Origin of the sequence: Microlunatus panaciterrae (assembly GCF_016907535.1) — a bacterium.
GTDB classification, from domain to species: domain Bacteria; phylum Actinomycetota; class Actinomycetes; order Propionibacteriales; family Propionibacteriaceae; genus Microlunatus; species Microlunatus panaciterrae.
This window is the reverse complement of record NZ_JAFBCF010000001.1, coordinates 1,320,201-1,546,502: the sequence shown is the minus strand read 5'-3', so window position 1 is coordinate 1,546,502 and position 226,302 is coordinate 1,320,201. Positions and strand designations below refer to the sequence as shown.

Sequence of the window (226,302 nt, the reverse complement as noted above, 5' to 3'; positions counted from 1 at the left end):
TATGTCAACGGTACGGCATCGGACCTGACCACAAGGTTCCTTCCGCCGAACGACTATCTGTAGAAGTAATGCACTATTCTGGCAGTTGTCAGTTCGTACTTGGATCAACTCTGGGGGAAGTCCGATATGACAAGGTGCCTGTGTCGGTCAACGACCGGAGCCGAGCGATGACCAGCATCGTCATCGCCGCCCATAACGAAGAGTCGGTGATCGGATCCTGCTTGGATGCGCTCCTCGCTGACCCGAAGGTCGATCAGTCGGAGATCATCGTCGCTGCCAATGGCTGTACGGACAACACTGCCGCCCTGGCCAGGGCGCGGGGAGTGCGAGTGATCGAGGTCCGGCAGGCCAGCAAGCCCGCAGCGTTGAACGCTGGAGATGGGGCGACTGATGAGTTCCCAAGAATCTATCTCGACGCAGACATCGTCGTGCCCTCCGGCGGGATCTCAGCGATCAACGAGGCTCTGCAGGCCAGCTCCGACGCGGATGGATCTGTGCCCCTTGCCGCGGTTCCCGGACGTCGGCTGATCACGAGGGGTCGGCCGTGGACGGTACGTGCCTATTTCGCTATCAATGAGCGACTCCCGGTGTTCCGCGCCGGTCTTTTCGGCAGAGGAATGATCGGCCTGTCTGCAGAGGGACGTGCCCGGTTTGATCAATTCCCCGAGATGGTCGCCGACGACCTGTTTCTGGACTCGCTGTTTGCGCCAGGCGAGAGAGTTCTGGTGGCGGGCGTTGAGACCGTGGTCGAGACTCCGCTCACGACGGGTGCCCTGTTGAACAGGCTGGTCCGGGTGCGCCGCGGCAACGCCGCCATGCGTGCGGCCGGTGCGGCGGGCCGGATCCCCCCCAGCGTACGGTCCGCAGATCGCTGGTCCTGGCTGACCGATGTGGTGGTGCCTCACCCGTGGCTGGCGCCCGCCGCTGTCGTCTACGTCGTTCTGACGACTGTGGCGGCCACGTGGGCCCAACTGGGCAGCCGCGATGACCTAACCTGGCGGCGGGACAACTCAACGCGCGACTCGAGCCGGGTCTCTGGCGGAGCCTCATGATCTTCCGGGAGTGCAAAGTCATCAACATCTGTTTCCATGGCATCGGCAAGCCCGAACGCGAACTGCAGCAGGATGAGGCTGGCTACTGGATCGAGCCAGAGCTTTATGAGGAGACCCTGGATGAGGTCGCGCATCGAACGGATGTGCGGATCAGCTTCGACGACGGAAATCGGTCGGACATCGAAATCGGCCTCCCCGGGCTGCTGCGGCGGGGGCTGACCGCGACTTTCTTCGCCCTGGCCGGGCGACTCGGGCAGCGGGGGAGCCTTTCCGCAACGGATCTGCGTGAGCTGAGGCGGCACGGGATGACGATCGGCACACACGGAATGGATCACCTGCCGTGGCGAGGGCTTGATGATCAACAGACCAATCGTGAGCTTGTGGAGGCACGGCTCAGGCTCGCGGAGGCCGCGGGTACATCCATCACGGAGGCGGCGCTACCTCTCGGCCGCTACGATCGCCGCGTACTCGGCAAACTGTGGGCGCTCGGATACGCCAGGGTCTACAGCAGCGACCGCATCTGGACGAGGGCCGACGCCTGGCTGCAGCCTCGTTACAGCATCCACAACTCTGACTCGATCGGAACAGTCCGCTCGCGGTGTCTAGCGACGCCATCGGCCCTTCGATCAGCCAAAGTTGCTGCTGTGGGGCTCTATAAGCGCACTCGATAGCTGCGGCGCAAGGAGTGTATGGGCGGGAGCCAGAAATCTGGTGCCAGGCGCGTCGCCTTGGGTCGCTTGCCGCCCGCAGTTACGTTCCGTACCTGCGATCGCGGCGCCAGAGCAGGTGGTGCCTGGCCTGCGCGGCGAGTCGTCTGGCGGATGCCGCTGGAAGTCGTCGATCGGCCAACGGGCCGATCTCGCACCACTGGAAGAGCAAGGTGGACTCGACCGAAGGATCTGTCTCGAGGGCGAAGTCGATGTGTCCGAGGACGAGGTCTCGGGGCTCTTGCTCTCGGTGGGCATTGAGCGCGTGTCGCAACGACTCACGGGCAAGTGCCCGCCTTGCTGGCGTCCGCAAACGGCCAATCTCGAGGCGGTCGGGTTCGTGTTCGGTGAACAGCAGTTCGAACGCCCTGCGACGCTCAGCAAGATCGGCCAGCATGCCCGCGCGAGCCGTCAAGTGCCTGTCGACTTCCTGAACTCTACGGAGAGCCTGGACCGGCCCGTTGACTCGCCCGACGTCCCACCGTGCGGCCGTCCGCAACCACATATCGAAGTCGCCTGAGTGGGGGAGCCGAGGATCGTAGAGACCTACGTCATGCAGTGCGTCGGCGCGCATCACAACTTCGGGGCTGGAGATAAGGCACCGACCCTGCCGGGCGGAGGCCCGCAGCCACTGAAGACCTGGCCAGACGGTCCAGTTCCTGACTCGCGCCTCGACCTCAGGCGGCTCGCCGGAGAAGGAGCGGGCATACCCGTAGACGAATCCGACTGAGTGGTGCCGTTCCATCAGAGCGACTGCCCTCGCCAGGGCGCCCCGCGGTAGCAGGTCGTCCGCTGACAACAGCACGATGTAGTCACCCGTGACCCGGGACAACCCATCGTTGTAGGTCTGAATGTGTCCCTGGTTTACCGCGTGCTTGAGCACCGAGATGCGGCTGTCTCCCGCTGCGAGTCGAGTTGCCACGTCAGCGCTGCCATCGGGCGAAGCGTCATCGACGATGAGGATGTCGACGTCGACACCTGGTTGGTCGAGCAGGTACTGGGTCAGCTGCGGCAGGTAGTGCCCGTAGTTGTAACAGGGCACCACGACGCTGACACGCGAACGAGTGGCCAGTGCCACGGGTCTCTTGAAGCTCACCATGCGGGGTTCGCCCTCAAGAGTCGGGTCGCGGAAACTGCGCTAGGGGAGGTGGCGACATGGGGCGCTGCCGGGACGCCGACCCACGTCTCGCCGGCCGGAAGGTCGCTGAGCAGCGCAGCCCCCATGCCGAGGACGGACTCCGGGCCGACCGTCAGGTTCTGGCGGACCGAGGCGTTCATCCCCAGGTAGGCCGCAGAACCGATGGAGACCGCACCACCGAGGCTGACGCCCGCGCACAGGGTGGCGTAGTCGTCGATCGCGTCGTCATGGGTGATGGTCGAGTTCGGCATCACGACGACATGGCGGCCGACGGTGACGTCGGCCGTGACTGCTGTGTGTGCCAGCAGAATGGAGCCGGCGCCGACGATGCAGGTGGCAGCCAGGTGCACCGTCGGGTCGAGGATGGTGGCGTACCGGTCCTCGGTCACGCCGAGTTCCTCGAGCCGCTCGACGATCGCGCGTCTGGACTGCCCGCGTCCCACGCACACCAGCAGCTGGGCCTCAAGCTCAGCCGCCGATGCGACCGGTCCGAGCACCGGGACGCCCTCGATCGAGACACCGGCCAGAGTGGCATCGTCGAGGATCCCCAGCAGGTGGTATCTCCCTGCCGCCCGCACCACAGACATCACCTCTCGGGCGAGCCCACTGGCAGCGATCAGCACGAGATCCCTCTTCATGATCAGCCCCTCGGTCTCGGCTCGGCCAGGGCGTCCACGACCCGCGTCTGTTCCGGCTCACTGAGCTGGTGGAAAAGCGGCAAGATCAGTGTGTTGTCGGTCAGGTGCTCAGTCACCGGCAGCGGGATCCTCGGCTGGTCGAGGTAGGGCGGCTGGCGATGTGCCGCCATGATGCCGCGACGCCCGGAGATCTCCTGCGACGCCAGATGTGCCAGCAGCTCATCTCGGGTCAGGGGATAGTCGGGGCCGACCTCGACCCAGAAGGACTGGAAGTTGCAGGTGCCCCACTCGGGATCGGCGACCGGCCGGAGCCCGTCGATCTCACCCAGGTACTTGGCGTACGTGTCGGCGAGCTCACGCCGCCGGTGGACGACCTCTTCCAGCCGCCCGAGCTGGACCAGCCCGACCGCGGCCTGCAGGTCGGTCATCCGGAAGTTGTAGCCAACCTCCAGATAGGACTCCGCAGGGGCCAGCACGTTGCCGTGCCGGTCCGCTGCAGAGACATTCATCGCATGCTCGCGTAAACGACGAGCCCGGTCGGCCCAGCTATGCCGGGAGGTGGTGAGCATCCCGCCCTCACCGGTGGTAATGATCTTTCGGGGGTGGAAAGACCATGCCGAGATTTCGGCCCCTGAGCCGACCGGACGATTGTGGTAGGTCGAACCTGCACCGCAGGCGGCATCTTCAACGACCGTGATGCCTCGTGGGTCGCACAGCGTGCGGATCGGATCGAGGTCGACTGGGACTCCACCCTGGTCGACGACGATCACCGCGCGGGTGCGCTCGGTCAGAACCTCTTCTATGGTTGCCGCCGTGACGTTGCCAGTGGTGATGTCGACATCGGCGAAGACCGGACGAGCCCCGACATAGACGACCGCGTTCGCGGTGGCGATGAAGGAGAAGGAGGGCACCACCACCTCGTCACCCGGCCCTACGCCGGAGACGATCATGGCGAGGTGCAGGGCCGTCGTGCAGGACGACGTGGCCACGGCACAGCTGGCCTGCTGGGCGGCGGCGAATGCCTCCTCGAAGGCGGCCACCTTCGGACCCTGCGCAACCCAGCCGGAGTTGATCACCTCAGCTACGGCCGCGATCTCCTCCATCCCGAGATAGGGCTGCATGACGTTGATGCGGCTCATGAGCTCGCCCCCCTGTGCAGACTGACGCGGGGTCGCGCGATGTCGGCCAGCTGCGGCCGTGGAGCTTCGGTGGTCTGTGGCGCAGTGCCGGCGGCTTTCTCGGCCCGCCACCAGTCGACCAGCCTGCGCAGCCCCTCCGAGAGGCCGACCTCGGCAGTGAAGCCGAGGTCGCGATGAGCGGCCGCGGTGCTGGCCAGCCGACGGGTCACCCCGTTGACCGGCCGCGGAGGACCGTACTCGATGCCGACCTCCGACCCCATCACCTCAAGCAACGCCTCGGCCAGGCCCTTGAGCGAGGTCTCGACGCCGCACGCCACGTTGTAGACGCCTTCGGTCACGTCACTGGTCGCAGCCAGCAGGTTGGCTCGGGCGATGTCGGTGGTGAACACGAAGTCCATCGTCTGCAGCCCGTCGCCGAAGATGAGCGGTCGCTGACCGGCATCGATCCGCTCCATCCATCGGATCAATACCTCGGTGTAGAGACCGTGGATGTCCATCCTCGGCCCGTAGACGTTGAAGTACCGCAGCGCCACATAGTCCAACCCGTGCATGGCGCGAAAGCTGCGCAGCATGCCCTCGTTGAACGTCTTGGCCGCACCATAGAAGGTGTCGTTGTCGTACGGATGCTGCCGTTCGGTGGTGGGGAACTCCTCGGCCAGACCGTAGACCGAGGCCGAGGACGCGGCGATGATCTTGGCGACGCTGTGCTGCGCGGCCGCCTCGATGACGTTGAAGGTCCCGTCCACCAGCACCTCAAGCGCCAACCGAGGTTCCTCGGCGCATTGGGTGATCCTGATCGCCGCCTCGTGGAAGACGAGATCGGCACCGGTCGTCAGATCGTGCACCAGGTCGACATCACGGATGTCGCCGACCACCAGCCTCAGCCGTGGGTCCGCTTCTGATGCGGCGAGGTTGGCCCGGCGGCCGCGCACCAGGTTGTCCAGCACCCGCACCTCGGACACGCCGGCCCCCAGCAGCTGGTCGACGATCGTGGACCCGATCGTGCCAGCGCCACCGGTGACCAGAACGGTCGCTCCGTCGAGCTCGCTCATTGAAGACTGCTCCTCGAGATGCGGTTGGATGGGGTTTGTCAGTTGCACGGTTCAGGCGCCGACCAGCTGGGCGGACGGAACCCGCGGGGCGACCGGAGCCCCATGCGCGACCAGGCTGGTGGTGCATGCCTCCAGCACCGAGAGCACTCTCAGGCCGGCGTCACCGTCGGTTCGCGGTGCGCGATCCTCGTTGATCGCGGCGGCGAACTCGGCGGCCATGGACGACAGTGCCTCCTTCTCGGTGAGTGCGGGCGCGATCATGTCGCCCATCCGATAGGAGACCGTCGCGACCTCACGCTGCCGGGCGTCGGCCGCCTGGCTCGCGAGGTTGACGCCACGGTCATAGAGGGAGATCCGCTGCTGCGGGTTGAGATCGTCCCAGACGAGGGTCCGGCGGCTACCGCCGACGACCATCTGGCGGATCTTGGTCGGCGACAACCAGTTGACGCTGACGTGGGCCATACCGCCCGACTGGAGCGGCATGGTGAGATACCCGACGCATGCCTTGCCGGCCCCGAGTGGGTCGGCACCGCTGGCCGACACCGTGGCCGGCTGCAGCCCACCGGGCAGAACGAAGTCGAGGATCGACAGGTCGTGAGGCGCCAGGTCCCAGAAGACGTCGACGTCGGGCTGGATCAACCCGAGGTTGATCCGGCTGGAGTCGATGTAGAGCACGTCGCCGAGCTCGCCGCTGGCGATGGCTTCGCGGATATAGCTCACGGCCGGCGTGTAGCAGTAGGTGTGGTCAATCATCAGCACCCGGCCAGCAGCGCGGGCTGCGGCCACCATGGCGGCGGCATTCTCGGCCGTCTCTGCCAACGGCTTCTCGACCAGCACGTGCTTGCCGGCCTCGAACGCCTTCAGTGCCAGCGGTGCGTGTGTCCGCGCCGGAGTGGCGATCGCGACCGCGTCGACATCGGACCGAGCCAGCAGTCGCTCGACGGAGGTCTCGACCTCAACGGTGGACCGTGCCCCGACCACCTTGCGGGCCCGCGCCTCGTCCAGGTCGCAGACGGCGACCAGGTCCCAGTCCGCGCTGCCGCGGAAGTTGCGGACCAGGTTGGGCCCCCAATAGCCGGCGCCGATGACGGCGATCCTTCTCTGGTTGGTCATCTCAGTACGCTCCCTGGGCTCGGACCACCGCGAAAGCGGTCTTCCACAAGATCAACAGGTCGAACGTCAGCGACCAGTTCTCCACATAGCGGAGGTCGAGGCGGACCGACTCCTCCCAGCTGAGCTCGGAGCGACCACTGACCTGCCACAGCCCGGTCACTCCGGGAGTCACCAACAGCCGGCGCTTGGCGTCGTTGGCATAGCCGGCCACCTCGGACTGCAGCGGTGGCCTGGGGCCGACCAGGGACATCGAGCCGGACAGCACATTGAAGAGCTGTGGCAGCTCGTCCAGGGAGTACCGGCGGAGCAGGCGCCCGACCCGGGTGATCCGCGGGTCGTTCTTCATCTTGAACAGCGGGCCGGCGCCCTCGTTCTGCGCCAACAGATCGGCCAGCCGCTGCTCGGCGTCGACAGCCATCGAGCGGAACTTGAGCATGCTGAACTCCTCGCCGCCGAGGCCGACCCGGGTCTGCCGGAAGAACACCGGACCTCCGTCGTTCAGCTTGATCGCCAGCGCGATGGCGCCGAGGACTGGGCCGATCAGGAGCAACCCGAACCCGGTCAGGACCAGGTCGGCGGCGCGCTTGATGATGCGCCGCCAGCCGGTGAAGTGCGGTTGCTCGATGTGCAGCAGCGGCAGACCGACGTACGGGCGAATGTGCATCCGCGGGCCGGCCACCTCGACCAGGCCGGGGCTGACCAGCAGCTCGACGCCGGCCCCCTCCAGCGACCAGGCCAGCTGACGCAGGTAGTTGTGCCTGGTCGCGTCACCGCTGGTGACCGCGACGGCATCGCAGTTGAATTCGCGCACCACCGCGGCCACGTGGTCCAGGTCGCCGATGACGTTGAGACCGAGTTCGCGGGCCCGGGCCAGCTCCGCGGCCGGGGCGCAGACCCCGATGACGCGCATCCCGCTGGTGGACTCCAAAGCCAGGCTCTCGCACAGGTTGGCGGCGGCGAACGGGCTGCCGACGACAACCACACTGCGGACATCACGCCCGTCGCGTTGCCGGCGGTGCAGCCTACGGCGGGAGACGTAACGCACGCCGATGCTGGCAACGGTGGCGATGGGCACGGCCGTCACGACCAGGGTGAGAAGTCCGGTCCGCTCCAGGATGCCGGCCGGGAAGGCGCCGAGCACGACCACGCTGACCGCGGCCCGGAGGACCGCCCGCATCTCGTCGCCACCGATCCCGACACGACGGCGTTCATAACCTCGGGCGGAGGCGACCACCAGCGGCCAGACGAGGGTGCCGGCGAGGATGAGCACCAGCACCGCCACAGCATTGGCCTGCACCGAGTGGTCGGGGAGCCGGGCCGCAGCCAGAGCCACTGCCACCATCCCGACGAGGGCATCCATCGCGGCCACCGCCATCACGTAGCGTCGGCTCCAAGCGGGAAAGCGTCGTTGCAGCGGCTGTGGCGTCCGATCGGTCTCGTGCCTGCGAGCTGCCGGGCCGCCGGTACGGGCACGGGTCGCGAATCCTGGCGGGGCGCTCTGACCCGGCGAAGCCGGCGCGCTCGTGCGGTTCGCTGATGGCGCGAACGAGGGCGGAGCTGTCACGCTCCGCTGGACGTGCTGAATGCCGGCACCAGAAATGCCGCCCAAAGGACGAGCCATGTGCGATTTCCCCCGAAATCCCCCGATTTCCCGCCAGAGGCGGGTACTGCTTTCCCCCGTCGATGAGTCCAGGCCTCAGCCGCGGCCCTCACCAAGCACCAGCAGCGTAGCGCGTCTGGCCGTTCCGCGCCGAGTTGCGAGACCGAATCGTGATCTTCCGGTGGCGCCCCTGTTCGGAGCGCGGGCGCTCGCCAGGGAGATGCGCAACTGTGACCCGCGAAAGACCGGGCCGCGCCTAGGATGCGGAGCAGTGGCCTGGAATCCGTCAGGGGGGCGGAGCTGCCGCGCTCTTCGGAGCGTGCAGGCGGCTGGCCGCGAAGGAGTCAGGTGCCATGCGAGCGAGGGTGCGATACGTCTGCGCTGGGGCGCTGGCCGGGGCCCTGCTGCTGGCCGGCTGCTCCTCGACGGCCAACGAGCCGCCTGCCACGAGCGTCTCGTCGCCGGGGACGCCGACCGTGTCCAGTGAGGCTCCGCAACGCGAGAGCTCGGCCAAGCCGAAGCCTCGACGCAACGATCTCGCCGCAGGTGAAGTGAGTCGGACTATCCGTGCCGGGAATATCGAGGTCAGTGTCAGATACTCCACCAAGCTGCCGAGTTCTCAGTGGACGGCGGCCGGGAGCAAGCCGTTGAACGTCTCGGCTTCGGCGCGGATGGTCAACGGCAGCACCCAGAGGATCTATCTATCCCGATTCACCGCATATATCGACGTGCGCGACAATCTGGGCTACCTGGATGGGCCCGAACCTCTGCAGGACACCGCGGACGTGACTCCCGGTTTTCTGTTCAGGGCGCCGGCGACCTACCTGCAGGAGTTCTACGTGCCACCGCTGACCGAGGGCGCCGTGTGGGTCACGCTGCGGATGCGGTACGAGATGCTGCTTGAGACCACGACGACGGTCAAGGGCAAGGACGTCCGCGACTACGCCCGGCAGACGGCCACTGACACCCTGGTGATCGCCCTCGACCAGCGTTAGCTGTCGAAGTCGACGACGACGCGGCGGCTGACCGGGATGGACTGGCACGCAAGCCGGAACCCCGCCTCAAGGTCCTGCGGGTCTAAGGCGAAGTTGCGTGCCATCTCCACCTCTCCCTCGACCAGCCTGACTCGGCAGGTGCCGCAGACACCGCCCTTGCAGGCGAAGGGTGCGTCCGGTCGGTGTGCCAGCACGGCGTCCAGCAGGGACCCGCTGGCTGGCATCGCAAACGTCGTGGTCCGGCCATCGAGTCGGGCGCTGACCTCGCTGGTCAGCGATGCCGACTCCGGGTTCCGCTGCATCGGCGGCGCGTTGCCGGTGTGAAACAGCTCTCTGTGGATCTGCCGCTTGCTCACGCCGTTGTCTGCCAGGGTCGTGCGGACCTGTTCGACCAGACCTGACGGGCCGCACAGGAACCAGTCGTCGACCAGTTCGGGCGGGTTGAGCTCCAGCAGGATCTTGAGCTTGACCTCGTCAATCCGACCGGAGAGCAGCGGTGACTCATGCTCCTCCTGAGACAGGACGTGGAACACCTGGAATCGGTTGGCGTAGCGGTCCTTGAGGTCGGCGATCTCCTCGGTGAACATCACCGAGCTCGTGGTCCTGTTGCCGTAGACCAGGCAGAACTGGCTGTGCGGCTCGGCGGCCAAGGTGGCTGGCATAATCGACATCAGTGGGGTGATGCCACTGCCGGCGACCACGGCGACGTACCAGCCGCCATCGGTGCCGGTCTTGCGCTGGCCGAACCTGCCTGCCGGGGTCATGGTGGACAACAGGTCACCCGGCCGGAGCCGATCATGGACGAATGAGGAGAACGCACCGCCGGGCAGCAGCTTGACCCCGACCCTGAGGACGCCGCTGTCGGGAGTCGTGCAGATCGAGTAGGACCTGCGCTCCTCGACGCCGCCGAAGAAGGTGCGGAAGGTCAGATGCTGGCCGGGCTTGAAGGCGTACTCGTCGGCGAGCTCATCGGGCACCTGCAGGGTGATCGTCATGGCATCCGCAGTGATCTGGGTGAGCTCGGCCACCGTGAGGTCGTGGAATGTCGGCATTCAGAGAGCCTTGAAATAGTCGAAGGGCTCATGGCAGTCACGACAACGCCACAAGGCCTTGCAGGAGGTGGATCCGAAGTGCGAGGTCTCTTCGGTGTTCAGCGAGCCGCACTGCGGACAGTGGACGCTGAGCTGCACGGTCACTGGACCGGAACGCGTGGTCGCGGACGGCGTCGCAACCGCTGGTGGAGCGATGCCGAACGTTTCCAGCGCCTCCCTACCGGCAGCGGTGATCCAGTCTGTGGTCCAGGCCGGCGAGAGGGCCGTCTTGATCACGACCTCGGTAAAGCCGGCTGCCCGGAGAGCCTGATCAAGATCAGCTCGGATCGCATCCAGGGCTGGGCAGCCGGAGTACGTCGGCGTGATCGTCGCGGTCACTCGCTCGCCGTCAACCTGGACGTCGCGCAGGATGCCCAGGTCCGCGATGCTGATCACCGGGATCTCGGGGTCGACCAGTTGAGCCGCAACGTGCCAGGCGCGTCGGGTCGCTGTCTGTTGATGATCATGGGCCATGGTCGTCACCAGGTGGCTCCGGGATGGGATCGAGCGAGGTGCTGCATCTCAGCCAGCAGGAAGCCCATCGCCTCGGTGTGGATGCCTCGTCGTCCGCCGGTGGGTATCGAGGGGACCTCCGGAGACGTCAGCGTGGCCTGCCGGATCACCGTGGTCACATACTGTGTGAAGGCAGGACGGAGTTCGGATACGGGCACCGCCACTCCCGACTCGAGCAGGGTCGCCGGGATCCAGGAGTCGTCGAACATCTCTTCCAGATAAGGCCAGACGCGTTCCAACGCGGTCTGCATCTGTTGGTGCGAAAACTCGGTGCCATCACCCAGCCGAAGAGTCCATTGGGTGGCGTGGTCGCGATGGTAGGCCACCTCCTTGGTCGCCTTGGCCGCGATCGCCGACAGCATCTCGTCCGTGCTCGAGGAGAGCCGGCGGTAGAGCTCGAGCTGGTAGCTGCTGACCAGCAGCAGCTTGGCAATCGTCACGGCGAAGTCCCCGTTTGTCAGCTCCACTAGCTGCAGATTGAGGAACTTCCGCTCGTCCCGGAAGAAGGCAAGATCATCTTCATTGCGCCCGGCGCCCTCGACATCGCCGGCGTAGGACAGCAGGAGACGGGCCTGGCCCAGTTGATCCAGGGCGATGTTGCCCAGCGCGACATCCTCTTCGAGTTCCGGCGCCGAGGCGATCCACTCAGCCAGCCGCTGGGCATGGATCAGCGCGTCGTCGCCGAGCGACGTGACATAGCGCGCCAGGTCGGCTCTGGTCGTGGCTCCCACCGCGTGCGGAGAAGGGGCGTCGCCGCTGGTCACAGGTGCCGCACCTCCTCCGGCAGGTGATAGAAGGTCGGGTGCCGATAGACCTTGTCTGCGGCCGGGTCGAAGTAGGAGTCCTTCTCGTCCGGGCTGGACGCGGTGATCTGGCTCGCTGGAACCACCCAGATGCTGACGCCCTCGCCGCGCCGGGTGAAGAGGTCGCGGGCACTCCGCAGCGCCATTGCTGCGTCGGCGGCGTGCAGCGAACCGGCATGCGTGTGTGACAGCCCCCGCCGGGGCCGGATGAACACCTCCCACAGCGGCCAGCCGCGACGCCCTTCGACAGGCTCAGGGCGCGGAAGGGAGGGCTCAGGGGGTGTGCCGGTGTTCGTGCTCTGAGCTTGTCGAAGAGCGTGGGGGTGCCCTTCGACAGGCTCAGGGCGCGGAGGGGAGGGCTCCGGGCGCGGAGGGTAGGGCTCTGGGGGCGGAGGGGGAGTGGGGTGGTTCACGCTGCGCCCCGCTGGCTTCGGGCGGTCTGCTTGTCGGCGTAGGCGGTGGCCGCTTCACGGACCCAGGCGCCGTCCTCGTGGGCCTTGCGGCGATGCTCGATCCGCTGCCGGTTGCAGGGGCCACGACCCTTGAGCACGGCAGCGAACTCGGCCCAGTCGATCGGGCCGTACCGCCAGTGGCCGTCGTCATATTTCAGTTCCGGGTCGGGCAGCGTGACGCCGAGCACCTCCGCCTGCGGCACCGTCATGTCCACGAACCGCTGCCGCAGGTCGTCATTGCTGTGCCGCTTGATCCCCCAGGCCATCGACTGGGCGGAGTTGGGCGACTCATCGTCTGGCGGACCGAACATCATCAGGCTCGGCCACCACCACCGGTTGACCGCGTCCTGCAGCATCTCCCCTTGTGCCTCGGTGCCTCGGGACAGCGTGTAGAGGATCTCGAAGCCCTGCCGCTGGTGGAACGACTCCTCCTTGCAGATCCGGACCATCGCCCGGGCGTACGGACCGTACGAGCAGCGGCAGAGGGGGACCTGGTTGACGATCGCGGCCCCGTCGACCAGCCAGCCGATGGCGCCCATGTCTGCCCAGGTCAGTGTCGGGTAGTTGAAGATCGACGAGTACTTCTGTCGTCCCGTGTGCAGTAGGTCCATCAGCTCGGCGCGCTCAACCCCCAACGTCTCCGCTGCTCCGTAGAGGTAGAGCCCGTGACCGGCCTCGTCCTGGACCTTGGCCAGCAGGATCGCCTTGCGCTTCAGGCTGGGTGCCCGGGTGATCCAGTTCGCTTCCGGCTGCATGCCGATGATCTCCGAGTGCGCATGCTGCGCGATCTGACGGATCAACGTCTTCCGGTAGCCGGCCGGCATCCAGTCCCTGGGTTCGATCCGCTCGTCTGCGGCGATCAGCTCATCGAAGCGCCGTTGCTGCTCGGCGTCGCTCAGCTGCGAGACGTCGTCGACCGGTTCACCGAAGTCGTTGCCGTACATACCAGCCAGCCTACTGGCCTGATCTGCTCAGGAGGGCTGCAGCCGAGCCTGCTCGAGCCGGGCCACCCGCAGTTCGGCCCAGTCCCCGTGAAAGGCCATCATTACCAGTGTCGCGGTCGGGAATCGGTGCTCGATGGCGGCGAACGCCTCGGCGTCGGAGTCGAACGGGTCGGCCAACTGATGGGCCAGGGCGGGGACCCCCGGAGCGTGCCCGACCACCAGTGCAGTCCGCACCTCACTCGGCACCTCCTGCAGAACGGCGAGGATGGTGTCCGACCCAGCGTTGTAGAGCCGGGGGTCGTAGTCGACCTCGGCTGCGAGACCCAGACCTTCCCACGTCTGCCGGGCTCGAGTTGCGGGGGAGCACAGCGCCTGGTCGACGCTGATCTCCTGCTGACGCAGATACGCGCCCACGGCGGACGCCTGCCGCTGCCCGAGGACGGTCAGTGGTCGCTCCTGGTCGCGCCGACCCACGTTCGTGTCCTCGGCCTCGGCATGCCTGAGCAGCAACAGCGTCCTGGCGTGGCTCATAGCACTGAGGTTAGCCCCTGGATTGCTTGCATAGACGGGCTTTCGGCTGTCAGTCTGAGTGTGCCGACGGTCGCTGATCCCCCGAACAGCGGCCGCCGGTCCCTGCTCTGGCCGGGGGCTGCCTGGGTCGGGTCGGGCCAGGTGGAGCTGCTGTCGTGCGATGGATAGCCTGGTGAACTGTGCATCACAGCCGCTATCCGCTGAACATCTTCTTCTTCCTCGCCGGTTTCGCCTCCGCCAACTGGACCGTACGCGTACCCGCGGTGAAGGAGCACGTGGGCGCCAGCGCGACCGAGTTGGGGCTGGTGCTGCTGTGCATGTCCCTGGGCGGGCTCGTGGCCATGTCGCAGGGCGGTCGGCTCTGCGTCCGCTACGGCACCCGGCCGATCGTCGTGGTCGCCGGCCTCGGCACCTTCCTGGCGTTGCCGCTGCCGACGCTGGCCCCGAGTGTGCCGGTGCTGGGGCTGTTCCTCGCGGTGTACGGCCTGATGTACGGGTTCTTCAACATCGCCCTGAACAGTGCCGCGGTCGAGGTTGAGAAGGCCGCCGGGCGGCCAGTGATGTCGGGGCTGCATGGGCTCTACTCGACAGGTGCTCTCGGCGGCGCCCTGGTCGGCGGTCTTGCGGCCGCGCGACTGACAGCACTCAGCCATCTCGCCGTCATCGCCGCTCTCGGCGTGGTCGTCGCCCTCGCCTTCGCTCGACTGCTGCTGGCCCGAGCCGAACCGCCCGCCGTCCGGACGGTGGCCCAGCCGAAGCGTTCCGGGCTGGCGTCGATGGGTCCTGTCGTCAGATTGCTCGCCGTCGTTGCCTTCTGCACGGCGTTCGCGGAGTACTCCAACAACGACTGGGCGGTGCTGCATCTCGGTGACGATCTCGGCGCATCGCCGACGCTGGCCGCCTATGGCTACGCCGCCTACGAATGCGCCATCGCAGTCACCCGGCTGACCGGCGGGAAGCTGATCAAGATTGTCGGCGAGGCCGGCGTACTCGTCGGAGGATCGCTGCTGGCCACCGCCGGGATCCTGGTCTCTGCCTGGGCGGCCGCCCTGCCCGGTGGCCTGCTGCTGGCGTTCGTCGCCTACGTCGCCGTCGGTCTCGGTGTCGCCAACCTCTACCCGATCGCCATCGCCCGTGCAGGCGCACTGGGAGGCCCTCGAGCGGTCAGTGTCGTCGCGCCGATGGCCACCATCGGCATCCTGATCGAGCGGCCGCTGGTCGGTCTGCTGGCCGACCACCTGTCGCTGCCGACGGCACTGTCGATGGTGGCGCTGCTCACCGTCCTGGCAGCGGTGGTCGGAGTCTGGACCCGGCGGGAGCTCCGGCCTCGCCAGCGGGCTGTGGAGGCCGTCTCCGTCTGCTGACGGCCGGTAGACCCGAGCCCGGGCTACCCGTCGACCAGGCCGTCGAACCGTTGGCCCCGGTGCCGGGCGAGCAGCTCAGCCTGACCCTCCAGTGCGGCCAGCACCTCCCTGGTGGGTCTGGTCCAGTGGGTGACGCGCAGGGTGAACCTGCTGCCGGACGCCTTGGGCCGCCAACTTCCGATCACCTCGGCCCCGAGCAGCATTACCCCTGGGCGGCCCAGCACCGGCCACAGCTCCTTGTGCCGAGCCGGGTCCGGGACCAGCAGCTCGCGGTCCCGGCACTGCATGAACAGGTCATAGCCGTTGAGCAGCCGAACCTGCCCCTGGTCGTCGCCTGGCGGCGCGGTCAGCAGAGGGAGTGACTCGACCAGTGCGGAGCTTGTCGAAGAGCGGGTGTCGAGCAGGATGTCGACGGTGTCGGCGGGCCAGTGTCGCCTGATGTCCGCGACCGGGGCGTCCAGGAAGGCGGCCACCTGCTGGGGGGTCGCTGGACCGAACAGGCGCAGGTAGGCCCGGATCGGCTGGATGTGGGTGGCTGCGACCAGCGGGTCGGTGGCCGGGCCGACTTGCCGCTTGGGCCAGCCTGGGATCCGGCGCAGGACGGGTGGCGAGGTGCCGGGCTCGAGCTCGAGACCGGCATGCAGGGCAGCCAGCCGGAACGGCATCTCATATAGGTGGGTGGCGTTGCAGGGTCGACAGAACCGGAGGTACTCGGCCGGCATGATCTCGGCCAACCGACTGGAGAGTTCGCCCTTCCCCATCGGCTGCCGGACCAGCGCGCGCATCTCGGCCGCCACAGCAGTCAACGCCGCCAGCGCCGGGATCCCGGCGGCCTTCAGCGGTCGGTTGGCGTCATAGATCCGCTTGCCGGCGTCGGCTTCGGAGAACGGCGAAGTGGCCACCTGCACGTCGGCAAGGTCGGCCCGGCGGTAGAAGTGCGGTGCCCCGCGGAGCGTCCAGGCCAGGGCTACGCCGGGTGCGGAGTTCAGGGCTGCGGGGGTGGGGACCGAGACGCCCCGGCTGACCAGCGACCAGCTGGCCGACTCGTTCCCGCTGAACTGCACCCCCAGGTCGAGCACCGATGCATCGGTGATCTCGCGCACCGGGTCGAGCGCGCGGTCCAGCTGCTGGGCATGGAGCCGATAGCGGAGCAGCGCCGCCCGGCTGACCTTGAGTACGGCCATGCGATCAGCCTACGAGGCCGGACTGTCTTAAAGATCACCCTTGTTGGATCAACAAAGGGACGAGCCAACGGGGAGACCGCGCACAGGACCAGTCGAGAGTGACATTGACGACAGGACCACAGGGTGATCATCTGACGGCACTCGTCGAGTGATCTTGCCGCCGATTCCGAGTGATACGGTCACCTACCATGAAGGCCTCCCCCGCCTCACTCGTACAGCCGAACGCACGCTTCCTCCGGCTCTGCCTCGTGACTGCCCTGATCGTCTGCCTTTTCGGGGCCCTCCTGCTGAGCCACCTGGATGCGATACCCAAGCTGCTGATCAGTGACGTGGGCCTCATCGGGGGTGGTGTCGCCTCCGCGCTCAGCTGTGGTGATCGGGCGTTGCGCTCGATCGGGCGCCGCCGACGGGCCTGGTTGTTCCTGGCCATAGCCGGTGCACTGGCCGCAGCCGGCAACCTGTGGATCCTGATCGTGACCGTTGCCGGGTTGTCGCCCTCGCTCGCGATCGCCGGTGACGTGGCCTTCTTCATCGGTCTTCCGCTCAGCATGGCCGGTTTGATCACGTTCCCCTCTGTGCGACGCCGAGGGACGGAGCTGGCCAGACTGGTGTTGGACGGCATTGTCATCGGCGGATCGGTGCTGAGGATCGTGAGCGGCACCGTCTTCCCGCAGTTGGTTCCGCCGGGTTCGGAGATGTCGCTCAGCCGCTTCTTCGTCCTGCTGCTGCCGCTGTTCGATGTCGCAGTGGCGACCCTGGCGGGTTTGCTGATCGTCCGCAGCAGCCGCAACGACCGACCCGCCCTGGTGCTGGTAAGTGCGGGCTTCGCCTTCTACGCCGTCACCGACCTGACGTTCGCCGTGCTGAGCGCCACCCACAAGGGGTTCGGTGTCGGCACGATCCTCGACCTGGGCTGGATCGCCGGCTACGCCTTGATCGCGTTGGCGGCTCGGCACCCGGCAGCACTCGCCGTGCAGCAGGACGTGGAGGAGCCGACCGAGGCGTCTCCCGTGATGGGCACGGTGGTCACCTTCACGCTCTTCGTGACGGCTTCGATCACGGGACTGATCCAGGCACGCTCCGGTGGGCTGACGATCGGTCTGATCGGACTGTGGCTGGTCGTGGTGCTCGCCGTCGCGGCACGCCAGATCCTGCTGATCATCGACAACGACACCCTGCGCAAGGGCCTGGAAGGCATGGTGAGCGAGCGGACCAGCGCCCTGCGCGACATGACCAGGCGAGCCGAGCTGTTGCTGGCCTCGGTTGGGGACGGCATCTACGGCGTCGACACCCAGGGGGTCATCACGTTCGTCAACCCCGCCGCTGCGCGGGCGCTGGGCTACAGCCAGACGGAGCTGATCGGGCAGGACGCGCATGCGGCCTTCCACGCCGACCAGGAGGACGGTCAGCCCTACCCCTGGGAGAACTGCTACATCTCCGAAGCCATCCGGGAGGGCATCAGCACAGCATCCGAGGAGGACCTCTACCTGCGCAAGACCGGTCAGCAGGTCCCCGTCGAGGTGACGGCGAGCCCGCTGACCAACGACGGACAGGTCCAGGGTGCGGTGGTGGTCTTCCGCGACGTCACCCAGCGTCGTGAGGTCGACAAGCTGAAGAACGAGTTTGTCTCCGTGGTCAGCCACGAGCTCCGCACGCCGTTGACCTCCATCCGCGGCTCGCTCGGCCTGCTGGCGGGAGGTGCCGTGGGCGAGCTGCCTGCCTCGGCACAGCGGATGCTGGGCATCGCCCTGGACAGCAGTGAGCGCCTGACCCGGCTGATCAACGACATTCTGGACATCGAGCGGATCGAGTCCGGCACTATGCCGATGGAGGTGGCTACCTACACTGCCGCCGATCTCATCGACGCTGCAGTCGAGCAGGTGCAGGGGATCGCCGCCCAGGCCAAGGTGAAGATCAAGGTGCTGGACTCCAACGGGCGGGTGCGCGCGGACGCGGACCGCGTCGTCCAGACGTTGATCAACCTGCTCGGGAACGCGATCAAGTTCTCACCCGAAGACTCATCGGTGGAGGTGCATGCGGTTCCCAAGGACACCATGGTCGAGTTCAGGGTCATGGACAACGGTCGGGGCATCCCTCAGGACAAGCTCGACCAGATCTTCGGGCGGTTCGAGCAGGTGGACTCCTCCGATGCCCGGGACAAGGGCGGCACCGGTCTTGGACTGGCGATCAGCCGCAGCATCGTGGAACGCCTCGGTGGCCGGATCTGGGCCGAGGCTCGCGCAGATGGCGGGGCGGTCTTCATCTTCACCATGCCCAGGATCGTGGAGGACCCTCCGGTCGAGCCGTCCGGTGAAGGCCCGAGACTGGTGGTCTGCGACGACGATCCGGACGTGGTCCGGGTGCTCTGCGAGCTGCTCACCGAACGCGGCTACCGAACGGTGGGAGTCACCGACGGAGAACAGGCTGTTGCCCTAGTCTCGGCCGAGCTGCCGGCTGCGCTGCTCCTCGACCTGGCCATGCCCGGCACCACTGGAGCGGATGTCGTAAGCGCGCTCAAACGTGGCCGCGAGACGCAGGACGTCCCGATCGTCGTCATCTCCGGCCTGACCCCGGCGTTGGATCCGGACACCGCGGCGCAGACGGACGGCTGGCTGGTCAAGCCGATCGATGAGGAGCGGCTGGCCAGGACCGTCGCTGCGGCCATCTCGGGGCATCACACCCGCGGCACGGTGCTGATGGTGGAGGACGACGATGATCTCGCCAGTGTCATCTCCACCCTGCTGCAGCGTCGCGGGCTGACCGTGTTCCATGCCCGCACCCGCCAAGCTGCCCTGGACTACTGCGCGCAGAACCAGCCGCAGGTGCTGATCCTGGACCTGCGGCTGCCGGACGGTTCAGGAACCGAGGTGGTGGAGATCCTGCGCCGCAACGGTCAGCTGGTGGATGTCCCGCTGATCGTCTACAGCGCTGCGGACGTGGATGACCGCGACCGAGACGGGCTCCGATTGGGTCGCACGATCTTCCTCACCAAGGGTCGGGTGACCCCGCAGGAACTGGAGGACAGGGTGGTGGACCTGCTGGATCTGGCCACCGGCCGCCTGCAGCCCAGCATCGCCGAGCGGAGATCCTGAGTGGGGTTCGCTAGTATCCTCTCAGCGGTTGGGGGAACGGCTCCGGCAGGAAGGACCTTATGAACCTCGCGCTGACAACGAGCGAGCATGCGCAACACTCGGGCAAAGTGCAGCAACAGGGGTTGACCATCAGGGTCAGCAGTGGAACCGGTATCGGCCGCACCCGTCTTTCGGCGTTCGACGCCGCGCTGCGCGATGCCGGTGTCGCCAACTTCAACCTGATCAGGCTCAGCTCGGTGATTCCCCCCGGTAGTGACGTTCTCGAGGTCGACGGGTCCGAGCAGCTGGCCGGTGGCTACGGTGACATGCTGTACTGCGTCTACGCCGACGCCTATGCCTCCACTCCGAACGAGCAGGCCTGGGCCGGTGTGGCCTGGTCCAGCCGGGACGACCAGTCCGGTGCCGGGCTCTTTGTCGAGCACCACGCCTCCTCTCGAAAGTCGCTGGAGCATGATCTGCGGGCGAGCCTTGATGATCTCTCCGTCGGCCGCGGCGGTGGCTACCATCACGGCGGATCGGTGATCGCCTCTGTGGAATGCCATGACCATCCCGTCTGTGCAGTGGTGGTGGCGACCTACAAGAGGAGCGGATGGATCACCCATGAGCAGCGTTAGTCCGCAGCCGGAGCCCGCGCCGCGCCGCAAGTTCGGCGAGCTGACCAAGATCACCGTCGAGAGCGAGGTGTCGGTCGAGCACGCCGAGATGTTCTACCAGCTCTATCTGGTCGCCTTCGAGCCACTGCGGCACCGGGCGGTGGCTCGGCAGGTGCTGCACCGCGACGAGTTCTTCGAGGAGATGCATGACCCGCGGGTCTGGAAGTACGTCGCCTGGGACGACGCGGGCCAGCCGATCGGCCTGACCACCTTGACGAAGGACCTGTCCACCGTGCCGTGGATCAGCCCGGAGTACTTCACCAGCCGGTATCCCGAGCACGCCGCCCGGGACGCCATCTACTACCTCGGGTTCACCCTCGCCGACCCGAGGCAGCGGCTGAGCCGGCTGTTCTTCCAGATGCTCGACGCGGTCGTCGGGCGACTGGTGGATGACCGGGCCGTGTGTGCCTACGACGTCTGTGCCTACAACAACGAGTCGATGCGGTTCGGTCGCAACATCGAGCTGGCTCTGCACCGGCTGGCGGACGTCGACGTCGAGACGATCGACGCTCAGACGTACTACCGCGCAGAGTTCCGTTGACCCTGCGGAAGGTGCTCAACGGGCCCCGATGCGGTACGGTCAAGCATCTTGGGGGATGACCAGCTAGAGGCTGGTGAAGAGCTTTTAGGCGTTGTTGGAGGCCGATCGTGAATCCCATTCCCCACCGAACCTGCCCGGCGTGGTCGCTGGCCGCGCGCTGGTCTTCCGCTTCGACCCCGCTCGCCATGATCGGTTCCCCTGTGATCACCCATGGCGGCCGATCATGACCAGCCGACGGGTCCTGGTCGTCGATGACGACGACTCGATCCGTGAGGTCGCGCAGATGGCGCTGGAGCTGGTGGGCGGATGGCAGGTCACTACTGCGGCCTGTGGGGCCGAGGGATGGGCCAAGGCCCGCGAGCACCAGCCGGACGCGATCTTGATGGACGTGATGATGCCGGGAATGGACGGCCCCACCACCTTCAGCCATATGCAGGACGATCCCGAGACTCGTGAGATCCCGGTGATCTTGCTCACAGCGAAGGTGCAGGCGGGGGATCGGCGTGAGTTCGCCGACCTCGAGCTGGCAGGAGTGATCGCCAAACCGTTCGACCCGATGACGCTCTCGAACGAGGTGGCCGAGCTGCTCGGCTGGCAGGGATGACGCAGGAGGCGGCAGACCGGGCGCAGAACGCACTGGAGGCCATTGCCGAACGTGCGCTGCAGACCAACCTGGCGAGAGTGACCGAGCTGGAGGACGCCGTCATGGCGACGCTCGAGGGGCGGCTCGATGCCGAGCAGCGGCAGTCCGCGAAGAGGGCGGCGCACCAGTTGGCCGGTTCCGCGGGCACGTTCGGCTATCCCCGGTCCTCGGAGCTGTCGGAGCGGCTGGAACGATTCTTCGAGCGTGGTGCGCTGGTGGACCCCGCCGAGCTGCTGGCCGCGACGAGCTGGCTGGAGGCCCTGCAGGTCGACCTGTCCAGACCGCTGGCGTCGCGTGAAGCATCGGATGACCCGACCGGCCGCTCGGCGAACGACTCGACCGCCGAGAACCAGCAAGTGGCGGGTCATCTGCTGCTGGCACATCCCGACCGTCAACTGGCTCCGAAGCTGATCCACGCTGCCCGGGCACGCGGTCTGGTCGGCCACTGGGCACCCGACCTTGAACGGGCCATCACCCTCCAGCAGCGTCACCGGCCGAACATCGTGCTGCTCGATCCCGAGCTGCCCCCCGGGGAGGGACTGGAGTTGCTCACCGGTTTGACCGGTGAGGGGGAGCGTCCCGACACCTTCATCCTCACCACCGACGAGGACGTCGACCGGGTCGCAGCTATCCGGGCCGGAGTCACCGGCTTTCTGTCCGCCACGCTGCCGCCCGATCGGCTGCTGACAGCGGCATTGGACACCGTGGCGCGGCGGCAGCCGCAGCCCGCCCGGGTGCTCGCCGTGGATGACGACCCGCTCCTGCTTGAGGCGATCCAGGAGCTGTTCGCCGGGACGTTGACCGAGATCACGGCTGTCACCGACCCCCTCCAGGTGTGGGAGGCCCTCAGGCAGACGGACCCGGACCTGCTGCTGCTGGATGTGGACATGCCCGGTGCCACCGGCCTGGAGCTCTGTCGGATGGTGCGGGCAGACCCCACCTGGGCTGCACTGCCGGTGCTCATTCTCACCGGCAGCATCGGGCCTACCCAGGTGCGATCGGTCTTCGAGGCGGGTGCGGACGACTACGTGGCCAAGCCCTTCGTCGGCCCCGAGCTCGTCAGCCGGGTGAACAACAGGCTCGAACGGGTGCGGCTGCTGCGTGGGCTGGCCGAGAACGACCAACTGACCGGCCTGGTGAACCGGCACCGGTTGGAGGTGCAGTTCGCCCGGCTGCAGGCGCTCGCGGCCGGCGAGCAGCAGCCCTTGTCGATCGGGTTGCTGGATGTCGACGGCCTGAAACGGCTGAACCGCGAGCATGGGCACACCTTCGGCGACTCGGTGCTGCAGAGCCTGTCCGACGTGCTGGCGAACGCCTTCAGCGGTGACGACGTAGTCGGTCGCTGGGCCGGCCAGGAGCTCGTCGTCGCGATGTACGGCATGCACCGCGATGACGGAGTCGCCAGGGTTGCGGCTCTCCGAAACGAGTTTCAGCGACGGCGGTTCGAGCTCAACGGCCAGCAGGTCTCCGTCACCTTCAGCGCAGCTGTCGCCGAGCTCGGGCCTGACGGCAAGGACCTCCACCAGCTGTTCCGGGCCGCGACCGGGACTGTCGCAGTGGCCAAGCGGGCCGGTGGCGACCGTGTGGTGGCCACCGGATGGCGGCCAAGCGGTGACGAGACGGTCACGGATGTGCTGGTCATCGAGGACGACGACGCGCTGGCGGGGCTGCTGCAGCACGCGCTCGAGAGCCGCGGACTCAGCAGCCGGCAGCTGCGCGACGGCGCGGAGGCACTGCGCCGACTGACCGGGCCCGACCGCCTGTCAGCCCGGGTGATCGTGCTGGACGTCGACCTGCCCGGCATCAACGGGCTCGACCTGCTCAGTCTGCTGTCCCAGAAGGCCGTGTTGGCTCACACCAGGGTGATCATGCTGACAGCACGGGCCGGTGAGGCGGAGGTGCTCTCCGCCCTCCAGTCGGGTGCCTTCGACCATGTCGCCAAACCGTTCAGCGTCCCGGTACTGATGCAACGGATCCGTCGAGCCCTGGACGGTTGATCATGGAACCCACGACCGACCTGCTGAACGGTGCTCTTGTCGTTGCCGCGATCGCTGCGGTGTTGCTGCTCGTCGTCCTGTTCACGGTGACGCTCGTACGGGCGGGACGACGCCGACGGTGGGGGGACAACAGGGAGGCGTGGCTCGCCACCCTGGGCGAGCTGATGACCGCGGAGGGGGCTGAAATCGGCCCAGAGACCGCTGCCGGTGAGTCCAAGGTCGCCAGTCTGTCTCGGCGAGACCAGGTCAGCACGGTGTCGGATCTCACCGGCCAGCTGACCGACGGCACCGCGCGGCGCGTCCTGGAGTCGGGCGGGTCCGCCCAGCTGGCGGCCACTGCGGCCCGTTGGACCAGCAGCAGCCGATGGTGGCGGCGGCTGCACGGAGTCCGAACCCTCAACCTGATGGGGGCCGATGAGCCCGACCTGCTGCGGCTGGTTGACGACCGCCACCCGCAGGTGCGGGCGGAGGCGGCGGCCTGGGTGGCCAGGCATCCGACCGACGCCGGACTGGACCGCCTGTTCGCCCTGCTCGACGATCAGGTGGCCCTGTGCAGATTCGCTGCCGAGGACGCGTTGCTGGTGGCCGGCCGGGCGGCACTTCCGGCGTTGCTGCGCTATCTGCAGTCCGATCAGTCGGCGCGGAGAGAGACGGCCTTCCGGTTGGCCTCCCACCACGGCGGGATCGAGCTCGGAGCCGTCGCCGTGCACGGCTGCGCCGACCGCCGACCGACGGTGCGAGCGGCGGCAGCGCAGCTGTTGACCGCGACGGCGGACCCCAGGGCGGCTGAGGTGCTGATCAGCCTGCTGGACGATGCCGACCCGCGCGTCCGTTCCGCCGCGGCGCACGGCCTCGGTGCGCTCGAGCACTGGCAGGCCGCGGGTCTGCTCCGGGCTCGGCTGAGCGACCCGGTGTGGGAGGTCAGCCGCGCTGCCGCGGGTGGGTTGCGTGCCCTGGGGCCGGCCGGCCGGCTCTATCTGCGCCGGGCGACGACCGACGTCGACGAGGCGGTGGCCGGGATGGCGAGCCATGTCCTCGAGCTGCCGGCGTTCGCTGTCGAAGCCCGGGAGAGCTGATCATGGTCCAGGTCCTGCTGGCGTGGTTGTTCGTGGCCTACTTCGTCTTCGCCAACGGGTTCCAGACCTTGCTGCTGAGCTGCGCCTGGGTCGAGATGGTGCGCCATCGTCGAGCGATCTGGGCGGCTCGCGGGCAACGGCTGCTGACCTCGTCGGCGACCCCCCGGGTCAGTGTGCTGGCACCGGCCTACAACGAGGCCGCCACCGTCGCCGCCAGCGTACGGTCGCTGCTCACGTTGAGCTACCCCAACCTCGAGGTGGTGGTGATCAACGACGGCAGCAGCGACGCGACGCTTGCGCTGCTGCAGGAGGAGTTCGACCTGCAGGCGGTGCATCCTGCGTTCGGTGGCAAGATCTCGACCCAGCCCGTGCTGGGCCTGTACCGGTCCCGACGGCACCGCAGCCTGGTGGTCGTCGACAAGGTGAACGGAGGCAAGGCCGACTCGCTCAACGCCGGTCTGAACGTGGCCAGCGGCAGTCTGATCTGTGCCATTGACGCCGACACCCTGATCGAGCCCGATGCGTTCCTGCGGCTCGTCCGACCGTTCATCGCCGACGAGGACACGGTCGCAGCCGGCGCCACCATCCATGTCGTCAACGGCTCGGTGGTCAGCAACGGCCGGGTGGTGCAGCATCGTGCCGCCAGGAAGATCCTGCCCGGCATCCAGACCATGGAGTACCTGCGCTCGTTCTTGTTCGGCCGGCTCGGGTGGAACCGGTTGGGCGGCAACCTGATCATCTCGGGCGCCTTCGGGATGTTCCGCCGCGACGCCGTGCTGGGGACGGGGGGCTACCGGCACGACACGGTCGGTGAGGACATGGAGCTGGTGGTACGGCTGCGTCGTCGCGGGCTGGAGACGTCCGGTCCTGCCAAGGTCGTCTTCGTGCCGGACCCGATCGCCTGGACGGAGGTGCCGGAGTCGGCGCGAACTCTCGGCCGGCAACGGGACCGCTGGCAGCGCGGACTTGCCGACGTCATGTGGCGCCACCGGGGGATGATCGGCAACCCACGCTATGGCCGGCTCGGGCTGGTGGCCGCGCCCTACTTCCTCGTTGTCGAGCTGTTCGGACCGGTGCTGCAGGTCGTCGGGGTGGCCGGGCTGGTGCTGTCGATGTTCCTGGGTGCCCTGAACTGGCAGTTCGCGGCGCTCTTCCTGCTGCTCTCGTACGGTTGGGGGGTAGTGCTCACCGGGTCGGCGCTGGTGATGCACCAGTGGTCTTCCGAGGAGCCCTTCGAGACCCGCGACCTGCCCAGGCTGCTGGCCTTCTGTCTGGCCGAGAACCTCGGCTACCGACAGCTGAACGTGCTGTGGCAAATCAAGGGCATGTGGCGCTACCTGCGCGGGCGCAAGGACTGGGGCACCATGGTCAGAGTCGGGTTCGAGGCCGGCAAGCCGTCCGGATAGGAGCATCGAGGTGACCGCCACCCTGTTCAGCATCGGAGGGCTGCCGGCGACCGGCAAGACCACTGTCGCCCGCGCGCTGGCGCGCCGGCTCCGCGCCGCGTACCTCCGGGTGGATACCATCGAGGCCGCCATCGTCGAGCACTCCGAGTTGGCACACCCGGTCGGGGTGGTGGGCTACGCGGTCGGCTACCGGTTGGCGGCCGACCAGTTGCAGCTCGGACTGGATGTGGTGGCCGAGTCGGTCAACCCTCTCGGCATCACCCGCGACGCCTGGCTCGCCGTCGCGACCGAGGCCGGAGCCGGCGCGATGGAGATCGAGATCATCTGCTCCGACCGGGCGGAGCACCGTCGGCGGGTCGAGCACCGCACGTTGGACATCGACGGTCTCGTCCCACCGACCTGGGAAGAGATCGAGAACCGGGACTACCGACCATGGGACCGGGACCCCTTGGTCCTCGACACGGCGGTGCTGACGCCGACAGCAGCTGTGCAGCGGGTGCTGCAGACCCTCAGCCGGCGCCGGGCAGGTTGATCTCGACCAGCCCGTCGCGCACCCTCGTCTCGAAGCTGGGCTGAGGTGCGGTGGCGGGGCCGTGGACAACGTCACCCGAACGGAGCGAGAAGACGCTGCCGTGCCAGGGACAGACCACGCAAGGGTCGCCCTGCTCGGTGATCTCGCCCTCGTGCAGCGGTCCGGAGAGATGGCTGCACACATCGGACAGCACGCTGACCTCGTCCCCGCGACGGAACACCAGCAACGGGATCTCGCCCAGCATCCGCTGATCGAGCCGGCCCTCGGAGAGGTTCTCCAGCCGGTCGAGGGGCTGCCAGCCAGGCTGGACACGGTGCGGGATGTCCTCTGCATGGTTGGCCCCGGATGCCTGCCGATAGCTCAGGTGACCGCCCAGGTATCCGGCCACGCCGGCCACGGCCAGCCCCGCGAACCCCAACGCCTTGCCACTGCCCTGCCGGCCGCGACCGCGCTGGATGAAGGACGCCACGAAGAGGCTGGTGGCCACGAGGTTGCCGCTGGAATGGACGATGCCCACCCGCTGCTGCTGCTCGTGCAGCTCAGCCCAGTCGGTGTAGCCGGCCGCGGCAGCCGGCAGGGCGCCGGCGATGCCGAGACCGACGAGGATCCGCGCCGCCCGCTCGGTGCCAGGGATGGTGTCGAGTACGCCGGCGGAGATCCATGCACCCAACGGCAGTTGGACTGCGAGTGGATGCACCGGGTGACCGAGCGGGACGCCGTGCAGCACGTCGCGCAGCGATCGCGACCGGACAACCGCGTTGACGATCTTGCGCAGCTCGTCGACAGCGGGGTCGAGCCAGGCCGCGTTCTCGAGCCGGTCGAGGGTGGTCAGCAAGGGCAGGCGTCTCATTTGGTGCCTCTCTGGGGTGATCTTCTCGGAGCATAGCCACCGGCCCGGAGCCTGACCAGGCATGATTGGAAGTCCTGCGAGTGGGTACGAGCCACCTGATGATCATGCCTCGTTGCCGGTCGCGCCGAGTCCAGGACCTGAGTCGAGGAAGAGAACTGTGAGCCTTGCAGCCGTAGTGCGGTCGAGACCAGACTGGTGGCACTTGATGCGTCCACATCACCCGGACTTGCCGCTTCACCCGGCGATTCACCTGGAGTCGGGGCAATGGTGACCCCGCTGGACCTGGAGTTCTCCGCCGAGGAGATCCGATCCTCCGGTGCGGCCATGCGGCGCTGCCTGCAGCAGAGCGCCGAACGCGGCGCCTCGATCTGGAGCGGCCCGGTCAGCGATCTTGCCCAGACCTTGATCGAGTTCGGTCGGGCCGACCTCTGCCTGGCTCGACTGGTGGAGGGCCACGCCGACGGCATCCGGATCCTGCAGCAGGCTGATCATCCCGCCCAGCGCGGCATCTACGGTGTCTGGGCCTCGAAGTCGGCGGGCACCGGGACGCAGGGGACCAAGATCAACGAGGGGTGGCGGGTGAAGGGCGAGCTCCGGTTTGCCTCCGGGGTGGATCTGATCGATCGGGCCCTGGTACCGATGCTCGTGCGGTCGGACCCGGACCGCGACAGCCAACTGCTGGTGGACATCCCCGCCGATGCGGTGAGCGCCGACCGTACGTCCTGGCGCACGCCGGCGATGGACGCGTCGCGGTCCTTCACCGTGCAGGTCGACCTGCAGGTCGCCGATCGGGACACGGTCGGGACGGCAGGCTTCTATCTCGACCGGCCCGGGTTCGCGGTCGGTGGGTTGTGCGTCGCGGCTGTCTGGGCCGGCGGCGCCCGACAGCTGGTGGACGTGGTGACCACCGGCCTTCGTGCGTTCAGTCCGACCTCACACCAGCTGCGGCGGATCGGGCTGATGGAGCAGGCGGCCTGGCAGGCACGGACCGCGGTCGAGTCGGCGTTGGGGCGCCTTCCGGCCCTCGACACCGCCGCCGCTGGACGGGTGATAGCGATGGCCCGTACGGCCGTGGTCTCGGCCTGCGAGACCGTGCTGGACGAGGCCCCCCGCGTGGTGGGGCCGGGCGGGCTCAGCAGCAGTCCCCGACTCTCCCGGACGTTGTCCGACCTGGCCATCTACATCCGCCAGCAGCACGTCGACGCCGAGCTCGTCCGGCTGGGCGGCTACGCCCTCGAGGCCGGCGAGATCCTGGCCCCCTGAGGTGCCTGGAGGATCAGAGCAGGACCCGTTCGTCCGGGCGAGGGACGACCGCGGTCCAGTCCAGGTCGCGGTTGACCCGTCGACAGAGCTCAGCCGCCGCCTCCGGCTCGCCGTGCACGATGTAGCAGGTGTGCGGTGGCCGGGTGGCTGTCCGCAGCCAGACCAGCAGGTCCTCCCGGTCGGCGTGGACCGACAGCCACGGGACCTCGGCGATCTGGGCCCGGACCGGGACGTACTCGCCGAAGCACTTGACTGCGGTGGCGCCGTGCAGAAGGTCGCGCCCGCGGGTGCCCTCCGCCTGGAAGCCGACGATCAGCACGAGGTTGCGTCGGTTGGGCAACAGCCGGGCCAGGTGATGCACGACCCGGCCACCGCTCGCCATCCCTGACGCCGAGACGATGATGCTCGGTGTCGACGGCTGGTTGATGGCACGTGACTGCTCAGGGGTGGACAGCTCGCGCAGCCCTCGTGGGTCCAGGGGCCCGAGCGGCGGTGACTGGCCCGGTCGCAGGTCCTCGGCCTCGCGGCTGACGGCCTCGCGGTAGACCTTGAGCGCACGCAGCGCCATCGGGCTGTCGACGTAGATCGGCACTGCCGGGATCAGACCCTCCGACAGCAGCCGGGTCAGCTCGGCCAGCAGCACCTCGGTCCGGTCGATCGCGAAGGCCGGGATGAGGACAGTTCCGCCGCGGCCCAGCGCCTCGCTGATCAACCGGCCCATCCGGGCCCGATCCGGCTTTGGATGGCTGCGGTCGCCGTAGGTCGACTCCACGACGACGGTGTCCACGTCGCCGACGGGCGCAGGTGGGACGAGCAGGGGATGACTGGGCCGGCCGAGGTCACCGCTGAAGAGCACCGACCGGCCGTCGGTCTCCACTCGGATGGTCGACGAGCCGAGGATGTGCCCGGCCGGCCGGAACACCGCCGTAGTCCCCGTCGCGACCGAGAGCGACTCGTCGAACGGGACCGAGCGGAACGAGGGCAGCAGCCGTTCGACGTCGGCGCTGTCATAGAGCGCCCGCGGGGAAGCGTGCCGCGAGCTGCCCCGCTCTCGGGCCGTTCGGGCATCCTCCTCCTGCAGATGTGCGCTGTCGCGCAGCACGATCTCGGCCAGGGCCAGAGTGCCGGTGGTGCACCAGACCGGACCGCGGAAGCCCTGCCGGTAGAGCGCCGGCAGATAGCCGCAATGGTCGAGGTGGGCATGAGTCAGCAGCACCGCGTCGATGCTCTCTGCCGGGATGGGCAGCCGCTCCCAGTTCCGGCGCCGCAGCGGCCGGAGGCCCTGGAAGAGGCCGCAGTCCACCAGCAGCCTCGACTGACCGCTCTGGATCAGGTACTTGCTCCCGGTCACCGTTCCGGCACCACCGAGGAAGGTCAGCGACGGTTGTGGACGGCGTTGCGACTCTGCACGCACCCGTTCGTCCATCGCGGTCCCCCCAGCGGTCTCGTGGTTCGAGCGTACGGATCCGTCGGGCAGGCGGCCAGGGCCCAAGGTCCCCAGCGCCGTACCTGCGGTGCCGAGCGGCATCCTGCTCCGGGTCGGTTTCGGCTACCCGATCGAGGACGAGGAGCAGACCCGGGGTGACCGCCAGGTTGGCCAGTCGCACCCTGTTCGAGGGCCAGCGCACCGATCCGGGACCGTCTGCTGATCGAGGACCCGCGGACGGCCCCGAAACGGGAGGAAAATAGACTTCCCGCATGGCCTTGATCGACTTTGAGCTGGACAAGCTCCGCAGCTATGCTCCTGAGCTGCCCGAGGAGAGCGACTTCGACTCCTTCTGGACCGACACCCTGACCGACGCGCGGACGTTCGACCTTGCCGCCGAGTTCACCAAGATCGACAACAAGCTGAAGGTGATCGACACCTACGACGTCACCTTCAACGGCTTCGGCGGGACCCCGGTCAAGGCGTGGCTGCACGTGCCCGCCGGTACGGCTGGTCCGCTGCCCACGGTGGTGCAGTATCACGGCTACTCCGGAGGCCGCGGCTTCCCCCATGCCACCACGCTGTTCGCCCAGGCCGGTTACGCCCACGTGGTGATGGACACCCGTGGGCAGGGCTGGAGCGCGGGCGGGCACAGCTCCACCGTCGACGCCTCCGCCGATGCGGGAATCAACCACATCCCGGGCTTCATGACCTCCGGCCTGCAGGACCCGAAGGCGTACTACTACCGGCGGGTCTACGTCGACGCCGTACGACTGTTGGACGCCGTGGTCGACCACCCGCTGGTCGACCGCACCAAGATCATCGTCACTGGCGGCAGCCAGGGTGGAGGGATCACGCTGGCTGTCGCCGGGCTGGCGCCGTCGGCCGGCCTCGACCTGGTCGGCGCCGCCCCGGATGTGCCGTTCCTGTGCAACTTCCCGCGGGCGCTGGAGATCAGCGACCGGAACCCGTACGCGGAGATCACCGCCTATCTGGCGTCGTGGCGCGACCAGGTCGACGTCGCCTATCGGACCCTGAGCTACTTCGACGGGGTCAACCTGGGCAAGCGGGCGCAGGCGCCGGCGCTGTTCTCGGTCGCTCTAATGGACCCGATCTGCCCACCGTCGACCGTGTTCTCCGCCTACAACCACTACGCCGGCAGCGAGAAGTCGATCAACGTCTATTCGCACAACGAGCATGAGGGCGGCGGTCCCTACCAGCTGGATGCTCAGCTCGACTGGTTCGCCGAACGCTTCGCCGGCTGAGCCGGGCGCCGCTCGCAGCGTGCGGTCAGACCTTGACGGCGACGAACAGGTCCCGATAGATCGACGAGTCGACGCGGTGGCCGAACCTCAGGTAGGGCCCGTCAGCGCAGGCCTGCAGGCCCGCCTTCTCGGCGATCGCGGTCAGGTCCTCGCGGCTGAGGCCATAGGTGTTCCAGGACAGTCCCAGCGCGCCGCCCTTCTTCAGCTGCTGGGCCCAGACACCGACGGCGTCGCGCAGCAGTCCAGCCGGGGACCGGTCGCGCTTGCCGCTGACCCCTCGGACATCGGTGTGGCTGCCGTGCACGACGCCGTACGGCGCGTCGGTGACCACCGCGTCAAAGCGGCGCTTGCCATACAGCGCGAGGGATTGTCGGGTGTCCCCGGAGAACACGGTGAGGCTGAGCGGGCGGCCGGGGCCGCTGGCCGATGGGCTCGTCCGAGGCGGCGTGACCTCGACGTCGAGCCGGCGGCCGAGGCTCTTGCCGTCGCGTCGGACCGGGCTCATCTCGGCCGAGTGCTTCAGCCGCTTGCGGCGCAGATAGGTGCGCAGGAACGCCGCGTACGCCTCGACTGCCTTCAGGTCCCCCTCGACCCCGGCCACGTCATGGCCGAAGATCAGCCCGGTGCTGAGAGTGGTGCCTCGACCGCACAGGGGGTCCAGGATGCTCAGGGGTGCTTCCTGAGGTCGCTGCAGCGAGGCCAGGGTGACGTTCAGCAGGAGCCGGGTGAACTGCTCGTTCGTCTTGCCCTGGTATTTGGGGATCGACACCAGATCGTCGTCGAACAGGTCGGGCTTCGAGACCTCGATCGGGCGCAACTGGTCACCCACCCGTTCGAAGACGGCGAAGAGGGCCGACAGCCGAGACAGGGCAGCCGTCGTCTCCGCTCCGAGCTCAGGCAGTGACAGCTGCAGATAGCCGACGCCGGCCACGGTCACGGGTTCGATCGTCGGCGGCTCCCCGGGCAGGCCGCCGCACATCACTTCCAGCTCGGCCGCCACCAGAGTGTCGGCGCTGCCGGAGTAGACCCGGTTGCTGGAGGGGGCGAGCAGAATCAGATAGTCAGTCATGTCAGCGAGCACTCTACGGGCTGGCCGGCGACACCCTCACCGAGCAGCGAGCCGCAGCACGTCGTCGACCTGGGTCCGCGCGGTTGCGACATCGGCGGCGGGATAGAAACCGACGCTGTGCACGCCGGCGGCCTCGAGCGCATCGAGGTGCCGGGCGGCGTCGTCCAGCGTGCCGATCGGGCCGATCTCGGTCCACCAGTCGACCGGCATCGAGGCCAGGCCATCGACGCCGTCGCGGGCATGACGGGCGACCAGGTCGTCGAAGAACGGCAGCGCACGCAGCGCGGCATTGGGGAGCTGCAGCTGGCTCGCCAGCCAGGGCGCGATGCTGCGGTAGGCGTCCCGCCGGTCCTCCATGATGCGGATCATGCCGAAGGCGGCGACGTGGAAGGGTTCCGGGTTGCCCGCCTGCGCCAGCGCCGATCGGACGTAGGACGGGCTGCACGGCTCGATCAGCACCACGCCGTCGGCACAGCGTCCGGCCAACGCCAGCGACCGGGGGCTCTGCACCCCGGCCAGCAGCGGGGGCCGCTGAGTCGGCGGCGTGTGCAGAGCGACGTTGTCCAGCTGCACGTAGTCGCCGTCAACGGTGACCGTCTCGCCGTCCAGGAGGCGGCCCACCGCCGTCATCACCTCGTCGAGGGCGGTCAACGGGGAGGACGGGCGGACACCCATCTGGGCCATCCACGCCTGCACCCCGTGGCCGATGCCCGGCAGCACCCGGCCGGGCGCGAGCTGGCACAGGGTGGCGATCTCCATCGCTGTAACGGCGGCCGTCCGCGATACGGCCGGCAGGATGCCGATGCCCACCGTCAGCCGTCGGGTGGCGGTCAGCGCCGCGGCGGCGAGACTGATGCCAGCGGTGAAGAAGCAGTCCTCGATGACCCAGAGCTGGTCTGCGCCGCCCTCCTCCAGCCGGACCGCGAACTCGGTGACGAGCGGGGCCGGGAACGTACGGTCGAAACACATGCCGACCTGGATGCCTGTGGGTGCCATGACCGCAACCTATCGGCGACCCTGACGGTCGGCCACCGCGGTGGCCCCGTGTATCGTTTCGCTCGGTGATGGAACCCGCCGAAGCCCCTGAGGGCTTGAACCGCGACCTGCTGATGGTGCCTGTCCTGGACGAGGAGAGGGCGGCCTCAGCGTGCACAACTTCGACCTGACCGGGCCCCGCCCGCAGCAGCAGCGTGACTCCCACCAGGAGCTGCCGCTGGACAGCGACATCGAGGTCGATGAGGTCAGGGCAGCACCGCTCATCACCGCCCATCGACTCCGTACGCTCGGCGCGGTCGCCGTCGGCGGGGCGCTCGGCACCGCCACCCGCTATCTGGCCACCGGGGCCCTCGCGACTGGGCCCCTCGGCGACGTGCCGCAGCTGTGGGCGACCCTGCCGATCAACGTGCTCGGTGCGCTGCTGCTCGGGGTGCTGCTGGAGGAACTGGCCGGTCGGGGTCCCGACCACGGTCGCCGGCGGGCGCTCCGGTTGCTGCTCGGGACAGGTTTCCTGGGCGGCTTCACCACCTACAGCACGCTGGCGGTGGACACCGATCAGCTGTTGCACCGGGGCCTGGCCGGTGCTGCCGTCGGCTACGGGCTCGGCACCCTGCTGCTGGGCGCGGTCGCGTCGATGGCCGGGATCGCCCTGGCCACCCGGGTACGCCGCTCCAGGAACACCCGACGGCTGACAGCGGAGCGCCGGTAATGCTGCTCGTCCTGCTGGTGTCGATCGCCGGCGGCCTGGGTGCCGTCTGCCGGTTCGTGCTTGACACCCTCGTCCGCCGCCGCACCTCGGGATCGTTCCCGGTCGGGACCGTGATCATCAACCTGTCCGGCTCGTTCCTGCTCGGCCTGGTGACCGGGCTGGCCACGGGCCAGCTGCTGCCAGAGTCCTGGCGGGCGGTCGTCGGCACCGGGTTTCTCGGCGGCTACACCACCTTCAGCACGGCCAGCTTCGAGACCGTACGACTGCTGGAACGGGGCCGCTACCGGGCAGCCCTGTTCAACGGGATCGGCGTACTGGCGCTGGCGTTGCTGGCCGCCGGCGCAGGGCTCTTCGTCGGCCTGGCACTCTGAGCGCTGCCCGCAGCCGAAGGTGAGAGGAGGTTGTTATCGAAACCCGTTCCTTTTGCCCCATCGACCAACTAGGGTCCACCTAGACGAGCTCCTCGGGGGAAGGGCTCGACCGGGAAGGCGCTTGTGATGACAAGGCTTGGGGGAGCCATCCGTTGGTGCACGGCCATGATCGTTGTTTTGGCCGTCACCTGCATTGCCTTGCCCGCGCAGGCGGCGCCACCGGAGATCCCGACCGAGAACGACGTCCAGGCCGCCCAGCAGCAGGCCGCCGCCACCCGGAAGGCCGTCGAGGCCATCCAGAACAAGCTCGCCCTGGCCAGGACGGAGCTCGATCGGCTCCAGGTCGAGTCGGCCCTGGCCGGAGAGCAGTACCTCGGTGCGCAGGAGCGGCTGACGGCCGCCCGCGCCGAGGCGCGCAGGCGCCAGCAGGTCTCGAGCAGGGCCACCACGGAGCAGGAGTCGGCACGCCAGGCCGTCGTCGAGCTGGCCCGGTCGTCGATGCAGGCCAATGCGCCGATGATCGAGATCGGTTCGATCCTCGGCAGTGGACCGGAGAACATCCTCGACCGGGCGGCGCTGCTGTCGAAGTTGTCGGCCAGCATGCAGGGCAAGCTGGACCGGCTCGAGAAGGCGCAGCAACAGGCGGTACTTGCCAAGCGGTCCGCCGACCGGGCGCTGGCCAAGGTGCAGGTGGCCACCGAGACGGCGACCGAGGCGAAGCGGGTCGCCGAGGAGGCGACGGCGACGCAGGCCGCGGCGGTGGCCTCGTACGCGGAGCGGCGCAGTGAGCTGATGATCGAGCTGGCCCAGGCCCAGCAGATCTCCGTCGACCTGGCACGCAGGAGGCAGCAGGGCCTGGAGGCGCAGCAGCGGGCCGCGGCCCAGGCGTCCGCCGAGCAGCAGCAGCAGGCGCAGGTACGCCGGGAGGGGATGCAGCGGGCTAGCGACGCCGCCTCCGCCGGGGCTGATCCACAGCAGGCGCCGCCGCCGGGTTACAGCAGCAGGGGCGCGCAGGCGGCGGTCGACTTCGCCTGGCAGCAGGTCGGCGAGCCGTACGTCTTCGGAGCCACCGGGCCGAACACCTGGGACTGCTCGGGGCTGACCATGAAGGCGTGGGCTGCCGGCGGCAAGAACATCGGGCACTACACCGGCATCCAGTGGTCCCGCATCAGCCACATCTCCGAGAGCCAGCTGAGGCCCGGAGACCTGATCTTCTGGGCCACGAACGCGAATGATCCCAATACGATCTTCCACGTCGCGCTCTACATCGGCGGCGGCCGGATGATCCACGCGCCGCGTCCTGGCAAGACGGTCGAGGTGCAGAACGTCTACTACTGGATCCCACCGACCTTCTTCGGCCGACCCTGAAAACGTGGATCCCGTGAGGTTCGCGGCTCAGCCGTCAGGCGTGCACGCGCCGGGCCGGCCTCAACGAGCACCAGGTTTTCAGGGCTTCGCCTCGTAGGACGTCTCCTTGGCCCGCTCGAAGCTGGCCCTGACCTCGATCTCGGCCTCCTCGACCCCCGTCCAGGTGGCCCCCTCGACCGACTTGCCCGGTTCCAGGTCCTTGTAGACGGTGAAGAAGTGCTCGATCTCGAGCAGCAGATAGTCGTGGATGTCGTCGATGTCGTGCAGGTAGTCGCGCCGCGGGTCATCGGACGGGACGCAGACGACCTTGTCGTCGCCACCGGCCTCGTCCTTCATCCGGAACATGGCCACCGCGCGGCAGCGGATCAGGCAGCCGGGGAAGGTCGGCTCGGCCACCAGCACCAACGCATCCAGCGGGTCACCGTCCTGGCCGAGGGTGCCCTCGATGAAGCCGTAGTCGGCCGGGTACTGGGTGGAGGTGAAGAGGGTCCGGTCAAGCCGGATCCGCCCGGTCTCGTGGTCGACCTCATACTTGTTCTTCTGACCTTTGGGGATCTCCACGGTCACATCGAAGGTCAGATCGCTGAACGTGTTCTTCTGCCGTCCAGCATCCCGGTCTCTCATGCGAGCCTCCTTATGATGGTCCCGGCGAGCCGCCACAACACATAGTGGAGCCTAGCGGTCCAGAGAGGGAGGGCGTCAGGTGCAACCCCGAAGAGTGATCGCCGCCCTGGTGGCGATGCTGCTCCTCGTGGGCCTGTCCCTCGGCCTGGTCACCGGCGCCCTCGGCAGCGTCGCCCGAGACGGTCTCTACGCAACCGGGCTGTGGCGAGACGGCGGGCGCCGGACCATCGCTCCGGGCACCTTCGACACTCCCGCTGCGGTCTCGCCGAGCCCGGAACCTGTCGGCCAGCCGTCACCCGTGCTGCCCGCGGCCAGCCCGACCGAACGACCCCTGCCGAAGAAGATCGTCGCCAAGGTCGACAGCGTGGACCGGTCGGCGATGAAGGGGCGGTTCAGCGGTGCTGTGGTCGACGTCGGCAACGGCAGGGTGCTGTACGCGCACAACTCCAGGTCGGCCTACACCCCCGCCTCGACCCTGAAGCTGCTGACGTCGACGGCGGCGCTGACCAGCCTGGGTCCCGACCACCGGTTCCGGACCCGGGTGGTGGCCGGCAAGAGCGGCCAGATCGTGCTCGTCGGCGGCGGCGATCCCTACCTGGCGGAGAAGACCGACCCGAACGCCTACCCGGCACGAGCCTCGCTGCAGCAGCTGGCCGCGGCGACGGCCAAGGCGTTGCGGACCCAGCACCGGACCTCGGTCAGGCTCGGCTACGACGCCTCCCTGTTCAAGGGACCGTCCTGGAACGCCCACTGGCCCGAGATGTACCGCGACCAGGTCACCCGGGTCTCGGCGCTGTGGGTCGACGAGGGTCGTCAGCTCGGCTACTCACCCGGGCCGCGGGAGCCGGACCCGGCGCGTGACGCCGCCGACGCCTTCGCCAAGGCGCTGCGCGCCAACAAGATCAAGGTCACCGGGGTCGCCAAGGCCAAGGCGCACGCCGGAGCCGCCAGCCTGGCCTCGGTCCAGTCCATGCCGCTCGGCCGGATCGTCGAACAGGTGCTGCTGCACTCCGACAACGACGGCGCAGAGGTGCTGCTGCGGCAGGCGGCGATCGGCGCCGGCAGGCCAGGCTCGTTCACCGAGGGTCGCAGAACGGTCCAGCGGGAGCTGACCAGGCTGGGGGTCTGGGACAAGGGGATCGTCGGCTATGACGGGTCCGGGCTGAGCCGGGAGGACAAGGTGCCGGCCGACACGATGGTCAAGATCCTGCGGCTGGCCAGCGAGGACGCCCATCCGGAGCTCCGCTCGCTGCTGACCGGTCTGCCGGTGGCCGGGGTGGACGGCAGCCTGCGGCTGCGGTTCACCGACAGCCGGTCGGTCGATGGTCGCGGCCTGGTACGCGGGAAGACCGGGACCCTGCGCAAGGTGCACTCGATGGCCGGCTACGTCCGCACCCAGGACGGGGCCGTGCTGGCCTTCGCCTTCCTGGTGAACGATCCCGCGAACGACTACGCGGCCCGGGTCTGGCTGGACCGGGTGTCCGCCGCGCTGGCGACCTGCGGCTGCGGCTGACCACGTCCGAGTCCTGAGCGGCCGGCCGGCCAGGGACGGTTCCGGGTCGCAGGATGGTCCAGGGGTTCTCCCAGGCGCATAGAGTCGATGCATGAACACACCAGGAATGGTCGACTGGACGGTGGCGCTGGGCACCGCGAAGAAGCTGGTCAAGGCCGGTCCCGAGATCTCCCGGGAGGGTGCGGCCGAGGCTGTCGCCGCGCTGCGCCGAGCCGCCGTCGAGGCCGAGGACTATGTCCAGCAGGTCACCGGGTTGCGTACGCCGAGCGCGACCGCACCCGTTCTGGTGGTCGACCGGCCGGGATGGATCCAGGCCAACGTCGACGCCTTCCGCGACATCTTGTCGCCGCTGCAGGCCAAGCACACGCAGGCGCTCGGCGACTCGAGCATGGCAGGGTTCGGCGCGACCGTCACCGGAATGGAGCTCGGTGCGCTGTTGAGCTATCTGGCCCCGAAGATCCTCGGCCAGTTCGACCCGTTCTACCCCGGAGCTCCGGACGGGCCGGGTGGCCGGCTGCTGCTGATCGCCCCCAACGTCGTCGCCATCGAGCGCGAGCTGCACCTGGATCCGGCCGACTTCCGGCTCTGGGTCTGCCTGCACGAGGAGACCCACCGGGTCCAGTTCACCGCCGTACCGTGGCTGCGTGGCTACATGAAGCAGCAGATCTCCGAGGTGGTCGCCGAGACGGAGCTGGACGGCGCTGCGCTGCTGTCGATGCTGCGGGAGGGCGCCCGGAAGCTGGCCCACTCGTTCCGCGGCGACCAGGAGCTCTCGATCATCGACCTGGTGCAGACACCGAGCCAGCGGGAGACCGTCGACCGGATCACCGCCGTCATGTCGCTGCTGGAGGGCCATGCCGATGTGGTGATGGACAGCGTCGGCCCCGACGTGATCGGCACCATCGCCACCATCCGGAACAAGTTCGACATCCGCCGCCAGGGCCAGGGCTTCGACAAGATCATCCGCCGGCTGCTGGGCCTCGACGCCAAGATGCGGCAGTACCGCGACGGCGCCGAGTTCTGCCGCCAGGTGATCGCCAAGGTGGGTATGCACGGGCTGAACCACGTCTGGATCTCGCCGGAGACGCTGCCCAGCAGGGCCGAGATCAAGGACCCGTCGGCCTGGGTCCAGCGCGTTCACGGCACCACCGCAGCCGTCCCGGCCGGTCCCGAGGACACCAACGAGTGGCGCGCCGAGAACTAGGCCCGGCCACGCTGCAGGTCGTCCAGGCCGTCGCCGGGGCGATCGAGGCCGAAGGCGTCGCCGGCCCGCTGCTGGTGGCCTGCTCCGGCGGCGCCGACTCGCTCGCGCTGGCCGCCGGTGCCCGCCGGGTGGCGGACCGGACCGGGCTCGGCTGCGCCGCAGTGGTGGTGGACCACGACCTGCAGCCTGGCTCCGCCGCTGTCGCCGGCAGCGCCGCCCAGGCGCTGGCCGAGCTGGGCTACACCGACGTCGAGGTGGTCCGGGTCAGCGTGGCCGACTCGGCGGTCGGCCCGGAGGCCGCCGCCCGGCAGGCCCGCTACCAGGCGCTGGACCGGCTCGCCGGCTGCCGGGACGCACACATCCTGCTCGGTCACACCCTGGACGACCAGGCTGAGACCGTGCTGCTCGGCCTGGTGCGCGGTTCCGGCACCCGGTCCTTGGCCGGGATGGCGGCGGTCAGCGGTCGCTACCTGCGCCCGCTGCTGCAGCTGCGGCGAGCCGACACCGTACGCGCCTGCGCTGAGCTGGGGCTGCACCCCTGGCAGGACCCGCACAACAGAGACACCGCCTTCACCCGGTCCCGGCTGCGGACCCGGGTGCTGCCGGTGCTGGAGCGCGAGCTCGGCCCGGGCATCGCCGAGGCACTGGCCCGGACCGCGCAGCTCGCCCGAGACGACGCCGACCTGCTCGACAGCCTGGCGGCCGTCGCCCATCCGGCAGCGGACACCCTGGACTGCGCGGTGCTGGGCGGGCAGCCGCCGTCGTTGCGCCGCCGCGCCATCCGTTCCTGGTTGTCCGACCGGGGCGCCCCGGAGGTCGGGTTCGTGCATGTGGTGGCGGTCGAGGCGCTGGTGGTGGACTGGCACGGGCAACGCGGCGTCGATGTGCCGGGAGCCCGGGTGGTCCGTGATGCGGGTCGACTGCGGTGTGTGGCAGGCTGACCCCGTGGATGACGCACACATCGAAGGCGACCTGACCCGGGTCCTGTACTCGGCCGAGGATGTCGCTCGGCGGGTGACCGAGATCGCTGCCGAGATCGACGAGGCCTACCGGGGCAAGGACCTGCTGCTGATCGGTGTCCTCAACGGCGCCGTGATGGTGATGGCCGACCTGTCGCGTGCCATGAAGATCCACTGCGAGATGGACTGGATGGCGATCTCCTCCTACGGCTCGGGCACCCAGTCGTCCGGTGTGGTCCGGATCCTGAAGGACCTCAACACCGACATCAGCGGCCGGCATGTGCTGGTCGTGGAGGACATCATCGACACCGGCCTGACGCTGTCCTACCTGATCAGCAACCTGCGCTCGCGTGAGCCCGCCAGTCTCGAGATCATGACCATGTTCCGCAAACCCGAGGCACAGAAGAACATGGTCAAGGTGAAGTATGTCGGCTTCGACATTCCCAACGAGTTCGTCGTCGGCTACGGGCTGGACTACGCCGGCCACTACCGCAACCTGACGTCGGTGGGCACCCTGTCGCCGCACGTCTACAGCTGATCCCCGCTCGGGTGACCGCTGCATCCATCGGGACCCATCGGCCGGAAGCAACTAGGGGAGTCTTGGACTCGGACGCTAGCCTTAGCGACGTGTACGGTCAGAGCGCCCCTCTAGTTAGCGCGCACCAGCAATAGGCAGGTCATGAATCTAAGACGCATTTTCCGCGGCCCTCTCCTGTGGATCATCCTGGCCGTCGTGGCCGTCGGCATCCTGGCGAACTTCGCCGGATCCATGGATGGCTACAAGGAAGAGCCGACCTCGAAGGTCGTGGCCATCATCAACGGCAACGACCCCCTGACCTCGGTGACGCTGATCGACGGCGAACAAGAGATCAGGGTGGAGCTGAAGGACCAGAACAAGACCAAGTACAAGGCGACCTGGGTCGGCAACCAGACCGACGACCTGATCAAGAGGCTGAACCAGCGGGTTGCCGACAAGACGCTGGACAGCTGGGTCGGACAGAACCCGACCCCCGGCTTCTTCTCGTCGCTGCTCGGCACCCTGATCCCGTTCCTCATCATCGGCGTCATCTTCTTCTTCCTGCTCAACTCCGTGCAGGGCGGCGGCAGCCGGGTGATGCAGTTCGGCAAGTCCAAGGCCAAGATCGCCAACAAGGACACCCCCAAGACCACCTTCGGTGACGTCGCCGGCTGCGAAGAGGCGATCGAGGAGCTGGAGGAGATCAAGGAGTTCCTGGCCGAGCCGGCCAAGTTCCAGGCGGTCGGAGCCAAGATCCCCAAGGGTGTGCTGCTGTACGGACCGCCCGGCACCGGCAAGACGCTGCTGGCCCGAGCCGTCGCCGGGGAGGCCGGCGTGCCGTTCTACTCGATCTCCGGTTCCGACTTCGTCGAGATGTTCGTCGGCGTCGGCGCTTCCCGGGTACGTGACCTGTTCGAGCAGGCCAAGGAGAATGCCCCGGCCATCGTGTTCATCGACGAGATCGACGCCGTCGGACGGCATCGCGGCGCCGGCATGGGCGGTGGCCACGACGAGCGCGAGCAGACACTGAACCAGCTGCTCGTGGAGATGGACGGCTTCGACGTCCGCGGCGGCGTCATCCTGATCGCGGCCACCAACCGTCCCGACGTGCTCGACCCGGCCCTGCTCCGGCCGGGCCGGTTCGACCGGCAGATCTCGGTCGAGGCGCCGGACCTGAAGGGGCGGTTCGCGATCCTCAAGGTGCATGCCCACGGCAAGCCGATGGAGCCGGGTGTCGACCTCGAAGGAGTGGCCCGCCGGACCCCGGGCTTCACCGGTGCCGACCTCGCCAACGTGCTGAATGAGGCAGCCCTGCTGACGGCCCGCCAGAACGCCCGCAGCATCACGAACGAGTTCCTGGACGAGGCCATCGACCGGGTGATCGCCGGACCGCAGAAACGGAGCCGGCTGATGAACGAGCGGGAGAAGCTGGTCACCGCCTACCACGAGGGTGGCCACGCCCTGGTCGCCGCCGCCCTGCCCGGCACGGACCCGGTGCAGAAGGTGACCATCCTGCCGCGCGGCCGGGCGCTGGGCTACACGATGGTGCTGCCCGAGCAGGACAAGTACTCCAACACCCGGGCCGAGCTGCTCGACCAGCTGGCGTACATGATGGGTGGTCGGGCGGCCGAGGAGCTCGTCTTCCACGACCCCACCACTGGTGCCAGCAACGACATCGAGAAGGCCACCAATGTGGCGAAGGCGATGGTGACCCAGTACGGGATGACCGAACAGCTGGGCGCGGTCAAGCTCGGCTCCGGAGATGCCGAACCGTTCCTGGGTCGCGACATCGGCCATGGCAAGGACTACTCCGAGGCCGTGGCAGCAGTGGTCGACTCCGAGGTGTCGAAGCTGATCGCCAACGCCCACCAGGAGGCCTTCGACATCCTGCACGAGAACCGGGCGGTGCTGGACGACCTGGTCCGGGCCCTCTTCGAGAAGGAGACGCTGGACCGGGCCGAGGTTGCAGAGGTCTTCAAGCCGTTGAAGCTGTGGCCGAAGCGCCCGGCCTGGACCGGATCGAAGACCAGGGTGCCGTCGGCCGTGCCGCCGGTGATGCCGCCACCGCCGTCAGTCAACGGCGGCGACCAGCGCAAACAGCTCGGGGATGGCCACCAGCCTCCGGGTGGCGCGCCACTGCCGCCGGGACACAACCCGGTCCCGGCGGACCTGCCGCACGGTCAGAACGGCTGGCCGGGCCAGCCGCCGCAGAGCCCGCCACCGGGTCCGCCGTCCGGCGGCGACGGCAACCAGCCGCGCCCTCCGGGGATCACCGACGCCGAGCAGAGCCGGCCGCAGGACCCGGGCCAGCGATGACCGGGTCCACGGCCATCAACCCGGTGAGCGCCCCGGGTCAGCCGGTACGCCCGTTCGACCATGATCGAGTGGCGGCGGCTGTCCGGGAGCTGCTGATCGGGATCGGCGAGGACCCGGACCGCGACGGTCTGCTGGACACCCCCCAGCGGGTCGCCCGGGCGTACGCCGAGATGTTCGCCGGTCTCCGTCAGCGTCCCGAGGAGGTGCTGGCGACCACCTTCGACCTCGGTCACGACGAGTTCGTGCTGGTCAAGGACATCGAGGTCTGGAGCTGCTGCGAGCACCACCTGGTGCCCTTCACCGGGGTGGCCCACGTCGGCTACATCCCCAGCACGGACGGGCGCATCACCGGGCTGAGCAAACTGGCCCGGCTGGTGGACCTCTACTCCAAGCGTCCGCAGGTGCAGGAGCGCCTCACCACCCAGGTCGCCGACGCGTTGGAACGGATCTTGGAGCCGCGGGGCGTTGTCGTGGTCTTCGAGTGCGAACACCTGTGCATGACCATGCGCGGCGTGCGTAAGCCCGGATCCAAGACGGTGACCAGTGCTGTCCGCGGCCAGCTGCTCGCTCCTGCCACCAGGGCCGAGGCGATGAGCCTGATCATGAGTCGCTCCTGACCCGTTGCCGGCAGCACCCGAACGAGCGAGGTTCAGCCTCGGCCGGGTGACGAGGGGGAGACAATCGACCATGGCGAAGATGCCTCCGAGGCTGGGGATCGCAGCTGCCGATGATCCCGCCGCTATCAGCATCGACGAGATCGCGCACGCTCTCGGCACCGACGTCGAGGCGGGACTGAGCTCTGCTGAGGCCGCCCGGCGTCTGCAGTCCGACGGACCGAACGTACTCAGGTCGGCGCCGACGACGCCCAACTGGCGCAAGCTGCTGGCCCAGTTCCAGGATCCGCTGATCTATCTGCTGCTGGTGGCCGTGATCATCTCGACAGTGGCGTGGTTGCTGGAGGGCCGTCCCGGCTGGCCGGTGGACGCCCTGGTGATCGCGCTCATCGTCATCGCCAACGCCATTCTGGGCTACGTCCAGCAGGCCAGAGCCGAGCATGCAGTGGCTGCCCTGCAGCGGATGACCGCAGCCACCGTGGCAGTGATCCGCGACGGCGACCCGATCCGCATCCCTAGCGACGGGCTGGTCTGCGGAGACCTGATGGTGCTGAGCGAAGGCGATGCCGTCGGCGCCGATGCACGACTGGTGCGAGCCGCGGCCCTCCGGGTCCAGGAGGCATCGCTGACCGGCGAGAGCGAGTCCGTGCACAAGGAGGTCGCGACGGTGCGGGGTCCGGCCGTCCTGGGTGACCAGCGCGGGATGGTGTTCAAGGGCACGGCGGTGGCGCAGGGGACCGGTCGCGCTTTGGTGACGGCGACGGCGATGGACACCGAGATGGGCGAGATCGCCGCCATGCTCGAGTCGACCGCTGAGGCTCCGACCCCGCTGCAGCGGGAGGTCGGCAGGATCGGCCGCGCGCTCGGCATCGCCGTGGTGGTGATCGCACTCGTCGTCGTCGTCAGCACGTTCCTGATCTCCGATATCCGCGGGGCGGCGGACATCGTCACCGTGCTGCTATTGGGAGTGTCGTTGGCGGTGGCTGCCGTGCCCGAGGGACTGCCCGCGATCCTGTCCGTGGTGCTGGCGCTGGGGGTGCAGCGGATGGCTCGTCACCGTGCCGTGGTGAAGAAACTGTCCTCGGTGGAGACGCTCGGCTCCGCCTCGGTGATCGCCTCGGACAAGACCGGCACGCTGACGAAGTCGGAGATGACCATCCAGCGAGTGATGACCGCCTCCGGTAGCACCCGGGTGACCGGCGTCGGCTACACCCCCGAAGGATCCCTGCAGCACCAGGGGGCGGCGTCGCCGACGGCAGCGGTACTGGCGGAGGACATCGTGGTGCTGAGCGGCGGCAGCCTAGCCAGCAACGCGGCGTTGCGGCAACGCGACGGCCAGTGGGAGATCCAGGGCGACCCGACCGAGGCAGCATTCCTGGTCGCCGAGCGCAAGCTCGGCCTCACCGAGCGCCGTATCCAGCGCTTCGAGCGGATCGCCGAGGTCCCGTTCACCTCCGAGCGCAAGATGATGTCGAGCATCGAGAGAGACCATGAGCACGGCGACCAGCCGGTCGTGATCACCAAGGGGGCGCCGGATGTCCTGATCGGTCGCTGCACGCGGGCCCGCGTGGGGATGGCGGTGGTGGACCTCGATGACGACCTCCGACGCCGGATCCTTGACGACGTCACCGAGCTGTCCGACGATGCGCTGCGTACCTTGTCGGTGGCCTACCGGCCGCTGGCGGCGGGTGAGGACACCGCCTCGGCCGAGCTGCTGGAGCGCGACCTGATCTTCGTCGGCACTGTCGGCATCATCGACCCTCCCAGGCCGGAGGCGGCGGTCGCCGTCGAGGAGGCTCGCCGGGCCGGCATCAGGGTGATCATGATCACCGGCGACCACCCGGGGACGGCGGTGAGGATCGCGGCCGACCTCGGTATCGTCGAGCCCGGCTCGGCGGCGCTGACCGGGCTGCAGATCGACGCACTGGATGACGACTCCTTCGTGGAGGCGGTCCGGCACACCTCGGTTTATGCCCGGGTCGCCCCCAAGCACAAGCTGCGGATCATCGACGCGCTGCAGGCTGACGGCAACGTCGTCGCCATGACCGGGGACGGCGTGAACGACGCCCCGGCGCTGAAGGCGGCCGACATCGGGATAGCGATGGGCATCACCGGAACCGAGGTGACGAAGGAGGCCGCGAAGATGATCTTGGCCGACGACAACTTCGCTACCATCGTGGAGGCGGTGCGCGAAGGTCGCGGCATCTTCAACAACATCAGGAAGTTCCTGCGATATCTGCTCTCCTCAAACATGGGCGAGGTGCTGACGGTGTTCCTCGGTGTGGTGCTGGCCGGCTTCATCGGCCTGGCCGGCACAGGTGAGGCCGTGGTGCTCCCGCTGGTGGCGACCCAGATCCTGTGGATCAACCTGATCACCGACTCGGCGCCTGCGCTGGCGATGGGAGTCGACCCCGAGACCGAGGACGTGATGGCGCACAGGCCTCGCAGGCCGAGCGAGCGGGTGATCGACTTCCGGATGTGGATGGGGGTGATCGAGGTCGGCGCGGTGATGGCGGTCGCGACCTTGGCGACCATCGATCTCTACCTTCCGGGGGGCCTGATCGAGGGGACGCGGAGCCTCGACAATGCGCGTACGGCCGGGTTCACCGTGCTCGTGTTCAGCCAGCTGTTCAACACCTTCAACGCCCGTTCCGAGACGGTGAGTGCGTTCCATCGTCTGTTCGTCAACCGCTGGCTGTGGGGCGCGCTGGGTGTGTCCGTGCTCCTGCAGGTGGCCGTCGTGCACCTGCCCCTGCTCAATGCCGCCTTCGGCACCGTTCCCCTCAGTGCCGGCCAGTGGCTGGTCTGCGTGGGGATGGGCAGTGCCGTGCTGTGGTTCAGCGAGCTGCGCAAGCTGTTCCTCCGGTGGTGGATCGGCTCCCACCGCTCGTCGGCGCCGTCAGAGTCGTGACCGGGTGCGAGCCGGCCGAGAGGTCGGGCTCACCGAACGTTAGGACGGAGCTCGCCGGGTTTCGGTGGATCTTCCCGGGACGGGTATCCCGGTGGGACCATGGCTCAGAGGGCAGTCGCGCTGACCGCTGACTTAGGGGTGTGGGGTGGAGCTCGATGACGGAACACGACAGGCGCTGCGGGTAGGTCGCGCCTTCGACGGTGATCAGCAGTTGCCCGGGGGTGCACTGATCCTGCTGGACGGGCCCACCATCGCCGCCGTGCTCCCCGGCGACGCCGCCGCGCCGGAGGGATACCAGGTGACCGACCGTCCGCAGGCGACGGCGTTGCCCGGGCTGATCGACATGCACGTGCACCTCTGTGCCGACAGCGGGGTCGGTGCACTCGACCGGGTGCCCGGCTACAACCCGGACCAGCTGCGGGCGGTGATCGAGGACAGCCTGCGGGTGCAGTTGTCCGTCGGCGTCACCACCGTCCGTGACCTGGGGGACCATCACTATGCCGTGGTGGACTGGCGCGACTCGGTCGGCTCGGCCGGCCGAGGCTGGCCCACGGTCGTCGCAGCCGGACCGCCGATCACCAGCGTCGGTGGTCACTGCTGGTCGATGGGTGGCGCGGTCTCCGGGCCGGCCGCGCTGCGTGCCGCCGTCGCCGAGCATGTCGAGCACGGCGTCGACCTGGTCAAGGTGATGGCGAGCGGCGGCTTCATGACGGTCGGCACCGAGGTGATGCACTGCCAGTTCACCGCCGAGGAGATGGTGCTGCTGGTCGAGGAGGTGCATGCAGCCGGGCTGAGGATCACCGCGCACGCCCACGGGCTGCCCGCCGCCGAACAGGTGATGGCGGCCGGAGTGGACGGCATCGAGCATGGGATGTTCCTGACCGAGCGCGGCCCGCGGATGTCGGAAGAGAACCTGGCGCTACTGGCCGAGTGGCAGATCGCCGTCTGTCCGACGCTCGGCGTCCGGGGGGCGCTGATGCCTCCGCCGCACATGCTCGAGGTGATGACCCGGGCAGGCCTGACGCCGGAGTCCTTCCGGCAGGCGCGGCTGGACCAGGCGCGCCGGATGACGGACGCAGGGGTGCTGCTGGTCTCGGGCAGCGACGGGGGCATCAACCCGGCCAAGCCGCACGGGCTGCTGCCCGAGTCCCTCGAGGAGCTCGTCATTGCCGGGATGCCGACCCGCAAGGCGCTGAGCACGGCGACCTCGGTGGCCGCCCGGGTGGCGGGGCTGGGGGACCGCAAGGGACGGTTGCAGGCCGGCTTCGACGCCGACCTGCTGCTGGTCGACGGCGACCCGCTGGACGACATCCGGGCTCTGCGGGCGGTCGCCGCAGTCTTCGTCGGCGGTCGCCGGGAGCGGTTGGTGGACGGCGTGGGCACGTCGATGGACCTGCCGAGCTCGGTCAGTGAGGGCTCTGCCGGCAGCGCCTGATGTTCGGCCAGGTCGAACGGGCTCACCAGTCGGCGCGGACCAGCACCTTGCCGGGAGCCGGGGACGATCCGGCCAGCTGCTCGAACGCCCTCGGGGCCTGGTCGAACGGCAGCTCTGCGGAGACGAGACCGGCCAGCTCGGCGGCATGACTGCCGGCCCAGCGCGCGGCCCGGGCGAAGTCGGCCCGGGTGTAGCAGAACGACCCGATCAGTGAGCGTTCCATGGTGGTGAGGTCGAAGGCGCCGAACTCGAGCCGTTTCGCCCCCATCCCGACCAGCACCACCGTGCCGCCGGGCCGAGTAGCACCAAGCGCCGCCTGCAGAGTGGCGCTGATTCCGACCGCGTCGATGGTCACGTCTGCTGCCGCACCCGCCCTCGCCCGATACTCCGTGGCCGTGTCAGCGGTCGTCGGGTCGAGGGTGGAGGCGCCCAGTCGGGCGCAGAGGTCGCGCCGCTCGGCGTTGATGTCGCTGACCATGATCAGCTCCGCTCCGGCGTCTCGGGCGGCAAGCACCACCGATTGTCCGATCGGTCCGGCACCGATCACCAGCACCCCATCACCTGCACCGACACCTGCCCGGCGGACGGCGTTGAAGGCGACTGCCAGGGGTTCGATCAGCGCTCCGTGGGCTACCGGCAGGGTGTCGGGCAGCGGAACCACATTGGGCACAGGTACGGCTACGAACTCGGCGAACGCAGCCTGGATCTCCGGGTTGACGCCGATCACCCTCCGGTCGGCACAATGCTGCTCGGCCCCATCGTGGCAGGGGGCGCAGGCTCCGCAGGTGATCAACGGGTTGAAGGTCACCGCCTGTCCGACCCGCAACCCGCTGTCAGCAGGGGTGGCGGCGACAGTGCCGGCCGCCTCGTGGCCCATGATCTGGCCCGGCTGACGGCGACCGTTCTCACCAGTGAAACCGTGCACATCCGTACCGCAGATCCCCACCGCGGTGATCTTGATCAGCACCTCGCCCGCACCCTGCTGGGGTTGCGGGACGTCGGCCACGACCATGCGGCCGAAGTCCTTCAGCACCAATGCGCGCACGATGATCTCCTGGATGGTCCATGATCACGACTCGGGCCGGCCGTCGATGATCGAGCCTAGCGGGTCGGGTCGGGCCCGGCGTGAGTCGCCTGTCGGGTCTCGATACGGCGAGGAGAGTGCTGTTCAGGCCTGCCACGGTCGCTGGGCGCTGATCAGGGAGAAGTACTCACCGTCCGGGCCTGCGGCCGTCGCCATCCGCCCATAGGTGCTGTCCCTCGGTTCGCGCACCACCCGACCACCGAGCTCGGCGACCCTGGCCAGGCTGGCGTCCACGTCGTCGCTGCCGAAGTACACCCCCCAGAAGGAGGGCACCTCGGCCGGGGTGTTCTCGTCCAGCATCCCGATTCCGCCGACGATCCGGTCACCCAGCTTGATCGTCGCATAGGTGAAGGTGTCGTCGCCGATGTCGTCGTAGCTGTAACCGAAGACATCGGTGTAGAAGACGCGGGCCCGCTCGTAGTCGCGGCTCATCATCTCGTTCCAGATCACCGAACCGTGCTCGTTCACCCTGGTGTACCCGGTGTGCTCGCCGGCCTGCCAGGTGCCGAACGCGGCGCCGTCGGGAGCCCCGAAGACCGACATCGTCCCGTAGGAACCGACCTGCATCGGCTCTACGTGCACCTGCCCGCCGGCTTCCTTGACCTTGTCGGCCGTTGCTGCGGCATCACCCACCGCGAGGTAGGTCAGCCACTGGTGCGGGACGTCCCCGGCGCCCGGCATGGTCGGATAGAGGGCCGCCACTGTCTCCCCGCCGATCATCGCGTTGCTGTAACCGCCGTACTGCGGGTCAGCCTGCTGGAACTCCCAGCCGAACAGCTGCCGGTAGAACTCCTGGCTGGCCTCCAGGTTCGAGACCATCAGATCCGTCCAGGCCGGGCACCCCTCCGGCCAGGCTTCCTTGCGCACCGCCATCGCTGGCTCCCTTCTCGTCTCCCCCCACGCTAGACCCGCCCACCGACCTTCGTGAGTCGTCGGGCTGGTCCCCTTCGAAAACTCGACAGAACGCGAGTTTTCCGGCCGGAGGGCGCTGTTCTGGCTTGAAAACTCGGCAGAACGCGACTTTTCGCGGCCGGAGGGGCAGTCTGGGTGGAGAACTCGGCAGAACGCGAGTTTTCGCGGCCGGAAGGCGCTGTTCTGGCTTGAGAACTCGGCAGAACGCGAGTTTTCGCGGCCCGAGGGGCTGTCTGCGTGGAGAACTCGGCAGAACGCGAGTTTTCCGGACGGAGGGCGCTGTTCTGGCTCGACAACTCATCAGAACGCGAGTTTTCGCAGCTGGAATGCGCTGTTCTGGCTTGAGAACTCATCAAAACGCTCGCCGGCGCAGGCCCCTCGGTGCCCGCCAGCAGTCACCCGCTGGTCGAACGGCTTACCCCTAGGCGCCACCACGGTCCTGAACGTGAAGTTGTCGACGCCGTCGCGATCGTGCCTGACCGGCACTTTGATGAGCATTCGCCGGCAATTCGATCAGGTCCGCCAGGCACGCGGCTCAACGGACGAATGTGAACCAGTGCGCATTCGCGTCGAGGGGTTGCGGGGTGCCGGCGAACTCGTGGACACCCACCGACCAGGAGTCGTTGCCTGGGCTGACGAAGCAGACCTCTTCGAACTCGGCTGTCCGGAACCAGCTGCGGATCTGCGGCGTCAGGTCCGGCTCGCGGCGGTGCCTGGTCCAGATAACCTGTGCGCCGGGTCCACACAGCTGCGGTAGCGCCGCGATCGTCGCGCGGACGTCCTGGTCGCTGATGTTGCCGAACACACCACACGTGAGTACAAGGTCAGCCGGCACCGTGTCGGCGTAGATGCTGCTGGCGGCCGCGTCAGCACAGCGGACCTGAAGGCGGGCCTGCGAGCCTTCTATTGCCTCGCGTGCCCGCTCGGCGAGCCCGGCGTCATATTCCACCAGGAGCCCCTCGGCCCGGCTGGCGTCCCGTCGCGATGACAGGACCCCCAGGAGATCGCGGCCATCGCCTGCGCACATGCTGATGACGCGCACGGAGCGAGAGCTTGTCGTATCGAGGCAGCGCGTGATTGCCGTCCGCACCGCTGCGAGTTGTCCAGGGCCGACCCCGGACGTGCGTACGCCTCATGCCACTCGGCCCAGTCTGTGCCCACGACACAGCATGCTGCCAGGTTCCTGGCTCAGATGTTGTGTTGGTCTGGTGGACGTGGCGGCGGGGCTGTCTCCCGGAAAGAGTTGGTTCACCCGTGCGCGTGCTGGTGAGGGTCCCAACCGGGGCGTCAGATCGAACGGGCGTCGCCATCGGCGAATGCTGCGAGAACGTGCCCACCAGCCTCTGTACGCATTGGTCCGGGTACTCACCGCTGAACGTGGCTTTCCAGCCGGTTTCCGTAACTGTCCCAGCTAACTTGGCGCGAACGCAGCGTCCTCGAACAGAACGGCCAGCATGATCAACGACTCTCCGGCGGCCTGATCGCGAGTACGAGCCGCCACATCCTCATTGCCCGCGAACCCAGCCAGCCCCCTTGCATGGCGGAGTTCGCCGCGAGTATTGCCGGGTCGGAGGACGCCGCAGCGTCCCCCTCCGCTGCCGTTCCCGAACCCCGCCGCTCCGGCGCCAAGAGGGTGATCAGTCGTACGCGCGGCTGCCTGGTGGCGCCCCTGGCGTCAGTGCCGACCGAGCTCGCCGTCGATCCGGCGCCAGATGCCGAGGGTGTTCTGCTCCCTCAGCGCTTCCGGCAGTACGGACTCGGGCGCATCCTGATAGGTGACCGGCCGCTGGAAACGGCGGCCGGCGGTCGCGCCGACCGAGGTATGGATCGAGGTGGTGGCCGGCCACGGTCCGCCGTGCTGCTGTGACCAGGTGACCGCAACGCCCGTTGGCCAGCCCCCGAAGAGCACCCGGCCGGCGCGAGCGGCCAGCCGCTCGGCCAGGTCCGCGAGGTGCTCTCCCTCGGCGGCGTGCAACGTAGCGGTGAGCGAACCCTCGATCACGTCCAGCGCCGCATCCCGTTCGGCCGTGTCGTGATAGGCGACGAGCAGGGTGACCGGGCCGAAGCACTCCTCCAGCAAGGTCTGAGGATCGGCCGCGACGGCCGCTGCGGTGGTGAGCAGCACCACCGGCTCTGCCGGCCGGTCGGGATCCTGGTCGACCTCACCGGCGAGGACCTTGACGTTGCCCTCGGCAGCCAGCTTCTGCAGGCCTGCCGGGTAGGCCTCGGCGATCCGCTCGGTGAGCATCTCACCGCCCCTCGCCTCGGCGAAGGCTGCCACCACCGCGTCCTCGAAACCGGTGCCGGCGGGGAACAGCACCACACCGGGCTTCGTGCAGAACTGGCCGACACCCAGGGTGAACGAGCCGACCAGACCGGTGGCCAGCTTCTGCGCCCCGGCAAGTGCAGCCGCCTCGGTGATCACCACCGGGTTGATGCTGCCCAGCTCCCCGTAGAAGGGAATCGGGTCCGGGCGGGACGAGGCGAGGTCGAACAGCGCACGGCCGCCGGAGAGCGAGCCGGTGAAGCCGACAGCCTTGATGTTCCGGTCCTGCACCAGGTCGGTGCCGGCCTGCCTGCCCTCGACCAGGGAGAATGACCCGGCCGGCGCGCCGGCGGCCTCGAGCGCCGCGGAGACGATCTCGGCGGTGCGGCGGGACAGCTCGGTGTGGCCGGAGTGGGCCTTGACCACAACGGGGCAGCCGACGGCCAGTGCTGATGCGGTGTCACCACCGGCCACACTGAAGGCGAACGGGAAGTTGCTGGCCGAGAAGACGCCGACAGGTCCGATCGGCTTCAGCACCCGGCGCAGGTCGGGGTTGGGTGGGACGGCCTCGGAGTTGGGGTGGTCGATGGTGGCCTCGAGGTAGGCACCGTCGACGATCACGCGAGCGAACATCCGCAGTTGAGCTGTGGTGCGGGCCACTTCGCCGGTCAGCCGCGCCTCAGGCAGATGGGTCTCGCGCTGGGCGATGGAGACGAGCTCCACTGCCGCCGCGTCGATGGCATCGGCGATGGCGGCCAGGAAGCGGGCGCGGTCCACGTCGGAGGTGGCGGCCAGTGCAGGAGCGGCAGCGGCGGCCGCGGCAGTTGCCTCAGCCACGGTGCTGGTGGTCGACGTTGCGGTCACGATCGGTTCCTCTCAGTCGGACTGCGGCTGTTCGCCGGTCACGGTGTCGGTACTGGTTGTTCGGCGCCCGGGGCGAAGCTGAAGCCGAGCCCTGGGCGCTCGTCGATGATCAGCTGCTCACCGCTGCGGATCACCGGCGTCGGTTCGGTGACCAGACCCAAGGTAGCGAACGAGGTGTCCTCGACCTCCTCGACCCATACCCGCTCGGGCAGTACGGCAGCCAGCTGGGCCGACAGGTCGGTCAGCAGGTGAGGTGCCAGCTGCAGGGAGAACCCGCGGGCCAGCTGGGCGATCCGAAGGAAGGGGGTGATGCCGCCGACCCTGATGATGTTGGGCTGCACGACGTCGATCGCGCCGGCGGTGATCAGGTCGCGGAAACGGTAGACGTGGTGTACGTTCTCGCCGGCTGCGATCGGGACCCTGGTCCGCTGCCGGAACGCGATGTACGCCGCGGTGTCGTCGGCTCGGAACGGCTCCTCGATCCAGTGCAGGTCGAAGGGTTCGAGAGCTGCCATCGCCCGGGTGGCGCTCGGCAGGTCCCATCGCTGGTTGGCGTCGATCATCAGCTTGCGTCCCGGACCGATGATCCGGCGTACGGCTGCCACCCGTTCGACGTCGCGCGAGAGGTCGGGGCTGCCGACCTTCATCTTCACGCCGGGGTAACCGGCGGCGACCCATCGGTGTGCCTGGTCCGTCAGCTCATCCAGCTCGTAGTGGAGGTTGACGCCACTGCCGTAGACGGTGACAGCCTGGTGCTGGCGGCCGATCAGTGAGGTGACCGAGCGTCCGGCGGCGCGAGCCTGCAGGTCCCACAGGGCCAGGTCGAGCCCGCCGATGGCGATGCTCGTGACCCCGCCACCGCCGGCTTCATGCAGATGGGTCCACAGCCGGTCCCAGAGCACGGCCGGGTGGGCGGGTTGTCCGAGCGCAAAGGCCCGGATGTCGTTGTCCAGCAGGGCCTGCACGGACTGCGGCCCGATCGTCGGCGTCCAGCTGAACCCGGTGCCGGTGCTGCCATCGCTGGCGTGCACCTCGACCACGAGAAGGTGGGTCTCGGAAACGCCGGGGCCCCATGGTCGCGGCAGCTTGGCCGTCAGCAGCCTGGTGCGGACCTCCTCGATAACCGGGTCGATCATGCCGAGGCGAGCCGGTGGCCGTGGGCGAGGATCTCGGCCAGTGTGGCCAGGTCGGCCGGTGTGGGGTCGACCAGCGGCGGCCTGACCGAGCCGACATCGAGCCCGGACTGCCGTACCCCGGCCTTGATCAGCGAGACGGCATAACCGGGCACCCTGTCCCGCAGCGCCACCAGAGGCTCGTAGAACCCGGTCAGCAGGTCGGTTCGGCGTTCCTCGTTCCCGTCCATGTAGGCGCGGTAGAACGCGGTCGCGATCTCGGGCGCCATCGCGAACACGGCTGAGGAGTACAGCGGCACCCCGATGCCACGGAAGGCGGCCTGGGTCAGCTCGGCGGTCAGCAGGCCGTTGAAGAACTGGAAGTCCGTGCGTCCCGTTGCCCTGACCGCGAGCACGATGCGCTGGGTTTCGCCGATGTCACCGACACCGTCCTTGAAGCCGATCACCTGCGGATCCCGGGCCAGCCGGGACATCGCCGACGCGGTGAACTTGGCGTTCGCGCGGTGGTACACCACCAGCGGAAGATCGGTGGCGGCGGCGATCGCCTCCACATAGGCAACCAGGCCGTCGACGGGGGCATTCACCAGATACGGGGGGAGTACCAGCAGACCGTCCGCACCGGCGTCGGCCGCTGCCCTGGCGCATTCGAGGGCGTGCCCGAGGGGGCCGCCGGCGCCGCTGAGCACCGGCGCAGCCCCACCGGTCGCCTGCACGGTGGTGCTGACGACGGCGGAGACCTCGGCCACCGAGAGGGTGTGGAACTCGCCGGTGCCGCAGGCGGGAAAGAGGCCGCCGGGGGAGTGTCCCAGCCGCGACTGGACATGATCCTTGAGTACCGCGGTGTCCACCCGGCCCGCCCGGTCGAAGGCAGTCACCGGGAAGAAGAGGACTCCGTCAAACCTCATACTGCGCTCCTCGATCGATGATGATCACTATCCGCTGCCACGTCGTCGACCAGTTCCGTCCGCCAGCTGCGTTTCGGGCGCCAGCCCAGCAGCGCCTCCGCCTTGGCCACCGAGAACGCCGGAGCCGTGCCGGTCAGTCCTGCCGACAGCTCCTCGGTGCCGGGGTGGAACTGGGGCATCAGCTCGCAGAGCGGCCGCCGGGCCATGGCATCCGATGCGCCCACGAAAAACACGTCCCCATTCGGCAGCTGATGGGCCGCACGCAGCCACCGGTCGACGAAGTCGGCGGCGTCACGGGCGTCGACGTAGTTGAACAACGACACCGCCGCCAGCGCCGGATCGTCGAGGCGCTCACGGACGGTGTGGCCCTGCTGGGTCGGTGCGCCGTTCCACTCATCCGGAGAGATCACGAAACAGGGCCGGAACGATCCGAGCCTGATCTTGTCGCCGTACTGGGCGGTGAACATGGCCACTATCGACTCCATGGTCATCTTCGACAGCGCATAGGCGTTCCAGGGCCTGAGCCGGTGCTTCTCGTCGATCGGCAGATAGTCCGGCTGCCAGCCGAGCGGCGAGCCATAGCCCAGCGGCGTCGGGCTGGAGGCCACCAGGATCCTGCTGGTTCCGTGCGCGACAGCAGCCTGCAGGGTCTGGAAGGCGATGGCGGTGTTGGTCTGCAGGATGACGTGCTCGGGCGCGGTGAAAGGTACGGCGATCGCGGCCAGGTGAACCAGGGCCTCCGGCCGGGCCTGCGCCAGGGCCGCGTCGGCGGCCTCGTTGTCGGTCAGGTCAGCGACGATCTGCTGCGCCGGCAGGGTGGGATGTCGGTGCCGATCGATCGAGATGACCTCATGACCGGCGGCGGCCAGGCCGGTCACCACACTGACCCCGAGCCGGCCGCCGCCGCCGGTGACGGCGACTCTGAGGTTGCCCTCGGTCATACCGCCTCCTCCTCCGTCAGCGGCAGGCCGAAGTCGGACAGGTGGACCGGCTCGCCGGTGGCCAGGCTCTGGTTGCCGGAGACGCCGACGAGCACGCTGCGGATGCCGTCCAGGTAACCGGCCGCACGTCGCAGCGGATCCTCGGTTGCACCGCGGAACACGTCGTCGAGCAGCATCGCGTCGCCGCCGCCGTGGGAGCCGGCGCCCTCCGGGATCGGCACCTCGACGGCCGACTCCCAGTGCTTCTGCAGCAGGATCCGGGCGCCCACCGGACGCAGCTCCTCATCGCCGCTGGTCGCCTCGTCCGGCTGAGCGCTCGGATCGACGACCGGAGCCACGTCGGCGTTGCTGCCCCGGACAGCCGCGGCCGGCACCGATGACCGTTCGATCACCTCAAGCTCGAGCCGGCCGGCGGTCCCGTTCACCCCGACCCGGTAGCCCTCCCAGGGTGCATGCGCGTTCAGGGAGTAGCTCAGGGACGGACCACCGCGGAACCCCACCAGCAGGCTCAGGTTGTCCTCGATCGTGATGCCCGGCGCGAAGACGTCCTGATCACGGTGGTAGCCGTCGACATGCTCGGCGTCCAGGTAGAGCCGCCGCAGCTTGTCGTCGGCCGCCAGGTCCAGGTGGAACGGGTCGGTTGCCGGGTCGGTGTCGCGGCTGAGCAGCGGCCGCGCGCCCAGCCCACGTTCGGCAGCGTTCTTATCCCCGTAGAACCGCAGGCCGCCCAGCGCGAAGACGGTCTGGGGAACGTCGTCCAACCACCAGTTGATCAGGTCGAAGTGATGGGTGGACTTGTGGACCAGCAGGCCGCCCGAGTTGGACTTCTCCCGGTGCCAACGCCGGAAGTAGTCGGCGCCGTGGGAGGTGTCGAGCACCCACTCGAAGTGCATCGAGGTCACGTCGCCGATGGCACCCTCGGCGATCAGCTGGCGCAGAGTGGAGTTGCGTGGGGAGTAGCGATAGTTGAAGGTGACGACGAGGGTCCCCTTGGACCTGCGGACCGACTCGACGATGGACTCGATCCGGTCGGCCGTGGTCGTCATCGGCTTCTCGCTGATGACGTCGATGTCGCGGTCGAGGGCAGCGCAGATGTAGTCGGAGTGGGTGTAGTCGGGCGAGGTGACGATCACCCCGTCGGGCCGCTGCTCATCCAGCAGGCGGCCGAAGTCCGCGGCGTCGTAGGTCGCTGCCGCTTCCTGGCCGTGCTCGGTGATCTTCGTGTTGTAGAGGGCCATCCGGACCGAGTTCGTGTCGCACAGGGCGACCGGCCTGCCCACATCGGCGTGTGTGGTCAGCAGGGCATTGATGTACATGTCTGCACGGGACCCAGTCCCGACGATCGCGTACCTCTTCGGACTCGTCGCCACGAGAGCTCCTCTCAAATCAAGTAACCGGTTTCCGCACTCTATCCCGGTCCGTCCAGGACGGCAACCCACTGGTTCGGGTCGGTTTTCGTAGTGTTGCTAGGGTGTGCTGACCGGCCCGGATCGCTTGCAGAAAAGGGTGTGGCAGCGAGACCGATGGCTGATAGGGGCTACCAGATGGCGCGACAGAAGAGCGGGGAGCGGATCACCATCGGTGACGTCGCCGCGCTGGCCGGAGTGTCCAGAGCAACCGTTTCCAGGGTCATGAACGGGTTGGCGACGGTCGATCGCTCGATCGCGGACCGTGTTCTGGCGGCGGCGAAGCAGCTCAACTACATGCCCAGCGTCGCTGCCCGGAGCCTCGCGCTGGGCCGCACCCATACCGTCGGCTACGTGGTGCCGGACCTCACCAATCCCGCTTTCCACGGCGCCATGCGTGGCCTGAGCCTGGCTGCGGCCAAGCAGCATTACCGGGTGCTGGTGGCCGACACCGCCGAGCATGCGGAGGAGGAACCCATCCTCGCCATCGAGACCCGCCGGCGCTGTGACGCCCTGGTCCTGTGCGCCCCGCGGATGCCGCAGGACGAGCTGCTGCGGCTGCTACCCGAGCTGGCCCCGGTCGTCCTGCTCAACCGGGATGCCGGCGACGAGTCGACCCCACTGCTGGGCATCGACTGGGCTTCGGGCGTCCGTGATCTGGTCCGACATCTGGTGGGGCTGGGGCACCGTCGCATCGCCTATCTCGCCGGGCCACCGAGCAGCGCCTCGAACACTGACCGGCTGAAGGGCTTCGAGAGCCTGCGCGACGCCATCGATCTGGTGCAGATCCCCTGCGGAGCGATGTTCTCCGACGGACATGCCGCGGCAGGACAGGTGCTCGACTCGGATGTGACCGCGGTGATCGCCTTCAACGACGTGGTGGCGCTGGGACTGCTCGGGGCCCTGCACGAGCTGGGAGTCCAGGTGCCGGGCCAGCTGTCCGTTGCGGGCTTCGACGACATCCCCTTCGCTGCGTTCACCAGTCCCGCCCTCACCACCGCCTCGGTGCCGCAGCTGGAGCTCGGAGAGCTCGCCTGGCAACGGTTGTGGGCCATGCTCAACGGCGAACGGCCGGAGCACAGCGTGGTCTTCCGGCCACGGCTGGTCGCCCGGGGCAGCACCGGTCAGGCCTCGGACTAGCTGCCGCACCCGAGATATCGGTTTCTCACAAGGTTCCTCAGGGTTCGATCGAGGACGGCCTGGCGACCACCGGTGCAACCCCGGCCCAACGGGACGACGGACCGTGATTGAGCGGGAAACGAGCAATTCAAGGGAAGCCCAGGGATGGTCCTTCCTCGCCGAGTGCTTGACAACAGCACTCAGCCTTGATAGGAAAGCGGTTACTTGCATCTGCGGTCGGTCCGAGATGACCCGCCGCAACCCGGACAACGCTCTCGGGGACGCGGACGAGCGTCGCCCTCGGAAAGGAAGCGAACGGTCAATGACGACTAGGGACTTTGTGATCAGTAGGCGCGGAGCGCTGAAACTGGGACTGGGGGCGACCGCGGCGGTTGCACTCACCGCTACCGGATGCGGCAGCGGTGGCGGTGCCGGTGGTGCCAAGAATGCCGACGGCAAGGTCGAGCTGCGCTTGACCTGGTGGGGAAACGACACCCGCAATGCCAACACCGCCAAGCTGGTCGAGGCCTACCAGAAGGCCAACCCGAATGTGGTGATCAAACCGGAGAGCGGCGAGTGGGCCAGCTACTGGGACAAGCTGGCGACCCAGGTGGCCGCCAATGACGCTCCAGACATCATCCAGATGGATGAGAAGTACATTCGCGAGTACGGCGGGCGCGGCGCGCTCCTGGATCTGGCCAAGAACGGCCTGGACACGTCGAAGTTCGCACCCGGAACGGTCAAGCCCGGTGAGAGCAAGGACGGCCTGATGGGCATCAACGCCGGCGTCAACGCACCGGTCATCCTGGCCAACCCCAAGGTCTTCAAGGCAGCCGGCGTCGACCTCCCCGATGACAAGACCTGGACCTGGGACGACTTCAAGCGGATCGCTGTCGAGATCACCAGGAAGAGCCCGAAGGGGACCTACGGCTCCACCTCCCCGATGGCCAACGATGCCACCCTGAGCGGTTTCCTGCGGCAGCGAGGCAAGGCCCTGTTCACCGAGGACAGTCTGGGGTTCGAGGCCGCGGACGCGCAGGCGTTCTACGACTGGATCATGGAACTGCAGAAGGCGAAGGCCATCCCGTCGCCGGACGAGGTCGCCGAGGATGACGGCAAGTCGCTGGACCAGTCCTCCTTCGCCATCGGCAAGGCAGGCTTCGGCTGGGTCTGGTCAAACCAGCTCAACGCCTATGACGCGGCCTCCGGTGAGGACATCAAGATCCTGCGCTACCCGAGCCAGACAGGCAAGGCGGCCGACGCCAAGCTCTGGTACAAGGCCTCCATGTTCTGGTCCGCCTCCTCGCGGACGAAGAACGCCGAGGAAGTGGTGAAGTTCATCAACTGGCTCTCCAACTCGGTCGACGCGGGTGCGATCCAGACCACCGAGCGGGGAGTTCCGCCGAACCTCGACGTACGCGAGAAGATCGCCGACAAGCTCACCAAGTCGGACAAGAAGACCATCGCCTTCATCGAGGCGATCGAGCCGGAGCTGGGCGACACCCCGCTGCCGCCTCCGGTCGGGGCGGGCAACTTCCCCGACATCCAGAAGCGCTATGGGCAAGACGTCATCTTCGGCCGTTCCTCGTCGGCCGACGCGGCGAAGAAGCTGATCGACGAGGTCAAGGGGAACATCTCCTCCGCAAGCTGAGCGCGGCGGGTGGGCGCAGGCCCACCCGCAGCCGCAGCGGCCAGATCATCCAGTGGAGCAACTACCAGGAGACCTTGTGAGCGCAGAGAAGATCGAGGGGTGGCCGCTGCTGAGCCGCCGTCCCCCGGGACGTGCTGAGGCGGTGAAGCGATGAGTGTCGTCGGTGAGCTGAACTCGCTCCGGAGACCCAAAGGTGCCAAGAAGGGCGAGAAGGAGGAGAGCCCCGACAATAAGGCCGGCTATCTCTTCCTGGCGCCGTGGCTGATCGGATTGTTCCTGATCACGATCGGTCCGATGCTGGCGTCGCTGTATCTGTCCTTCACCGACTACAACCTGATCCAGCCACCCGAGTGGATCGGGCTGGACAACTTCCACCGCATGCTCGGCGACAGCCGACTGCTCAACTCGTTGAAGGTGACGTTCACCTACGTGTTCGTCTCGGTGCCCCTGCAGCTCGCACTGGCGCTGCTGATCGCGCTGGTGCTCGACCGGGGCATGCGGGGGTTGGCGTTCTACCGTTCGGTGTTCTACCTGCCGTCCCTGCTGGGCTCCTCGGTGGCCATCGCGATCCTGTGGCGCCAGATCTTCGGCACCAGCGGGCTGGTGAACCAGGTGCTGGGGCACCTGGGGGTGCAGAGCCCGCCCGGCTGGATCTCCAACCCCGACACGGCACTCAGCACCATCATCCTCCTGCATGTCTGGACCTTCGGCTCACCCATGATCATCTTCTTGGCTGGGCTCAGACAGATCCCGCGGATGTACTACGAGGCGGCGGAGGTGGACGGCGCCGGTACGCTGACCCGGTTCTCCAAGATCACCCTGCCGCTGTTGTCACCGATCATCTTCTTCAACCTCGTGCTGCAGATCATCGGCGCCTTCCAGTCCTTCACCCAGGCATTCATCGTTTCGGGTGGCAGCGGGGGACCATCGGACTCCACCATGTTCTACACGCTGTACCTGTACCAGAAGGGTTTCGGACAGTTCGACATGGGCTATGCCTCAGCCTTGGCGTGGCTCCTGCTGGTGATCATCGCCGCATTCACCGTGATCAACTTCATCGCCGCAAAGTATTGGGTGTTCTACGATGACTAGTCTCAGCAGCTCCACCCTCACCACCACCGGCAACGGTCTGGACCGATCGGGCACCTCCGCCGAGGGCACCGGCTCCGGTCGGCCCAAGAAGTCGCCCGTCCTGTCAGCCGTCAAGTCAGTGGCGAAGCACGTACTGCTGATCGCTGCCGGCCTGCTGATGCTCTACCCGCTGCTCTGGATGGCGGTGAGCTCATTGCGTCCCAACGACCTGATCTTCCGTCAACCGGGGCTGTGGCTGAAGACGCTGCACGTGCAGAACTACAGCGAGGGCTGGACGGCGCTGGCTCAACCGTTCGGACGCTATCTGCTGAACTCGGCCATCGTGGTGATCGGCGCCATCGTCGGCAACCTGGTCTCCTGTTCGCTGGCTGCGTACGCCTTCGCGAGGCTGCGGTTCAAGGGGCGCAAGATCTGGTTCGCGATCATGCTGCTGACCATCATGCTGCCCGTTCACGTCGTCGTGGTCCCGCAATACATCCTGTTCTCCCAACTCGGCTGGGTGAACACCTTCTGGCCGCTGGTGCTGCCGAAGTTCCTGGCGACGGATGCGTTCTTCGTCTTCCTGATGGTGCAGTTCATCAGGGGCATCCCGCGGGACCTGGACGAGGCGGCCCGAATCGACGGCTGCGGGCATTTGAAGATCTTCTGGCACGTCATCCTGCCGCTGATGCTGCCGGCCCTGGCGACGACGGCGATCTTCACGTTCATCTGGACGTGGAACGACTTCTTCACGGCACTGATCTATCTGACCTCACCGGACATGTTCACCGTGCCGGTCGCGCTCAGGTCGTTCATCGACTCCACCGGCGGCAGCAACTGGGGAGCGATGTTCGCCATGTCGATCGTCTCGCTGTTGCCGGTCTTCTTCGCCTTCCTGTTCGGTCAGAAGTTCCTGATCAAGGGCATCTCCACTACGGGCATCAAGTAGCCGCCGGATGACCGACCTGGAAGAGCACCAGATCAAGCGTGACCGGCTGCTCAAGATCCTGGCAGACCATGGTGCGGACCGGCTGCTGCTGACCTCGCAGACGGCCCTCGCCTGGTATCTGGAGGGAGCCCGCATCCATGTCAGCCTGGCCGCGCCGCCGATCGTGGCACTGCTGGTCTCCAGCGAGGCCGACGAGCTGATCCTGACCAGCAACGAGGCCGACCGACTGGTCAGCGAGGAGCTGCCGTCCTGGGTGCGGGTCCGGGAGGTCGGCTGGCAGCAGCAGCCCGCCTTGGCTGCGACAGGCGACGTCCTCGCCGAGGACGCCGTGGCTGCTGAGCTGCGGGCCGCCCGTACGCCCCTGCTCCCGTCCGAGACGGACCGGTTCCGCTCTCTAGGGGCGGGGACCGCCAGGCTGCTCACCGAGGTGCTGTCCGGCTGCCGACCGGAACAGCCCGAGCGTGAGGTGGCGGCAGCTGTGACTGCGGGCGTCGTCGCGCTCGGCGCCGAGCCGCTGGTTGTGCTGGTCGGTGGCGCCGAGAGGGTGCGACACCGGCATCCGTTGCCCACTGCCGCCCCGCTCGGGCGACGCGCCCTGGTGGTGGTGTGCGCCCGCCGGGACGGGTTGGTGATCAATGTCAGCCGATGGGTGCGGTTCGGCCCACCGACCGAGGTGGAGAGCTCCGCGGACCGCCGCATCCTGGAGGTGGAGTCCGCCTTCCTCGACGCACTCCGGCCCGGCAGCACGCTCGGTGAGGTGCTGGATGCGGGCCGCCAGGCCTACCCGGGTTACGGGTTCGACCGGGACGAGTGGCGTCGGCACCATCAGGGCGGGGTCGCCGGCTACGCCGGGCGGGACCCCCGGGCCACCGAGGGTGCACCGGACCGGATCTGCCTCGGGCAGGCGTTCGCCTGGAACCCGAGCGCGCCCGGCTGCAAGGTGGAGGACACGGTGCTGCTGACGGGTGACGGGATCGAGGTGCTGACGGTCGACCCGCGCTGGCCGACGGTGGAGTGTGCCGGGCGTCTCCGACCGGCCGTGCTGGAGTTGCGGCCCTGAAAACCTGGATGCGCTTGCGATGGGTGGCCTCGAGACAAGCGTGAGCCCGGCTCGAGACCCGTCACCAGATCCGGGATCTCAGGGTGCGCAGCGCCGCAGCCGCTCCATCGAGTTGCTGAGGTGCAGCCGCACCGCGGCGCGGGCCGTCTCCGGCTCGCGGCGGCCGATGGCAGCAGCCACGTTCTCGTGCTCGGTGCACACGGCCGCGAACCGGGCGGCTGCCGAGGGTTGGATCGCCGCCGAGAGCCGGGCCCGCGGCAGCGCGATCATGGTGGGCCCCAGCGAGCTGATCAGGTCGCCGTAGTAGCGGTTGCCGCTGGCCAGGGCGACCCGGAGATGGAACTGGAAGTCGGCGTCGACCGCCGCACTGGGCCGCTCGGAGCTCTGCCGGAGCCTGTCCAGGGCCGCCCAGATGCCCTCGAGCTGGACGTCGGTCCGCGACACCGCGGCCAGCCCGGCAGCCTCGACCTCGATGCCGATCCGGAAGGCCAGCAGCTCGACCATCTCCTCCACCGAGCGCTGGCTGCCGGGGTCGAAGCTGGTGCTGCTCGGCCTGGCCAGCACGAAGCTGCCTCGACCTCGGTAGGTCTCGACCAGTCCGGCCGCCTGCAGCCGCGAGAGCGCCTCGCGGACCACGGTCCGGCTGACCCCACGACCCTCGGCCAGCTCAGCCTCGGTCGGCAACCGTGCTCCCGGCGCCAGTTCCCCCTCCTGGATCTGCTGGGTCAGCTCGGCCACCAGAGCGTTGGCCAGGCTGGGCCGACCCTGCTGCTTTCCTGGTCGCACAGCTGAGGAGGTCACGGCCGCTCCGGTCGCGGGGTGCCCACCTGATGGCGAGCGACGGTCCAGCCGGCCACCCGGTCGCTCAGGGTGACGCCGAGCCCTGGGCGGTCGGGTACGACCATCCTGCCGTCACTGATCTCCATCCGTTCGTTGAACAGCGGTTCGAGCCAGTCGAAGTGCTCGACCCATGGCTCGCGGGGGTAGGCGGCGGCCAGGTGCAGGTGGATCTCCATGGCGAAGTGCGGCGCCAGCATCAACCCCTGGTGGTCGGCCAGGGCGGCGATCCGCAGGAACTGGGTGATTCCGCCGACCCGAGGAGCATCGGGCTGCAGGTAGTCGGTGGCCGAGCGCTCGATGTAGCGCCAGTGCTCGGCCACGCTGGTCAGCATCTCGCCGGTCGCGATCGGGGTGTCGAACTCCGCCGTCAGCCTGGCATGGCCCTCGACGTCGTCGGCGTCCAGCGGCTCCTCGATCCAGACCAGTCCGAACTGTTCAAGCGCCCGGCAGCACCGCCGCGCCTGGGGTCGGTCCCACTGCTGGTTGGCGTCGACCATCAGGGCGACGTCATCCCCGAGATGGGACCTGATCGCCGCCACCCGGGCCAGGTCCGTCGCCGCGTCCGGTTGGCCCACCTTGATCTTGATGCCGCCGATGCCGGCTTCGAGCGTGCGGGTGGCGTTGTCCTTGATCTGCGCCAGCGGGGTGTGCAGGAACCCGCCGGAGGTGTTGTAACAGCGCACCGAGTCCCGGTGAGCGCCGAGCAGCTTCGCCAGCGGCAGCCCGGCCCGTTTGGCCTTGAGATCCCACAGGGCGATATCGAACGCCGCCAGCGCCTGGGTGGCCAGGCCGGCACGGCCGACCGAGGCCCCGGCCCAGACCAGCTTCTGCCAGAGCCGGCCGATGTCGTTGGCATCCTCTCCGAGAAGATCGCCGGCGACCTCTCTGGCGTGGGCGAACTGGCCCGGCCCTCCGGCCCGTTTCGAGTAGCTGAAACCGAGACCTGTGTGCCCGTCCTCGGTGGTGATCTCGGCGAACAGGAAGGCCACCTCGGTCATCGGGCGTTGCCGGCCGGTCAGCACCTTGGCGTCGCTGACCGGAGTGTCCAGTGGCAGCAGCACGGAGGAGAGGGCGATGTGGGCGATGGCGGCCGGCGGCGGGACGGCGCGCGGACTGGTATCGGGGGTCATGGTGTTCCTGATGATGGGGGCCGGCTGGAAAAGTTGTCATACAACATATCAGGTTGTCGTACGAGTGAAATCCCTGCACGCGGGACGGCCACCAGTAGGGTGACGGCGTGACCCAGTTCGCGAAGTCCTCCCCACTCCCGCGTCCGGGGCGGACGCTGGTGATGGGTGTCGTCAATGTCACACCCGACTCGTTCTCCGACGGTGGCGAGTGGTTCGAGCCGGACGCCGCCATCGCCCATGGCTTGGCGTTGCTCGCGGAGGGTGCCGACCTGATCGACGTCGGTGGCGAGTCGACCCGCCCGGGAGCCAAGCGACCGGACAGTGCCGAGGAGCTCCGCCGGGTGATTCCGGTCATCACTGCGCTGGCTGCAGCCGGCGCCGTGGTCAGCGTCGACACGATGCGATCGGAGGTCGCCGCGGCGGCGATCGACGCCGGCGCAGTGCTGGTCAATGACGTCTCCGGCGGACGCGCCGATCCGCAGATGCTGACCACGGTCGCCGACCGCGGTGTCGCCTATGTCTGCATGCACTGGCGCGGACACGGCGAGGACATGCAGTCGCGGGCCGTCTACGACGACGTCGTGGCCGAGGTGGTGGACGAGCTGTCCGAGCAGGTCGGGGCGGCGCTCAAGGCCGGCATCGGGGCCGAACGGCTGATCCTCGACCCGGGTTTCGGCTTCGCCAAGACCGGCGAGCACAACTGGCAGCTGCTGCAGCGGCTGGACGAGATCGAGGCGCTCGGCTACCCGCTGCTGATCGGGGTGTCCCGCAAGACGTTCCTGGGTACGCTGCTGGCCGATGAGGCCGGCCGGCCGCGACCGGCAACGCAGCGAGACGACGCCTCGATGGCCCTGACCGCGTTGGTGGCGGCGCGAGGCGTGTGGGGCGTGCGAGTGCACACAGTTCGCCCGAACCGTGACGCGGTGGCTGTCGCGCAGCGGCTCCGCACCACTCGATAGATCCGCGCGGGCTCGTCAGAAGTTCACCTCGCCGCCGCCGACACGTCCCGCTGCTCGGACCGGTGGCGTTTGCGGGGTCAGATAGGGTCGCTGTGACGAGGAGGTGACATGCCAGAACTTCCAGTACGCCACATCCCGCCAGCGGATGCGCCGGACCGGGTGGCGTTGAAGGGGATTTCGGGATTCGGGCACCATGGTGTCTTCGCCTTCGAGCGGGAACAGGGCCAGCGGTTCGTGGTGGACGTCGTCTGCGCGCTGGATCTGGAACCCGCTGCGCGCAGTGACGATCTGACCGATACCTTGGACTACGGTTCCCTGGCGGCAGCCGTCGTAAAGGACATCGAGGGGGAACCGCTGGATCTGATCGAGTCCCTGGCGGCCAGAATTGCTCGCACCTGTCTGAGCAATCAGCGTGTTGACGCGGTCGAGGTCACTGTGCACAAACCTGACGCGCCAATGCCGGTAGATGTGGCCGATGTGGCCGTCACGCTGACAAGGAGTAGGACATATGAGTAGTCCCAACCCGTATGCCATCGATGCCGACACGTTGAGCGGCATGAAGCCGCTGAAGAAGGTCGTCTACTCGGTGGGGTCCAACCTGGGGGACCGATTGGCCAACCTCCAGGGCGCGGTCGACGCGATCAGGGACACTCCCGACGTCATCGTCGTCGACGTGTCCTCCGTGTACGAGTCCGACTCGGTCGGCGGCCCCGAGGACGCGCCCAAGTTCCTCAACCTCGTCATCGTCGCTGAGACGACGCTCGAGCCCCGGACGCTGCTCGAGCGTGCGCTTGCCGTCGAGGACGCGTTCGGCCGGGTCAGGACCGAGCGCTGGGGTCCTCGGACGCTGGATGTCGACCTGATCATGGTCGGCAGCACCATCACCGACCAGGACGACATGAAGCTGCCGCACCCCTTGGCGCACCAGCGGGCCTTCGTGCTGGCGCCCTGGGCCGAGATCGACGCCACCGGGGAGCTTCCGGGTCGGGGTTCGGTCTCCGACCTGCTCGCGGCGGCCGGAGCAGACAGCGTCACCAGACGCGACGACCTCGCGGTCGAGAGCGACTGACGCCGGCGAGGCAGCCACAGTGCGTGACGAGACTCAGCGTGACCAGATTCCCCCCGAGGAGCCGCAGCGACCCGAGACCGGCTCCATCGCGCTGACGTCGTCCCGTGCGGTCGCGGTGGCGTTCCTCTTCGGCCTGCTGATCGGCTGGTTCGTCGTGCTGGCCGCCAACGCGCTGGGGGCTCTGTCACCTCAGGTCCCGTGGTCCGCGCCGATCGCGCTGCTGCTCGCGGCCGGACTCGTCGGCATCCTGGCCTACGGCACCCACCAGCGGATCCAGGTGCGGCGCAGCTTCGTCGAGCCGCACCGGGCGGTCTCGATGCTGGTGCTCGGCAAGACCGCAGCCCTGGCCGGGGCCCTGGTCGCCGGCGGCTACCTCGCCTTCGGACTGATGTTCGTCGGCCGCTGGGAGGCCGACATCCCCCGGGAGCGCGTCATCCGCTCCGCCGTCTCCGTCGTCTCGGGCATTGCCATGACGGTGGCCGGGCTGCTGCTGGAACGCGCCTGCAAGGTGCCGAAGTCGGAGGACGACGAGGAGTCGGATTCCCCCCACCGGTGACCGCGGGCACGACCCGGTGTGCCGGTGCCGCGAATCCATCGCGGCCGGGGCTAGGGTTTCCCTCGTGACTTCCCCCGCTCCCAGCCGAAAGGCATCCCCCTCTCAGATGAGACGGATCTCTCAAGCAGTCCTGGTCGCTGGTGCGGTGCTCTCCGCCGCTGCAGCAGTCGGGCCCGTCTGGGTCGTCCGGTCCGGCGTCGTGCTGGCGGTCATCGCCGGCATAGTCGCCTGCGGCTACGCCTGGCGCGAGCTGGCCCAGTCGCGTCGCGACCAGGCGGAGAAGCTGCTGAGGGTGACCAAGGATCACGGCGCCGCGCTCAGCGCCGAGCGTCGGCACAATGGCGCGGTGGTGCAGACCCTGGCCCAGCGGGCCACCGCGGCCTGCAACGAGGTCGAGCGGTTGCGGATCACCATCGCCGAGCTGCAGACGACCATCTCCAGCCTGAACGGGGACAAGGCCTTCCTGACCGGTGAGATTCGCGAACGGGAAACCGCCATCGCTTCGCTGGAGCAGAGCCTGCGGTCCCGCGAGGCCGAGCTGGCCGCGCTCCAGGACGACGACGCGGAGGTGCACGCCATGCCTCGTCGCGTCCTCTCCGAGCATCGAACCGGCCGGGCGGTCGAGGCGGACCGGTCCGTCGACGCAGACCCTTCGACGGTGGTTGATCTCAAGACGATGGCGACAGCGATGGCGATGCCCAACTACGAAGAGGACAGGCGCCAAGCCTGACCTCCAGCCCTGATCCCCAGCTCCTCGTCCTCAGTCCTGGCCGGAGACGCTCACCCGACCGCCGTCCAGGAAGCGCTCGAACGACCCCCAAGGCTCCTTGCCGGCCTTGTCCATGATCACCTCGGCCGAGTACTGCAACAGGTAGACCCGGCGCAGTCGGTCGGTCAGGTTGGGGCCGCTGCGATGGATCACGGTGCTGGAGAAGCAGACGATCGACCCCGCAGGAACGATCACCGGCATCCCGCGGTCCGAGCCGAAGTAACACACCTCGTCGCCGGTCGCGGACCTGATGTGCTTGACGTAGGAACGGATCCCGGAGCGGCTGTAGGGCAGCAGATAGACCGACCCGTTCTCCTCGGTCACATCGTCCAGCGCGATCCAGCAGGTCAGGTAGGGATCATGGTCCTCATGCACATAGCCCGAGTCCTGGTGCCAGGCAAAGGCCGTGTCGGGGTCGGCCGCCTTGATCACGTACTGCTCCCAGAAGAGGTAGGCATCCTGGCCCAGCACCGACCGGCAGATCGCGGCCATGGTCGGTCCGAAGATGAACCTTCTCAACTCCGGTCGATGCTGGTAGATGAGGTGGCTGAAGTAGCGCTTGCCGCGGGCGTTGATGCCCAGCCGCTCGACTCCGGCAGCATCCATCTCGGCGTCCAGGCGTTGCATGGAGTACTCGGCACCGCTACGCAGCAGCTCGAGGTCCTCGGGACTGATCACATTCTCCAGCACGAAGTAGCCCTCGGTGCGGTACTGGTCGATCATGTCCGGGGTGATCTGGACGGACGGTCCGCTGTCGGTCGAGTCCATCTGGCTCACCTGCCCGCGTCCGTGCTCGAGGTGGCGTGCCCTCGTACGGTGGCGTCGCGTTGCGCCACCAGGGCCAGTCGCATCGCTTCGAAGGTGTGCTCCTGCGGGCAGGCGGTCGTGGTCTGGTTGCGGACGTCGTTGATCAGGTCGGCGTAGTACGTCAGCTCGACCTCCGAGCAGTCGACGTAGTTGGTGCCGTCCCGGTCCACACAGAACAGGTGGTTGCCGCCGTCGCGGCCCGCGATGTCGACGTACTTGCGCAGTTCGAGATAGCCCTCAGTGCCGAGCACCATCAGGCGACCGTCGCCCCAGGTGGGCAGCCCGTCCGGGGTGTACCAGTCGCAGCGGATGTAGCCCTGGGCTGTCTCGCTGCGCAACATCACTTCGCCGAAGTCCTGCAGCCCAGGTGTCTCCGCGTTGGCGTAGTTGGCGACCGTACTGGCCACCACCTCGCCGCTGGTGGAGCCGGTGAACCAGAGGAACTGGTCGATCTGGTGCGAGGCGATGTCGGCCAGGATGCCGCCGTACTGGTCGGCCTGGTAGAACCAGTCCGGCCGCGCCCGACCGCCCGCCAGGTGCGAGCCCACCCGGTGCGGCCCGAGGCCCAGGGTCTGCACCACCCGCCCGATTCTGCCTTCGCGGACCAGCTCGCCGGCACGGGTCACGCACGGGACCTCGAACCGCTCCGAGAAGGTGACCGACCAGAACCGGCCGGACTCTTCGACCGCTGCCCGGAGCTCGTCCAGCTCCGCCAGGGTGGTGCACCCGGGCTTGTCGGCGACCACATTCTTGCCTGCGTGCAGGGCCTGCAGAGCGATCCTTCCTCGGCGCGCCGGGACAGCGGCCGTGACCACCAGGTCGACCGAGGGGTCTTCGAGCAGTCGGCTCGGGTCGTCGTCGAAGGTCGGCGCGTCCGGCCAGCGGCGCCGTACTTCGAGGGCAACCGAGGCCTCCGGGTCGTCGGTGGCGGTGCCGACGAGCTCGGCGCCGTTCCGCACCAGGCCGTCGATCTGGCCGAAGATGTGCGCATGATCGAGACCGACGGCGGCGATCCGCACCGGTCTGTCCGTGGAGGAGGACATCGAGAACCTTCCTTGTTCGCGATCGGTGCCGGGCGGCATCCAGGCCCCATTCTGGCCGATCCGACCGCTGCTGCTGCGCTCGGGTCGTCCTGGCCGGAGAGCAAGAACATGATCTTCCAGCAGGATCTCGAATATCTGCGGCTGGATGTCCCATGGATGTTTGCCGAGGGATTACGTAACCTCAGCGCTATGACGAATATCGTTGTCGAGAGTGAGACCAGCCTGGCGGCCGAGTACGCGGCCAACGGCGTGGTCCAGGTGCGTTCCCTGCTCAACCCAGACGAGGTCGCCGAGATCCGGGAGGCGTTCACCGACCAGGTCGAGCGGGATCGGTCGATCGGGCATGATGATCATGTCCCGGACGACGACGTGCTGGCTCGCTATCCGCGCCTCGTCCATCCGCATCGGCATGCCGACCTCCGGGTCGGGCAGCTCGCGCGTCGGTGGATGCTGGACGCCCGGATCATCAGCCGGGTGGCCGACATGATCGGCCCGCCGCTCGCGGCGCAGTCGATGTTCTATTTCAAGCCTCCGTCCGCCCGTGGTCAGGCGCTGCACCAGGACAACCTGTTCCTGCAGGCGCATCCCGAGACCTGCATCGCGGCGTGGGTCGCGATCGACGACTGCGACGGCGACAACGGCGGGCTGATCGTGGTGCCGGGATCGCACCGCTACGAGCTGGCCTGCCCGGGGGAGGCCGATGTGGCCGAGTCGTTCGCCAACCAGGAGGTCAAGGTGCCCGACCACATGGAGCGGGTGCAGACCGAGATGAAGGCCGGCGATGTGCTCTTCTTCCATGGCAGTACGGTGCACGGCTCCCGAGCCAACCGGACGGCGGACCGCTTCCGTCGTTCGTTGATCTTCCACTATGTCCCACAGTCCAGCGTCGAGATCGCCCAGTTCTACAACCCACTGCTGACCCCGGCCGGTGACGAGGTGATGGTCACCGAGGCCACCGACGGCGGCGCCTGCGGTGACGGCTGGAACCCGGTCGGGCCGCACTGAGGTCGGTCAGGCAGCGGATCCTCCGGCGCGCGGTCGTCGAGCAGCCCAGGCGGTCCGGCTGCTGCGGACCGTCAGGTCGCGGCGGTTCGGCACGGCGTCGGGGCCCTGGTCAGCCAGGAGCAGATCGAGGGTGGCAACGTCGTCGTCCGCCAGCTCGCCGTCCAGGGCGGCCCGGATGCGACGTAGGTAGCTCTGGGCATACCGGCCGACGCTCGGTGCGGCAGGATCCGCCTCGACGGTGAAGCGGCGCTGGCCGATGACGTCGAAGCCGGCCCGCTCCAGGTGAGGCCGCCAGTCCGGGTGCGCATTCAACCCCTTGTGGGCCAGCGCCTGGTGACAGCGTGACTCGAGGCCGGGGCGCCCGAGTCCGAGGTCGACGGGCAGGAAGCGCGGCAGGACGTCCATCTCGATGACCACCAGCAGCCCACCTGGGCTGAGTGCGGCGTGGAGGTCAGCCAAGGTCCGATCCGGGTCGGCGACCTCGTGCAGCGACGAAGCGGCCCAGGCCACATCGACCGCGCCGACGCTGGGCCAGGCCGCGTCAAGGTCGGCCTGTAGCGGGTGCACCCGAGCGGCGAGTCCCTGCCGGTGTGCTGCCGCTCGGACGTGGTCGAGCAGCAGAGCGGATCTGTCCACAGCCAGGACGTCAGCGCGCTCGAAGCGCCGGGCGAGCGCGACGCTGCCCGCGCCCGTACCGGCACCGAGGTCGAGGACCGTCCGCGGGTCGGCCGGTAGCTGTTGCTCCACCCATCCGGTGACCTCGTCCAGATAGCAGCCGAACACCTCGGTGTCCAGGGTCAAGAGGTCGGCCAGGTCCTGCTCCTGCCGACGTGTTTGGTGGGGGTCGGGGAGCCCGGCGTCGTGCCGGTGCTGGTGCTGGGTCATGGAAGGAGGCTAGTCCGCTTCTGCGCCAGAGACATATGATCTTGCTTATGACGCAAGAACTCGAGCTCGACTCGTTGATCCGCCGTCGCATCAGGGGGCTGCGCCTCTCCCGCGGCTGGTCCCTGGACGCCCTCGCGGCCCGGTGCCAGCTCAGCCCGTCCACGCTGAGCCGAATAGAGACCGGGCACCGCCGGATCGCCCTCGACCAGCTGGTGGCCATGGCCCGGGCGCTCGGCACGACGCTGGACCAGCTGGTGGCGTCCGGCGACGACGAGGATGTGGTGATCCGACCGCAGCCCGGCCACCTGCACGGGGTGACGACCTGGCTGCTCTCGCGCGAAGGTTCTCCCCAAGGCGTCACGGTGGCCAAGATGCGGATCACGCCCGAACGTCCGACCGGAGCGCAGCAGCAGCGGGTGCATCCGGGTCGCGAGTGGTTCACGGTGCTCTCCGGCACGGCCCGCCTGCAGCTGGGGGAGAGGACCATCGTCATCCGGGCGGGTGAGGCGGCCGAGTTCTCGACCATGGTCCCGCACCTCATCGGGGCCGAGGGCGGGCCGCTGGAGATCCTGACTGTCCTCGACCACGACGGCGAACGTGCGCACCTGCACGCGCCGGGCGACGCGTCAGCATGATCGAATGCGCATGCCTCACTTGTCGATGTCGCCGACCACGTAGCCCATCGAGGCCAGAGCCATCTCGAGATCGGTCACCCGACAGCCGATCAGCAGGGCTTCCAGGGCCGCAACGTTGTTGAAGGAGGCGGTGCGCAGCTTCAGCCGCCACGGCGTCTTCTCGCCGCGCGAAACGAGGTAGCAGCCGGCGGTACCGAGTGGCGCCTCGGTGCTGAGATAGCCGGCCCCCTCGGGCAGCTTGATGATCTTGGGCAGCTTGACGTCCACCGGCCCGGGACGCCCCGCCAGCCGCTCGGCAGCTGCCCGGACCAGGCGGCTGCTCGCGGCCACCTCCTCGACCAGCTGGACGAACCGAGCCCAGGCGTCGCCGGCATCCTGACGCGCGGTGGTGATCAGCTCGGCCAGCTCCGGATAGGCGAGGTAGGGCTCAGATCGACGCAGGTCCAGCTCCAGGCCGGACGCCCGGGCGGCAGGACCACTCACCCCGTACGCCATGATCACGTCGCGTTGGAGCCGGGCGACCCCGCGGCTGCGGGCGGTGAACTCCTCTGAGTCGACCATCAGGCGCAGCTGCCGCATCTCCCGATCGACCTCGTCCAGCACGGCCAGCTCCTCGGCCAGCCAGCCGTCGTCGGCGTCGACCGCGAGCCCGCCCAACCGGTTGGCCATCGGGTGGACCCGGTTGCCGGTGAGCGCACGGTTCTGGCCCCGGAGCCGCTCGCGCAGCCGGGGCAGCCCGGTCGGGGTCCGGGTCGTGCGGCCGACGTAGCCGAGGAAGCCCAGATGGCTGAGGATCCTGCCGTGCTCGGCCAGTAGCGTGCGCAGCCAGACCGCCCTCGGTGGCACCTCGAGACCGAGCATCTTCTCGCAAGCCAGTGCGACGCAGAGCTCGCCGGCAAACGGCGCCTGCCAGTCGTGCCGGTCCGCGAGCATCAGTATCTGGCGGTACTCCCGCACCTCGAAGAGCTTCTCGGCGCCCCGGTGCATGGCGCCGACCACAACCTCGGCGGTGCTGACGGTGCCGTCCTGGGTCCACAGCCGGAGCTCCAGCAGTCCGGCCCGGCTGGGATGGTCCTCGCCGAGGTCGAGCAGCACCGTGCCGTCGGGAAGGCGGTCCGACCTCGTGGTCGGCAGCACCCCGGGCGCCAGCGAACCGACCAGGACGCGGAGCGACGAGTGCATGCCGCCAGTCTCCAGCATCTAGCGACGGTCAGCGGGCGGCACCCGTTGCAGCAGCCACCAGAAGTCGCCGAAGACCGTCGGCGCGGTGATCGCGTGCATCTCGCTCCGGCGGACCAGGGCGGTCAGCGCATCGCCGCCGACCGGCCCCTGCTGCGCGAGCAGTCGTTCGGCTACGTCCTTCTGCCGCACGAGCTCGACCGTTTCGGCGCCGATGTGCTCGGCCGCCACAGCGACAGCGTCGATCGCCACATGGGCGGTCAGGTTCATCTGGCCGGTGGGCAGGGGTGGGCACTGGTGCCCGTGGCTGAACCCGGTCAGCGTGCCGCTGCTGGGGCGGTCCGCGCCGAGGTGCCCGTAGTCGATCACCAATCCGAGACCGCCATAGCCCTGCAGCTGCGCACAGGCGGCGGCCCAGGCCCGATCCCGGCTGCTCCCGACCTCGACCCGGGGACCCTCCGGCCACCAGTGCCCGGCCCAGGCGTGATCATCAGCCGAGGCCTCCATGCCCAGCGTCTCGTTGCCGGTGTCATCGACGTCGACCAGGCGCAGCGAACGACCCTGCCGCTGGCAGATGGTGCACGGGAGATCGTCGAGCCATTCCACCGCCAACAAGAGCGTGGGCCGGTCGAGCGTCGCCAGGACGACGAACGCCTCACCGCTGGTCCAGGCTGTCGTCTCCACATCCCACAGGTCGCGGCACCAGGTCACGTCGTCGTCGAGATCATCGGGCCGCTCCCGCAGGTCGATGCCATAGAAGGCCAGGTCGGGGCGGAGCTGGAGCAGGGAGTTGAGCAACTGCCCGTCACCGGCGCCAAGATCGACAACTGCCCCGATCTCCGGTGCCCGCGCCAGCACTGCGGCGATCATCCTGGCCTGCAGATCCGTGGTGGCGGCCGCGGTGCGGAAGTGGCCGATCGGCCGTTCGGTACGCCAGAACCCGTCGTCGCCGTAGGCAGCCGTGGCCCACGCGGAACGCCAGGAAAGGGCATGCGAGAACATGTTCCTCATGGTGCCCGAGCAACCCGACCAGACCCAAGGCGACCAGCCTGCGGTGCCGACGCCCCCGCGGCTGCCGCAGCTGCCACCCCTGCCCGAGCTCCCAGGACGGCTGGCCAGCGAAGCGCCGGGGTGGGTGGCCGAGGTGGACGTCGTGGTGGTGGGCTCCGGCATCGCCGGTCTGACCGCCGCACTGGAGTGCAGCGACCTCGGCAAGGTGATGGTGGTCACCAAGAGTGTGGTGGCAGCCGGTTCCACGCCGTGGGCGCAGGGCGGCATCGCCTCCGTACAGGCAGAGGGTGACACGGTCGAGCAGCACATCGACGACACCCTCGTGGCCGGTGCCGGGCTGTGCGTACCGGACGCCGTCCGGGTGCTCGTCAGTGAGGGTCCGGACGCGGTCGCCGAGCTGATCGCCCGCGGCGCCGAGTTCGACCGGGACGAGGCGGGCGAGCTGGAGCTGACCCGAGAGGGCGGCCACCATCGCAACCGGATCGCGCATGCCGGCGGCGACGCCACCGGAGCCGAGATCGAGCGCGCGCTGGTGTCGAAGGTGAAGAGCATGCCCGAGATCGAGATCGTCGAGCATGCGCTGGTGCTGGACCTGATTCCAGCGGCCGGCGACTTGCCCGGCGTGGCCGGTGTCACCCTGCACGTGATGGGGGCGGGCACCCGGGGTGGCGTCGGCGCCGTGCATGCCCGGGCAGTGGTGCTGGCCACCGGCGGGATCGGCCAGATCTACGCAGCGACCACCAACCCGCCCGTCTCCACAGGTGACGGGGTGGCTGCAGCGCTGCGGGCCGGTGCGCGGCTGCGCGACGTCGAGTTCATCCAGTTCCACCCCACTGTCCTCTACCTGGGGCCGGGAGCCCGGGGGCAGCTGCCGCTGGTGAGCGAGGCCGTACGTGGTGAGGGTGCGCACCTGCTCAACAGCGCCGGCGAGCGGTTCATGATCGGGCAGCACCCGTTGGCCGAACTGGCACCTCGCGACGTGGTCGCGAAGGCGATCATGAAGGAGATGGCGAAAGAGGACAGCGACCACGTGTTCGTCGACGGGCGGATGCTCGGCGAGGAGATGTGGCGGGTGCGCTTCCCGACGATCTTGAACAGCTGCCGGCAGGTCGGCATCAACCCGGTCACCGACCTGATCCCGGTGTCGCCGGCCTGCCACTACTTCTGTGGCGGCATCGAGACCGACCTCGACGGTGCCACCAGCCTGACCGGTCTGTACGCCTGTGGCGAGGTCGCCTCGTCCGGCGTGCACGGTGCGAACCGGCTGGCCTCCAACTCGTTGCTCGAGGGGCTGGTCTTCGCCCGGCGGATCGCCATCAGTCTTCATGATCAACCGCCGCCGAGACGGCAGCCGGCCGAGGACCCGCGCGAGCCGGGCCTGATCGACCGGTCGGTGGTGCCGACGATGCAGCAGGCGATGAGCCGCTATGCCGGCGGCCTGCGGAGCGCCCGAGGACTGGACCGGTGCGCCGAGGAGCTCTCGGTGCTGGCGAAGTCCAACGGTGCCGTGCCTGGACTGGAAGCCTGGGAGGCGACCAACCTGATGACGGTCGCTACCGTTGTGGTGGCTTCGGCACGTATTCGGGAGGAGTCCCGGGGAGCTCACTGGCGCGACGACTTCGAGGACCGGGTGGACGGCTGGCAGGGACATCTGCTGGCCCAGCTCGAAGATCATCATCTGCGGCACATGTTCGTGCCGATCGCGAAGGGAACCATGTCATGATCGTGTCCACACTGGAGGCGGCCCGAGAGCTGGTCCGCGAGGCGGGGCTCGACCCGGAGGCCGTCACGCTGATCATCAATGAGGCCCTGGACGAGGACCTCGGCGGCCGTGGTGTGCTGCCGGCAGGCACCGGAGCGGGTGTGGATGTCACCTCGGAGGCCACCATTCCCGCCGAGGCTACGGCCACCGGCGACTTCGTCGCCCGGCGACCGGGCACCATCGCCGGCATGCCGGTGGTCGCCCTCACTCTGGCGCTGGTGCTGAGCCCGGCCGGGCCGTTCAGCCTGACCGCAGGGGTGAAGGACGGCGACCAGGTGGCGCGGGGGGACGTACTGCTGACCGTGACCGGCAACACCCGGGCCCTGCTGCGCGCCGAACGGGTGGCGCTCAACCTGGTCACCATGATGTCCGGAGTGGCCACTGCGACCCGGGCCTGGGTGTCGGCTCTGAGCGGCACCGGCACCCGGGTCCGCGACTCGCGCAAGACCATCCCTGGGCTGCGCATCCTGCAGAAGTACGCGGTCCGGGTCGGTGGCGGGGTCAACCACCGGATGTCGCTGGCCGACGCCGCGCTGATCAAGGACAACCATGTGATCGCCGCTGGCGGCGTGGTCGAGGCCTATCGGGCTGTGCGTCGGGCCTTTCCCGACATCACCGTCCAGGTGGAGGTCACCACCCGCGACCAGGCCGTTGCGGTGGTCGACGCCGGTGCCGACGAGGTGCTGCTGGACAACATGTCGGCCGAAGAGATGACCGAGGTGGTGCGGCAGCTGAAGGGCCGAGCCCGGTTTGAGGCCAGCGGTGGGCTGACGGTCGAGGATGCCGCAGAGGTCGCTGCCACCGGCGTCGACTTCGTCGCCGTGGGTGCAATAACACATTCCTCACCTATATTAGATGTTGCGCTTGATTTGCATTCTTGACGACCCGATCAGGTAATGTTCTAACTACTCCAAATTGGAAATCGGCTAATGAAAAGAAAAACGGAGGAACAGATGGCGCAGCGGGTGCAAATCACCCTCGAAGACGACTTCGACGGTGGTGCTGCTGATGAAACCGTGACGTTCGGTGTGGACGGCACGGAGTACGAGATCGACCTGTCGGCGAAGAATGCGAAGGCCCTGCGCGATGCGCTGGGTCCCTGGGTCAGCAAGGCCCGAAAGATCGGTGGCCGCCGCAAGCGCGGCGCCAAGCCGGCCGCCAGCGTCGACCTTAAGGCGGTCCGCGCCTGGGCTGCCGCAAATGGTCATCAGGTGAGCTCCCGGGGACGTGTCCCGGCGCCGATCCTGGAGGCCTACGAGAAGGCGAACGGCTGAGCATCCCGCCCTCCGGTCGACGACGCCGGTCCCCGTTCGGGGGCCGGCGTCGTCCATCTTGGCGCCGGGGGCACTCTCTCGACACCGGCGAGTTTGCGCCGTGGGCGAACATCAGGGGGAACATTCCGCCCGTTGCCCGGGTTGTACGGGGTGATCGGCCGGTCCACGTCCTTAGCAGGCGTGTCCGGTCCGGCCGGTGCCTGCAGAACGGCAACGGGCGCGACTAGAGTTGACACAGATGCCGACTCCGCCGAAGGGCGGGGATGTATCCGAAGCATCGTTTGAGGAGCACTTATGTTTGAGCGGTTTACCGACCGAGCCCGCCGCGTCGTCGTCTTGGCGCAGGAAGAGGCTCGCATGCTGAACCACAACTACATCGGGACCGAGCACATCCTGCTCGGCCTCATCCATGAGGGTGAGGGTGTGGCGGCTAAGGCATTGGAATCCCTGGGTATCTCGCTCGAAGCTGTCCGGGAAAAGGTCGAGGAGATCATCGGCCACGGCCAGCAGTCGCCGAGCGGGCACATTCCGTTCACACCTCGCGCAAAGAAGGTTCTCGAACTCAGCCTGCGTGAGGCGTTGCAGATCAACCATTCCTACATTGGCACCGAACATATTCTGCTCGGACTTATCCGCGAGGGTGAGGGTGTTGCAGCGCAGGTGCTGGTCAAGCTGGGCGCCGACCTCAATCGGGTCCGTAACCAGGTGCTGCAATTGCTCAGCGGTTTCCAGGGCAAGGAGTCGGCCACCTCCGGTGCGCCCGAGCAGGGCAGTGCTCCGTCGTCCTCGATGGTGCTGGACCAGTTCGGCCGGAACCTGACCCAGGCCGCCCGGGAGAACAAGCTCGACCCGGTGATCGGTCGGGAGACCGAGATCGAGCGGGTCATGACGGTGCTGTCGCGTCGTACCAAGAACAACCCGGTGCTGATCGGGGAGCCTGGTGTCGGCAAGACCGCTGTCGTGGAGGGACTGTCGCAGGCGATCGTGCGCGGCGACGTTCCCGAGACGCTGCGGGACAAGCAGATCTACACCCTCGACCTCGGCGCGCTGGTGGCTGGTTCGCGCTACCGCGGCGACTTCGAGGAGCGGCTGAAGAAGGTCCTGAAGGAGATCAAGACGCGCGGCGACGTGGTCCTGTTCATCGACGAGATCCACACCCTGGTGGGTGCGGGTGCCGCCGAGGGCGCGATCGACGCCGCCAGCATCCTGAAGCCGATGCTGGCGCGCGGTGAGCTGCAGACCATCGGTGCGACCACCCTCGACGAGTACCGCAAGTACGTCGAGAAGGACGCCGCGCTGGAGCGCAGGTTCCAGCCGATCCAGGTGGCCGAGCCGTCGATCGCGCACACGATCGACATTCTGCGTGGTCTGCGCGACCGCTACGAGGCGCACCACCGGATCACCATCACCGACCAGGCTCTGGTGGCGGCGGCGCAGATGGCCGACCGCTACATCTCCGACCGGTTCCTGCCGGACAAGGCGATCGACCTGATCGACGAGGCCGGTGCACGGCTGCGGATCCGTCGGATGACGGCTCCGCCGGACCTGCGCGAGTTCGACGAGAAGATCGCCGCCGTACGGCTGGAGAAGGAAGCCGCGATCGACGCGCAGGACTTCGAACGCGCTGCCGGCTTGCGAGACGACGAGAAGAAGCTGCTCGCCGCCCGGCACGAACGGGAGGCGCAGTGGAAGTCCGGTGACCTCGACGTGGTGGCCGAAGTGGATGAGGAGGTCATCGCCGAGGTGCTCTCGTCGTCGACCGGTATCCCCGTCTTCAAGCTGACCGAGGAGGAGTCCTCGCGACTGCTGCGGATGGAGGAGGAGCTCGGCAAGCGCTACATCGGTCAGCACGACGCCGTCCGTGCGCTGTCGCGGTCGATCCGGCGTACCCGCGCCGGGCTGAAGGACCCCAAGCGGCCCAGCGGCTCGTTCATCTTCGCCGGCCCGTCCGGTGTCGGCAAGACCGAGCTGACCAAGGCGCTGACGGAGTTCCTGTTCGGGGACGAGGATGCTCTCATCCAGCTCGACATGTCCGAGTACTCCGAGAAGCACACCGCGTCGCGACTGTTCGGCTCGCCGCCGGGCTACGTCGGGTACGAGGAAGGCGGCCAGCTGACCGAGAAGGTCCGCCGGAAGCCGTTCAGCGTGGTGCTGTTCGACGAGGTCGAGAAGGCGCACCCGGACATCTTCAACTCGCTGTTGCAGATCCTCGACGAGGGTCGGCTCACCGATGCGCAGGGTCGCAGCGTCGACTTCAAGAACACCGTGATCGTGATGACCACGAACCTCGGTACCCGTGACATCGCCAAGAGCGTCACGCTGGGCTTCAGCCAGTCCGGCGATGCGGCGGGCAGCTACGAGAAGATGAAGGCCAAGGTCGCTGACGAGCTGAAGCAGCACTTCCGGCCCGAGTTCTTGAACCGTGTCGACGAGATCGTCGTGTTCCGCCAGCTCACGCAGGAGGACATCGAGCGGATCGTCGACCTGATGGTGGCGGAGACCGAGATCCGGCTGAAGGACAAGGACATGGGCATCGAGCTCACGCCCGCGGCCAAGTCGCTGATCGCCAAGCGTGGCTTCGACCCGGTGCTCGGCGCCCGTCCGTTGCGGCGTGCCCTGCAGCGCGACATCGAGGACCACCTGGCGGAGAAGATCCTGTTCGGCGAGCTGAAGCCGGGCGAGATCGTGGTCGTCGACACCGCCGACGAGGGCTCGGAGAACCCCTTCACCTTCGTCGGGAACCCGCGGGCCAAGGCCCCCGACACCCCGCCGGTGGAGTTTGACGGCATCGTCGACGGGCTGACCGAGGGACCAGACGCGTCCGAGCAGCGCTGACCAGCACGACCTGGCAGTACCCGGAGGGCCCCACACCATTGCGGTGTGGGGCCCTCCGGCGTTCCGCCCACCCTTGTCGGTTCGCCAAGTCACCTTCTGTCAGTTTCCCAAGTCACCTTCTGTCGGTTTCCCAAGTCAACTTGGGAAGCTGTCACTCCGCTAGGCGAATTTCCCTGGCTACGTAGCAGTTTCCCAAGTCGACTTGGGAAACTGACACGAGGCGACGTCAGCGGAGGCGGAGGCGCACCAGGCGGTAGCACAGGCCGATGGCCAGTACGCCGAGGCCGATGAGGATGGAGCGTGGAGGGAGGGTGGCCACCAGGGTGAGGCACCCCACCGCGCCCAGGGCCTGCAGCCACCGCGGGTAGCGGCGGTGCTCGAGTGTCTGGGTCCAGGCGGACAGGTTGGCGATCAGGTAGTAGAGCAGGACGCCGAAGGACGAGAACCCGATCGCCCCACGCAGGTCGGCCGTCAGCACTCCCACGACGACCACCAGCGCCAGCGCCACCTCGGCCCGATGGGGGACATCGAAACGCGGATGCAGCGCGGCGAACCAACGGGGCAGGTCGGCCTGGCGCGCCATCGCCAGACTGGTCCGGCCGATCCCAGTGATCAGCGCCAGTAGCGCTCCGAGAGAGGCCGCGGCAGCTCCCACCCGTACGACCGGCTCGGCCCATGGCCATCCGCTCCGTGCCGCAGCGGCGGCCAGCGGGTCACGGGTTGTCGCCACCCCGTCCGGGCCGAGAACGACGAGTACAGTGACCCCGACCACGGCGTAGATCACCATGGTCAGGGCGAGTGCGATCACGATGGCCCGGGGTATGATCCGGCGGGGATCGCGCACCTCCTCACCGAGGGTGGCGATCCGGGCATAGCCGGCGAAGGCGAAGAACAGCAACCCTGCCGACTGCAGGATGGCATACCAGCCGTGTCCCAGCAGACCGGAGCCGAAACCGTTCGGCCGCGGCTGGGAGCCGAGGCCGGCGGCCACACCGACAGCCAGCGCCAGCAGCGCGACAACAACGATGATCCTGGTCACCAGCGCTGTCCGGGTCACCCCGACGTAGTTCACCGCTGCCAGCGCGAGTACGGCCAGTACGGCGACCGGCTTCTGCCAGCCGGCGGGAGCGGCGTAGGCGGCGAAGGTCATCGCCATCGCCATGCAGCTGGCGGTCTTGCCGATCACGAAGCACCAGCCGGCGAAGAACCCCGGCCACGGGCCGAGGCGCTCCCTGCCGTACACGTAGGTGCCGCCCGACGTCGGGTACTCGGCGGCGAGCTGAGCAGAGGAGGTGGCGTTGCAGAGGGCGACCACGGCCCCGACCAGGAGACCGATCAGCAGTCCGCTGCCGGCCGCGGCGGCCGCCGGTGTGAAGGCCGCGAACACGCCGGCACCGATCATCGAGCCAAGTCCGAGGAAGACCGCGTCGGCCAGACCGAGGCGGCGGGACATGACCGGCTGGATGCTCACCCGCCCCAGCCAACCACACGGTGAGGGAGCGCCGCTCGCCACCTGAGCCGTCCCGCCCAGTCCGCCGTCGGTCTGGCACAGTGTCTGGGTGACGACCTCCGAACCCGAACCGCTGGCGATCGGGGCTCTCGGTCGGGTCCCGGCGGTCTGGCTGGTGGTCGGCGGCATCCTGTCGGTCCAGTTCGGTGCCGCCATCGCCAAGGACCTGTTCCACCTCGTCCCGCCGACGGCGATGGTCTGGATGCGGTTGGCGACGTCAGCCGTCATCTTCCTGGTGGTGGTGCGCCCCCGGGTGCGCGGCCGGACCAGGGTGGACTGGCTCGTCGCCCTCGCCTTCGGCGTCAGCCTGGTAACGATGAACTGGGCGATCTACCAGTCGTTTGCCCGGATCCCGCTCGGCGTCGCCGTGACCATCGAGTTCCTCGGCCCGCTCACCGTCGCCGTCGTCGGCTCCCGCCGCCCACGGGACCTGGTCTGGGTCGTCCTGGCCGGGCTGGGAGTGGCCCTGCTGGGTCTGACCAGGTCGAACCTGACCGTGGCCGGGGTGCTATTCGCGTTGTTGGCCGGGGCCGGCTGGGCGGCGTACATCCTGCTCAGTGCGAAGACCGGGCAGCACTGGTCGGGCATCTCGGGCCTGGCCGTCGCAAGTCTGGTCGGAGCTGTCACGCTCGCCGGACCAGCGATCGCCGAGGCCGGCTCCGGACTGCTCCAGCCGCGGGTGCTGCTGCTCGGCGTCGCGGTCGGGCTGCTGTCGTCGGTCATCCCCTACAGCCTGGAACTGACCGCGTTGCGGAGGATTCCGCCGCGGGTCTTCGGCATCCTGATGAGCCTGGAGCCGGCAGCGGCAGCGCTGGCGGCGATGATGCTGCTGTCGGAATTCCTCACCTGGACGCAGTGGGTCGCGCTGGCCTGCGTCGTCGCGGCCAGCGTCGGCGCCACCCGGTCGAGCCGACCTCAGGCGGAGCCGATCAGCTGATCGGGGCGGTCAGTGCCCGAAGGCGTCCGAGTCGCGCGCCGCAGCCTCACCCTTGTCCAGCGCGCTGATGTCGCCCATCGCCTGCTCGTCCAGGCTGAAGTCGAAGATGTCGATGTTCTGCGCCATCCTCTCCGGGTTGGCCGACTTGGGTACGGTGACCAGTCCGAGCTGCAGGTGCCAGCGAAGTACGACCTGGGCCGGTGTCTTGCCGTAGTGCTCGGCGAGGCTGGTGATCACCGGCTCGGCCAGCAGGTCACCCGCCTTGATCGGGCTCCAGGACTCCGTGACGATCCCGTGCTGGGCGGCGAAGGCGCGAGACTCGTCCCGCGTGGTGTACGGGCTCAGCTGGATCTGGTTGACGTCAGGAGCATCGCCGGTCTCGTCCAGCACCCGCTGCAGGTGCGCCGGCTTGAAGTTGGAAGTGCCGACGGCTCGCACCGAGCCGTCCCGCAGCAGGGCCAGCAGGCCGCGGAATGCGTCCACGTAGCGGTTCTGGTCCGGATTGGGCCAGTGGATGAGCAACAAGTCGATGTAGTCCACCCCGAGTCGCTCGATGCTGGCCTGCCACGCCTGCCGGGCGCCGTCGACGCTGTGCCATCTCTTGTTGAACTTCGTGGTGATGAACACCTCGTCACGTGCGACACCGGAGTCGCGGATGCCCTGACCGACGCCCCTCTCGTTGCCGTAGTTCTCGGCGGTGTCGAAGAGCCGGTAGCCGAGCTGGATCGCGGTCCGGACGGCGGTGGCGGTCTCCGTGTCGTCGAGCGGCCAGGTGCCGAGTCCGATGACGGGGATGTCCGCGCCGTGCAGCAGCTTGAGGGTGGGAACAGTCATCGGGCCAGGATAGTGACGAAGATCCGGAGCGCGGAACCGGACGCTCCCTTTGTCGGGCAGCCTCGCAGTGCGGCTTCTCCACACTTCCGCGCTCCGCATTCTGGTCGTCCACAGCTCACGGTGCTCCCTGCACGATCCGGCTCGTCGTCCGCAACGTTCCGGCATGCGCCGAAGTCATCACGAGGTCGAGGTTGTGCTGCGCAACGACCGGGTGGTCGCCAGACGTGAGCATCCGGAGCTGTCCAGGGTGCTGGACCGGTTGGTCGGGGGAGGCCACCTGCTGACTGTTCTGCCCGGCGTCTACACCGCGCCCGGGACGGAGACCGATCCGTTGGTGCGGATCGCGGCTGCCGCCCGATGGGACCCGCGCGCGGTCATCGCCGGCAGAGCAGCCGCTCGTTGGTCGTTCTGGCCGGAGCTCGCGGTCGACCGGGTCGAGGTGCTGGTGCGGACTGACCGCAGGCCGAGGGCGGGTTACCGGTTCTGCCGAGAGTCGCTTCCGGCTGAACTGGTCTGCTGCTGGCTCGGCGTGCTTCTCACCGTGCCAGCGCTCACCGCGCTCGACTTGGTCCGGGACCCTGCTATCGGAGGCGGTGGGATCGACCGGGCGCTTCTCAAGAGTGCGGCGACCCTGCAGGAGATGCACGACGCGCTCGCTCTCACACCGCGGCGCAGGGGTAATCCGGAGCGCGCCCTGTTGCTCCGCGACTCCCGTCATCTGCCGTGGTCGGAGGCGGAGCGGTGGGCGCATCGGTTGCTGAGGGCTGCCGGCATCGACGGCTGGGAGACGAACGTTCCGGTCGTGGTCGACGGTCTCCGCTACTACCTCGACATCGCCTTCCGTCTTCAGCGAGTGGCCGTCGAGATCGACGGTTTCGCCTTTCACGGCCAACGCGACCAGTTCGAACGGGACAGGGCCAAGTGGAGCGCGCTGGTCGCGGCAGGCTGGCGAGTGTTGCATTTCACCTGGCGCCAGCTCACCGACTCTCCGGACTGGGTGGTGAGAGTCATCCACCAGACCCTGAACGGGTAAACCGGAGCGCCCACGGCCACCATGGGGCTCCGGTGAGAGTGATCCGGTGCCATGGTGCCGGTTCCGCGCTCCCCATTTCCGCCTCAGTGCGGCAGCGTGAACCGCCCACCGACCTGGTCGGCGAGACCGTCGGCCAGCAACGAGGCCAACGCCCGCTCGGCTTGCGCTGGTTCGCTCCAGCCGGCCAGCAGCTCCTCCCGACCGACCGGTGCGTCGCTGGAACGCAGCACCGCCAGGAGCACGCCGCGGCACTGCCGATCGGTGCCGGTGTAGCTCTGCCCGCGGCGCGGCGGTCCGTCCCAGGCGGGCTTCCCGGCCGACTGCCAGGCGCAGGCGCTGGAGACCGGGCACGACGAGCAGCGCGGAGATCGGGCGGTGCACACCAGCGCCCCGAGCTCCATGGAGGCGACCGCCCAGCGCGCGGCCGCCGCCTGCCCGCTGGGCAGGAACTCCTCGGCCAGCGCCTCCTCGGCGCGGGTGGGTGTCGGCGACGGATAGGCCACCCCTGCCGCCACCCTGCTCAGCACCCTGCGCACGTTGGTATCCAGGACGACGTGACGCTGGCCGAAGGCGAAGCTCAGGACCGCGGCGGCGGTGTACGGCCCGACCCCGGGCAACCTCAGCAATGCCGCGCGGTCGTCCGGGACCCGACCGCCATGCTCGTCGGTGATGGTCACCGCCGCCTGATGCAGCCGCAGCGCGCGTCGTGGATAACCCAGCCGCCCCCAGGCCCTGACGGCGTCACCTGCCGGAGCCGCAGCCAGCGCGGCCGGCTGCGGCCAGCGTTCCATCCAGTCCCGCCACGGACCCAGAACGCGATCGACCGGAGTCTGCTGCAGCATGAACTCGCTGACCATCACGGCCCACGGGCTCGCATCCGCACGGCGCCACGGCAGGTCACGGGCGTTCTCCTCGTACCAGGCCAGCACAGCAGCGACCAGTGGAGCCCGATTCATCCCTGTACGGTAGCGGCGTGCCTCGGGCATTCCGCGGCCCGGTCTGCCTAGGCTCGGGCCATGAGGATGGAGCACGAATGAGCGGTGTGCTGCACCCGGTCGGGCCAGAGCCGGACAAGACCTACTGGATCCGCCGCGCGGTGGTCGTCGGCGCGGTCCTGGTCGCCGCTTTGCTGATTGCGGTCATCGCTGTGAACGCAGGTGGGTCGGAACGCGAGGCCGCCCCGGCGCCGGCCGTCACACCTGCCACCAGCACCCCCACCGCGGATCTGGGGGGACCCACCGCGACACCGACACCGACGGACGCGCCGACCTGGCTGAGCTCGTCCACCTCGGCGGATCGCCTCACCAGCAAGAAGGCCGACCCTTCACCCAAGACGACGGCCAGTCCCTCTCCCAGCAAGAAGGTCACTCCGGACTGCGACCCGAAGGAGCTGCGGACGACGCTCACCGGCAAGCAGCGGGTCAAGGTCAAGCAGAGTCTGACCTTCAACCTGTCGCTGATCAACGGCGGTCCGGACAGCTGCATTGTGCGGGTCAACCCCGACCTGTTCGAGCTGAAGATCTACTCCGGTACGGACCGGATCTGGAGCACCGCCGACTGCCCCAGGCAGGTGAAGGAGATCGCCCAGGTCGTCGGGCCGGAGAAGGCGGTCGAATGGCACCTGACCTGGAACGGCCGCCGGTCGGCCAAGACCTGCAGAACCAGACCAGAGATCCCTCGGGCCGGCACCTACTTCGCCACCGCCCAGCTCGACGGCGCCAAGCCGGTCCAGCTCGGCATGACCCTCCGCTAGTCCAGGCGTTCGGTGTAGGCGGACTCCGCCAGCCTGACCAGGCCGTCACGAATGATCCGGGCCCTGCTCTCACCCACGCCGTCGACCTCCTGCAGTTCCGCGCTGCTGGCCCCGAACAGCGCCTGCAGGCTGCCGAAGTGCTCGATCAGCCGGTTACCGAAAGCGGACGGCAACCTGTTGATCTGGGCCAACTGGCGGTAGCCGCGGGTGGTGATCCGGGAGTCCAGGTGCTCGTTGGCGGCAAAGCCGACGGCGCGTGCCACGGACAGCGGCTCGAGCAGCTCGGTCGTGCTCAGCGACTGCAGCGCGGCGAAGCCGAACGGCACCGACTCGTCGGCTGGTCGGTAGTCCAGCTCGAGCAGGTCGCGGAGGTCGTCGATTCCGGCCCCGAGCTCGTGCAGCTGCAGGGTCAGCAGCCGGCCGTCGGTGCCGAGTTCGACGACGTATCCGGCCAGCTCACGGTCCAGCCGACGTACCATCTCCAGCCGCTGCGCCACCAGAGTGAAGTCCTTGACCGTCACCTGGTCCTGGACCTCGAGCGAGGAGAGCCGGTTGGTCACCTCCCACAGCCGGGCCCGGTAGCGCTCCAGCGTCTGCAGCGCCTGGTTGGCCCGGGAGAGGATCTGCTCGGAGTGCTCCACCAGATGGCGGCGGTTGTCGATGAACAGTGCGATGGTGGACATCGAGGCTGAGACGGAGACGACCGGCAGGTTCGTCTGCCGGGCAACCCGGTCCGCGGTGCGGTGCCGGGTGCCAGTCTCCTCGGTCGCGATGCTCGCGTCCGGCATCAGGTGCACCCCTGCCCGAACGATCCGGTCGGTGTTGGAGTCGATGATGATGGCGCCGTCCATCTTGGCCAGCTCCCGCAGCGACGTCGGCGTATAGGCGACGTCGAGCTGGAAGCCGCCGGTGGAGAGCTGCTCCACCTGACGGTTGTGGCCGAGGACCACCAGGGCGCCGGTCCGGCCGCGGAGGATGCGTTCGAAGCCTTCCCGCAGGGGAGTGCCGGGGGCTAGCTGGGCCAGGTGCTCCAACAGGCGACAACGGTCGTCCGAGTCCGCCACGTTATGTCCTTCTCCCCTTGCTGATCTGCTGCCCGAAAGCACGGTCGCGGCCCCATCTTACGGGGGGCGAAAAGGGCAGAAGAGCCCAGTCGGCTGTGAGGTCCGCCCCATCACACTCGCGGACGAGCGGGTCTGCCCGTCAGCGGGTACCTCGCGGGCCAACGCTTTGTCGGTCAGTCGGCGGCGCGGCTACGCCTCAGGTCGAGGGCGTCGAGGGCCTGGGTGATGGTGGCCGCGGAGATGACGCGAATGCCATGGCTGACCCGTGGCATCCGGTCCGCCGCCCTGCTGGACTCGGCCGGCACCAGCGCCGTGTCGAAGCCGAGCCGGGCGGCCTCACTGAGCCTCCGGTCGGTGCCCGGCACCCGGCGCAGCTCGCCGGCCAGCCCCACCTCACCGATGGCGATGACGCGTCCCAGCACACCGGTGTTCAGGGCGGCGGAGGCGACCGCGACCGCCTGGGCCAGGTCGGCCGACGGGTCGTTGACCTTGGCGCCGCCGACGGTAGAGACGTAGACGTCCCGGTTGTACAGCGGGATGCGGGCCCGGCGCTCCAGCACAGCGAGCACCATCGCCAGCCGGGACGAGTCCACCCCGTGGGTGGTGCGGCGCGGCGACTGCAGCGGGGAGGGCGCCACCAGCGCCTGCAGCTCTGCCAGCAGCGGCCGGCGCCCCTCCATGGTGACGGTGACGCAGGTTCCGGGCACCGGCTCGTCGTGGCGGGAGGTGAACAGCCCGGACGGGTCCGGCACTTCGACGATGCCGTGCTCGCCCATCTCGAAGCACCCCACCTCGTCGGCGGGGCCGAAGCGGTTCTTGGTGGCCCGGACCATCCGGAACCCGGAGTGCCGGTCTCCCTCGAAAGCCAGCACCACATCGACCAGGTGCTCCAGCATCCGGGGCCCGGCGATGCTGCCGTCCTTGGTGACGTGGCCGACGATGACCACGGCCATCCCGCGTCGCTTTGCAACCCGCACCAGCGCTCCGGTCACCTCCCGTACCTGGGTCACCCCGCCCGGTGAGCCGTCGGCCTCGGCTGTGCCGACGGTCTGCACCGAGTCGAGCACCATCAGCGACGGTGCCACCTCCTCGATGTGACCGAGCACCGTCGAGAGGTCGTTCTCGGCGGCGAGATAGAGCTGGTCGGCGAGGGCATCGGTGCGACCGGCCCGCAGGCGGACCTGGGCCGCCGACTCCTCGCCCGTCACATAGAGGGTCTTGCGGCCAGCCTTGGCCCAGCGGGCGGCCACCTCGAGCAGCAGCGTCGACTTGCCGACCCCTGGCTCGCCGGCGAGCAGCACCACCGCACCCGGCACCAGGCCGTCACCCAGTACGCGGTCCAACTCCCCGACCCCGGTCAGCGTCCGCGTCGCGGCATCGGCGTCGACCTGCCCGATCGGGATGGCCTTGCTCATCGGCACCGATGACTTCACCGAAGTGAGCTTGGGGGCACCATGCTCGACCACGCTTCCCCAGGTCTGGCACTCGCCGCAGCGACCGACCCAGCGCACCGTCGTCCAGCCGCACTCGGTGCAGTGATAGGTGGGTTTCACACTCGTCCGGGCCATGGAGCAAACCTAGGTGCCGGCACCGACAGTTCCAGGGACCGACAGGCCGGCTGCTCACCGCTCCAGGTCGGCGGCGGTCAGCAGCACCAGGTCGTTGGCCTCCGGCTCGCCGACGGTGATCCGCAGACCGTCCCAGCGGTCGCCGCTGACGTACGGCCGCACCATCACCCCCGCCGCCGCGAACGTGTCCGCATAGCTCTGGGTCCGCGGACCGGCCGCCAGCCAGACGAAGTTCCCCTCGGCCGCCGGGATGTCGAAGCCCGCGCTGGAGAGTCCGGCAACCATCCGCTCCCGCTCAGCCACGATCTGTCCGACCCGCTCGAACAGTGCCTCCTCCGCGGCGAGCGAGGCGATGACCGCCGCCTGCGCCGGCACCGAGACCCCGAACGGCAGCGCGGCAGCGCGCACCGCACGCGCGATCGGCGCAGCCGCCACACAGAAGCCGACCCGCAGCCCAGCCAGCCCGTACGCCTTGGAGAAGGTGCGCAGCAGCACCACGTTGTCGTGTCCGGCCGTGATCTCCATCGGCCGCACCGCCGCCGGGTCGGTGACGAACTCCGCATACGCCTCGTCGATGACGACCAGGACCCGGTCCGGCACCGCCGCGACAAACGCCAGGACGTCGTCGTGACGGAGCGCCGGGCCGGTCGGGTTGTTCGGAGTACAGAGCAGCACGGCCTTGGTGGCGGGAGTGACGGCCGCGCGAAGGGCGTCCAGGTCATGGGTCCAGCCGGGGCCAAGAGGCACCGGGACCGGCGTTGCGCCGGTGAGCTGGACGGCGATCGGGTAGGCCTCGAAGCTCCGCCAGGCATAGACGACCTCGTCGCCGCGCTCGCAGAACGCCTGCAGCAGGTGGTACAGGACGGCAACCGAACCGGTGCCGAAGGCCAGGCGGTCCTCGGCCACAGCCAGCTTGGCCGACAGCGCCTCCGTCATCGCGACATTGCCCATGTCGGGATAGCGGTTCAGCTGGGCGCAGGCGATCTCGGCCGCCTCGATCACGCCGGGCAGCGGGGGAAAGGGGTTCTCATTGCTGGACAGCTTGTACGAAACGCCGCCCGGGCCCAGCGGCGCCGGCCGACCGGGCCGGTAGACCGGCAGCCCGGCGACGGCGGCTCGAACCATGGGCCCCATGTCGCCACTATGCCATGATCTACCAGCAGCGCGGGCCGCAAGCCGCAGGGCCCTGACCGACGGGGAGGAGAGCCGTGGCGGACGGGTTGATCGGGCTGGTCGGCATCGGCGAGCTCGTCACCAACAACCCGGAGCTCGGCGACGGTAGCGACCTCGGGATCATCGCCAACGCCTCGATCCTGCTTCAGCAGACGTCCGCAGGACCGGTCATCCGCTACCTGGGCGGCGATGCGCTGCAGGTCAACCAGCACTGTGAGCCGATCGACCTGGACGGCCGTGCCGTGGTCCCCGGGTTCGTCGACTCCCACACCCACCTGGTCTTCGACGGCGACCGGGCGGAGGAGTTTGTCGCCCGGATGGGCGGCCGGCCCTACGACGGGGGTGGGATAGCGACCACGGTAGCCGCCACCCGGGCCGCCAGTGATGATCAGCTGCGGATGCTGCTCCGGCACCGGCTCACCGAGATGCATCGGCAGGGCACCACCACAGTGGAGATCAAGAGCGGCTACGGGCTGACGGTCGCCGATGAGGCGCGCTCACTCGCACTCGCCCGCGAGTTCACCGAGGAGACGACCTTCCTCGGTGCGCATGTGGTGCCCGCGGAGTACGAACATGATCGCGACGGGTATGTCGCTCTGGTGGCGGTGGAGATGCTGCAGGCCTGTGCACCGTATGCGAAGTGGGTGGATGTGTTCTGCGAGCCCGGATCGCCGCATGCGTTCGATCGCGACGAGGCGCGGATGATCTTGAGATCGGGGATGTCGGCCGGGCTGCGTCCGCGCCTGCATGCGGGTCAGCTTGGACCCGGCCCGGGGGTCCAGCTCGCTGTGGAGCTCGACGCCGCCAGTGTTGATCACTGCACCTACCTCAGCGACGACGACATCGAGGCGCTGGCTGCGAGCGACACGGTGGCCACCCTGCTGCCGGGGGTCGAGTTCAGCACCCGTTCGCCCTACTCCGACGCCGCCAGGCTGCTGGCCCGCGGGATCACCGTCGCCCTGGCCACCGACTGCAATCCTGGCACCTGCTACAGCTCCTCGGTCGGGTTCTGTCTCGCACTCGCCGTACGTGAGCTGGGAATGACCCCGGCTCAGGCCCTGTGGGCGGCGACAGCCGGCGCGGCCAGATCGCTCCGCCGTACCGACATCGGACGCCTCACCGTCGGTGGCCCGGCGGACCTGACCCTGATCGACGGCCCCAGCTATCTCCACCTGGCCTACCGGCCAGGGGTGCCGATCGCACGGGCCTTCGGCCCGCCCTGAAAATGTGGATGGCGTGGTGCCGGCCGCCCCGGCCGCACGCTGGGGCGGGCGCTCCCGCATCAACGGGCTCCACGTTTTCAGGGTTCAGATACGGACCCGGCCCCGAGGCGTGTCGAAGTGCGCCGCGACGATCCCGGGCTGGGCGTTCGAGTCCACCCAGTCGATGCCGGTGTCCTTGAGGACGACGTCGCTGAGGCCGCCCAGCCACTCGTCGACGCGCTGGTGCTCGCCGGCGATCTCCAGTTTGACCAGGGCGATGTCGCCGCCACCGTTGGACGGGTGCGCCTCCGGTCCGCTCAGCCACTGGATGAAGAAGGGCAGTTGAGGGTCGGACTGCAGGCCCTTTACCCCGACCTGCCGCCACTGCAGCAGACCGCCGTCGGGGAGGTGCCGCATGCCGTCGACAGCGGAGCGGCCGAGCCGTTCCTCCACCGGACCAAGATCGTCAACGGCGACGACCCAGCCAAGCCAGCCACCGCCCTGCAACGATCTTGCCCGGACAGCCTGGCCGAACGGTGCCTTGTCCGCTGCGGGATGATCAAGAACCTCCACCACCTCGAGATACTGGCCGTCGGCCAGCGGCAGGATCCGGTTGCGCGTACCGAAGCGCGGGTGGAACCCGCCATCGTGGAATGGTGCCCCCAATGCATCGCCCAGGCGCTCAGCTGTGCCGTTCAGTCCCTCAGGTCCGGCCGCAAAAGACAGATGATCCAAATGCATGGGGCCATTGTTGCCCTCGCCCGACCCACTGCCCCGGGCGGGGGGTCGCTCCGCCGTCCTTGACCGCGTCTGCTGGCGGCCGGAGGGCCGCCGTCGGCAAGGTCAGGCGGGGTCGGCCAGGTGGCGCATTGCGGAGCCAGGGCGGGCATCGAAGGTCTCGCAGTGGAGCTTCAGCTCGTCGTAGGCTGCCTGCCCCATCAGGGCGACCAGCTCCGCGCGGTTGCTCAGATAGACCGGCTCCCTGCCCTGGTGGGCCTCGGTGTTCGAGGTGCAGTACCAGTCCAGGTCATGCCCGCCTGGCCCCCAGCCGTCGCGGGAGTACTCGCCGATGCTGACCTCGGTGTAGGTCGAGTTGTCGGTCCGGGTGACGGAGCGGAACTGCCGGCGGATCGGCAGCTGCCAGCAGACATCCGGCTTGGTCTCGAGGAAGTCCCGGCCCTGGTTGACGGCGAGGTGGTGCAAGGCGCAGCCCTCACCGCCGGCGAAACCGGGTCGGTTCAGGAAGATGCAGGCGCCGTCGACGACCCTGGTCTTGCGGGCCGGCTGCTCGCCCTCGGCGACGTTCTCAGGATCCTCGAGCTCCACCCAGCCACCGGACTTGGCCGCCTTCTTGAGCTGCCAGGTCTCCGAGGTCAGCTGCTTGACCGCCTTGCGGACTCTCTTCTCGTCATCCTTGTCCGCGAAGTGCGCCCCGAGCGTGCAGCAACCGTCATCCGGACGGTCGGCGTAGATGCCCGGACAGCCCTGGCCGAAGATGCACGACCAGCGCGACGTCAACCAGGTCAGATCACAACGGAAGATCTCGTCGGCGTCGTCGGGGTTGACGAACTCCACGAACGCCCGGGGGAAGGGCAGCAGCACTTCTGGCACGCACACACTGTACGCACCGCTTCCCACGTTTGACGCGGCCGGTGAGAAGCGCGGGCGGATGCGCCCAACGCCTGGTCTCGGGACGTGCCATGGCGCACGGGATACCCGGAAGATGGATGGGCGGCTAGTCTGGATAGCGTGCGTGAGGAGTACACAACCCTGACCGACGAGCCGTCCGCGGACCAGCTGATCAAGGTCCCGGCAGCCAGGGTGGCCCTGTCGACCTCCTCCGTGTATCCCGAGACGACCTCCAGCGCCTTCGAGCTTGCCCGCCGGCTGGGCTATGACGGGGTCGAGCTGATGGTGGGGATCGACTCGGTGGCTGCTGATGTCGACGCCGTCGAGAAGCTCCGCGACTACCACGGGGTGCCGGTGCTGTCGGTGCATGCGCCGTGTCTGCTGATCACTCAACGAGTGTGGGGCTCGGACCCGTGGGCCAAGCTCCGCCGGTCCTGCGAGGCAGCCATCCAGCTGGATGCCGACGTGGTGGTGGTGCATCCGCCGTTCCGCTGGCAGCGCGAGTATGCCAAGGGGTTCGTCGAGGGAGTCCGCGCCTTGCGGGAGGAGACCGGCGTGGCCATCTGTGTGGAGAACATGTATCCGTGGCGCACCCCCGGTGGGGAGCTGAAGGCCTATATGCCCGGTTGGGACCCGACTGAGCTCGACTACGACGAGCTGACCCTGGACTTCTCGCACGCCTCCACCTCCAGCCAGACGTCCCTGGATCTCGCGATCTCCTGGGGTGATCGGCTCCGCCACATCCACCTCACCGACGGCACCGGCTCGATCAAGGACGAGCATCTGGTCCCGGGTCGCGGGGACCAGAACGCCGGCCAGGTGCTGGAGTACCTCGCCGAACGTGACTTCGCCGGTCATGTCGTGTTGGAGATCAACTCGCGCAAGAGCGAGACCCGGGCTCAGCGGGAGGCAGACCTGGCCGAGTCGCTGGCCTTCGCCAGGCTGCACCTGGCTGCGCCGGTCCGTCCCGCGTACGCCGTCGACGGTGGCGGCGTGGCCAGCGCCCTCTGACGTCGGACGTTAGAGTCGGCCTGGACACAGACTCGGGTATCGCCAGGGCTGACGGCTCGACCGTGAGGGTGCTTACCCGCGAGGAGGACTGATGCTTCGACGGGCTCTGCTGGGGCTGTCCCGCAGCGACAAGATCAAGAACCTGGTGGTCAGGCTGCCCGTGACGTCGGGCGTGGTGGCCCGGTTCGTGGCCGGCGAGACCGTAGAAGACGTCGTGTCGGCAACCCGACGGCTGGTCGGGGCCGGGCTTGCGGTCACCATCGACCACCTCGGCGAGGACACCCTGGACCGGACCCAGGCTGAGCGGGTGACGGCGGCCTACCTCGAGCTGCTGTCGCGGCTGGACGAGTCGGCCCTGACCCGCTCCGCCGAGGTCTCGCTCAAGCTGTCCGCCGTCGGCCGGGCGCTCTCGCAGGACGGGGAGAAGATCGCCCTCGACAACGCGCGCAGGATCTGCCAGGCGGCTGACGCGGCGAAGACGACGGTCACCCTCGACATGGAGGACCACACCACCACCGACTCCACCTTGGCGGTGCTGTCCGAGCTGCGGGCCGACTTCCCGGACACCGGAGCCGTGCTGCAGGCCTACCTGCACCGGACCGAAGCCGACTGTCGGGACCTGTCGGGAGCGGGCTCGCGGGTACGGCTCTGCAAGGGCGCCTACAAGGAGCCCGAGAGCGTCGCCTTCCAGGAGCCGGCCGAGGTCGACAAGTCCTATGTGCGGTGCTTGAAGGTGTTGATGGCGGGACGGGGCTACCCGATGGTCGCCACCCACGACCCGCGGCTGATCCCGATCGCGCAGGACCTGGCGAGGCGCAACCGGCGGATGCTGGACAGCTGGGAGCTGCAGATGCTCTACGGCATCCGGCCCACCGAGCAGCAGCGGCTGGCCACCCAGGGCCACACGGTGCGGGTCTATGTGCCGTACGGCACTGACTGGTACGGCTACCTGGTGCGCCGCCTGGCGGAACGGCCCGCGAACCTCACCTTCTTCGCTCGCAGCCTGCTCAGCAAGAGCTGATCTCGCGGGCCTGGGCCGAGCGCGGATGCACCTGCCCTGAACGGTGTCGCCGGCCGTAGGATGCGAACCGGTCGACGTTCTCGAGCTCATCGCCAGGAAAGGATCTGCGTGTCCAGCATGATCAGTACCGTGACGAGCGCGTATGCGCTCAGCCCGCAGGACCGGTCGTCGTTCGACCGGAACGGGTTCGTCAAGCTCCGCCAGGTGCTCGACCCGGACCAGCTCGACCTCTTCGCCCCGGTGATCACCGACAGCGTGATCGACCTCAACACCCAGCACCTGCCGCTGGCGGAGCGGGACACGTATGGCAAGGCCTTCTTGCAGGTGTCGAACCTGTGGCAGCACAACGACCGCGTCGCCGACTTCGTCCGCTCCCCGGATCTGGCCAGGTTGGCCGCCGAGCTGCTCGGTGTCGCCAGTGTCCGGCTCTACCACGACCAGGCGCTCTACAAGGAGCCGGGCGGGGGGATCACCCCGTGGCACGCGGACCAGTACTACTGGCCACTGTCGTCCGACCGGTGCGTCACCGTGTGGGTGCCTCTGCAGGACACTCCGGCGGACATGGGACCGCTGGCGTTCGCCGCCGGCAGCCACCGATTCGAGGTGGGCCGTGACCTGCCGATCAGCGACGAGTCGGAGGCGGAGCTGCAGCGCCTGCTCGCAGAACAGGACTTTCCCCTCGACGACGCCCCGTACCAGCTCGGGGACGTGAGCTACCACCTCGGTTGGACCTTCCACCGCGCCGGCCCGAACAGCAGCAGCAGGCCGCGTCGGGTGATGACAGTGATCTACATGGATGCCGAGATGCGGATCACCGAGCCGGTCAACGAGCACCAGCAGACCGACATCAGGACCTGGATGCCGGGAGCAGCCCCCGGCGACCCTGCCGCCACCGAGCTCAACCCGGTGCTGTACCCGCCCGCCGGCTAGAGCCAGCTCACGTGCGGCGCCACCAGGGTGTAGCCGACGAACGAGACGACATCGAGCAAGGTGTGGGCCACCACCAGCGGTGCGACGCGCTTCCACCGTAGGTAGACCAGGCCGAAGACGGCACCCATGATCAGGTTGCCGACGAACCCGCCGAAGCCTTGGTAGAGGTGATAGGACCCACGGATCAGCGCGCTGCCGAGGATGATCATCGGCCAGCGCCAGCTGAGCTGACGCAATCGGGTGTACAGGTAGCCGATCATGATCACCTCCTCGAGGATCGCATTCTCCGCTGCAGCGAGGATCAGCACCGGCACGGTCCACCAGTTGTCGGCCAGCGCCGCTGCCTGCACCTGGGTGTTGAAGCCGAGGGCCCGGGCGCCCAGGTAAAGACCCAACCCGGGGACACCGATCGCGGCCGCGATGACCAGGCCGAACCAGGCGTCGAACCCGGGACGGCGCAGATCGAAGCCGATCATCCGCCAGGGTCGTGGATGGGTCAGCTGCAGCAGGTAGAGGACCAGCAACACCGCGAACAGCGGGAAGATGATGTTGACCAGCTGGTAGGTGAGGTCGAGCCAGGGCCGGTCCGGGGTGGCCGACTGGTTCAGCGTCGAGGTCTGCTGGCTCAACGGCACGTTCCTGGTCATCCGCTCGATGATCCGCAGGATCGAGTAGACCGCCGACTGGCCCAGCGACAATCCCAGCACGATGACGACCTCGATGGTCAGCCTGCGTCGGGAGGCTTCGGCCTGCGGTACGGCAGGCTCGAGAGCGGTGTTGGACACCGTCTCATCTTGCCCCATCCCGACTCCTCGCCTTCGTCGCGCCGCCCTGTGCCCGCGGTGTCGAGGCCTTCGACGCCGCTGGGTCGAGGGCCTTGGCGCCGCTGTGTCGAAAACTCGACAGAACGCGACTTCTCGAGCCGGAATCGCCACTATTACGTACGGAACTCGACAGAACGCGACTTTTCGTGCGGCGCTCCCGCCCTACGACCTCCCACGACCTCCCCCTGCGAAAACTCGACAGAACACGACTTCTGGAACCGGAATCGCCCCCATCCCGTACGAGAACTCGCGTTCTGTCGAGTTTTCGCAGCTGGGGGGCTGGTTGGCTGACAGAAGTCGCGTTCTGCCGAGTTTTCGCAGCTGCGGGGCTGGTCGGCTGGCAGAAGTCGCGTTCTGCCGAGTTTTCGATCGGGATCGCCTGCCCGCCGGTGGGGGTGGGGCTGCGACAGCAGGGTTGCCGGTCTCGCTGTTCAAACGATTGAGTCGAAAGCCGGGCCGGGCCCTAGGCTTGGCCCATGCGCGTAGGTGTTTTTGGAGCGACGGGCCAGGTGGGTGGCGTGATGCGGACCCTGCTGGAGACGCGTCAGTTCCCGGTATCGGAGATCAGGTTCTTCGCCTCGGCCCGGTCGGCCGGCAGGAAGCTGCCCTGGGGCGACGGCGAGATCGTGGTGGAGGACAGTGCCACCGCGGACTTCAGCGGGCTGGACATCGCGTTGTTCTCCAACGGCAAGGCGGCCTCGAAGGAGACGGCGCCCAAGGTGGCTGCCGCCGGTGCGATCGTGATCGACAACTCCAGTGCCTGGCGGATGGATCCCGAGGTTCCCCTGGTGGTGTCCGAGGTGAACCCGGAGGATGCCGAGAACCCGCCGAAGGGCATCATCGCCAATCCCAACTGCACCACCATGGCGGCCATGCCGGTGCTCAAGCCGCTGCACCAGGCGGCCACCCTGACGCGACTGCAGGTCGCCACCTACCAGGCGGTCTCGGGCTCGGGCGGGGTCGGGATCGCCGAGCTCGACACCCAGCTGAGGGCTGTCGTCGACCGAGCCACGGCACTGGCCTTCGACGGTTCCGCGGTCGACTTCCCGGCACCTGCGACGTACAAGAAGACGATCGCCTACAACGTCCTGCCACTGGCCGGCAGCCTGGTCGACGACGGGTCGGGCGAGACCGACGAGGAGCAGAAGCTCCGCAACGAGTCCCGCAAGATCCTGCACATCCCCGACCTGCTGGTTGCCGGCACCTGCGTACGGGTGCCGGTCTTCACCGGCCACTCGCTGGTGATCCATGCCGAGTTCGCCGAGCCGCTCAGCCCCGAGCAGGCGACGGCGCTGCTGTCCGACGCACCGGGGGTGGCGCTGATGGACATCCCGACCCCCCTCGACGCGGCCGGGCAGGACCCCAGCTATGTCGGCCGGATCCGCGCCGACCAGTCCGCCCCGGCGGGCAGAGGCCTGGTGCTGTTCATCTCCAATGACAACCTGCGCAAGGGGGCCGCCCTCAACGCGGTCCAGATCGCCGAACTGGTGTCGCAGCGTCTGGTGCGCCAGTGACGGAGGGTCGGCTGCTGGCCGTCCTCGGGGCGGGGGTGATGGGGGAGACGGTGCTGTCCGGGCTGCTCCGGGCAGGTTGGACCCCCGACCAGATCATCGCCACCGACCGTCGACCCGATCGACAGCTCGAGCTGCACGAGGCTTACGGCGTACGGATGGTGAGCAACGCCGAGGCGGCCGCTCAGGCCGACACCATCGTCGTCGTGGTCAAGCCGCAGGACATGCGGGCCCTGCTGACCGAGATCGCTCCGGTGCTCAAGCCGGGAGCGCTCGTCGTCTCGCTGGCGGCCGGGGTGGACATCGCCTCAATCGAGGCCCAGCTGCCGGAGGGGACCGCGGTGGTCCGTGTGATGCCCAACACGCCCGCCCAGGTCGACGAGGGGATGGCCGCCATCTCGCCCGGCGCGCACAGCGAGCCGCATCATCTGGAGCGGGTGACGGAGATCCTCTCGGCCACCGGCCGGGTGCTCACTGTCCCGGAGAGCTACCAGGACGCGGTGACTGCGATCTCCGGGTCGGGGCCGGCCTACCTGTTCTTCGTGGTCGAGGCGATGATCGAGGCCGGCGTGCATCTTGGCCTGCCCCGCGACATCGCCACCGAGCTGGTCGTGCAGACCATGCTGGGTTCGGCGAAGCTGCTGCGGGAGACCGGCGAGCACCCCACCGTGCTGCGCGAGCGCGTCACCTCGCCGGGCGGGACGACGGCGGCGGCGATCCGTCAACTCGAGGACCACAAGGTCCGGGCAGCGTTCATCGGAGCGATGGAGGCGGCCCGGGACCGGAGCCGCCAGCTGGCCGAGGACGCGCGTCGGAACGGGTCCGTCTAGTGCCCGCCGGCAGGAGCCAGTTGCTCTACTCGGACGAGCTGACCCGTTACGACTTCGGGCCACTGCACCCGATGGCTCCTGGCCGGGTGCGCAACACCATAGCGCTGGCCCGTGCCCTCGGCGTGCTGGACCGGATGGAGGTGGTCGCTCCGCCCGAGGTCGACCTGGGACTGATCCGGACCGTGCACGACGCCGACTATGTCGAGGCGGTGCAGAAGGCCGAGGTCAACCCCGTGTTCGGGTTGGGTACGTCCGACAACCCGGTCTTTGCCCAGATGCACGAGATCTCAGCCCAGGTGGTGATGGCCACCGTCGCGGCCGCCCAGAGCGTCTGGAACGGTACGACGAAGCGGGCCTGCAACATCAGCGGTGGTCTGCACCACGCGATGCCCCGGAACACCAGCGGCTTCTGCGTCTACAACGACATCGCCGTTGCCATCAAGTGGCTGCTGGCCCAGGGCTGCGAGCGGGTTGCCTACGTCGATGTGGACGTGCATCACGGCGACGGCGTCCAGGCGATCTTCTACAACGACCCGCGTGTGATGACGATCAGCCTGCACGAGACGCCGATGACCCTCTTCCCCGGCACCGGGTTCCCGCATGAGACCGGAGGGCCGGACGCGATCGGTTCGGCGGTGAACGTCGCCCTCCCGCCCGGTACCGGGGACGCCGGCTGGCTGCGTGCCTTCCACGCTGTGGTTCCGGAGGTGCTGCACGCGTTCCGTCCCACCGTGCTGGTCACCCAGCACGGGTGCGACTCGCACTTCTCCGACCCGCTGGCCGAGCTGAACCTCACCATCGACGGCCAACGGGCCTCCTACCTGGCAATGGCGGCACTGGCCGACGAGCTGTGCGAGGGACGGTGGATCTCCACCGGCGGCGGCGGCTACTCCGTACTCAACGTCGTACCGCGGGCCTGGACCCACCTGCTGGGTGTGGTGAGCGGACACCCGGTCGATCCCGACACCGTCATCCCGGAGGCCTGGCGCGACACCATCGGCGACGAGGCCCCGACTGTCATGACCGACCATGCCGACGTCTCGTTCCCGGACGTCTCGTCCGGCTACAACCCTGCCGACCGGCTGGACCAGGCGATCATCGCCACCCGCAAGGCGGTCTTCCCCGAGCTGGGTCTCGATCCCGAGTTCTACTGAGCCAGCACACAAATCGGCGCGTCAGCACCGCCGTGCGCGGGGCCTCAGGCGGGGCGATCCGCTCGTGCGGACGATGACGAGCCCATTTGTGTGCGAGCGGTCAGCGAAAGTCAAGTGGCCGCGCCGGTGTGTCGCCGGATCTTTCGCCGCCGCTTTCCCATTCGTCTCTTTTGCCACTACTCTCACTTCAGCACGTCTACGCGTTGGAGGGGAAGCCAGCGGTGAATCGTGCAGGAAATGGTGTGTGCGCAATGACTGAGGAGTCAAAGCCGGGTGACATCACCCCTATCGGTGGGGGTGACCTCTCCGACGTGAAGTTCTTGACCGTAGCCGAGGTCGCGCAGATCATGCGCGTCTCGAAGATGTCGGTCTACCGGCTCATTCACAGCGGAGAGCTCGAGTCCGCCCGCTTCGGTCGCAGTTTCCGGGTTCCGGAGAGTGCGGTCAACGTCTACCTGAAGAGCTCCTACTACGAGACCGGCTAGCCTCCGCCGCTGATGCGGCCTCTTTCCCACTCCGAACCCCTCGCGATGGGCCCGGCGGCTTTGCCGCGGGCCCATCCCGATGGGGTCCTCCTCCGTGAAGCTGCCTGCCTCGAACCTGCTACGGCGTCTCGAACAGCACGGTGAACGACCGGGCGCCGGGCCAGAGCGCATGCTCGGGCAGGACGTCGAGTCCGCAGGCCCGTGAGCCGAGTCCGTGCTGCGCGTCGTCGATGAACAGGTAGACGTTCTCATTGCGCGGCAGCTCGTGCGGGTGCGGCGCCCGATCCAGCTGCTGCGGTGTGTGCCTGCTCAGCGTGAACCCAGGCCGGTGGCCGGTCCGGTCGGCGGTGGTGCTGAGCCGCAGCACCGCCTTGTTCCCGTCGCCGAGCTCGAGCCATCGCAGCTCCGGCCGGTGCCCCGTCTCCTGCGGCCTCGAGTAGCGCACGCTCAGCTCGTCGATCCCGGCCTGGAACCGACCCACCCGGGCAGCGGCCCTGCTGTCGGCGTAGGCCTCGTTCGGACCGGAGCCGAACCAGGTCGCCTGGCTGACCTCGGTGGGCAGGTCGAAACGGACACCCACCCGGGGCCAGGTGCAGTCCCAGCCCGGCGAGGGAGCGACGTCCACCCGCAGGGCCAGCCTTCCGTCGTGCACGAACCAGCGATAGCTGGTCTCCACGTGCCGGCCGCTGTTCGCCGCACTGACCCTGGTGTGCACCACCAGAGCCTGGTCGCCGACAAGCACCTCCTTGGTCCGGTGCACCAGCCGGTCGAGCCCGCGCTGGCGCCACCGCTGCTCCGAGGTCGGACCTGGCATGCCCTGACCGTCGGTCAGGTCGGGGTCGCCGAGCTCATACGAGCCGCCGGAGCCACCACGGTCGTTGTCGGTGGGGCCGCGCCACAGCTCGAGCCGCGGCCCGGCCACCGTCATCGAGCCGAGCCTGGTCAGGCCGCCGGTGACCGCGTCGAAGGCGGCCTCGAGCCCCGCTGCACCCAGGGTGAGGGTGGCCGTCGTCGGCGCTGCCGGGTTCGGGACCCGAGGCGCGGCGAGCACGGCCGGACGCTGCACCGGCGTCAGCTCGTACTGGCCGCGGGCGACCACATGACCGGCCGGAGCCCAGGGGGAGTCATCGCTCAGCTCGGCTCGGACGGACAGCCAGCTCTCACCGTCCTCGGCCGCGGCCAGCACGGCCTTCGGCAGGGACACAGCCACAGTCTGGCCGGCGGCCAACGGCGGCACCTCGAGGTCGCTCTCCTGCACAAGATCACCGTCCACCTCGAGTACGGCGACGAACCGCAGGTGGTCCGAGCCGACCGAGTGGTAGCGGTTCCTGATCTGCAGGGTGCCATCGTCGGCCAGATCCCCGAACCTGATCGGCTGCGACACCTGGGCGAACTCGGCCAGGCCGGGCGTCGGAGTGTCATCGGGCAGCACCATCCCGTCCATCACGAAGTTGCCGTCGTGCACGACCTCGCCGAAGTCACCGCCGTAGCCGTAGAACTCGGTGCCGTCCTCGGTGTGGGTCAGCAGGCCGTGGTCGCGCCACTCCCAGATGAAGCCGCCGTGCAGGCGTGGGTAGGTCTCGGTCAGTGCGTCGTACTCGCTCAGGGCTCCCGGCCCGTTGCCCATCGCGTGCGCGTACTCGCAGAGCAGGAACGGCTTGCTCCGGACCCGCTGCCCCTCGGCTGGGCCGCAGTTGAGCACGGCACCGCTCTCACCACCGATGTTGGCGGTCTCGATCAGGTTGGAGTACATCCTGGAGTAGACGTCGGTGTAGGCACCGGTGTAGTCGCCCTCGTAGTGGACCGGCCGCCCGGTGTCTCGACCGTGCACCCACTGCGACATGGCTGCCAGGTTCCGGCCGGTGCCCGACTCGTTGCCCAACGACCAAATGATCACCGACGGGTGGTTCTTGTCCCGTTCGACGGTGCGTTCGATCCGGTCCAGGTAGGCCGACTCCCAACGCGGGTCGTCACTCGGGTTGCCAACCCAGTCCAGGTAGGCGAAGCCGTGGGTCTCCAGGTCGCACTCGTCGATCACCCAGAAGCCCAGCTCGTCGGCCAGGTCGAGGACCCGCGGGTGGGGGGGATAGTGGCTGGTGCGGATCGCGTTGACGTTGTGCTGCTTCATCAAGATCATGTCGGCGCGGGCGTGAGCCTCGTCGAAGGCGCGGCCGCGGACCGGATGGGTCTCGTGTCGGTTCATCCCGTGGAAGACCACTCGGCGGCCGTTCACGGTGAAGATGTCGCCGTTGATCTTGACCGTGCGGAAGCCGAGCCGAAGGGTCACCTGCTCACCTGTAGACGTCAGCTGAGCCTCATACAGCCGTGGCGACTCCGCGCTCCACGGTTCGACGGAGTCGATGATGATGGGCTCCACGTCGGCTGCCGACGACCAGCTGACCTCCACCTGCAGCTCGGGGATCGTCACCGTGACCGGGTACGCGGCATCCGGGGCCGTGATCTCGGTGGTGATCGTTCCCTTGCCGCTCTCATGATCAAACTCGGCCGACACCCAGACGTCGTCGATGCCGCCGGCGGGCCGGCCGACCAGGGTGACATCACGGAAGATGCCGGGCAGCCACCACTGGTCCTGGTCCTCGAGATAGCTCATCGAGGACCACTGGTGCACCCGGACGACGAGCACGTTCTCGCCGGGCCGGAGCGCGTCGGTGACGTCGAACTCCTGAGCCAGCCGGCTGCCCTTGCCGATGCCGATCTCGGTGCCGTTCAGCCAGACGCGGTAGACCGACTCGACGCCGTCGAAACGCAGCGCAACGCGTTCGGTGTCCCAGTCCGGCAGCTCGAAGGTCCGTCGGTGGTCGCCGGTCGGGTTCTCGTCGGGGACGAACGGCGGATCGATGGGGAAGGGGTACTGCACGTTGGTGTACGCCGGTCGACCGTAGGCACCATCGCCCTTCAGCACCCAGTGCGATGGCACCGGCAGCAGGTCCCAGTCGGCGTCATCGAAGTCGGGTTCGGCGACGGCGTCATCGGCCACCTTGTGTGAGGGCCAGAGCTTGAACCGCCAGTCGCCGTTCAGACTGAGTCGCGGCGCGTCGGAGTGCAGCCAGGAGCGGGCCGGTAGCCGCCTTCCTGAGCCGGGGGTGAAGTCTTCGACATAGGAGGTAGCGGTCATGGCACAGGAGTGTACGTGAACGATCACGCTCCTGGCCACGTGCAACTGCTGCCGGCACCCGCCGGCTGGCGGACGGCGGCGCTGATTCGCGCCGATCCGGCCCTGGCTAGTAGCATTCGGGAGTTGTCCGGCGCATTCCGTGCTGGGCGTTGTCAGGCAAAACATTCAGATTGTCCGGGTCACAGAGCGGCTCGGTAGGTCGAGAGGTCGCATAACGTGGGTTCGGTCATCAAGAAGCGTCGCAAGCGGATGGCGAAGAAGAAGCACCGCAAGCTGCTGAAGCGCACGCGTATCCAGCGGCGCCGCGCGGGCAAGTAGCCTTCACTCCAGAAGGCTCGCACCGATCTGGAGGCCCAATGGCACGTGTTGTCCTGGTCACCGGGGTGTCACGTGACCTTGGGGCCCGTTTTGCGCGCGCCCTTGCCGCTGTAGACGGCCACGAGGTCATCGGTGTGGATGTGGTCCCGCCCCGTCACGATCTGGGTGCGGCCTCCTTTGTGCGCGCGGACATCCGCAATCCGGTGATCAGCAAGGTGATCACCGGGCGAGGGGTCGACACCGTCGTGCATATGGCGGTAGTGGCGACCCCGGGCAGTGTGGGTGGCCGGTCGTCGATGAAGGAGATCAACGTCATCGGCACCATGCAGCTGCTCGCCGCCTGTCAGAAGGCCGAGTCGATCCGCAAGCTCGTGGTGCAGAGCTCGGTCAGCGTCTACGGGGCGTCGCCGCGGGATCCGGTCCGGTTCACCGAGGAGATGTCGGCCCGGGTGCAGCCTCGGACGGGCTTCGGCAAGGACTCGGTGGAGATCGAGACCTATGTACGCGGGCTGGCCAGGCGTCGGCCCGACGTCGTCGTCACCACCCTTCGGCTGGCCAACCTGATGGGGGCCGGTGTGGACAGCCACGTGACCCGCTATCTGTCGCTGCCGGTCGTGCCGAAGGTGATGGGTTTCGACGCCCGGCTGCAGTTCCTGCACCCCAGTGATGCCGTCACCGCCTTGCTGTTGGCGACCGAGCTGGACATTCCCGGCACCTTCAACGTGGGTGCGCCCGACATCGTCACCCTGTCCCAGGCGCTGCGGATGATGGGCCGTCCGAGTGTCGGTGTGCTGCATGAGATCGCCCCGGTGGCGGTCGGACTGTTCCGCCAGGCGCGGCTGGTCGACTTCTCTGCCGACCAGATCGACGCCCTGACCTACGGCCGGGCGATGGACATCTCGCGGTTCACTGAGGCGACCGGCTTCAGGCCGAGGTATTCCTCCCGCGAGGCGCTGGCCGAGTTCGTAGCCTTGGCCAAGCCCGGCGTGCTGGCCGTTGAGCGCGTGGATCACGCTCTGCACCTGCTGGCCCGGGTGCTGTCGCCCGAACGAGGGAACTCCCGTGCCTGACCCCGAGATCGTCCAGCTCGGCAGTCGCGGTCCAGCCGGTCGGGGCAGCAGGTCCGCGCCATCGGCCGCTGCGCGCGGGTTGGCCGGTCCTTCCCGCCGGCCCGGGCGGACGCCGCGTGCGGTCGAGCCGGCCAACCAGCCGGCCAATGGAGCCGCACCTGCTGAGCTGGTGGCAACGGACGCGACCGCGGCGAAGCAGGCCGCCGCCCGAGAGTCGGCGGCCGCAAGGAAGACAACCGACACGAAGCCGCCGGCGAAGAAAGCGCCCACCACGAAGGCGCCCACCACGAAGGCGCCCACCACGAAGGCGCCCGCCACGAAGGCGCCCGCCAAGAAGACACCCGGCACGAAGGCGCCGGCGAAGAAGGCGCCCGCGAAGAAGCGCCCGGCCGAGGAAACCGAGGCGGAGCAGCCGTTGCCTCCGGGGATGACCGGGCCGGCTGGCGTCGAGGAGCCCGCCCGCCAGGTCTCGGCTGCCGACAGCGTGCCCATCGACCACGAGCCCCCGCCGACCTGGTCCGAGGCCGGCCCGCAGCACGATGATCAAGATTACGGTCCCCCGAGGCAGTTCGATCTGGCCATGCTGGTGGCAGAGATCGCCCGGATGGCCTCAGGAGTGCTGGAGGGTGCCCGAGCGTTGCCGGTGGAGCAGGTCCGGCAGTTCGCAGCGGACCCGTTACGCGGGGTGATGGCGCTTGCTGAGTCACTCGGTGTCGACTGGGAGCAGTCGCTGGACCAGGCGGTCGAGTTCGCCCGCACGCGGCTGAGTGGTGACTACGCCGTCGACGAGTTCGGCTTCGATCCGGAGTTCACCGAGAAGATCTTCCTGCCGATGCTGCGTCCGCTGGTGCAGCACTGGTTCCGGGTCGAGGTTCGCGGCATGGAGAACGTGCCGACCAGTGGACCCGCACTGCTGGTGTCCAACCATGCCGGCACCCTCCCGTTGGACGGGATGGTGCTGCACACCGTGATCTATGACGAGATCGCCCGGCATGTCCGGATGCTCGGCGCCGACCTGATCTTCAAAACGCCGTTCTCCCATGATCTTGCCCGCCGGACCGGCACCACGCTGGCCTGTCAGGAGGACGCCGAGCGGCTGCTCGACGCGGGTCAGCTCGTCGCGGTCTTCCCGGAGGGGTTCAAGGGACTCGGCAAGCCGTACGCCGACCGCTACAAGCTGCAGCGGTTCGGTCGCGGCGGTTTCGTCTCGGCTGCGGTGCGCGCGCAGGTGCCGATCATCCCCGTCTCGATCGTGGGTTCGGAAGAGATCTTCCCCCTGATCTCCGGGCTGCCCGGTCTCGCCCGAGCTCTCGGGCTGCCCTATTTCCCGGTGACACCGCTGTTCCCCTGGTTGGGGGTGCTCGGGATGATTCCGCTGCCGTCCAAGTGGGTGATCCAGTTCGGCGACGCGATCGCCACCGACGAGCTGCCACCTGGAGCGGCCGAAGACCCGATGATCGTCTTCAATGTGACCGACCAGGTCCGCGAGACGATCCAGCACACTCTGTACGCGCTGCTGATGCAGCGCCGGAGTGCCTTCTTCTGATGTATCCCGTGCTGGCGTTGATCTTGGTCGCGTTTGCCGGCTTCCTGATGGTGACGATGCGGCTGGTCTCGCGGCGGGTGGCCCGCTCGGGACAGCGGGAGCTCATCTCGGGTTTCGTCCACCTCGGGGCTGCAGGGTCTGCGCTGCTCGGGGTCGTCGTATTGGCGACCGGGTTCTGGCGGTCGGCGTTCGCGGCGAACCTGGGGGTGGTGGCGCTGTTCGCCACCGCGGTGTATTTCGTGCTGGCCGCCGTGCTCACCGGCCGACGCGATGGGCAGGAGTAGACGCACCGCCTGGGTCGGTTGTCCAGCAGGCCAAGGGGTCAGTGCCGCAGGTGCCGACGCACGGCCAGGCCGGCGGCGACGGCTCCCGCCGAGGCGCCGAACGCGCCGGCGCCGAGCAGCCCGAGGCGTACCGCCCGGCGCCCCGTCCGGTAGTCCCGGATCTGCCAGCCCAGCTCCTCGGCGTGCTCCAGCAGCCTGCTGTCGGGGTTGATGGCGCACGGGTGCCCCACCTGGCTGAGCATGGGCAGATCGTTGAACGAGTCGGAGTAGGCGAAGCAATGGGCAAGGTCCAGACCGTGCAGGTGGGCCAGCGCCCGTACGGCGTCGGCCTTGGCCTGACCGTGCAGCAGCTCGCCCTCCAACCGCCCTGTGTAGACGCCGTTCACGTTCTCGGCGACGGTGCCGAGCGCTCCGGTCAGGCCCAGTCGTTGGGCGATGATGGTCGCCACCTCGACCGGCGCCGCAGTCACCAGCCACACCTGCTGGCCGACGTCGAGGTGTGACTGGGCGATCGCCCGGGTGCCCGGCCAGATCCGGCTGGCGATGGACTCCTCGTAGATCTCGTTGCCGGCGTCCTGCAGCTCGGTCACGGTGTGACCCTTGATGAACGCCAGACTGGCGTTCCGGGCGTCCTCGATGTGCTCCGGTTTCTCCCGGCCCACCATCCGGAAGTAGACCTGAAGCCACAGGCCTTTGAAGATGAGCCGGGTCGGGAAGAAGCCGCGTCGGTAGAGACCCTTGGCCAGGTGGAACAGGGAGGCACCCTGGACGATCGTGTTGTCCACATCGAAGAACGCGGCCGCCTGGGGGTCGGGGCGGATCAACGGATCGGGTTCGGGCAGCTCCTCAGCGAGCTCGGCCGCCGGCTCACCGTCGGCGCGAGGCTCGGTCTCGGGGGCGCTCATGGCCCCACCCTAATGCCCGCACGGATCGCGCTTGCCGGGTTCGGTCGCACCTGTCGCCGCGGACCGGCGGTGCTCGCCCGTCGGTTGCCCCGCTGTGCAAGACTCGACCCCGTGACGATGGAGCGGGGTGCGGTCGGTGCTTCGGAGTCGGTGCCGGACTTCACCAACGTGGCCCAGCTGGTCGGCTGGAACGCCGAGCTGCGGCCGGCGGAGACCGCACTTGTTGACCTGACCGCAGGTCGCCGGGTGCTGACCTGGGCCGAGCTCGACCGACGCGTCAGCGCGGTGGCGGCCGGTCTGGCGGCGCGCGGTCTGGTCGCCTCGCATCGGGTCGCGGTGTGTGGACCGAACTCCCTCGAGTATGTCGTCGCCTACTTCGCTGCCCTCCGGGCCGGCTTCGTCGTCGTACCGATCAACCCCGAGGCCGGCCTCGACGAGAAGGTCCGGATGATCGCCGACAGCGGCGCCCGGCTGCTGTTCGGTTCGGTCGACCACGAGCTGCCTGAGGTGCGCAGGGTGGCCCTGACCGAGCAGGGGCTGGCCGAGCTGGAGGTCCGCCCGGGTGACCTGGTCGTCTCGCCGCAGGACCGCGAGGCGCTGGCCGTGCTGTTGTACACCGCAGGAACCTCCGGCGAGCCGAAGGGTGCGATGCTGACGCACCGCGCGCTGCTGGCCCACGTTCACCAGATCGGCCGGCTCCAGGTGGTGTCCAGCTCCGATCGGGTGCTCGCCTTGTTGCCGCTCTTCCACGTCTTCGGCCTGAACGCCGTCCTCGGCGTCTCCGTGTCCGCCGGGGCGACCCTGGTGATCATGGATGCGTCGGCCGGCGACGTCTTCGCGGCGATCCGGGACGAGCAGATCACCAACCTGCCGCTGGCGCCGTCCGCGCTGTACCGGATGCTGCAGTCCGATGAGCTGGTGAGCCCGCTCGGCAGCGTACGGACCGTCGTCAGCGGTGCCGCCCCGCTGCCGGCGGCGCTGGCGGCGGAGTTCCAGCGGCGGACGGGTCTCAAGGTCGAGCAGGGCTACGGTCTGACCGAGGCCGGGCCCGGGGTGGCGACGACCTTCGGTGTGGAGCTGTTGGGCGCCGGGCATGTCGGGCGGCCCCTGCCCGGCGTCGAGGTCCGGATCGGTGACGGTCGCGACGAGACCGAGCCGGGTGAGATCTGGATCCGGGGCGACAACCTTTTCTCGGGTTACTGGCCTGATGGCCAGGGTGGCCCCGGCCGGGACGGCTGGTTCGCGACCGGAGATGTGGGCTACCGGACCGGCGAGGACCTGTTCTTGGTCGACCGGGCCCGCGAGCTGATCCTGGTCTCTGGGTTCAACGTCTATCCCGCCGAGGTCGAAGGGGTCATCGCGGCCGTGCCGGGCGTCGACTCGGTCGCCGTCGTCGGCCAGCCGGTGATCGGTGGCGGTGAGCGGGTGGTGGCATTCGTCGTCGGTGCTGGGGTCACGATCGAGCAGCTGAGAGACCACTGTGCTCAACGACTCGCCCCGTTCAAGCGGCCGAGCGAGATCCGGCTGGTCGACGAGCTGCCCCGCGGGGCGACCGGGAAGGTCCGGAAGGGGGCGCTGCGGCAGCTGCTCGCGGTGCCAGGAGCCGATGACTGAGTCGGCGGACCGTCGGCCCCGGGTGCTGGTGCTGACCCGGCCGGGATGCCATCTGTGCGAGGACGCCGTCGCGATCATCTCGGCCATCTGCGCCGAGACCGGCGACCGGTGGGATGAGCAGGACATCACCGGCGATGCCGAGCTGACCCGCCGCTACACCGACCAGGTCCCGGTCACCTTCGTCGACGGGGCTCAGCACGACTACTGGCGGGTCGACCCCGCCCGGCTGAGGGCGGCCCTGACGCGCTGACCGCCGAGCCGCCGCGCGGCCGAGCCGGGTCTCTGGAAGAGTTGTCCCGGCAGAGCAGTCGACACCTTCAGGAGACCCCATGCAGCGGATGGCGCAGATCATCGGACTCAAGGCCGAGGAGATCGAGCGGTACAAGGAGGTCCACGCGGCCGTCTGGCCCGAGGTGCTGGCCACCATTGCACGCTGCAACATCCGGAACTACTCGATCTTCCTGCGAGAGCCGGAGAACCTGCTGTTCGCGTACTTCGAGTACCACGGCGACGACTATGCCGCCGACAGTGCGGTAATGGCGGCCGACCCGAAGACGCAGGAGTGGTGGAAGATCACCGACCCGATGCAGCAGCCCCTGTCAACCTCACCCGAGGGCGAATGGTGGGCGCCGGCCGCCGAGGTCTTCCACGTCGACTGAGTCCAGTCCGGGTGCAGTGGCACCCTTCGCGCAGCGGCAGCGGTCGCCCTTTCGACAGGCTCACGGTGCGCAGGTGTGCGTCTGCATAGTGCCGCTGTGAGATCGTTTGTGCACAGGTTCACAAACTCCTAAAGTGGTGATGTTCGCTCATTCATCGAGAGGGGTGGACGCCGCACCTGCGGCCTTCAGCCAGGAGAACCGTGACCCGGATCGCGCCGACGACCACCAAGGGCATTCCTGAGGCAACCATTGCCCGGCTGCCGGTGTATCTCCGCGCTCTGGCCAGCCTCGCCGACCAGGGGATCGCGACGATCAGCAGCGGAGCCCTGGCCGAGGCCGCCGGCGTCAACTCGGCCCAGCTGCGCAAGGACCTCTCCTATCTCGGCTCGTACGGGACCCGGGGCGTCGGCTACAACGTCGAGTACCTGCGGTTCCAGATCGGTCGCGAGGTCGGCTCCGCGCACGAATGGCCGGTCATCATCGTCGGGCTCGGCAACTTGGGCACCGCCCTGGCCAACTACTCCGGCTTCTCGTCCCGTGGCTTCCGGGTCGTCGCTCTGGTCGACTCGGCCCCGGAGCAGGTCGGCCGCTGGATCCACGGTCTGACGGTCTCGGCGCTCGACGACCTGGAGCAGGTGGTCGCGTCAACCGGCGCCGCGATCGCTGTCATCGCCACCCCGCCAGGGGCGGCCCAGGCGGTCTGTGACCGGCTGGTCGGCCTCGGCGTCACCAGCATCCTGAACTTTGCCGCGACCGTGCTGGTCGTGCCGGAAGGAGTCAATGTGCGCAAGGTGGATCTCGGGCAGGAACTGCAGATCCTCGCCTACCACGAGCAGCGCAAGAGCGACGACCCGCGGGTCTTCGACGGGGCGTACGCGGCCGAGGTGACTCCGGCGTGAGCATTCTCGTGGTCAGCGTCTCGCACAAGACCGCCTCGATGGAGATGCTCGCCCAGGTCGCCATGGACACGGCGGGCACGGCCAAGCTGACCGACGACCTGATCAGGTCCGAGCATGTCGACGAGGTCGTGGTCCTCTCCACCTGCAACCGGACCGAGATCTACAGCAGCGTCTCGCGGTTCCACGGCGGCCTGGACGATGTCATCGCCTCGTTCGCCGCCTTCACCGGCATCGACGTCGAGGACCTGCGCAGCCGCTGCGCGGTCTACTTCGACGAGGGAGCGGTGGCGCACACCTTCGGCGTCGCGGCCGGGCTGGACTCGATGGTGGTCGGTGAGAGCCAGATCCTCGGCCAGGTCAGAGCAGCGCTGACCCACAGCCAACAGCTCGGCACCGTCGGCACCGTGCTCAACTCCCTGTTCCAGCAGGGGATCCGGGTGGGCAAGCGGATCCACACCGAGACGGCGATCGGGTCCTCCGGCCGTTCCCTGGTCACTGCCGCGCTCGACCTGCTCACCCACGACCATGGTCCACTGGCCGGTCGTCGCGTGGTGGTGGTCGGTGCGGGGTCGATGGCCAGCCTGGCCGCCCGCTGCGCCGCGGCCGAGGGCGCCGCGGTGACCTGCGTCAACCGGACCCTGGTCAAGGCACAGCGGTTGGCCGGGGCGATCGGCGGCCGGGCGCTGCCGATGACCCAGCTGTCGAGCGCGCTCGCCGAGGCCGACGTTGTGGTCGCCTGCACCGGCGCCCGCGATGTGATCCTTACCCCCGGCCTGATGGCCGGCACCTCGGCCGCGGCCGTCATCGACCTGGCGTTGCCGGCGGACGCCGACCCGCGGATCGCCGAGCTCGGCATCTCGGTGATCAACCTGGAGCGGCTGCTGGACGCCGAGTACGACTCCGCGACCGCGGCAGAGGTCGCGGCGGCCCGGGAGCTGCTCCGCACCGAGGTCACCGACTTCCTCGGCCTGCGTCGGGCGGCCCAGGTCGCCCCCACCGTCATCGCACTGCGGTCGATGGCCTCCGAGGTCGTCGCTGCCGAGATGGCGAGGCTGGACGCTCGGCTGCCCGGGCTGGGGGATCGGGAGCGCGAGGAGTTCCACCGTTCCGTCCGGCGGGTGGTGGACAAGCTGCTGCACCAGCCCACGGTGCGGGTGCAGGAGTTCGCCGCCGACCCGGAGGCGGTCGACTACGCGGCCGCGCTCCGTGAGCTGTTCGCGCTGGACCCGCAGGCGGTGGCAGCGGTGATGTCACCCGAGGTCAGGGCCTGATGCGGCCGATCAGGATCGGCGCCCGGACGTCCCCGCTGGCCAGGGCCCAGGCGGACCATGTCGCCGCCCTGCTGCGGCGGGCGGGCGCCACGACGACGTTCGTGGGCATCACCACCCGCGGTGACACCGACCGGCGGCACCTGACCGAGATTGGCGGCACCGGGGTCTTCGCACAGGCGGTCCGCGAAGCCCTGCTGGACGGCTCGATCGACGTCGCCGTGCACTCCCTGAAGGACCTGCCGACAGCGCCGGTCGAGGGTCTCAGCGTAGCGGCCGTACCGGCACGCGAGGACACCCGCGACGTGCTGGTGGGTTGCCCGCTCGGCGAGCTCAGAGACGGGGCCAGGATCGGCACCGGAGCACCGCGGCGCGAGTTGCAGCTGGGCGACTACGGGCGCGAGCGCGGCCTGCGGCTGGACATTCGACCGATCCGCGGCAACGTCGACACCCGGCTCAACCTGGTCCGCTCCGGGGAGCTCAACGCCGTCGTCCTGGCCGCTGCCGGGCTGCGTCGGCTGGGCCATCTCGCCCCGACCGCGGACGGCTCGACTGTGGTTGAGGTCGCCGGCTTACGAGCCGAGCTGCTGTCGCCGGAGGTGATGCTTCCGGCACCCGGTCAGGGGGCGTTGGCGCTCGAAATTTCGAATTCTCTCAGCCGGGACGTGGCTGGCCTGGTGGCGACCCTCGAGGATCCCACTGCGCGGGCGGAAACCATTGCAGAGCGGGCTTTCCTGGCCACTCTCGAAGCTGGCTGCACTTCACCGGTGGGTGCCCGTGCAATTGTCAAATCGGTCCGTGGTACAAGTCTCGATTTGACTCTTGCGGCTGTAATTGGGAGAACCTTAGGGAGCAACATCACCGAACCGGTTGATTTGGCCCGCTCGATCCGAGTCAGAGCTTCCGAAGTTGATGCAAATCCCCTCGCGCTGGGTACAGAACTGGCGCGCGAGGCGCTCCGCGAGTTTCAGCAGGACGAGTTTGAGCAGGACCAGGCACGACCCTGAGCGCCCCGCTCGGGTGAACAACTGAAGAGTACGACCCAAGGTCCCGCTCCCGGCAGGGATACCGGAGTGAGGCCAAACAACGCACCTCGCCGCAGTGTGTCGAGGCACCACATAGAACGTGAGAAAACGCCAGTGAGCACCTCCACCGTCCGCAAGACCACTACTTCGTCCGCCACGGCAACCCCGCCTGCTCCGGTCACCAGAGGCCGGGTCATCTTCGTTGGAATCGGGCCGGGTGACCCCGACCTGCTCACTCTCGGTGCGATCGCCGCCCTCGCGGAGGCGAATGCGGTGATTCTCGACTCCGACGACATGCGCGAGCTGCTCGAGCATCCGGCCATTGCCGTCGACTCCGACGCCGAGGTGACCACCCTCGGGCTGACCGAGGCCGGCAAGCCGTTGACCCCTTCCGCCCGGGCCAAGATCGTGCTCAAGCACGCAGAGGATGGCGCCCGGGTGGTCCGGCTGGTGGCCGGTGACCCGTTCCTCGACAACGGAGTCGCCGATGAGGCCGCCGCCTGCGTCCGCGGCGGGATCGACTTCGAGGTGGTTCCGGGGGTGTCCAGCCTTACCGCCGTTCCCGAGTACGCCGGCATCGCCCTGAACCACGCCGGTGGGGTCCACTTCGCCTCCATGACGGAGGGCAGGTTCTCCAAGACCGCCACCGCGCACTGGGGCCAGGCGACCTCGCTGGTCGTCAGCACCCGCGCCGGGATGGTGGCCGACATGGTCGAGGCCGCGCTCGTCGCGGGCCGTCCGGCCGACGATCTCGCGATGGTCACCTTCCACGGTGGCAGCACCGAGCAGAACAGTGTCACCACGACGCTGCACGACCTGGCGGCTGCGGTGAAGTCCGCCAAGGCGGACGGCGCGGAGCTGGTGCACGTGATCTTGGGGGCAGCCGTGGATCAACGCGGTGAGCTGAGCTGGTACGAGACCAAGCCACTCTTCGGTTGGCGGGTGCTGGTGCCGCGGACCAAGGACCAGGCAGCGCCGATGACGAACCGGTTGCGTTCTTACGGCGCCCACAGCGAGGAGGTGCCGACCATCTCGGTGGAGCCGCCCCGCAGCCCGCTGCAGATGGACAAGGCGATCCGCGGCCTGGTCGAGGGACGCTACGAATGGGTGGCGTTCACCTCAGTCAACGCCGTCCGCGCCGTCCGGGAGAAGTTCGAGGAGTACGGCCTGGACGCCCGCGGCTTCTCCGGCCTGAAGGTGGCAGCTGTCGGCGACAGCACCGCCGCCGCGCTGCAGGCGTGGGGCATCGCCCCCGACCTGGTGCCGCAGGGCGAGCAGTCGGCCGCCGGGCTGGCTGCCGAGTGGCCGCCCTACGACGAGGTGCTGGATCCGATCAACCGGGTCTTCCTGCCCCGGGCCGACATCGCCACCGAGACGCTCGCCGCCGGGCTGGTCGAGCTCGGCTGGGAGGTCGAGGACGTGACGGCCTACCGGACCGTCCGCGCGGCCCCGCCGCCGGCTCCGGTACGCGAGGCGATCAAGAGCGGCAAGTTCGACGCCGTGGTCTTCACCTCGTCGTCGACAGTGCGCAACCTGGTCGGCATCGCCGGCAAGCCGCACTCATCAACGGTGATCGCGGTGATCGGTCCGGCCACCGCGAAGACCTGCGAGGAGCACGGGCTGCGGGTCGACGTGATGGCGGCGAAGCCGTCGGTGATCGCCCTTGCGGACGCGCTGGCGAGCTTTGCCGCGGAGCGTCGGGACGCACTGGTCGCCGCCGGTGAGCCGGTGACGAAGCCGTCCCAGCGGCGCGGCGGTACCCGCCGCCGGTCCTGATGTCCGACGACTCCACGGTGAGACCTGTCGCGGGTCGTCGGCCGTTCGCCGGCGGACCGGCCCGGAGCGGGACAGAGGGTCTGGTCCGGCCACGCCGGCTGCGCACCACGGCCGCGATCCGGTCCATGGTGGCCGAGACGACTGTGCAGCCGCGCCAGCTGATCCTGCCGCTGTTCGTCGCCGAGGGTCTGGCCGAGCCCCGACCGATCACCTCGATGCCGGGAGTGGTGCAACACACGCTGGACTCCTTGCGTCGAGCAGGTGCAGCGGCCGCGGAGGCCGGGCTGGCCGGGGTGATGCTGTTCGGCATCCCCGAGGAGAAGGACGCCCGTGGCTCTGGAGCGGTCGACCCGAACGGCATTCTCACGGTCGCTATCGAGGCGGTCCGGGACGAGGTCGGCGACGACTGCCTGGTGATGAGTGACGTCTGCCTGGACGAGTTCACCGACCACGGCCACTGCGGCGTGCTCACCGACAGCGGTGTGGTGGACAACGACGCGACGGTGGAGATCTACGCCGAGATGGCGTCGCTGCATGCAGCCGCCGGTGCCCACCTGGTGGCCCCCAGCGGGATGATGGACGGGCAGGTGGCGGCCATCCGCGCGACCCTCGACGCCGATGGGTACGCCGACGTCGCGATCATGGCCTACGCGGCCAAGTACGCCTCCGCCTTCTACGGACCCTTCCGGGAGGCGGTCTCGTCCTCCCTGCAGGGAGACCGCAAGACCTACCAGCAGGATCCGGCCAACATCCGGGAGGCGCTGCGCGAGGTCGCGCTGGACGTGGCCGAAGGCGCGGATCTGGTGATGGTGAAGCCGGCGCTGGGCTACCTCGACGTGCTGGCCGCGGTCCGCCACGCGGTGGACCTGCCGGTTGCCGCCTACAACGTGTCCGGCGAGTACGCGATGGTGGAGGCTGCCGCGGCGCAGGGCTGGATCGAGCGGGAGCGTGCGATCGATGAGACGCTGCTCTCGATCCGCCGGGCCGGGGCCGATGCGGTGCTGACCTACTGGGCTCTGGAGTACGCCCGCCGCAGCGGGGTAGCGCGTTGACCCTCCACCGCACGCGGCCTGACCTCAACCTCACGTGGCCTGACCTCAACCTCACGTGGCCTGAGCCTGTCGAAGGCCCACTCACGCGGCCTGACCTCAACCTCACGCGGCCTGACCTCAAACTCACGTGGCCTGAGCCTGTCGAAGGCCCACCCACCCGCTCACCCCACCGGGCAAAGGAGAAGGCATGACTGACCGGCGCTCGGCGGAGTTGTTCGCGCGCGCCAAGGAGGTGATCCCGGGCGGTGTGAACTCACCGGTCCGTGCCTTCAACTCCGTTGGCGGGACGCCGCGGTTCATCGCCTCGGCGGAGGGGGCGTACCTGACCGATGTGGACGGCAACGAGCTGGTCGACCTGATCTGCTCGTGGGGTCCGATGCTGTTGGGGCACGCCCATCCGGAGGTGCTGGCCGCCGTCACCGAGGCGGCCCGGCACGGGACCTCCTTCGGAGCCCCGACCCTGGCCGAGGTCGAGCTGGCTGCAGCGATCGTCGACCGGACCCCGGTCAGCCAGGTCCGGTTGGTCAACAGCGGCACCGAGGCCACCATGTCCGTGCTCCGGCTGGCCCGCGGCATCACCGGCCGGGACATGTTGATCAAGTTCGCCGGCTGCTACCACGGCCACGTCGACGCCCTGCTCGCCTCGGCCGGTTCTGGTGTCGCCACACTGGCCATCCCGGGGACCCCGGGCGTCACGGTGGCCACCACCCACGACACGATCGTGCTGCCGTACAACGACCGCGAGGCGGTCACCGCGGCGTTCGAGACCTATGGCCCGCAGATCGCCGCGGTGATCACCGAGGCTGCGCCCGGCAACATGGGCGTCATCACGCCGGGAGTGGTGGACGGGGTCGGCTTCAATGCCTTCCTGGCAGAGACCGCGCACCGCCACGGCGCGCTGTTCATCTCCGACGAGGTGATGACCGGGTTCCGGGTCAGCCGGTCCGGGCAGTTCGGGCTGGACGGCGTGGTGCCCGACCTGATGACCTTCGGCAAGGTGATGGGGGGCGGTTTCCCGGCCGCGGCCTTCGGCGGTCCGGCCGAGCTGATGGCTCACCTTGCCCCCGTCGGCGGTGTCTACCAGGCTGGCACGCTGTCGGGGAACCCGGTGGCCACCAGCGCAGGACTGGCCACTCTGAGACTGGCCACCGACGAGGTGTACGACCAGATCGACCAGACCTCGGCGGCGCTGCAGGCCGAGGTGTCCGCCGCCCTCGGCAGCGTCGGTGTGCCGCACGTCATCCAGGCCGCCGGGAACTTGTTCAGCGTCTTCTTCGTGGGCGAGGGTGTGGAGACGGTGCCGGACTTCGCCGCTGCCCAGACGACGTCGACGACGCAGTACGCCGCCTTCTTCCACAGCATGCTGGATCAGGGGGTCTACCTGCCGCCGAGCGCGTTCGAGGCCTGGTTCCTGTCGTCGGCGCACGACTCGCGCGCCCTGGACCGGATCGTGACCGCACTGCCCGCCGCCGCCCAGGCGGCGAGCGACTCGAGGAGGAACGGATGAGCACCCCCACGGGCAACGACCCGACCACCAGCCGCCGCACGGTCGTCCACCTGCTTCGCCACGGCGAGGTGCACAACCCGGGCGGGGTCCTCTACGGCCGGCTCCCGGACTATCACCTGTCCGAGCGCGGCCAGGCGATGGCCGAGCGGCTGGCGAAGCATCTCGAGCATGCCGACCTGGTGCATCTGCGGTGCTCGCCCTTGGAGCGGGCCCAGGAGACGATGGCCCCGATCGCGGCCGCCCACCAGCTCCCGGTGGTGACCGACGGCCGGGTGATCGAGGGCGACAACCTGTTCGAGGGCAAGGTGTTCTCGCTGGGCGCCTCGGCGCTGCGGCAGCCGAAGAGCTGGTGGCTGCTGCGCAATCCGCTCCGGCCCAGCTGGGGTGAGCCGTACCGCGACATCGTCGTCCGGATGCGGGCCGCGATGAAGGACGCCGCCGAGGCCGCCACCGGCCATGAGGCCCTGATCGTCACCCACCAGCTGCCGATCTGGATGGCCCGCCGTGACGTCGAGGGCCGCCACCTGGTGCACGACCCGCGCAAGCGCGAGTGCACGCTGGCCAGCCTGACCTCCTTCACCTACCTCGACGGCCGGATCACGTCGGTCTCCTACTCCGAGCCCGCTGCAGATCTGCTGCCGATCGGCAAGTCGAAGAAGTTCGTCGCCGGCGCCTAGCCCATGATGAGTGCATCAAGCGCCGGGTACGGCGTCCGAGGAGTCCTCGGGCGCCTGCTGGTGGTTGCCGTGCTGGCCGCGCTGGCTGTGCTGGCCGGGTGCTCCACCCAGGGCGCCGACGAGCAGACCCGGTCGGGATCCGAGGACGGCTACGTCGGAGCCCGCTCACTGACCCGGGTCGCACCCGCCGATCGCAAGCAGGCGCCGATCGTCTCCGGCGCCTCGCTGGGGGCCGGAAAGGAGATCAGCACCGAGTCGTTCAAGGGCAAGATCATCGTGCTGAACGTGTGGGGCTCCTGGTGTTCGCCCTGCCGACACGAGGCGACCGCGCTGCAGCAGGCCAGCGTCAAGACCGCGGACATCGCGCAGTTCATTGGGATCAACACCCGCGACACCAGCCAGTCCCAGGGGCTCGCCTTCACTCGGGCCTTCAAGATCGGCTATCCGAGCATCTATGACCCGAAGGGCCAGGAGCTGCTCAAGTTTGCCGGTGACCTTCCGCCGGCGGCCATCCCGTCGACCTTGATCATCGACAGCGACGGCAAGGTGGCGGTGAGGATTCTCGGGCCGATCAGCTCGATCACTTTGGTCGATCTGATCAACGACGTGAACGAGGGCAAATGATGGTGCTCGACCTCGGTCAGTGGGCCGCCAACGCCGTCGGCGGGTCGATGGCGCTGGCGATCCCGGTGGCGCTGCTGGCCGGCCTGGTGTCCTTCTTCTCGCCCTGCGTGGTACCGCTGCTGCCGGGCTACCTGTCGTACGCGACCGGTCTCGGCGCAGCCGAGGTGGTGGCTGGCACGGCTCGGCGCGGTCGGATGCTGGCCGGGACCAGTCTGTTCGTGCTCGGCTTCGCGGTGGTGTTCGTCTCCAGCGGAGTTGCCATCGGGGCGCTCGGGTCGGCGCTCACCACCCACCAGACGCTGGTGACGCGGGTGGTCGGCGTGATCACCATCGCCCTTGGGCTGATCTTCGCCGGACTGCTGCCGATCGGGCAGCGCGAGCTGCGGATCCACCGCATTCCCAAGATCGGGATCGCCGCGGCACCACTGCTCGGGGTCGTGTTCGGGCTCGGCTGGGTGCCGTGCATCAGCCCCACCCTGGGCGCGGTGATGACGCTGGCGCTGAACGAGGGCAGCGCCCTCCGGGGCGGAGTGCTCGCCTTCGTCTACGCCCTCGGCCTCGGCCTGCCGTTCGTGGCCGCCGGCCTTGCCTTCAGTCGGATGGCCCGGACCGTGTCCTTCCTCCGGCGGCATCAGCTGGCGCTGATGCGGGCCGGCGGCATCCTGCTGGTCCTGGTCGGGCTGCTGCTGGTGACCGGTGGCTGGGATCTCGTCGTCGGCTACCTGAGGCAGTGGACCGCCGGCTTCGGGACGGTGATCTGAGATGGCTTCGACCCCGACCGAGAGTCCGCCGAAGCAGCACCGCCCCAGACCCGGAGCGGCCGGACCGCTGGGTCTGGTCGGCTCGCTTCGGTTCGTCTGGACGCAGCTGACCTCGATGCGGACTGCGCTGGTGCTGCTGTTCTCCCTGGCGCTGGCAGCGATCCCCGGATCGCTGATCCCGCAGCGCAAGGTGTCGCCCATCCGGGTGGACGACTTCATCACCCAGCATCCGACCCTCGGCCCGCTCTACGACAAGGTCGGACTGTTCAACGTCTTCACCTCGCCGTGGTTCTCGGCCATCTACCTGCTGCTGTTCGTCTCGCTGGTGGGCTGCATCATTCCCCGGGTCCGGGTGTACGCGCGCGCGCTGCGTGCGGCCCCGCCGCCGACGCCGCGGAACCTGTCCCGGCTGCCGGTATTCACCAGCCGAGAGATCGAGGCGGGCCGACAGGACGACCTGCTGGACCGGGCCGCGGATCGCCTGCAGCGGCAGCGCTACCGGGTACGGCGGCAGCCGGACTCGATCTCGGCCGAGCGCGGCTATCTGCGGGAGGCGGGCAACCTGGTCTTCCACATCAGCCTGCTGTTCCTGTTGCTCGGGGTGGCCATCGGCGGCCTCACCGGTTTTCGCGGCACCAGTGTCGTCGTGGTCGGGCAGGGCTTCGCCAACAGCCTGACCCAGTACGACGACTTCTCCGCCGGGTCCGCCTTCTCGGCCTCCGACCTCGACCCGTTCAGCCTGGTGGTGAACCAGTTCGACGTGAAGTTTGAGACGGGGCCGGTGCAGACCGGCGCGGCCAGGCTGTTCAAGGCGCGGGTCACGGTGACCGACGAGCCGGGCGCGACTCCGCACGACGAGGTGCTGGAGGTCAACAAGCCGCTGAAGGTCGGTGGCAGCACGGTGCACCTGATCGGGCACGGTTACGCACCGGTGGTGACCATCAAGGACGCCGACGGCAATGTGGCGTACTCGGGGCCGGTGGTGTTTCTGCCGCAGGACGGCAACTTCACCTCGGCCGGGGTGATCAAGGCCCCCGACGCACGGCCGGAGCGGCTGGCCTTCGAGGGTTTCTTCCTGCCCACCGCGGTTGTCAACTCCCAGGGTCCCCATTCGGTGTTCCCGGATGCGGTCGACCCGGCGCTGTTCCTGAACGCCTGGTACGGACCACCGAAGAAGGAGACCGGCCAGCCGGAGAACGTCTACTCCCTCGACAAGACCGGCATGACCCAGCTGAAGAACCCCGCCGGCACCGACGTGCTCCGCTTCGTCCTCCGGCCCGGTGAGTACAAGGAGCTGCCCGGCGGCAAGGGCACCATCAGCTTCGACGGGTACCAGCGGTGGGTGAAGCTCCAGGTCGGTGACACGCCGGGAATCCAGGTGTCCCTGACGGCCATCGGACTCGCCGTGCTGGGGCTCTGCCTGTCGTTGTTCATCCGGCCCCGCAGGGTGTGGGTACGGCTGCTTACTACCGAAAGTAGTAGGGGTACTGTGGTCGAAGTTGCCGGACTGGACCGGGCGGATGCGCGGGCCGGGCTCAGTGAGGACGTCGAGCAGCTGGCTGCGGAGCTGACCGGCTCACCAGCCGATGCCTCGGGCGTTGACGACGCCGGTGCTGACGACTCGGATGCGAACGGAGAGAGTGGTCGATGAACTACCAGTACTACTCCAGCCTGGCGATCGTGACTGCGGTCGTGGTCTACATGCTGGCGATGTTCTCGCACGCGGCCGAGTGGGCCTCGGCGCGCCGGCTCGGCGTCGCCCGGCCGGCCCACACCGAACGTGAGCTGGTCGGCGTCGGTGCCGGGTCCAGCGTCGCGGGCGTTGACACCGCTGTTGGCACCGACGGAGCGGACCTGCCCGTCGACCAGCCGGCCGGGGCAGGCGAGGCGGAGTCCTTCTCGGCTGAGCGGATCGCGAGCCACCGGGTCGACCTGTTCGGCCGGGTCGGCATCGCCCTGACTCTGATCGGTTTCCTGGCCAGCGTGGCAGGTGTGGTGCTCCGGGGCCTGGCGGCCGGCCGGGCGCCCTGGGGGAACATGTATGAGTTCACCATCAGCGCGATGGTGTTCGTGGTGGCCGCCTACCTGCTGATGGTGTGGCGGGCCGGCATGCGCTGGCTCGGCCTCCCGGTCACCCTGCTGGCGGCGGTCGGCAACGGGCTGGCGGTCACGGTCTTCTATGTCGCGGTCGCGCCGCTGGTGCCCGCGCTGCACTCGGTCTGGTTCCTGATCCACATCGTGGCCGCGATCATCTCCGGTGCCGCCTTCAATGTCGGTGGGCTGGCCTCGATCCTCTACCTTTTGAAGAAGCGGGCCGAGGGCCGCGGCACCGTTCGCGGCTACCTGTCGCGGCTACCGAGCAGTGCCCGGATGGACCTGGTGGCGTACCGGATGCTGGCCTTCGCCTTCCCGCTGTGGACCTTCACTGTCGCGGCCGGCTCGATCTGGGCCGAGTACGCCTGGGGCCGTTATTGGGGCTGGGACCCCAAGGAGACCTGGGCCCTGGTGACCTGGGTGATCTTCGCCTGCTACCTGCACGCCCGCTCCACCGCCGGCTGGCGGGGCAGCCGGGCCGCCGTCATCGCCATCCTCGGTCTGGCCTCCTTCTGGTTCAACTTCATCGGCATCAACCTGCTGGTCAGCGGCCTGCACTCCTACGCCGGCGTCTGACCCCTCCCCCTCTTCCTCTCTGCATCCTCTGCCTTTGTCGGATTCCCAAGTCGACTTGGGAAACTGTCACTGGGCTCGGCAAATTTGCCGAGCCCAGTGACAGTTTCCCTGGCTCGGTGGGGCGGCGGCTGGACTCGGTCCGGCCCCGGACAGCTAGATTGAACGCCATGCGCGCCTCACAGTTCAGCGACATCCTGGTCGGTCACGGCGAAGGGCCGGTCTGGTGGCCCGAGGACGGCCTGCGGATCTGCGACGGGTTCGCCGGGCGGATCGTGTCCATCGACGAGAACGGACGGGAGGCCGGCAGCATCCACGTCGGCTCGTTCGTCGGAGCCTTCCGGCCGCGGGTCGGGGGAGGCCTGGTCGCCGCCGCGGAACGGTCGTTCGTGCTGGTCGACCCGGGCGGCAGCCGGCGTGACCTCGGCGAGTTGTGGTCCGACACCGGAATCCGGATGAACGACGGCGGCTGTGACCCGCAGGGCCGCTTCTATTGCGGCTCGATGCCGAGTGCGGGGGACCGGCCGGTGGGGGTGCTCTACCGACTCGACACCGACGGGCGGGTCACCCCGGTGCTGGAGGATCTCAGCTGCCCGAACGGGATGGTCTACTCTGCCGACGGCCAGACGGTCTACTACATCGACACCCCCACCCAGCGGGTGGACGCATTCGACGTCGACGAGGCGGGCGAGTGGCAGAACCGCCGCGTCGCGGTGCCCAACATCCAGGGCGGGTCACCCGATGGGATGACGATCGACGCGAACGGCAACCTCTGGGTGGCCCTGTGGGGTGGGTCCGGGGTGCGCTGTTTCGATCCCGGCACCGGCGAGCAGCTGGCGGCGATCGAGGTGGAGGGTGCCAGCCAGACCAGTGCCTGCACCTTCGGCGGCGCCGACCTCGACCGGCTCTACATCACCACGTCCACTGACGGCGGCGCCGGTGGTCCCAAGGCCGGTGCCGTATTTGTCGCCGAGCCGGGTGTACGGGGCGTGCTGCCGGCCGTGTACGCCGGCTGACGCCTCATCAGCTCCGGCCAGGACGCCCCGGCGACAGTCTGACCACTCAGTTGCCCCGCTCTCCCGTTGCTGAGCTCGGTGCCCGCCACTGCGTACGCGAAGCTCCTCCTGCCCGCTCCCGGGCCCCCTTGCGAAAACTCATCAGAACGCGAGATTTCGAGCGCTCAAGGGCCATTCTCGGCCGATTTCTCGCGTTCTGATGAGTTTTCGCTGGGGCACCGGGCGCAGGGGGCCGGCCGAACGGCCGTCCGACTCAGGGGAGGCCCAGCAACCGCAGCCCGGCGGCGGTTGCCGCGGCCCCGAGCACGACCAGGACGAACGGTGCCCGCCGCCAGGCGAGCAGCGCCGCAACTCCGACACCGGCCGGACGAGCGACACCGGCGAACCCGTGGCCCTGGGTGAGGGCCGTGACGGCCACCAGCGCGGTCAGCAGGACCACGGCCGCGGTACTCATCAGCCTGCCCACCTCGGCGGACAGCTCGACCCGTGAGCTCAGCGCGGGGCCGGCCAGTCGGAAGGCCAGGGTGCCGACCGCGAGCACCAACGCGGCCAGCACCAGGGTGGGGGTCGAGGTCACGGCAGCACACCGGATCCGTCCGGGGACGGCTTGGCACGACCCCACCGTACGGCGAACAGCACTCCGACCAGGGCGAGCAGCACCGGCAACCCGGCCGGCAGCACGGTCGTGGCAGCCAGCGCGACGGCGGCGCCGACCAGCGCGGCCCGACGGGTGACCGGGTCGCGGAGAGCGGGCAGCACCACGGCCACCAGGACCGCCGGGAAGGCGGCGTCCAGGCCGAGCGCGTCGGTGTCGTGCACCACCGTCCCGCCGTACACACCGAGCAGCACGCCCAGGTTCCAGCAGACGAACAGGGCCATGCCGGTGGCCCAGTAGACGACCCGTCGGCGCGCTGGGTCGGCCTCGGCCAGGGTGAACGCGACCGTCTCGTCCGCCATCAGGTGGCTGCCGACCAGCCGACGCAGCCAGCCGTGGCCGATGGCCTCGCGTACGGCGAAGCCGAACGGCAGGTGCCTGGCATTCACCAGCAGGCCCGCGGCCACGGCCGCAAAGGGGTTGCCACCGGCCGCCAGAATGCCGACGAACATGAACTGGGCCGCCCCGGCGAACACCACCAGCGACAGCAGCACCGGCAGCCATCCGGGCAGCCCGGAGCCCATCGCCAGCGCCCCGAACGAGGCGCCCACCACCGCGTCGGCCAGGCACAGCAGGGCGATGTGCCGGCGCCAGACGGGCCCGAGTGTTCGCCATATCGAACGCATGTCTTCTATGATGAACACATCAAAAGTGTTCGTCAAGGCGAACGCATGGACGTCTGGAGCGAACACTGTGACTCAGAGCAACGGAGCCCCGCTCGCTGCCATCGCCGCCGCTTTGCAGCGGGAACGCCGCCGGACGGGCCTGTCGCTGGCCGAGGTGGCCAGGCGGGCCGGCATCGCCAAGTCCACCCTGTCCCAGCTGGAGTCGGGCACCGGGAACCCGAGCGTCGAGACGCTGTGGGCGCTGAGCGTTGCTCTGGACGTCCCGTTCGCCGAGCTGGTGCAGCCGTCCCGGCCGCGGGTCCAGCTGATCCGCGCCGGCGAGGGCCCGACGATCGCGGCCGAGCGGGCGGACTACGTCGCCACCCTGCTGGCCTCCTGCCCGCCGCACGCGCGGCGTGACCTCTATCTGGTCTCCGCCCAGCCCGGGACCGCCCGCGAGTCCGACCCGCACCTGCCCGGAGTGATCGAGCATGTCGTGCTCGGCGCCGGTCGGGCCCTGGTCGGCCCGACCGAGGACCCGGCCGAGCTCGGTCCGGGCGACTACATCGCCTACCCCGGCGACGCGGCCCACATCTTCAAGGCCCTGGAGGCCGACACCTTCGCGGTGCTGGTCTCCGAGAACGGCTGAGCCTCGGCCGACTCAGGGTCGGTAGCGTGCGGTGGGGTCGGCCCAGTCGGTGTTGGGGAGCAGCGGGAACCAGTCCGGGCGGGCCGGGTCGCGGTCGTACGGATAGCCGCCGAGCTCACGGAACAGCTCGGCATATTCGGCCACCTTGTCGTGATCCAGCTTCACCCCCAGCCCGGGCCCCTCAGGTACGGCCATCGATCCGTCGGCGTAGGCCATCTTGCCGCCGACGATCACATCGTCTCGGAGATGGTGGTAGTGCGCATCGGCGGCGAAGGCTAGATTGGGAAGTGCCGCGCCGAGGTGCAGCATGGTGGCCAGCTGGACGCCGAGCTCACCGGAGGAGTGCACCGCGATGCCCAGCTGGAACGTCTCGCAGACGCCGGCGGCCTTGACGCAGGGCCGGATGCCGCCCCAGAAGGTGGTGTCCAACAGGATCACGTCGACGGCCGGGTTGAGCACGTTCGCCGCCAGCTGCTCGAAGTTGACCACCACGGTGTTGGTGGCCAGCGGGATGGCGGTGTTCTCCCGCACCCGACGCATCCCGTTCAGTCCCCACGTCGGGTCCTCCAGGTAGTCGTTGTTCAGGTCGGCGATGGCGGTGGCGAACCGGATCGCCTCCTCGACGCTGAGGGCCCCGTTCGGGTCATAGCGCACCCGGTGTCCGGGAAACGCCTCGGCCAGCGCCCGGAAACAGTCCAGCTCGTAGTCCGGCGGGAAGACGCCACCCTTGAGCTTGTGCACGTCGAACCCGTGCTGGTCGACCAGCGCCCGGGCCTGCTCGACCAGCTGCTCGGCGGTGCGGACCTCGCCGGAGCCGTCCGTGCCCGGGTGCCTGAAGAACAGATAGCTGGCGAACCGGACGCGGTCCCGCACCCGGCCGCCGAGCAGGTCGTGCACCGGCAGGTTCGCCTGCTGCCCGACGACATCGAGGCAGGCGAACTCGATCGCCGCCAGCAGCTGGGTCCGGTTGTTGTAGAGGCTCGCTGTCGGGTTGGCGATCATCCAGCGCAGCTCCTCGACCCGGGCCGGGTCATGCCCGAGCAGGTACGGCTTCAGCGCCAGGATGGCGTTCTCGGCTGCCTCACCGCCGCCGCCGAGCTCACCCAGCCCGACCAGCCCGTTGTCGGTCTCCAGCTCGATCAAGGTTCGGACGAACCGGCCCCAGTGGGCTCCGTTGCTGTGCCGCAGCGGCGCCTCAAGTGGAACGGTGACAGTGGTCGGGCGGATGTCGATGATCTTCATGACGGCTCACTCGGCTCGTGGATGGGCGGAGATGCGGCGGGTGCGACCAGGCGTCGGTCGTCGGGGAGGCGGCGCGTGACCCCGCTGCGGTCGAGCTGGGCCAGCAACGGCAGCACCACCCGGCGGCTCGTCTGCAACGCCTGCCGGGCCTCGCTGACGGTGAAGGGCTGCGGCAGCCGACGCAGCAGCTCGGCCGCCAGCGCCGGCGCTGACGGCATCAGCACGATGCCGTCGGCCAGCTTGAGCAGCAGACCGGCTCTGGCGGCGGCGGCCACCGCCTTCGCGTCCAACCCCCGCGCAGCGAGACCGCCCGCGTCCGGCGCAGCGAACGGATGGTCCGCCAGGTCGCGCTCCAGCGCGGCGACGGCGCTGACCAGGCGCGGCGGCAGGCCGGCCCCGGCGGCGATGACCCGCCCCTCCTGGAACCGCAGCGGTGCCTCGACCAGCTCGGCGACGAGGTCCGCGGTCGGCAGGCCCAGCAGCTGCGCGGCCGCAGCTGCCGTGATCCCCGGGTCGAGCGGCCGAGCCCGGTCGTGCTCGTCCACCGCGGTGCGGAGCCGTTCACGCAGCCCAGGCAGCCGGTCCCGCGGCAGCAGCCAGTTGCCCCGGCGGATCGCCAGTCCGTCAAGGTCCGCCGGCACCTCGACACCGATCCTGGTGAGCAGCGAGACCCGGGTGACGCCCCGCCGGCGCAGCTCGTCGGCGAGATCCGGCCGACCGACCCCTATCGCCAGCTCGGCCGCTCGCCGTCGGGCATCGCCGCGCCGCCGCAGCAGCGGAGGGGCCGGGTCCAGCACGGTCACACCCCAGACCAGCCGGCTTCCGGAGTCACGCAGCAGGGCCCGGTCACCCACCCGCAACGGCAGCGGCCGGTCCAGCACCAGCCGGGCCAGGCCCGGTCCCAGCGGACGCAGCCGTACGCTCACCGCCGCTGCACCGATGTGCAGCAGCGTGCGCTCCGGCGGCGGTTGGTCGTGCCGGCCGTGCCAGCCGACGTCGACGGTGTCACCCGGCAGCCAGGCGCCAGGTGTCACCAGCACGCCGCCTCGGGCGAGGCCGGCCGGCACCGATCCGCCGAGGCCCAGCGCGACCCTGGCGACCCCGCTGACCTGGCGCACCGGCTCGTTCAACGTCTCGATCGACCGTACTCGCACCGACTGCTCTCCGCGTTGATCGTCAACCAGGGCGAGGTGGTCGCCGACCGCGACGCTGCCCTCGGGCAGGGTGCCGGTGACCACCGTCCCGGCCCCGGACAGGTGGAAGCACCGGTCGACCCACAGCCGGACGTCCGAGGTGGGGTCGGGCTGTGGCAGACGGCCGACGAGATCGACCAGGGCGTGCCCCAGCTCGTCCATCCCGGCACCGGTGCGGGCGCTCACGGCCACCGCCGGGATCGACCGGAGCGAGGTGGACGCCAGCTCGTACTGGGCCCGTCGCAGCGCCGGGCCGGGATCGGCCAGGTCGGCACGGGTGACGGCCAGCACACCGTGCCGGACGCCGATCGCGTCCAGCGCCGCCAGATGCTCCCCGGCCTGCGGCATCCAGTCGTCGTCGGCAGCCACCACGAACAGGACCGCCGGCACCGGGCCGACGCCGGCCAGCATGGTGGAGACGAACCGCTCATGCCCAGGCACGTCCACGAAGGCCAGGTCACCGGCCCCGCCGGGCAGCCGCATCCAGCAGTAGCCGAGCTCGATGGAGAGCCCCCGGCGGCGCTCCTCGACGAGTCGGTCGGGCTGGCTGCCGGTCAGGGCCTGCACCAGGGTCGACTTGCCATGGTCGACGTGCCCGGCGGTGGCGATCACGTGCATTCCGGCTACTGCTCCTGAGCCGGTGTCGCGGCTAACGGGGCAGGGGAGGGTGCGGCGGTGACGCAGCGGCGGACGGCCGCCACCAGGTCGGCGTCGGCCTCCGGGGCCACCGCGATCAGGTCCAGCAGCAACCGTCCGCGTTCCACCCGGCCGACCACCGGCGTCGGGCCGAGCCGCAGCGGCGCGGCCAGCTCCGCGTCCAGCGAGACGGCGGCACTCTCCAACTCGACGCCGGGCGCACCGCCGCCACCCACGGCCGCGGCGCTGACCACACAGCACACGTCCACCACATCCTGCACCGCTGCACCGATGGCGACGGCCCGGCGCATCAGCTCCTCCGGTCGGGTGACGAGGGCCTCCGCCACCGGGGTCGGTGGACCCGACACGGTCGCCTCTAGCGCCGCCAGGGTCAGCTTGTCCACCCGCAGGGCCCTGGCCAGCGGGTGCCGTCGCAACCGGTGCACCAGTGCCGCCCGGCCGAGCAGCAACCCGCACTGCGGGCCGCCCAGCAGCTTGTCGCCGGAGGCGGTGACCAGAGCCGCCCCGGCGGCGAGGCTCGCCTCGGCCGACGGCTCGTCCGGCAGTCGGGGGTGTCGGGCGAGCAGCCCCGAGCCGATGTCGCAGACCACCGGCACCTCCAGCGAGGCGAGCTGGTCCACCCCCACCGAGGAGGTGAAGCCGCTGACGACGAAGTTGGAGGGATGCACCTTGAGCACGAACGCCGTCTGCTCGTCGACGGCCGACGCATAGTCGTCCCGACTGACCCGGTTGGTGGTGCCGACCTCCCGAAGCGTCGCGCCCACCGACTCCAACAGCTCCGGGATGCGGAAGCCGTCACCGATCTCGACCAGCTCACCGCGGGAGACCACGATATTGCGGCCGGTGGCCAGGGCCGACGCGGCCAACGCCAGCGCAGCGGCGCCGTTGTTCACCACGTGCACGTCCTCGGCCGCCGGGACGGCCGCTGCCAGCGCGGCCAGAGCGCCGCGTCCCCGGCGGCCACGTCGGCCGGTGTCCAGGTCCAGCTCGACGTCGGTGGCTCCGGCGGCGACGGCGATCGCGTCCACCGCAGCGGCGGACAACGGCGCCCGGCCGAGGTTGGTGTGCACCACGATTCCGGTGGCGTTGATCACCGGACGGAGCGAGCTGGCCGAGCTGGGCAGCGCGGCCAGCGCCGCCGGCACGACGTCGTCGGGGCGAAGGTCGCCGGCCCGGCACAGCTCCAGCGCGTCCCGGACCGCTGCCTTCACGATCCGCTCTCCGAGCCGTCCGGTGGCCGCGCGGATCCGTGGCTCCGCCAGGACCTGGTCGGTACGCGGGGTCAGCCGGCGGCTGTCTGCCACACCTGACCTCCCCTCCGGCTCCGTCCGGCTCCGCACGCACCCGGATGCGTGAAGTTGGCGGAGGCGGACGGGAATCGAACCCGCCTGACCGAGATGCTCGGTCACAACGGTGTTGAGGACCGCGCCCATCACCAGACGAGGTACGCCTCCGCGCAGCACCCTAGCGCTGCGGTCCGGCCGAGCCGCGGCTCCCTCCCCGAAGTCTGGTGCTACGTTGTTGATCACCGGCCGTAACTGGGTACAGGCACGTCGGTTGACGGGGTTCACGAGACAGGCGGTGAGCAGGCAGATGGGCGAGAAGACGTTCCTCGGTGCGTGGCCGGTGATTCGGCAGCTGCGTGGTCGCGACCGGCTCGGGCGGGGTGCGGCGGCGATGTCGCAGAAGAGCGCCGACCTGCAGCCGCGGACCACCACCGCCGACCGGGTGGTGGACTCGATCTGCCCGTACTGCGCGGTGGGTTGTGGCCAGAAGGTGTTCGTCAGCGACGGCAAGGTGACCCAGATCGAGGGTGACCCGAACAGCCCGATCTCGCGTGGCCGACTTTGCCCCAAGGGCAGTGCCAGCAAGCAGCTGGTCACCTCCCCGGGCCGGGTGACGAAGGTCCGCTACCGCCGCCCGTACGGGACCGAGTGGGAGGACCTGGACCCGGACGTGGCGCTGGACATGATCGCCGACCGGGTGGTCAAGGCGCGCAAGGAGCACTGGGAGTGGGAGTCGGAAGGCCGGCGGCTGCGCCGCACGATGGCGATCGCCAGCCTGGGAGGTGCGACCCTCGACAACGAGGAGAACTACCTCATGAAGAAGCTCTACACCGCTCTGGGCGCGATCCAGATCGAGAACCAGGCTCGTATTTGACACTCCTCCACGGTCCCCGGTCTGGGGACCTCGTTCGGCCGTGGCGGTGCCACCGGCTTCCAGCAGGATCTGGCAGGTGCTGACTGCATACTGATCGAAGGCTCCAACATGGCCGAGTGCCACCCGGTGGGCTTCCAGTGGGTGATGGAGGCCAAGCTGCGCGGAGCCACGATCATCCATGTCGACCCGCGGTTCACCCGCACGTCGGCGATGGCCGATCTGCACGTCCCGATCCGGGCGGGCACCGATGTCGCCTTCCTCGGCGGGCTGGTCAACTACGTGCTGAGCAACGAGCTCGACTTCCGCGAGTACGTGGTGGCCTACACCAACGCCGCGGCCATCGTCGGGGAGGAGTTCCGCGACACCGAGGACCTCGACGGGCTGTTCTCCGGCTTCGACCCGGACAGCGGCACCTACTCGTCCGACTCCTGGCAGTACGAGGGCGCCACCGAGGCGGCGGCGGCCGGACAGCGCGACCCGCATCAACCGGGCACGCCCGACGGCGGCCAGGGCGCCAGCAGCTCCGAGGCGCACGAGGCGGGCCGGGCCGAGACGGCCGGCTCGGGCGGTCCGGCGGTGCACGCCAAGCCCGAGCGGGACGAGACGTTGCAGCATCCCCGCTGCGTCTACCAGATCCTCAAGCGCCACTTCGCCCGCTACACCCCCGAGCTGGTGCAGGAGGTCTGCGGCATTTCCACCGCCCAGTTCGCCGCCGTGGCCGAGGCGCTGACCAGCAACAGCGGCCGGGAACGCACCTCGGCGTTCTGCTACGCGGTCGGCTGGACCCAGCACACCACCGGGGTGCAGAACATCCGCACGGCAGCGATCCTGCAGACGCTGCTCGGCAACATCGGACGACCCGGCGGCGGCATCATGGCGCTGCGCGGGCACGCGAGCATCCAGGGCTCGACGGACATCCCCACCCTGTTCAACCTGCTGCCGGGCTACATCCCGATGCCGCACGCCGAGCAGCACGAGGACCTGGACGCCTTCGTCGCCGCCGACGCCGGCAGCACCGGTTTCTGGGGCAATATGCGGGCCTACACCGTCAGTCTGCTGAAGTCCTACTGGGGTGATGCCGCCACTGCGAACAACGACTACTGCTTCGACTACCTGCCCCGGCTGACCGGTGACCACTCCACCTACCCGACCGTGGTGGACATGATCGAGGGCAAGGTCACGGGCTACTTCGTGGTCGGGGAGAACCCGGCGGTGGGGTCGGCCAACGGCAAGATGCAGCGCCTCGGGATGGCCAACCTCGACTGGCTGGTGGTGCGCGACCTGGCGATGATCGAGTCGGCGACCTTCTGGAAGGACGGCCCGGAGATCGCCACCGGCGAGCTCAGCACGGAGCAGATCAAGACCGAGGTGTTCTTCCTGCCGGCCGCCTCCCATGTGGAGAAGAACGGCTCGTTCACCAACACCCAGCGACTGCTGCAGTGGCACCACAAGGCGGTCGAGCCGCCCGGCGACTGCACCAGCGAGCTGAAGTTCTACTACGACCTGGGCGTGCGGATCCGGCGGAAGCTGGCCGGGTCCACCGACGAGATGGACCGGCCGCTGCTGGACCTGACCTGGGACTACCCGGTGGAGGGGCCCGACGCGGAGCCCAGTGCCGAGGCGGTGCTGCGTGAGATCAACGGGGTCGGCCCGGACGGCAAGGCGTTGTCGGCCTACACCGAGCTGAAGGATGACGGGTCGACCAGCTGCGGTTGCTGGATCTACTGCGGCGTCTACGCCGACGAGACCAACCAGGCGGCCCGGCGGACCCCCGGCGCCGACCAGAGCTGGGTCGCTCCGGAGTGGGCGTGGGCCTGGCCCGCCAACCGCCGGATCCTCTACAACCGGGCCTCTGCCGACCCCGACGGGAAACCGTGGAGCGAGCGCAAGGCCTACGTCTGGTGGGACGCCGAGCAGGGCCGCTGGACCGGCCACGACGTGCCCGACTTCATCCCCGACCGGGCGCCGGACTATGTTCCGCCGGATGACGCGCGCGGACCGGATGCGATCGGTGGCCGTGATCCGTTCATCATGCAGACCGACGGGAAGGCCTGGCTGTACGCTCCGGCGGGCCTCGCCGACGGCCCGCTGCCGGCGTTCTACGAGCCGCCCGAGTCGCCCGTCGTCAACGCCGTCTATGGCCAGCAGAGCAGCCCGGCGCGGGGCCACCTCGAGCATCCGGCCAACCCGCTGAACCCGTCGCAGAGCACCGTGTTCCCGTACGTCTTCACCAGCTACCGGTTGACCGAGCACCACACCGCCGGCGGGATGAGCCGGCAGCTGCCCTACCTGTCCGAGCTGCAACCGGAGATGTTCTGCGAGGTCTCGCCGCGGCTGGCTGCCGAGCGAGGTCTGACCAACGGCGGCTGGGCGACCATCGTCACCACCCGCGGCGCCATCGAGGCCCGGGTGCTGGTGACCGATCGGATCCGCTCGCTGCGGATCGGCGACCGGATGGTCGAGCAGGTGGGACTGCCCTACCACTGGGGTGGCAACGGCCTCAGCACCGGTGACCCGGCGAATGACCTGGTCAACATCACACCGGACCCCAACGTGCACATCCAGGGAAAGGTCGGCACCTGTGACGTCCGACCCGGCCGCCGGCCGCGCGGTGCCGAGGTGGCTCCGTTCGTGGAGGGCTTCCGCCAACGGGCCGCGGCCGAGCTTCGGGATCGGCACGCGTCCGAGAACGACGGGAACACCGATACAGGGGGCCCCGGCAGCAGTGACATCGGCACCGGGGACAGCGGTGCCGCCCCGCTCGACGACGATGGGAGCCGTTCGTGACCAACAGCCTCTTCGGACCGCTGGACGACGTGGCCGGCGACGCCGGGTATGCCGAGCATCCACCGCGGATGGGCTTCTTCACCGACACCAGCATCTGCATCGGCTGCAAGGCCTGTGAGGTCGCCTGCAAGGAGTGGAACGGGATCCCCGAGGACGGCATCTCGCTGTCCGCGATGTCCTACGACAACACCGAGCAGCTCGGAGCGAACAGCTGGCGGCATGTGGCGTTCGTGGAGAAGCCGGTCCCGGTCACCGACCTGGGGATGCCGTCGCTGGGCCCGCCGACGCCGACGCTGCCCACCACCGGGGGCGCCCCGGCGGGTGCCGAGGCCGCAGGTGTGCAGTGGCTGATGGCCTCGGACGTCTGCAAGCACTGCACGCATGCCGCCTGCCTGGACGTCTGCCCGACCGGTGCGCTGTTCCGCACCGAGTTCGGGACGGTGGTGATCCAGGAGGACGTCTGCAACGGCTGCGGCTACTGCGTGCCGGCCTGCCCGTACGGGGTGATCGACCAGCGCAAGGAGGACGGCCGCGTCTTCAAGTGCACGATGTGCTACGACCGGCTGGGCGCGGGCCAGGAGCCGGCCTGCGCCAAGGCCTGTCCAACAGACTCGATCCAGTTCGGCGAGCTGTCCGAGCTGCGCGAACGCGCCGACCGGCGGGTGGCCGACCTGCACGCCAAGGGGGTGGACGTGGCCCGGCTGTACGGTCAGGACCCGCAGGACGGCGTCGGTGGGGACGGGGCGTTCTTCCTGCTGCTGGACGAGCCCGAGGTCTACGGTCTGCCGCCGGACCCGGTGGTGACCACCCGCGACCTGGGCTCGATCTGGGCGCATGTCGGTGCGGCCGCCCTCGGGCTGGTCGCGGTCGGGATCGGCTCCTTCCTCGGGCGGCGGCGATGAGAGAGCGTGCCGTCGTCCCCGATCCGGAGTTCTCCTCCTACTACGGGCGCCCCATCCTCAAGCAGCCGGTCTGGAAGCAGCCGGACGTGCCGCTGTACCTGTTCCTGGGCGGGGTGGCCGGCGTGTCCGCACTGTTGGCCGAGGGTGCCGCGCTGACGGAGCGCCCGGCGCTGCTGCGGGTCGGTCGGGTGTCGGCCGCCGCCGGTGCCGGTCTCGGCACGGTGGCGCTGGTGCATGACCTGGGCCGGCCGGAGCGGTTCCTGAACATGATGCGGGTGTTCAAGCCGACCTCGCCGCTGTCGGTCGGGTCCTGGATTCTCGCACCGTTCTCCGGCCTGGCGGCGGCTGCTGCCGCGACCGAGCTGACCGGGCGGTTCCCACGGCTCGGACGGCTCGCCGGCATCGGCGCCGCCGTGCTCGGCCCACCACTGGCGACCTACACCGCGGCGCTGATTGCCAACACCGCTGTGCCGGCCTGGCACGAGGGGCACCGCGAACTGCCGTTCCTGTTCGGCGGCAGTGCGGCGGCGGCAGCCGGCGGGTTGGCGATGGTGGCCACCCCTGTCGACCAGGCCGGACCGGCGCGTCGGCTGGCGGTTGCCGGGGCTGCCGCCGACCTCGTCTCGGCCGAGCTGATGCAGCGCCGCCTCGGCATGCAGGCGGAGCCCTACCAGCAGGGCCGGCCGGGGGTCTTGATGCGGGCTGCTCGAGCCTGCACGGCCGGCGGTGCGGCGCTGGCTCTGCTGGGTGGCCGGTCGCGGACCGTCTCGGTCGCCGGCGGGCTGGCCTGCCTGGCCGGTTCGGTGCTGACCCGGTTCGGCGTCTTCCAGGCGGGACTGGCCTCGGCGGCCGACCCCAAGTACACGGTCGTGCCGCAGCGCGAACGGCTGCGGCAACGAGACGCCGCCACCGGCCAGTAGCGCGCCCCCTACGCTGAGGTCATGTCGAGCACCACTGTCTCCCATCGGCTGACGCAGTACGCCGAAGGCGGTGGCTGCGCCTGCAAGGTTCCTCCGGGTGAGTTGGAACGGGTGCTCGCCGGCCTGCCGGGAGCGAGGGCCGGCGGTAACCTGCTGGTCGGGATCGACCAGGGCGATGACGCAACCGCGGTCCGGATCGAGGGGGACCGGGCGCTGCTGCTGACGACGGACTTCTTCACCCCGGTCGTAGACGACCCGTACGACTGGGGCCGGATTGCGGCGGCCAACGCGCTCTCCGACATCTACGCCATGGGTGGCGAGCCGGTGGTCGCGGTCAACCTGCTGGCCTGGCCCCGGGACCGGATCCCGTTCGACCTGGCAGCCGACGTGCTGCGCGGCGGCTCCGACGTGTGCGCAGCAGCGGGCTGCTTCCTCGCCGGCGGGCACAGCATCGACGACCGCGAACCCAAGTACGGACTGGCGGTGACCGGGTTGGCGGACCCCGACCGGCTGCTGCGCAACGACGCCGGGGTGGCCGGTACCCCGCTGACCCTGACCAAGCCGCTGGGCCTCGGCGTGCTGAACAACCGGCACAAGGCGACCGGTGAGCGGTTCGACCAGGCGGTGGAGGTGATGACGGCCCTCAACCGGGATGCCTCCCGGCTGGCGCTGCGCCAGGGTGTCCGCTGCGGCACCGACGTCACCGGGTTCGGGCTGCTCGGGCACCTGTACAAGCTGGCCCGCGCCAGCGGTGTCTCGGCCGTGGTGGACGCGGCCGCCGTTCCCTATCTGGACGGCGCCCGGCAGTCGCTGGCGCAGGGGTACGTGCCGGGCGGCAGCCGTCGCAACCTGGACTGGGTACGACCGCAGCTGAGCTCCGAGGTCGACGACGACGAGCTGCTGCTGCTGGCCGATGCACAGACCTCGGGCGGCCTGCTGGTGGCCGGCGAGCTGCCGGGTCACCCGGTGATCGGGGAGCTGGTGCCGCGCGCCGACCAGGTCCTCATCGTCCGCTGATCGGGGATGGCTCATGGGCTGACCCGAGCCCGCTGGGTCAGTCGCTGACGGGATGGATCGGCGCCGCCCAGGACGGGCGCGGGATCAGGCAGAAGGGATGGCCGGCGGGATCGGCGAAGACGTACCCGCCGTCCGGTGACGTCAACCGGCTGGCACCCAGGGCGACCACCTGCGAGACGGCGTACACAGGGTCGTCGACCATCACATCCAGGTGGACCTGCTGCGGGTACCCGGGGTCGGGCCAGCGCGGTGCTCGATGGTCGGGCGCGCGCTGGAACGCGAGGCCCGAGTGCCGGGCGTCCTCGGCGACCACGGCGAAGTCTTCATCGGCGTAGGTGATGTCTTGACCCAGCAGCTCGGCGTAGAACGCGGCCAAGCCGCCCGGGTCCGGGCAGTCGATGATCACGTGGTGCAGCCGACCGATCACCAGGTGATCATCGCACCGGGTCCGCCTCGGGGAAAGGGCCGAACGAGCCCGCCGGCGGAGGCTCCAGCAGTACCAGCGCGATCTCCCGGTCGGTCTTCTGCTGGTAGCCGGCGTAGACCCGATGGCCGGCGACCACACGCTGCCACAGCCGGGCGCGCTCGGCCGGCGAGGCGACCCGGGCCCGCCTCGGCTGGGTTGGGCCGCCGCCGACCCGGACGCTGACGTGGGGGTCGGCCTGCAGGTTCAACAGCCAGTCCGGCGGCTGGTCGCTGCCGCCACGGGAGGCCACCACGACCAGCGCCGAGCCGAGCTGCAGCGGTGAGGTGAGCAGCACGGTTCGTGGCTGGCCACTGTGTCGCCCGGTGGTGGTGAGCTCCACCACCGGCATGTCGCCCGCGGTCCAGCCCAGCCGTCCGCCGGACAGCCTGATGATCGCGTGGTGGAGTGCGTTGATCGCCTTGAGCAACGCGTCGGTCGGCACGTCTCCATCCTCACATCGCGCCGACCCTCGGATCGTGGTCGGGCCTGGTGCTGTTCGCCGGGCCAAGGCTGACCGGAGCCCTGCCTCAGCAAGGTTTCGCACCTAGACTGCCGTGATCCGTTCGCCGACTGACGCGAGGAATGTGACATGGCCTGGATCATCTTGATCATCTCCGGTGTTCTCGAGGCGGTCTGGGCGACCGCTCTGAGCCGCTCGGCCGGCTTCACCAAGGTCGGGCCGTCCGTCGTGTTCGGTGTCGCCCTGGTCGCCAGCATGGCAGGGCTGGCGTTCGTCATGCGTACGTTGCCGGTCGGCACCGCCTATGCGGTCTGGACCGGGATCGGTGTGGCGCTCACGGTCGTTTATGCGATGGCTGTCGGCGCCGAGTCGGTGTCGGTGCTCAAGATCGTCTTCCTGACGGCGATCGTGGGCGGGGTGATCGGGCTGAAGATGCTGCATTGAGGCCCGCCGGTGCTAGAATGGTTTAATATTCAATTATCAACTACTTCCGGGAGCCTTGATGGCCATTCATCGCCTCAATCATGCGGTCCTCTTCATCCGCGATGTCGCCGCGTCGGTGCAGTTCTACACCGACGTGCTCGGTTTCACCGTCGCCCAGACCATCCCCGGCCAGGCGGCCTTCCTGCGGGCGCCGGAGTCGACCAACGATCACGACCTGGGCCTGTTCCAGGTGGGAGCGCAGGCTACCGGGAGTGCCGCCGGGCGGGGGAGCGTCGGTCTGTACCACCTGGCCTGGGAGGTGCAGACGCTGGCCGACCTCGAGGTCCTTCGAGGCGAGCTGGCCGAGGCCGGCGCGCTGACCGGCATGTCGGATCACGGCTCGACCAAGTCCTTGTATGGAAAGGATCCCGACGGCCTGGAGTTCGAGATCGTCTGGCTGGTCCCGGCGCACCTGCTCACCGACGACATCGAGTTTGGAACGCGGCCGCTCGACCTGGTGCGGGAGATGGCGCGCTACGGCCGTGACACCCGCGGCGGTCTGGGCATCAGCGTGCCACTCGGCGTCACGGTCTGAGCTCTGTCCGCGCTCGGAGCCGGTCGAAGAGCGGTGGGGTCTTCGTACTCTGAGCCTGTCGAAGAGCTGACAACGACGAGACACAAAAGTGCTGGAGCCACCCCTCGCGAGGAGATGGAATGGCGGTGTCGTCGTTTTGCGTATCGGGGGAACGGAAAGCGGCGCAGCGTCCTCGGGGGGGCCGACGGTCGACACTGCCAGGTGCGGCTGTTCGGGGGAGCCGCCGGTCCTTGCCGAGGGACAGGCGGTGGTGTCTGGTGACTCAGCCCGGCACCACCGCGACCGCCGCGAACACCCGCGCTGGTGGAGCCTACGGCTAGCGGCGCCGGGTGCCCGGTGACATCACCGTGGACAGGTCCGGTGCGGTCAGGAAATGCCGATGCTCCGCGGCGAACGAGCTCAGGATCCCTTTCTTATTGCGGCTGTAGCCCGGATGCGGCTGATCATGGAACTTCTCGTTGAAGGCGATCGCCGCCTCGGTCGCCCGGTCCTTGAAGCTGCGTAGGCTGCTCACCCCCACATCGAGGATCTTCGCGACCAGGGCCATGTCGCCGCTGGCCTCGCGGATCGCCGCCCAGATCCGCACCCAGCTCGCATCGGCGAGCAGGCTGTCGATCAGGTGTGCCGACTGCAGCCGCTGCTGCCAGCGCTGCGGCGTCGGGTTTCGGCCGGCGGTCAGCTCGTGGACGTAGGCGATCAGCGACTCGGGCTCGTTCCGGGTCTTGTCCAGCAGGGCATCGGCGCCGAACCAGTGCCTGGCGGCTGCCGCATACAGCGTGCGGCCTCCCTCGTTGAACTGGCTGTAGGTGACGATCCGGGTCTCGGGCCGTTCGTGGTGCAGGCGCAGGAGCGCGGTCAGCCCGGTGCTGTCGGCCGAGTTGAGGTTGAAGTCGACGAAGGCCACCGACCACTGATGACCGTCACGCAGCCGCGCCTCGAGCTGTCCGACGTCACGAGCCACCCCGAGCTCGGCGCCGAACGCCGCCTGGAAGTTGATCCGTTCCCCCGGTATGTCGTCGACCAGCAGCACCCGACCCGACTGTGCCATCGCCCCCACTCAGCCCCCGTCCAGCTCCGTCCAGCGGGCTGTCACCGTCTTCACCTGCTCACCCTGGACACAGTCCAGTCCTCCGCCGAGTTCGACCAGCCTGGCCTCCAGCCGCGCCGAGCTCGTGCCCGGAGTCTTCCACACCCCCGGTGTCATCGGTGCCGCATCGTCGCTGACCAAGATCTCGATCTGGTCACCGACCTTGCGTACGACGGTGTGCACCTCCGCCGCGCCCGCATTGATCGCGTTGCCGACCAGGTCGTTGAGCGTGAGCCGGGCCAGATCCCGATCCTCCTCCGCCAGCTCCGTCACCTCGATCGTCGCCGTGGCGCTCGCCCCGACCGCCCTGGCCAGAGTGAGCACCGGGGCCGCCAGCGTGTCGGTGGTGGTCGCCGTCATCCGGTCGGCCTCGCGCAACATCAACGTCTCGCGCAGCCGGCTGTTGGCGCTGACGGCCAGCTCGTAGAGGACCGGCTCCTCGGCCTTGAGCCGACGCGCGTACTGCTCCAGCAGTCGGAGCTGGGTGGACAGCGAGCCGTGGATCTCCCGCAACACCAGGCTGCGTCCCTCGTACGCCTCGTCGCGGACCAGTGGCCCGATCCCGCGGAGCAGCTGGTCGTGGTCCCAGATCCGGACCTGGATGGTGAACGGTGTCAGCACCAGCACCCACACGGCCAGCAGTTCCGAGTCCGTCCAAGGCGCCGGCAGCGCAATCACCGCAATCAGCGCACAGGCCACCGGCCCCGCCCCCAGACGGACGATCTCCTGCCAGGCCGGCGGTCGACCCTCAGGGTTGAACCAGGAATGGTCCTTGAAAATGCTGCCCGCCACGCTGCAGACATAGACGATCGCCGTCGCCAGCGCGACGAGCCGGGCCGGCCCCGGCAGGTCGGTCAGCAGCCAGCTGGCGATGATCACCAACAGCGGGGAGCTCAGGGTGCCGATCAGTCCGCCGAGGTTCATCTGCTGCATGCCGGAGACGGCCCTGGTGGTGTCGGCGTAGTGCTGGACCAGTCGGAGCCTCGACGTCGTGCCGTGCTCCTCGTGCCAGGCGTTGAGGTAGTCCAGCAGGGAAGTGACGGCGACCATCAGCGCCAGCGGCACCGCGACCAGCGCCATGCCGCCGAACGAGGCGATGCCGGCGATGACCAGGGCGGCCAACAGCCGGACCAGTGATGCCCGTCGGGTGTGGGTCGACACCTGACGAAGGACGGCAAGGTAGGCGAGCCGGTCGCGGCGTTGCTCATGGGTCAGCACGGTGGCCTCCTCGGCGGAGCGGGGGGTGTCGGTGGCGCACTCTACGCCGGTGCCTGCCGGCCAGCCAGCAGGTCGGTCGAGACGTACGAAGGCCGGACGCCAACGAGCCCGGTCAACGGGGCCGCAGTGGGCCGCTGGCACGATAGGCCTATGCGTCATTTCGACCTCTGCATCATCGGAAGCGGTTCCGGCAACTCCATCCCGGACGAACGGTTCGCCGACCTGGAGATCGCGCTGGTCGACAAGGGCACCTTCGGCGGGACCTGCCTCAACGTCGGCTGCATCCCGACCAAGATGTTCGTCTATCCCGCCGACCTGGCCGCCAGTGTCGAGCCGGCCGAGCGGCTCGGGGTCGAGCTGCAGCTCAACAAGGTGCGGTTCGCTGAGATCCGTGACCGGATCTTCGGACGGATCGACCCCATCTCGGCGGCGGGTGAGCAGTGGCGCGGTGCGAACCCGAACGTGACGCTCTACCGCGCCGAGGCGCACTTCACCGGGCCGAAGACGCTGGACACCGGAACCGGCGAGACGATCACCGCCGACCAGTTCGTGCTGGCGGCGGGCAGCCGGGTGCTGATCCCCGACATCCCCGGCCTGGACAGCGTGACCGCGCACACCTCCGACACGGTGATGCGGCTGGACGAGCTGCCGGGGTCGATGATCATCATCGGTGGTGGCTACATCGCCGCGGAGTTCGCCCACATCTTCTCCGCCTTCGGCACCCGGGTGACGATCTTGAACCGCTCCGGTGCGTTGTTGCGGACCGAGGACGCCGACGTCTCCAGCCGTTTCACCGAGCTGATCTCGCGTCGCGTGGACGTACAGCTCGACCGGACCTTCGAGCGGGTCGAGCGACTGCCCGGCGATCGGGTGCGCGTGACGTCGGCGGACCGTGACGGCCGCTCGACCTCGGTGGAGGCCGACGTGCTGCTGTTGGCCACCGGTCGGGTGCCGAACGGCGACACCCTCAACCTCGCCGCCACCGGGGTGGAGATGGACGACGAGGGGTACGTGGTCGTCGATCAGCACCAACGCACCACGGCGGAGGGGATCTTCGCCCTGGGCGACCTGTCGTCGAACCATCAGCTCAAGCATGTGGCCAACCACGAGATGCGGGTGGTGCAGCACAACCTGCTGCATCCGGCGGCCATGATCGAGAGTGATCACCGGTTCGTCCCGCATGCCGTCTTCTCCGAGCCGCAGGTCGCCTCTGTCGGTCTCACCGAGCAGGAGGCGACCGCGCAGGGCGTCCGCTACGTCAGCGTGATCCAGGACTACGGCTCGATCGCGTACGGCTGGGCGATGGAGGACACCGACCACTTCGCCAAGCTGCTGGCCGACCCCGACACCGGTCTGCTGCTGGGCGCCCACCTGATCGGCCCACAGGCCTCCTCGCTGATCCAGCCGCTGATCCAGGCGATGAGCTTCGGGCTCCCGGCGCGGGAGATGGCTCGGGGGCAGTACTGGATCCACCCGGCCCTCGCGGAGCTGGTCGAGAACGCCCTGCTGGCCCTTCCCCTCGGGGATGATCAGTAGTCCGCCCCGGCCGCGGTCGCGTGTCGGTTTCCCAAGTCGACTTGGGGAACTGTTACGTAGCCAGGGAAATCCCCCTGGCTCAGTGACAGTTTCCCTGGCTTCGTCGTACGGGCGCTGTCAGTTTCCCTAGTTGACTTGGGAAACCGACAAGCGCCAAAGAGGGAGAAGGCGCGCGGCGGCGGCCTCAGCGGCGGGAGTTGATGACCTTCCAGGCAGCGGGGAGGACCCCGGCCGCAACGGCGATCTTGATGGCGTCACCGATCAGGAACGGGACCACGCCGAGAGCGAGAGCGGTCGGCAGCGACAGGTGTGCGATCACCATCAGCCACGGCACACCGACGGCGTAGATGGCGAGGTTGCCCAGCACCATCAGACCGGCCGCCTTCAGCGGGGTACGGTCGGCGCCGCGGGCGGCCAGGTGGCCGACGACCAGGGCCGCCAGCACGAAGCCGACGATGTAGCCGAAGGAGGCGGAGGTGAAGCCCGAGCTGCCGCCGGCGAACCAGGGCACTCCCGCTGCGCCGGCGACCAGGTACAGCCCCATCGAGAGCAGACCGCGACGGCTGCCCAGCACCGAGACGGTCAGCAGCACCGCGAAGGTCTGCAGGGTCAGGGGCACCGGCGTGAACGGCAGCGGGACGGCCAGCTGAGCCGCAATACCCACGAAGCCGGCTCCGCCGAGGACCAGCGCGACATTGCGGGCCAGGCCGCCGGGGATGGCATCGGCGAGGGTGCGGGGGCTTACGCTGGTGATGCTCGACATAGGTGATCCTCCAGTGCGATGACGCGGATGAGGTAACACTAGGGCAGTCCGAGGCGCCGTCAAGAATCAGGCCCAGTTGCTGAAATGAGGAGAGATATCGATGCTGCGCCGCCCCCGGAGCTCGCTGTCCCTGGTCGCGGCGGTCGCAGCGCTGGTGCTCACCGGCGGCACCGGCTGCAGCAGACCGTCGACATCGTCCAGCACCGCCCCGACCGAGACCCGCCAGTCGTCACCGGCCTCGACGAGCCCCTCGCAGCCCCGCCCGACCGGCTCCACCGCATCATCTCGACCCACGAAGCCGACCGTCTCCCCGTCCACCTCGGCGAAGTCGGGCACCCCGACCCGATCCGCCACCCCGGCGTCGGGCTGCGGACGCCTCGCCGCGAGCCTCACGCTGAACGAGCAGGTGGGGCAGCTCTTCATGATCGGGATCGGTTCTGGGGGCCCGAGCACCGATGAGGCGTCGACGCTGGCCGAGGCGCACGCCGGCTCGGTGATCCTGCTGGGCAATACCCAGGCCGGCTCGACTGCGGTCAAGGATGTGACTCGTGCGGTACGCCGGGTCGTGGCCGCCCCACACGGGATCCAGGTGATGCTCGCCGCCGACCAGGAGGGCGGGCTGGTGCAGCGGCTGCAGGGGTCCGGGTTCGATCGGATCCCCTCGGCGCTGGACCAGGCCCAGCTGTCCGACAGCAGGCTCACCCGCGACGCCGAGAGCTGGGGCGAGCAGCTCCACCGGGCCGGTATCGACGCCGACCTGGCACCCGTCGCCGACGTCGTGCCCGCCTCGCTGCTGAATGTCAACCAGCCGATCGGCCGGCTGCGCCGAGGGTACGGCTCGGACCCGAGGACGGTGGCCGCCAAGGTGACCGCCTTCACCACCGGCATGGACCGCGCCGGGATCGCCACCAGTGTCAAACACTTCCCCGGGCTGGGACGGGTCCGCGGCAATACCGACTTCGCCACCCGGGTGGTCGACTCGACCACCACCAGGCACGACCCCGCCCTGCGCGGGTTCGCGGCCGGCGTCCGCGCCGGCGTCGACATGGTGATGGTCTCGTCGGCGACCTACAGCAGGATCGACCCCGACCATCCGGGGCCCTACTCGCGGACGATCATCGAGGGGATGATCCGCCAGGACCTGCGGTTCCGCGGGGTGGTGATCTCCGACGACCTGGCGGGCAAGGCGGTCTCCGGGCTGAGTCCCGGCCAGCGGGCGCTGCGCTTCCTGGACGCCGGCGGCGACCTGGTGATCATGGGCGACCCCGGCCTCGCTCCGGCCATGGTCAGGGCGGTACGGGCCGAGGCCCGGGACGACCCGGAGTTCGCCGCTCGGCTGACCACGAAGGTCACCCGGGTGCTGACCATGAAGGAGCGGCGCGGTCTGGCCGACTGCGGCTGAGCCCACCGTGCAGACCCTCGTTGCTCCGTGCAGGCCGCCAGACGTCTGCACGGAGTGCCCACGGTCTGCACAGTCGGCGAACGCACGCCGCGGCTCGCCCCCGTACGGCAGGAAGCACCGCGGGCAGGGACCTACTGGTCGACCTTGAGGGCGGCCAGGGCGTCGCGGGCCGGCTGCACCAGCTCGGGTCGGGTGTCCGGGATCGAGGCGTAGTAGAGCCCGGCGGTCGCGCCGGTGGCAACGATGACGACGATGAGCAGCTCGCCCTTGGTCTTCAGGCCCTCGATGTTGAAGGAGAGCTGCGACTCCACAATCCAGGCGTCGTGACCGTCGACGGTCATCTTCTGGTTCTTCTTGTCCGCCCGCTGCACCTCGTTGTCGCCATAGAAGGCGCCGAGGATGCATTTCACGACGATGCCGGCGCCCTGCTCGGGTGTGTAGAAGCCGTCCCCGGCCTGCAGCTCACCGACCAGGACCGAGGCGACCCAGCTGTTGCCCGGCTGGTAGTTCTCCTCGACCGTGACGATCTGGCTCTGCACGTCACTGCCGAACGGCACCCGGGTGTCGCCCTGCGGAGCGCCCCACGGAGCGGGTAGCAGCGGATAGGAGATCGGGCCGCCGTGGACCCGGCCGTCGTTCGGGTGCGACGGGGGAGAGGCGGTCTGCGCCTGCTGCTGCGGGCAGACATCCTCCGACGGCTGACCACCGCCACCTGGCCCGCCCGCGAACGGCCCGTTGCCACCCATCGAGCGCACCGCGAGCACGACCACGATGATGATCACCACCAGCAGTGCGGCTGCGCCGATCCACCAGCCCACCGGCGACCGCTTCTTCTGGGTCTGCTGGTAGTTGGCGTACGCTCCGCCGGCCTGCGGGCCGTAGCCCGGCTGGCCCATGCCCTGCTGCCCGTACGCCTGTCCCGGGTAGCCGGCACCGGGCTGGGCCGGGGTCTGTGCACTGGCGGCACCCAGCCCCTGTACCGGCGGCGCCGCGTTCGGGTTGGGCGACGTGGCTGCCGACCAGGCGCGGCCGTCCCAATAGCGAAAGAGACCCTGCTGGCCGCCCGGATCCGGATACCACCCTGCTTTGCTCACCGGTCGATTCTATGCAGGCGCAGGTCTCCTCCACGCCCTCCGGCCGTGCGTCGAGTCGACAAACTGCCGGATCGCTCAGCCGAACCGACCGGTGATGTAGTCCTCGGTGGCCTTCTCGTCCGGGTTGGAGAAGATCTTCTCGGTCGTGCCCATCTCGATCAGCCGTCCCGGCTTGCCCTGAGCCGCCAGGTTGAAGAAGGCGGTCTGGTCGCTGACCCGGGCGGCCTGCTGCATGTTGTGGGTCACGATCACCACCGTGTACTCCTCCTTCAGCTGCTGGATCAGGTCCTCGATCGCCAGCGTCGAGATCGGGTCCAGGGCGGAGCACGGCTCGTCCATCAGCAACACCTGCGGCTGCACCGCGATCGCCCGGGCGATGCAGAGCCGTTGCTGCTGGCCGCCGGAAAGGCTGACGCCCGCCTTGCCCAGCCGGTCCTTGACCTCGTTCCACAGGTTCGCATGGATCAGGGACCGCTCGACCGCCTCGGCCAGCACCTTCTTGTTCTTCACCCCGTTCAGCCGCAGGCCGGCGGCGACGTTGTCGAAGATCGACATCGACGGGAACGGGTTGGGGCGCTGGAAGACCATGCCGACCACCCGGCGGACCGCCACCGGGTCGACACCCGGCCCGTACAGGTCGGTGCCGTCGAGCTCGACGGTGCCTGTGACGTACGCGCCGGGGATCACCTCGTGCATCCGGTTCAGTGTCCGCAGCACGGTCGACTTGCCGCAGCCGGAGGGTCCGATGAAGGCCGTCACGGTGCGTGGCTGGACCGTGATCGACACGTCCTCGACCGCGTGGAAGGAGCCGTAGAAGATGTTGACGTTCTTGACGTCGATGCGCTTAGCCATCGAGGGTGCTTCCGTTCTCGCTGTGGTGCATGGTCACTTGTCCTTGATCTTGCCCAGCCGGGCGATGCCACGGGCCAGCAGGTTGAGCAGCATCACGATCACGATCAACGTCAGCGCGGCGCCCCAGACCCGTTCGTAGCCGGGCATGGTGGGGGCCTGGTCGCGACCGGTGTTGATCATGGTCGGCAGCGCCGCCATGGTGTCGGAGGCCGGGTTGAAGTTGATGCCCTGCGCATACACCACCAGGATCAGCAGCGGCGCGGTCTCTCCCATCACCCGGGCGAGACCGAGCACGACCCCGGTGGCGATGCCGCTGAACGCGGTCGGCACGACCACCCGCAGGATGGTCTTCCACTTCGGCACACCGAGTGCGTACGCGGCCTCCCGGAGGCTGTCCGGCACCAGCTTGAGCATCTCCTCGGTGGATCGCAGCACCGTCGGCAGCATCAGCAGCACCAGGGCGAACGACACCGCCACCGCCGACCGGCCGAAGCCGAACATGGTGATCAGCAGGGCGTAGATGAAGAGGGCGGCGACGATCGACGGGATCCCGCTCAGGATGTCGACTGTGAAGCTGACCACCCGGGCCGCACGCGTGCCGCGGGCATACTCCACCAGGAAGATCGCGCCCAGAACGCCGATCGGGACGGCGATGGCGGCGCAGATCAGCGCCATCTCGACCGTGCCGACGATCGCATGGTAGGCGCCGCCACCGTCGCGGCGCGGCGTGATCCCGCGTTGGCTCTGCAGCCACCAGTTCGCGTCGAGGACCAGATGCAGGCCCTTGGAGACGACGGCGAAGAGGATCCATACCAGCGGCACCAGCGCGACCAGGGTGGCCGCGGCGACCAGCACCGTGGCGGTGGCGTTCTTGGCGGTCCGAGACCCGCTGGGCCGGCGGAAGTCGAGCTTGTCCGAGGTGGTGACGCTCATGACTTGGCCCCTCCCCGTTCGGCGATGACCCGGGCCAGGGCGTTCACCACGAAGGTGACCAGAAACAGCACCAGCCCGGACGCGATGTAGGCGCCGGTCTTGGACGGCGAGTCGAACTCCTGGGCGTTGTTGGCGATCTTGCTGGCGAACGTCTCGCCGCCGGCGAACAGCGACGGGTTGAACCGCTCACCCTCCGAAGGCTGGGCCAGGATGATCATCACCGCGACCGTCTCGCCCAGCGCCCGACCCAGACCGAGCATCGAGGCGCTGATGACGCCGGAGCGGCCGTAGGGCAGCACCGCGGTGCGGATCATCTCCCACCGGGTGGCGCCCAACGCGAGAGCCGCCTCCATCTGGTCGCGCGGGGTGCGTTCGAACACGTCGCGGGAGATGGCGGAGACGATCGGCAGGATCATGATGGCGAGCACCACGGCGGCGACGAAAACCGTGCCGTCCGAGGTCAGCCCCGGTCGGAACAGCGGAAACCAGCCCAACGTGTCCGACAGCCACCGGGTCACCGGCTGCAGCCGGGGCGCCAGTACGGCGATCCCCCACAGCCCGAAGACGATCGAGGGGACCGCCGCCAGCAGGTCGACCATGAACGCGAGTGGGCCGGCCACCCGGCGGGGGACGTACTGGGTGACGAACAGCGCGACCCCGATGGCGATAGGCACGGCTATCGCCATCGCCACCACCGAGGACAGCACCGTGGTCCAGAGCAGGCCGGCGATACCGAACCGGAGCTCGTTGCCGGCCACCTTCCACTCGCTCGAGGCCAGGAAGTTGGCCTTGTCGGCGGCGAGGCTCGGCAGGGCGAGGGCGAGCAGGAAGAGGCCGACGAACAGGACCAGAAGCACGATGACGACGCCCGAACCGGCGGCCGAGCCGAAGAAGATCCGGTCGCCGCGCCGACTGATCTTGGCGAGCTTGACGCCCCGGCCGGAGGTTGGGACTGCGGTCGCCGTATCGGCGTCGCTGCTGTGGGTAGACACCCTAGAAGTGTGCCTGAAGCCGCGCGCAGGCGCCGCTGTGCGCCCGGTTGCGGTGTGTTCCGAGTCCACGGCATCGTCGGGGTCGACAGGGGAGCCGGACCGGTCCAGCCGGCGGGCCTTGTTGATATCGGTCACGGACATGTGCACTTCCTGCTCGGTCGAGGTCGTCCCGCCCCCGCGACGCGGGCGGCGGGACGACCACGGGTGGTCGTCAGCCGATCACTGGATCGCGGCGATGGAGGCCGTGACCTTGGTCTGCAGCTGGGCCGGCAGCGGTGCGTAGCCGATCTCCTCGAGCGACTTCTGGCTCTCGGAGCTGGCGAAGAACCCGAGGAAGTCCTTGACCAGGGCCGTCTTGCCAGCGTCCAGGCCCTTGCTGCAGACGATCTCGTAGGTCACCAACAGGGCCGGGTAGGCGCCCTTGGCGGTGTCGGCGTACTTGATGTCGAGGGCCAGGTCGTTGCCGGTGCCCTTGACCTTCGCCTCGGCAACAGCCTCGGCCACCGCCTCACCGGTCAGCTCGACCGGTCCGGCGCCGTTGTCGATCTGGGCCGTCTTCAGCTTGTTGTCCCTGGCGTAGCTCCACTCCATGTAGGAGATGGAGTTCTTGGTCGAGGTGACACCCTGCGCGACGCCGGAGGACTTGTTCTTGCCCTCTCCGGTGCCGGTCCACTTCTTGCCCGGCTCCTGCTTCCAGGCGCCCTTGCCGGCGCCGGAGAGGAACTTGGTGAAGTTCTCCGTCGTACCCGACTCGTCGGAGCGGAAGAACACCGTGATGTTGGCCTTCGGCAGCGTCACTCCGTCGTTGAGGGCGGCGATCTTCGGGTCGTCCCAAGTCTTGATGGTGCCGTTGAAGATGCCCGACAGCACCTCCGGGGTGAGCACGAGCTTGTCGACACCGTCCACGTTGTAGGCGACAGCGATCGGTCCGACGACCATCGGGATGTTCCAGGCCTCGTTGCCCTGGCAGCGCTGCTTGGCCTTGTCGGTTTCGACGACACCGTCCTTCTCCTCGCTCTTCAGCGCCGAGTCGGAGCCGGCGAAGTCCACCAGACCGTTGTAGAAGGACTTGATGCCGGCACCGGAGCCGGTGCCGTTGTACTCGATGGTGGCCTTGTCGGAGCAGGCCGAGCCGTAGGCGGAGATGATCTCGGCGATGGCGTTGCCCTGGGCGGTCGATCCCTCGGCCGTCAGGCTGCCGGCAGGACAGGCGAGGTTGGAGGACGAGGAGGAAGTCGAGCCGCCGGGCTCGCTTCCGTTGGTGGCGACGGGATCGGAGCCGCAGGCTGCGAGGCTCAACGTGCCCAGTGCGGCGACAGCGGCCAGCTTGGCCAAACGAGAAGCGGTTGGGCGGTTCATCGTCACGTCTGTTGTTCCTTCGGAGGCATGGGGGGCCCGATGCCCCCTACTGCGCGTGAACGTACGGAGCGGAGGTGACCAGAATCCGCTGCCGAGATGAACGGAAGGTGAATGGTCTGCGTGCAGTCGGCGCTGCGCCTGGTCGGCACCCTGGTGGAGGGTCAGTCCAGGGTGAGCCCGCGCCCGGTGTTCGCGGTGGGCTCAGGCCTGCGGGCGGTAGTGCTCCATGGCGTGGGTCGCGCCGTCGGCTGTCAGATGGGCCACGATGCACTCACCGGGTGCCATCGGGCGTGGCACGATGTCCAGCGCGGCGAGCATCTGCGGCAGCACCGGACGGTGGCCGCAGACCGCCGTCGGCTGGCCTGATTCGGCGGCCTGGGCGGCGATGCTCCGCATCAGCCGCTGAACTCCCTTCTCGTCCTCGCCGCCCTCCTCCTCGCTCAGCAGGCCGCGACGTTCGATCACCAGGTTCTGCCGCTGCGCGTACGGCAGTAGGGTGCTGACGCAGCGCGCAGAGGTGGAGCTGATCAGCTCGGTCACCCCGTAGGCCTTCAGTATCGGGATCAGCCCGACGGCCTCGCGGCGGCCGCGGGCACTGATCGGCCGAGCCGGGTCAGGGTGGGACCAGTCCTTGCGGTCCATCGCCTTGCCGTGCCGGATGATGATCAACGGCGTGGTCGCCGGCTGCTCCATCGCCTGCTGCAGCAGCATCCTGTCGTGATCGCGGGTCAACCGGGCCAAAGCCGCCTTGATCGGCAGCCAGGACACCACGTCGACCTCTTCGTCGGGCGCGCGCGGAATGACGTCGAGCACGGTGCCGGTCCAGTAGGAGACCCGTTTCATGCCGTTCTTGCCGGCGTTGTAGCGGACCGTGTCCAGCGGCGCGCCCAGCCTGATGGTGACTCCGGTCTCCTCCATCACCTCACGGACGGCCGCAGCAGGGATCGGCTCCCCGGGGTCGAGCTTGCCCTTCGGCAGGCTCCAGTCGTTGTAGCGCTGCCGGTGGATGATCACCACCTCGGTGCCACGCGTCTGGTTGACGCGCGTCACCACGGCCCCACCGGCGAGGACGTCCCTCATTTCGAGCGGCGTCGGCTCTTGGCCGTGATCAGGAACTCCTGCATGTCGATCAGCGGGTTGTGGTCACCGTCGGTGGTGCGGGGGGTCCAGATGTCATCGGCGTCCAGCTCCCAGGCGACCGTTTCCTGGTCGAAGGCGATGTCAAAGAGCTCGCTGATCTCCTGGATGTGCGCGGCGTTGGTGATCGACACCAGCACCTCGACTCTCCGGTCGAGGTTGCGGTGCATCAGGTCGGCCGACCCGATGCCGACGGTGGGTTGACCACCGTTGGCGAACCAGAACAGCCGACTGTGCTCGAGGAAGCGGCCCAGGATGCTGCGGACCCGGATGTTGTCACTCAGACCGGGGACACCCGGCCGGATGGTGCAGATCCCGCGGACCCACAGGTCCACGCTGACACCGGCCTGCGAGGCACGGTAGAGCGCGTCGGAGATGGCCTCGTCCACCAGCGAGTTGACCTTGATCTTGATCCCGGCCGGTTTGCCGTCCTCGTGGTTGGCGATCTCGTTGTTGATCCGGTCCAGCAGGCCGGTGCGGATCCCGTGCGGTGCCACCAGCAACCGTCGGTACTGGGTCTCCTGAGACATTCCGGACAGGTGGTTGAAGAGCCGGCCGATGTCCTCGGTGACGATCGGGTTCGCGGTCAGCAACCCCATGTCCTCATACATCCGGGCCGTCTTCGGGTTGTAGTTCCCGGTCCCGATGTGCGCATAGCGACGCAGCCCGTCCGGCTCGTCGCGCACCACCATCGACAGCTTGCAGTGCGTCTTCAGCCCGACCACCCCGTACACCACATGGCAGCCGGCCTGCTCAAGCGTTCGGGCCCAGCCGATGTTGGCCTGCTCGTCGAAGCGCGCCTTGATCTCCACCAGGGTGAGCACCTGCTTGCCGGCCAACGCCGCCTCGACCAGGGCATCGACGATGGGGGAGTCGCCTGAGGTCCGATACAGCGTCTGCTTGATCGCCAGAACGTGCGGGTCGGCCGCCGCCTGCTCGATGAACCGCTGCACACTGGTTGCGAACGAGTCGTACGGATGGTGCAGCAGCACGTCGCGTTGCTTCAGCGCAGCGAACATGTCGGCCGGCTGGGCGGTCTCCACCTCGGCCAGGTGCGGATGGGTGGACGGCAGAAAGGCGGGGTACTTCAGCTCGGCCCGATCCATCCCGGTGAGCGAGAACAGCCCGCGCAGGTCCAGCGGACCCGGCAGCGGGAAGACCTCCTTCTCACTGATGTCCAGCTCGCTCATCAACAGCTCGAGCATCTTCGGGTCGATGTCGTCCTCGACCTCCAGCCGGACCGGCGGGCGGCCCACCTTGCGCCGCAGCAGCTCCTTCTCCAGCGCGAGCAGCAGGTTCTCGGCGTCGTCCTCCTCGACCTCGACGTCCTCGTTCCGGGTGACACGGAAAGTGTGGTGCTGAACCACCTGCATGCCGCTGAAGAGCTGGTCGAGGTGCCGGGCGATGACGTCCTCGAGCGGCACGTAGCGCCCCTCGGACAGCAGCAGGAACCGTGGCAGCACGGTCGGCACCTTGACCCTGGCGAACTGCCGCACCCCGGTCTCGGGATTCTTCACCAGCACCGCCAGGTTGATCGACAGTCCGGAGATATAGGGGAACGGGTGTGACGGATCGACCGCGAGCGGGGTCAGCACCGGGAAGATCCGTTCCGCGAAGAGCTCGTTCATCCGGTCCTTCTCGCCGGCGTCCAGCTCGTCCCAGCGCAGGATCTCGATCCCGTGTTCGGCAAGCTCGGGGCGGACCTCCTGCTGGAACACCCGGGCCTGCTCGAGCACCAGCTCGCGCGTCTTGCTCAGGATGGCCGAGTGCACCTCCCTCGGCATCAGGCCGCTCACCGTGGGCACGGCCACGCCGGCCGCGATCCGGCGTTTCAGGCCGGCCACACGGACCATGAAGAACTCGTCCAGGTTGGAGGAGAAGATCGCCAGGAAGTTCGCCCGCTCGAGCAGCGGCACCCGGTCGCGGTCCTTGGCCAGGTCGAGCACCCGATTGTTGAAGGCCAGCCAGGAGAGCTCGCGGTCGGAGAAACGGTCCTGCGGGAGGGAGAAGTCGGCCGTCGTCTCGAGGTCGCGCCCGGTCCGCGCCTCCGCGGCCACGTACTCGGTGTCGATCGAGTCCATCAGCTCTCCTGCAGTGTCTGGGTCTGCATCGTATGCGGCCCGTTGCCATCGAGGCTATCTTGCAGCGCGTACATCACGTCCCGGTTCGTGACCTCGAAGCCGTACCCGCTGTACAGCCGCACAGCGCGCTCGTGGTCCGCCTCGACGTAGAGCTCCACCTCGGTATTGCCGACCGCCGCCAGGTGCTGCAGCCCGTGCACCAGCAGGGCCCGGCCCAGTCCGCCGCCGCCGGCCGTCGGGTCGACACCGAGGACGTACACCTCGCCGAGGCGGCCCGGATGCTGCTTGGTCCAGTGGAAGCCGACCAGCTCCTGGCCGCGTTCGGCCAGGAAGAAGCCGGCCGGGTCGAACCAGTCCTCGGCCAACCGGACGGCCAGGTCAGCCCGGGTGAGCCGGCCCTGCTCGGGATGGTGGGCGAAGGCGACCGCGTTCAGCCGAAGCCAGCTCGTCTCGTCGCGGCCGACCTCGAAGGTACGGATCCGGACGCCGGCCGGTAGCGGCGGGGTGGGCGGCAGCTGGACGAGCCGTCGGCGCATGATCAACAGCTCCCGGACCCGGTGGAACCCCTCCCGTTCAGCCAACCGACGGGCCGCCGCCGAGTCACCGATGGCCCAGATCTGCAGCGGGGACCGGGCCTGCCCGACCAGGGCTACCAGCAGCTGATGACCCACCCCTTGGCCGCGTCGCCCCGGTGCGACCACCAGCTCTCCGGTCGAGGTCGGACGATCATGGTGCAGCTGGGCGTAGCCGACGAGCTCGCCGGCCTCCGTGGCGACGAGGTGGCAGACGTCACCGGCCGGATGTCGCAGCGCCAGCAGCCCCGCCTCGTTCAGCGCCGAGAAGCCGTCGACGCGGTCGGCGGCGGCCACCAGGTGCAGGATCTGGCGGCGCTGCTCCTCGGTCAGCTCAGCGGTCACCGTGATCATGTCCAAACGGTAGTGCCTGAGGACGGTCCGGCCGGGCGCACCTCGGTGGGAGGGCGCGGCAGGGCCGATCTATGCTGGTTGGCCATGCGCATCGGAGTGATTGGCCTAGGCGGTATCTCGGCAGCACACCTGGCGGCCTGGGAGGTGGTCGGGCAGGAGATGGATCTGGAGATCCACGGCTACGACCACCTGCCCGAGAAGCCGGTGCCGGCCGGGGTGACCCCCCACGACTCGCTCGAGTCGATCCTGTCCGCCGTCGACGTCGTCGACATCTGCACCCCCAGCTACACGCATCCGGAGATCATCCGCGCCGCGGCCGACGCGGGGCTCCGGATCATCTGCGAGAAGCCGCTGGCCCTGACCGTCGCCGAGGCGGTCGACACGCTGCGTTACTGCCGCGAGCGCGACGTCCCGCTGCAGATCGGCCAGGTGGTGCGGTTCTTCGGCGAGTACGAGTCGGCGCACCGGGCAGTGTCGACCGGCGAGTACGGCGAGCCGGCGGTACTGCGGTTCCGTCGAGCCAGCGCGCAGCCGCGGAGCAACGAGTGGATGCACGACGAGGCGTTGTCGGGCGGCATCGCGGTCGACCTGATGATCCACGACATCGACCAGGCGATCTGGTTCGCCGGTGACGTGGAGCGGGTGTTCGCCCAGGCCGGACTGCCGAAGTACGGCGGCGCCCAGACGCAGGCGTACGCCACCCTGACCCATACCAGCGGGGCACTCACCCAGCTGAACGCGTGCTGGGGATTGGCGGGCGGGTTCGAGACCTCCTTCGAGATCGCCTGCACCGACGGCATCATCAACCATGACAACCAGGACCACTCCTCGCTGCGGGCCGACCGGCCCGACCTGTTGGGCACCGCAGGGCTGCTGCCGGTGATGGCCGGCGCAACGCCGTTCGCCGCCGAGCTGAAGGAGCTGCTCGCCGCGGTTGCCTTCGGCGCCCCGTCGAGGGTCGACCCGGTGGATGCGATCGCCGCTCTGTCGGTGGCCATCGCCGTACGGGAGTCCGCCCGCACCGGACAGGCGCAGGTACCCGAGCCGCTGCCCTCAGACATGCAGCGGTCCGCAACAAGCTGGCAGGCAATGGCAGGAGCGACATGGTGAACGAGCAGCAAAAGCAGACAATGACCGGCCTCAAGCTGCCGGGTACGGGATTGCGGATCGGCGTGATGTCGTACGCCCATGTCCACGCCCCGGGCCTGGTGTCGCTGCTCAAGGCGCTCGGGGCCGAGGTGCTGGCCGCCGACCTTGACCCGGCCCGCGGTGCGAGCTCGTCGGCCGCGGCCGGGGTGGAGTTCGTCGGCGACTACGAGGCGCTGCTGGCCCGCGACCTCGACGGCGTGGTGATCTGCGCGGAGAACTCCGAGCACCGCAAGCTGACCGAACGTGCCGCAGCAGCCGGCGCCTATGTGCTGACCGAGAAGCCGCTGGCCACCTCGGTGGAGGACGGGCTGGCGATGATCGACGCCTGTGACCGGGCCGGCGTCGGCCTGATGACCGCCTTCCCGCTCCGGTTCGCGCCCCAGATCATCACCGTGGCCGCACTCGCGCACGGCGGTCGGCTGGGCAAGATCGCGGCCCTGTCCGGAGCCAACCCGGGCAGCTGCCCGGGTGGCTGGTTCGCTGACAAGGACCTCGCCGGTGGCGGCTGCGTGATGGACCACACCGTGCACCTGGCCGACCTGATGTGCTGGCTGACGGGTGCGATCCCGACCACCGTGTACGCCCAAACCAACCGGATGATCTCGCCCCAGCACAACATCGACACCGGCGGGCTGGTGTCGATCACGTTCTCCGACGGCACCATCGCCAACATCGACGCCTCCTGGAGCCGTCTCGGCCACTACCCGGTCTGGGGCGGGCTGACCCTGGAGGTGGTCGGCACCGACGGCGTGGTGCAGGCCGATCCCTTCGGCGAGCAGATGCTGGCCACCAGCCAGCAGACCAAGTGGCTCCGGTTCGGTGCCGACCCCAACCGGGAGATGGTGCGGGAGTTCCTGACCTCGATCCGCGAACGCCGCCAGCCGACGCCGTCGGGTCGCGATGGGCTGCTGGCCACGGCGATCGCGCTGGCCGCCTACCGCTCGGACGAGCAGAACGCTCCGGTGGCGGTGGACCTGGGAAACTCAGCCCATGCGTGATGAGCAGTACCGGCCGGACGACATCGGCGCCTACGGCGCCAGAGAGCAGCCGGCCATCGTCGCCAGGATGACGCCGCATCTGCGGTTGACCCAGGTCGGCAACCTGCTCGCTCTGGTCGCCGTCATCCTGACGGTGGCTGCTCAACTGACGTATCCGCAGAGCTTCGCCAGCGTCACCGGGCGGGCGGCGATGGTCACGGCCTTGGTCAGCAGTGTGCTGCTGCTGCTCATCTGCTCCTTCCAGCACTTCGCCTGGCTCCGGGCGATGGCGGAGTGGAAGGGACAGCGCGACGTCGACCTGGTCCCGCTGCGGCGGATCTCCTGGATCCTGCACCTGGTGTCCTATCTGGTGCTGATCGTCGGTCTGTGGGGATGTGTCGCCGCGAGCGGTGCGGCTGGCTGGTCCGCCACCGCCTCGGTGCTGCTGGCCTTCGCCCTGCTGTCCATGATCGCGGCCCAGATCTGCGCCGGCGTCCAGTACCTGCGGACCAGCGGGCCGCCGGGGACCGTCCCGACGCACATGCGGGCCCTGCTGCGCCGTGCCAACCCCAGGGCCCCGCGCCCCGGCGACGAGGACTGAGCGGGGTCGTCGCGCCCCCTTACGTCGCGTACCCCGGGTCCGCCCGTCCCGTGCACCAGGTTCGCCCGTCCCGTACGTGAGCCCGCTCCCGTACGTCCCGTACGGTCGCCCGATACATCCCCTGCCCCGATCGAAAACTCATCAGAACGCGAGAATTCGGCTGCGAGTGGCGCTTCCTGCTTCGAACTCATCAGAACGCGAGAATTCTGCCGCGAAACGGCGGTGGATTCAACTGGTCAACGCAACACCGTGTGGATCGATCGGTTGTGAGAGTAGTTCGTTGAGGGCTTCTTTGGGGGTTTTCCAGTCGAGTCGTTTGCGGGGGCGGTCGTTGAGCTGGTTGGCGACGTAGTCGAGGTAGTCGGGGTGGTAGCCCGACAGGTCGGTGCCTTTGGGGAAGTACTGGCGCAGCAGCCCGTTGGTGTTCTCGTTGCTGCCGCGCTGCCAGGGTGAGGCCGGGTCGCAGAAGTAGATGGCGATGTCGGTGGCGAGGGTGATGTTGGCGTGGTTGGCCATCTCGATTCCCTGGTCCCAGGTGACGGTCTTGGCGAGCAGCTTCGGCAGCTGCCCGATCGTGGCGATCATCTGCTGCTCCACCTCTACCGCGCCGTGCCGGCCGGGCAGGTGCAGCAACAACACGAAGCCGGTCATCCGCTCGACCAGGGTGCCGATCGCCGAGGCGGAGTTCTCCCCGATGATCAGGTCACCCTCCCAGTGGCCCGGCACGGCCCGGTCGGCGACCTCGGCGGGCCGCTCGCTGATGTTGACCATGTTCGCGATCCGGCCACGCCGCACCGACGGGTCACGGCGCGGCTTCCGCAGCGCCCGCCCGGTCCGCAGACACCCGGTGAGCTCTCGCCTCAGCGCCCCACGGCCCTGGACATACAGCGACTGGTAGATCGTCTCGTGCGACACCCGCATCTCCGCATCGTCGGGAAAGTCCTCCCGCAGCCGGGCCGCGATCTGGGCCGGGCTGTGCTTGGCCATCAGCCTAGATTGCACCTCATCTCGAAGCCGCGCCCCGGCTGCCAGCTTCGCCACCTTCGGCCGAGCCGCCCGCCGATCCGCCTGACCCTGAGCCACCGAGGCACGATAACCACTACGCGACCAGCCCGCACCACGGCGCAGCTCCCGACTGACCGTGGCCGGATCGCGCCCGATCTCCCGAGCGATCTGACGCACCCCACCACCAGCCGCCCGACGACACGCGATCTCCTCACGCTCAGCAAACGACAACCGCAGCCCCGAAGGCTCCCCGACGACCGAAGGAATCACCCCGCCAGCATGACGAAACCACCGACCGGCAGTGCCCCTCGACACCCCCACACTCCCCGCCGCCACCTCCACCGCCACACCCCCACGCACCAGACGCCAGAACCGACGCTGCACCTCCACCGCAATCCTCGGACGCCCAACACCAGCCATCACAACACCCCCAACAGAAAGAGCGTTGCGTTGACCCCCTGAACCCAAGGGCGTCGGGCGCTTCAAAAACTCGCGTTCTGATGAGTTTTCGCAAGAGGCCGGGGGAGCAGGGAGCCGCGTTCGCAAACGGGCGCGGGATCAGGGAGCAGCCTCCGAAGGCGCCGGGAATAGGGAGCACTCTCGACCAGGGGATAGGGGCAGTCGTTGCGCAGCGCCGGGCCAGACGACTGCGGGTCAGAATTCCGCGCGGGCATCCTCGCCGTGGGTGACGAAGCGGTAGCCCACGTTGCGGACGGTGCCGATCAGCGACTCGTACTCGGGACCGAGCTTGGCCCGCAGCCGGCGGACGTGCACGTCCACGGTACGGGTGCCACCGTAGTAGTCGTAGCCCCAGACATCGCTCAGCAGTTGCTGCCGGCTGAAGACCCGGCCCGGGTGCTGGGCCAGATACTTGAGCAGCTCGAACTCGGTGTAGGTCAGGTCCAGCTGTTCGCCATTGAGCCGCGCGGAGTAGCCGGCCTCGTCGATGACGATGTTCCCGGTGCGGATCAGCGCGTCCGACGCGGTGTCGGTCGCGGTCGGCGCCATCGCCAACCGCAGCCGGACATCGATCTCAGCCGGTCCGGCGGTCGTCAACAGCAGGTCATCGAAGCCCCAGTCGGAGGAGAGGGCCGCAAGTCCGCCCTCACCGACGACGACGAGCAGCGGAGCCTCCTTGCCGGTGGTCTCCATCAGCCGGCAGAGCGAGCGGGCGCCCACGAGGTCACGCCGTGCATCCAGCAGCAGCGCGTCACAGGGTGGTGCGTCCAGCAGCGCGGTCGGCTCGGCCTGAGCGACCCGCACCTGGTAGAACGGCAACAGCTCGAGCGCAGGCAGGATCTCCGCCGAGGCGTGCATGTCGTTGGTCAAGAGCAGAAGTACGGGCAAGTCACTCGCTCCCTTCGCTCCGGACCCTGGAATGAGCTTGGCTGGAATGAGGCGAGGCCCTGGCTGGAGTGCCCGGGCCTCATCGCATGGTTGAGAATACCGCTATGCCGACTGTGTCGATTCGCTACTGGGCCGGCGCCCGCGCCGCCGCCGGGATGGATGCTGAGGTGATCCAGGCCGAGACGGTGGCAACAGCACTGCGGATCGCGCGCGATCGCCATGCCGATCCGCGGTTTGACCGTGTCCTCGAGGCGAGCTCACTGCTGCTGGACGGGGTGGCTTTGCACCCGGCAGATCTGGAGGCGCAGCTGGTCCAGGATGCCCGGGTCGAGGTGCTGCCACCGTTCGCCGGAGGCTGAGTCTCAACATATGATCATGAGTCTCACTCCTTGACACGATGCTTGGGCGCTGGCGTGGTGTCGGCTTAGGGTGGGGAACGTGATCGCGACGAATCCGTGGGCTCAGCCGCTCACCCGACGCCTGGCCGTAGACCACGGCCGGATGCGCTCGTCGCTGTGTCGAATGATCTAGAGACGTCGTCTCATCATGTGAACCCGCCCGCTGGGTGGAGTTCGCCCAGTGCGGCTACGACGTCTCTTTCCAGCGCCCGACGGGCACCAGACACCGAGCCATCCCCTTGAGCAATAGGAGACACACGACATGAGCAGGCAAGAAGTACTCGTAGACGCGGACTGGGTCACCGAGCATCTGGACGACCCCAAGGTCGTTCTGATCGAGGTCGACGAAGACACCAGCGCCTACGACGGCGGCCACATCAAGGGCGCCATCAAGCTGGACTGGAAGGCCGACCTCCAGGACCCGATCCGCCGGGACTTCGTCAACCAGCAGCAGTTCGAGAAGCTGCTGTCCGAGCGCGGTGTCGGCAATGACGACACCGTCGTGCTGTACGGCGGCAACAACAACTGGTTCGCCAGCTACGCCTTCTGGTACTTCAAGCTGTACGGTCACCGCGACGTCCGGCTGCTCGACGGCGGCCGGAAGAAGTGGGAGCTGGATGCTCGCGAGCTCAGCTCCGAGACCGTCACCCGCCCCGCGACCTCGTACAGCGCTTCCGAGCCGGACCTCAGCATCCGCGCCTTCCGGGACGAGACCGTGCAGGCCATCGGCGTGAAGAACCTGGTCGACGTGCGGAGCCCGGACGAGTACGCCGGCCGGCTGCTGGCCCCCGCCCACCTGCCGCAGGAGCAGGCGCAGCGTGGCGGCCACATCCCCACCGCGGTGAACGTGCCGTGGAGCAAGGCGGCGAACGACGACGGCACCTTCAAGTCGGATGAGGAGCTGAAGCAGATCTACTCCGAGGCCGGTGTGGACTGGGACACCGACACCATCGCGTACTGCCGGATCGGCGAGCGCAGCGCCCACACCTGGTTCGTGCTGCACGAGCTGCTGGGCCAGCAGAACGTCAAGAACTACGACGGTTCGTGGACCGAATACGGGTCGCTGGTCGGCGTCCCGGTGACCGTGGGCGACGAGCCCGGACAGCTGTAAGGAGAACATCATGTGCGGAGCAACGACAGGTGGCCTTGACGTCCAGGGCATCAACGTGACCAAGGAAGCGGTCATCCAGGGCCGGGTGCTGCGGGGAGGAAACCCGGTGGCCGGAGCCTACGTACGGCTGCTGGACTCCACCGGCGAGTTCACCGCCGAGGTGCCCACCTCGGCAACCGGGCACTTCCGCTTCTTCGCCAACGATGGGAAGTGGACCCTGCGGACGCTGGCTCCCGGCAGCCAGACCGACCGGGCCATCGTGGCCAGCCGCGGCAACGTGGCCGAGATCGATGTGGAGCTTGAGGCGGCCTGACCTCAGTCAGTACCGCTGGGGCGCTCGGGCTGCAGGCCCGGGCGCCCCTTCGCGTTAAGGTAGGGAACTATGTCTGATCCGTCCAAGGGCGCCCGCCCGGCAGACCGGCAACGGTCTGATGGCCGTCACCGGTCGGATCCGTCCACCGATCCGGGCGGCTCGGACCCCTACGGCGCCCTCTATCGGACCAGGGTCGGATCGGCTGGTCCGACCCCCCGCCCGTTGGGCCAGTACGAGCCGGCGCTGGTGCCACCGGAGGAGCAGCAGGAAGACGACACCTACGGCTGGTTGTTCCGCCCGGAGCCGGCCGAGAAGCCTGCCGAGGAGCCCACCCCGTCCGGGGTGTCGGGCCCGGAGGCGTCCCCCTCCTCGCCTTCCGCGGTCGGGGAGCAGCAGCCGGTGCGGCCGTCAGGGCAGGCCGAGCCGTGGCTCGACGCCCCGCACTGGGATCCGCAGTCCCAGCGATCGGCGCCGAGCCTTGCCTACCCGGACGAAGTGCGCCTCCACCCTGCCGGAGCGGTCGAGGCCTCGCCCGCCCCCACCTCCGAACGGCCGCGGCGCTTTCTGCCACTCGTGTTGATGGTGCTCCTGGTGGCGGCCCTCTTCGGCGCTCTGGTCGCGGTCGTCGTGCCGCCGATGGTGAATGGGGCCGGTGCGGACGCCGCACCCGAAACCGGTGCGCCACCTCGAACGGGTGCGGCACCGTCGGCCAGCAGCGCACCCTCGGCCCAATCGACCGCCAGGTCCGGCAACGGCCCCTATCTCGGACCGGTGCGCGCCGTGTCGCCCTCGGACGTCACGGTCGACTGCCAGGCCGCACCGGCCACCGACGCCGGCGGCAACCCGGTCCGCTACGTCCCCGATCAGATGTACGACGGCGACCCGAACACGGCCTGGCGCTGTGACGGTGAAGGCAAGGGTCAGAGCGTCACGTTCAGCTTCGGCGACAGCACCAAGATCGGCGGGGTCGCCCTGGTCAACGGCTACACCAAGGTGGACCCGACCACCGGCGAGGATCGTTATCCGGAGTACCGCCGGGTCACGCAGGTGACCTGGACCTTTCCGGATGGCACGTCCTACGTCCAGCAGCTCGTCGACGGCAACGAGAAGCTGCAGCAGCTGCGGATCCCGGTGACCAAGGCCAAAAAAGTGACACTGACGATCAACGAGGTCACCGATCCGGGCAGCCGAGAGTCGACCCGCAATGCCGTGCTCATCTCCGAAGTAGGCTTCTCGACTCCGGAGTAACCACCGTCACGAGTTGGCCTCACCGGCGCGGGAGCCGTTGCCTGGCGGGCAGTGAGGAGCTGGCGTCCCAGCGGACCGCGGCCGGCAAGCTGCCTCACCGAGCGGGCTGACTGGCTGCTCCTGGAGAACGGCTAGACGGCTGAGTCCAGGATCACCGTCACCGGCCCGTCGTTGACCAGCGCGACCTGCATCTGCGCCCCGAACACCCCGGTCGCCACGTCGGCACCGCGTTCCCGGAGCGCGGCCACGAAGGCCTCCACCAACGGCTCGCTCACCGGCCGCGGGGCGGCCGCGCTCCACGACGGCCGCCGGCCCTTGCGCGTGTCGGCATACAGGGTGAACTGGCTGACCACCAGGATGGGTGCGTTGTCCTGTTCGCAGGAGCGCTCGTCCGCCAGGATGCGCAGCGTCCAGACCTTGTCGGCCAGCCGTGTCGCGATCTCCGGGGTGTCGTCGTGCGTGACGCCGACCAGCACCACCAGCCCGGGTCGGTCGATGGCACCCACGATCTGCCCGTCCACCGAGACCGAGGCCGAGGCGACCCGCTGCAGCACCAGACGCATGCCCTCACCGTACGAGAACGAACCGATCTGTCGCCGTGCAGGTGCGACAACCGGGCGGCGGCTACGTCCGGATCAGGCAGAAGGGCAGTCCGATCGGGTCTGCGAACACCCGGAACGACCCACCACCCCCCGCCAGGCGTTGTGCGCCGAGCGTCAGTACGGCCGACTCGGCTGCGTCCAGATCGTCCACCCGGACGTCGAAATGGCGGTACTGGGGCCGCTCGCCCGTCGGCCAGGTGGGAGGGCGGTAGCCCGAGACGTGGGCGAACGCGACCCCGGGCCGGTCGGGGGCGTCGCCGATGACGACCCAGTCCGGCTCGTCCTGGACCCGCTGCATGCCCAGTAGCTGTTCATAGAACGAGGCGAGAGCGCTCGGGTCGGGGCAGTCGATGACGATGCCGTGCAGCTGTCCGATCATCTGCCCATCATGACGCGGAGCCCGGACGTTGACGAGGGTTCTGACCGCGACCACCGACGGCCGTGGTCTGCGAGGATGGCACCGTGCCCGCCAGCGCCTCTTTCGCACCGAACACCCTGATCACGGTGGCGCCGACGGGCGCCGAGACCAGCAGGGCGGACTGTCCCGACCTGCCGACCACGCTGGCGGAGCTGGCCGAGACGGCCCGTCGCTGCCAGGACGCCGGTGCCGCGATGATCCACATCCACGTCCGCGACGACCAGCATCTCCCGACCCTCGACCCGGGCCGGCTCCGGGACGCGGTCGCGGCGGTCCGTGGGGCCTCGAACCTGATCGTCCAGCTGTCGACCGGCGGCTCGGTGCACGATCCGCTCGACCGGCGGCTGGCCGTGCTGGACGCCGAGCCGGACTCATGCTCGCTGACCATGGGGACCACGAACTTCGGTGATGACGTGTTTGTCAACCCCTGGCCGTTCGTCTGTGAGCTCTACCAACGCACCCAGGAGCGCGGGGTGGTGCCGGAGTTCGAGCTCTTCGACCTGGGCCAGGTCGCCGCTCTGGGCCGGCTGCTGGAGCGTTACGGCTTGCCCTTCGGGGGCAGGGTGCATGTCGACTTCGTGCTCGGCGTACCCGGTGGCATGCCCGGCACCGCCGCGGCACTGGCGGCAGGGCTGGCCGCGTTGCCGGAGCAGGTGACCTCGTGGAGCGCGACCGGCATCGGACGCACCCATCTGCCGATCCTGCTGGCGGCGCTCTCCCATGGCGGCCACCTGCGGGTCGGGATGGAGGACTGCCTGACCTTCGCCAAGGGTCGACCGGTACGCCACAACGCCGAGCTGGTCGGCCGGGCAGCGGAGCTGGCCACCCTGGCCCAGCGGCCCCCCATGCCCGTCGCCCAGGCTCGTCAGCTCCTAGGCTTGCCGGCATGACCCGACCACTGATCGTCAAGCTGACCTGCGGAGCCGAGGCGGCCGAGCGCGCGAACCAGGCCTGGACGGTCGCGGCGATGGGCCTGGCCGCCGGTGCCGAGGTGTCCGTCTGGCTGACCGGTGAGGCGGTCTGGTTCGCCGTCGAGGGCAAGCAGCCCGACCTCGAGCTCGACCATGCCACTCCGGTCGCCGAGCTTGTCAGCGCCGTGCTGGATGCGGGGATCGTGAATGTCTGCACGCAGTGCGCGGCCCGCCGTGAGCTGACCGAGAGCGACCTGTTTCCGGGCGTCAGGATCGCCGGCGCCGCCAGCTTCGTCGAGGCAGCCCTCGCCGACGACGTCCAGGCGCTGGTCTACTGAGCTGCAACCCTGAAATCCTGGATGCCGTCGCGCTCGGCGAGCGGGGCTGAGCGTGACGGCTCGGAGCCGGACGCATCGACATCCTCGAAATCAGGGTCGATCTGGGGAAGACTGCGGGCATGCTGAACACTGAGGTCCTCATCGTCGGCGGCGGTCTCGGTGGCGTCGCCGCGGCCCTGGCTGCGGCAAGGGCCGGCCGGCAGGTGGTGCTGACCGAGGAGTTCGCCTGGTTGGGTGGCCAGCTCACCAGCCAGGCCGTGCCGCCGGACGAGCATCCGTGGGTGGAGCGCTTCGGCGTCACCCGCAGCTATCGTCAGCTCCGCACCGGGATCCGCGACTACTACCGCCGGCACTACCCGCTCACGGAGCGGGCCCGCAGCTGGGAGGACCTGAACCCCGGCGCCGGCCATGTCAGCAAGCTCTGCCACGAACCGCGGGTTGCGGTTGCCGTCATCGAGTCGATGCTGGCCCCCTATCTGGCTGCCGGACGGATAAGGGTCCTCCAGCCGTACGTCCCCTGTGCGGCTGCGGTGGACGGCGACCGGGTCAGTGCCGTGACGGTGCAGCACAAGGACACCGGCGAGCAACTGAGCATCACCGCCCGCTATGTGCTGGACGCCACCGAGACCGGCGAGCTGCTGCCTCTGGCCGGCTGCGAGTACGTCACCGGGTTCGAGGCCTCCACCGAGACGGGGGAACCCAGTGCTCCGGCCCAGGCCCAGCCGCTGAACATGCAGGCGGTGTCGGTGTGCTTCGCCATCGACCACGTCGACGGCGACCACACCATCGACAAGCCGGCCGACTACGACTTCTGGCGCTCCTACCAACCCGACTTCTGGGGAGCCCCGATGCTCTCCTGGACCGCGCCGCATCCGCGGACCCTGCAGCCGGAGCCGCGGATCTTCGACCCGAACCCGGGTGACGACCCGATGGGCGTCGCCGCCGACCAGAGTCGCGAGGGCGGCGACATCAACCTGTGGACGTTCCGCCGGATCGCAGCCCGGGACAACTTCACCGCCGGGTTCTATCCCAGTGACATCACCCTGGTGAACTGGCCCATGATCGACTACTTCGAGGGTCCGGTGATCGAGGTCCCGGACGCGGCCGAACACCTCGAACGCGCGCGTGGGCTGAGTCGATCGGTCATGTACTGGATGCAGACCGAGGCGCCCCGACCCGATGGCGGCCTCGGGTTCCCGGGGCTGCGGCTGCGCGGTGACATCACCGGCACAACGGATGGTCTGGCGATGGCGCCCTACATCCGCGAGTCCAGGCGCATCAAGGCGAGATATACCGTCGTCGAGCAGGATCTCTCGCTGGCCCTCCGCAAGGACGCCGGCGCCGCGCACTATGCGGACTCGGTCGGGGTCGGGATGTACCGAATCGACCTGCACCCCTCGACGGGTGGGGACAACTACATCGACGTCGGCGCGTCGCCGTTCGAGATCCCGCTCGGGGCGCTGCTGCCACAGCGGCTGGAGAACCTGCTGGCTGCCGGCAAGAACATCGGCACCACCCACATCACCAATGGTTGCTACCGGCTGCACCCGGTGGAGTGGAACATCGGGGAGGTCGCCGGGGCGTTGGCCGCCTTCTGCCTCGAGCATTCCACCGAGCCGGCCGCCGTGCACGCCTCCCCCGAGCGGCTGGCGGCGTTCCAGCAGGGGCTCCAGCGTGACGGGGTCGAGCTCGGCTGGCCCCGGGTTGTGGGCTACTGAGCTCTGGTCTCAGAGCCCCAGCAGCCGGGCGACCTCGTCGGCGCTGAGGTCGCCTGGCCGTCGACCGGCGGCGGCGGCCCGCCGCGCCAGCGCGGCGATGCGGGCATTGATCGGTGCGGTGCGGCCGTTCTCCCTTGCGATCCGGGCGATCTCTCCGTTGAGGTAGTCCGTCTCGACCGCGCCAGAGCCCCGCGACAGCGACTGCCAGGTGGAACCGCCGAGCACCTCCGGCGTGCCCGGCACCGGGCGGACTGTGAAGCTGTCCGAGCGGGTCTGCGCCTCCTCGGCGTCACTGGTCACGGTGATGCCCGCGGCCTCCAGCACTTGGCGGGCCTCCGTCGAGGCCGCCTTGACCAGTCGGCCGAACTCACCGTTGGGCCCGATCAGCGCCTGGAACGCGTTGCCGATGTTGCTGATCAGCTTGCGGTACTTCCAGGGCATCACGTCGGCGGGCAGCAGCACCTCGAACTCGGATCCGTCCCAGTCGATCTTGATCTTGTCCAACAGCTCGGTGTCGGCGTCGGTGGTCGACCGGGCCGGGTAGCGGCCGAGGTGGAACATCCCGGACCTCGGCACGCCACGGATGATCACCTCGCCGGGCTCCAGGTGCACGGCCGGCATCCACACGCACACCCCCAGCACCCGGTCGAAGTAGCGCAGCGCCAGCGACTCGCTGGTCACGCCGTTCAGGGCCGTCAGCAACGGCAGCCGCTCCCCGGCGGTGCCCACGGTGCGGCCTTCACTGATCACGGGGACATCCGCCCACTGCGTCAACGCGGCTTCGGCCTGGTGGGTCTTGGTGCTGAGGACGAGCACATCCTCGTCGCTCAGAATGATCTCTTCCGGACCGGCGACGGCCGTGACCGGGAGTCGCACATCCTGATCGGGGGATCGCAGCCGCAGACCACCGCGCTGCAGCGCCTGCAGGTGGGCGCCCCGTGCCACCAGGACGACCCGGTGTCCGTGCTGGGCGAGCCGTCCGCCGAGTCCGCCGCCAATGGCGCCGGCACCGATGATGATGTAGCGAGTCACTCCGTGATCATAGGTTGCACGGGTCGGCCGCTGGCGCGATGATCACTCGGGCGAGCCGAGCGAGAGGCCCGGGGCAACGGCCCGCTGGGCCGGAGGAGAGGAGAGCACGATGGAGGTGGCGCTGACCGTACGCGATCTCGACTTCGCCGATCTGCCCGATCTGGACTGGTCGGGTGGCCCGGAACACCTCAACGCCGTCGCCGCGGCGCTGCAGGACAGCCTGACGGGCGGGGTGGCCATGCTGGGGGTGGCGCTGCCCAACGGCAGGCTGATCGCGAAGGGTGGGGTGGACCTCCGCAAGCATGCCGGCCGTGGAGAGCTGTGGATGCTGGCGGTGCACGAGGCCTGGCAGTCGCTGGGCGTCGGCACGTTGCTGATCGGCGCCCTCGAGGACCGGGTTCGGCAGCACGGGTTGGGGGTGGCCCGGCTCGGGGTGGAACACGACAACCCGCGGGCCGCAGCTCTGTACCGCCGACTGGGCTACCGCGCGGTCGGCTCTGAGCTGGATGGCTGGCCGGTCGCCGGCGGTCGCACCTACATCACCGTCTGCACCATTCTGGAGCGCAGTCTCTGAGCCGGTGAGCGACTTGCCGCTCATCGAAGCGGTCCCCGGCCCGCGTGGCGGGGGAGCGAGTGCCGCATGGCGTAAACTCGCGGGGTGTCTTCCATTCTCGTAGGACTGTTGATCGTCGCCGTCGGGGCCATCGGCCTGCTCGCCCTGGTGGGGTTGGTGCTGCTGCTCGTCCGCACCCGTTCGGAGGCCTGAGCCATGCCGTTCGAGATTCCCGAGGGGCTGCACCCCGACCTGATGGCGCTGGCCTGGATGATCGGTCGCTGGGAAGGGACCGGTAAGGGCACCTACCCCGGTACCGAGGACTTCGAGTTCGGTCAGCAGATCGACTTCAGCGAGAACGGCGGGAGCTACCTGCACTACCTCTCCCAGACCTTCGAGATGGGCGAGGACGGCAAGGCGGTCAGGCCGCTCTCGATGGAGACAGGGTTCTGGCGTCCGCAGCCCGACGGTGGGCTCGAGGTCGTGATGTGCCATCCGGATGGGTACTCCGAGGTCTGGTACGGGAAGGTGACCGGCGCCAAGATCGAGCTCACCACCGACGCCGTTGTGCGCACCTCCAGCGCGGAGGACTACACCGGCGGCCAGCGACTGTATGGAAACGTCGAAGGCGACCTGCTGTGGACGTTCGACAAGGCTGCCGGAGGCCACCCGCTGCAGACCCATGTCTGGGCGCGCCTGCGCCGGGTTGGCTGACGATCATGACGTCGGCGCCTCGCCGAGGTGGGCTGGGCAGGTCGACAGCCACCGCCAACCTGCCGAGAGCGCTACAGCGGAAGAGGATGCGATGACGGTCATGGGGATGGAGGGCCCCGACGCCGGCGTTCCCTGGCACTACGGGGACCCGATGCGGGAGCAGCGGATGCTGGATCAGGGTCGCGGTCTGGTCGACCTCTCGCATCGTGGGGTGCTGACGGTCACCGGGCCGGACCGGCTCAGTTGGCTGCACTCGCTGACCACCCAGTTCCTCGAGGGTCTGCCGCCCGGTCAGGGTGTCACCACGCTTGTGCTGTCCCCCCAGGGCCATATCGAGCATGCGCTCTACGGCGTCGATGACGGCGAGACTTTCTGGGCCCATCTCGAGCCGGGAGACGTCACCGCCGCGGTCGAGTGGCTGGATCGGATGCGGTTCATGATGCGGGTCGAGGTCGCGGACCGGTCGGCAGACTTCGCCGTCGTCTGGGCCGCCAGCGAGGTCGCGCCCGACCCGTCGTCGGCGGCAGTCCGGATCCGACCCGGACTGGACTCGCTGGGCGGGCACGAGATCTTCCTGCCGCGGTCCGAGCTGGACTCGTTCCTGGCCGGCCAGGAGAAGGCGGGCACCTGGGCGTACGAGGCGCGCCGGATCGCGGCCGGTGTGCCGCGGATCGGTATCGACACCGACCATCGCACCATCCCGAACGAGGTCGGCCTGCTCGGTGTCGCGGTGCACCTGGACAAGGGGTGCTACCGCGGCCAGGAGACGGTGGCCAGGGTGCACAACCTGGGCCGGCCGCCGCGGCGGCTCGTCCGCCTCCACCTGGACGGCACCGCCGAGGCGTTGCCCGAAGCAGGTTCCCCGTTGATGGCGGCCGACAAGGTCGTCGGGTTCGTCGGATCGTCGGCGAGGCATTTCGAGCTCGGACCTATCGCGCTCGGGCTGGTGAAGCGGAACATCCCGGAGCAGACGGCGTTGATCGCGGACGGCATCGCCGCCAGCCAGGAGACGCTGGTCGACCCGGAGATCGGCCTGCACGTCCGTGCCCGGCTGTAGCCCCGGTCTCCGACTGCAGTGACCGACGTCCTCAGCAGTAGGCTGATCGACTGTGTCTGATCCCTTCGAGTCCGACCCGATTCTGGTCGAGATGGTCCGCAGCGGCTTTGTCGAGAGCGTGCACCACGGTCGGGTGGCCGTCACCAACCCCGACGGCAGCCTGGCGGCCTCGCTCGGGGCCGCGCTGGCGCCGATGTATCCCCGCAGCTCAAGCAAACCGTTGCAGGCGATCGGGATGGTCCGCGCCGGTCTCGATCTTGACGGGGAACTGCTGGCCCTCGCCTGCGCTTCACACTCCGGAGAGGACTTCCACCTCGACGGTGTACGCCGGATCCTGGCGCTCTCCGGGCTGGACGAGTCCGTCCTGCAGAACACCCCCGACTACCCGCTCGACGAGGTCGCCCGGGAGGAGTGGCTGCGCGCCGGGCACGGGAAGACGTCGCTCACGATGAACTGCTCCGGCAAGCACGCAGCGATGATTCGCACCACCGTCTGCAACGGTTGGCCCCTGGACACCTATCGCGACCCGGATCACCCCGTCCAGCTGGCGATCCTGCAGACCATCGACGACCTCACCGGGGAGCTGGCGAGCCATGTCGCGGTGGACGGCTGCGGGGCACCTCTGTCGGCGGTCACCCTGTACGGAGTGGCCCGAGCCTTCGGTCGGATCGCGGTGTCGACCGAGGGCGCCGAGGCCAAGGTGGCGGCTGCGATCCGGCAGCATCCGCAGTGGGTCTCCGGCACGCGCCGCGACGAGCTGGCCCTGCACCGGGCCATTCCGGGATCGGTCGTCAAGGCCGGCGCCGAAGCCGTCTGTGCGATCGGGCTCCCAGATGGTCGCGGGGTCGCGGTCAAGGTCTCCGACGGCAACCCGCGGGCGCGTGCGGTCCTGATGGCCGGTGTGCTGCAGCGTCTCGGCTTCGACCACCCGACCCTGACCGAGCTCGCATCGACACCCGTGCTGGGTCACGGCGAGCCCGTAGGGGAGATCCGGCCCGTGGTTGGACGTCTCGAGAAGTGGGATGTCTGAGCCACCGGGGGCCGCTGGTTGGCTGGTCGTCCCATCTGCTGGTCGACCCCGTACGCTTTCGGATGTGGACTGGGATCAGTACGACACCGTTCTCTTCGACCTGGACGGTGTGCTGACGCCGACGGCCGAGGTGCACATGCGAGCGTGGCAGCAGCTCTTCAGCGGCTACCTTGCCGAGCGTGGTTCCGCTGAGGGCTACAGCGAGCAGGACTACTTCGACTTCATCGACGGCAAACCACGCTATGACGGCGTCCGCTCCTTCCTCGCTTCGCGCGACATCGTGCTGCCGGAGGGGGAGGTGGACGACGACCCCGACGCCGAGACCGTCTGTGGGCTGGGCAATCGCAAGAACGCCGTCTTCAACCGGGTGTTGAGCACCGAGGGCGTGCGGGCATATCCGGGTTCGGTGGTGCTGCTGGACTTCCTCGAGAGGGCCGGCAAGCAGGTGGCGGTGGTCTCCAGCTCCAAGAACGCGCCCGCCGTGCTGGACGCGGCCGGGCTGCGCAGCAGGTTCGACGTCATTGTCGACGGCGCGGTAGCGCACGATCTCGGGCTGCCAGGCAAACCTGCCCCGGACACGTTCGTCCATGCGGCCGAACAGCTGGCGACGCCGGTCGAGCGCACGGTGGTGTTCGAGGATGCGCTCTCGGGTGTGGCTGCGGGTCACGAGGGCGGTTTCGGCCTCGTCGTCGGGGTGGACCGCGGTGTCGGTTCCGACCGGCTACGGGCGGCCGGCGCCGACGTCGTGGTGTCGGACCTGGCCGAGTTGGTGACCCGGTGAGAGGCGCTACCGACATCCCGCCGGACGTCGGCGACTTCCTCGACCGCACCCGGTTCCCGATCGAGGAGTGGAAGCTCAGCGAGCTCACCTACAGCCCCGCCGATCTCGGCACGACCGAGACGCTGTTCGCTGTCGGGAACGGCTATCTGGGCATGCGCGGCAACGTCGAGGAGGGCCGGGAGACCTACGCGCACGGCACCTTCATCAACGGCTTCCACGAGACCTGGCCGATCCGGCACGCCGAGGAGGCTTTCGGGTTCGCCAGGGTCGGCCAGACGATTGTCAACGTACCCGACAACAAGACCATGAAGCTCTACGTCGACGACGAGCCGCTGCTTCTCTCGGTGGCTGACCTGGTCTCCTACGACCGGAGCCTGGACTTCGCGAACGGCGTCCTCAGCCGCGACATCATCTGGCGTACCCCGGCCGGCAAGCGGGTGCGGGTCCGGTCCGAGCGGATGGTCTCGTTCGCTCAGCGGCATCTGGCCATCATGAGCATCGAGGTGACCATGCTCGACGACTCGGCTCCGGTGGTGGTCTCCTCGCAGACCCTGAACCGTCAGGACGGTCGCGACGAATACCACGTCCGGGCTGCGGCGATGGGTGAGGGCATCGACCCGCGCAAGGCGGAGGCGTTCGACGAGAGGGTGCTGGAACCGCAGTCGCACTGGTGTGCCGACAACCGCATCATCCTGGGCTACCGCTGCGCCAACTCGAGGATGACGCTCGCCGTCGGAACCGACCACGAGATCATCACCGACAACGAGTACAGGGCACGGATCAGCGCAGACGAGGACACCGGCAAGATGGTCTTCCGGGTGCAGGCTGAACAGGGCAAGCCGATCAAGATCATCAAGACGGTGTCCTACCACACCTCCCGTGGAGTGCCGGTCCGTGAGCTGGTCGACCGGTGCCGCCGGACGTTGGACCGGACGAAGGAGCACGGCGTCGCCAAGGAGTTCGCCGACCAGCGGGCGTGGTTGGACGCGTTCTGGGCGCGCTCGGACGTGCGAGTGCCGGGACAGCCGGCGGTGCAGCAGGCGATCCGCTGGAACCTCTTCCAGATCGCCCAGGCCACGGCGCGGTCCGAGCAGGCCGGAGTGGCGGCGAAGGGCGTCACCGGTTCCGGGTACGGCGGGCACTACTTCTGGGACACCGAGATCTATGTCCTGCCCTTCCTGACCTACACGTCACCGAAGATGTCCCGCAGTGCCCTGCGCTTCCGCTACAACATGCTGCCGGCGGCTGCTCGCCGGGCCGAGGACCTCACCCAGCAGGGGGTGCTGTTCCCCTGGCGGACTATCAGCGGCGAGGAAGCCTCGGCGTTCTACGCGGCCGGCACGGCGCAGTACCACATCAACGCCGACATCTCGTACGCGTTGTGCAAGTACGTGCAGATCAGCGGTGACGATGACTTCATGAACCGCGAGGGGATCGACATCCTGGTGCAGACCGCGCGGATGTGGGCCGATCTCGGCTTCTGGCGCTCCAACGGGGACGGCAACTTCCACATCCACGGCGTCACCGGACCGGACGAGTACACCACCGTGGTGAACGACAACCTCTTCACCAATGTGATGGCGCGGTTCAACCTGAGCCGGGCCGCCAGCGCCGTCCGAACGCTGGCGGTGACGGACCAGACGAGTTATCAGCGGATGGTGAAGCGGCTGGACCTGGACGAGAGCGAGGCCGACGAATGGGCTCGGGCGGCCGAGCTGATGGCCATCCCGTTCGACGAGGCCACGGGTATCCATCCGCAGGACGCCTACTTCCTGGATCGCGAGCTGTGGGACCTGGAGAACACGCCGAAAGAGAAGCGGCCGTTGATGCTCTACTACCACCCACTGGTGATCTACCGGTTCCAGGTGCTGAAGCAGGCCGACGTCGTGCTGGCGCTTTTCCTTCAGGGCAACCATTTCACCCGTGAGCAGAAGCTGGCCAACTTCGAGTACTACGACCCGATCACCACCGGCGACTCGACCCTCTCGGCTGTGGTGCAGTCGATCATCGCCGCCGAGGTGGGCTACCACGACCTGGCGCTGCGCTATTTCTACAGCGCGCTCTTCGTCGACCTCGCCAACCTGCACGGCAACACCCCCGACGGGGTGCACGTCGCCTCCGCCGGCGGCATCTGGAACGCCCTCGCCTTCGGTTTCGGCGGGATGCGTGATCATGGCGGTGAGGTCACCTTCGACCCACGGCTGCCCACGTCCTGGGAAGAGCTGATCTTCAAGGTGACTCTGCGCGGGACCAGGATCAGGGTCGAGCTGCGGCGGGACAGCATCTCCTTCACCGTGGAGGAGGGAGAGCATGCCACCTTCGCGGTCCGCGATGAACCGGTGACGCTGAAGGCCGGGTCACCGGTGACCATCCCGCTGTCCGACCAGGGCCCGCGGATCGACGGCGGTCTTCAACTCTCGGCCCACACCGTCGGCCGACGTGCCGACGGCAGTCTGATCAAGCCCATCGTCCCCCGGAGCGGCCACCCCCGCGGCTGACCCCGCGTCCTGAGCCCACCTCCGCGCCCTGAGCCCCATGTCCGCGCCCTGAGCCCTTGTCCGCGCCCTGAGCCTGTCGAAGGGCTTCAGGTCTCCGCGCCCTGAGCCCTCTCCGCGCCCTGAGCCTGTCGAAGGGCCCCGGTCAGTCGATCGCCCGGTCGAGCTGCCCGGAGACCTCGCTCAGCACATCGTCGATCGGCCTTTCGGCCAAGGACTTCATGAACGGCTCCACCTTCACCGGGCCGTCGTAGTCGAGGTCGCGTAGCACGGACATGAACCCCTGCAGGTCGATGACGCCGGTAGTGCCGGGCAGCCGACGATCCAGGTCCTGCTGACTGTCGCGCTCGCGATCGGCCGGGGCGTCGTTGATGTCGACGGCCACGATGTCGGACACCGACAGCGAACGCAGGTCCGCCACGCTCTCGCCGGCCGTGTACCAGTGGTACGTGTCCAGGATCAGTCCGATGTTGTCCGCACCGGTCTCGGCGATCAGCTCGCGGGCTTCAGCCAGCGAGTGGATGAACGGGAACCGCTCGGTGGACCAGAAGGTCTTTGGCCCGATGTACTCGAGTCCGAGACGGAGTCCCGCACCGGCCAGGATCTCCGCGACCAAGGCCAGCCGGCCGGCGTGCCGCAACCAGTTCCGGCGATAGGGCAGGTCCTCGTCCATCGGTCGGATCCAGGTGCCGACCGAACGGACGCCGGCAGCCACCAGCAGCTCGATGTGGTCCGGGAGCGCTGCCAGCTGAGTGCTGAACTCCTCGGCCGTCGCGGTGAAGTTCACCGGCAGTCCGGCCATGCCCCAGCGCAGACCGCGGTCGGCAACCTCGGCAGCCACCCGCTGCACCTCGGTGGTGCCACCGAGTGAGCGCAGGTAGCCGACGTCGGGATCGAGGCCGCCGAAACCATGCTTGGCCGCCAGTTCGAGTGCGGTGGGGAAGTCAGCTGTCAGACCAAGAGCGCCGAGGCTCAGATTGGAATACATGGTCACGACTCTAGGGGAGAGGTTGCGATGAGCCCGAGCACCCCGGAAGCGATCTCAGTTGACGGGACCATCCTCGAGCGCCCGCCGGTTCCCGACCATGACGCTGGATGTGCTCTAAGCGTGTCGGATCTCCGTGCTCTGAGCTTGTCGAAGAGCGGCCCTTCGACAGGCTCAGGGCACCAGGGACATCGCCTGCCCTCACTCTGGAACACGGCGATGCTGTGCACTAAAGGTGCATCTGGGTCGCCCCAGGTCGTCGGGGGTTCGTCCAGCGTCGGGAGAAACTCTGTCATGATCATCTTTGGGCATCGGGGTGCGCGGTTCGAGGCGCCGGAGAACACCGTCGCCGGGTTCGCCTACGCGAAGCGGATCGGACTGCGGGCGGTCGAGTTCGACGTCAGGATGACCAGCGACGATCAGCTCGTTGTGATCCACGATGCGACGGTCGACCGGACCACCGACGGGACCGGGCCGGTCGCCGAGCAGTCGCTGGCTCGGCTTCGCGAGCTCGATGCTCGGGCCGTCTTCCCGGACTGGGCCGATCCCTGCGGCGTCCCGACGCTCGATGAGGTGCTGGCCGAGGTGGGCGACCTCGAGCAGCTCGAGATCGAAATCAAGAAGGACAAGGCTGGTCGGAGCGAGCAGATCGTGCAAACGGTCCTGGATACCCTGGAGAACCACCAGGTGGATGCCGAGGTCACCATCACCTCCTTCCACGTGGACTCGCTCCGACTCGTACAGCGGCTCGCGCCCGAGCAGCAGCGCGGCTACGTCGGCGAATGGGACAGCGACGCCTTCCTGGATATCGCCCGCTGGCTGGGCGCCTCCCGCGCCGGGATGCCGCACGAGACCGGCAGCGCGGAACGGGCCAGGGCGGCCCACGAGCTCGGACTGTCGGTGATCGGCTGGCCGTGCAACGTGGCGGCCGAGGTAGAGCTCTTCCGTTCCTGGGACGCTGACGCTGTCTGCAGCGACTGTCCCAGCAGCATCGTCGAGCTGGTCGCAGTCGGCTGAGGATGTGACCCGACTCACGCTTGCCTGAGTTTGCGTGTGCTTGCAATTGCAAGCACACTGGATACATGGCAAAGATCAACCCCACCCATCTGGGCGAGCAGCTGGGATCTCTCGGTGAGTTCATCGCGCTTCAGCGACGCGCAGCAGAGCTCTCCCTGCGACAGCTCGCCGAGCAGACGGGGGTCTCCAACCCCTACCTGAGCCAGATCGAGCGTGGGTTGCGTCGGCCGTCGGCAGAGGTGCTGCAGCAGCTGTCCAAGGCGCTGCGCGTCTCGGCTGAGACGCTGTACGTGCGGGCGGGCATCCTGGACCCTCAGGACCACCCGGCAACCACGGTTGAGATGGCGGTGCTGGCCGATACGGCGATCACCGAACGCCAGAAGCGGGTGTTGATCGATGTCTACAGCTCCTTCGTGAAGGAGAACGAGACGATGAGCGACGAGAGCAGCGCGGCGAAGCCCGACGCTGGCAGCCGCCCGTCGACGACGAAATCCCCGGGCAAGAAGGCCGCCGACGGCCGATCCCGGGCCAACCGGTCAGCCACCAAGGCGGCCGCATCAAGGGCAGGGACGGCAACGAAGAAGCCTCCCGCGTCGCGTAACACCACATCAGACAATGACTGAAGTATGAGAAGGAAGATCATCATGGCCACCAAGACCACCCGCAAGCAGACCCCGGCGCAGGCTCGCAAGGCTGCGCTCGACTCCGAGTTCGCCCCGCTGTACGTGATCGCGGGACTGACCGACGTCGTCGCGACCGCCGTTCGCGAGACCGTCGCCGAGACTCAGGAGAAGGCAGCCAAGCGGCTGTCGGAGCTGAAGACGCGTCAGGACGAGCTGGAAGGCCGCGCCCTGCTCAGCGCAGACGAGTTGATCAAGTTCGTGACCACCCTGCCCGAGCAGGTCAAGGCACTCCCCGAGCAGGTCCGCACCCTGCCGGTTGCCGCCCGGACCCAGGCCGCCGGCGTGCAGAAGCAGGCCGAGACCCTGGTTTCTGAAGCCGCCAAGCAGTATGGCGAGCTCGCCGGCCGGGGGAAGCGTGCCGTCGACGCCGTACTGGTGTCGGCTGGCCGGCTGCAGGGCAAGGCCGAGGAGAGGACGGAAGAGGCGGTTGCCGAGGCCACCGATGCCGTCGACCCGCTCTTCGCCAAGGCGCAGGACGCCGTGGCCGAGGCTCGGCACACGGTGACCGGCCGGATGGCCACCCCGAAGCAGTCGCCCCGCAAGGCGACTCCGCGGAAGGCGCCAACCGCCAAGAAGGCCACCGCCACGAAGCTGTCGGCCAGGAAGGCTCCGGCCAAGAAGGCCGCCCCCCAGGAGAGCTGAACCACTGAACGCATCAGCGGCCGGTCCGAGTGATTCGGACCGGCCGCTGATGCGTTGCTGGGCGCTCAGCTGCGGTAGACGACGACCCGGTCCCCGACACGCACCTGGTTGAAGATCCACCGCAGGGTGGACCGGTCCCGGATGTTGACGCAGCCATGGCTGCAGCCGGCGTAGCCGCGGGCGGCGAAGTCAGCCGAGTAGTGAACCGCCTGGCCACCACTGAAGAACATGGCCAACGGCATCGGGGTGTGATAGATCGACGACACATGGTGGCGGCTTTTCCACAGGACCGAGAAGGTGCCCTCCCTGGTCCGGGTCGCGGCGCAGCCGAACCGGGCGTCGAGCGTCTTGATGACCTTGCCGGCCCTCATGTAGTACAGCTTGTCCTTGGTCTTGTCGACGCACATCGCGCGGCCGCTGACCATGCACCGGCTGTCGATGCCGCGGACGCGCCGCGGCTTCTTGATCTTGCCGGTGGTGGCGACCAACTTCTTCCAGGTTGTGGCGTCGACCCTGCCGGTCTGCTTGAAGTCGTACCTTCGCTGGAACCGCTTGACCGCCTTGGTGGTGAAAGCGCCGAAGTAGCCGGTGACGTACTTCGACGGCATCACCTTGGCCTTCACCAGGCGCTGCTGCAGTTCGGTCACCTTCGCCGAGGTCTGACCCCTCCGTGGGTAGGCCGAGCTGGCGGTGGTCTTGGTCCTCTTCTTGACCGCGACCTTCTTCGCTGCGGCGGGCAGCTTCATGGTGCCGGTCTTCTTGACCAGCCTGGTCCACGTCACCTTGTCGACCTTGCCCGTCTGGGCCAGGTGGGCACGGCGCTGGAACCGCTTCACCGACTTCTCGGTGATGGCCCCGAAATAGCTGGTGACGTACCTCTTGTCCAATGCCTTCGCCTTGACCAGGCGGAGCTGAAGGGCCTTGACCGCGGTGGAGGTCTGGCCCTTCCTGGGTGCGTGGTACGCCTTCGAGACGTAGCCTGTCGCCTGTGCCGGCGTCACTGTCACCGACCCGATCACCCCGGTCACCATGACCAGGGCGACCAGGACGCCGAGAATCCTTCTCACCATTTCTTCCCCTTAGATCGCGATCTCGCTGGTACTACGGCGGGGAAGGGCCGTTGGTTGCCAGGTGGTCTCGATTCAATCCTGACCCATCCGAACCGGTTCCACGAAATCGGTGTCAGGGGTGGCCGTCACGATCCGATAACGGCGATTATGGTCAGGCGTTCTTGGCGCGCGAACGGGTCCGGGCCCGCTCGTTCGCCGAGAGGACCACCTTGCGGATCCGGACGGCGTCGGGGGTGACCTCGATGCACTCGTCACCGCGGCAGAACTCCAGCGCCTGCTCCATGCTCATCAGCTTCGGCGGGATCAGCCGCTCGAGCTCGTCACCGCTCGAGTTGCGTACGTTCGTGAGCTTCTTCTCCTTGGTGGGGTTGACATCCATGTCGTCGGCGCGGGCGTTCTCCCCGACGATCATCCCCTCGTACACCTCGACACCGGGGCCGACGAACATGGTGCCCCGCTCCTGCAGGTTGAACAGTGCGTACGAGGAGACGACGCCCATCCGGTCTGCGACCAGCGAACCGGTGGGCCGGGTCCGGAGCTCGCCGGCCCACGGCTCGTAGGACTCGAAGACGTGGTGCATCATGCCGGTGCCGCGGGTCTCGGTGAGGAACTCGGTCCGGAAGCCGATCAGGCCGCGGGCCGGTACCAGGTATTCGATCCGCACCCAGCCGGTGCCGTGGTTGACCATCTGTTCGAGCCGTCCGCGGCGGAGCCCCATCAGCTGGGTGACGACGCCGACGAAGTCTTCGGGGATGTCGATGGTGAGCCGCTCGACCGGCTCGTGCACTTTGCCGCCGATCTCGCGGGTGACGACCTGGGGTTTGCCGACGGTGAGCTCGAAGCCCTCCCGGCGCATCATCTCGACCAGGACCGCGAGCTGCAGCTCGCCTCGGCCCTGCACCTCCCAGGTGTCGGGTCGCTCGGTGGTGTTGACCCGGATGGACACGTTGCCGATCAGCTCCGCGTCGAGTCGGGCCTTGACCAGCCGGGCGGTCAGGTTCTTGCCGGACTTGCCCGACAGCGGTGACGTGTTGATGCCGATCGTCATCGAGATGCTCGGCTCGTCGACGGTGATCAACGGCAGTGGCTTCGGGTTCTCAGGATCGGACAGGGTCTCACCGATGGTGATGTTGGGGATGCCGGCGATCGCCACGATGTCGCCCGGCCCGGCGGTCTCGGCCGGTACTCGGTCGAGCGCCTCGGTGATCAACATCTCGGACAGCTTGATGTTCTGGATGCTGCCGTCGGCCTTGCACCACGCCACTGTCTGGTTGCGCTTCATCTCGCCGGCGACGATCCGGCAGAGTGCCAGTCGGCCCAGGTAGGGGGAGGCGTCGAGGTTGGTGACGTGGGCCTGGAGGGTGGCGCCCTCTTCATAGCTCGGCGCAGGGATCCGCTCCAGGATGGTGGCGAACAGCGGGCCCAGGTTCTCGGCGTCCGGCATCTCACCGTTCTCGGGCGCGGTCAGCGAGGCCCGGCCAGCCTTGGCTGAGGCGTAGACGACCGGGAAGTCGAGCACGTCGACCTCCTCGTCGTCCAGCAGGTCCAGGAACAGCTCGTACGTCTCCTCGACGACCTCGGCGATCCGCGCGTCGGGACGGTCCACCTTGTTGACCACGACGATGATCGGCAGCTTCTTGGCCAGCGCCTTGCGCAACACGAACCTCGTCTGCGGCAGCGGCCCCTCCGAGGCGTCCACCAACAGCAACACACCATCAACCATCTCCAGACCGCGCTCCACCTCGCCGCCGAAGTCGGCGTGCCCGGGGGTGTCGATGATGTTGATGATGACGTTCTGACCGTCCGGTGCGTGGTGCAACACGGCGGTGTTCTTGGCGAGAATGGTGATCCCCTTCTCGCGTTCCAGGTCCATCGAGTCCATGACCCGGTTGTTCACGTCCTGGTTGGCGCGGAAGGCCCCGGACTGCCAGAGCATGGCGTCAACGAGGGTGGTCTTTCCGTGGTCAACGTGCGCGACGATCGCGACATTGCGCAGATCTGTGCGAATGGGCATGCGTAACTACTCCGAACCTCCGGGGGTTTGCTGCGATCGCGCAGCGCCATGGGAGTCTACCCGTCCGGCCCAGCCACGACCTAAATGCGCCGTCGCCGGCCGCTCCCGGGCCGTACCGTCGACCGTCGGCCGGGTGGTTTGTTCGAAAACTCGACAGGACGCGACAATTCCCACGCATGGGCCGCCCGTGCGTTCGAAAACTCGACAGAACGCGACAATTACCGCCCGTGGGCCCCCGGTTCGCTCGAGAACTCGACAGGACGCGACAATTCCCGCCCGCGGGCCGCCCGTGCGTTCGAAAACTCGACAGAACGCGACAATTACCGCGCGCAAGGCCGATCTGGGGCCGAAAACTCGCGTTCTGTTGAGTTTTCGAGCGGGAGAGCGTCTGGGGCCGAAAACTCGCGTTCTGTTGAGTTTTCGACTGTTCAAGAGGGCGACCCGACCGTCCGAACCCGGGCCAGAGAGACGGCAAGCGAGCACTGACGGGGGGAGCGGCGACACCAGCGGCTGCGAGGCTGACCTCGGGTACGAGATGAAGGCCTCGACTCCAGGGGTCCCCCGACCCTGAACGCCCCGACTGGCCGCTGCCGAAAAGCCTATTCCGTCGAGGTCAGCGGGGCCATCGGACGAAAGGCCCGAAGCGGCCGTCAGCAGCGGCACGTACGGTGAGGCCATGACCCTAGCCGATCCCGCAGCATCCGCACCCCAGCTCAGAGCCGAGGCCGAACGCGTGCTGGTCGCTCTGGTCAGCGAACCGTCGGCACGGCTGCGCGAGGACCAGTGGATCGCGATCGAGGCGCTGGTGGTCGAGCACCGCCGAGCGTTGGTGGTGCAGCGGACCGGGTGGGGCAAGTCGGCGGTCTACTTCGTCGCCACGGCACTGCTGCGGGCCCGCGGTGCCGGTCCCACCGTCATCGTGTCGCCGTTGCTGGCGCTGATGCGCAACCAGATTGCCGCGGCGGAGCGATCCGGCATCCGCGCCCACACGATCAACTCGACCAACTCCGAGGACTGGCAACAGACCTATGCGGCGGTGCGTCGGGGCGAGGTCGATGTGCTGCTGGTCTCGCCGGAACGGCTGAACAACCCGGAGTTCCGCGACTCGGTGCTCCCCGACCTGGCCGCCTCGGCCGGCCTGCTGGTGGTGGACGAGGCCCACTGCATCTCCGACTGGGGCCACGACTTCCGGCCCGACTACCGCAGGCTGCGCACCTTGGTGGCGGAGCTGCCCACCGGCATTCCGGTGCTGGCCACGACGGCGACCGCGAACGAGCGGGTGACCTCCGACGTCGCCGAGCAGCTGTCGGCCACCGGAGCCACGACGCTGGACAACGTGCTGGTGCTGCGCGGCTCCCTCGATCGTGAGTCGCTGCATCTCGCGGTCATGACGATCAAGGACCAGGAGTCGCGGCTGGCCTGGCTGGGTGACTATCTGAACACCGTCGACGGGTCCGGCATCATCTACTGCCTCACGGTTGCCGCCACGACCGATGTTGCCGACTACCTGCAGGAGCGGGGCCATGAGGTCCGCGCCTACTCCGGCCAGACCCAGCAGGAGGACCGACTGGCGGCCGAGGACGACCTGATCAACAACCGGATCAAGGCGCTGGTGGCGACCTCGGCGCTCGGGATGGGCTTCGACAAGCCTGATCTGGGTTTCGTGGTCCACCTCGGCGCGCCACCCAGTCCGATCGCCTACTACCAGCAGGTCGGCCGGGCGGGCCGCGGAGTGGAACGCGCCGACGTCGTGCTGCTGCCCGGACCGGAGGACCGTGAGGTCTGGGCCTACTTCGCGTCGTTGTCGTTCCCCGATCACTACCTGGTTCGGCAGACCCTTGACCTGCTCGCCGAGGAAGGGGTGATGTCGACTCCGGCGCTGGAGTCCAGGGTCCCGTTGAACCGGAGCCGGCTGGAGATGATGCTCAAGGTCCTCGACGTGGACGGTGCCGTACGCCGAGTCAGGGGCGGTTGGCAGGCGACGGGGGAGCCGTGGAGCTATGACGCGGACCGCTATCAGCGCGTCGACGCCGCCCGCAAGCGCGAGCAGCAGCTGATGATCAGCTATGAGACCACGGACGGCTGCCGGCTGGAGTTTCTCCGCCGAGCGTTGGACGACCCCGATGCGGCGCCGTGCGGACGCTGCGACAACTGCGGTGGCCTGAAGCTGGAGGCCACCTTGAGCGAGCCGGCTCGTGAGCAGGCCAGGAGATGGTTGGACCGGCCCGGCGTCCCACTGGTCGCGAAGAAGATGTGGCCGTCAGGGATGGCTGTCCGCGGCAGTGATCTGAAGGGCAAGATCCCGGCTGGTCGGCTGGCCGAGTCGGGCCGGGCCGTGGCCAGGATGACGGACCTCGGCTGGGGCAACCAGGTGCGGGAGCTGTTCGCTCCGGGTGCGCCGGACCAGGAGCTTCCGGTGCCGCTGCGGCATGCCGTGGTGCGGGTGCTGGACGAGTGGGGCTGGTCGGCGGACGAGCGACCGACCGGGATCGTCGCACCACGCTCCAGCAGCCACCAGCAGCTGCTGGACCACCTGGTCGACGGACTGTCCCGCTACACCGGCTGGCCGGTGCTGACCCGCTTCTCGCTGCGTGGCCACGCCAACCCCGGGGCGGGGGCGATCAACTCGGCCCACCGTCTCGCGGTGGTGACGGACCGGTTCGTCGCCGACGACCCGGACGCCCTTGCGGACCAACGGGTACTACTGCTGGACGACCGTACGGTCACTGGCTGGACCCTGACCTGGCTGGCGCACGAGTCACGCCGGCTCGGGGCCGCGTCAGTGCATCCCCTGGTTCTGGCCGCCAATTCCTGATCCGCCGACGTGGTCCGTCCCTCATGCAGCCGCCGTTACGTACGCTGGGCTGTGGGCAGCCGGGCGCGATCCCTGACCAGCGCGCAAGGCAGCACCTCGATGAGCAACACTCGGTCATGACAAACAGGGCAAGGGGTGAAGGTGGCTGGCGGCACTGACTGGTTCCGGGACTCGTTCCGGCAGGAGTTCGACAAGCAGACGGCGGCGATGGGCCGCTTCAACCTTGCCATCTTCGGCAAGACGGGCGTCGGCAAGTCGACCTTGATCAACGCGATCTTCGGCGAGGAGGTCGCCCGGACCGGGATCGGCGAACCGGTGACTCGAGGCAGCCACCTCTACCTGGACAAGGTCGGGCACCTGGGCATCATCGACACCCAGGGGCTTGAGGTCGGCCGGGACAACAAGGAGATCATCTCCGAGCTCAACCAGGCGATGAAGGAGATGCGCAGGCTGCCGTTGCATGAGCAGATTCACGTGGCCTGGTACTGCGTGCGAGGCATGGACCGCCGGTTCGAGGATACCGAGGGCGAGTTCATCAAACGGCTGGACGAGCTCGGCTTGCCGGTGATCTTGGTGCTCACCCAGGTGCCGATGCGGGACGGGCGCTACCACCCGGATGCGGTCGAGCTGGCCGAGCGGATCGCGGCCAGGCGCCTGCCGATCCACAGCGGCCGTCCCTACATGACGTACGCCCGCCATGACGAGTTCACCGGCCAGCCCCCGCACGGGCTGATGGAAGTCCTCGATGCCACCTTTCGCGTCGCGCCGGAAGGAGTCCAGGTTGCCCTCACCGCGGCGCAGCAGATCGACCATGTTCGGAAGGCCAAGGAAGCCCAAAAGCACATAGCAGTGGCCGCCACCAGTGCGGCTGCCGCCGCGGCCAGCCCCATCCCCTTCTCGGATGCGGCCATGCTGGTGCCGATCCAGCTCGGCATGATGGCCAAGATCGCCCAGATCTACAAGATCAAGTTCGAGCGCGCGGCGTTGCTCGCGATCGCCTCCACGACAGCGGCGACGCAGGTGGGCCGCGCCACCTTCACCGGACTGCTGAAGATGATCCCCGGTGCCGGCACGGTGGCCGGCGGAGCGATCGGGGCCGGCGTCGCCTCTGGCTATACGTTCGCCATGGGTCATGCCTGGCTGGCGGTCTGCCAGAAGATCATCGGCGGCCGGCTCGATGGAGTGCTCGACAACAAGGCGATCCACGACCTGTTCATGGACGAGTTCAAGAAGAAGATCCCGGGCGTCCGGACCAGGACCTAGCCTGCCGGTTGTCCGTGCTCGTCGACGATGCTGAGCTCGCGCGGTCGATGGGCGGGAGGCAGCCGCTCGGACACAAACTCGAGCAGCTGTGCCGCGCTCGGCGCTGGGGCGGAGCAGGTCACCCGGGCGTGCAGCCGCGAGCCGAACTCGATGTCGGGAAGCGCCCGGACGTTCGCCAGAGTCACCGCTGGGTGCTCTTCCAGCGCCGCGCGGACCACTCCGAGGAATACGTTCTCGCCGCCGACGACGACCATGTCGTCGCGTCGACCGTCCAAGAACAGCAGGCCATCGGGCCCGTAATGACCGAGGTCACCGGTGCCGCGCAGACGCCGGCCGCTGGACCGGGTGGCCAGCGGGCTGGCGACCCAGATCTCCCCATTGATGATCTTGACCCGAACCCCGGGAGCTGGCCGGCCCACGGTCCCGGGCGCGGTCAACAGCTCGGCCGGGGTGGCGATGGTGGCCCAGCCGGCCTCGGTGCAGCCATACAGGTTGAACAGGACCGGGCCGAACGCCGCCTGAACGGCCTCGCTGCAACGGGGGTGGAGCGGTGATGAGCCGGTCACGATCGCGCGAAGCTGCCCCGGCGCCTGCCCGGACCCCTGCGCCTCGGCCAGCTTGGCCAGCGTCGGCGGCACCGCAACCAGGATCGAAACACGGTGGTGGTCCAGCAGGTGCAGGGTCTCGTGCGGGCCGACGCGTCCTGGCAGGAGGACCGGTGCGCCACAGATCAGGCCGAGGGTGAGGAATCCCAGGCCGAAACCGTGGAACAGCGGGGGCATGATCATCATCGATGCGCCCGACCGCATCCCGAGCCGCCGGGCCAGGTGCATTGCCGGCAGTGCACTGGCGGGCCCGTACGTGTCGCGACCCGATCCGCGCGGACGCCTCGTCGTACCCGAGGTCAGCATGACCAGCCGTCCGGGCCGAGGGGGTCGGGGCGGCGCCGACGGAGTGCCGGTGTCCGTCGGGTCGATGATCGAAACCGGAACGGTCACCGTGGCCGCTGCCGCGGCGTGGTCGACGTCCACCGCCAGGGCGGCGACGCCGAGGTCACCGACCAGCTCGTCGAGCACCTGCTGCGGGCAGAATGTGCTGAGCAGCACGACATCGGCACCGATCGCCGACGCCGCGAGCAGGCCGACGACGAACGACCGGTTGTTGCCAGCCAACAGACCGAGCCGCTGCCCGGGCCCCGTGAACCTCTCCCAGATCCATCTCTGCGCCAGTCCGTACGCCGCCGTCAACAGCTGACGAGTGCTGAGGCTCCCGTCCCGGTCGACCAGGGCGGTCTGCTCCGGTCGCCGCTCGGCGGCGAACGAGGCGGCCGCGGCGATCGTCGCCGAGTGCCGTCGGAGGGAGCGCGCCCCGGCGGCCAGGTCGCCGATCATCGGCGTCCCAGCATGCGGGCCGCGGCCCGGTCGAACGGGCCCTGGGCGTTCGTCAGCACCGGGTCGGCGATCCGTGCCCACCAGGGGCAGAGCAGCCGAGGACGCCTGACCAGCGCCCCTGCGATGACCTCGGCGGCCGCCGTTGGTGTGAGCCCGGGTAGCCGTCCGTAGTTGGACCGGCTCATGTCAGTGTGCACCAGGGGGAAGAGGATCGAGGTCGTGAACACCTCGTCGGCGCGGATCTCGGGCCCGATCGAGCGGAGCCACGCCTCGAAGCCCGCTTTCGAGCCGGAGTAGGCCGAGAACAGCGGAAAGGGGATGGCGGCGCTGACGCTGCTGACATTGACCACATGGCCCTTGCGCCGTTGTCGCATGCCCGGCAGCAGCCCCATCAGCAGCTGGATCGGGCCGAGATAGTTCACGGCGTTGGTCCTGGTGATGTCGTGGAACCGTCCGGCGCTGGCGCTGAGCGAACGCTTGATCGACTTGCCGGCGTTGCTGACCACGACGTCGACAGCGACCGGTGCCGTACACAGCCTGTCGACCAGCTCGCCCACCGCAACCGGGTCGGACAGGTCGCAGGGGAGTGCCCGGGCACGGCCGCCGGCAGCCTCGATCTCCGCTGCCAGAGCCTGTAGGCGGTCCTGGCGGCGAGCCACCAGCAGCATCTCGGCGCCCGCTGCGGCGAGCAGCCGGGCCGTCGCTTCGCCGATTCCGGAGGAGGCTCCGGTGACCAGCACTGTGGTGTTCGCCATTGACGCGGCCAGTCGGGCGGGGGCCGGGGCGCGCCAGCCGGGACCGAGGTGTGCACGGTAGACAGCGTTGGCGACCTGTCCCATAGTCGGGCATTCTTGCAGCGTTCGGAGTCGCGGCGCCCGTTAGGCTGCTGAGATGAGCGAAGCGATGATCCGAGCGGCCGCCGTGATCAGGACTGTGCTCGAGGAGCTTGCGCTGGCCTGGGGCGAAACAGAGCCCGGACTCTTCTCGGTCACCCTGCCCGGGACGCGCAAGCTCAGCACCGAGTGCGCGCTCCAGGTCGGTCAACATGGGCTGAACGTTCGAGCCTTCGTGGCGCGGAGCCCGGATGAGAACCACCGGGAGGTGTACCGCTGGCTGCTGGAGCGGAACCTTCGGCTCTACGGGATCGCTTTCTGCGTCGACTCGCTCGGTGACGTCTACCTCACCGGCCGGGTGTCCCTGGAGGCGGTCACCCCCGCCGAGGTGGATCGGCTGCTCGGGTCGGTGGCCGACGCGTCGGACTCCAGCTTCAACACGATCCTCGAGCTCGGCTTCGCCGACAGCATCCGGCGTGAGTGGGCCTGGCGGCACACCCGCGGCGAGTCCACCGCCAATCTGGCCGCCTTCGCCCACCTCGACCCCGAGCGGGACTAGCTCGCACGGGCTCCTGACCCTGTCAACGCGCCCTGAGCCTGTCAACGCGCCCTGAGCCTGTCGAAGGGCCAACACGCGCCTTGCGTCGGAGGGCTCTCGCGTACGGCAGCGTGTGGCTGTGATTTCAGCGTGCAGGCAGCCGCACGCTGCCATTCGGCCCGGGCTCCGTCGACCGAGGCCCAGGGCACGCGGGTTCGTACGCCCAGACCTTGCAGACGCCCTTCGACAGGCCCAGGGCACGTGCTGCCACTGGCCCCTGAGTCTGTCGATGCGCCCTGAGCTTGTCGAAGGGCTAACCTCACGCGCCCTGAGCCTGTCGAAGGGCCAACACGCGCCTTGCGTCGGAGGGCTCTCGCGTACGGCAGCGTGTGGCTGTGATTTCTGCGTGCAGGCAGCCGCACGCTGCCATTCGGCCCGGACTCCGTCGACCGAGGCTCAGGGCACGTGATCTCGTACGCCTGCGTGACGTCCGAACGCCCTTCGACAGGCTTAGGGCACGTGATCTCGTACACCTGCCTGGCCGCCCGAACCCCTCCGACAGGCTCGGGGCACGTGGTACCTGTCGAGGGAAGCTGGCAGGAGCCGCCCGGGCAGCGGGCCTAGCCGGCGTCAAGCCGCGCGGCCACGTCGGCCGGGAAACCGCCGGTGGCGATCGGACCCCACCTGGTCGGGGTGATCCTGATCAGGGACTTGTTCTGCAGTCGCATCGCGGCCCGGTACTCGTCCCAGTCCGGGTGCTCGCCTGCGATGCAGCGGAAGTAGTCCACCAACCCGTCTTCGGCCTCCGGCATGTTGAGTACCTCTGCGTCTCCGTCCACCTGGACCCAGGCGCCGCCGAAGTCGTCGGACAGGACCAGCACCGACGCCCGCGGATCCCGGGCGGCGTTGCGGACCTTGGCACGGTCCGGATAGGAGGAGATGACGATCCGGCCCTGGTCGTCGACGCCACCAGAGACCGGGGACATCTGGGGCCGGCCGTCGGAGCGGGTGGTGGCCACCAGCATCTGATGCCGGGGGCGGATGAAGTCGAGCAGCTCGTCGAGGTCGACAGCCTTGTTGGTCGCAATGCTTCTGGCCATGACAGGAGCGTACGCCGTCGTCGAGATCAGCTGCGGTGCACCTTGTGCTGCGCGGCCTGGGCCCGCGGCCGGACCACCATTCGGTCGATGTTGACGTGGCCGGGGCGCGACGCGATCCAGGCCACGCAGTCGGCGATGTCCTCGGCGACGAGCGGCTCGGCGACACCCTGGTAGACGGCCTCCGCCCGTTCCTCGTCACCCCCAAACCGGGTGAGTGAAAACTCGTCGGTGCGCACCATCCCCGGGGCGATCTCGGCGATCCGGACCGGCTGGTCGAACAGCTCCAGCCGCAACGACTGCACCACGCTCCGCTCGCCCGCCTTCGCGGCGCAGTAGCCGGCGCCACCCTCGTAGCCAGCGTCGGCCGCAGTCGAGGTGATGAAGACGATCTGGCCGCTGTTCTTGATCAGGTTCGGAAGCAGCGCCTTAGTCACCGCCGCCGCACCCAGCACATTGGTGGCATACATGGCCTGCCACGCCTTGAGGTCCGCCTCCGCCACTGGCTCGAGACCGATCGCGCCGCCGGCGTTGTTGATCAACAGGTCGCACCGGTCGCGGACCGACGCGGCCAGCTCCGTCACCGAGGCGGGGTCGGTGACATCGCAGGTGAGTGCTACACCGTCGATCTCTGCAGCGAGCCGCTCGATCCGGTCGCGCCGCCGGGCCGCACAGACGACGCGGAAACCGGCCGTGGACAACGCGCGAGCCGTCGCCGCGCCGATTCCACTGCTGGCTCCGGTGACGACAGCAACCGGCCGGGTGTCTGGGGCGGGCTGCGCGGGGGAGGGTGCGGGAGCGTCGGTCATGCGCCGATTCTTCCAGCCCGCTCCTCGGCGCGGCTGCCAGACCATAGGCTGGTCTGGCCTGAACCGGTCCCGGCCGCCCCGTTAGGCTCTGGACATGACCTCTACCTTGATCTTGTTGCGTCACGGCGAAAGCGAATGGAACGCCAAGAACCTCTTCACCGGCTGGGTTGACGTCGACCTCAACGAGAAGGGCGCAGCAGAGGCCAAGCGAGGCGGCGAACTGCTGCTCGAGAACGGCCTGCTGCCCGACGTCGTGCACACCTCGCTGCTGCGACGCGCCATCCGTACCGCCCAGATCTCCCTCGACGTGGCCGACCGGCTCTGGATCGAGACCAAGCGGTCCTGGCGTCTGAACGAACGGCACTACGGTGCGCTGCAGGGCAAGGACAAAGCCGCCACCCTGGCCGAGTTCGGCGAAGAGCAGTTCATGATCTGGCGCCGCTCATACGACACCCCGCCACCGCCGATCGACGACGCCGACGAGTACGCCAACGTCGACGACCCGCGGTATGCCGTGCTGCCCACCGAGGCCCGGCCACGTACCGAGTGCCTCAAGGACGTGCTGGAACGGTTCCTGCCCTACTGGTACGACCAGATCGTTCCCGACCTACGGGCACGCAAGGTGACTCTCATCGCCGCCCACGGCAACTCGCTCCGGGCCCTGGTGAAGCACCTCGACGGGCTGAGCGATGAAGCCGTCGTCGGTCTCAACATCCCGACCGGCATCCCGCTGGTGTACGAGCTCGACGACGACCTCAAGTCCAGCCAGGGCGGCCGCTACCTCGACCCTGAGGCAGCCGCGGCCTCCATCGAGGCCGTCAAGAACCAGGGCAAGAAGTAGCCCCCTGCCACAGCGAGTCAACGGCCCGTCCCTCTACGAGGGGCGGGCCGTCGACGTTGCGGCAGAGGGGTCTTGAAGGCGCGCGCTACGGCTGCGGCCACACCTCGTGGGCGGGGAACTGGCCGGTGACGACGTAGATGATCCGCCTCGCCATGGAGGCTGCGTGGTCGGCGATCCGCTCGTAGTAGCGTCCGAGCAGCGCAACGTCGACGGCGGCCTCGACCCCATAGTTCCAGTCGTCACCCAACAGCACCCGGAACTGGCTCTTGCGCAGGTCGTCCATCTCCTCGTCGCGCGCCTGCAGCTCCTGTGCGTTCTGGATGTTCCGGTCGTTCAGGGTCTGCCCGGCGGCGATCACCATCTTCTCGGCGACATCGGCCATCCGGACGAAGTTTGGCCGCATCGCGTCCGGAACCGCGTGCTCGGGGTAGCGCAGCCGGGCGATCTTGGCGACGTGGGCGGCGAGGTCGCCCATCCGCTCCAGCTCCGTCACCATCCGTAACGTCGCCACCACCGTACGCAGCTCTCCGGCCACCGGAGCCTGCCGTGCCAGCAGCGAGAACGCCCGAGCCTCGATGTCGGCCTGCAGGTCGTCAATCTTGTCGTCACCCGAGATCACCTGCTCGGCACTGTGGATATCGGCCTCCAGCAGGGCGTTCGTGGCCTCCCGGACAGCGGTCGAGACCATCTGGGACATCGCCACCAGATCGGTGAGAATATCGTCCAGCTGCTCTCGGTAACTGTCTCGCATGTGTACTCATCCCTCGTGTTCACTCGGCATCTCAACTGGACAATCTACTGCTCCCTCCACCCTAGGGCGGGGTACTAATGCCGGATATTCAGGTGGTGAACTGGAGATGAACAACTGCGGAACGGTGAGACCGCACCAGCCCGCAGTGGTCGGGCGACCAGCAGATTGCCGTTTAGTATCGGCGATGTGAACCCGATCGGTGCCGCCGTGCTCGGCTGCATGCTGGGGCTCGCCCTGGGAGCGCTGGTCGTCTGGCTGGTGACGCGCCGACCGGAACGGTCCGAGCCGATCCTCGACCTGGCCGGCGAGGAGCCCGTGGTGCCCGAAGGGGTGGCGGAGGTGCTCGGGGTCCTGAGGTCGGCGGCGGTGGTCGTCGGGCCGCACGACCAGGTGCTGCAGTACAGCGACCCGGCCCGGACGATGGGACTGGTCCGCGGCAGCCGCGTCTCGCCCGGTGAGCTGCTGGAACTGGTACGGACCGTACGACGCGACGGCAAGATCCGCACCATCGACCTGGAGGTGAAGCGCGGCAGCGGTCCGGCAGCGCTCTATCTCTCGATCCGGGTCGCCCCGCTGGCCGAAGAGCTGATCCTGATCCTGGCCGAGGACAAGACGGTGGCCCGCCGGGTGGAGGAGACCCGACGGGACTTCGTGGCCAATGTGAGCCACGAGCTGAAGACGCCGATCGGAGCCATCCTGCTGCTGTCCGAGGCGGTCGAGGACGCGGCCGACGACCCCGAGGCGGTGCGCAAGTTCGCCGGCCGGATGGGGGTCGAGTCGCGTCGGCTGACCGATCTCGTGGCGCAGATCATCGACCTGTCCCGGCTGCAGGCGGACAGTCCTTTGCTGCAGGCCGAGGAGATCGACGTCGACCAGGTGCTGGCGGACGCCGTCGACCGCTGCCGGGTCGACGCCGAACGGCGGCAGGTGTCACTGACCGTTGCCGGCACCCGCGGCTGCCGCGTGCTCGGAAACACCCGGCAGCTGACCACGGCCGTCGGCAACCTGGTCGAGAACGCCATCATCTACTCCGACCCCGGTGCCCGGGTGGCCGTCGCCGCCCATGTCAACGCGGAGGTGGACGACGACTACGTCGAGATCACCGTGTCGGACAACGGCATCGGCATCGCCCCGTCGGAGGTGCAGCGCATCTTCGAGCGCTTCTACCGGGTGGACTACGCCCGCAGCCGAGCCAATGGTGGCACCGGCCTCGGGCTGTCCATCGTCAAGCACGTCGCGGCCGCCCACGGCGGAGACGTGGACGTGTGGAGCCAGCCCGGACAGGGCTCGACCTTCACCCTCCGCATCCCCGCCCATCTGCACCGCGGCCCCGAGACCACCCCACAGACTGACGACCATCGTCAGCCCGACCAGGAGATCGCTCTATGACCCGCGTACTAGTTGTCGAGGACGAGGAGTCCTACCGCGAGGCCTTGGCCTACATGCTCCGCAAGGAAGGTTTCGACGTCGTCGAGGCCGCGAACGGGACCGACGGGCTGGCCGAGTATGACCGGGTCGGCGCCGACATCGTGCTGCTGGACCTGATGATGCCCGGACTCCCGGGAACCGAGGTGTGCCGGCAGCTGCGGCTCCGCGGTCCCGTCCCGGTGATCATGGTCACCGCCCGTGACTCCGAGGTGGACAAGGTCGTCGGTCTCGAGCTCGGCGCCGACGACTATGTCACCAAGCCGTTCAGCCACCGCGAGCTGGTCGCCCGGATCCGCGCCGTACTGCGTCGCGGCCAGGACGTCGAGCTGCTCCCGGACGTGGTCGAGTCGGCCGGGGTCCGGATGGACGTGGAGCGGCATGAGGTCTCGGTGAACGGGGAGCGGGTGAAGCTGGCGCTGAAGGAGTTCGAGCTGCTGGAGATGCTGCTCCGCAATGCCGGCCGGGTGATGACCCGTGGCCAGCTGATCGACCGGATCTGGGGCGCCGACTACGTCGGAGACACCAAGACGCTGGACGTGCACGTCAAACGGCTCCGGACCAAGATCGAGCCCGACCCGGCCAACCCGCGCTACCTGGTCACCGTCCGGGGCCTCGGCTACAAGTTCGAGGGCTGACCCCCGCCTCCGGCTGGGCCTTTGTAGGTTTCCCAAGCCGACTTGGGAAACTGTCACATGACGGGGCAAATTCCCCTGGTCATGTGACAGTATCCCTGGCCGCGTACGGCGGTGGGGGGCGCTTGACGCGCCTGCGGAGGGCCGCAACTGCGCGCCGACGCGCCGGAGCCGACTTCGGGTGGGGGCTGGGAGCCGTTATCGTGGGCGGGTGACCGGCGATATCACCGTCTTCTCAGGTTCCGCCCATCCCCAGTTCGCTGAGGAGATGTGCCAGATCCTCGGCGTGAACCTTTCGCCGTCTCGCACCACTCGGTTCAGCAACGATTGCCTGCAGGTGCAGCTGCGAGCCAACTGCCGGCAGCGCGACGTGTACGTTGTGCAGCCGCTGGTGCCGCCGGTGCAGGAGAACCTTTTCGAGCTGCTGCTGATGCTGGACGCCGCCCGGGGCGCCTCGGCTGCCCACATCACCGCGGTCATCCCACACTTCGCCTACGCGCGGTCGGACAAGAAGGACGCGCCGCGCATCTCGATCGGCGCTCGGCTGGTCGCCGACATGTTGGAGAGCGCCGGCGCGACCCGGGTGCTGACGATGGCCCTGCACGCACCACAGGTGCACGGCTTCTTCTCGGTGCCAGTGGACCATCTCAGCGCGGTGGAGGAGCTGGCCGAGCATTTCAAGACCCAGAACCTGACCAACACCGTCGTCGTCTCACCGGACCTCGGCAACGCGAAGATGGCGACCCAGCTGGCCAGGATCCTGGGCGTACCGGTCGCCGCCGGCTCCAAACAGCGGCTGGCCGATGACACGGTGGTGATCGACGCGATCGTCGGTGACGTGCACGGCAAGGACGTGATCGTCCTTGACGACGAGATCGCCACCGCCGGGTCGATCATCGAACTGCTCCGCAAGCTGCGGCAGGAGGGGGTCAACCGGGTCGCCCTCGCCTGCACCCACGGTCTGTTCACCGGGCCGGCGATCGACCGGCTCAAGCAGGAGCCGGGAATCGACGAGATCGTAATCACCAACACGGTCCCGCTGCCGCCGGAGAAGCGGCTGCCCAACATCGTCACCCGATCCGTCGCGCCGCTGTTCGCCGAGGCGGTCCGGCGGACCCACTGCGGTGAGTCGGTCAGCAGCCTGTTCAGCGACAAGATCACCTACGGGGCCTGACGAGGCACGTCGCCTGGCGAGAGGCTGCCGATCTGCCCACGTCGGCCATCTGTGTCCGCTGCGAAGAGGTCATGATCGTTTTCCCTGCCGCGGGTGATCATGTTTGCTGGATGCCACGGCTTGGCGATGACGACGAATAGCTTCAGTTGTTGTGCTCTTCGACAGGCTCAGAGCGCGTTGTGCTCTTCGACGGGCTCAGGGCGCGTGGGTGTTCTTCGACAGGCTCAGAGCGCGTGGGTGTGGCTCAGAGCGCGTGGGTGCTCTTCGACGAGCTCAGGGCGCGTGGGGGCGGCTCAGCTGGAGGGGGTGGCCGAGGGTGCCGGGGAGACCGTCTGGTAGCTCGGCAGGTTGGCGTCGACAACCGGCACTGTCAGCTTGACCTCGCCAGCCCGACTGAAGGTCAGCACCAGCTTGGCCTCCAGCCCAGGCTTGAGGTCAGCCCCCTTGAGGACGATCGGGGCGCGGTCGGTCAGCACCACCAGGACACCATTGCCGAGTCCCACCGGGTTCGCCATGGAGGAGGTGAGAGAGGACCCGTCGGTGCCGTCGGCCTTGACGACGGTGCCGCTCACCGAGTTGAGCGCGTCCCGATCGTAGGCAACCAGGCTGCCCGACAGGATGGCCTCGCCGTCGGCGTGGCTGAGCAGCATCAGGTTGCGGATCTTCACACCACCGGCGTCGGCGTTCAGCCCATCGGACGGCGTGTACGGCTGGAGTGTCTGCACGTCGAAACCGCAGGCCACAGCCGTCAGCAGGAGGCCGACGGACAACAGAACCGCTGTGCACAGACGTGCTGCTCGCTGCGAGAGGTGGGCCACGATGGTCGACTCCTGAGGGCTGATACGACGACGGCAAGACTTCGGATGCAGACTATCGACTCGCCTTCGTTCTCGCATGCCAGGCCCGCAGCCGGTGGGTCGCCGGCACCTCCATCGGCATAGGCCATGCACAGAACTGGGGGCTTGTCAACCCTTGAAATGGCCTCTGACTAGCGCAAACGACCCCTAAGGCGACCCTGAGCCCGTGCTAAACTTGTCCGTGGGAAAGGGGTACAAATAAACATGACCTTCACAGTCGGAGAAACGGTTGTCTACCCAAATCATGGGGCGGCCGTCATCGAGGACATCGAAACCCGTCAGATCAAAGGTGAGGACAGGCTCTACCTCGTACTGAGGATAGTCGGTCAGACCGATTTGATCGTTCGCGTGCCAGCCTGCAACTTGGACCTCGTCGGGGTCCGCGATGTGGTCGACGCTGATGGACTGGAACGAGTGTTCGGCGTTCTGCGGGCACCACACACTGAGGAACCGACCAACTGGTCGCGTCGCTACAAGGCCAACCTCGAGAAGTTGCACTCTGGCAACGTCATGAAGGTGGCCGAGGTGGTCCGCGATCTCTGGCGTCGTGAGCGCGAGCGCGGGCTGTCGGCCGGCGAGAAGCGCATGTTGGCCAAGGCACGGCAGATCCTGGTCTCCGAGCTGGCACTGGCCGAGAAGGTCGAAGAAGGTAAAGCCGAAGTCCTGTTGGACGAGGTCCTCGCTTCCTGATCACGGCTGACCGAGCGACGAACGTGCATCTCTGATGCCGAACGTTGTTGCGGTCGTCGTGGCCGCTGGGTCGGGAACCAGACTCGGTGGTGAAGGGCCCAAGGCCCTCCGCGACGTTGCGGGAGCTCCCCTGGTTGTCCACGCCCTTGCGGCGTTGGCAGCCGGGGGAGTTTCGTTTGCGGTGGTTGTGGTTCCCGCGCTTCGCAGGACGGACTTCGAGCGCGCCCTGGCAGCCGCGCCGCTGCCGCACCGGACCGTCGTCGGCGGCGCCGAGAGGCAGCAGTCGGTGCTCGCCGGGCTGGAGGCCGTCGCTGCGGGCACCCGGATCGTGCTTGTCCACGACGCCGCCCGGCCGTTCGTCCCCGCTCCCGTCGTGCAGCGGGTGATCGACGCAGTCCGTGCCGGAGCCGACGCCGTCATCCCGGTGCTGCCGGTGGTCGATACCGTACGTCAGGTGACTGGCGAGACCTCGGTGGTCCTTGAACGGACCAGTCTGCGTGCCGTGCAGACGCCGCAGGGCTTCAACCTCGACGTGCTGTTGGCGTCGCATCATGCCGCCCTGGCCGCCGGGCTGGCTGCGACCGATGACGCCCGGGTATGCGAGTTCGCCGGGCATCCAGTCACGCTGGTGGAGGGACATCGGGAAGCGTTCAAGGTGACGGAGCCGATCGACCTGGCGCTGGCGGAGGCCCTTGCCGCGAGCAGGACGGGGGTGTCGAGGTGATCCGCACCGGCATCGGAGTGGACGTGCACCGGCTCGTCGCGGGTCGCGCGATGACCATCGCCGGGCTGTTGTTCCCCGACGAGAAGGTCGGTCCCGAAGGGCACTCGGACGGTGACGTGGCGGCTCACGCGGCCTGCGACGCCCTGCTGAGCGCCGCCGGGCTGGGAGATCTCGGGTCCAACTTCGGCGTCGACCAGCCCGAGTGGGCGGGCAAGCCGGGGGTGGCCTTTCTCGGCGAGACGGCGGCCCGACTCCGGGCGGCCGGTTTCACGATCTCCAACGTCGCCATCCAGGTGATCGGCAACCGCCCGAGGCTGGCGGCCCGCCGAGCGGAAGCCGAGGACGTCCTCTCGGCCGCGATCGGCGCACCCGTCTCCGTATCGGGGACGACAACCGACGGCCTGGGGCTGACCGGTCGCGGCGAGGGGGTCGCGGCGATCGCGACCGCCCTCCTCACCCGTGACTAGGACGGATCAGCGGACCAGCTTCTTGTCGGCGGTGAACGTGTTGCAGTTGCCGATCTGGGGGCTTCCCAGACCGACCCGCCCCCAGTAGAGCCTGCTGGCCGCCTGGCCGTGGTCGCCGATCACGTTGGGCTTGCCGCTCAGCACGTCGTCACCGATGGCGCGGTAGGTCTCCTCGATGTCGGCCACGTCGGCCTGCTTGATGCCCAGCGACAACGAGGTGGAATGCAGGAACAACCCTGAGAAGCAGTCGGCCTGGGTCTCGAGCCGACGGCTGAACTCCAGCTGGGTCGCCTTCTCGCCGGACTTCTGGCCGAGAGCCTTGGCGGAGATCAGGATGGCGGTTCGGGCCTGGATGGCGTGGCCGAACTCGTGGGCCATCACGACGTCCGCGCCCCACTTCGACTGACGCACCATCGGGACGTAGTCCGGCAGCAGGTTGCTGTAGTACACCTGCTGGTCAGCTCCGCAGTAGAAGGCGTTGACGTTCGAGGTGCCGCACTTGGTCTCGACCTTCTTGCCGTAGATGGTCACTGTCGGCCGGACGATCTTGAAGCCGGAACCCTCGACCGGAGGCTGCCACGACCTGACCAGGCAGGCCATCAGGTCCTCGAAGTGGGTCTTCAGCTGCGGGTCCGAGGCAGTCTGCAGGTTGACCGCAGGCACCTGACAGCGCACCGGCGTCGGGATCTGCTGCTTGTAGATCGGGTTGGCGACGATCGCCTGCTGCGCCTGGTCGTACGTGTCCGGCACCGGCAGCGGCGGCGGGTTCTTGTCCGGCGGAGGCACGTTGTAGTCCTCGTTCTGGTACGCGACCTCGTTGGATCCGCCGACCACGTTGGCGACAACCAGGCCGACCAGGGCGACCAGGGTCAGGCCGATCAGGGCGAGCAGCACCGTCTTCAACGGGTTCCGCTGGCGCTGAGGCGCGGGCCCGAACGGTGCGTACGCGGGCTGGCCCGGTCCGCGTTGCGGCTGGACGGGGCGACCGAACCCCTGGTTGCCGGGCCCGAAGCCCTGGGTCCTGGGCGCGAAGCCGCCCTGGTTCCATCCGCCCGGCTGCTGGCCCCATTGCGGCTGTGCGCCGGGTGGGCCCCACTGCGCTGGCTGGCGCCCCTGGGGCGGCGGACCCCACTGTTGCTGTGTCACGCGGTAACGATAGCCGCATTCGAGGCCGTTGGAACGATACAGCGCCGCACCTTTCACGGCGCCCGGCAGAGAGCAGCACGTTGTCGGCCCAACGCGGGGGCGAGCGGTTTCCCCAACACGCCCGGCGGAGTCAATCGTTGTGAAATAGTGGCCCAAAGTTGACAGGCTCCGGTCGCGTCGACACATCAGTGATGGGAGGCTTACCCCTGTGTCTGAGAACCTGGCTCTGCATCGACCACGCCCTGTCGCCCTCCTCCTTGCCGTCCTCGCGCTGACGCTCGGTCTGATCGCCGGACCGTTGGCCCTGCCGGCTCATGCGGAGGGGACCGTGTCCTCCTTCGCCGTGGACAGCACGCTGGCCGCGGACGGGGCGCTCAAGGTCACCCAGACGATCAGCTTCAGTGGTGCCGTGCCGCCCAAGCTGTCGCAGAAGTTCGAGACCCGCGAGAACCTGATCGGTGATCGGCAGTACGTCTTCGAGCTGAAGGACGTGACCGCCACCGCCAACGGCAAGAACCTCAACCCGGACATCAAGGTCGACGACCCCTTCACGACGGTCACGATGAACACCCAGGGTGCCAACGAGATCCAGATGAGCTACACCGTGCTCGGTGCGACGGTGACCACCCAGACCGGGACGGCGCTCCGCTGGCGACTGCTCCAGGGTCTGTCGGCGCCGGTGAGCGACTTCAGCGCCACGGTCGCCATCCCCGGCCTCTTCAGGTACATCAAGTGCACCGCAGGCCCGCCGAACAGCACCGAGTCCTGCGACTTCGCGGCGGCTGGGACGCACGACAACGAGCAGCCCACCTTCCGCGATGGTCCGCGGGGCGAGGGCGAGGTGGTCGCGGTCGAGATCGGCTTCGATCCCGCGGTCGTCGCCGCCAACGAGACCATCGACTACCGCTGGACGGTCGGCCGGGCCTTCTCCGCCAAGCCGCTGCCACTCGGCATCGCCCTCGGGCTGCTCGTGCTCGGTGGCCTCGGTCTGCTGGCTCTGCACCGTCGCGCCGGCGCCGATGCGCGTCCGCAGGGCGAGATCCACAAGGCCGGCGAGTTCGTCCCCGTCGGTGAAGGGCAGAGCGAGTTCCGCGTCGTCGGCGATGTGCGGCCCGGGCATGTCGGCACCGTGGTCGACGAACGCGTGGACCCGATCGACATCACCGCAAGCCTGATCGACCTGGCCGTCCGCGGGCACCTGCTGATCACCGAGCTGCCTCGCGAGACCGAGTTCGCCCGGACCGACTGGCTGCTGACCCGCCAGCAGGGTCAGGACGAGCTCCGTCCCTTCGAGCGGGCCCTGCTGGACGGCATCGCGTCCGACGGCGCCAGCACCAGGGTCTCGGAGCTGCCGGACAAGGTGGGCGCCAGCATCGGCGATGTCCAGTCCGACCTCTACGACGAGGTGGTGAGCCAGGGCTGGTACGAGCGTCGCCCCGACGCGACCCGCAACAACTGGACCCAGCTGGCGCTGGCCGCGCTGATCATCGCTGTGGTGGTCACCGGCGTGCTGGCCGCCTTCACCACCTTCGGTCTGGTGGGTCTGGCTCTGATCGCTCTCGGCCTGGGCCTGGTCTTCGTGGCGCAGGAGATGCCGTCCCGGACTGTGAAGGGTGTGGCGCTGCTGGCCGGGCTCGGCGCTCTCCGCTCCGACCTGCTCAGCCATCCGACCGACCAGATGCCGCCTGGCCGGGAGATCCGGGAGCTGTCTGAGGTGCTGCCGTACGCGGTGGTGCTCGGCGGTGCGGAACGCTGGCTGTCGGCCATCGTCAGCACCGACAAGGACGAGACGCCGGACTCGACGGACGTGTTCTGGTATCACGGCCCCGACGGCTGGCACCTGCGGGACCTGCCCGATTCGTTGCGGAACTTCATCACGACCGTCTCGGGCTCGCTCTTCTCCCGCTGAGCGATGGCCGGCCACGGCACCCGTGGCCGGCCGAATTCCGGCTGGTGGCCGGGCTAGAGCTCCAGACCGGGGTAGAGCGGGTGTGCATCGAGCAGCTCGGCCGAGGCGGCCTTGGTCGCGTCCGCGACGCCGTCGGCCAGGGAGTACTTGGCCTTGCCCGGCGCCCCAGCGGCGGTGGCCGTCGGCGTGGTCTGCTTCAAGACGTCGACCACCAGCTCGGCGATGCGGTCGAACTCGGCCGCGCCGAAGCCGCGGGTGGTGAGCGCCGGGGTGCCGAAGCGGATGCCGGAGGTGTACCAGGCCCCATTGGGGTCGTTCGGGACCGAGTTCCGGTTCGTCACGATGCCGGCATCCAGCAGGGCCGACTCGGCCTGCCGGCCGGTGAGGCCGAAGCCGGAGACATCCAGCAGCACGATGTGGTTGTCGGTGCCGCCGGTGACCAGTCGGGCCCCCCGCGTCAGGAAGCCCTCGGCCAGCGACTTGGCGTTGTCGGCGACGTTCTGTGCGTAGGTCTGGAACTCCGGTCGGCGGGCCTCGGCCAGCGCAACCGCCTTGGCCGCCATCACATGCGACAGCGGGCCGCCCAGCACCATCGGGCAGCCGCGGTCGACCGAGCCCGCATATTCCTTGGTGGCCAGCACCAGCCCACCCCGGGGCCCGCGGAGCGACTTGTGGGTGGTGGTCGTCACGACATGGGCGTGCGGGACCGGGTCCTCGTCGCCGGTGAACACCTTGCCGGCCACCAGACCGGCGAAATGGGCCATGTCGACCATCAGCGTGGCGCCGACCTCGTCGGCGATCTCACGCATCTTGGCGAAGTTGATCCGGCGCGGATAGGCGGAGTAACCGGCAATGAGGATCAGCGGCTTGAACTCCTGGGCCGCCCGACGGACCGCGTCGTAGTCCAGCAGCTGAGTCTCCGGATCCGTGCCGTAGGAACGCTGGTGGAACATCTTGCCGGAGATGTTCGGACGGAACCCGTGGGTGAGGTGACCGCCGGCGTCGAGGGACATGCCCAGCGCACGCTGGTTGCCGAACCGTTGCCGGAGCGTCTCCCAGTCCTCCTCGGACAGGTCGTTGATGCCCTTGACGCCGTACTCGGCCAGGGCCGGCTGCTCGATCCGGTGGGCCAGGATGGCCCAGAAGGCGACCAGGTTGGCGTCGATACCGGAGTGCGGCTGCGCATAGGCATACTCGGCACCGAACAGTTCGCGGGCATGCTCGGCGGCGACCGTCTCGACCGTGTCGACGTTCTGGCAGCCGGCGTAGAAGCGGTGACCGATGGTGCCCTCGGCGTACTTGTCGCTCAGCCAGGTCCCCATCGTCAGCAGCACCGCGGGGGAGGCGTAGTTCTCGGAGGCGATCAGCTTCAGCGACGCGCGCTGGTCGGACAGCTCGGCCCGGGTCGCCGCCGCGATCCGCGGCTCGACCGACTCGATCACCGACAGTGCTGCACGGTAGGCGCTGCTGGCTGTCGCTGCGTACTCGGCGCCGGGGGCGACGGACTCTGAGCCGCGAGGGGCAAGGTGTTCGGACACGAAAGGGCTCCTGGTGGCGAGACGACGGGGGCGGGTCCCAATGTATCGGGGCCCCCGGTCGGCGGGTCGAGGTGTCCCAAACGTCACGCTCGTTGCCGGCGTGGGCCTGGCGCCCAGCGCAGATCCCACCCGGCGTTCAGAACGAGCGGGACATCTGCGACAGCGGGCTCAGCTGCCCTGTCGGGCCCGGGCGATCTCGTAGAGCGCGATCCCGGCAGCGACGCCCGCGTTGAGCGACTCCATCCCGGTGATCGGGATCGACACCAGCGCCTCGCAGGCCTCGCGGACCAACCGTGAGAGCCCTTCACCTTCGCTGCCCACGATCAGCACCAGCGGCCCGGTGGCCTGCGGCAGGTCGGTGATGTCCTGTTCCGCGGCGCCGTCCAGCCCGACCAGCGAGAAACCGGCGTCCGCGTAGGCCCGCAGAGCCCGGTTGAGGTTGGTGGCCCGGGCGATCGGGATCCGGGCCGCGGCGCCGGCGGAGGTCTTCCAGGCCGCCGCGGTCATCCCGGCCGAACGACGTTCGGGGATGAGTACGCCGGTGGCCCCGAAGGCGGCCGCAGATCGGACGATGGCCCCGAGGTTGCGCGGGTCGGTGATCGAGTCGAGCGCTACCACGATCGGCTCGGTGTCGGACTCCAGGGCCTTGGCCAGCAGGTCGTCCGGGTGGGTGTAGCTGTACGCCGGCAGCTGCAGTGCCACGCCCTGGTGCACTGCACCGCCGGTCATCCGATCCAGCTCGGCTCGGGTGACCTCGAGCAGCGACTTGCCGCGCGCGGCAGTCAGCTTGAGGATCTCGCGGAGCCGGTCGTCGCGTTCGGCTCCCTCGGCGATGTAGGCCGCCTGGATCGGTATCTCGGCCTGCAGCGCCTCGAGCACCGGGTTCCGACCGGCCACCCACTCGGGACCGGCGCCGGGCCGACCGGTGCGCTGCGTCTGGGACCCCGACCGGCCGACGGGACGTCCGGCCGAGCTCTGCTTCGCCTTGTACGCCTTGTGGTAGGGCCGATCCTCCGCCTTGGGCGTGGGGCCGCGACCCTCCAGGCCACGGCGGACGCGTCCGCCGGATCCGGCCGTGTTGCCCTTGCCCTTGCGGCGAACCGCACCCTTGCGTTGACTGTTGCCTGGCATCGCTACTCTCCTGCGCTTGTGGTCGTCGGCTGCTGAAGGGACCAGCGGGCCCCCTGCGGGGTGTCGGAGATGGCGACGCCCAGTGCGGTGAGGGAGGAGCGGATGGCGTCGGCGGCGGCGAAGTCCCTGCGGCCGCGGGCCGCCTCGCGTTGGGCGAGCAGCTCGGCCACCAGCCCGTCGACGACGGTGCGGAGCGCCGCGTCGTCGCTGCGGGACTGCCATATCTCGGCCGTCGGGTCGAGTCCCAGCACATCGAGGATGCCCAGCACCTGGCCCAGATGCCGCCCGGCGGCGTTGTGGTCGCCGGCGTCCAGCGCCAGGTTGCCCTCTCGGACGGAGTTGTACAGCACGGCCATCCCGGCCGGGGTGCCGAGATCGTCGTCCATCGCCGCACCGAACTCCACCGGGATGGCCCGTTCGACCTCGCCCACAGCCTCGGTGGCACGGTCGACGAAGTTGTCCACCCGGGCCAGCGCTGCCGCCGCCTCGGACAGCGAGCTGTCGGAGAACTCGATCGCCGACCGGTAGTGCGGAGCGACCAGATAGAACCGGACCGCCCGGGGCGGGTACATCCTGGTGACCTCCGAGACCAGAGCACCGTTGTCCAGGGACTTGCTCATCTTCTCTCCGGCGGCGGTGACCCAGGCGTTGTGCATCCAGTACCGGGCGAACTTCTGGCCGGCAGCCGTGGACTGCGCCAGCTCGTTCTCGTGGTGCGGGAACCGCAGGTCGATGCCGCCGCCGTGGATGTCGAACTCGTCGCCGAGGTACTTGCCGGCCATGGCGGAGCACTCGAGGTGCCAGCCGGGGCGGCCGCGTCCCCACGGCGTCGGCCAAGAGGCTGTGACCGGTTCCTCCGGCTTGTGTCCCTTCCACAGGGCGAAGTCGCGCGGGTCGCGCTTCCCCCGCGGGTCGGAGTCCTCGGCCGCCTCCATGTCGTCGATGTTCTGCCCGGACAGGCTGCCGTAGGCGGGCCAGGACCGGACATCGAAATAGACGTCGCCCGAGCCGTCGTCGGCCGGGTAGGCATGGCCGCGCTCGATCAGGACCTTGATCATCTCGATCATCTCGGGTACGTGCCCGGTGGCCCGTGGCTCATACGTCGGCGGCTCGCAGCCCAGCGCGGCGTAGGCGTCATGGAGCTCGCGCTCGTAGCGGTAGGCGTGGGCGAACCAGGGCACGCCGGCTGCGGCGGACTTGGCCAGGATCTTGTCGTCGATGTCGGTCACATTGGCGATCACGGTGACTCGGTATCCGCGGTAGGTCAGCCAGCGACGCAGCACGTCGAAGACAACCTCCTTGCGGATGTGGCCCAGGTGCGGTGCTGACTGTACGGTCAACCCGCAGTGGTAGATCGACACCTCGTCAGCGACGACGGGAACGAAGTCGCGCACGTGCCTGGTGGCGGTGTCATAGAGCCGGAATGTCACCCGTGCAGCCTACCGAGTGGTTAGCGGTCCAGCGACATCGTGCGACTCTGGCCAATCGGCAGGGCAGACGAGATGATCAGTGCGTCGACAGCCGCGCCTCCTCCGCGACTCTCGAACTCGCCACGCTTGACGAGCAAATACCAAATGATGCACATACCAAATGGTGCAAAGACCAATGACGCAGACCGACGACGCAGGGGGTCTCGATGGAACCGACGTACGCGTTGACCGAGGACGGGATCCGCTACCGCGACCTTAACGGCAACGGACGGCTCGACCCGTACGAGAACCCCGACCTGCCGGTGGAGGAGCGGGTCGAGGATCTGCTCTCCCAGATGACCGTCGCGGACAAGGCCGGGATGATGTTCCAGAACTCGATCGAGACCGGCCCGGATGGCCAGCTGGTCGAGGGCGCCGGCGTCATCGACCGGACCGGCACGTCGGAGCTGGTCCGAGACAGGCGGATGAACCACTTCAACGTGCATGCCCTGCCCGACCCGGCCGCGGCGGCACGGTGGAGCAACGCCCTGCAGCGGCTCGCCGAGAGCACGCCGTTGGGCATCCCCGTCACGCTCTCCACCGACCCGAGGCACGCCTTCACCCAGAACGCTGGAGCCTCCTTCATGGCGGGCCACTTCTCACAGTGGCCGGAGCCGCTGGGGTTGGCAGCGATCGGTGACGTGGCGCTGGTCCGGCGGTTCGCCGACACGGCCCGGCAGGAGTATCTGGCGGTGGGCATCAGGGCCGCCCTGCACCCCACCGTGGATCTGGCCACCGAGCCGCGCTGGGCGCGGCAGTTCCACACGTTCGGCCAGGACGCCGAGCTGGTCGCGGCGCTGGCCGCCGCCTATCTGCAGGGTTTCCAGGGCGACACTCTGACATCCGACTCAGTGGCCTGTACCACCAAGCACTTCCCGGGCGGCGGCCCGCAGGCCGACGGCGAGGATGCGCATTTCCCTTACGGCAAGGACCAGGTCTACCCGGGGGGAATTTTCGACTACCACCTGATCCCGTTCCGGAAGGCGATCGGCGAACGGACGGCGGCGATCATGCCCTATTACGGCCGTCCGGTCGGGCTGGAGATCGATGGCGAGCCGATTGAGGAGGTCGGGTTCGGGTTCAACCGGCAGATCATCAGCGGCCTACTGCGGACCGCGCTCGGCTACGACGGTGTGGTGGTGACCGACTGGGGTCTGGTCAGTGACACCGAGGTCGGTGACCGGGTGCTGCCCGCGCGGGCCTGGGGAGTGGAGGATCTGACACCAGCGGGACGGATGCTGAAGATCCTGGACGCCGGCTGTGACCAGTTCGGCGGTGAGAGCTGTCCCGAGCTGCTGCTGCAGCTGGTCGCGAGCTCCGACGTGGCGGAGCAGCGCCTGGACGAGTCGGTCCGACGGCTGCTCCGAGTGAAATTCGAGCTCGGCCTGTTCGACAACCCCTATGTGGACGAGGATCGCGCGTCGGCCGTGCTGGGCAGCGCACCCTTCGCACAGTTGGGGCACGACGCCCAGGTGGCCGCCATCACCGGTCTGAAGACAACGGCGGGTGTGCTGCCGCTGACGAGCGCCACGAAGGTGTACGCCGAAGGGGTCGACCCGGCGACTCTGGAGCAGTTCGCGACCTCCGTGGCCACGCCCGATGAGGCGGAGGTGATCCTGGTCCGCTCCGCCACCCCGTTCGACTTCCGTGACAGCTTGTTCCTGGAGGCGTTCTTCAAGGCGGGCACGCTGGAGTTCGCCGACGCCGAGGTGGCCCACCTGCAGGAGCTGGCCGGAAAGGCACCGTTGATCTTGGACCTCTATCTGGACCGACCGGCGATCCTGACCCCACTGCTCGAGTCTGCGGCGGTGATCACGGCCAACTTCGGGGCGAGCGACCGGGCCCTGTTGGAGGTGCTGAGCGGGCGTCAGCGGGCGGTGGGGCGGCTGCAGTTCGAGCTGCCGAGCTCGATGGAGGCCGTTCGACGGTCACGATCCGATGTCGGCTCCGACACCGACGCACCGGTGTACGGCGTCGGACACCGGGTGGAGCTGATGTGAGCCTCCACGGCAGGCAGGGTCAGGAGCCGCCGTTCAGCAGTCGCCGGATCGCGTCCAGGCCATCCCGGATGGCCTGACGGTCGGACTCCGACAGCTCGGCGAGCAGCGGCGCGATGTTGGCCCCGATCTGGTCCCGCATCGCGGTCAGCTCCTGCAGGCCCCGGTCGGTGACCGTGATCAGCCAGACGCGGGCATCGGTGTCACTGTGCTTGCGGGCCACCAGCCCAAGCGTCTCGAGGCGTTGGACATGGTTGGAGATGGTCGGCTGCGAGGAGCGTTCCGAGATCGCCAGATCGCTGATGCTGGTGGGACCGAGGTCGTACAGCTTGGCCAGCGTCCGGGTGGCTGCGAGGCTCAGGTTGAAGCCTTGATGGGGCACCCAACGGACTACTCGACCACTGATCGTGATCAGGTCTTGTCCCAGCTTGCGAAGATCCTCGGTCACCCTTTCAGAGTAGCGATATGGCTGGGGTTTGGAGGCCAGAAGCAGAAGTCCGATGACGGGACGTGACCTTCCCCTTGATCATCGACGGACGGCGGCCACCACCAGCTTGGCCAGCTCCGTATAGGCCTGGGCATCGTTGAGCCCGGTAGCGGCCTGCACCTCTCCGGACGTGATGCGCCGCATCGTCGAGGTGACCACCTCTGCGACGAAGGTGGCCGGCACCTTGCGGAAGCTGCCCGACCGCGTTCCGGCGTCGATCAGCTGCCGGACCCGCTGCGCGGCGACGGCCGTGTTGGCGTCGTACACCTCTCGCGCCGGTGCCAGCGCGGCCATGTCATCGAGGAAGGCGCGGGAAGCTGGTTGGAGGGCCTCGGCCGCCGCCTCGAGATAGCGGGTCACCAGCCGCTCCGGCTTGCGGGTGTGGGCGATGGCCTGCTCCACCGCGACGGTGGCCCGTCGGAAGAACAGCTTGACCGCCTCTGTCGCCAGCTGGTCCTTGCTGTCGGCCAACGCATAGAGCGTGCGCTTCGAACATCCCAGCCTGGCGGCGAAGTCGTCCATGGTGAGGTGGCTGAACCCCTCCGCCAGCACCAGATCCACCAGTGCATCGCGCAGCTGCGCCTGCCGCCGGGTGAGTCGCCGATTGCTCTGGTTGGCCTCCATTACGGTACTAGCGTACCCTTCTCAGTACCGCTTGCCAGCCGGGAGAACGAGGAGTGAGATGACCGTCGATCGCGTCCTGCCCAGCGCGGAGGCCTATGACCTCATCGAGCTGGTGCGCGAGATCGCCCGGCAAGAGCTGGCCCCGCTGGCAGCCGAGGCGGAGGCGGCCGAGCAGTTCCCGCGGGCGGCATTCACCCTGCTGGGTCGCGCCGGTCTGCTCGGTCTGCCCTACCCGGAGCGTTGGGGCGGGTCGGGTCAGCCCTACGAGGTGTATCTGCAGGCGCTGGAAGAGATTGCCGCCGCCTGGATGAGCGTCGGGGTGGGTGTCTCCGTGCATGTGATGGCGTGTCACGCCCTCGCCAACGAAGGCACCGACCAGCAGCGTGATCGTTATCTCCCGGAACTGGTCGGCGGTGAGCTGTTGGGTGCCTACGCGCTGTCCGAGGCCCAGGCCGGCTCCGACATCTCCGGTCTGTCGACCAAAGCCCAGGAGACCGATGGCGAGTATTCCCTCTCGGGTGCGAAGGCCTGGATCACCCACGGCTCACAGGCTGACTTCTACACCACCTTCGCTCGAACCAGCGATGATCCCAAGGGCGGCATCAGCTGCTTCCTGGTACCTGCCTCGGCGCCGGGGCTGACGTTCGGCAGCCCGGAGAGGAAGATGGGGCTCACCGCCTCCACCACTGCCACGGTCTATTTCGACTCGGTTCCGGTCGCGTCCGACCGGCGGATCTGTGCCGAGGGCGAGGGCATGCGGATGGCGCTGTCCGCGCTGGACTCCGGCAGGCTCGGGATTGCCGCCTGCGCCACCGGCCTGGCCCAGGCGGCGCTCGACTGCGCGGTGTCCTTCGCCCGGGAGCGCCGACAGTTCGGGCAGCCGATCGCGGAGTTCCAGGGCATCCAGTTCATGCTGGCCGAGATGGCAGCTGCGGTGGATACGGCCCGGGCCGGCTATCTGCTGGCGGCCCGCAAGCGGGACGCCGGTCGCCCGTTCACCCGGGACGCGGCGGTGGCCAAGCTGGTCGCCACCGACGCGGCGATGAAGGTGACCACGGACGCTGTGCAGGTGCTCGGCGGCTACGGTTACACCCGGGACTTCCCGGCCGAGCGCTATCTGCGGGAGGCCAAGGTCACCCAGATCTTCGAGGGCACCAATCAGATCCAGCGGCTGGTGATCGCCCGGCAACTCCTGCGCTGACGATTCGGGTCTCGTGGGCCCGAACCGTGTCCCGCTGAGCACCAGCTCGGCCCGTCCACTGAGGAGCAGCAACCATGCACCTATCCACCGCAGATGTCGTCCTGGTCACCGGTGGCGCCTCCGGTCTGGGGGAGGCAACCGTGCGTGCTTTCGTTGATCGCGGCGCCCGGGCCGTCATCGTCGACCTGGCGTCGTCCCGGGCAGCTGAGCTGGCCGCGGAGCTGGGCGAGGCGGCGCGGTTCGTCGCTGCAGACGTGCGCGACGAGCAACAGGTGCTCGCGGCCGTCGAGACCGCCCGCTCACTGGGCACCCTGCGGGTGGTGGTCAACTGCGCCGGTGTCGCCACTCCGGGCCGGATCGTGGGCAAACGGGGAGTGCTGCCGCTGGAAGACTTTCGTACGGTGGTGGAGATCAACCTGGTCGGGACCTTCAACGTGCTCCGGTTGGCCGCCGCCGCCATGATCGACAACGAGCCGGTCGACGGGGATCGTGGGGTGATCGTGATGACCGCCAGCGTCGCCGCCTTCGACGGTCAGATCGGCCAAGCCGCCTACGCAGCCAGCAAGGGTGGCATCGTCGCCCTGACGCTCACTTCGGCCAGAGACCTTGCAGACAAGGCGATCCGGGTGATGACGATCGCTCCGGGGACGATGGAGACGCCGATGATGGCCGGCCTGCCTGGGGACACCAAGAAGGTCCTGGAGGCGCTGGTGCCGCACCCGTCGCGGCTGGGCCGGCCGGAGGAGTACGCCATGCTGGTCGAGCAGATCGTGCAGAACCCGCTGCTGAACGGCGAGGTCATTAGGCTCGACGGAGCCCTGCGGATGCCGCCGCGCTGAGCCCGCCCTTGGTACAGCCGCGGTGATCAGCCGCCCTTGACCTTGCCCCGCAGAGCGGCGATGTCGAGGTACTCGCGCGCATCCGGTTCGTCGGCGTCCGGCGCCTGCGCACCGTCCTCCCACGGGTCGTACGGCTTGCTGTCGTCGTCGTCCTCGAATCCCTGGGAGGGGTCGTACGGATTGGCCAGCGGGCCCATCGTGTCAACGCCACCGAGAGCGAGCGCCTCGTCCGGCAGTCGGTGCAGCACGGTCGTGACGTAGGACTCGGCGGCCTCCCGCAACGGCACCTCGTGACCGGCCTGTTCGGAGAGGAACCAGCGGTGCTCCAACACCTCGTGGAAGAGCTCTGCCGGCTCGAGCTTGCTGCCGAGCTCGCGCGGAACCGCGGCGAGCACCGGCTCAAACTGCTCCGTCAGCCACTGGTGCGCGACGATGGACTCGTCGGCGTTCTGCTGGTCGGTGCGGGCACGGAAGGAGTCCAGGTCGTTGAGCAGTCGGCGGGCCTGGTTCTCCTCGGTGTCCAGACCGGTGAGCCTGATCAGCCGTCGGGAGTGATGTCCGGCGTCGACCACCTTCGGCTGGATCCGGATGGTGGAGCCGGCGAAGTCGGTGGTGATGTCGAGCTCGGCAACGTCGAAGCCGAGAGCGTTGAGCCGGCGCACCCGGCTCTCGATCCGGTGCATCTCACTGCCGTCGAACTCCTCGACGCCGGTCAGCTCGGCCCACAGCTCGCGGTACCGGTTCTCGATCGTCTCGACCAGGATCAGCGGGTCCAGGGCCTCGTCGAGCAGCCCACCCGCCTCCAGGTCGCAGAACTCACCGTAAAGGTTGGTCCGGGCGATCGTCAGATCATGCTCGCGCTGCCCGTTGGTCAGGGTGTCGTGCAGCTCACCGGTCTCGGCATCGACCAGGTAGGCGGCGAAGGCGCCGGCGTCGCGACGGAACAGCGTGTTGGACAGCGACACATCGCCCCAGAGGAAGCCGATCAGGTGTACCCGGGCCAGTAGCACCACCATTGCGTCGACCAGCCGGTTGACCGTGTCCTGTCGCACCCCCCGGCTGAACAGGGACCGGTAGGGCAGCGAGAACTGCAGATGCTTGGTGATCAACGCCGGGTCGAGCGGATCGCCGTCTGCGTCGAAACGGGAGGTGACGACACCCACGGGCTCGACCGAGGGAGTGTCCAGCCGGTTGAGGTCCCGCAGCAGTCGGTACTCGTGCATCGCCAGATGCTCGATCACCTCTTTGATCGCGTAGACCTCTGTTCCCACCCGGACGAACCTGACCACGTGACGTGAGATGCCTCGCGGCAGAGCCACCAGATTCTCCTTGGGCCAGTCCTCGAGCGGAGTGTCCCAGGGAAGGGTGATGAGTCGCGTATCTGGCTTCGCTGACAGGAAACGTGGCACCCGACCAGTGTCTCAGGGTTGTCGGTCCGATGCACTTTGGCGAGGCCGGATGTCGACCACCAGCGGGCAACCCCTGAAACGGACGCAGGGCCCCCACCTGGCGGTGGAGGCCCTGTGTGGCAGTCGTCTCAGGAGAGGCGATCGCCCGTCTTGGTCGAGAACACGTGGAAGTGCTCCGGGTCGGCGATCAGCCGGACCGTCGAGCCACGCTTCGGTGGGTTCCGCGACGAGATGCGGGCCACGATCTGCTGCGCCGTGAGCCTCTCGTCCTCGGACAGGCCAGCGAGGGTGCCGTAGAGGTAGGCGTCTGCGCCGAGCTCCTCGACGACGGCGACATCGAGGCCGATGCCCTCGTTGGTGTCGCTCATCCGGAAGTTCTCCGGGCGGATGCCGATGGTCAGCGACTTCTCTCCTGCGGCCTTGGCCAACCACTCACGCGGGACGGGGACGGTGTAGTCACCGACCTGGATGCCACCCTCGGCGACAGTGCCCTCGATCAGGTTCATGGCGGGCGAGCCGATGAAGCCGGCCACGAACAGGTTCTTCGGGGTGTCGTACAGGTGGAGCGGGCTGTCGACCTGCTGCAGCACGCCGTCCTTCATCACCGCGACCCGGTCGCCCATCGTCATGGCCTCGATCTGGTCGTGCGTCACGTAGACCGTGGTGACCCCAAGCCGGGTCTGCAGAGCGGCGATCTGGGTGCGGGTCGAGACACGGAGCTTAGCGTCCAGGTTGGACAGCGGCTCGTCCATCAGGAAGACCTGCGGCTGACGCACGATGGCTCGACCCATCGCAACGCGCTGACGCTGGCCACCGGAGAGGGCCTTCGGCTTGCGGTTGAGGAAGTCCTCCAGACCGAGGAGCTTGGCGGCGTCCTGCACCCGCTGCTGACGCTCGGCCTTGGGGACGTTGGCCATCTTCAGGGCGAAGCCCATGTTGTCGCCCACCGTCATGTGGGGGTACAGCGCATAGTTCTGGAAGACCATAGCGATGTCGCGATCCTTGGGCGGCAGGTCGGTGACGTCTCGGTCGCCGATGTGGATGCTGCCCGAGTTGACCTCTTCCAGACCGGCAAGCATCCGGAGCGACGTGGACTTGCCACAACCGGACGGTCCGACGAGCACCATGAACTCGCCGTCGCCGATCTCGAGGCTGAGCTTGTCGACTGAGGGGTGATCAGCACCCGGGTAGACGCGCGTCGCGTCACTGAACTGAACTGTGGCCATGCCACACCTTTCCTTCCACGGGCAGGTACGTGCCCGACGATCCGTAGTGGTAAAGAACGGGCTCAATATCGCATGGCGAACACCGACACGGCAATAGAGGTCGGCCCCGGTGAGACGGTGGGCCGGTCAGCGCAGCTGGACCAGTTGGCGGCCATCGTCGTTCGGCAGCGCGTCCACGACAGCTGTCACCCACAGCATGTCCAGCGTCAGAGTCGCCCAGTGGTTGGTCAGGAACGCGGTGTCCGCGGCGTCGCGGCCAGTGGCGATCCGCAGCATGCTCTGACGTGGCGCCATCCGGGTCGGGTCCACGACCTGCCAGGCACCGTCGACGTAGGCCTCGGCGACTGCGTGGAACTCCATCGGCGAGAGGCCGGGGGCGTAGACGGCGGCAAGCCGGGCCGGCACGTTCAGGGCCCGCAGCAGGGCGATGGCCAGGTGAGCGAAGTCACGACAGACGCCCCGCCGGTCGAGCAGGGTCTGCACGGCGCCGTCGGTCGGCACACTCGAGCCGGCGACGTAGCTCAGCTTGTCCGCGACCCACTGGGTGACGGCGTCCAGCAGCGATCGGCCGTCGAGCCCGCTGAACTCGCTGGCTGCGGTCGGGCCGAGGGTGTCCGACTCGCAGTACCGGCTCGGCCGAAGATAAGTGATCAGGTCCAGATCGTTGGCCGGAGGGTCAGCCTGGCCGCTGACTGCACAGTCGTAGTCGAGCACCACTCGCTTCCCGTCGGCGACCAGCTGATGCAGTCGGGTGCCGTGCAGGTCCGCGATCTCCCGTGGCTGCACCGTGGTCCCGTCCACGCTGATGGTCAGCAGCTCCCGTTCGAAGGTCGAGTTGGCGGCGGCGGCGATGCAGTAGATGAGGTTCGTCCGGCCGGACAGGGTGACCTCGAGATGGGCCGTGACGGTGCGTCTCATGGGCGAATGCTCCCACGCGCCTGGGTCGGGTCAGCACTCGACGATGTTCACCGCCAGGCCGCCACGTGCCGTCTCCTTGTACTTGACCTTCATGTCCGCACCGGTCTCCATCATCGTCTTGATCACCTTGTCCAGACTGACCGTGTGCGCGCCGTCGCCGTAGAGGGCCAGGCGCGCGGCCGTGATCGCCTGGACCGAGCCGACGGCGTTCCGCTCGATGCAGGGGATCTGGACCAGTCCTCCGACCGGGTCGCAGGTCAGGCCCAGATGGTGCTCCATGCCGATCTCGGCGGCATTCTCCACCTGGCGCGGTGTGCCTCCGAGGATCTCGGCCAGCGCCGCCGCGGCCATCGAGCAGGCGGTGCCGACCTCTCCCTGGCAGCCGACCTCCGCCCCTGAGATGGAAGCCGTCTGCTGATAGATCGACCCGATCGCGCCGGCGACGAGCAGGAAGCTGACGATGGCATCGTCGTCTGTGCCGGGGACGAATCGGACCGCGTACTGCAGTACCGCCGGGATGATCCCGGCGGCCCCGTTGGTTGGGGCCGTCACGATTCGGCCGCCGGAGGCGTTCTCCTCGTTCACCGCCAGGGCCCACAGTGTGACCCAGTCCATGGCCGCCAACGGGTCGACCGCGTGCCGGAACTGCCCGGCATCCGCGACCAGGCGCAGGTGGAGCTCCGCGGCTCGTCTGCGCACCTTGAGGCCCCCCGGCAGCACCCCCGGCGTGGCGCAGCCCTTGGCGATGCAGTCCGCCATCGTGGACCACAGCCGCAGCAGCCCGGCTCGAACGTCCTGCTCGGACCGACGGGCACACTCGTTGGCCATCATCACAGCACTAATGGACATGGAGTGGTCCTCACACTGCGCCAGCAGCTCGTTCGCGGTGCGAAAGGGATAGGGGACCGACGTCGCATCCGGCCTGAGCTCTGGACGCCCGCTGCTGTCGGCGCCGAGTACGAAGCCGCCACCGATCGAGTAGTAGGTCCGTTCGGCGACCACCTCCGAACCCTGCCACGCGGTGAACGTCATCCCATTCGGGTGGAACGGCAGCGAGCGCCGACGGTGCAGCACCAGGTCATGATCCGGGTCGAAGTCGATCTCGTGGCTGCCGCCGAGCCGGAGCCGTCCGGTGGCCTTCACCAGGGTGGCGCGCTCCGGGCCTCGCACCGTGTCGACAGTCTCCGGATTCTCGCCCTCGAGCCCCCACAGCACCGCGTTGTAGCTGCCGTGGCCGTGTCCGGTCGCACCCAGGGACCCGAACAGCTCCGATCGCACCCGGGTCACCCGGTCGAGGACACCAGCCTCGGCCAGAGTGGAGATGAACCGGCCGGCCGCCCGCATCGGGCCGACCGTGTGTGAGCTCGACGGGCCGATGCCGATGCTGAACAGGTCGAACACGCTGACACTCATGAGACCAGTCTGCCCGCTGGTCTGCCCTCCACCCAACCCGCGCCCTGAGCCTGCCGCCGCGCCCTGAGCCTGCCCCCGCGCCCTGAGCTTGTCGAAGGGCGAGAACGACTCCGCGCCCTGAGCTTGTCGAAGGGCGAGAACGACTCCGCGCCCTGAGCCTGCCCCCGCGCCCTGAGCCTGTCGAAGGGCCTCAGTGGTGAGAGAGCCCTGCCGGCTCATACCCGGCAGGGCCGCCCAGCGAGCGTCCGAGAGGGCGCGGCGGGGGTTGATGCTGGGACCAGTCTCCGTGGACTGTCACCTGCCGGACGGATCGACACGCCGGTGCACGAAACTGTGACCAAACGCCTCTTGTGCCGCGCTCAGCGCAGGCATATACCTGAACTACTCCAACCGCAGGAGGCCTCGCCAACTGCAGTTGGGGCAGGAATCACGACCTCGGTCGTGGCCCCGACCGGAGGAGGGATCTCGGTCCCGAATCCACCCCGGGAATCTGCGCTTCGGTGCAGTTTCCCAAACCGGATGTCGACTTCGGTCGGCACCCAGACTGTCGGCCAGTCGGCCTCGGCCGAGGACGCTGACAGGGATGAGGGCTTCGGCCCGATTCCGAACCGAACAAGGGGCTTCGGTCCTGCGTTCAAAAGCGAGATGAAGGCTTCGGCCGGATTCTCAACCGGAGCTCCGGCCAACTCATACTTGGCCGGAGCTTCAACATTTCCGACGCCGGGGAAGAATGAGCGGATGGGTCCCGTCCTCGTTCTGACCGGTGGACCGGCGGTCGGGAAGTCCACCATCTCCCGGCTGCTCGCCGAGAGCCGCGAACGCGCCGCCGTGATCGAGGTGGACGACGTTCGCCAGTTCGTGGTCTCCGGTGCCGCAGCCCCGTGGGAAGGTCAAGAGGGGCTGCGTCAGCAGCGTCTCGGCGTCGAGAATGCCTGCGCACTTGCGACCCGGTTTGTGGCCGAGAAGATCGAGGTCGTTATCTCCGACGTCCTCAATCCGGAGACGACTGCGCTCTACCGCGGCCTGTTACCCGATTGTCTGGTGGTCAGGTTGGTGGCCGCGCCGGCCGAGGTACGTCGTCGGGCGGGAACCCGGCCCTGGTACCTGACCGAGGAGGAGTTCGCTCTGCTGCACGAGCTGGACAGATCCAGGCCCGTGCCCGCCGATCACGTCCTCGACGTGACGGTACTGAGCCCTGCCGCAACCTGCCTCGCCGTGAATGCCCTGTGGGCCGCCGTTCGCGCCGAGCCGAGACGCTAGCGTGGGGCCAGCATCTGGGCGAGAGGCCGCCCCAGGCAGGAGAGGACGCGCGACCCCTGAGGCGTGCAGCAAGGAGGCTGGGTTGAAAGCCCTGGTGAAGACGGCTGCCCAACCCGGGCTGGAGCTGATCGACGTTCCCGAGCCGGCCGTCGGCCCAGGAGACGTACTGGTGGGGGTGAAGGCCACCGGCATCTGTGGCACCGACCTGCACATCGAGTCCTGGGACCACTGGGCCCAGAAGGTGATCCGGGTGCCGTTGACCGTCGGGCACGAGTTCTCTGGCGAGGTGGTCGAGGTCGGGTCAACGGTGACCGACGTCGCGGTCGGGGACTTTGTCAGTGGCGAGGGCCACATCGTCTGTGGGCGGTGCCGCAACTGCCGCGCCGGACGCCGTCACCTGTGCATCAACACCCGCGGCATCGGGGTGCAGCTCGACGGAGCCTTCGCCGAGTACGTCTCGCTGCCGTCGACCAACGCCTGGGTGCACCGGGAACCGGTCGCTGTCGATGTCGCCGCCATCTTCGACCCGCTCGGCAACGCCGTGCACACCGCGCTGACCTTCCCGATGCTGGCCGAGGACGTCCTCGTCACCGGCGCCGGTCCGATCGGCATCATGGCGGCGATGGTGTCCAAGCATGCCGGCGCCCGCTATGTGGTGATCACCGACCTCAGCGACGAACGGCTGGCGCTGGCGGACTCGTTGGGTGTGAGCCTGGCGGTCAACGCCGCCCACAGCACGGCAGCCGAGGCGCAGCGGACGCTGGGGATGCGTGAGGGTTTCGATGTGGGTCTGGAGATGTCGGGCAGCCCCGCAGCGCTCCGGGACATGATCAGCAACATGACCCATGGCGGCAGGATCGCGATGCTGGGTCTGCCATCGGAGGAGATCAGCATCGACTTCGCGACGGTCGTCCTGAACATGCTGACGATCAAGGGCATCTATGGCCGGGAGATGTTCGAGACCTGGTACGCGATGTCGGTACTGCTGCAGAGTGGGCTGGATGTCTCCGGTGTCATCACCGACCGCTTCCACTACACCGACTTCAAGGAAGCCTTCGCCACCGCCAGGAACGGCCGCTGCGGCAAAGTGATCATGAATTGGGAATCGTGAGGAGACACCGATGTACACGGCGATGAAGGACGGGCTGGCGGCGGAGCTGGCGCAGTTGAAGAGCGAGGGGCTCTACAAGGCAGAGGCCGTGCTCACGACGCCGCAGGCGGCGGAGATCGGCGTCGGTGGCGGGACCGTACTCAACCTCTGTGCCAACAACTACCTGGGCCTTGCCGACCACCCAGCCATGATCGAGGCGGCCAAGGCGGCACTCGACCGCTGGGGCTTCGGCATGGCCTCGGTCCGCTTCATCTGTGGGACCAGCCAGATCCACAAGGATCTGGAGGCACGAATCAGCGGCTTCCTGCACACCGAGGACACGATTCTCTACAGCTCCTGCTTCGACGCCAATACTGGCCTGTTCGAGACGCTGCTCGGCCCTGAGGATGCGATCATCTCCGACGAGCTGAACCATGCCAGCATCATCGACGGGGTCCGGCTGTGCAAGGCCAGGCGGCTGCGGTACCGCAACCGCGACATGGCCGATCTCGAGCTGCAGCTGAAGTCCGCCGCTGACGCCCGCTATCGGATGATCGCCACCGACGGTGTGTTCTCGATGGACGGCTACGTGGCACCGCTGGACCAGATCGTCGAGCTGGCGGAGCGTTACGACGCTCTGGTGATGGTCGACGACTCCCATGCCGTGGGCTTCGTCGGACCGACGGGGGCAGGCACACCGGAGCTGTTCGGCGTCCAGGACAAGGTCGATATCGTCACCGGCACGTTGGGCAAGGCGCTGGGTGGTGCCAGCGGTGGCTACACGGCCGCGCGCAGCGAGATCGTGGAGATGTTGCGCCAGCGCTCGAGGCCCTATCTGTTCTCGAACTCACTCGCGCCGGCGATCGCCGCGGCAGCCATCGCCACCTTGGACTTGCTGGAGACCTCAGGGGAGCTGCTGACCCGATTGCGCGACAACACCGCCTACTTCCGGGCCGAGATGGGCCGGCGGGGCTTTGAGATCCCCGAGTCGGATCATCCGATCGTGCCGGTGATGATCGGCGACGCGGTCCAGGCCGCCGCGCTGGCCGACAGGCTGTTCGCCGAGGGGATCTACGTCCGCGCCTTCAGCTTCCCGGTCGTGCCCCGAGGCAAGGCCAGAATCCGGACTCAGATGTCGGCCGCGCACTCCCGAGATGATCTTGATCGGGCCATTGCCGCGTTTGAGCGGGCCCGCAGCTAGCGTCAGCGGGGGTGGAGCGTATGGCCGCTGGAACCGGATTCAGCGCTGCGCGACGATCTGCTTGCCGAGGGGCATCAGCGCCACCGGAATCAGCTTGAAGTTGGCGATGCCCATGGGGATGCCGATGACGGTGACGCAGAGCGCGATGCCGGTCGCGATGTGGGTGAGGGTGAGCCACCAGCCTGCGGCGAGGATCCAGACGACGTTGCCGAGAGCGGCGCCGACGCCAGCGCTCGGCTTGTCGACTACGGTGCGGCCGAACGGCCACGCGGCGTAGTTGGCCAGCCGGAACGAGGCGATCCCCCAGGGGATGGTCACGATCAGCAGGCAGCAGATGAGGCCGGCCAGCATGTAGCCCAACCACAGCCAGAATCCGCTGAACACGAACCAGATGATGTTGAGCAGGGTACGCATACCCCCATGGTGACCGGAGCCTGAGTGCCGGACAACCGGGAGCAACCCTGGGCTGGCCCTGGCTTTCCCGAACGCCGACCTGCCGGCCGCTGGAATGTTGAGGAAGCATGGACTGTTATACCCCCAAGGGTATTATGAAGACACACTCGTGAAAGGATTTTGACCCATGGGTACGACCACCCTCACCGCTCAGAACTTCCAGCAGACGGTGTCCGGCAAGGGCATCGTGTTCGTCGACTTCTGGGCCTCCTGGTGCGGCCCCTGCCTGCGGTTCGCGCCTACCTATGACAAGGCGGCAGAACTCAACCCGGACATCGTGTTCGGGAAGGTGGACACCGAAGCCGAGCGGGCGCTTGCTGCCGCAGCCGGCATCTCCTCGATTCCGACGCTGATGGCGTTCCGGGACGGGATTCTGGTGTTCTCGCAGCCCGGCGCCCTGCCGCCGCAGGCGCTCAACCAGGTCATCGCCTCGGTTCGGGCGCTCGACATGGACAAGGTCCGCGCCACCGCCACCTCCTCCAAAGCCAGCGCGCACTGAGGGCACGCGGGGGTCCCTGTGCCCTGAGCGGGTCGAGGAGCTGCAGGGGGTGCGCGCTGTGGGCTTGTCGAGAAGCGGCAGGGGTTAGGCGCTCTGAGTTTGTTGAGGTGTGGCAGGGGATACGCGCTCTGAGCTTGTTGAGGTGCGGCAGGGGATACGCGCTCTGAGCTTGTCGACGTGCGGCAGGCAATACGCGCTCTGAGCTTGTCGAGGTGCGGCAGGGGATACGCGCTCTGAGCTTGTCGAAGAGCGTCACCTGGAGGCCCTTCGACAAGCTCAGGGCTCGTCCGCGGGCCGGTGCTAGTTCCGCCCTTCGACAGGCTCAGGGCGCGTGTGGGGTGGCCCTTCGACAGGCTCAGGGCGCGGATGGGGTGGCCCTTCGACAGGCTCAGGGCGCGGATGGGGTGGCCCTTCGACAGGCTCAGGGCGCGTCTGCGGGCGCGTGTGGGGCGGCCCTTCGACAGGCTCAGGGCACGTCTGCGGGCGCGTGTGGGGTGGCCCTTCGACTGGCTCAGGGCGCGGTATTGGTTATGGGCAGTCCGACGTCGGCTCGCCAGGCGTCGTGGAGAGCGGTCAGCCGGGCGACATCGGCGGGTCGCTGTGCTGCCAGGTCGGTGGTCTCGCCGACGTCGGCTGCCAGGTCGAACAGGGCAAGACCATCGCCGACGTCGGCGTGTTCGACAGCGCGAATCCCCACCGCGACCGGGTCGCTCCCGTCGGCGTAGCGCAGCTTGAGGTTCCCGGTGCGGACCGCCCACTGGAAGCCACAGTCCCAATGCAACGAGTCGTGCCCGTTGTCCGGACCGCCGCGCAGTAACGCAGCCAGGTCGACGCCGTCCGAGGCATCGAGCACGGCCTGGGGTGCGCCTGCCGCCGCCAGCAGGGTGGGGTAGAGGTCCAACGAGCTCACCAGCCCAGCCCGGTCGTGACCACCATGCCAGCCACCAGCCGGCCAGCGGACCAGAAACGGCACCCTGATGCCGCCCTCCCAGAGGGTGTACTTGGTGCCGGCCAGCGGCGCGTTGTCACCGTAGTTGCAGGTCGAGCCACCGTTGTCCGTCAAGTAGACGACGATCGTGTCGTCAGCCAGCCCGGCGCCGTCCAGATGATCAAGGAGTCGGCCGATCTCGGCATCCATCAGCTCCAACTGGGCCAGGTAGTACTCGCGGCCGTGCTCGAGGTTGGGGCTGATGGCGCCGTCGTACCAATCGGCGTACGACTCCGAGGCACTGTCATGCCAGTCTGACCCGGTCGGCAACCCACGTCGCTCGAGCTCCTCCGGCGGCAGCTGCCAACAGAAGTTGTGGACAGCGTTGAAGGCCAGCATCAGGAAGAATGGCTGCTCGGCGTGATCATCGACGAAGCCCCGAGCTCGCCGTCCGAGCTCAGCGGTCAGGAATCCCTCCAGTTCCTCCTCCTGGTCTCCATTGAGCATCGGCTGGACAGCCATCCGCCAGGAGGCCTCCTCGCCGTACTCGTCGACAGCGACGTGTGAGTGCCGCAGGTAGTTGAGCCGGCCCTGCTGCTGACCGGCGAGACCGTAGTAGGTGTCGGCGAAGCCGTGGTGCGGTGGGCAGGCGCGGTCCCCGCGCTGCTCGGGACCGTAGTGCACCTTGCCGAGGTAGCCGGTGGCGTAGCCGAGGTCAGCGAGTCCCTCGGCCAGCGTCGGGCGCTCGTCGGCGAATCGAGAGGTGGAGAACCAGGTGGCCCCCCACCGCTGCTGGTAGCCGCCGCTGATGATCGCCGCCCGCGACGGGCTGCAGATGGGGGCAGTGACATAGGCGTCCGGGCAGGTGAGGCCTTCGTCGGCCAGCCGGTCCAGCGCCGGTGTGCGGACATCCGCATGGTGGCCCATCCTGCCCCGGTCGGCGTAGCCATGATCGTCGGACAAGATCAAGATCACATTGGGCTTCGGCACAGCCATACGCTAGCGAACGCCACGATCTTTCGAACGCGGCACTGGGCGGGCGCGCCCTACAGCCGGGCGGCGAAGGCCTGGTGAGCGGCAGGGTCGAAGAGTACGAAGCGGATCTCCGTCACCTTCGACGGTGTGGACCGCACCGTCTCGAGCGCCAGGCGTGCTCCGTCCTCGATCGGCCAACGGTAGACCCCCATGGAGATGGCCGGGAAGGCGATCGACTCGACGCCGAGCTCGTCGGCGACACGCAGTGACTCGCGGTAGCAGGAGGCCAGCAAAGCTGAGCGGTCCTCGCGTGCAGAGAAGACGGGACCGACCGTGTGGATCACCCAGCGTGCCGACAGTGCCCCCGCGGTCGTGGCCACCGCCTGTCCCGCCGGGAGGCCATCCGGGTAGTCGGAGGCGCGCAGGGCTCGGCAAGCTGCCAGGATCTCCGGGCCGCCCCTGCGATGGATGGCGCCGTCGACACCGCCACCACCCAGCAGGGACGAGTTGGCCGCGTTCACGATCGCGTCCACGGTCTGGTCGGTGATGTCGCCGCGGACCAGCGAGATCTCAGTCATGCCTCCACTCTAGGGAGGGGCGTCAGCGGCGAGGAGTGCCTGGTGTCGGGCAATGATCCGGGTGTTGACCAGAGGCTGCTGGTGCGGGTCGATCCACCTCGGCGGGATCCAGGCCGGCAAGCCGTGGCGAAGCCGGCAGGTCCAGCCCCGATGCTCGAAGTTGTTGTGGTGGTAGTGGCACAGGAGGGTGAGATTGTCGATGTCGGTTCGGCCGTTGTCGCGCCACGCCTGGATGTGGTGCCGATCGCACCACTCCGGCGGGTGGTCACAGCCGGGAAAGCTGCAGCCGCCGTCGCGTGCGATGAGCGCCAGGGTCTGGTGCTTCGTTGCGCTCCGGGCAGCGCGTCCGAGGGTGAGGGGAATGCCGGTGCGGGTGAGGACCACCGGAATGAGCTCGGCCTCGCTGGCGAGCTTCAACAGCTCGGCGACGGGGACCCGCTGACCGTCGCTGGTCTGGCCGTGACCGGTGCGCTGCAGCAGGTCCTCAAGGTGGATGAGAACGATCATGGTGCACGGAGTGCCGCCGGAGTCGGGCAGACCACCGGCACGCAGCAGCCGGAGACCGGCTTCGTGAAACGCGTCGTGCTGTCGTTGCGCGGCAGAGCGTCGATCCTGGCCGCCTGGGTCCTCGGCGCGAGGTGCGGACAGCGGGGAGAGTGCCGCCGCCCACAGCGACCCGCAGACTCCGGTGAGTCGGCCCTGCAGCCGGTAGGACCCGTCAGCGCTTCTGGTGAGAGTGAGCTCGCGGGAATCCTGGATGGTCTCATCGTCCAGCAGCCCGTCCGGAAACAGGATGTCAGTGAGGGTGGCGGCGATCTGGCGGAAGTCGGTCGGGGCGAAGGCTGCCGCAGGGGCACACAGCTGATCCTCGGCCCAGCCGAGCTCGGCTGAGTTGGCCGAGAATCTGGCTTCCAGCCGGTCGAGACAACCGACCGCGATGCTGACTGTTTCGGTGGAAGCGGTCCCGCTCGCGGCAACTGCGGCCAGCCGCGCGTACCTGGCGGGCCTCGTTTCGCCGGTCGGGGATGGTCGCGGCGCCAGGGCGTGCGCTGCCTGGACACGACGGCGCGCTTCGACGGGGGAGATCCTGAGCACCTCGGTGAGCAGCCCCTGGGTGGTCCGACGAAGGTGCCGGACCGCGAGCTCCGAACGGTCACAGGCGACCACGATCCGGTGGTCGACCCGCGCGTGCAGGTTACGCAGCCTCTCGAACTGCTGCGTGAATGCCAACAGGTCGTCATCGGCGAGCGCGTCAAGCGCCCCGGACTCAACAGTGACGATCAGTGTGTCGAGCGCGGCGGTGAGATCGGGAAGCAACGGGACCGGGACAGTCGGGGTCGTCGGCGTCTCCGGCTGGCTAGTGGCGGGTGCATCGACGAGCACGGTCATGGACTTACTTTATTCGAACATAAGTTCGAATGCAACCCCTGATATCTCGACTATTGCGCTGCCTGCGAGGAAATGTCGTCGCCTACCACCCGGGTGGTCAAGACGGTGATGCTCTGTCCCAGTCTTAGGGGGCACGGTGGATCCCCCGCTGGGCCCCGCTCGTCTGGAACGCCGACGAGTGCGCGTTCTTGCGCGAATCGGGGAATTTCTCTCGGTAACAATCATGTGAACCTCCATCACCAGAGGGGCAGAGAGGTATACCTTCGGATGGTTGGACGCACTGGCAAAGCGACGTCCATGCAGCGGTCAGGTGGCCGTTGCAGTCCCGGTGAGAGGTGTGCTGACTCGTGAAGAAACGGTTGACCGGCGCGTTGTCGCTGCTCATGTTCGGGGTGCTCGCCTTCGCGCTGGCAGCCTGTGGCTCTGGAGGTTCCGGCAACGGGGGTGGGGGCTCAGGCAAGGCGAACACCACCCTCACCATCGCCAACACGTCGGGCTCGCAGTGGACCTGTGGCTTCAACCCCTTCAACCCGGCTGTCCAGGGTGTGACGGTCGGTTTCGTCTACGAGCCGCTGGTCTACATCAACACCCTGAAGAATGCCGCCGAGACCCCGATGCTGGCCGAGTCCTACAAGTGGGGCAGCGGAAAGAAGTCGCTGACCTTCACTGTGCGTGACGGGGTGAAGTGGAGTGATGGCAAGCCGTTCACGGCCGCCGACGTCGCCTTCACCTTCAACCTGCTCAAGAAGTCTCCCGGGCTGGACATCAACGCACTGTGGAAGCAGATCCTGACCAAGGTCACGGCCAAGGGCAACACGGTGACCTTCGAGTTCAAGAGCGCGGCAGGTCCCTACTTCTACTACCTCGCCGACCAGGTCTCGATCGTGCCGGAGCACATCTGGTCCACCGGTGATCCGGCGAAGGACCCGGTCCAGTTCCAGGACGCCGCTCCGGTCGGTACCGGCCCCTACACGGTCGACCCGTGCAAGCCCGCCAACATCACCTACAAGGCGAACCCGAACTACTGGCAGTCCGGCCTGCCGAAGGTGAAGACGGTCAACTACCCGGCCTACACCGACAACAGCCCGGCCAACCTCGACCTCGCCACCGGCAAGGCCCAGTGGGGTGGCCAGTTCATTCCGAGCATCGACAAGTACTACGTCTCCAAAGACAAGGAGAACAACCACTACTGGTTCCCGCCCAGCTCGAATGTGGCGCTCGTGTTCAACCTGAAGCACCCAGTGACCGGCAAGCTGGCGATCCGGCAGGCCTTCGCCTATGCGATCGACCGGGCCGCCGTGTCGAAGATCGGTGAGGGCGGCTACCAGCCGCCGGCGAACCAGACCGGCATCGTGTTGCCGACCTTCAAGGACTGGTACAACAAGGCGGCCGCGGACAAGGCCAACTACGTCCCCAATGCGGACAAGGCCAAGCAGCTGCTGGCCTCGGAGGGCTACTCGCCGTCCAAGCCGCTCAACCTGGACGTGATCACGGTCAGCGGCTTCACCGACTGGGACGCCTCGCTGCAGGAGATCAAGCAGCAGCTCGAGCCGCTCGGCATCAAGATGACGATCAAGGACCTGGCCGGCCAGACCTACAACACGAAGATCTACAAGGGTGACTTCGACCTGGCCTACTCCTCCGGTACTGGCGGGCCTTCGCCGTACTACGAGCTGAGGAACCTGCTGTACAGCGGGAACACCGCCCCGCTGGGCTCGAACGCTACGTCCAACTACAGCCGCTACACCGACCCGAAGACGGATGCGCTGTTCGACCAGTTCGGCGCAGCCGATGAGGCGCAGCAGAAGGAGATCATCAACAAGCTGCAGCAGGTGATGCTGGACCAGGTGCCGCTCATCCCCACCACCGAGTCCGTCAGCTGGTATCAGTACAGCACCAAGGACTTCAAGGGCTGGCCGACCGAGCAGGACCCGTACGCCATGCCTGCTCCGTACAACCTGCCGGACCTTGAGCAGGTTCTGCTCAGGCTCGAACCGAAGTAGCCCCATCACACGACTGGCACGCCCGCGGATGACGTGGGCGTGCCAGTCGCGAGAGAAGCGCCCTGAGGAGGGATTGCCATCAGGTACGTCATTCGAAGGCTCGGCTTCTTCGCCATCACCTTGTGGGCGGCGCTGACACTGAACTTCTTCATCCCGCGGATGATGCCGGGCAACCCGGCCGAGGCGATGATGTCGCGGTTCAAGGGTCGGATCAACCCGGAGGCGCTGAAGGCGCTCGAGGTGGCCTTCGGCATCGACTCGCAGGAGAGCACCTTCCGCCAGTATCTCGACTATCTGCAGAACACCCTGACCGGGCATTGGGGGATCTCGCTGACCTTCTTCCCGGTCGAGGTCAGCACGGTGGTCCGGCAGGCGTTGCCGTGGACACTGGCGCTGGTGGGCCTGACGACGTTGCTGGCGTTCGTGCTGGGCACGGTGATCGGCATCGTCGCCGGATGGCGACGCGGCGGTCTGGTCGACAGCATGCTGCCGCCGGTGTTCGTGGTCACCTCGGCGCTGCCCTACTTCTGGGTCGGAATGCTGTTCATCCTGGTGTTCTCGGTCTGGACCAACGGAGCGCTGCCGAACGACGGCGGGTACGACACCGCCCTGACTCCGGGGTGGAACATGGAGTTCATCGTCTCCGTGCTGCAGCACGCCTTGTTGCCGGCGCTGACGATCCTGGTGGTGTCGATCGGCGGGTGGATCCTGACGATGCGGAACAACATGGTGACCACGCTGGCCGAGGATTATGTCCGGATGGGTCGGGCGAAGGGGCTCTCCAACCAGCGGATCATGTACGACTACGCCGCACACAACGCGATCCTGCCCAACCTGGCGGGCTTCGCGATGTCACTCGGGTTCGTCGTGAGCGGCTCGATCCTGGTGGAGTTCACGTTCAACTATCCCGGGGTCGGGTACATGCTGCTGAGTGCTGTCAGTAACGAGGACTTCCCCCTGATGCAAGCCCTGTTCGTCATGATCACCGTGGCCGTGCTGCTGGCGGTCCTGGTCTGTGACTTCTTGACGTTGTGGCTCGACCCGCGCGCCCGGACCCAAGACTGAGGAGGAATCCATGAGTGCGATCGCGAGTGGAGGTGCGGGAGGCGCGGTAGGCGAGGAGACTCTGGCCGAGCCGACCGTTCTGGCAGACGAGGGGGGTGGCGGACGCCGCACGCGGCCGGGCGCAGGGATCATCCGGGCGATCCGCGGCAACAAGAAGGCGATGGTCGGCACGATCCTGCTGGCCATCTTCACCCTCGTGGCCATCGCCCCGCAGCTCTTCACCTCGGTGAGGGACCCGAACAAGCGGGCGTTCGACATCAGCCTGTCCCCGTCGGTGCACCACCTCTTGGGCACCACCTCCTTCGGCCAGGACATCTGGGCCCAGCTGGTCTGGGGCACGCGCCAGTCTCTGCTGGTAGCGGTCATCGCTGGGGCGGGCGCCTGCCTGCTGTCGGTCGTGATCGGGGTGTCTGCGGCCTATCTCGGCGGTGTCGCCGACGACGTGCTGTCCCTGCTGATCGACGTCTTCCTGGTGCTGCCGACCTTCCCGCTGATCATCGTCATCGCGGCCTACGCGGGCAGTGGCGGGTTCATGGTCGTGGTTGCGGTGCTCGTGGTCACCGGCTGGTCCTACGGTGCGCGTCAGCTCAGGGCACAGGCACTGTCGCTGCGCAACCGCGACTTTCTCGTGGCTGCCAGAGTGCGCGGCGAGAGGCAGTCCTACATCATCATCTTCGAGGTGTTGCCGACCATGATCTCGTTGATCACCGCAAACTTCCTCGGCGCGGCTCTCTATGCGGTGCTGACGGCGGCAGGGCTGCAGTACATCGGCCTCGGCGATCCGTCGTCAATCAGCTGGGGAACCATGCTGCACTGGGGGCAGAGCGCCGAGGCGCTGCAGACGGGGCAGCAGTGGTGGGTGATC

213 protein-coding genes, 1 tRNA gene, 2 pseudogenes and 1 riboswitch (2 of these 217 running past the window's edge) are annotated in these 226,302 nt (G+C 68.5%); of the genes and pseudogenes, 122 read left to right on the top strand and 94 right to left on the bottom strand.

Annotated elements, in window-relative coordinates; translation table 11 throughout:
• A protein-coding gene (locus tag JOE57_RS07060; protein ID WP_204917021.1) for a hypothetical protein crosses the window boundary here: on the bottom strand, position 1 shows a 1-nt sliver of it. Its footprint begins 866 nt before the window's first position; a 1-nt sliver of its 867-nt coding sequence is all that appears in the window; the start codon is cut by the window's left edge — 1 of its three bases falls inside, at position 1; its stop codon lies beyond the left edge, outside the window.
• Positions 2–167: 166 nt separating this feature from the next.
• Between JOE57_RS07060 and JOE57_RS07055 the strand changes: the two genes are divergently transcribed.
• From JOE57_RS07055 to JOE57_RS18590, 3 genes are all read left to right on the top strand, one after another.
• Positions 168–1,052 (top strand): glycosyltransferase, encoded by an 885-nt coding sequence (locus tag JOE57_RS07055; protein ID WP_204917020.1) that lies wholly within the window; start codon positions 168–170, stop codon positions 1,050–1,052.
• Entirely contained in the window at positions 1,049–1,723 is a 675-nt protein-coding gene (locus JOE57_RS07050) for a polysaccharide deacetylase family protein (RefSeq protein ID WP_204917019.1), read from the top strand. Before JOE57_RS07055 ends, JOE57_RS07050 begins: the two co-directional genes overlap by 4 nt.
• A 118-nt stretch (positions 1,724–1,841) precedes the next feature.
• A complete protein-coding gene (locus tag JOE57_RS18590) occupies positions 1,842–2,279 on the top strand; it encodes a hypothetical protein (RefSeq protein ID WP_239578869.1) in 438 nt (145 codons plus the stop codon).
• 30 nt (positions 2,280–2,309) lie between these two features.
• On the opposite strand, the pseudogene JOE57_RS19300 reads toward JOE57_RS18590, so the two are convergent.
• The 6 genes and pseudogenes from JOE57_RS19300 to JOE57_RS07020 form a co-directional block, all read right to left on the bottom strand.
• Positions 2,310–2,858, bottom strand: a pseudogene (locus JOE57_RS19300) (glycosyltransferase family 2 protein); the annotation flags it as partial.
• Entirely contained in the window at positions 2,852–3,535 is a 684-nt protein-coding gene (locus tag JOE57_RS07040; protein ID WP_204917017.1) for a NeuD/PglB/VioB family sugar acetyltransferase, read from the bottom strand. The gene JOE57_RS07040 and the pseudogene JOE57_RS19300, both read right to left, overlap by 7 nt.
• A 2-nt stretch (positions 3,536–3,537) precedes the next feature.
• Positions 3,538–4,674, bottom strand: a complete 1,137-nt coding sequence (locus tag JOE57_RS07035; RefSeq protein ID WP_204917016.1) for a DegT/DnrJ/EryC1/StrS family aminotransferase — start codon at positions 4,672–4,674, stop codon at positions 3,538–3,540.
• Positions 4,671–5,726, bottom strand: a complete 1,056-nt coding sequence (locus JOE57_RS07030) for an NAD-dependent epimerase/dehydratase family protein (RefSeq protein WP_204917015.1) — start codon at positions 5,724–5,726, stop codon at positions 4,671–4,673. The genes JOE57_RS07035 and JOE57_RS07030 overlap by 4 nt, the downstream gene beginning before the upstream one ends.
• A gap of 51 nt (positions 5,727–5,777) precedes the next feature.
• Positions 5,778–6,839, bottom strand: a complete 1,062-nt coding sequence (locus JOE57_RS07025; RefSeq protein WP_204917014.1) for a Gfo/Idh/MocA family protein — start codon at positions 6,837–6,839, stop codon at positions 5,778–5,780.
• Between the two features lies 1 nt (position 6,840).
• Positions 6,841–8,199: a sugar transferase gene (locus JOE57_RS07020; protein WP_204917013.1), complete on the bottom strand. Its 1,359-nt coding sequence runs from the start codon at positions 8,197–8,199 to the stop codon at positions 6,841–6,843.
• 593 nt (positions 8,200–8,792) lie between these two features.
• Between JOE57_RS07020 and JOE57_RS07015 the strand changes: the two genes are divergently transcribed.
• Complete coding sequence (locus JOE57_RS07015; protein WP_204917012.1) at positions 8,793–9,434, top strand: hypothetical protein; 642 nt, start codon at positions 8,793–8,795, stop codon at positions 9,432–9,434.
• On the opposite strand, the gene paaE is transcribed toward JOE57_RS07015, so the two are convergent.
• From paaE to JOE57_RS06985, 6 genes are all read right to left on the bottom strand, one after another.
• Positions 9,431–10,486: a 1,2-phenylacetyl-CoA epoxidase subunit PaaE gene (gene paaE, locus JOE57_RS07010; RefSeq protein ID WP_204917011.1), complete on the bottom strand. Its 1,056-nt coding sequence runs from the start codon at positions 10,484–10,486 to the stop codon at positions 9,431–9,433. The genes JOE57_RS07015 and paaE overlap by 4 nt on opposite strands.
• Positions 10,487–10,999, bottom strand: coding sequence for a 1,2-phenylacetyl-CoA epoxidase subunit PaaD (gene paaD, locus JOE57_RS07005; protein ID WP_204920294.1), 513 nt, complete (start codon positions 10,997–10,999; stop codon positions 10,487–10,489).
• Positions 11,000–11,004: 5 nt separating this feature from the next.
• Positions 11,005–11,802 carry a 1,2-phenylacetyl-CoA epoxidase subunit PaaC gene (paaC, locus tag JOE57_RS07000; protein ID WP_338041205.1) on the bottom strand — a complete coding sequence of 266 codons (798 nt, stop codon included), beginning with the start codon at positions 11,800–11,802 and terminating at the stop codon, positions 11,005–11,007.
• Positions 11,799–12,065: a 1,2-phenylacetyl-CoA epoxidase subunit PaaB gene (gene paaB / locus JOE57_RS06995; protein ID WP_204920292.1), complete on the bottom strand. Its 267-nt coding sequence runs from the start codon at positions 12,063–12,065 to the stop codon at positions 11,799–11,801. Before paaB ends, paaC begins: the two co-directional genes overlap by 4 nt.
• Positions 12,066–12,250: 185 nt before the next feature.
• The gene (paaA, locus tag JOE57_RS06990; protein WP_204917010.1) at positions 12,251–13,237 is read right to left on the bottom strand and encodes a 1,2-phenylacetyl-CoA epoxidase subunit PaaA; all 987 of its coding nucleotides are present in this window, start codon (positions 13,235–13,237) and stop codon (positions 12,251–12,253) included.
• Positions 13,238–13,264: 27 nt separating this feature from the next.
• Positions 13,265–13,768, bottom strand: coding sequence for a SixA phosphatase family protein (locus JOE57_RS06985; RefSeq protein WP_204917009.1), 504 nt, complete (start codon positions 13,766–13,768; stop codon positions 13,265–13,267).
• A 179-nt stretch (positions 13,769–13,947) separates the two neighbouring features.
• Here JOE57_RS06985 and JOE57_RS06980 point away from each other — a divergent pair, with 179 nt between their 5' ends.
• A complete protein-coding gene (locus JOE57_RS06980; RefSeq protein WP_204917008.1) occupies positions 13,948–15,132 on the top strand; it encodes an MFS transporter in 1,185 nt (394 codons plus the stop codon).
• A 23-nt stretch (positions 15,133–15,155) separates the two neighbouring features.
• On the opposite strand, the gene JOE57_RS06975 is transcribed toward JOE57_RS06980, so the two are convergent.
• Positions 15,156–16,316: a DNA glycosylase AlkZ-like family protein gene (locus tag JOE57_RS06975; RefSeq protein ID WP_204917007.1), complete on the bottom strand. Its 1,161-nt coding sequence runs from the start codon at positions 16,314–16,316 to the stop codon at positions 15,156–15,158.
• Between the two features lie 188 nt (positions 16,317–16,504).
• On the opposite strand from JOE57_RS06975, the gene JOE57_RS06970 reads away from it, so the two are divergent.
• The 8 genes from JOE57_RS06970 to JOE57_RS06935 all read left to right on the top strand — a co-directional run bounded on the left by JOE57_RS06970 (position 16,505) and on the right by JOE57_RS06935 (position 26,256).
• Positions 16,505–19,408, top strand: coding sequence for a hybrid sensor histidine kinase/response regulator (locus JOE57_RS06970; RefSeq protein ID WP_204917006.1), 2,904 nt, complete (start codon positions 16,505–16,507; stop codon positions 19,406–19,408).
• Between the two features lie 59 nt (positions 19,409–19,467).
• Entirely contained in the window at positions 19,468–20,022 is a 555-nt protein-coding gene (locus JOE57_RS06965; protein WP_204917005.1) for a pyruvoyl-dependent arginine decarboxylase, read from the top strand.
• Positions 20,009–20,602, top strand: a complete 594-nt coding sequence (locus tag JOE57_RS06960; protein WP_204917004.1) for a hypothetical protein — start codon at positions 20,009–20,011, stop codon at positions 20,600–20,602. Before JOE57_RS06965 ends, JOE57_RS06960 begins: the two co-directional genes overlap by 14 nt.
• Positions 20,603–20,825: 223 nt before the next feature.
• Positions 20,826–21,206 carry a response regulator gene (locus JOE57_RS06955; RefSeq protein ID WP_204917003.1) on the top strand — a complete coding sequence of 127 codons (381 nt, stop codon included), beginning with the start codon at positions 20,826–20,828 and terminating at the stop codon, positions 21,204–21,206.
• Positions 21,203–23,242, top strand: a complete 2,040-nt coding sequence (locus JOE57_RS06950; RefSeq protein ID WP_204917002.1) for a response regulator — start codon at positions 21,203–21,205, stop codon at positions 23,240–23,242. Before JOE57_RS06955 ends, JOE57_RS06950 begins: the two co-directional genes overlap by 4 nt.
• Positions 23,243–23,244: 2 nt before the next feature.
• Positions 23,245–24,318, top strand: coding sequence for a HEAT repeat domain-containing protein (locus tag JOE57_RS06945; protein ID WP_204917001.1), 1,074 nt, complete (start codon positions 23,245–23,247; stop codon positions 24,316–24,318).
• Positions 24,319–24,320: 2 nt separating this feature from the next.
• Positions 24,321–25,724, top strand: a complete 1,404-nt coding sequence (locus tag JOE57_RS06940; protein ID WP_204917000.1) for a glycosyltransferase family 2 protein — start codon at positions 24,321–24,323, stop codon at positions 25,722–25,724.
• 10 nt (positions 25,725–25,734) lie between these two features.
• On the top strand, positions 25,735–26,256 hold the full coding sequence (locus JOE57_RS06935) for an AAA family ATPase (protein ID WP_204916999.1): 522 nt from the start codon (positions 25,735–25,737) through the stop codon (positions 26,254–26,256).
• On the opposite strand, the gene JOE57_RS06930 is transcribed toward JOE57_RS06935, so the two are convergent.
• Positions 26,234–27,106 carry a Rieske (2Fe-2S) protein gene (locus tag JOE57_RS06930; protein WP_204916998.1) on the bottom strand — a complete coding sequence of 291 codons (873 nt, stop codon included), beginning with the start codon at positions 27,104–27,106 and terminating at the stop codon, positions 26,234–26,236. The genes JOE57_RS06935 and JOE57_RS06930 overlap by 23 nt on opposite strands.
• 264 nt (positions 27,107–27,370) lie before the next feature.
• Here JOE57_RS06930 and JOE57_RS06925 point away from each other — a divergent pair, with 264 nt between their 5' ends.
• The gene (locus JOE57_RS06925; protein ID WP_204916997.1) at positions 27,371–28,369 is read left to right on the top strand and encodes an acyl-CoA dehydrogenase family protein; all 999 of its coding nucleotides are present in this window, start codon (positions 27,371–27,373) and stop codon (positions 28,367–28,369) included.
• A gap of 13 nt (positions 28,370–28,382) precedes the next feature.
• On the opposite strand, the gene JOE57_RS06920 is transcribed toward JOE57_RS06925, so the two are convergent.
• Positions 28,383–29,795, bottom strand: coding sequence for an MBL fold metallo-hydrolase (locus tag JOE57_RS06920; RefSeq protein WP_204916996.1), 1,413 nt, complete (start codon positions 29,793–29,795; stop codon positions 28,383–28,385).
• Positions 29,796–30,067: 272 nt separating this feature from the next.
• Here JOE57_RS06920 and JOE57_RS06915 point away from each other — a divergent pair, with 272 nt between their 5' ends.
• Positions 30,068–31,060 carry an acetylxylan esterase gene (locus JOE57_RS06915; RefSeq protein ID WP_204916995.1) on the top strand — a complete coding sequence of 331 codons (993 nt, stop codon included), beginning with the start codon at positions 30,068–30,070 and terminating at the stop codon, positions 31,058–31,060.
• Positions 31,061–31,085: 25 nt separating this feature from the next.
• On the opposite strand, the gene JOE57_RS06910 is transcribed toward JOE57_RS06915, so the two are convergent.
• Both JOE57_RS06910 and JOE57_RS06905 read right to left on the bottom strand, forming a co-directional pair.
• On the bottom strand, positions 31,086–32,129 hold the full coding sequence (locus tag JOE57_RS06910) for a TRM11 family SAM-dependent methyltransferase (RefSeq protein ID WP_204916994.1): 1,044 nt from the start codon (positions 32,127–32,129) through the stop codon (positions 31,086–31,088).
• Positions 32,130–32,165: 36 nt separating this feature from the next.
• Entirely contained in the window at positions 32,166–33,125 is a 960-nt protein-coding gene (locus JOE57_RS06905) for an LLM class flavin-dependent oxidoreductase (protein WP_239578868.1), read from the bottom strand.
• A gap of 55 nt (positions 33,126–33,180) precedes the next feature.
• Positions 33,181–33,255: riboswitch (Fluoride riboswitch) on the top strand.
• 21 nt (positions 33,256–33,276) lie between these two features.
• On the opposite strand from JOE57_RS06905, the gene JOE57_RS06900 reads away from it, so the two are divergent.
• The 3 genes from JOE57_RS06900 (at position 33,277) to JOE57_RS06890 (ending at position 35,573) form a co-directional block, all read left to right on the top strand.
• The gene (locus JOE57_RS06900; RefSeq protein WP_338041204.1) at positions 33,277–33,834 is read left to right on the top strand and encodes a CrcB family protein; all 558 of its coding nucleotides are present in this window, start codon (positions 33,277–33,279) and stop codon (positions 33,832–33,834) included.
• Complete coding sequence (gene crcB / locus JOE57_RS06895) at positions 33,834–34,205, top strand: fluoride efflux transporter CrcB (protein WP_204916993.1); 372 nt, start codon at positions 33,834–33,836, stop codon at positions 34,203–34,205. The genes JOE57_RS06900 and crcB overlap by 1 nt, the downstream gene beginning before the upstream one ends.
• A 165-nt stretch (positions 34,206–34,370) precedes the next feature.
• Positions 34,371–35,573 carry a C40 family peptidase gene (locus JOE57_RS06890; protein ID WP_204916992.1) on the top strand — a complete coding sequence of 401 codons (1,203 nt, stop codon included), beginning with the start codon at positions 34,371–34,373 and terminating at the stop codon, positions 35,571–35,573.
• A gap of 78 nt (positions 35,574–35,651) precedes the next feature.
• Here the strand turns inward: JOE57_RS06890 and JOE57_RS06885 are convergent, their stop codons facing one another.
• The gene (locus JOE57_RS06885; RefSeq protein WP_204916991.1) at positions 35,652–36,197 is read right to left on the bottom strand and encodes an inorganic diphosphatase; all 546 of its coding nucleotides are present in this window, start codon (positions 36,195–36,197) and stop codon (positions 35,652–35,654) included.
• Between the two features lie 79 nt (positions 36,198–36,276).
• On the opposite strand from JOE57_RS06885, the gene dacB reads away from it, so the two are divergent.
• The 8 genes from dacB to JOE57_RS06845 all read left to right on the top strand — a co-directional run bounded on the left by dacB (position 36,277) and on the right by JOE57_RS06845 (position 47,666).
• The gene (gene dacB / locus JOE57_RS06880) at positions 36,277–37,710 is read left to right on the top strand and encodes a D-alanyl-D-alanine carboxypeptidase/D-alanyl-D-alanine endopeptidase (RefSeq protein ID WP_204916990.1); all 1,434 of its coding nucleotides are present in this window, start codon (positions 36,277–36,279) and stop codon (positions 37,708–37,710) included.
• Between the two features lie 91 nt (positions 37,711–37,801).
• The gene (locus JOE57_RS06875) at positions 37,802–38,914 is read left to right on the top strand and encodes a zinc-dependent metalloprotease (RefSeq protein ID WP_239578867.1); all 1,113 of its coding nucleotides are present in this window, start codon (positions 37,802–37,804) and stop codon (positions 38,912–38,914) included.
• On the top strand, positions 38,896–39,855 hold the full coding sequence (tilS, locus tag JOE57_RS06870; protein ID WP_204916989.1) for a tRNA lysidine(34) synthetase TilS: 960 nt from the start codon (positions 38,896–38,898) through the stop codon (positions 39,853–39,855). Before JOE57_RS06875 ends, tilS begins: the two co-directional genes overlap by 19 nt.
• 4 nt (positions 39,856–39,859) lie before the next feature.
• Positions 39,860–40,411: a hypoxanthine phosphoribosyltransferase gene (hpt, locus tag JOE57_RS06865; RefSeq protein WP_338041203.1), complete on the top strand. Its 552-nt coding sequence runs from the start codon at positions 39,860–39,862 to the stop codon at positions 40,409–40,411.
• Positions 40,412–40,552: 141 nt separating this feature from the next.
• Entirely contained in the window at positions 40,553–42,706 is a 2,154-nt protein-coding gene (ftsH, locus tag JOE57_RS06860; protein ID WP_204916987.1) for an ATP-dependent zinc metalloprotease FtsH, read from the top strand.
• Positions 42,703–43,323 (top strand): GTP cyclohydrolase I FolE, encoded by a 621-nt coding sequence (gene folE, locus JOE57_RS06855; RefSeq protein ID WP_204916986.1) that lies wholly within the window; start codon positions 42,703–42,705, stop codon positions 43,321–43,323. Before ftsH ends, folE begins: the two co-directional genes overlap by 4 nt.
• A 70-nt stretch (positions 43,324–43,393) precedes the next feature.
• Positions 43,394–46,231 carry a cation-translocating P-type ATPase gene (locus tag JOE57_RS06850; RefSeq protein WP_204916985.1) on the top strand — a complete coding sequence of 946 codons (2,838 nt, stop codon included), beginning with the start codon at positions 43,394–43,396 and terminating at the stop codon, positions 46,229–46,231.
• 145 nt (positions 46,232–46,376) lie between these two features.
• Positions 46,377–47,666, top strand: a complete 1,290-nt coding sequence (locus JOE57_RS06845; protein ID WP_338041202.1) for an amidohydrolase family protein — start codon at positions 46,377–46,379, stop codon at positions 47,664–47,666.
• Positions 47,667–47,688: 22 nt separating this feature from the next.
• Here JOE57_RS06845 and JOE57_RS06840 read toward each other — a convergent pair whose 3' ends face one another.
• From JOE57_RS06840 to JOE57_RS06800, 9 genes are all read right to left on the bottom strand, one after another.
• Positions 47,689–48,711 carry a zinc-binding dehydrogenase gene (locus JOE57_RS06840; protein ID WP_204916984.1) on the bottom strand — a complete coding sequence of 341 codons (1,023 nt, stop codon included), beginning with the start codon at positions 48,709–48,711 and terminating at the stop codon, positions 47,689–47,691.
• Positions 48,712–48,834: 123 nt separating this feature from the next.
• Positions 48,835–49,623 (bottom strand): VOC family protein, encoded by a 789-nt coding sequence (locus JOE57_RS06835; RefSeq protein ID WP_204916983.1) that lies wholly within the window; start codon positions 49,621–49,623, stop codon positions 48,835–48,837.
• Between the two features lie 339 nt (positions 49,624–49,962).
• Entirely contained in the window at positions 49,963–50,160 is a 198-nt protein-coding gene (locus JOE57_RS06830) for a hypothetical protein (protein WP_204916982.1), read from the bottom strand.
• 37 nt (positions 50,161–50,197) lie between these two features.
• The gene (locus tag JOE57_RS06825) at positions 50,198–50,611 is read right to left on the bottom strand and encodes a class I SAM-dependent methyltransferase (protein WP_204916981.1); all 414 of its coding nucleotides are present in this window, start codon (positions 50,609–50,611) and stop codon (positions 50,198–50,200) included.
• A 726-nt stretch (positions 50,612–51,337) separates the two neighbouring features.
• The gene (locus JOE57_RS06820) at positions 51,338–52,792 is read right to left on the bottom strand and encodes an aldehyde dehydrogenase family protein (RefSeq protein ID WP_204916980.1); all 1,455 of its coding nucleotides are present in this window, start codon (positions 52,790–52,792) and stop codon (positions 51,338–51,340) included.
• 38 nt (positions 52,793–52,830) lie between these two features.
• Entirely contained in the window at positions 52,831–53,928 is a 1,098-nt protein-coding gene (locus tag JOE57_RS06815; RefSeq protein WP_204916979.1) for a mandelate racemase/muconate lactonizing enzyme family protein, read from the bottom strand.
• Positions 53,925–54,830, bottom strand: coding sequence for a 5-dehydro-4-deoxyglucarate dehydratase (locus JOE57_RS06810; RefSeq protein WP_204916978.1), 906 nt, complete (start codon positions 54,828–54,830; stop codon positions 53,925–53,927). The genes JOE57_RS06815 and JOE57_RS06810 overlap by 4 nt, the downstream gene beginning before the upstream one ends.
• The gene (locus JOE57_RS06805) at positions 54,827–55,771 is read right to left on the bottom strand and encodes an NAD-dependent epimerase/dehydratase family protein (RefSeq protein WP_204916977.1); all 945 of its coding nucleotides are present in this window, start codon (positions 55,769–55,771) and stop codon (positions 54,827–54,829) included. Before JOE57_RS06805 ends, JOE57_RS06810 begins: the two co-directional genes overlap by 4 nt.
• Positions 55,768–57,141 carry a Gfo/Idh/MocA family protein gene (locus tag JOE57_RS06800; RefSeq protein WP_338041201.1) on the bottom strand — a complete coding sequence of 458 codons (1,374 nt, stop codon included), beginning with the start codon at positions 57,139–57,141 and terminating at the stop codon, positions 55,768–55,770. Before JOE57_RS06800 ends, JOE57_RS06805 begins: the two co-directional genes overlap by 4 nt.
• Positions 57,142–57,315: 174 nt before the next feature.
• Here JOE57_RS06800 and JOE57_RS06795 point away from each other — a divergent pair, with 174 nt between their 5' ends.
• The 5 genes from JOE57_RS06795 (at position 57,316) to JOE57_RS06775 (ending at position 63,027) form a co-directional block, all read left to right on the top strand.
• Positions 57,316–58,317, top strand: coding sequence for a LacI family DNA-binding transcriptional regulator (locus tag JOE57_RS06795; protein WP_204916975.1), 1,002 nt, complete (start codon positions 57,316–57,318; stop codon positions 58,315–58,317).
• Positions 58,318–58,618: 301 nt separating this feature from the next.
• On the top strand, positions 58,619–59,947 hold the full coding sequence (locus tag JOE57_RS06790; protein WP_239578866.1) for an ABC transporter substrate-binding protein: 1,329 nt from the start codon (positions 58,619–58,621) through the stop codon (positions 59,945–59,947).
• Positions 59,948–60,097: 150 nt separating this feature from the next.
• Positions 60,098–61,039 (top strand): carbohydrate ABC transporter permease, encoded by a 942-nt coding sequence (locus tag JOE57_RS06785; protein ID WP_204916974.1) that lies wholly within the window; start codon positions 60,098–60,100, stop codon positions 61,037–61,039.
• The gene (locus tag JOE57_RS06780; RefSeq protein ID WP_204916973.1) at positions 61,032–61,967 is read left to right on the top strand and encodes a carbohydrate ABC transporter permease; all 936 of its coding nucleotides are present in this window, start codon (positions 61,032–61,034) and stop codon (positions 61,965–61,967) included. The genes JOE57_RS06785 and JOE57_RS06780 overlap by 8 nt, the downstream gene beginning before the upstream one ends.
• Before the next feature lie 7 nt (positions 61,968–61,974).
• On the top strand, positions 61,975–63,027 hold the full coding sequence (locus JOE57_RS06775) for a M24 family metallopeptidase (protein ID WP_204916972.1): 1,053 nt from the start codon (positions 61,975–61,977) through the stop codon (positions 63,025–63,027).
• A gap of 78 nt (positions 63,028–63,105) precedes the next feature.
• On the opposite strand, the gene JOE57_RS06770 is transcribed toward JOE57_RS06775, so the two are convergent.
• Both JOE57_RS06770 and JOE57_RS06765 read right to left on the bottom strand, forming a co-directional pair.
• Positions 63,106–63,828, bottom strand: a complete 723-nt coding sequence (locus tag JOE57_RS06770) for a FadR/GntR family transcriptional regulator (protein ID WP_338041200.1) — start codon at positions 63,826–63,828, stop codon at positions 63,106–63,108.
• Positions 63,825–64,997 carry an L-talarate/galactarate dehydratase gene (locus JOE57_RS06765; protein ID WP_204916971.1) on the bottom strand — a complete coding sequence of 391 codons (1,173 nt, stop codon included), beginning with the start codon at positions 64,995–64,997 and terminating at the stop codon, positions 63,825–63,827. Before JOE57_RS06765 ends, JOE57_RS06770 begins: the two co-directional genes overlap by 4 nt.
• A 161-nt stretch (positions 64,998–65,158) precedes the next feature.
• Here JOE57_RS06765 and folP point away from each other — a divergent pair, with 161 nt between their 5' ends.
• From folP to JOE57_RS06740, 5 genes are all read left to right on the top strand, one after another.
• Positions 65,159–65,956: a dihydropteroate synthase gene (folP, locus tag JOE57_RS06760; protein WP_204920285.1), complete on the top strand. Its 798-nt coding sequence runs from the start codon at positions 65,159–65,161 to the stop codon at positions 65,954–65,956.
• Positions 65,957–66,064: 108 nt separating this feature from the next.
• Positions 66,065–66,472: a dihydroneopterin aldolase gene (folB, locus tag JOE57_RS06755; RefSeq protein ID WP_204916970.1), complete on the top strand. Its 408-nt coding sequence runs from the start codon at positions 66,065–66,067 to the stop codon at positions 66,470–66,472.
• Complete coding sequence (folK, locus tag JOE57_RS06750; protein WP_204916969.1) at positions 66,465–67,025, top strand: 2-amino-4-hydroxy-6-hydroxymethyldihydropteridine diphosphokinase; 561 nt, start codon at positions 66,465–66,467, stop codon at positions 67,023–67,025. The genes folB and folK overlap by 8 nt, the downstream gene beginning before the upstream one ends.
• A gap of 19 nt (positions 67,026–67,044) precedes the next feature.
• Positions 67,045–67,581: a DUF3180 family protein gene (locus JOE57_RS06745; protein ID WP_204916968.1), complete on the top strand. Its 537-nt coding sequence runs from the start codon at positions 67,045–67,047 to the stop codon at positions 67,579–67,581.
• Between the two features lie 106 nt (positions 67,582–67,687).
• On the top strand, positions 67,688–68,311 hold the full coding sequence (locus tag JOE57_RS06740) for a hypothetical protein (RefSeq protein ID WP_204916967.1): 624 nt from the start codon (positions 67,688–67,690) through the stop codon (positions 68,309–68,311).
• Between the two features lie 30 nt (positions 68,312–68,341).
• Here the strand turns inward: JOE57_RS06740 and JOE57_RS06735 are convergent, their stop codons facing one another.
• Positions 68,342–69,118: a phytanoyl-CoA dioxygenase family protein gene (locus JOE57_RS06735; protein WP_204916966.1), complete on the bottom strand. Its 777-nt coding sequence runs from the start codon at positions 69,116–69,118 to the stop codon at positions 68,342–68,344.
• A 5-nt stretch (positions 69,119–69,123) separates the two neighbouring features.
• Complete coding sequence (locus JOE57_RS06730; RefSeq protein WP_204916965.1) at positions 69,124–70,200, bottom strand: Gfo/Idh/MocA family protein; 1,077 nt, start codon at positions 70,198–70,200, stop codon at positions 69,124–69,126.
• Between the two features lie 189 nt (positions 70,201–70,389).
• Between JOE57_RS06730 and JOE57_RS06725 the strand changes: the two genes are divergently transcribed.
• Entirely contained in the window at positions 70,390–71,205 is an 816-nt protein-coding gene (locus JOE57_RS06725) for a phytanoyl-CoA dioxygenase family protein (protein WP_204916964.1), read from the top strand.
• 6 nt (positions 71,206–71,211) lie between these two features.
• Here JOE57_RS06725 and JOE57_RS06720 read toward each other — a convergent pair whose 3' ends face one another.
• Positions 71,212–72,090: a class I SAM-dependent methyltransferase gene (locus JOE57_RS06720; protein ID WP_204916963.1), complete on the bottom strand. Its 879-nt coding sequence runs from the start codon at positions 72,088–72,090 to the stop codon at positions 71,212–71,214.
• Between the two features lie 47 nt (positions 72,091–72,137).
• Here JOE57_RS06720 and JOE57_RS06715 point away from each other — a divergent pair, with 47 nt between their 5' ends.
• Complete coding sequence (locus JOE57_RS06715; RefSeq protein ID WP_204916962.1) at positions 72,138–72,725, top strand: helix-turn-helix transcriptional regulator; 588 nt, start codon at positions 72,138–72,140, stop codon at positions 72,723–72,725.
• Positions 72,726–72,740: 15 nt separating this feature from the next.
• Here the strand turns inward: JOE57_RS06715 and JOE57_RS06710 are convergent, their stop codons facing one another.
• Both JOE57_RS06710 and JOE57_RS06705 read right to left on the bottom strand, forming a co-directional pair.
• A complete protein-coding gene (locus JOE57_RS06710; RefSeq protein WP_204916961.1) occupies positions 72,741–73,907 on the bottom strand; it encodes an NADH-quinone oxidoreductase subunit D-related protein in 1,167 nt (388 codons plus the stop codon).
• Positions 73,908–73,925: 18 nt separating this feature from the next.
• The gene (locus tag JOE57_RS06705) at positions 73,926–74,906 is read right to left on the bottom strand and encodes an SAM-dependent methyltransferase (protein WP_204916960.1); all 981 of its coding nucleotides are present in this window, start codon (positions 74,904–74,906) and stop codon (positions 73,926–73,928) included.
• A gap of 7 nt (positions 74,907–74,913) precedes the next feature.
• Between JOE57_RS06705 and JOE57_RS06700 the strand changes: the two genes are divergently transcribed.
• From JOE57_RS06700 to JOE57_RS06685, 4 genes are all read left to right on the top strand, one after another.
• On the top strand, positions 74,914–76,638 hold the full coding sequence (locus tag JOE57_RS06700; RefSeq protein ID WP_204916959.1) for an L-aspartate oxidase: 1,725 nt from the start codon (positions 74,914–74,916) through the stop codon (positions 76,636–76,638).
• The gene (gene nadC, locus JOE57_RS06695; protein WP_204916958.1) at positions 76,635–77,558 is read left to right on the top strand and encodes a carboxylating nicotinate-nucleotide diphosphorylase; all 924 of its coding nucleotides are present in this window, start codon (positions 76,635–76,637) and stop codon (positions 77,556–77,558) included. The genes JOE57_RS06700 and nadC overlap by 4 nt, the downstream gene beginning before the upstream one ends.
• A 72-nt stretch (positions 77,559–77,630) precedes the next feature.
• The gene (locus JOE57_RS06690; protein WP_204916957.1) at positions 77,631–77,951 is read left to right on the top strand and encodes a histone-like nucleoid-structuring protein Lsr2; all 321 of its coding nucleotides are present in this window, start codon (positions 77,631–77,633) and stop codon (positions 77,949–77,951) included.
• Between the two features lie 294 nt (positions 77,952–78,245).
• Positions 78,246–80,786 carry an ATP-dependent Clp protease ATP-binding subunit gene (locus tag JOE57_RS06685; protein ID WP_204916956.1) on the top strand — a complete coding sequence of 847 codons (2,541 nt, stop codon included), beginning with the start codon at positions 78,246–78,248 and terminating at the stop codon, positions 80,784–80,786.
• A 226-nt stretch (positions 80,787–81,012) separates the two neighbouring features.
• Here the strand turns inward: JOE57_RS06685 and JOE57_RS06680 are convergent, their stop codons facing one another.
• Positions 81,013–82,257 (bottom strand): APC family permease, encoded by a 1,245-nt coding sequence (locus JOE57_RS06680; protein ID WP_338041199.1) that lies wholly within the window; start codon positions 82,255–82,257, stop codon positions 81,013–81,015.
• A gap of 88 nt (positions 82,258–82,345) precedes the next feature.
• On the opposite strand from JOE57_RS06680, the gene JOE57_RS06675 reads away from it, so the two are divergent.
• Positions 82,346–83,233: an EamA family transporter gene (locus JOE57_RS06675; RefSeq protein WP_338041198.1), complete on the top strand. Its 888-nt coding sequence runs from the start codon at positions 82,346–82,348 to the stop codon at positions 83,231–83,233.
• A gap of 9 nt (positions 83,234–83,242) precedes the next feature.
• Here JOE57_RS06675 and JOE57_RS06670 read toward each other — a convergent pair whose 3' ends face one another.
• Complete coding sequence (locus JOE57_RS06670; protein WP_204916955.1) at positions 83,243–84,067, bottom strand: aldo/keto reductase; 825 nt, start codon at positions 84,065–84,067, stop codon at positions 83,243–83,245.
• A gap of 163 nt (positions 84,068–84,230) precedes the next feature.
• On the opposite strand from JOE57_RS06670, the gene JOE57_RS06665 reads away from it, so the two are divergent.
• Entirely contained in the window at positions 84,231–85,100 is an 870-nt protein-coding gene (locus JOE57_RS06665; RefSeq protein ID WP_204916954.1) for a DUF559 domain-containing protein, read from the top strand.
• Positions 85,101–85,183: 83 nt separating this feature from the next.
• Here JOE57_RS06665 and JOE57_RS06660 read toward each other — a convergent pair whose 3' ends face one another.
• A complete protein-coding gene (locus JOE57_RS06660; RefSeq protein WP_204916953.1) occupies positions 85,184–86,056 on the bottom strand; it encodes an A/G-specific adenine glycosylase in 873 nt (290 codons plus the stop codon).
• A gap of 77 nt (positions 86,057–86,133) precedes the next feature.
• Here JOE57_RS06660 and JOE57_RS06655 point away from each other — a divergent pair, with 77 nt between their 5' ends.
• Positions 86,134–86,853, top strand: a complete 720-nt coding sequence (locus JOE57_RS06655; protein ID WP_204916952.1) for a hypothetical protein — start codon at positions 86,134–86,136, stop codon at positions 86,851–86,853.
• Here JOE57_RS06655 and disA read toward each other — a convergent pair.
• The 3 genes from disA to JOE57_RS06640 form a co-directional block, all read right to left on the bottom strand.
• The gene (gene disA / locus JOE57_RS06650; RefSeq protein ID WP_204916951.1) at positions 86,850–87,917 is read right to left on the bottom strand and encodes a DNA integrity scanning diadenylate cyclase DisA; all 1,068 of its coding nucleotides are present in this window, start codon (positions 87,915–87,917) and stop codon (positions 86,850–86,852) included. The two genes, JOE57_RS06655 and disA, sit on opposite strands and share 4 nt — an antisense overlap.
• Before the next feature lie 173 nt (positions 87,918–88,090).
• Positions 88,091–89,485 (bottom strand): DNA repair protein RadA, encoded by a 1,395-nt coding sequence (gene radA / locus JOE57_RS06645; RefSeq protein ID WP_204916950.1) that lies wholly within the window; start codon positions 89,483–89,485, stop codon positions 88,091–88,093.
• 54 nt (positions 89,486–89,539) lie between these two features.
• Positions 89,540–90,619, bottom strand: coding sequence for a histidinol-phosphate transaminase (locus JOE57_RS06640; protein WP_204916949.1), 1,080 nt, complete (start codon positions 90,617–90,619; stop codon positions 89,540–89,542).
• Between the two features lie 74 nt (positions 90,620–90,693).
• On the opposite strand from JOE57_RS06640, the gene hutI reads away from it, so the two are divergent.
• Positions 90,694–91,881, top strand: coding sequence for an imidazolonepropionase (gene hutI / locus JOE57_RS06635; protein ID WP_338041197.1), 1,188 nt, complete (start codon positions 90,694–90,696; stop codon positions 91,879–91,881).
• An 84-nt stretch (positions 91,882–91,965) separates the two neighbouring features.
• Here hutI and JOE57_RS06630 read toward each other — a convergent pair whose 3' ends face one another.
• Together JOE57_RS06630 and JOE57_RS06625 are read right to left on the bottom strand one after the other, a co-directional pair.
• Entirely contained in the window at positions 91,966–92,601 is a 636-nt protein-coding gene (locus JOE57_RS06630) for a VOC family protein (protein WP_204916948.1), read from the bottom strand.
• A gap of 102 nt (positions 92,602–92,703) precedes the next feature.
• Positions 92,704–93,471, bottom strand: coding sequence for a DUF3109 family protein (locus JOE57_RS06625; RefSeq protein ID WP_204916947.1), 768 nt, complete (start codon positions 93,469–93,471; stop codon positions 92,704–92,706).
• 189 nt (positions 93,472–93,660) lie between these two features.
• On the opposite strand from JOE57_RS06625, the gene JOE57_RS06620 reads away from it, so the two are divergent.
• The 3 genes from JOE57_RS06620 to JOE57_RS06610 all read left to right on the top strand — a co-directional run bounded on the left by JOE57_RS06620 (position 93,661) and on the right by JOE57_RS06610 (position 96,451).
• The gene (locus JOE57_RS06620; RefSeq protein WP_204920281.1) at positions 93,661–94,500 is read left to right on the top strand and encodes a TIM barrel protein; all 840 of its coding nucleotides are present in this window, start codon (positions 93,661–93,663) and stop codon (positions 94,498–94,500) included.
• Positions 94,501–94,591: 91 nt separating this feature from the next.
• Positions 94,592–95,521, top strand: coding sequence for a proline dehydrogenase family protein (locus JOE57_RS06615; protein WP_204916946.1), 930 nt, complete (start codon positions 94,592–94,594; stop codon positions 95,519–95,521).
• A gap of 129 nt (positions 95,522–95,650) precedes the next feature.
• Entirely contained in the window at positions 95,651–96,451 is an 801-nt protein-coding gene (locus tag JOE57_RS06610) for a phytanoyl-CoA dioxygenase family protein (RefSeq protein ID WP_338041196.1), read from the top strand.
• Here JOE57_RS06610 and JOE57_RS06605 read toward each other — a convergent pair.
• On the bottom strand, positions 96,448–97,254 hold the full coding sequence (locus JOE57_RS06605; RefSeq protein ID WP_204916945.1) for a CPBP family intramembrane glutamic endopeptidase: 807 nt from the start codon (positions 97,252–97,254) through the stop codon (positions 96,448–96,450). The genes JOE57_RS06610 and JOE57_RS06605 overlap by 4 nt on opposite strands.
• Positions 97,255–97,751: 497 nt before the next feature.
• On the opposite strand from JOE57_RS06605, the gene JOE57_RS06600 reads away from it, so the two are divergent.
• From JOE57_RS06600 to JOE57_RS06585, 4 genes are all read left to right on the top strand, one after another.
• Positions 97,752–98,789: an aspartate-semialdehyde dehydrogenase gene (locus tag JOE57_RS06600; protein ID WP_204916944.1), complete on the top strand. Its 1,038-nt coding sequence runs from the start codon at positions 97,752–97,754 to the stop codon at positions 98,787–98,789.
• A 38-nt stretch (positions 98,790–98,827) separates the two neighbouring features.
• On the top strand, positions 98,828–99,616 hold the full coding sequence (gene proC / locus JOE57_RS06595; protein ID WP_239579263.1) for a pyrroline-5-carboxylate reductase: 789 nt from the start codon (positions 98,828–98,830) through the stop codon (positions 99,614–99,616).
• 20 nt (positions 99,617–99,636) lie between these two features.
• Positions 99,637–100,770, top strand: coding sequence for an acetoin utilization protein AcuC (locus tag JOE57_RS06590; RefSeq protein ID WP_239578864.1), 1,134 nt, complete (start codon positions 99,637–99,639; stop codon positions 100,768–100,770).
• A 251-nt stretch (positions 100,771–101,021) separates the two neighbouring features.
• Positions 101,022–101,255 (top strand): helix-turn-helix domain-containing protein, encoded by a 234-nt coding sequence (locus tag JOE57_RS06585; protein ID WP_204916942.1) that lies wholly within the window; start codon positions 101,022–101,024, stop codon positions 101,253–101,255.
• A gap of 118 nt (positions 101,256–101,373) precedes the next feature.
• On the opposite strand, the gene JOE57_RS06580 is transcribed toward JOE57_RS06585, so the two are convergent.
• Positions 101,374–104,391, bottom strand: coding sequence for a glycoside hydrolase family 2 TIM barrel-domain containing protein (locus JOE57_RS06580; protein WP_204916941.1), 3,018 nt, complete (start codon positions 104,389–104,391; stop codon positions 101,374–101,376).
• A gap of 216 nt (positions 104,392–104,607) precedes the next feature.
• On the opposite strand from JOE57_RS06580, the gene JOE57_RS06575 reads away from it, so the two are divergent.
• From JOE57_RS06575 to JOE57_RS06560, 4 genes are read left to right on the top strand one after another with little or no spacing between them, the layout of a single operon-like run.
• Complete coding sequence (locus JOE57_RS06575; RefSeq protein WP_042842924.1) at positions 104,608–104,709, top strand: 30S ribosomal protein bS22; 102 nt, start codon at positions 104,608–104,610, stop codon at positions 104,707–104,709.
• Between the two features lie 38 nt (positions 104,710–104,747).
• The gene (locus JOE57_RS06570) at positions 104,748–105,779 is read left to right on the top strand and encodes an NAD-dependent epimerase/dehydratase family protein (protein ID WP_204916940.1); all 1,032 of its coding nucleotides are present in this window, start codon (positions 104,748–104,750) and stop codon (positions 105,777–105,779) included.
• On the top strand, positions 105,772–107,325 hold the full coding sequence (locus tag JOE57_RS06565; RefSeq protein ID WP_338041195.1) for a 1-acyl-sn-glycerol-3-phosphate acyltransferase: 1,554 nt from the start codon (positions 105,772–105,774) through the stop codon (positions 107,323–107,325). Before JOE57_RS06570 ends, JOE57_RS06565 begins: the two co-directional genes overlap by 8 nt.
• The gene (locus JOE57_RS06560; RefSeq protein WP_204916939.1) at positions 107,325–107,609 is read left to right on the top strand and encodes a hypothetical protein; all 285 of its coding nucleotides are present in this window, start codon (positions 107,325–107,327) and stop codon (positions 107,607–107,609) included. Before JOE57_RS06565 ends, JOE57_RS06560 begins: the two co-directional genes overlap by 1 nt.
• Before the next feature lie 38 nt (positions 107,610–107,647).
• Here the strand turns inward: JOE57_RS06560 and JOE57_RS06555 are convergent, their stop codons facing one another.
• Positions 107,648–108,514, bottom strand: coding sequence for an HAD family hydrolase (locus JOE57_RS06555; protein WP_204916938.1), 867 nt, complete (start codon positions 108,512–108,514; stop codon positions 107,648–107,650).
• Positions 108,515–108,631: 117 nt separating this feature from the next.
• Here JOE57_RS06555 and JOE57_RS06550 point away from each other — a divergent pair, with 117 nt between their 5' ends.
• The 15 genes from JOE57_RS06550 to JOE57_RS06480 all read left to right on the top strand — a co-directional run bounded on the left by JOE57_RS06550 (position 108,632) and on the right by JOE57_RS06480 (position 124,059).
• Entirely contained in the window at positions 108,632–110,128 is a 1,497-nt protein-coding gene (locus JOE57_RS06550) for a class I adenylate-forming enzyme family protein (RefSeq protein WP_204920277.1), read from the top strand.
• Complete coding sequence (locus JOE57_RS06545) at positions 110,121–110,378, top strand: glutaredoxin family protein (protein ID WP_204916937.1); 258 nt, start codon at positions 110,121–110,123, stop codon at positions 110,376–110,378. Before JOE57_RS06550 ends, JOE57_RS06545 begins: the two co-directional genes overlap by 8 nt.
• 79 nt (positions 110,379–110,457) lie before the next feature.
• The gene (locus tag JOE57_RS06540; protein WP_204916936.1) at positions 110,458–110,787 is read left to right on the top strand and encodes an L-rhamnose mutarotase; all 330 of its coding nucleotides are present in this window, start codon (positions 110,458–110,460) and stop codon (positions 110,785–110,787) included.
• A 200-nt stretch (positions 110,788–110,987) separates the two neighbouring features.
• Positions 110,988–111,686 (top strand): redox-sensing transcriptional repressor Rex, encoded by a 699-nt coding sequence (locus JOE57_RS06535; RefSeq protein ID WP_204916935.1) that lies wholly within the window; start codon positions 110,988–110,990, stop codon positions 111,684–111,686.
• On the top strand, positions 111,683–112,957 hold the full coding sequence (locus JOE57_RS06530) for a glutamyl-tRNA reductase (RefSeq protein ID WP_204916934.1): 1,275 nt from the start codon (positions 111,683–111,685) through the stop codon (positions 112,955–112,957). The genes JOE57_RS06535 and JOE57_RS06530 overlap by 4 nt, the downstream gene beginning before the upstream one ends.
• Positions 112,957–113,961 (top strand): hydroxymethylbilane synthase, encoded by a 1,005-nt coding sequence (gene hemC, locus JOE57_RS06525; RefSeq protein ID WP_204916933.1) that lies wholly within the window; start codon positions 112,957–112,959, stop codon positions 113,959–113,961. The genes JOE57_RS06530 and hemC overlap by 1 nt, the downstream gene beginning before the upstream one ends.
• Positions 113,962–114,093: 132 nt before the next feature.
• Entirely contained in the window at positions 114,094–115,755 is a 1,662-nt protein-coding gene (locus JOE57_RS06520) for a bifunctional uroporphyrinogen-III C-methyltransferase/uroporphyrinogen-III synthase (RefSeq protein ID WP_204916932.1), read from the top strand.
• Between the two features lie 80 nt (positions 115,756–115,835).
• The gene (gene hemB, locus JOE57_RS06515) at positions 115,836–116,807 is read left to right on the top strand and encodes a porphobilinogen synthase (protein WP_338041395.1); all 972 of its coding nucleotides are present in this window, start codon (positions 115,836–115,838) and stop codon (positions 116,805–116,807) included.
• A 187-nt stretch (positions 116,808–116,994) separates the two neighbouring features.
• Positions 116,995–118,314 carry a glutamate-1-semialdehyde 2,1-aminomutase gene (gene hemL, locus JOE57_RS06510; protein ID WP_204916930.1) on the top strand — a complete coding sequence of 440 codons (1,320 nt, stop codon included), beginning with the start codon at positions 116,995–116,997 and terminating at the stop codon, positions 118,312–118,314.
• Positions 118,311–118,991 carry a histidine phosphatase family protein gene (locus JOE57_RS06505; RefSeq protein ID WP_204916929.1) on the top strand — a complete coding sequence of 227 codons (681 nt, stop codon included), beginning with the start codon at positions 118,311–118,313 and terminating at the stop codon, positions 118,989–118,991. The genes hemL and JOE57_RS06505 overlap by 4 nt, the downstream gene beginning before the upstream one ends.
• 3 nt (positions 118,992–118,994) lie before the next feature.
• A complete protein-coding gene (locus JOE57_RS06500) occupies positions 118,995–119,615 on the top strand; it encodes a TlpA family protein disulfide reductase (RefSeq protein WP_239578863.1) in 621 nt (206 codons plus the stop codon).
• A gap of 47 nt (positions 119,616–119,662) precedes the next feature.
• Positions 119,663–120,376 (top strand): cytochrome c biogenesis CcdA family protein, encoded by a 714-nt coding sequence (locus JOE57_RS06495; RefSeq protein WP_204920274.1) that lies wholly within the window; start codon positions 119,663–119,665, stop codon positions 120,374–120,376.
• A 1-nt stretch (position 120,377) separates the two neighbouring features.
• Entirely contained in the window at positions 120,378–122,027 is a 1,650-nt protein-coding gene (resB, locus tag JOE57_RS06490; RefSeq protein WP_204916928.1) for a cytochrome c biogenesis protein ResB, read from the top strand.
• Positions 122,024–123,046 carry a c-type cytochrome biogenesis protein CcsB gene (ccsB, locus tag JOE57_RS06485; RefSeq protein ID WP_204916927.1) on the top strand — a complete coding sequence of 341 codons (1,023 nt, stop codon included), beginning with the start codon at positions 122,024–122,026 and terminating at the stop codon, positions 123,044–123,046. Before resB ends, ccsB begins: the two co-directional genes overlap by 4 nt.
• A gap of 167 nt (positions 123,047–123,213) precedes the next feature.
• The gene (locus JOE57_RS06480; RefSeq protein WP_204916926.1) at positions 123,214–124,059 is read left to right on the top strand and encodes an SMP-30/gluconolactonase/LRE family protein; all 846 of its coding nucleotides are present in this window, start codon (positions 123,214–123,216) and stop codon (positions 124,057–124,059) included.
• Between the two features lie 253 nt (positions 124,060–124,312).
• Here JOE57_RS06480 and JOE57_RS06475 read toward each other — a convergent pair whose 3' ends face one another.
• On the bottom strand, positions 124,313–124,636 hold the full coding sequence (locus JOE57_RS06475) for an AzlD domain-containing protein (protein WP_204916925.1): 324 nt from the start codon (positions 124,634–124,636) through the stop codon (positions 124,313–124,315).
• Positions 124,633–125,340, bottom strand: a complete 708-nt coding sequence (locus JOE57_RS06470; RefSeq protein ID WP_204916924.1) for an AzlC family ABC transporter permease — start codon at positions 125,338–125,340, stop codon at positions 124,633–124,635. Before JOE57_RS06470 ends, JOE57_RS06475 begins: the two co-directional genes overlap by 4 nt.
• A gap of 67 nt (positions 125,341–125,407) precedes the next feature.
• Between JOE57_RS06470 and JOE57_RS06465 the strand changes: the two genes are divergently transcribed.
• Positions 125,408–125,968: a helix-turn-helix domain-containing protein gene (locus tag JOE57_RS06465; protein ID WP_338041194.1), complete on the top strand. Its 561-nt coding sequence runs from the start codon at positions 125,408–125,410 to the stop codon at positions 125,966–125,968.
• A 12-nt stretch (positions 125,969–125,980) separates the two neighbouring features.
• Here the strand turns inward: JOE57_RS06465 and JOE57_RS06460 are convergent, their stop codons facing one another.
• From JOE57_RS06460 to JOE57_RS06445, 4 genes are all read right to left on the bottom strand, one after another.
• Positions 125,981–127,210, bottom strand: coding sequence for an enolase C-terminal domain-like protein (locus JOE57_RS06460; protein WP_204916923.1), 1,230 nt, complete (start codon positions 127,208–127,210; stop codon positions 125,981–125,983).
• Positions 127,207–129,021 carry a selenocysteine-specific translation elongation factor gene (locus JOE57_RS06455; RefSeq protein WP_204916922.1) on the bottom strand — a complete coding sequence of 605 codons (1,815 nt, stop codon included), beginning with the start codon at positions 129,019–129,021 and terminating at the stop codon, positions 127,207–127,209. Before JOE57_RS06455 ends, JOE57_RS06460 begins: the two co-directional genes overlap by 4 nt.
• A gap of 5 nt (positions 129,022–129,026) precedes the next feature.
• Positions 129,027–130,364, bottom strand: a complete 1,338-nt coding sequence (selA, locus tag JOE57_RS06450) for an L-seryl-tRNA(Sec) selenium transferase (protein WP_204916921.1) — start codon at positions 130,362–130,364, stop codon at positions 129,027–129,029.
• Positions 130,365–130,419: 55 nt separating this feature from the next.
• Positions 130,420–130,514, bottom strand: a tRNA-Sec gene (locus tag JOE57_RS06445).
• Between the two features lie 127 nt (positions 130,515–130,641).
• Between JOE57_RS06445 and JOE57_RS19370 the strand changes: the two genes are divergently transcribed.
• The 5 genes and pseudogenes from JOE57_RS19370 (at position 130,642) to selD (ending at position 136,846) form a co-directional block, all read left to right on the top strand.
• Complete coding sequence (locus JOE57_RS19370; RefSeq protein WP_476703440.1) at positions 130,642–131,220, top strand: hypothetical protein; 579 nt, start codon at positions 130,642–130,644, stop codon at positions 131,218–131,220.
• Between the two features lie 12 nt (positions 131,221–131,232).
• Positions 131,233–134,007: pseudogene (gene fdh / locus JOE57_RS06435) on the top strand (formate dehydrogenase); the annotation flags it as partial.
• On the top strand, positions 134,004–134,909 hold the full coding sequence (locus tag JOE57_RS06430; RefSeq protein ID WP_338041193.1) for a 4Fe-4S dicluster domain-containing protein: 906 nt from the start codon (positions 134,004–134,006) through the stop codon (positions 134,907–134,909). The pseudogene fdh and the gene JOE57_RS06430, both read left to right, overlap by 4 nt.
• Positions 134,906–135,829, top strand: a complete 924-nt coding sequence (gene nrfD / locus JOE57_RS06425; protein ID WP_204916919.1) for an NrfD/PsrC family molybdoenzyme membrane anchor subunit — start codon at positions 134,906–134,908, stop codon at positions 135,827–135,829. The genes JOE57_RS06430 and nrfD overlap by 4 nt, the downstream gene beginning before the upstream one ends.
• Before the next feature lie 21 nt (positions 135,830–135,850).
• Positions 135,851–136,846, top strand: a complete 996-nt coding sequence (gene selD / locus JOE57_RS06420) for a selenide, water dikinase SelD (RefSeq protein ID WP_204916918.1) — start codon at positions 135,851–135,853, stop codon at positions 136,844–136,846.
• 37 nt (positions 136,847–136,883) lie between these two features.
• Here the strand turns inward: selD and JOE57_RS06415 are convergent, their stop codons facing one another.
• Together JOE57_RS06415 and JOE57_RS06410 are read right to left on the bottom strand one after the other, a co-directional pair.
• Positions 136,884–137,273 (bottom strand): VOC family protein, encoded by a 390-nt coding sequence (locus tag JOE57_RS06415; protein WP_338041192.1) that lies wholly within the window; start codon positions 137,271–137,273, stop codon positions 136,884–136,886.
• Between the two features lie 7 nt (positions 137,274–137,280).
• Positions 137,281–137,754 (bottom strand): nitroreductase/quinone reductase family protein, encoded by a 474-nt coding sequence (locus JOE57_RS06410; RefSeq protein WP_204916917.1) that lies wholly within the window; start codon positions 137,752–137,754, stop codon positions 137,281–137,283.
• Between the two features lie 147 nt (positions 137,755–137,901).
• On the opposite strand from JOE57_RS06410, the gene JOE57_RS06405 reads away from it, so the two are divergent.
• A complete protein-coding gene (locus JOE57_RS06405; RefSeq protein ID WP_204916916.1) occupies positions 137,902–138,216 on the top strand; it encodes a DMT family transporter in 315 nt (104 codons plus the stop codon).
• Between the two features lie 58 nt (positions 138,217–138,274).
• On the top strand, positions 138,275–138,790 hold the full coding sequence (locus tag JOE57_RS06400; protein ID WP_204916915.1) for a VOC family protein: 516 nt from the start codon (positions 138,275–138,277) through the stop codon (positions 138,788–138,790).
• Positions 138,791–139,106: 316 nt separating this feature from the next.
• Here JOE57_RS06400 and JOE57_RS06395 read toward each other — a convergent pair whose 3' ends face one another.
• Both JOE57_RS06395 and JOE57_RS06390 read right to left on the bottom strand, forming a co-directional pair.
• Positions 139,107–139,838, bottom strand: coding sequence for a response regulator (locus JOE57_RS06395; RefSeq protein ID WP_204916914.1), 732 nt, complete (start codon positions 139,836–139,838; stop codon positions 139,107–139,109).
• A gap of 9 nt (positions 139,839–139,847) precedes the next feature.
• Positions 139,848–141,095, bottom strand: coding sequence for a hypothetical protein (locus JOE57_RS06390; RefSeq protein ID WP_204916913.1), 1,248 nt, complete (start codon positions 141,093–141,095; stop codon positions 139,848–139,850).
• 150 nt (positions 141,096–141,245) lie between these two features.
• Here JOE57_RS06390 and JOE57_RS06385 point away from each other — a divergent pair, with 150 nt between their 5' ends.
• Positions 141,246–142,631: a mycothione reductase gene (locus JOE57_RS06385; protein ID WP_204916912.1), complete on the top strand. Its 1,386-nt coding sequence runs from the start codon at positions 141,246–141,248 to the stop codon at positions 142,629–142,631.
• 184 nt (positions 142,632–142,815) lie between these two features.
• Here the strand turns inward: JOE57_RS06385 and JOE57_RS06380 are convergent, their stop codons facing one another.
• Together JOE57_RS06380 and JOE57_RS18585 are read right to left on the bottom strand one after the other, a co-directional pair.
• Positions 142,816–143,394: a biotin transporter BioY gene (locus tag JOE57_RS06380; RefSeq protein ID WP_204916911.1), complete on the bottom strand. Its 579-nt coding sequence runs from the start codon at positions 143,392–143,394 to the stop codon at positions 142,816–142,818.
• A gap of 66 nt (positions 143,395–143,460) precedes the next feature.
• Positions 143,461–143,817 carry a hypothetical protein gene (locus JOE57_RS18585; protein ID WP_239578862.1) on the bottom strand — a complete coding sequence of 119 codons (357 nt, stop codon included), beginning with the start codon at positions 143,815–143,817 and terminating at the stop codon, positions 143,461–143,463.
• Here JOE57_RS18585 and JOE57_RS06375 point away from each other — a divergent pair.
• Positions 143,816–144,796, top strand: coding sequence for a glycoside hydrolase family 3 N-terminal domain-containing protein (locus JOE57_RS06375; protein WP_239578861.1), 981 nt, complete (start codon positions 143,816–143,818; stop codon positions 144,794–144,796). The genes JOE57_RS18585 and JOE57_RS06375 overlap by 2 nt on opposite strands.
• A gap of 131 nt (positions 144,797–144,927) precedes the next feature.
• Here JOE57_RS06375 and JOE57_RS06370 read toward each other — a convergent pair whose 3' ends face one another.
• The 8 genes from JOE57_RS06370 to mshD form a co-directional block, all read right to left on the bottom strand.
• Positions 144,928–145,890 (bottom strand): DUF2510 domain-containing protein, encoded by a 963-nt coding sequence (locus JOE57_RS06370; RefSeq protein WP_204916909.1) that lies wholly within the window; start codon positions 145,888–145,890, stop codon positions 144,928–144,930.
• Positions 145,891–145,965: 75 nt separating this feature from the next.
• Positions 145,966–146,742, bottom strand: coding sequence for a phosphate ABC transporter ATP-binding protein PstB (gene pstB / locus JOE57_RS06365; protein WP_204916908.1), 777 nt, complete (start codon positions 146,740–146,742; stop codon positions 145,966–145,968).
• A 33-nt stretch (positions 146,743–146,775) separates the two neighbouring features.
• Complete coding sequence (gene pstA, locus JOE57_RS06360; protein ID WP_204916907.1) at positions 146,776–147,675, bottom strand: phosphate ABC transporter permease PstA; 900 nt, start codon at positions 147,673–147,675, stop codon at positions 146,776–146,778.
• Positions 147,672–148,808 carry a phosphate ABC transporter permease subunit PstC gene (pstC, locus tag JOE57_RS06355; protein WP_204916906.1) on the bottom strand — a complete coding sequence of 379 codons (1,137 nt, stop codon included), beginning with the start codon at positions 148,806–148,808 and terminating at the stop codon, positions 147,672–147,674. Before pstC ends, pstA begins: the two co-directional genes overlap by 4 nt.
• A gap of 78 nt (positions 148,809–148,886) precedes the next feature.
• Entirely contained in the window at positions 148,887–150,026 is a 1,140-nt protein-coding gene (gene pstS, locus JOE57_RS06350; protein ID WP_204916905.1) for a phosphate ABC transporter substrate-binding protein PstS, read from the bottom strand.
• A 201-nt stretch (positions 150,027–150,227) separates the two neighbouring features.
• Positions 150,228–151,106: an NUDIX hydrolase gene (locus JOE57_RS06345; RefSeq protein WP_204916904.1), complete on the bottom strand. Its 879-nt coding sequence runs from the start codon at positions 151,104–151,106 to the stop codon at positions 150,228–150,230.
• A complete protein-coding gene (locus JOE57_RS06340) occupies positions 151,103–153,244 on the bottom strand; it encodes an RNA degradosome polyphosphate kinase (protein ID WP_204916903.1) in 2,142 nt (713 codons plus the stop codon). Before JOE57_RS06340 ends, JOE57_RS06345 begins: the two co-directional genes overlap by 4 nt.
• The gene (gene mshD, locus JOE57_RS06335) at positions 153,244–154,170 is read right to left on the bottom strand and encodes a mycothiol synthase (protein WP_204916902.1); all 927 of its coding nucleotides are present in this window, start codon (positions 154,168–154,170) and stop codon (positions 153,244–153,246) included. The genes JOE57_RS06340 and mshD overlap by 1 nt, the downstream gene beginning before the upstream one ends.
• 84 nt (positions 154,171–154,254) lie before the next feature.
• Between mshD and JOE57_RS06330 the strand changes: the two genes are divergently transcribed.
• The 3 genes from JOE57_RS06330 to JOE57_RS06320 are packed head-to-tail and all read left to right on the top strand — an operon-like array spanning position 154,255 to position 156,897.
• Complete coding sequence (locus JOE57_RS06330) at positions 154,255–155,280, top strand: Gfo/Idh/MocA family protein (RefSeq protein ID WP_204916901.1); 1,026 nt, start codon at positions 154,255–154,257, stop codon at positions 155,278–155,280.
• A complete protein-coding gene (locus JOE57_RS06325) occupies positions 155,277–156,317 on the top strand; it encodes a Gfo/Idh/MocA family protein (protein ID WP_204916900.1) in 1,041 nt (346 codons plus the stop codon). The genes JOE57_RS06330 and JOE57_RS06325 overlap by 4 nt, the downstream gene beginning before the upstream one ends.
• Entirely contained in the window at positions 156,310–156,897 is a 588-nt protein-coding gene (locus tag JOE57_RS06320; protein WP_204916899.1) for a hypothetical protein, read from the top strand. The genes JOE57_RS06325 and JOE57_RS06320 overlap by 8 nt, the downstream gene beginning before the upstream one ends.
• A gap of 228 nt (positions 156,898–157,125) precedes the next feature.
• Here the strand turns inward: JOE57_RS06320 and JOE57_RS06315 are convergent, their stop codons facing one another.
• Positions 157,126–158,322 carry an IS30 family transposase gene (locus tag JOE57_RS06315; RefSeq protein ID WP_204916898.1) on the bottom strand — a complete coding sequence of 399 codons (1,197 nt, stop codon included), beginning with the start codon at positions 158,320–158,322 and terminating at the stop codon, positions 157,126–157,128.
• A gap of 234 nt (positions 158,323–158,556) precedes the next feature.
• Positions 158,557–159,249 carry a winged helix-turn-helix transcriptional regulator gene (locus JOE57_RS06310; protein WP_204916897.1) on the bottom strand — a complete coding sequence of 231 codons (693 nt, stop codon included), beginning with the start codon at positions 159,247–159,249 and terminating at the stop codon, positions 158,557–158,559.
• Between the two features lie 104 nt (positions 159,250–159,353).
• On the opposite strand from JOE57_RS06310, the gene JOE57_RS06305 reads away from it, so the two are divergent.
• The 4 genes from JOE57_RS06305 (at position 159,354) to JOE57_RS06290 (ending at position 162,319) form a co-directional block, all read left to right on the top strand.
• Positions 159,354–159,608, top strand: a complete 255-nt coding sequence (locus tag JOE57_RS06305; protein WP_204916896.1) for a MoaD/ThiS family protein — start codon at positions 159,354–159,356, stop codon at positions 159,606–159,608.
• Between the two features lie 301 nt (positions 159,609–159,909).
• On the top strand, positions 159,910–160,758 hold the full coding sequence (locus tag JOE57_RS06300) for a sulfurtransferase (protein ID WP_204916895.1): 849 nt from the start codon (positions 159,910–159,912) through the stop codon (positions 160,756–160,758).
• A 10-nt stretch (positions 160,759–160,768) separates the two neighbouring features.
• Positions 160,769–161,071 (top strand): DUF1416 domain-containing protein, encoded by a 303-nt coding sequence (locus tag JOE57_RS06295; RefSeq protein WP_204916894.1) that lies wholly within the window; start codon positions 160,769–160,771, stop codon positions 161,069–161,071.
• Positions 161,072–161,140: 69 nt separating this feature from the next.
• Positions 161,141–162,319: a discoidin domain-containing protein gene (locus JOE57_RS06290; protein WP_204916893.1), complete on the top strand. Its 1,179-nt coding sequence runs from the start codon at positions 161,141–161,143 to the stop codon at positions 162,317–162,319.
• Between the two features lie 131 nt (positions 162,320–162,450).
• On the opposite strand, the gene dtd is transcribed toward JOE57_RS06290, so the two are convergent.
• Together dtd and JOE57_RS06280 are read right to left on the bottom strand one after the other, a co-directional pair.
• A complete protein-coding gene (dtd, locus tag JOE57_RS06285) occupies positions 162,451–162,882 on the bottom strand; it encodes a D-aminoacyl-tRNA deacylase (RefSeq protein WP_204916892.1) in 432 nt (143 codons plus the stop codon).
• Between the two features lie 61 nt (positions 162,883–162,943).
• On the bottom strand, positions 162,944–163,300 hold the full coding sequence (locus JOE57_RS06280; protein ID WP_204916891.1) for a VOC family protein: 357 nt from the start codon (positions 163,298–163,300) through the stop codon (positions 162,944–162,946).
• A gap of 83 nt (positions 163,301–163,383) precedes the next feature.
• Here JOE57_RS06280 and JOE57_RS06275 point away from each other — a divergent pair, with 83 nt between their 5' ends.
• From JOE57_RS06275 to JOE57_RS06265, 3 genes are all read left to right on the top strand, one after another.
• Entirely contained in the window at positions 163,384–164,229 is an 846-nt protein-coding gene (locus JOE57_RS06275) for a 3-keto-5-aminohexanoate cleavage protein (protein ID WP_204916890.1), read from the top strand.
• A complete protein-coding gene (locus tag JOE57_RS06270; protein WP_204916889.1) occupies positions 164,226–164,588 on the top strand; it encodes a DsrE family protein in 363 nt (120 codons plus the stop codon). Before JOE57_RS06275 ends, JOE57_RS06270 begins: the two co-directional genes overlap by 4 nt.
• A 119-nt stretch (positions 164,589–164,707) precedes the next feature.
• Entirely contained in the window at positions 164,708–166,306 is a 1,599-nt protein-coding gene (locus JOE57_RS06265; RefSeq protein WP_239578860.1) for an FAD-dependent oxidoreductase, read from the top strand.
• 9 nt (positions 166,307–166,315) lie between these two features.
• Here the strand turns inward: JOE57_RS06265 and JOE57_RS19140 are convergent, their stop codons facing one another.
• Entirely contained in the window at positions 166,316–167,338 is a 1,023-nt protein-coding gene (locus JOE57_RS19140) for a 2-dehydropantoate 2-reductase N-terminal domain-containing protein (protein WP_204916888.1), read from the bottom strand.
• A 109-nt stretch (positions 167,339–167,447) separates the two neighbouring features.
• Here JOE57_RS19140 and JOE57_RS06255 point away from each other — a divergent pair, with 109 nt between their 5' ends.
• The 6 genes from JOE57_RS06255 to JOE57_RS06230 all read left to right on the top strand — a co-directional run bounded on the left by JOE57_RS06255 (position 167,448) and on the right by JOE57_RS06230 (position 173,971).
• Entirely contained in the window at positions 167,448–167,912 is a 465-nt protein-coding gene (locus JOE57_RS06255; protein ID WP_204916887.1) for a GNAT family N-acetyltransferase, read from the top strand.
• 195 nt (positions 167,913–168,107) lie between these two features.
• On the top strand, positions 168,108–168,605 hold the full coding sequence (locus JOE57_RS06250; protein WP_204916886.1) for a heme-binding beta-barrel domain-containing protein: 498 nt from the start codon (positions 168,108–168,110) through the stop codon (positions 168,603–168,605).
• Positions 168,606–168,696: 91 nt separating this feature from the next.
• Positions 168,697–169,662: a CAF17-like 4Fe-4S cluster assembly/insertion protein YgfZ gene (ygfZ, locus tag JOE57_RS06245; RefSeq protein ID WP_204916885.1), complete on the top strand. Its 966-nt coding sequence runs from the start codon at positions 168,697–168,699 to the stop codon at positions 169,660–169,662.
• 52 nt (positions 169,663–169,714) lie between these two features.
• Positions 169,715–170,692 (top strand): asparaginase, encoded by a 978-nt coding sequence (locus JOE57_RS06240; RefSeq protein ID WP_338041191.1) that lies wholly within the window; start codon positions 169,715–169,717, stop codon positions 170,690–170,692.
• Between the two features lie 64 nt (positions 170,693–170,756).
• The gene (locus JOE57_RS06235; protein ID WP_338041190.1) at positions 170,757–171,473 is read left to right on the top strand and encodes an HAD family hydrolase; all 717 of its coding nucleotides are present in this window, start codon (positions 170,757–170,759) and stop codon (positions 171,471–171,473) included.
• The gene (locus JOE57_RS06230; RefSeq protein WP_204916883.1) at positions 171,470–173,971 is read left to right on the top strand and encodes a glycoside hydrolase family 65 protein; all 2,502 of its coding nucleotides are present in this window, start codon (positions 171,470–171,472) and stop codon (positions 173,969–173,971) included. Before JOE57_RS06235 ends, JOE57_RS06230 begins: the two co-directional genes overlap by 4 nt.
• A gap of 142 nt (positions 173,972–174,113) precedes the next feature.
• On the opposite strand, the gene JOE57_RS06225 is transcribed toward JOE57_RS06230, so the two are convergent.
• A complete protein-coding gene (locus tag JOE57_RS06225) occupies positions 174,114–174,956 on the bottom strand; it encodes a sugar phosphate isomerase/epimerase family protein (RefSeq protein WP_204916882.1) in 843 nt (280 codons plus the stop codon).
• A gap of 291 nt (positions 174,957–175,247) precedes the next feature.
• Here JOE57_RS06225 and JOE57_RS06220 point away from each other — a divergent pair, with 291 nt between their 5' ends.
• The 3 genes from JOE57_RS06220 to JOE57_RS06210 all read left to right on the top strand — a co-directional run bounded on the left by JOE57_RS06220 (position 175,248) and on the right by JOE57_RS06210 (position 177,295).
• Positions 175,248–175,970 carry a glycerophosphodiester phosphodiesterase gene (locus JOE57_RS06220; protein WP_204916881.1) on the top strand — a complete coding sequence of 241 codons (723 nt, stop codon included), beginning with the start codon at positions 175,248–175,250 and terminating at the stop codon, positions 175,968–175,970.
• A 65-nt stretch (positions 175,971–176,035) separates the two neighbouring features.
• Positions 176,036–176,593: a helix-turn-helix domain-containing protein gene (locus tag JOE57_RS06215; protein WP_204916880.1), complete on the top strand. Its 558-nt coding sequence runs from the start codon at positions 176,036–176,038 to the stop codon at positions 176,591–176,593.
• A gap of 21 nt (positions 176,594–176,614) precedes the next feature.
• Positions 176,615–177,295 (top strand): hypothetical protein, encoded by a 681-nt coding sequence (locus JOE57_RS06210; RefSeq protein WP_204916879.1) that lies wholly within the window; start codon positions 176,615–176,617, stop codon positions 177,293–177,295.
• Positions 177,296–177,360: 65 nt separating this feature from the next.
• Here the strand turns inward: JOE57_RS06210 and JOE57_RS06205 are convergent, their stop codons facing one another.
• Together JOE57_RS06205 and typA are read right to left on the bottom strand one after the other, a co-directional pair.
• On the bottom strand, positions 177,361–178,365 hold the full coding sequence (locus tag JOE57_RS06205) for a L,D-transpeptidase family protein (protein WP_204916878.1): 1,005 nt from the start codon (positions 178,363–178,365) through the stop codon (positions 177,361–177,363).
• Positions 178,366–178,516: 151 nt separating this feature from the next.
• Entirely contained in the window at positions 178,517–180,379 is a 1,863-nt protein-coding gene (typA, locus tag JOE57_RS06200) for a translational GTPase TypA (protein ID WP_204916877.1), read from the bottom strand.
• Positions 180,380–181,055: 676 nt separating this feature from the next.
• On the opposite strand from typA, the gene JOE57_RS06195 reads away from it, so the two are divergent.
• Together JOE57_RS06195 and JOE57_RS06190 are read left to right on the top strand one after the other, a co-directional pair.
• Complete coding sequence (locus JOE57_RS06195) at positions 181,056–183,194, top strand: RecQ family ATP-dependent DNA helicase (RefSeq protein WP_204916876.1); 2,139 nt, start codon at positions 181,056–181,058, stop codon at positions 183,192–183,194.
• Positions 183,195–183,335: 141 nt separating this feature from the next.
• Complete coding sequence (locus tag JOE57_RS06190) at positions 183,336–184,457, top strand: GTPase family protein (RefSeq protein ID WP_338041189.1); 1,122 nt, start codon at positions 183,336–183,338, stop codon at positions 184,455–184,457.
• On the opposite strand, the gene JOE57_RS06185 is transcribed toward JOE57_RS06190, so the two are convergent.
• Both JOE57_RS06185 and JOE57_RS06180 read right to left on the bottom strand, forming a co-directional pair.
• Positions 184,454–185,848 (bottom strand): AMP-binding protein, encoded by a 1,395-nt coding sequence (locus JOE57_RS06185; RefSeq protein WP_204916875.1) that lies wholly within the window; start codon positions 185,846–185,848, stop codon positions 184,454–184,456. The genes JOE57_RS06190 and JOE57_RS06185 overlap by 4 nt on opposite strands.
• Entirely contained in the window at positions 185,845–186,687 is an 843-nt protein-coding gene (locus tag JOE57_RS06180; protein ID WP_204916874.1) for an SDR family NAD(P)-dependent oxidoreductase, read from the bottom strand. The genes JOE57_RS06185 and JOE57_RS06180 overlap by 4 nt, the downstream gene beginning before the upstream one ends.
• Positions 186,688–186,739: 52 nt before the next feature.
• On the opposite strand from JOE57_RS06180, the gene JOE57_RS06175 reads away from it, so the two are divergent.
• On the top strand, positions 186,740–187,240 hold the full coding sequence (locus tag JOE57_RS06175) for a type III secretion system chaperone family protein (RefSeq protein WP_239578859.1): 501 nt from the start codon (positions 186,740–186,742) through the stop codon (positions 187,238–187,240).
• 599 nt (positions 187,241–187,839) lie between these two features.
• Here JOE57_RS06175 and JOE57_RS06170 read toward each other — a convergent pair.
• Both JOE57_RS06170 and JOE57_RS06165 read right to left on the bottom strand, forming a co-directional pair.
• Positions 187,840–188,319, bottom strand: a complete 480-nt coding sequence (locus tag JOE57_RS06170; protein WP_204916873.1) for a PPOX class F420-dependent oxidoreductase — start codon at positions 188,317–188,319, stop codon at positions 187,840–187,842.
• A 26-nt stretch (positions 188,320–188,345) separates the two neighbouring features.
• Positions 188,346–189,125 (bottom strand): SDR family NAD(P)-dependent oxidoreductase, encoded by a 780-nt coding sequence (locus JOE57_RS06165; protein ID WP_204916872.1) that lies wholly within the window; start codon positions 189,123–189,125, stop codon positions 188,346–188,348.
• Positions 189,126–189,219: 94 nt separating this feature from the next.
• On the opposite strand from JOE57_RS06165, the gene JOE57_RS06160 reads away from it, so the two are divergent.
• Complete coding sequence (locus JOE57_RS06160; RefSeq protein ID WP_204916871.1) at positions 189,220–189,966, top strand: phosphoglyceromutase; 747 nt, start codon at positions 189,220–189,222, stop codon at positions 189,964–189,966.
• Between the two features lie 85 nt (positions 189,967–190,051).
• On the opposite strand, the gene phoU is transcribed toward JOE57_RS06160, so the two are convergent.
• A complete protein-coding gene (phoU, locus tag JOE57_RS06155; protein ID WP_204916870.1) occupies positions 190,052–190,717 on the bottom strand; it encodes a phosphate signaling complex protein PhoU in 666 nt (221 codons plus the stop codon).
• A gap of 219 nt (positions 190,718–190,936) precedes the next feature.
• On the opposite strand from phoU, the gene JOE57_RS06150 reads away from it, so the two are divergent.
• The 3 genes from JOE57_RS06150 (at position 190,937) to JOE57_RS06140 (ending at position 193,951) form a co-directional block, all read left to right on the top strand.
• Positions 190,937–192,106, top strand: a complete 1,170-nt coding sequence (locus tag JOE57_RS06150; RefSeq protein ID WP_239579246.1) for a sensor histidine kinase — start codon at positions 190,937–190,939, stop codon at positions 192,104–192,106.
• Entirely contained in the window at positions 192,103–192,780 is a 678-nt protein-coding gene (locus JOE57_RS06145; protein WP_204916868.1) for a response regulator transcription factor, read from the top strand. Before JOE57_RS06150 ends, JOE57_RS06145 begins: the two co-directional genes overlap by 4 nt.
• A 208-nt stretch (positions 192,781–192,988) precedes the next feature.
• Positions 192,989–193,951 (top strand): ribose-phosphate diphosphokinase, encoded by a 963-nt coding sequence (locus JOE57_RS06140; RefSeq protein WP_204916867.1) that lies wholly within the window; start codon positions 192,989–192,991, stop codon positions 193,949–193,951.
• A gap of 293 nt (positions 193,952–194,244) precedes the next feature.
• Here JOE57_RS06140 and JOE57_RS06135 read toward each other — a convergent pair whose 3' ends face one another.
• Positions 194,245–194,721 carry a hypothetical protein gene (locus JOE57_RS06135; RefSeq protein WP_204916866.1) on the bottom strand — a complete coding sequence of 159 codons (477 nt, stop codon included), beginning with the start codon at positions 194,719–194,721 and terminating at the stop codon, positions 194,245–194,247.
• Positions 194,722–195,012: 291 nt separating this feature from the next.
• Here JOE57_RS06135 and JOE57_RS06130 point away from each other — a divergent pair, with 291 nt between their 5' ends.
• Genes JOE57_RS06130 through ispF form a run of 3 tightly spaced genes read left to right on the top strand, consistent with a single transcriptional unit; the run spans position 195,013 to position 196,689 of the window.
• Positions 195,013–195,498, top strand: coding sequence for a CarD family transcriptional regulator (locus JOE57_RS06130; RefSeq protein ID WP_204916865.1), 486 nt, complete (start codon positions 195,013–195,015; stop codon positions 195,496–195,498).
• A gap of 34 nt (positions 195,499–195,532) precedes the next feature.
• Positions 195,533–196,222 (top strand): 2-C-methyl-D-erythritol 4-phosphate cytidylyltransferase, encoded by a 690-nt coding sequence (ispD, locus tag JOE57_RS06125; RefSeq protein WP_204916864.1) that lies wholly within the window; start codon positions 195,533–195,535, stop codon positions 196,220–196,222.
• A complete protein-coding gene (ispF, locus tag JOE57_RS06120; protein ID WP_204920584.1) occupies positions 196,219–196,689 on the top strand; it encodes a 2-C-methyl-D-erythritol 2,4-cyclodiphosphate synthase in 471 nt (156 codons plus the stop codon). Before ispD ends, ispF begins: the two co-directional genes overlap by 4 nt.
• A gap of 6 nt (positions 196,690–196,695) precedes the next feature.
• Here the strand turns inward: ispF and JOE57_RS18935 are convergent, their stop codons facing one another.
• On the bottom strand, positions 196,696–197,835 hold the full coding sequence (locus tag JOE57_RS18935; protein WP_204916863.1) for a neutral zinc metallopeptidase: 1,140 nt from the start codon (positions 197,833–197,835) through the stop codon (positions 196,696–196,698).
• A 208-nt stretch (positions 197,836–198,043) separates the two neighbouring features.
• Between JOE57_RS18935 and JOE57_RS06110 the strand changes: the two genes are divergently transcribed.
• Complete coding sequence (locus JOE57_RS06110) at positions 198,044–199,744, top strand: DUF2207 family protein (RefSeq protein ID WP_204916862.1); 1,701 nt, start codon at positions 198,044–198,046, stop codon at positions 199,742–199,744.
• Positions 199,745–199,797: 53 nt separating this feature from the next.
• Here JOE57_RS06110 and JOE57_RS06105 read toward each other — a convergent pair whose 3' ends face one another.
• From JOE57_RS06105 to cysS, 3 genes are all read right to left on the bottom strand, one after another.
• Positions 199,798–201,282, bottom strand: coding sequence for a glycine hydroxymethyltransferase (locus JOE57_RS06105; protein WP_204916861.1), 1,485 nt, complete (start codon positions 201,280–201,282; stop codon positions 199,798–199,800).
• Positions 201,283–201,450: 168 nt separating this feature from the next.
• Entirely contained in the window at positions 201,451–202,413 is a 963-nt protein-coding gene (gene rlmB, locus JOE57_RS06100) for a 23S rRNA (guanosine(2251)-2'-O)-methyltransferase RlmB (protein WP_204916860.1), read from the bottom strand.
• A 2-nt stretch (positions 202,414–202,415) separates the two neighbouring features.
• A complete protein-coding gene (gene cysS / locus JOE57_RS06095) occupies positions 202,416–203,843 on the bottom strand; it encodes a cysteine--tRNA ligase (protein WP_204916859.1) in 1,428 nt (475 codons plus the stop codon).
• A 206-nt stretch (positions 203,844–204,049) separates the two neighbouring features.
• Between cysS and JOE57_RS06090 the strand changes: the two genes are divergently transcribed.
• Positions 204,050–205,882: a glycoside hydrolase family 3 protein gene (locus tag JOE57_RS06090; RefSeq protein WP_204916858.1), complete on the top strand. Its 1,833-nt coding sequence runs from the start codon at positions 204,050–204,052 to the stop codon at positions 205,880–205,882.
• 19 nt (positions 205,883–205,901) lie between these two features.
• On the opposite strand, the gene JOE57_RS06085 is transcribed toward JOE57_RS06090, so the two are convergent.
• On the bottom strand, positions 205,902–206,327 hold the full coding sequence (locus JOE57_RS06085; protein ID WP_204916857.1) for a MarR family transcriptional regulator: 426 nt from the start codon (positions 206,325–206,327) through the stop codon (positions 205,902–205,904).
• A 78-nt stretch (positions 206,328–206,405) separates the two neighbouring features.
• Complete coding sequence (locus JOE57_RS06080; protein ID WP_204916856.1) at positions 206,406–206,990, bottom strand: TetR/AcrR family transcriptional regulator; 585 nt, start codon at positions 206,988–206,990, stop codon at positions 206,406–206,408.
• Between the two features lie 58 nt (positions 206,991–207,048).
• Between JOE57_RS06080 and JOE57_RS06075 the strand changes: the two genes are divergently transcribed.
• Positions 207,049–208,191, top strand: coding sequence for an acyl-CoA dehydrogenase family protein (locus JOE57_RS06075; RefSeq protein WP_204916855.1), 1,143 nt, complete (start codon positions 207,049–207,051; stop codon positions 208,189–208,191).
• A gap of 74 nt (positions 208,192–208,265) precedes the next feature.
• Positions 208,266–209,030, top strand: coding sequence for an SDR family NAD(P)-dependent oxidoreductase (locus tag JOE57_RS06070; protein ID WP_204916854.1), 765 nt, complete (start codon positions 208,266–208,268; stop codon positions 209,028–209,030).
• Between the two features lie 26 nt (positions 209,031–209,056).
• Here JOE57_RS06070 and JOE57_RS06065 read toward each other — a convergent pair whose 3' ends face one another.
• From JOE57_RS06065 to JOE57_RS06050, 4 genes are all read right to left on the bottom strand, one after another.
• Positions 209,057–210,439, bottom strand: a complete 1,383-nt coding sequence (locus tag JOE57_RS06065; RefSeq protein WP_204916853.1) for a DUF4032 domain-containing protein — start codon at positions 210,437–210,439, stop codon at positions 209,057–209,059.
• Between the two features lie 128 nt (positions 210,440–210,567).
• On the bottom strand, positions 210,568–211,665 hold the full coding sequence (locus JOE57_RS06060; protein WP_204916852.1) for an ABC transporter ATP-binding protein: 1,098 nt from the start codon (positions 211,663–211,665) through the stop codon (positions 210,568–210,570).
• Positions 211,666–211,791: 126 nt separating this feature from the next.
• On the bottom strand, positions 211,792–212,583 hold the full coding sequence (locus tag JOE57_RS06055; protein WP_204916851.1) for a transglutaminase-like domain-containing protein: 792 nt from the start codon (positions 212,581–212,583) through the stop codon (positions 211,792–211,794).
• A 30-nt stretch (positions 212,584–212,613) separates the two neighbouring features.
• On the bottom strand, positions 212,614–213,996 hold the full coding sequence (locus tag JOE57_RS06050; protein ID WP_204916850.1) for an L-serine ammonia-lyase: 1,383 nt from the start codon (positions 213,994–213,996) through the stop codon (positions 212,614–212,616).
• 738 nt (positions 213,997–214,734) lie between these two features.
• Between JOE57_RS06050 and JOE57_RS06045 the strand changes: the two genes are divergently transcribed.
• The 3 genes from JOE57_RS06045 (at position 214,735) to JOE57_RS06035 (ending at position 217,547) form a co-directional block, all read left to right on the top strand.
• Positions 214,735–215,256: a nucleoside/nucleotide kinase family protein gene (locus tag JOE57_RS06045; RefSeq protein WP_204916849.1), complete on the top strand. Its 522-nt coding sequence runs from the start codon at positions 214,735–214,737 to the stop codon at positions 215,254–215,256.
• Positions 215,257–215,338: 82 nt separating this feature from the next.
• Positions 215,339–216,367, top strand: a complete 1,029-nt coding sequence (gene tdh, locus JOE57_RS06040; protein WP_204916848.1) for an L-threonine 3-dehydrogenase — start codon at positions 215,339–215,341, stop codon at positions 216,365–216,367.
• Between the two features lie 22 nt (positions 216,368–216,389).
• On the top strand, positions 216,390–217,547 hold the full coding sequence (locus JOE57_RS06035; protein WP_204920262.1) for a glycine C-acetyltransferase: 1,158 nt from the start codon (positions 216,390–216,392) through the stop codon (positions 217,545–217,547).
• Between the two features lie 39 nt (positions 217,548–217,586).
• Here the strand turns inward: JOE57_RS06035 and JOE57_RS06030 are convergent, their stop codons facing one another.
• Positions 217,587–217,961 (bottom strand): YccF domain-containing protein, encoded by a 375-nt coding sequence (locus JOE57_RS06030; RefSeq protein WP_204916847.1) that lies wholly within the window; start codon positions 217,959–217,961, stop codon positions 217,587–217,589.
• 166 nt (positions 217,962–218,127) lie between these two features.
• Between JOE57_RS06030 and JOE57_RS06025 the strand changes: the two genes are divergently transcribed.
• Positions 218,128–218,499 carry a thioredoxin family protein gene (locus tag JOE57_RS06025; protein WP_204916846.1) on the top strand — a complete coding sequence of 124 codons (372 nt, stop codon included), beginning with the start codon at positions 218,128–218,130 and terminating at the stop codon, positions 218,497–218,499.
• Positions 218,500–219,010: 511 nt separating this feature from the next.
• On the opposite strand, the gene JOE57_RS06020 is transcribed toward JOE57_RS06025, so the two are convergent.
• Genes JOE57_RS06020 through JOE57_RS06010 form a run of 3 tightly spaced genes read right to left on the bottom strand, consistent with a single transcriptional unit; the run spans position 219,011 to position 222,369 of the window.
• Entirely contained in the window at positions 219,011–220,417 is a 1,407-nt protein-coding gene (locus JOE57_RS06020; RefSeq protein ID WP_338041187.1) for a sulfatase family protein, read from the bottom strand.
• Between the two features lie 56 nt (positions 220,418–220,473).
• Positions 220,474–220,980, bottom strand: coding sequence for an O-acetyl-ADP-ribose deacetylase (locus JOE57_RS06015; protein ID WP_204916844.1), 507 nt, complete (start codon positions 220,978–220,980; stop codon positions 220,474–220,476).
• 9 nt (positions 220,981–220,989) lie between these two features.
• A complete protein-coding gene (locus tag JOE57_RS06010) occupies positions 220,990–222,369 on the bottom strand; it encodes an HNH endonuclease signature motif containing protein (protein ID WP_204916843.1) in 1,380 nt (459 codons plus the stop codon).
• Positions 222,370–222,716: 347 nt separating this feature from the next.
• Between JOE57_RS06010 and JOE57_RS06005 the strand changes: the two genes are divergently transcribed.
• The 3 genes from JOE57_RS06005 to JOE57_RS05995 form a co-directional block, all read left to right on the top strand.
• Entirely contained in the window at positions 222,717–224,372 is a 1,656-nt protein-coding gene (locus JOE57_RS06005; RefSeq protein ID WP_204916842.1) for an ABC transporter substrate-binding protein, read from the top strand.
• Positions 224,373–224,531: 159 nt separating this feature from the next.
• The gene (locus JOE57_RS06000) at positions 224,532–225,437 is read left to right on the top strand and encodes an ABC transporter permease (RefSeq protein WP_239578858.1); all 906 of its coding nucleotides are present in this window, start codon (positions 224,532–224,534) and stop codon (positions 225,435–225,437) included.
• Between the two features lie 10 nt (positions 225,438–225,447).
• A protein-coding gene (locus JOE57_RS05995; RefSeq protein WP_204916841.1) for an ABC transporter permease crosses the window boundary here: on the top strand, positions 225,448–226,302 show its 5' portion. The gene runs 126 nt beyond the window's last position; 855 of the gene's 981 nt are visible here — the first part of the coding sequence; the start codon lies at positions 225,448–225,450; the stop codon falls past the right edge of the window.

Excerpts from the sequence above, each read along its gene's own strand:
- JOE57_RS06950 (WP_204917002.1), top strand. The coding sequence starts at position 21,203 with ATGACGCAGGAGGCGGCAGACCGGGCGCAGAACGCACTGGAGGCCATT.
- hemC (WP_204916933.1), top strand. The coding sequence starts at position 112,957 with ATGCGGCCGATCAGGATCGGCGCCCGGACGTCCCCGCTGGCCAGGGCC.
- JOE57_RS06710 (WP_204916961.1), bottom strand. The coding sequence starts at position 73,907 with ATGCACTCGTCGCTCCGCGTCCTGGTCGGTTCGCTGGCGCCCGGGGTG.
- JOE57_RS06405 (WP_204916916.1), top strand. The coding sequence starts at position 137,902 with ATGGCCTGGATCATCTTGATCATCTCCGGTGTTCTCGAGGCGGTCTGG.
- JOE57_RS06175 (WP_239578859.1), top strand. The coding sequence starts at position 186,740 with ATGAGCGAAGCGATGATCCGAGCGGCCGCCGTGATCAGGACTGTGCTC.
- JOE57_RS06470 (WP_204916924.1), bottom strand. The coding sequence starts at position 125,340 with ATGCGTTCGATATGGCGAACACTCGGGCCCGTCTGGCGCCGGCACATC.
- JOE57_RS06455 (WP_204916922.1), bottom strand. The coding sequence starts at position 129,021 with ATGCACGTGATCGCCACCGCCGGGCACGTCGACCATGGCAAGTCGACC.
- JOE57_RS06815 (WP_204916979.1), bottom strand. The coding sequence starts at position 53,928 with ATGATCGACCCGGTTATCGAGGAGGTCCGCACCAGGCTGCTGACGGCC.
- JOE57_RS18585 (WP_239578862.1), bottom strand. The coding sequence starts at position 143,817 with ATGAAGAGCTGCCCCACCTGCTCGTTCAGCGTGAGGCTCGCGGCGAGG.
- JOE57_RS06380 (WP_204916911.1), bottom strand. The coding sequence starts at position 143,394 with ATGTCGAGCATCACCAGCGTAAGCCCCCGCACCCTCGCCGATGCCATC.
- JOE57_RS06960 (WP_204917004.1), top strand. The coding sequence starts at position 20,009 with ATGAGCAGCGTTAGTCCGCAGCCGGAGCCCGCGCCGCGCCGCAAGTTC.
- JOE57_RS06665 (WP_204916954.1), top strand. The coding sequence starts at position 84,231 with ATGCGCCGAAGTCATCACGAGGTCGAGGTTGTGCTGCGCAACGACCGG.
- JOE57_RS06720 (WP_204916963.1), bottom strand. The coding sequence starts at position 72,090 with ATGACCCAGCACCAGCACCGGCACGACGCCGGGCTCCCCGACCCCCAC.
- paaD (WP_204920294.1), bottom strand. The coding sequence starts at position 10,999 with ATGGCCCATGATCATCAACAGACAGCGACCCGACGCGCCTGGCACGTT.
- JOE57_RS06955 (WP_204917003.1), top strand. The coding sequence starts at position 20,826 with ATGACCAGCCGACGGGTCCTGGTCGTCGATGACGACGACTCGATCCGT.
- JOE57_RS07015 (WP_204917012.1), top strand. The coding sequence starts at position 8,793 with ATGCGAGCGAGGGTGCGATACGTCTGCGCTGGGGCGCTGGCCGGGGCC.
- JOE57_RS06070 (WP_204916854.1), top strand. The coding sequence starts at position 208,266 with ATGCACCTATCCACCGCAGATGTCGTCCTGGTCACCGGTGGCGCCTCC.
- JOE57_RS06400 (WP_204916915.1), top strand. The coding sequence starts at position 138,275 with ATGGCCATTCATCGCCTCAATCATGCGGTCCTCTTCATCCGCGATGTC.
- JOE57_RS06985 (WP_204917009.1), bottom strand. The coding sequence starts at position 13,768 with ATGAGCCACGCCAGGACGCTGTTGCTGCTCAGGCATGCCGAGGCCGAG.
- JOE57_RS06970 (WP_204917006.1), top strand. The coding sequence starts at position 16,505 with ATGAAGGCCTCCCCCGCCTCACTCGTACAGCCGAACGCACGCTTCCTC.
- JOE57_RS06605 (WP_204916945.1), bottom strand. The coding sequence starts at position 97,254 with ATGGGGCAAGATGAGACGGTGTCCAACACCGCTCTCGAGCCTGCCGTA.
- JOE57_RS06495 (WP_204920274.1), top strand. The coding sequence starts at position 119,663 with ATGGCGCTGGCGATCCCGGTGGCGCTGCTGGCCGGCCTGGTGTCCTTC.
- JOE57_RS06965 (WP_204917005.1), top strand. The coding sequence starts at position 19,468 with ATGAACCTCGCGCTGACAACGAGCGAGCATGCGCAACACTCGGGCAAA.
- pstB (WP_204916908.1), bottom strand. The coding sequence starts at position 146,742 with ATGGCTAAGCGCATCGACGTCAAGAACGTCAACATCTTCTACGGCTCC.
- JOE57_RS06460 (WP_204916923.1), bottom strand. The coding sequence starts at position 127,210 with ATGAAGATCATCGACATCCGCCCGACCACTGTCACCGTTCCACTTGAG.
- JOE57_RS06305 (WP_204916896.1), top strand. The coding sequence starts at position 159,354 with ATGCCGACTGTGTCGATTCGCTACTGGGCCGGCGCCCGCGCCGCCGCC.
- folE (WP_204916986.1), top strand. The coding sequence starts at position 42,703 with ATGACCGGGTCCACGGCCATCAACCCGGTGAGCGCCCCGGGTCAGCCG.
- JOE57_RS06930 (WP_204916998.1), bottom strand. The coding sequence starts at position 27,106 with ATGAGACGCCTGCCCTTGCTGACCACCCTCGACCGGCTCGAGAACGCG.
- JOE57_RS06295 (WP_204916894.1), top strand. The coding sequence starts at position 160,769 with ATGTGCGGAGCAACGACAGGTGGCCTTGACGTCCAGGGCATCAACGTG.
- JOE57_RS06705 (WP_204916960.1), bottom strand. The coding sequence starts at position 74,906 with ATGTTCTCGCATGCCCTTTCCTGGCGTTCCGCGTGGGCCACGGCTGCC.
- JOE57_RS06940 (WP_204917000.1), top strand. The coding sequence starts at position 24,321 with ATGGTCCAGGTCCTGCTGGCGTGGTTGTTCGTGGCCTACTTCGTCTTC.
- JOE57_RS06290 (WP_204916893.1), top strand. The coding sequence starts at position 161,141 with ATGTCTGATCCGTCCAAGGGCGCCCGCCCGGCAGACCGGCAACGGTCT.
- JOE57_RS06785 (WP_204916974.1), top strand. The coding sequence starts at position 60,098 with ATGAGTGTCGTCGGTGAGCTGAACTCGCTCCGGAGACCCAAAGGTGCC.
- JOE57_RS06540 (WP_204916936.1), top strand. The coding sequence starts at position 110,458 with ATGCAGCGGATGGCGCAGATCATCGGACTCAAGGCCGAGGAGATCGAG.
- JOE57_RS07050 (WP_204917019.1), top strand. The coding sequence starts at position 1,049 with ATGATCTTCCGGGAGTGCAAAGTCATCAACATCTGTTTCCATGGCATC.
- selD (WP_204916918.1), top strand. The coding sequence starts at position 135,851 with ATGTCGAGCACCACTGTCTCCCATCGGCTGACGCAGTACGCCGAAGGC.
- JOE57_RS06250 (WP_204916886.1), top strand. The coding sequence starts at position 168,108 with ATGCCGTTCGAGATTCCCGAGGGGCTGCACCCCGACCTGATGGCGCTG.
- ygfZ (WP_204916885.1), top strand. The coding sequence starts at position 168,697 with ATGACGGTCATGGGGATGGAGGGCCCCGACGCCGGCGTTCCCTGGCAC.
- JOE57_RS06030 (WP_204916847.1), bottom strand. The coding sequence starts at position 217,961 with ATGCGTACCCTGCTCAACATCATCTGGTTCGTGTTCAGCGGATTCTGG.
- JOE57_RS07030 (WP_204917015.1), bottom strand. The coding sequence starts at position 5,726 with ATGAGCGAGCTCGACGGAGCGACCGTTCTGGTCACCGGTGGCGCTGGC.
- JOE57_RS06835 (WP_204916983.1), bottom strand. The coding sequence starts at position 49,623 with ATGGCGGTGCGCAAGGAAGCCTGGCCGGAGGGGTGCCCGGCCTGGACG.
- JOE57_RS06385 (WP_204916912.1), top strand. The coding sequence starts at position 141,246 with ATGCGTCATTTCGACCTCTGCATCATCGGAAGCGGTTCCGGCAACTCC.
- JOE57_RS06735 (WP_204916966.1), bottom strand. The coding sequence starts at position 69,118 with ATGGACTCGACCGACAGCGGACCGTCCGTCCAGATCACCCCGGACATG.
- JOE57_RS06685 (WP_204916956.1), top strand. The coding sequence starts at position 78,246 with ATGTTTGAGCGGTTTACCGACCGAGCCCGCCGCGTCGTCGTCTTGGCG.
- JOE57_RS06180 (WP_204916874.1), bottom strand. The coding sequence starts at position 186,687 with ATGGGACAGGTCGCCAACGCTGTCTACCGTGCACACCTCGGTCCCGGC.
- JOE57_RS06875 (WP_239578867.1), top strand. The coding sequence starts at position 37,802 with ATGAACACACCAGGAATGGTCGACTGGACGGTGGCGCTGGGCACCGCG.
- JOE57_RS06700 (WP_204916959.1), top strand. The coding sequence starts at position 74,914 with ATGGTGCCCGAGCAACCCGACCAGACCCAAGGCGACCAGCCTGCGGTG.
- JOE57_RS06165 (WP_204916872.1), bottom strand. The coding sequence starts at position 189,125 with ATGACCGACGCTCCCGCACCCTCCCCCGCGCAGCCCGCCCCAGACACC.
- JOE57_RS06500 (WP_239578863.1), top strand. The coding sequence starts at position 118,995 with ATGATGAGTGCATCAAGCGCCGGGTACGGCGTCCGAGGAGTCCTCGGG.
- JOE57_RS06185 (WP_204916875.1), bottom strand. The coding sequence starts at position 185,848 with ATGATCGGCGACCTGGCCGCCGGGGCGCGCTCCCTCCGACGGCACTCG.
- JOE57_RS06810 (WP_204916978.1), bottom strand. The coding sequence starts at position 54,830 with ATGAGGTTTGACGGAGTCCTCTTCTTCCCGGTGACTGCCTTCGACCGG.
- JOE57_RS06795 (WP_204916975.1), top strand. The coding sequence starts at position 57,316 with ATGGCGCGACAGAAGAGCGGGGAGCGGATCACCATCGGTGACGTCGCC.
- JOE57_RS06550 (WP_204920277.1), top strand. The coding sequence starts at position 108,632 with ATGGAGCGGGGTGCGGTCGGTGCTTCGGAGTCGGTGCCGGACTTCACC.
- JOE57_RS06615 (WP_204916946.1), top strand. The coding sequence starts at position 94,592 with ATGCTTCGACGGGCTCTGCTGGGGCTGTCCCGCAGCGACAAGATCAAG.
- JOE57_RS06330 (WP_204916901.1), top strand. The coding sequence starts at position 154,255 with ATGCGCATCGGAGTGATTGGCCTAGGCGGTATCTCGGCAGCACACCTG.
- JOE57_RS06300 (WP_204916895.1), top strand. The coding sequence starts at position 159,910 with ATGAGCAGGCAAGAAGTACTCGTAGACGCGGACTGGGTCACCGAGCAT.
- JOE57_RS06850 (WP_204916985.1), top strand. The coding sequence starts at position 43,394 with ATGGCGAAGATGCCTCCGAGGCTGGGGATCGCAGCTGCCGATGATCCC.
- JOE57_RS06765 (WP_204916971.1), bottom strand. The coding sequence starts at position 64,997 with ATGACCCCCGATACCAGTCCGCGCGCCGTCCCGCCGCCGGCCGCCATC.
- JOE57_RS06715 (WP_204916962.1), top strand. The coding sequence starts at position 72,138 with ATGACGCAAGAACTCGAGCTCGACTCGTTGATCCGCCGTCGCATCAGG.
- JOE57_RS07025 (WP_204917014.1), bottom strand. The coding sequence starts at position 6,839 with ATGACCAACCAGAGAAGGATCGCCGTCATCGGCGCCGGCTATTGGGGG.
- JOE57_RS06375 (WP_239578861.1), top strand. The coding sequence starts at position 143,816 with ATGATCGGGATCGGTTCTGGGGGCCCGAGCACCGATGAGGCGTCGACG.
- folP (WP_204920285.1), top strand. The coding sequence starts at position 65,159 with ATGGGTGTCGTCAATGTCACACCCGACTCGTTCTCCGACGGTGGCGAG.
- pstS (WP_204916905.1), bottom strand. The coding sequence starts at position 150,026 with ATGAACCGCCCAACCGCTTCTCGTTTGGCCAAGCTGGCCGCTGTCGCC.
- JOE57_RS07020 (WP_204917013.1), bottom strand. The coding sequence starts at position 8,199 with ATGGATGCCCTCGTCGGGATGGTGGCAGTGGCTCTGGCTGCGGCCCGG.
- JOE57_RS06220 (WP_204916881.1), top strand. The coding sequence starts at position 175,248 with ATGATCATCTTTGGGCATCGGGGTGCGCGGTTCGAGGCGCCGGAGAAC.
- JOE57_RS06655 (WP_204916952.1), top strand. The coding sequence starts at position 86,134 with ATGAGCGGTGTGCTGCACCCGGTCGGGCCAGAGCCGGACAAGACCTAC.
- proC (WP_239579263.1), top strand. The coding sequence starts at position 98,828 with ATGGGGGAGACGGTGCTGTCCGGGCTGCTCCGGGCAGGTTGGACCCCC.
- folB (WP_204916970.1), top strand. The coding sequence starts at position 66,065 with ATGCCAGAACTTCCAGTACGCCACATCCCGCCAGCGGATGCGCCGGAC.
- JOE57_RS06585 (WP_204916942.1), top strand. The coding sequence starts at position 101,022 with ATGACTGAGGAGTCAAAGCCGGGTGACATCACCCCTATCGGTGGGGGT.
- JOE57_RS06505 (WP_204916929.1), top strand. The coding sequence starts at position 118,311 with ATGAGCACCCCCACGGGCAACGACCCGACCACCAGCCGCCGCACGGTC.
- JOE57_RS06580 (WP_204916941.1), bottom strand. The coding sequence starts at position 104,391 with ATGACCGCTACCTCCTATGTCGAAGACTTCACCCCCGGCTCAGGAAGG.
- radA (WP_204916950.1), bottom strand. The coding sequence starts at position 89,485 with ATGGCCCGGACGAGTGTGAAACCCACCTATCACTGCACCGAGTGCGGC.
- JOE57_RS06945 (WP_204917001.1), top strand. The coding sequence starts at position 23,245 with ATGGAACCCACGACCGACCTGCTGAACGGTGCTCTTGTCGTTGCCGCG.
- JOE57_RS06015 (WP_204916844.1), bottom strand. The coding sequence starts at position 220,980 with ATGACTGAGATCTCGCTGGTCCGCGGCGACATCACCGACCAGACCGTG.
- paaE (WP_204917011.1), bottom strand. The coding sequence starts at position 10,486 with ATGCCGACATTCCACGACCTCACGGTGGCCGAGCTCACCCAGATCACT.
- nadC (WP_204916958.1), top strand. The coding sequence starts at position 76,635 with ATGATCGTGTCCACACTGGAGGCGGCCCGAGAGCTGGTCCGCGAGGCG.
- rlmB (WP_204916860.1), bottom strand. The coding sequence starts at position 202,413 with ATGCCAGGCAACAGTCAACGCAAGGGTGCGGTTCGCCGCAAGGGCAAG.
- JOE57_RS06555 (WP_204916938.1), bottom strand. The coding sequence starts at position 108,514 with ATGAGCGCCCCCGAGACCGAGCCTCGCGCCGACGGTGAGCCGGCGGCC.
- JOE57_RS06000 (WP_239578858.1), top strand. The coding sequence starts at position 224,532 with ATGATGCCGGGCAACCCGGCCGAGGCGATGATGTCGCGGTTCAAGGGT.
- JOE57_RS06670 (WP_204916955.1), bottom strand. The coding sequence starts at position 84,067 with ATGACTGTTCCCACCCTCAAGCTGCTGCACGGCGCGGACATCCCCGTC.
- JOE57_RS06090 (WP_204916858.1), top strand. The coding sequence starts at position 204,050 with ATGGAACCGACGTACGCGTTGACCGAGGACGGGATCCGCTACCGCGAC.
- JOE57_RS06265 (WP_239578860.1), top strand. The coding sequence starts at position 164,708 with ATGCTGAACACTGAGGTCCTCATCGTCGGCGGCGGTCTCGGTGGCGTC.
- JOE57_RS06805 (WP_204916977.1), bottom strand. The coding sequence starts at position 55,771 with ATGACCGAGGGCAACCTCAGAGTCGCCGTCACCGGCGGCGGCGGCCGG.
- JOE57_RS06055 (WP_204916851.1), bottom strand. The coding sequence starts at position 212,583 with ATGAGACGCACCGTCACGGCCCATCTCGAGGTCACCCTGTCCGGCCGG.
- JOE57_RS06790 (WP_239578866.1), top strand. The coding sequence starts at position 58,619 with ATGACGACTAGGGACTTTGTGATCAGTAGGCGCGGAGCGCTGAAACTG.
- JOE57_RS06205 (WP_204916878.1), bottom strand. The coding sequence starts at position 178,365 with ATGGTGAGAAGGATTCTCGGCGTCCTGGTCGCCCTGGTCATGGTGACC.
- JOE57_RS06975 (WP_204917007.1), bottom strand. The coding sequence starts at position 16,316 with ATGGCCGTACTCAAGGTCAGCCGGGCGGCGCTGCTCCGCTATCGGCTC.
- JOE57_RS06345 (WP_204916904.1), bottom strand. The coding sequence starts at position 151,106 with ATGAGGGACGTCCTCGCCGGTGGGGCCGTGGTGACGCGCGTCAACCAG.
- JOE57_RS06570 (WP_204916940.1), top strand. The coding sequence starts at position 104,748 with ATGGCACGTGTTGTCCTGGTCACCGGGGTGTCACGTGACCTTGGGGCC.
- JOE57_RS06725 (WP_204916964.1), top strand. The coding sequence starts at position 70,390 with ATGACGAATATCGTTGTCGAGAGTGAGACCAGCCTGGCGGCCGAGTAC.
- JOE57_RS06630 (WP_204916948.1), bottom strand. The coding sequence starts at position 92,601 with ATGCATTTGGATCATCTGTCTTTTGCGGCCGGACCTGAGGGACTGAAC.
- typA (WP_204916877.1), bottom strand. The coding sequence starts at position 180,379 with ATGCCCATTCGCACAGATCTGCGCAATGTCGCGATCGTCGCGCACGTT.
- nrfD (WP_204916919.1), top strand. The coding sequence starts at position 134,906 with ATGAGAGAGCGTGCCGTCGTCCCCGATCCGGAGTTCTCCTCCTACTAC.
- JOE57_RS06905 (WP_239578868.1), bottom strand. The coding sequence starts at position 33,125 with ATGGCACCCACAGGCATCCAGGTCGGCATGTGTTTCGACCGTACGTTC.
- JOE57_RS06215 (WP_204916880.1), top strand. The coding sequence starts at position 176,036 with ATGGCAAAGATCAACCCCACCCATCTGGGCGAGCAGCTGGGATCTCTC.
- JOE57_RS06130 (WP_204916865.1), top strand. The coding sequence starts at position 195,013 with ATGACCTTCACAGTCGGAGAAACGGTTGTCTACCCAAATCATGGGGCG.
- pstC (WP_204916906.1), bottom strand. The coding sequence starts at position 148,808 with ATGTCCGTGACCGATATCAACAAGGCCCGCCGGCTGGACCGGTCCGGC.
- JOE57_RS06545 (WP_204916937.1), top strand. The coding sequence starts at position 110,121 with ATGACTGAGTCGGCGGACCGTCGGCCCCGGGTGCTGGTGCTGACCCGG.
- JOE57_RS06315 (WP_204916898.1), bottom strand. The coding sequence starts at position 158,322 with ATGGCTGGTGTTGGGCGTCCGAGGATTGCGGTGGAGGTGCAGCGTCGG.
- JOE57_RS06885 (WP_204916991.1), bottom strand. The coding sequence starts at position 36,197 with ATGAGAGACCGGGATGCTGGACGGCAGAAGAACACGTTCAGCGATCTG.
- JOE57_RS06915 (WP_204916995.1), top strand. The coding sequence starts at position 30,068 with ATGGCCTTGATCGACTTTGAGCTGGACAAGCTCCGCAGCTATGCTCCT.
- JOE57_RS06280 (WP_204916891.1), bottom strand. The coding sequence starts at position 163,300 with ATGATCGGACAGCTGCACGGCATCGTCATCGACTGCCCCGACCCGAGC.
- ispD (WP_204916864.1), top strand. The coding sequence starts at position 195,533 with ATGCCGAACGTTGTTGCGGTCGTCGTGGCCGCTGGGTCGGGAACCAGA.
- JOE57_RS06640 (WP_204916949.1), bottom strand. The coding sequence starts at position 90,619 with ATGGGGCCCATGGTTCGAGCCGCCGTCGCCGGGCTGCCGGTCTACCGG.
- JOE57_RS06600 (WP_204916944.1), top strand. The coding sequence starts at position 97,752 with ATGCGCGTAGGTGTTTTTGGAGCGACGGGCCAGGTGGGTGGCGTGATG.
- JOE57_RS06480 (WP_204916926.1), top strand. The coding sequence starts at position 123,214 with ATGCGCGCCTCACAGTTCAGCGACATCCTGGTCGGTCACGGCGAAGGG.
- JOE57_RS06170 (WP_204916873.1), bottom strand. The coding sequence starts at position 188,319 with ATGGCCAGAAGCATTGCGACCAACAAGGCTGTCGACCTCGACGAGCTG.
- paaA (WP_204917010.1), bottom strand. The coding sequence starts at position 13,237 with ATGTACGGCAACGACTTCGGTGAACCGGTCGACGACGTCTCGCAGCTG.
- ftsH (WP_204916987.1), top strand. The coding sequence starts at position 40,553 with ATGAATCTAAGACGCATTTTCCGCGGCCCTCTCCTGTGGATCATCCTG.
- JOE57_RS06045 (WP_204916849.1), top strand. The coding sequence starts at position 214,735 with ATGGGTCCCGTCCTCGTTCTGACCGGTGGACCGGCGGTCGGGAAGTCC.
- JOE57_RS06830 (WP_204916982.1), bottom strand. The coding sequence starts at position 50,160 with ATGCTCATCAAAGTGCCGGTCAGGCACGATCGCGACGGCGTCGACAAC.
- JOE57_RS06780 (WP_204916973.1), top strand. The coding sequence starts at position 61,032 with ATGACTAGTCTCAGCAGCTCCACCCTCACCACCACCGGCAACGGTCTG.
- JOE57_RS06690 (WP_204916957.1), top strand. The coding sequence starts at position 77,631 with ATGGCGCAGCGGGTGCAAATCACCCTCGAAGACGACTTCGACGGTGGT.
- JOE57_RS06195 (WP_204916876.1), top strand. The coding sequence starts at position 181,056 with ATGACCCTAGCCGATCCCGCAGCATCCGCACCCCAGCTCAGAGCCGAG.
- JOE57_RS06145 (WP_204916868.1), top strand. The coding sequence starts at position 192,103 with ATGACCCGCGTACTAGTTGTCGAGGACGAGGAGTCCTACCGCGAGGCC.
- JOE57_RS06320 (WP_204916899.1), top strand. The coding sequence starts at position 156,310 with ATGCGTGATGAGCAGTACCGGCCGGACGACATCGGCGCCTACGGCGCC.
- crcB (WP_204916993.1), top strand. The coding sequence starts at position 33,834 with ATGCTGCTCGTCCTGCTGGTGTCGATCGCCGGCGGCCTGGGTGCCGTC.
- phoU (WP_204916870.1), bottom strand. The coding sequence starts at position 190,717 with ATGCGAGACAGTTACCGAGAGCAGCTGGACGATATTCTCACCGATCTG.
- JOE57_RS07055 (WP_204917020.1), top strand. The coding sequence starts at position 168 with ATGACCAGCATCGTCATCGCCGCCCATAACGAAGAGTCGGTGATCGGA.
- JOE57_RS06050 (WP_204916850.1), bottom strand. The coding sequence starts at position 213,996 with ATGAGTGTCAGCGTGTTCGACCTGTTCAGCATCGGCATCGGCCCGTCG.
- JOE57_RS06160 (WP_204916871.1), top strand. The coding sequence starts at position 189,220 with ATGACCTCTACCTTGATCTTGTTGCGTCACGGCGAAAGCGAATGGAAC.
- JOE57_RS06010 (WP_204916843.1), bottom strand. The coding sequence starts at position 222,369 with ATGACCGTGCTCGTCGATGCACCCGCCACTAGCCAGCCGGAGACGCCG.
- JOE57_RS06925 (WP_204916997.1), top strand. The coding sequence starts at position 27,371 with ATGGTGACCCCGCTGGACCTGGAGTTCTCCGCCGAGGAGATCCGATCC.
- JOE57_RS07035 (WP_204917016.1), bottom strand. The coding sequence starts at position 4,674 with ATGAGCCGCATCAACGTCATGCAGCCCTATCTCGGGATGGAGGAGATC.
- JOE57_RS06150 (WP_239579246.1), top strand. The coding sequence starts at position 190,937 with ATGCTGGGGCTCGCCCTGGGAGCGCTGGTCGTCTGGCTGGTGACGCGC.
- hemL (WP_204916930.1), top strand. The coding sequence starts at position 116,995 with ATGACTGACCGGCGCTCGGCGGAGTTGTTCGCGCGCGCCAAGGAGGTG.
- JOE57_RS07040 (WP_204917017.1), bottom strand. The coding sequence starts at position 3,535 with ATGAAGAGGGATCTCGTGCTGATCGCTGCCAGTGGGCTCGCCCGAGAG.
- dtd (WP_204916892.1), bottom strand. The coding sequence starts at position 162,882 with ATGCGTCTGGTGCTGCAGCGGGTCGCCTCGGCCTCGGTCTCGGTGGAC.
- JOE57_RS06080 (WP_204916856.1), bottom strand. The coding sequence starts at position 206,990 with ATGGAGGCCAACCAGAGCAATCGGCGACTCACCCGGCGGCAGGCGCAG.
- mshD (WP_204916902.1), bottom strand. The coding sequence starts at position 154,170 with ATGATCACGGTGACCGCTGAGCTGACCGAGGAGCAGCGCCGCCAGATC.
- JOE57_RS06910 (WP_204916994.1), bottom strand. The coding sequence starts at position 32,129 with ATGACTGACTATCTGATTCTGCTCGCCCCCTCCAGCAACCGGGTCTAC.
- JOE57_RS06920 (WP_204916996.1), bottom strand. The coding sequence starts at position 29,795 with ATGGACGAACGGGTGCGTGCAGAGTCGCAACGCCGTCCACAACCGTCG.
- JOE57_RS06395 (WP_204916914.1), bottom strand. The coding sequence starts at position 139,838 with ATGGCACAGTCGGGTCGGGTGCTGCTGGTCGACGACATACCGGGGGAA.
- JOE57_RS06560 (WP_204916939.1), top strand. The coding sequence starts at position 107,325 with ATGTATCCCGTGCTGGCGTTGATCTTGGTCGCGTTTGCCGGCTTCCTG.
- JOE57_RS06730 (WP_204916965.1), bottom strand. The coding sequence starts at position 70,200 with ATGTCCTCCTCCACGGACAGACCGGTGCGGATCGCCGCCGTCGGTCTC.
- JOE57_RS06060 (WP_204916852.1), bottom strand. The coding sequence starts at position 211,665 with ATGGCCACAGTTCAGTTCAGTGACGCGACGCGCGTCTACCCGGGTGCT.
- JOE57_RS06660 (WP_204916953.1), bottom strand. The coding sequence starts at position 86,056 with ATGAATCGGGCTCCACTGGTCGCTGCTGTGCTGGCCTGGTACGAGGAG.
- JOE57_RS06775 (WP_204916972.1), top strand. The coding sequence starts at position 61,975 with ATGACCGACCTGGAAGAGCACCAGATCAAGCGTGACCGGCTGCTCAAG.
- ccsB (WP_204916927.1), top strand. The coding sequence starts at position 122,024 with ATGAACTACCAGTACTACTCCAGCCTGGCGATCGTGACTGCGGTCGTG.
- JOE57_RS06075 (WP_204916855.1), top strand. The coding sequence starts at position 207,049 with ATGACCGTCGATCGCGTCCTGCCCAGCGCGGAGGCCTATGACCTCATC.
- pstA (WP_204916907.1), bottom strand. The coding sequence starts at position 147,675 with ATGAGCGTCACCACCTCGGACAAGCTCGACTTCCGCCGGCCCAGCGGG.
- JOE57_RS06210 (WP_204916879.1), top strand. The coding sequence starts at position 176,615 with ATGGCCACCAAGACCACCCGCAAGCAGACCCCGGCGCAGGCTCGCAAG.
- resB (WP_204916928.1), top strand. The coding sequence starts at position 120,378 with ATGGCTTCGACCCCGACCGAGAGTCCGCCGAAGCAGCACCGCCCCAGA.
- folK (WP_204916969.1), top strand. The coding sequence starts at position 66,465 with ATGAGTAGTCCCAACCCGTATGCCATCGATGCCGACACGTTGAGCGGC.
- JOE57_RS06740 (WP_204916967.1), top strand. The coding sequence starts at position 67,688 with ATGAGACGGATCTCTCAAGCAGTCCTGGTCGCTGGTGCGGTGCTCTCC.
- JOE57_RS06035 (WP_204920262.1), top strand. The coding sequence starts at position 216,390 with ATGAAGGACGGGCTGGCGGCGGAGCTGGCGCAGTTGAAGAGCGAGGGG.
- JOE57_RS06025 (WP_204916846.1), top strand. The coding sequence starts at position 218,128 with ATGGGTACGACCACCCTCACCGCTCAGAACTTCCAGCAGACGGTGTCC.
- JOE57_RS06225 (WP_204916882.1), bottom strand. The coding sequence starts at position 174,956 with ATGTATTCCAATCTGAGCCTCGGCGCTCTTGGTCTGACAGCTGACTTC.
- JOE57_RS06890 (WP_204916992.1), top strand. The coding sequence starts at position 34,371 with ATGATCGTTGTTTTGGCCGTCACCTGCATTGCCTTGCCCGCGCAGGCG.
- JOE57_RS06270 (WP_204916889.1), top strand. The coding sequence starts at position 164,226 with ATGACCCGACCACTGATCGTCAAGCTGACCTGCGGAGCCGAGGCGGCC.
- JOE57_RS06340 (WP_204916903.1), bottom strand. The coding sequence starts at position 153,244 with ATGGACTCGATCGACACCGAGTACGTGGCCGCGGAGGCGCGGACCGGG.
- JOE57_RS06255 (WP_204916887.1), top strand. The coding sequence starts at position 167,448 with ATGGAGGTGGCGCTGACCGTACGCGATCTCGACTTCGCCGATCTGCCC.